Annotated in this window: 201 protein-coding genes, 1 other RNA gene, 5 pseudogenes and 1 CRISPR repeat array (2 of these 208 running past the window's edge); of the genes and pseudogenes, 115 read left to right on the top strand and 92 right to left on the bottom strand. The window is 41.4% G+C overall.

The features are described 5' to 3' along the window. From QLH32_RS06325 to QLH32_RS06305, 5 genes are all read left to right on the top strand, one after another. Nucleotides 1–5976 carry the 3' portion of a tandem-95 repeat protein gene (locus QLH32_RS06325; protein ID WP_283268711.1) on the top strand. It extends 28506 nt beyond the left edge of the window, so 5976 of the gene's 34482 nt are visible here — the last part of the coding sequence; its start codon lies beyond the left edge, outside the window; its stop codon occupies nt 5974–5976. 74 nt (nt 5977–6050) lie between these two features. After that, the gene (locus QLH32_RS06320; RefSeq protein WP_283268710.1) at nt 6051–7154 is read left to right on the top strand and encodes a hypothetical protein; all 1104 of its coding nucleotides are present in this window, start codon (nt 6051–6053) and stop codon (nt 7152–7154) included. A gap of 91 nt (nt 7155–7245) precedes the next feature. After that, nucleotides 7246–8358 carry a hypothetical protein gene (locus QLH32_RS06315; RefSeq protein WP_283268709.1) on the top strand — a complete coding sequence of 371 codons (1113 nt, stop codon included), beginning with the start codon at nt 7246–7248 and terminating at the stop codon, nt 8356–8358. A 186-nt stretch (nt 8359–8544) separates the two neighbouring features. Then, nucleotides 8545–8712, top strand: a complete 168-nt coding sequence (locus QLH32_RS06310; RefSeq protein WP_283268707.1) for a hypothetical protein — start codon at nt 8545–8547, stop codon at nt 8710–8712. 196 nt (nt 8713–8908) lie between these two features. Further along, nucleotides 8909–9406: a hypothetical protein gene (locus QLH32_RS06305; protein ID WP_283268705.1), complete on the top strand. Its 498-nt coding sequence runs from the start codon at nt 8909–8911 to the stop codon at nt 9404–9406. 74 nt (nt 9407–9480) lie between these two features. Here the strand turns inward: QLH32_RS06305 and QLH32_RS06300 are convergent, their stop codons facing one another. From QLH32_RS06300 to QLH32_RS06255, 10 genes are all read right to left on the bottom strand, one after another. After that, nucleotides 9481–10287: an efflux RND transporter periplasmic adaptor subunit gene (locus tag QLH32_RS06300; protein WP_283268703.1), complete on the bottom strand. Its 807-nt coding sequence runs from the start codon at nt 10285–10287 to the stop codon at nt 9481–9483. Beyond that, a complete protein-coding gene (locus tag QLH32_RS06295; RefSeq protein ID WP_283268702.1) occupies nt 10288–12288 on the bottom strand; it encodes a preprotein translocase subunit SecA in 2001 nt (666 codons plus the stop codon). It lies immediately after the preceding gene. Further along, on the bottom strand, nt 12281–14449 hold the full coding sequence (locus QLH32_RS06290) for a site-2 protease family protein (protein WP_283268701.1): 2169 nt from the start codon (nt 14447–14449) through the stop codon (nt 12281–12283). The genes QLH32_RS06295 and QLH32_RS06290 overlap by 8 nt, the downstream gene beginning before the upstream one ends. Before the next feature lie 4 nt (nt 14450–14453). After that, on the bottom strand, nt 14454–16148 hold the full coding sequence (locus QLH32_RS06285; protein WP_283268699.1) for an efflux RND transporter periplasmic adaptor subunit: 1695 nt from the start codon (nt 16146–16148) through the stop codon (nt 14454–14456). Next, nucleotides 16138–17505 (bottom strand): TolC family protein, encoded by a 1368-nt coding sequence (locus QLH32_RS06280; protein WP_283268698.1) that lies wholly within the window; start codon nt 17503–17505, stop codon nt 16138–16140. The genes QLH32_RS06285 and QLH32_RS06280 overlap by 11 nt, the downstream gene beginning before the upstream one ends. A 216-nt stretch (nt 17506–17721) precedes the next feature. Continuing rightward, nucleotides 17722–18594 carry a plasmid partitioning protein RepB C-terminal domain-containing protein gene (locus QLH32_RS06275; protein WP_283268697.1) on the bottom strand — a complete coding sequence of 291 codons (873 nt, stop codon included), beginning with the start codon at nt 18592–18594 and terminating at the stop codon, nt 17722–17724. Next, nucleotides 18581–19489, bottom strand: coding sequence for a ParB/RepB/Spo0J family partition protein (locus QLH32_RS06270; RefSeq protein WP_267981043.1), 909 nt, complete (start codon nt 19487–19489; stop codon nt 18581–18583). Before QLH32_RS06270 ends, QLH32_RS06275 begins: the two co-directional genes overlap by 14 nt. A 2-nt stretch (nt 19490–19491) precedes the next feature. After that, nucleotides 19492–21000, bottom strand: a complete 1509-nt coding sequence (locus tag QLH32_RS06265) for a recombinase family protein (RefSeq protein ID WP_283268696.1) — start codon at nt 20998–21000, stop codon at nt 19492–19494. A gap of 594 nt (nt 21001–21594) precedes the next feature. Beyond that, a complete protein-coding gene (locus QLH32_RS06260) occupies nt 21595–22554 on the bottom strand; it encodes an Abi family protein (RefSeq protein WP_267981041.1) in 960 nt (319 codons plus the stop codon). A gap of 132 nt (nt 22555–22686) precedes the next feature. Beyond that, a complete protein-coding gene (locus QLH32_RS06255; protein WP_283268694.1) occupies nt 22687–23904 on the bottom strand; it encodes a tyrosine-type recombinase/integrase in 1218 nt (405 codons plus the stop codon). Nucleotides 23905–24348: 444 nt separating this feature from the next. Between QLH32_RS06255 and QLH32_RS06250 the strand changes: the two genes are divergently transcribed. Beyond that, nucleotides 24349–25416, top strand: coding sequence for a 4-phosphoerythronate dehydrogenase (locus QLH32_RS06250; protein WP_267981039.1), 1068 nt, complete (start codon nt 24349–24351; stop codon nt 25414–25416). Then, nucleotides 25413–26396, top strand: a complete 984-nt coding sequence (epmA, locus tag QLH32_RS06245; protein ID WP_267981038.1) for an EF-P lysine aminoacylase EpmA — start codon at nt 25413–25415, stop codon at nt 26394–26396. Before QLH32_RS06250 ends, epmA begins: the two co-directional genes overlap by 4 nt. Nucleotides 26397–26417: 21 nt before the next feature. Here the strand turns inward: epmA and QLH32_RS06240 are convergent, their stop codons facing one another. Next, the gene (locus tag QLH32_RS06240) at nt 26418–27548 is read right to left on the bottom strand and encodes a helix-turn-helix transcriptional regulator (protein WP_283268692.1); all 1131 of its coding nucleotides are present in this window, start codon (nt 27546–27548) and stop codon (nt 26418–26420) included. A gap of 166 nt (nt 27549–27714) precedes the next feature. Beyond that, the gene (locus QLH32_RS06235) at nt 27715–28332 is read right to left on the bottom strand and encodes a rhomboid family intramembrane serine protease (protein ID WP_267981036.1); all 618 of its coding nucleotides are present in this window, start codon (nt 28330–28332) and stop codon (nt 27715–27717) included. A gap of 153 nt (nt 28333–28485) precedes the next feature. Here QLH32_RS06235 and nfuA point away from each other — a divergent pair, with 153 nt between their 5' ends. Further along, nucleotides 28486–29124 (top strand): Fe-S biogenesis protein NfuA, encoded by a 639-nt coding sequence (gene nfuA, locus QLH32_RS06230; protein WP_267981035.1) that lies wholly within the window; start codon nt 28486–28488, stop codon nt 29122–29124. Nucleotides 29125–29350: 226 nt separating this feature from the next. Further along, complete coding sequence (locus QLH32_RS06225; protein ID WP_283268689.1) at nt 29351–31381, top strand: ligand-gated channel protein; 2031 nt, start codon at nt 29351–29353, stop codon at nt 31379–31381. A 32-nt stretch (nt 31382–31413) separates the two neighbouring features. On the opposite strand, the gene QLH32_RS06220 is transcribed toward QLH32_RS06225, so the two are convergent. Both QLH32_RS06220 and QLH32_RS06215 read right to left on the bottom strand, forming a co-directional pair. Next, a complete protein-coding gene (locus QLH32_RS06220; protein WP_283268688.1) occupies nt 31414–32424 on the bottom strand; it encodes a hypothetical protein in 1011 nt (336 codons plus the stop codon). 20 nt (nt 32425–32444) lie between these two features. Continuing rightward, nucleotides 32445–33458 (bottom strand): alpha/beta fold hydrolase, encoded by a 1014-nt coding sequence (locus QLH32_RS06215; protein WP_283268687.1) that lies wholly within the window; start codon nt 33456–33458, stop codon nt 32445–32447. A 237-nt stretch (nt 33459–33695) separates the two neighbouring features. Here QLH32_RS06215 and QLH32_RS06210 point away from each other — a divergent pair, with 237 nt between their 5' ends. Next, the gene (locus tag QLH32_RS06210; RefSeq protein WP_283268686.1) at nt 33696–34310 is read left to right on the top strand and encodes a carbonic anhydrase; all 615 of its coding nucleotides are present in this window, start codon (nt 33696–33698) and stop codon (nt 34308–34310) included. Between the two features lie 305 nt (nt 34311–34615). Here the strand turns inward: QLH32_RS06210 and QLH32_RS06205 are convergent, their stop codons facing one another. Continuing rightward, complete coding sequence (locus tag QLH32_RS06205) at nt 34616–35245, bottom strand: arylesterase (protein WP_283268684.1); 630 nt, start codon at nt 35243–35245, stop codon at nt 34616–34618. 36 nt (nt 35246–35281) lie between these two features. Between QLH32_RS06205 and QLH32_RS06200 the strand changes: the two genes are divergently transcribed. Both QLH32_RS06200 and QLH32_RS06195 read left to right on the top strand, forming a co-directional pair. Then, nucleotides 35282–35986 (top strand): ABC transporter ATP-binding protein, encoded by a 705-nt coding sequence (locus QLH32_RS06200; RefSeq protein ID WP_283268683.1) that lies wholly within the window; start codon nt 35282–35284, stop codon nt 35984–35986. Further along, nucleotides 35983–38466 (top strand): ABC transporter permease, encoded by a 2484-nt coding sequence (locus QLH32_RS06195; protein WP_283268682.1) that lies wholly within the window; start codon nt 35983–35985, stop codon nt 38464–38466. Before QLH32_RS06200 ends, QLH32_RS06195 begins: the two co-directional genes overlap by 4 nt. A 39-nt stretch (nt 38467–38505) precedes the next feature. Here the strand turns inward: QLH32_RS06195 and QLH32_RS06190 are convergent, their stop codons facing one another. From QLH32_RS06190 to QLH32_RS06180, 3 genes are all read right to left on the bottom strand, one after another. Next, complete coding sequence (locus tag QLH32_RS06190) at nt 38506–38826, bottom strand: helix-turn-helix domain-containing protein (protein ID WP_004674780.1); 321 nt, start codon at nt 38824–38826, stop codon at nt 38506–38508. Then, nucleotides 38813–39190, bottom strand: a complete 378-nt coding sequence (locus QLH32_RS06185) for a type II toxin-antitoxin system RelE/ParE family toxin (protein ID WP_004681411.1) — start codon at nt 39188–39190, stop codon at nt 38813–38815. The genes QLH32_RS06190 and QLH32_RS06185 overlap by 14 nt, the downstream gene beginning before the upstream one ends. 85 nt (nt 39191–39275) lie before the next feature. Next, entirely contained in the window at nt 39276–40100 is an 825-nt protein-coding gene (locus QLH32_RS06180) for a rhomboid family intramembrane serine protease (RefSeq protein WP_283269297.1), read from the bottom strand. Between the two features lie 124 nt (nt 40101–40224). On the opposite strand from QLH32_RS06180, the gene mtgA reads away from it, so the two are divergent. Both mtgA and ppk1 read left to right on the top strand, forming a co-directional pair. Then, complete coding sequence (gene mtgA, locus QLH32_RS06175) at nt 40225–40899, top strand: monofunctional biosynthetic peptidoglycan transglycosylase (RefSeq protein ID WP_283268680.1); 675 nt, start codon at nt 40225–40227, stop codon at nt 40897–40899. Nucleotides 40900–41023: 124 nt separating this feature from the next. Continuing rightward, nucleotides 41024–43102, top strand: a complete 2079-nt coding sequence (ppk1, locus tag QLH32_RS06170; RefSeq protein ID WP_283268678.1) for a polyphosphate kinase 1 — start codon at nt 41024–41026, stop codon at nt 43100–43102. Between the two features lie 51 nt (nt 43103–43153). Here ppk1 and QLH32_RS06165 read toward each other — a convergent pair whose 3' ends face one another. Beyond that, nucleotides 43154–44899, bottom strand: a complete 1746-nt coding sequence (locus QLH32_RS06165) for a sensor histidine kinase (RefSeq protein ID WP_349307088.1) — start codon at nt 44897–44899, stop codon at nt 43154–43156. 104 nt (nt 44900–45003) lie between these two features. Continuing rightward, on the bottom strand, nt 45004–45723 hold the full coding sequence (locus tag QLH32_RS06160; RefSeq protein ID WP_283268675.1) for a response regulator: 720 nt from the start codon (nt 45721–45723) through the stop codon (nt 45004–45006). A 392-nt stretch (nt 45724–46115) separates the two neighbouring features. Between QLH32_RS06160 and QLH32_RS06155 the strand changes: the two genes are divergently transcribed. From QLH32_RS06155 to QLH32_RS06140, 4 genes are all read left to right on the top strand, one after another. Further along, nucleotides 46116–46514, top strand: a complete 399-nt coding sequence (locus QLH32_RS06155; RefSeq protein WP_279959296.1) for a hypothetical protein — start codon at nt 46116–46118, stop codon at nt 46512–46514. A 168-nt stretch (nt 46515–46682) separates the two neighbouring features. Further along, on the top strand, nt 46683–47552 hold the full coding sequence (locus tag QLH32_RS06150) for an IS982 family transposase (RefSeq protein ID WP_283266581.1): 870 nt from the start codon (nt 46683–46685) through the stop codon (nt 47550–47552). 142 nt (nt 47553–47694) lie between these two features. Beyond that, the gene (locus QLH32_RS06145; protein WP_283268673.1) at nt 47695–48120 is read left to right on the top strand and encodes a hypothetical protein; all 426 of its coding nucleotides are present in this window, start codon (nt 47695–47697) and stop codon (nt 48118–48120) included. 186 nt (nt 48121–48306) lie between these two features. Next, nucleotides 48307–59655, top strand: a complete 11349-nt coding sequence (locus tag QLH32_RS06140; RefSeq protein ID WP_283268672.1) for an ESPR-type extended signal peptide-containing protein — start codon at nt 48307–48309, stop codon at nt 59653–59655. Nucleotides 59656–59715: 60 nt separating this feature from the next. On the opposite strand, the gene QLH32_RS06135 is transcribed toward QLH32_RS06140, so the two are convergent. Both QLH32_RS06135 and QLH32_RS06130 read right to left on the bottom strand, forming a co-directional pair. Further along, nucleotides 59716–60759 carry an NAD(P)H-dependent flavin oxidoreductase gene (locus QLH32_RS06135; RefSeq protein WP_283269295.1) on the bottom strand — a complete coding sequence of 348 codons (1044 nt, stop codon included), beginning with the start codon at nt 60757–60759 and terminating at the stop codon, nt 59716–59718. Between the two features lie 118 nt (nt 60760–60877). Then, on the bottom strand, nt 60878–61579 hold the full coding sequence (locus QLH32_RS06130; protein ID WP_283268671.1) for a VIT1/CCC1 transporter family protein: 702 nt from the start codon (nt 61577–61579) through the stop codon (nt 60878–60880). Between the two features lie 229 nt (nt 61580–61808). On the opposite strand from QLH32_RS06130, the gene QLH32_RS06125 reads away from it, so the two are divergent. Then, complete coding sequence (locus QLH32_RS06125; protein WP_283268670.1) at nt 61809–63023, top strand: tetratricopeptide repeat protein; 1215 nt, start codon at nt 61809–61811, stop codon at nt 63021–63023. A 2-nt stretch (nt 63024–63025) separates the two neighbouring features. Next, nucleotides 63026–64156: a non-hydrolyzing UDP-N-acetylglucosamine 2-epimerase gene (gene wecB, locus QLH32_RS06120; RefSeq protein ID WP_283268669.1), complete on the top strand. Its 1131-nt coding sequence runs from the start codon at nt 63026–63028 to the stop codon at nt 64154–64156. 49 nt (nt 64157–64205) lie between these two features. On the opposite strand, the gene QLH32_RS06115 is transcribed toward wecB, so the two are convergent. The 9 genes from QLH32_RS06115 to QLH32_RS06075 all read right to left on the bottom strand — a co-directional run bounded on the left by QLH32_RS06115 (nt 64206) and on the right by QLH32_RS06075 (nt 74859). Further along, nucleotides 64206–65084 carry an alpha-amylase family protein gene (locus QLH32_RS06115; RefSeq protein ID WP_283268667.1) on the bottom strand — a complete coding sequence of 293 codons (879 nt, stop codon included), beginning with the start codon at nt 65082–65084 and terminating at the stop codon, nt 64206–64208. Then, complete coding sequence (locus tag QLH32_RS06110; protein ID WP_283268666.1) at nt 65062–66909, bottom strand: hypothetical protein; 1848 nt, start codon at nt 66907–66909, stop codon at nt 65062–65064. The genes QLH32_RS06115 and QLH32_RS06110 overlap by 23 nt, the downstream gene beginning before the upstream one ends. After that, nucleotides 66910–68160 carry a glycosyltransferase family 2 protein gene (locus QLH32_RS06105; RefSeq protein WP_267981017.1) on the bottom strand — a complete coding sequence of 417 codons (1251 nt, stop codon included), beginning with the start codon at nt 68158–68160 and terminating at the stop codon, nt 66910–66912. Then, nucleotides 68147–69052 carry a hypothetical protein gene (locus QLH32_RS06100; RefSeq protein WP_283268665.1) on the bottom strand — a complete coding sequence of 302 codons (906 nt, stop codon included), beginning with the start codon at nt 69050–69052 and terminating at the stop codon, nt 68147–68149. Before QLH32_RS06100 ends, QLH32_RS06105 begins: the two co-directional genes overlap by 14 nt. Then, nucleotides 69052–69798 carry a hypothetical protein gene (locus QLH32_RS06095; protein ID WP_283268664.1) on the bottom strand — a complete coding sequence of 249 codons (747 nt, stop codon included), beginning with the start codon at nt 69796–69798 and terminating at the stop codon, nt 69052–69054. The genes QLH32_RS06100 and QLH32_RS06095 overlap by 1 nt, the downstream gene beginning before the upstream one ends. 185 nt (nt 69799–69983) lie before the next feature. Next, on the bottom strand, nt 69984–71426 hold the full coding sequence (locus QLH32_RS06090; protein WP_283268662.1) for a cryptochrome/photolyase family protein: 1443 nt from the start codon (nt 71424–71426) through the stop codon (nt 69984–69986). A gap of 122 nt (nt 71427–71548) precedes the next feature. Continuing rightward, nucleotides 71549–72031 carry an FKBP-type peptidyl-prolyl cis-trans isomerase gene (locus QLH32_RS06085; protein ID WP_267981014.1) on the bottom strand — a complete coding sequence of 161 codons (483 nt, stop codon included), beginning with the start codon at nt 72029–72031 and terminating at the stop codon, nt 71549–71551. A 125-nt stretch (nt 72032–72156) separates the two neighbouring features. Continuing rightward, a complete protein-coding gene (locus QLH32_RS06080) occupies nt 72157–73443 on the bottom strand; it encodes an NAD(P)/FAD-dependent oxidoreductase (protein WP_283268660.1) in 1287 nt (428 codons plus the stop codon). Between the two features lie 93 nt (nt 73444–73536). Then, the gene (locus tag QLH32_RS06075) at nt 73537–74859 is read right to left on the bottom strand and encodes a D-alanyl-D-alanine carboxypeptidase PBP6B (RefSeq protein WP_283268658.1); all 1323 of its coding nucleotides are present in this window, start codon (nt 74857–74859) and stop codon (nt 73537–73539) included. 170 nt (nt 74860–75029) lie between these two features. On the opposite strand from QLH32_RS06075, the gene QLH32_RS06070 reads away from it, so the two are divergent. Both QLH32_RS06070 and QLH32_RS06065 read left to right on the top strand, forming a co-directional pair. Next, a complete protein-coding gene (locus QLH32_RS06070; protein WP_283268657.1) occupies nt 75030–76733 on the top strand; it encodes a M61 family metallopeptidase in 1704 nt (567 codons plus the stop codon). A gap of 502 nt (nt 76734–77235) precedes the next feature. Next, nucleotides 77236–79467: an NADP-dependent isocitrate dehydrogenase gene (locus tag QLH32_RS06065; RefSeq protein WP_283268655.1), complete on the top strand. Its 2232-nt coding sequence runs from the start codon at nt 77236–77238 to the stop codon at nt 79465–79467. A 115-nt stretch (nt 79468–79582) separates the two neighbouring features. On the opposite strand, the gene QLH32_RS06060 is transcribed toward QLH32_RS06065, so the two are convergent. Beyond that, nucleotides 79583–80386 carry an rRNA large subunit pseudouridine synthase E gene (locus QLH32_RS06060; protein ID WP_283268654.1) on the bottom strand — a complete coding sequence of 268 codons (804 nt, stop codon included), beginning with the start codon at nt 80384–80386 and terminating at the stop codon, nt 79583–79585. Nucleotides 80387–80584: 198 nt separating this feature from the next. On the opposite strand from QLH32_RS06060, the gene icd reads away from it, so the two are divergent. The 4 genes from icd (at nt 80585) to QLH32_RS06040 (ending at nt 87068) form a co-directional block, all read left to right on the top strand. After that, a complete protein-coding gene (icd, locus tag QLH32_RS06055) occupies nt 80585–81841 on the top strand; it encodes an NADP-dependent isocitrate dehydrogenase (RefSeq protein WP_279959282.1) in 1257 nt (418 codons plus the stop codon). Between the two features lie 103 nt (nt 81842–81944). Continuing rightward, nucleotides 81945–83164, top strand: a protein-coding gene (locus tag QLH32_RS06050; protein ID WP_283268653.1) for an IS3 family transposase whose coding sequence is annotated in 2 segments (ribosomal slippage) — nt 81945–82290 and nt 82290–83164 — 1221 coding nt in all. Because the reading frame shifts where the segments join, the coding sequence is not laid out codon by codon here. Between the two features lie 172 nt (nt 83165–83336). Next, a complete protein-coding gene (locus QLH32_RS06045) occupies nt 83337–84155 on the top strand; it encodes a PhzF family phenazine biosynthesis protein (protein ID WP_283268652.1) in 819 nt (272 codons plus the stop codon). Between the two features lie 144 nt (nt 84156–84299). Further along, a complete protein-coding gene (locus QLH32_RS06040) occupies nt 84300–87068 on the top strand; it encodes a M16 family metallopeptidase (protein ID WP_283268650.1) in 2769 nt (922 codons plus the stop codon). A 56-nt stretch (nt 87069–87124) separates the two neighbouring features. Here the strand turns inward: QLH32_RS06040 and QLH32_RS06035 are convergent, their stop codons facing one another. Beyond that, nucleotides 87125–87514: a DUF3144 domain-containing protein gene (locus QLH32_RS06035; protein WP_283268648.1), complete on the bottom strand. Its 390-nt coding sequence runs from the start codon at nt 87512–87514 to the stop codon at nt 87125–87127. A gap of 106 nt (nt 87515–87620) precedes the next feature. Between QLH32_RS06035 and QLH32_RS06030 the strand changes: the two genes are divergently transcribed. Then, the gene (locus QLH32_RS06030; RefSeq protein ID WP_283268646.1) at nt 87621–88253 is read left to right on the top strand and encodes a hypothetical protein; all 633 of its coding nucleotides are present in this window, start codon (nt 87621–87623) and stop codon (nt 88251–88253) included. Nucleotides 88254–88548: 295 nt separating this feature from the next. Here QLH32_RS06030 and QLH32_RS06025 read toward each other — a convergent pair whose 3' ends face one another. Then, nucleotides 88549–89997 carry a CYTH and CHAD domain-containing protein gene (locus QLH32_RS06025; RefSeq protein WP_283268645.1) on the bottom strand — a complete coding sequence of 483 codons (1449 nt, stop codon included), beginning with the start codon at nt 89995–89997 and terminating at the stop codon, nt 88549–88551. Nucleotides 89998–90173: 176 nt separating this feature from the next. On the opposite strand from QLH32_RS06025, the gene QLH32_RS06020 reads away from it, so the two are divergent. Together QLH32_RS06020 and cas1f are read left to right on the top strand one after the other, a co-directional pair. After that, nucleotides 90174–90545, top strand: a complete 372-nt coding sequence (locus QLH32_RS06020; RefSeq protein WP_283268644.1) for an Mpo1-like protein — start codon at nt 90174–90176, stop codon at nt 90543–90545. Nucleotides 90546–90654: 109 nt separating this feature from the next. Then, a pseudogene (gene cas1f / locus QLH32_RS06015) lies at nt 90655–90996 on the top strand (type I-F CRISPR-associated endonuclease Cas1f); the annotation flags it as partial. A gap of 254 nt (nt 90997–91250) precedes the next feature. Here the strand turns inward: cas1f and QLH32_RS06010 are convergent. The 3 genes from QLH32_RS06010 to QLH32_RS06000 are packed head-to-tail and all read right to left on the bottom strand — an operon-like array spanning nt 91251 to nt 94722. Continuing rightward, complete coding sequence (locus tag QLH32_RS06010) at nt 91251–92573, bottom strand: hypothetical protein (RefSeq protein ID WP_283268643.1); 1323 nt, start codon at nt 92571–92573, stop codon at nt 91251–91253. A 14-nt stretch (nt 92574–92587) separates the two neighbouring features. Beyond that, entirely contained in the window at nt 92588–93151 is a 564-nt protein-coding gene (locus QLH32_RS06005; protein ID WP_283268642.1) for a gp53-like domain-containing protein, read from the bottom strand. After that, nucleotides 93151–94722 carry a DUF935 domain-containing protein gene (locus QLH32_RS06000; protein WP_283268641.1) on the bottom strand — a complete coding sequence of 524 codons (1572 nt, stop codon included), beginning with the start codon at nt 94720–94722 and terminating at the stop codon, nt 93151–93153. The genes QLH32_RS06005 and QLH32_RS06000 overlap by 1 nt, the downstream gene beginning before the upstream one ends. A 140-nt stretch (nt 94723–94862) precedes the next feature. Here QLH32_RS06000 and QLH32_RS05995 point away from each other — a divergent pair, with 140 nt between their 5' ends. Next, a complete protein-coding gene (locus QLH32_RS05995) occupies nt 94863–95573 on the top strand; it encodes a hypothetical protein (protein ID WP_283268640.1) in 711 nt (236 codons plus the stop codon). A gap of 3 nt (nt 95574–95576) precedes the next feature. On the opposite strand, the gene QLH32_RS05990 is transcribed toward QLH32_RS05995, so the two are convergent. The 3 genes from QLH32_RS05990 to QLH32_RS05980 are packed head-to-tail and all read right to left on the bottom strand — an operon-like array spanning nt 95577 to nt 97266. Further along, nucleotides 95577–95972 carry a hypothetical protein gene (locus tag QLH32_RS05990; protein WP_283268639.1) on the bottom strand — a complete coding sequence of 132 codons (396 nt, stop codon included), beginning with the start codon at nt 95970–95972 and terminating at the stop codon, nt 95577–95579. Further along, nucleotides 95972–96994: a hypothetical protein gene (locus QLH32_RS05985; RefSeq protein ID WP_283268638.1), complete on the bottom strand. Its 1023-nt coding sequence runs from the start codon at nt 96992–96994 to the stop codon at nt 95972–95974. Before QLH32_RS05985 ends, QLH32_RS05990 begins: the two co-directional genes overlap by 1 nt. Further along, entirely contained in the window at nt 96994–97266 is a 273-nt protein-coding gene (locus tag QLH32_RS05980) for a helix-turn-helix domain-containing protein (RefSeq protein ID WP_283268637.1), read from the bottom strand. The genes QLH32_RS05985 and QLH32_RS05980 overlap by 1 nt, the downstream gene beginning before the upstream one ends. A 223-nt stretch (nt 97267–97489) precedes the next feature. Between QLH32_RS05980 and QLH32_RS05975 the strand changes: the two genes are divergently transcribed. The 9 genes from QLH32_RS05975 to rapA all read left to right on the top strand — a co-directional run bounded on the left by QLH32_RS05975 (nt 97490) and on the right by rapA (nt 106722). Then, on the top strand, nt 97490–98140 hold the full coding sequence (locus tag QLH32_RS05975; protein WP_283268636.1) for a hypothetical protein: 651 nt from the start codon (nt 97490–97492) through the stop codon (nt 98138–98140). Nucleotide 98141: 1 nt separating this feature from the next. After that, on the top strand, nt 98142–98339 hold the full coding sequence (locus QLH32_RS05970; protein ID WP_283268635.1) for an ATP-binding protein: 198 nt from the start codon (nt 98142–98144) through the stop codon (nt 98337–98339). A 249-nt stretch (nt 98340–98588) separates the two neighbouring features. Then, nucleotides 98589–99092: direct repeats of the CRISPR family, unit length 24 nt; unit sequence GTTCATGACGGCATACGTCATTTA. Nucleotides 99093–99265: 173 nt separating this feature from the next. Further along, nucleotides 99266–100138 carry a hypothetical protein gene (locus tag QLH32_RS05965; RefSeq protein WP_004681346.1) on the top strand — a complete coding sequence of 291 codons (873 nt, stop codon included), beginning with the start codon at nt 99266–99268 and terminating at the stop codon, nt 100136–100138. 182 nt (nt 100139–100320) lie between these two features. Then, nucleotides 100321–100932, top strand: a complete 612-nt coding sequence (gene thiE / locus QLH32_RS05960) for a thiamine phosphate synthase (RefSeq protein WP_283269294.1) — start codon at nt 100321–100323, stop codon at nt 100930–100932. 83 nt (nt 100933–101015) lie between these two features. Next, nucleotides 101016–102311, top strand: coding sequence for a glutamate-1-semialdehyde 2,1-aminomutase (hemL, locus tag QLH32_RS05955; protein WP_283268634.1), 1296 nt, complete (start codon nt 101016–101018; stop codon nt 102309–102311). A 33-nt stretch (nt 102312–102344) separates the two neighbouring features. Further along, a complete protein-coding gene (locus QLH32_RS05950; protein WP_283268633.1) occupies nt 102345–102647 on the top strand; it encodes a BrnT family toxin in 303 nt (100 codons plus the stop codon). After that, entirely contained in the window at nt 102631–102843 is a 213-nt protein-coding gene (locus QLH32_RS05945; protein WP_283268632.1) for a hypothetical protein, read from the top strand. Before QLH32_RS05950 ends, QLH32_RS05945 begins: the two co-directional genes overlap by 17 nt. 251 nt (nt 102844–103094) lie before the next feature. Then, a complete protein-coding gene (locus QLH32_RS05940) occupies nt 103095–103739 on the top strand; it encodes an RluA family pseudouridine synthase (RefSeq protein ID WP_283268631.1) in 645 nt (214 codons plus the stop codon). Nucleotides 103740–103884: 145 nt separating this feature from the next. Continuing rightward, nucleotides 103885–106722 carry an RNA polymerase-associated protein RapA gene (gene rapA / locus QLH32_RS05935; RefSeq protein ID WP_283268630.1) on the top strand — a complete coding sequence of 946 codons (2838 nt, stop codon included), beginning with the start codon at nt 103885–103887 and terminating at the stop codon, nt 106720–106722. 63 nt (nt 106723–106785) lie between these two features. On the opposite strand, the gene dps is transcribed toward rapA, so the two are convergent. Beyond that, nucleotides 106786–107283 (bottom strand): DNA starvation/stationary phase protection protein Dps, encoded by a 498-nt coding sequence (gene dps / locus QLH32_RS05930; RefSeq protein WP_283268629.1) that lies wholly within the window; start codon nt 107281–107283, stop codon nt 106786–106788. A gap of 219 nt (nt 107284–107502) precedes the next feature. Beyond that, nucleotides 107503–108201 carry an HTH-type transcriptional repressor FabR gene (gene fabR, locus QLH32_RS05925; RefSeq protein WP_004755822.1) on the bottom strand — a complete coding sequence of 233 codons (699 nt, stop codon included), beginning with the start codon at nt 108199–108201 and terminating at the stop codon, nt 107503–107505. 269 nt (nt 108202–108470) lie between these two features. Here fabR and QLH32_RS05920 point away from each other — a divergent pair, with 269 nt between their 5' ends. Beyond that, a complete protein-coding gene (locus QLH32_RS05920; RefSeq protein ID WP_283268628.1) occupies nt 108471–109538 on the top strand; it encodes a ferredoxin reductase in 1068 nt (355 codons plus the stop codon). Nucleotides 109539–109552: 14 nt separating this feature from the next. Beyond that, entirely contained in the window at nt 109553–110647 is a 1095-nt protein-coding gene (locus QLH32_RS05915; RefSeq protein ID WP_283268627.1) for a fatty acid desaturase family protein, read from the top strand. A gap of 54 nt (nt 110648–110701) precedes the next feature. Here the strand turns inward: QLH32_RS05915 and QLH32_RS05910 are convergent, their stop codons facing one another. Then, nucleotides 110702–111169 carry a hotdog fold domain-containing protein gene (locus QLH32_RS05910; RefSeq protein ID WP_279959264.1) on the bottom strand — a complete coding sequence of 156 codons (468 nt, stop codon included), beginning with the start codon at nt 111167–111169 and terminating at the stop codon, nt 110702–110704. A gap of 111 nt (nt 111170–111280) precedes the next feature. Between QLH32_RS05910 and QLH32_RS05905 the strand changes: the two genes are divergently transcribed. Beyond that, complete coding sequence (locus QLH32_RS05905) at nt 111281–111910, top strand: TetR/AcrR family transcriptional regulator (RefSeq protein ID WP_283268625.1); 630 nt, start codon at nt 111281–111283, stop codon at nt 111908–111910. A 44-nt stretch (nt 111911–111954) separates the two neighbouring features. Here the strand turns inward: QLH32_RS05905 and QLH32_RS05900 are convergent, their stop codons facing one another. Beyond that, entirely contained in the window at nt 111955–112656 is a 702-nt protein-coding gene (locus QLH32_RS05900; RefSeq protein WP_283268624.1) for an SIMPL domain-containing protein, read from the bottom strand. A 467-nt stretch (nt 112657–113123) separates the two neighbouring features. Here QLH32_RS05900 and QLH32_RS05895 point away from each other — a divergent pair, with 467 nt between their 5' ends. The 7 genes from QLH32_RS05895 to sohB all read left to right on the top strand — a co-directional run bounded on the left by QLH32_RS05895 (nt 113124) and on the right by sohB (nt 122271). Further along, nucleotides 113124–114494, top strand: coding sequence for a diaminobutyrate--2-oxoglutarate transaminase (locus QLH32_RS05895; RefSeq protein ID WP_267980979.1), 1371 nt, complete (start codon nt 113124–113126; stop codon nt 114492–114494). 3 nt (nt 114495–114497) lie between these two features. Further along, nucleotides 114498–116030: a pyridoxal phosphate-dependent decarboxylase family protein gene (locus QLH32_RS05890; protein ID WP_283268622.1), complete on the top strand. Its 1533-nt coding sequence runs from the start codon at nt 114498–114500 to the stop codon at nt 116028–116030. A gap of 301 nt (nt 116031–116331) precedes the next feature. Next, entirely contained in the window at nt 116332–117363 is a 1032-nt protein-coding gene (locus QLH32_RS05885; protein ID WP_283268620.1) for a substrate-binding domain-containing protein, read from the top strand. A 99-nt stretch (nt 117364–117462) separates the two neighbouring features. Then, complete coding sequence (pstC, locus tag QLH32_RS05880; RefSeq protein ID WP_283268619.1) at nt 117463–118842, top strand: phosphate ABC transporter permease subunit PstC; 1380 nt, start codon at nt 117463–117465, stop codon at nt 118840–118842. Next, entirely contained in the window at nt 118839–120233 is a 1395-nt protein-coding gene (gene pstA, locus QLH32_RS05875) for a phosphate ABC transporter permease PstA (RefSeq protein WP_283268618.1), read from the top strand. The genes pstC and pstA overlap by 4 nt, the downstream gene beginning before the upstream one ends. 14 nt (nt 120234–120247) lie before the next feature. Next, complete coding sequence (pstB, locus tag QLH32_RS05870) at nt 120248–121162, top strand: phosphate ABC transporter ATP-binding protein PstB (protein WP_283268617.1); 915 nt, start codon at nt 120248–120250, stop codon at nt 121160–121162. Between the two features lie 146 nt (nt 121163–121308). Beyond that, on the top strand, nt 121309–122271 hold the full coding sequence (gene sohB / locus QLH32_RS05865) for a protease SohB (RefSeq protein WP_283268615.1): 963 nt from the start codon (nt 121309–121311) through the stop codon (nt 122269–122271). Nucleotides 122272–122303: 32 nt separating this feature from the next. Here sohB and QLH32_RS05860 read toward each other — a convergent pair whose 3' ends face one another. Further along, complete coding sequence (locus QLH32_RS05860) at nt 122304–122939, bottom strand: DUF2238 domain-containing protein (protein WP_283268614.1); 636 nt, start codon at nt 122937–122939, stop codon at nt 122304–122306. Nucleotides 122940–122980: 41 nt separating this feature from the next. Next, nucleotides 122981–123328 carry a hypothetical protein gene (locus QLH32_RS05855; protein WP_283268613.1) on the bottom strand — a complete coding sequence of 116 codons (348 nt, stop codon included), beginning with the start codon at nt 123326–123328 and terminating at the stop codon, nt 122981–122983. 337 nt (nt 123329–123665) lie between these two features. On the opposite strand from QLH32_RS05855, the gene QLH32_RS05850 reads away from it, so the two are divergent. Beyond that, the gene (locus QLH32_RS05850; RefSeq protein ID WP_283268612.1) at nt 123666–124073 is read left to right on the top strand and encodes a hypothetical protein; all 408 of its coding nucleotides are present in this window, start codon (nt 123666–123668) and stop codon (nt 124071–124073) included. Here the strand turns inward: QLH32_RS05850 and rsmD are convergent. Both rsmD and mrdA read right to left on the bottom strand, forming a co-directional pair. Next, nucleotides 124070–124618: a 16S rRNA (guanine(966)-N(2))-methyltransferase RsmD gene (rsmD, locus tag QLH32_RS05845; RefSeq protein WP_283268611.1), complete on the bottom strand. Its 549-nt coding sequence runs from the start codon at nt 124616–124618 to the stop codon at nt 124070–124072. The genes QLH32_RS05850 and rsmD overlap by 4 nt on opposite strands. Continuing rightward, nucleotides 124618–126642, bottom strand: a complete 2025-nt coding sequence (gene mrdA, locus QLH32_RS05840; RefSeq protein WP_283268610.1) for a penicillin-binding protein 2 — start codon at nt 126640–126642, stop codon at nt 124618–124620. Before mrdA ends, rsmD begins: the two co-directional genes overlap by 1 nt. Nucleotides 126643–126871: 229 nt before the next feature. Here mrdA and QLH32_RS05835 point away from each other — a divergent pair, with 229 nt between their 5' ends. The 4 genes from QLH32_RS05835 to QLH32_RS05820 all read left to right on the top strand — a co-directional run bounded on the left by QLH32_RS05835 (nt 126872) and on the right by QLH32_RS05820 (nt 129743). Then, entirely contained in the window at nt 126872–127390 is a 519-nt protein-coding gene (locus QLH32_RS05835) for a hypothetical protein (protein WP_283268609.1), read from the top strand. 60 nt (nt 127391–127450) lie between these two features. Then, entirely contained in the window at nt 127451–128764 is a 1314-nt protein-coding gene (locus QLH32_RS05830) for a DUF445 domain-containing protein (protein ID WP_283268608.1), read from the top strand. 82 nt (nt 128765–128846) lie between these two features. Further along, nucleotides 128847–129500 (top strand): adenylate kinase, encoded by a 654-nt coding sequence (gene adk / locus QLH32_RS05825; protein ID WP_267980963.1) that lies wholly within the window; start codon nt 128847–128849, stop codon nt 129498–129500. 60 nt (nt 129501–129560) lie between these two features. Further along, nucleotides 129561–129743: a hypothetical protein gene (locus QLH32_RS05820; protein WP_004681311.1), complete on the top strand. Its 183-nt coding sequence runs from the start codon at nt 129561–129563 to the stop codon at nt 129741–129743. Here the strand turns inward: QLH32_RS05820 and nth are convergent. Next, nucleotides 129740–130432: an endonuclease III gene (gene nth / locus QLH32_RS05815; protein ID WP_283268606.1), complete on the bottom strand. Its 693-nt coding sequence runs from the start codon at nt 130430–130432 to the stop codon at nt 129740–129742. The genes QLH32_RS05820 and nth overlap by 4 nt on opposite strands. After that, a complete protein-coding gene (locus QLH32_RS05810) occupies nt 130433–131275 on the bottom strand; it encodes an RnfABCDGE type electron transport complex subunit B (RefSeq protein WP_283269291.1) in 843 nt (280 codons plus the stop codon). It lies immediately after the preceding gene. Nucleotides 131276–131612: 337 nt separating this feature from the next. Here QLH32_RS05810 and gdhA point away from each other — a divergent pair, with 337 nt between their 5' ends. Further along, complete coding sequence (gene gdhA, locus QLH32_RS05805; protein WP_432442309.1) at nt 131613–132980, top strand: NADP-specific glutamate dehydrogenase; 1368 nt, start codon at nt 131613–131615, stop codon at nt 132978–132980. A 68-nt stretch (nt 132981–133048) separates the two neighbouring features. After that, nucleotides 133049–134415 (top strand): IS3 family transposase gene (locus tag QLH32_RS05800; RefSeq protein WP_432442302.1). Its coding sequence is split into 2 segments (ribosomal slippage): nt 133049–133502 and nt 133502–134415, totalling 1368 coding nucleotides; the frame shifts between segments, so codons are not numbered across the junction. A 63-nt stretch (nt 134416–134478) separates the two neighbouring features. Here the strand turns inward: QLH32_RS05800 and QLH32_RS05795 are convergent. From QLH32_RS05795 to QLH32_RS05775, 5 genes are all read right to left on the bottom strand, one after another. Continuing rightward, complete coding sequence (locus QLH32_RS05795) at nt 134479–135582, bottom strand: META and DUF4377 domain-containing protein (protein ID WP_283268603.1); 1104 nt, start codon at nt 135580–135582, stop codon at nt 134479–134481. A gap of 170 nt (nt 135583–135752) precedes the next feature. Beyond that, on the bottom strand, nt 135753–136526 hold the full coding sequence (locus QLH32_RS05790) for a DODA-type extradiol aromatic ring-opening family dioxygenase (RefSeq protein WP_279959249.1): 774 nt from the start codon (nt 136524–136526) through the stop codon (nt 135753–135755). 106 nt (nt 136527–136632) lie between these two features. Beyond that, nucleotides 136633–137112 (bottom strand): 23S rRNA (pseudouridine(1915)-N(3))-methyltransferase RlmH, encoded by a 480-nt coding sequence (gene rlmH / locus QLH32_RS05785; RefSeq protein ID WP_283268600.1) that lies wholly within the window; start codon nt 137110–137112, stop codon nt 136633–136635. 317 nt (nt 137113–137429) lie between these two features. Continuing rightward, nucleotides 137430–139859 carry an endopeptidase La gene (gene lon / locus QLH32_RS05780; protein ID WP_283268598.1) on the bottom strand — a complete coding sequence of 810 codons (2430 nt, stop codon included), beginning with the start codon at nt 139857–139859 and terminating at the stop codon, nt 137430–137432. Nucleotides 139860–140004: 145 nt separating this feature from the next. Then, on the bottom strand, nt 140005–140592 hold the full coding sequence (locus QLH32_RS05775; RefSeq protein ID WP_283268596.1) for a 5-formyltetrahydrofolate cyclo-ligase: 588 nt from the start codon (nt 140590–140592) through the stop codon (nt 140005–140007). A 477-nt stretch (nt 140593–141069) separates the two neighbouring features. Between QLH32_RS05775 and QLH32_RS05770 the strand changes: the two genes are divergently transcribed. The 8 genes and pseudogenes from QLH32_RS05770 to QLH32_RS05730 all read left to right on the top strand — a co-directional run bounded on the left by QLH32_RS05770 (nt 141070) and on the right by QLH32_RS05730 (nt 153373). Then, on the top strand, nt 141070–141369 hold the full coding sequence (locus tag QLH32_RS05770) for an ESPR-type extended signal peptide-containing protein (RefSeq protein WP_283268594.1): 300 nt from the start codon (nt 141070–141072) through the stop codon (nt 141367–141369). Nucleotides 141370–141638: 269 nt separating this feature from the next. Next, nucleotides 141639–142013, top strand: a pseudogene (locus QLH32_RS05760) (OmpA family protein); the annotation flags it as partial. Between the two features lie 260 nt (nt 142014–142273). Next, a complete protein-coding gene (locus tag QLH32_RS05755; RefSeq protein ID WP_283268593.1) occupies nt 142274–146044 on the top strand; it encodes a DUF4132 domain-containing protein in 3771 nt (1256 codons plus the stop codon). Between the two features lie 14 nt (nt 146045–146058). Beyond that, nucleotides 146059–147150, top strand: a complete 1092-nt coding sequence (locus tag QLH32_RS05750) for an ATP-binding protein (RefSeq protein WP_283269290.1) — start codon at nt 146059–146061, stop codon at nt 147148–147150. Further along, nucleotides 147147–149642 carry a DUF5682 family protein gene (locus tag QLH32_RS05745; RefSeq protein ID WP_283268592.1) on the top strand — a complete coding sequence of 832 codons (2496 nt, stop codon included), beginning with the start codon at nt 147147–147149 and terminating at the stop codon, nt 149640–149642. The genes QLH32_RS05750 and QLH32_RS05745 overlap by 4 nt, the downstream gene beginning before the upstream one ends. Further along, nucleotides 149642–150778: a VWA domain-containing protein gene (locus QLH32_RS05740; RefSeq protein ID WP_283268591.1), complete on the top strand. Its 1137-nt coding sequence runs from the start codon at nt 149642–149644 to the stop codon at nt 150776–150778. The genes QLH32_RS05745 and QLH32_RS05740 overlap by 1 nt, the downstream gene beginning before the upstream one ends. Continuing rightward, nucleotides 150775–152922 carry an SWIM zinc finger family protein gene (locus QLH32_RS05735; RefSeq protein WP_283268590.1) on the top strand — a complete coding sequence of 716 codons (2148 nt, stop codon included), beginning with the start codon at nt 150775–150777 and terminating at the stop codon, nt 152920–152922. Before QLH32_RS05740 ends, QLH32_RS05735 begins: the two co-directional genes overlap by 4 nt. A 250-nt stretch (nt 152923–153172) precedes the next feature. Next, on the top strand, nt 153173–153373 hold the full coding sequence (locus tag QLH32_RS05730; protein WP_267980952.1) for a hypothetical protein: 201 nt from the start codon (nt 153173–153175) through the stop codon (nt 153371–153373). A gap of 63 nt (nt 153374–153436) precedes the next feature. On the opposite strand, the gene QLH32_RS05725 is transcribed toward QLH32_RS05730, so the two are convergent. After that, nucleotides 153437–153817, bottom strand: a complete 381-nt coding sequence (locus QLH32_RS05725; RefSeq protein ID WP_283268588.1) for a MerR family transcriptional regulator — start codon at nt 153815–153817, stop codon at nt 153437–153439. A gap of 99 nt (nt 153818–153916) precedes the next feature. Here QLH32_RS05725 and QLH32_RS05720 point away from each other — a divergent pair, with 99 nt between their 5' ends. The 3 genes from QLH32_RS05720 (at nt 153917) to QLH32_RS05710 (ending at nt 158869) form a co-directional block, all read left to right on the top strand. After that, nucleotides 153917–156640, top strand: coding sequence for a heavy metal translocating P-type ATPase (locus QLH32_RS05720; protein WP_283268587.1), 2724 nt, complete (start codon nt 153917–153919; stop codon nt 156638–156640). A gap of 155 nt (nt 156641–156795) precedes the next feature. Then, complete coding sequence (locus QLH32_RS05715; RefSeq protein WP_283268585.1) at nt 156796–158034, top strand: putative solute-binding protein; 1239 nt, start codon at nt 156796–156798, stop codon at nt 158032–158034. Nucleotides 158035–158119: 85 nt separating this feature from the next. Further along, nucleotides 158120–158869, top strand: coding sequence for an NAD-dependent epimerase/dehydratase family protein (locus QLH32_RS05710; RefSeq protein WP_283268584.1), 750 nt, complete (start codon nt 158120–158122; stop codon nt 158867–158869). Between the two features lie 304 nt (nt 158870–159173). Here the strand turns inward: QLH32_RS05710 and QLH32_RS05705 are convergent, their stop codons facing one another. From QLH32_RS05705 to QLH32_RS05650, 13 genes and pseudogenes are all read right to left on the bottom strand, one after another. Continuing rightward, nucleotides 159174–159422, bottom strand: a complete 249-nt coding sequence (locus QLH32_RS05705; protein WP_283268583.1) for a helix-turn-helix transcriptional regulator — start codon at nt 159420–159422, stop codon at nt 159174–159176. Continuing rightward, complete coding sequence (locus QLH32_RS05700; protein ID WP_283268582.1) at nt 159423–159770, bottom strand: hypothetical protein; 348 nt, start codon at nt 159768–159770, stop codon at nt 159423–159425. Then, nucleotides 159763–160356 carry a hypothetical protein gene (locus QLH32_RS05695; RefSeq protein WP_283268581.1) on the bottom strand — a complete coding sequence of 198 codons (594 nt, stop codon included), beginning with the start codon at nt 160354–160356 and terminating at the stop codon, nt 159763–159765. Before QLH32_RS05695 ends, QLH32_RS05700 begins: the two co-directional genes overlap by 8 nt. After that, nucleotides 160353–160535: a hypothetical protein gene (locus QLH32_RS05690; RefSeq protein ID WP_283268580.1), complete on the bottom strand. Its 183-nt coding sequence runs from the start codon at nt 160533–160535 to the stop codon at nt 160353–160355. The genes QLH32_RS05695 and QLH32_RS05690 overlap by 4 nt, the downstream gene beginning before the upstream one ends. Next, the gene (locus tag QLH32_RS05685) at nt 160528–161055 is read right to left on the bottom strand and encodes a hypothetical protein (RefSeq protein ID WP_283268579.1); all 528 of its coding nucleotides are present in this window, start codon (nt 161053–161055) and stop codon (nt 160528–160530) included. Before QLH32_RS05685 ends, QLH32_RS05690 begins: the two co-directional genes overlap by 8 nt. Continuing rightward, a complete protein-coding gene (locus tag QLH32_RS05680; protein WP_283268578.1) occupies nt 161048–161284 on the bottom strand; it encodes a helix-turn-helix domain-containing protein in 237 nt (78 codons plus the stop codon). The genes QLH32_RS05685 and QLH32_RS05680 overlap by 8 nt, the downstream gene beginning before the upstream one ends. A 9-nt stretch (nt 161285–161293) precedes the next feature. After that, on the bottom strand, nt 161294–161596 hold the full coding sequence (locus QLH32_RS05675) for a hypothetical protein (RefSeq protein WP_283268577.1): 303 nt from the start codon (nt 161594–161596) through the stop codon (nt 161294–161296). Between the two features lie 47 nt (nt 161597–161643). Further along, complete coding sequence (locus QLH32_RS05670) at nt 161644–163398, bottom strand: recombinase RecT (protein ID WP_283268576.1); 1755 nt, start codon at nt 163396–163398, stop codon at nt 161644–161646. 27 nt (nt 163399–163425) lie between these two features. Beyond that, on the bottom strand, nt 163426–164310 hold the full coding sequence (locus tag QLH32_RS05665) for a PD-(D/E)XK nuclease-like domain-containing protein (protein WP_283268574.1): 885 nt from the start codon (nt 164308–164310) through the stop codon (nt 163426–163428). A 63-nt stretch (nt 164311–164373) separates the two neighbouring features. Then, entirely contained in the window at nt 164374–164985 is a 612-nt protein-coding gene (locus tag QLH32_RS19895; protein ID WP_490046013.1) for a hypothetical protein, read from the bottom strand. A 202-nt stretch (nt 164986–165187) separates the two neighbouring features. After that, a pseudogene (locus tag QLH32_RS19890) lies at nt 165188–165469 on the bottom strand (DUF7666 domain-containing protein); the annotation flags it as partial. Further along, complete coding sequence (locus QLH32_RS05655; RefSeq protein ID WP_283268572.1) at nt 165469–166026, bottom strand: Nmad5 family putative nucleotide modification protein; 558 nt, start codon at nt 166024–166026, stop codon at nt 165469–165471. The pseudogene QLH32_RS19890 and the gene QLH32_RS05655, both read right to left, overlap by 1 nt. A gap of 2 nt (nt 166027–166028) precedes the next feature. Then, complete coding sequence (locus tag QLH32_RS05650; RefSeq protein ID WP_283268571.1) at nt 166029–166229, bottom strand: hypothetical protein; 201 nt, start codon at nt 166227–166229, stop codon at nt 166029–166031. Nucleotides 166230–166418: 189 nt separating this feature from the next. Between QLH32_RS05650 and QLH32_RS05645 the strand changes: the two genes are divergently transcribed. Next, nucleotides 166419–166592 (top strand): hypothetical protein, encoded by a 174-nt coding sequence (locus tag QLH32_RS05645; RefSeq protein ID WP_283268497.1) that lies wholly within the window; start codon nt 166419–166421, stop codon nt 166590–166592. Between the two features lie 110 nt (nt 166593–166702). Here the strand turns inward: QLH32_RS05645 and QLH32_RS05640 are convergent, their stop codons facing one another. Together QLH32_RS05640 and QLH32_RS05635 are read right to left on the bottom strand one after the other, a co-directional pair. Beyond that, on the bottom strand, nt 166703–167209 hold the full coding sequence (locus QLH32_RS05640) for a hypothetical protein (protein WP_283268496.1): 507 nt from the start codon (nt 167207–167209) through the stop codon (nt 166703–166705). A 251-nt stretch (nt 167210–167460) separates the two neighbouring features. Next, entirely contained in the window at nt 167461–167820 is a 360-nt protein-coding gene (locus tag QLH32_RS05635) for a helix-turn-helix domain-containing protein (protein ID WP_283268494.1), read from the bottom strand. Nucleotides 167821–167850: 30 nt separating this feature from the next. Here QLH32_RS05635 and QLH32_RS05630 point away from each other — a divergent pair, with 30 nt between their 5' ends. The 28 genes from QLH32_RS05630 (at nt 167851) to QLH32_RS05495 (ending at nt 192517) form a co-directional block, all read left to right on the top strand. Next, entirely contained in the window at nt 167851–168093 is a 243-nt protein-coding gene (locus QLH32_RS05630; RefSeq protein ID WP_349307083.1) for a Cro/CI family transcriptional regulator, read from the top strand. Between the two features lie 9 nt (nt 168094–168102). Next, nucleotides 168103–168411 carry a hypothetical protein gene (locus tag QLH32_RS05625; protein ID WP_283268493.1) on the top strand — a complete coding sequence of 103 codons (309 nt, stop codon included), beginning with the start codon at nt 168103–168105 and terminating at the stop codon, nt 168409–168411. 15 nt (nt 168412–168426) lie between these two features. Beyond that, entirely contained in the window at nt 168427–168750 is a 324-nt protein-coding gene (locus QLH32_RS05620; RefSeq protein ID WP_283268570.1) for a hypothetical protein, read from the top strand. A gap of 2 nt (nt 168751–168752) precedes the next feature. Continuing rightward, the gene (locus QLH32_RS05615) at nt 168753–169805 is read left to right on the top strand and encodes a hypothetical protein (RefSeq protein WP_283268569.1); all 1053 of its coding nucleotides are present in this window, start codon (nt 168753–168755) and stop codon (nt 169803–169805) included. Next, complete coding sequence (locus QLH32_RS05610) at nt 169802–170311, top strand: RusA family crossover junction endodeoxyribonuclease (protein ID WP_283268567.1); 510 nt, start codon at nt 169802–169804, stop codon at nt 170309–170311. The genes QLH32_RS05615 and QLH32_RS05610 overlap by 4 nt, the downstream gene beginning before the upstream one ends. 6 nt (nt 170312–170317) lie before the next feature. Beyond that, entirely contained in the window at nt 170318–170770 is a 453-nt protein-coding gene (locus QLH32_RS05605; RefSeq protein WP_283268566.1) for a hypothetical protein, read from the top strand. Continuing rightward, a complete protein-coding gene (locus QLH32_RS05600) occupies nt 170767–171021 on the top strand; it encodes a hypothetical protein (protein ID WP_283268565.1) in 255 nt (84 codons plus the stop codon). The genes QLH32_RS05605 and QLH32_RS05600 overlap by 4 nt, the downstream gene beginning before the upstream one ends. 133 nt (nt 171022–171154) lie before the next feature. Then, nucleotides 171155–171529, top strand: a complete 375-nt coding sequence (locus tag QLH32_RS05595; protein WP_283268564.1) for a hypothetical protein — start codon at nt 171155–171157, stop codon at nt 171527–171529. A 1-nt stretch (nt 171530) separates the two neighbouring features. Further along, on the top strand, nt 171531–171707 hold the full coding sequence (locus QLH32_RS05590; protein ID WP_283268481.1) for a hypothetical protein: 177 nt from the start codon (nt 171531–171533) through the stop codon (nt 171705–171707). Then, nucleotides 171707–173341, top strand: coding sequence for a portal protein (locus tag QLH32_RS05585; RefSeq protein ID WP_283268479.1), 1635 nt, complete (start codon nt 171707–171709; stop codon nt 173339–173341). The genes QLH32_RS05590 and QLH32_RS05585 overlap by 1 nt, the downstream gene beginning before the upstream one ends. 44 nt (nt 173342–173385) lie before the next feature. After that, the gene (locus QLH32_RS05580) at nt 173386–173844 is read left to right on the top strand and encodes a Bbp19 family protein (protein WP_283268478.1); all 459 of its coding nucleotides are present in this window, start codon (nt 173386–173388) and stop codon (nt 173842–173844) included. Then, nucleotides 173837–174526, top strand: a complete 690-nt coding sequence (locus tag QLH32_RS05575) for a hypothetical protein (protein WP_283268563.1) — start codon at nt 173837–173839, stop codon at nt 174524–174526. The genes QLH32_RS05580 and QLH32_RS05575 overlap by 8 nt, the downstream gene beginning before the upstream one ends. A 16-nt stretch (nt 174527–174542) precedes the next feature. Next, on the top strand, nt 174543–175448 hold the full coding sequence (locus QLH32_RS05570) for a phage capsid protein (protein WP_283269288.1): 906 nt from the start codon (nt 174543–174545) through the stop codon (nt 175446–175448). Between the two features lie 63 nt (nt 175449–175511). Then, nucleotides 175512–175823, top strand: coding sequence for a Gp49 family protein (locus tag QLH32_RS05565; RefSeq protein ID WP_283268562.1), 312 nt, complete (start codon nt 175512–175514; stop codon nt 175821–175823). A gap of 66 nt (nt 175824–175889) precedes the next feature. Beyond that, nucleotides 175890–176453 carry a phage connector family protein gene (locus QLH32_RS05560; RefSeq protein ID WP_208727965.1) on the top strand — a complete coding sequence of 188 codons (564 nt, stop codon included), beginning with the start codon at nt 175890–175892 and terminating at the stop codon, nt 176451–176453. Continuing rightward, a complete protein-coding gene (locus QLH32_RS05555; RefSeq protein WP_283268560.1) occupies nt 176453–178522 on the top strand; it encodes a phage tail protein in 2070 nt (689 codons plus the stop codon). The genes QLH32_RS05560 and QLH32_RS05555 overlap by 1 nt, the downstream gene beginning before the upstream one ends. Nucleotides 178523–178524: 2 nt before the next feature. Beyond that, a complete protein-coding gene (locus QLH32_RS05550; RefSeq protein ID WP_283268559.1) occupies nt 178525–178974 on the top strand; it encodes a GNAT family N-acetyltransferase in 450 nt (149 codons plus the stop codon). A 3-nt stretch (nt 178975–178977) separates the two neighbouring features. Then, nucleotides 178978–179418, top strand: a complete 441-nt coding sequence (locus QLH32_RS05545; RefSeq protein ID WP_283268557.1) for a hypothetical protein — start codon at nt 178978–178980, stop codon at nt 179416–179418. Beyond that, on the top strand, nt 179418–181481 hold the full coding sequence (locus QLH32_RS05540; protein WP_283268556.1) for a methyl-coenzyme M reductase: 2064 nt from the start codon (nt 179418–179420) through the stop codon (nt 181479–181481). Before QLH32_RS05545 ends, QLH32_RS05540 begins: the two co-directional genes overlap by 1 nt. After that, nucleotides 181481–184354, top strand: coding sequence for a lytic transglycosylase domain-containing protein (locus QLH32_RS05535; protein WP_283268555.1), 2874 nt, complete (start codon nt 181481–181483; stop codon nt 184352–184354). Before QLH32_RS05540 ends, QLH32_RS05535 begins: the two co-directional genes overlap by 1 nt. Nucleotides 184355–184358: 4 nt before the next feature. After that, nucleotides 184359–186884 (top strand): hypothetical protein, encoded by a 2526-nt coding sequence (locus QLH32_RS05530; RefSeq protein WP_283268554.1) that lies wholly within the window; start codon nt 184359–184361, stop codon nt 186882–186884. A gap of 2 nt (nt 186885–186886) precedes the next feature. Next, the gene (locus QLH32_RS05525) at nt 186887–187123 is read left to right on the top strand and encodes a hypothetical protein (RefSeq protein ID WP_283268553.1); all 237 of its coding nucleotides are present in this window, start codon (nt 186887–186889) and stop codon (nt 187121–187123) included. Next, a complete protein-coding gene (locus QLH32_RS05520) occupies nt 187116–187331 on the top strand; it encodes a hypothetical protein (protein WP_283268552.1) in 216 nt (71 codons plus the stop codon). Before QLH32_RS05525 ends, QLH32_RS05520 begins: the two co-directional genes overlap by 8 nt. Before the next feature lie 83 nt (nt 187332–187414). Next, the gene (locus QLH32_RS05515; protein ID WP_004757545.1) at nt 187415–187753 is read left to right on the top strand and encodes a hypothetical protein; all 339 of its coding nucleotides are present in this window, start codon (nt 187415–187417) and stop codon (nt 187751–187753) included. After that, nucleotides 187753–189402 carry a phage terminase large subunit gene (gene terL, locus QLH32_RS05510; RefSeq protein WP_283268550.1) on the top strand — a complete coding sequence of 550 codons (1650 nt, stop codon included), beginning with the start codon at nt 187753–187755 and terminating at the stop codon, nt 189400–189402. The genes QLH32_RS05515 and terL overlap by 1 nt, the downstream gene beginning before the upstream one ends. A gap of 12 nt (nt 189403–189414) precedes the next feature. Beyond that, nucleotides 189415–191577 carry an SGNH/GDSL hydrolase family protein gene (locus tag QLH32_RS05505; protein WP_283268454.1) on the top strand — a complete coding sequence of 721 codons (2163 nt, stop codon included), beginning with the start codon at nt 189415–189417 and terminating at the stop codon, nt 191575–191577. 75 nt (nt 191578–191652) lie between these two features. Beyond that, complete coding sequence (locus QLH32_RS05500) at nt 191653–191940, top strand: phage holin family protein (protein ID WP_283268453.1); 288 nt, start codon at nt 191653–191655, stop codon at nt 191938–191940. After that, a complete protein-coding gene (locus tag QLH32_RS05495) occupies nt 191933–192517 on the top strand; it encodes an N-acetylmuramidase family protein (RefSeq protein WP_283268548.1) in 585 nt (194 codons plus the stop codon). The genes QLH32_RS05500 and QLH32_RS05495 overlap by 8 nt, the downstream gene beginning before the upstream one ends. A 108-nt stretch (nt 192518–192625) precedes the next feature. Here the strand turns inward: QLH32_RS05495 and QLH32_RS05490 are convergent, their stop codons facing one another. From QLH32_RS05490 to QLH32_RS05470, 5 genes are all read right to left on the bottom strand, one after another. Continuing rightward, nucleotides 192626–192850 carry a hypothetical protein gene (locus tag QLH32_RS05490; RefSeq protein ID WP_283268546.1) on the bottom strand — a complete coding sequence of 75 codons (225 nt, stop codon included), beginning with the start codon at nt 192848–192850 and terminating at the stop codon, nt 192626–192628. Then, the gene (locus tag QLH32_RS05485) at nt 192822–194204 is read right to left on the bottom strand and encodes a tyrosine-type recombinase/integrase (protein ID WP_283268544.1); all 1383 of its coding nucleotides are present in this window, start codon (nt 194202–194204) and stop codon (nt 192822–192824) included. The genes QLH32_RS05490 and QLH32_RS05485 overlap by 29 nt, the downstream gene beginning before the upstream one ends. A 148-nt stretch (nt 194205–194352) precedes the next feature. Beyond that, a non-coding RNA gene (gene ssrS, locus QLH32_RS05480) (6S RNA) lies at nt 194353–194534 on the bottom strand. A 113-nt stretch (nt 194535–194647) separates the two neighbouring features. Then, on the bottom strand, nt 194648–194932 hold the full coding sequence (locus tag QLH32_RS05475) for a cell division protein ZapA (RefSeq protein ID WP_267980946.1): 285 nt from the start codon (nt 194930–194932) through the stop codon (nt 194648–194650). A gap of 2 nt (nt 194933–194934) precedes the next feature. Then, nucleotides 194935–195489, bottom strand: coding sequence for a hypothetical protein (locus QLH32_RS05470; protein WP_267980945.1), 555 nt, complete (start codon nt 195487–195489; stop codon nt 194935–194937). 66 nt (nt 195490–195555) lie between these two features. Here QLH32_RS05470 and QLH32_RS05465 point away from each other — a divergent pair, with 66 nt between their 5' ends. The 6 genes from QLH32_RS05465 to QLH32_RS05440 all read left to right on the top strand — a co-directional run bounded on the left by QLH32_RS05465 (nt 195556) and on the right by QLH32_RS05440 (nt 201098). Next, a complete protein-coding gene (locus QLH32_RS05465) occupies nt 195556–196188 on the top strand; it encodes a UPF0149 family protein (RefSeq protein ID WP_283268542.1) in 633 nt (210 codons plus the stop codon). A 69-nt stretch (nt 196189–196257) separates the two neighbouring features. Continuing rightward, on the top strand, nt 196258–197580 hold the full coding sequence (gene pepP, locus QLH32_RS05460) for a Xaa-Pro aminopeptidase (RefSeq protein WP_283268540.1): 1323 nt from the start codon (nt 196258–196260) through the stop codon (nt 197578–197580). 17 nt (nt 197581–197597) lie between these two features. Further along, nucleotides 197598–198107 (top strand): hypothetical protein, encoded by a 510-nt coding sequence (locus QLH32_RS05455; protein WP_283268539.1) that lies wholly within the window; start codon nt 197598–197600, stop codon nt 198105–198107. 128 nt (nt 198108–198235) lie between these two features. Beyond that, a complete protein-coding gene (gene ubiH, locus QLH32_RS05450; RefSeq protein ID WP_283268538.1) occupies nt 198236–199447 on the top strand; it encodes a 2-octaprenyl-6-methoxyphenyl hydroxylase in 1212 nt (403 codons plus the stop codon). Then, nucleotides 199444–200676: an FAD-dependent monooxygenase gene (locus tag QLH32_RS05445; RefSeq protein WP_283268537.1), complete on the top strand. Its 1233-nt coding sequence runs from the start codon at nt 199444–199446 to the stop codon at nt 200674–200676. Before ubiH ends, QLH32_RS05445 begins: the two co-directional genes overlap by 4 nt. A 173-nt stretch (nt 200677–200849) precedes the next feature. Then, nucleotides 200850–201098 carry a hypothetical protein gene (locus tag QLH32_RS05440; RefSeq protein WP_004652618.1) on the top strand — a complete coding sequence of 83 codons (249 nt, stop codon included), beginning with the start codon at nt 200850–200852 and terminating at the stop codon, nt 201096–201098. A 23-nt stretch (nt 201099–201121) separates the two neighbouring features. Here the strand turns inward: QLH32_RS05440 and QLH32_RS05435 are convergent, their stop codons facing one another. After that, entirely contained in the window at nt 201122–201571 is a 450-nt protein-coding gene (locus tag QLH32_RS05435; RefSeq protein WP_283268536.1) for a MerR family transcriptional regulator, read from the bottom strand. A gap of 61 nt (nt 201572–201632) precedes the next feature. Here QLH32_RS05435 and QLH32_RS05430 point away from each other — a divergent pair, with 61 nt between their 5' ends. After that, entirely contained in the window at nt 201633–202274 is a 642-nt protein-coding gene (locus QLH32_RS05430; protein WP_283268535.1) for a cation efflux transmembrane domain-containing protein, read from the top strand. Nucleotides 202275–202363: 89 nt separating this feature from the next. On the opposite strand, the pseudogene QLH32_RS05425 reads toward QLH32_RS05430, so the two are convergent. Together QLH32_RS05425 and rsmI are read right to left on the bottom strand one after the other, a co-directional pair. Beyond that, nucleotides 202364–202675: pseudogene (locus tag QLH32_RS05425) on the bottom strand (hemin receptor); the annotation flags it as partial. 22 nt (nt 202676–202697) lie between these two features. Further along, a complete protein-coding gene (gene rsmI, locus QLH32_RS05420; RefSeq protein WP_279959229.1) occupies nt 202698–203540 on the bottom strand; it encodes a 16S rRNA (cytidine(1402)-2'-O)-methyltransferase in 843 nt (280 codons plus the stop codon). Between the two features lie 16 nt (nt 203541–203556). On the opposite strand from rsmI, the gene QLH32_RS05415 reads away from it, so the two are divergent. The 5 genes from QLH32_RS05415 (at nt 203557) to QLH32_RS05395 (ending at nt 207610) form a co-directional block, all read left to right on the top strand. After that, on the top strand, nt 203557–204483 hold the full coding sequence (locus tag QLH32_RS05415; RefSeq protein WP_283268534.1) for a penicillin-binding protein activator: 927 nt from the start codon (nt 203557–203559) through the stop codon (nt 204481–204483). Then, complete coding sequence (locus tag QLH32_RS05410; RefSeq protein WP_283268533.1) at nt 204480–205412, top strand: IS5 family transposase; 933 nt, start codon at nt 204480–204482, stop codon at nt 205410–205412. The genes QLH32_RS05415 and QLH32_RS05410 overlap by 4 nt, the downstream gene beginning before the upstream one ends. A 140-nt stretch (nt 205413–205552) precedes the next feature. After that, a complete protein-coding gene (locus tag QLH32_RS05405; protein WP_004678091.1) occupies nt 205553–205957 on the top strand; it encodes a YraN family protein in 405 nt (134 codons plus the stop codon). Nucleotides 205958–206044: 87 nt separating this feature from the next. After that, nucleotides 206045–206734, top strand: coding sequence for a BON domain-containing protein (locus QLH32_RS05400; protein ID WP_432442308.1), 690 nt, complete (start codon nt 206045–206047; stop codon nt 206732–206734). A 3-nt stretch (nt 206735–206737) separates the two neighbouring features. Then, entirely contained in the window at nt 206738–207610 is an 873-nt protein-coding gene (locus QLH32_RS05395) for an alpha/beta hydrolase (protein WP_283268532.1), read from the top strand. An 18-nt stretch (nt 207611–207628) separates the two neighbouring features. Here QLH32_RS05395 and nudC read toward each other — a convergent pair whose 3' ends face one another. The 3 genes from nudC to dnaQ form a co-directional block, all read right to left on the bottom strand. Next, the gene (gene nudC / locus QLH32_RS05390; protein ID WP_279959225.1) at nt 207629–208384 is read right to left on the bottom strand and encodes an NAD(+) diphosphatase; all 756 of its coding nucleotides are present in this window, start codon (nt 208382–208384) and stop codon (nt 207629–207631) included. Further along, entirely contained in the window at nt 208384–210030 is a 1647-nt protein-coding gene (locus QLH32_RS05385) for a chemotaxis protein (RefSeq protein ID WP_267980932.1), read from the bottom strand. The genes nudC and QLH32_RS05385 overlap by 1 nt, the downstream gene beginning before the upstream one ends. 128 nt (nt 210031–210158) lie before the next feature. Beyond that, nucleotides 210159–211517, bottom strand: coding sequence for a DNA polymerase III subunit epsilon (dnaQ, locus tag QLH32_RS05380; RefSeq protein ID WP_283268531.1), 1359 nt, complete (start codon nt 211515–211517; stop codon nt 210159–210161). Nucleotides 211518–211837: 320 nt separating this feature from the next. Between dnaQ and QLH32_RS05375 the strand changes: the two genes are divergently transcribed. The 6 genes from QLH32_RS05375 to QLH32_RS05350 all read left to right on the top strand — a co-directional run bounded on the left by QLH32_RS05375 (nt 211838) and on the right by QLH32_RS05350 (nt 221976). Next, a complete protein-coding gene (locus QLH32_RS05375) occupies nt 211838–215107 on the top strand; it encodes a LysM peptidoglycan-binding domain-containing protein (protein WP_283268530.1) in 3270 nt (1089 codons plus the stop codon). A 6-nt stretch (nt 215108–215113) separates the two neighbouring features. Then, nucleotides 215114–216958, top strand: coding sequence for an extracellular solute-binding protein (locus QLH32_RS05370; RefSeq protein WP_283268529.1), 1845 nt, complete (start codon nt 215114–215116; stop codon nt 216956–216958). Between the two features lie 20 nt (nt 216959–216978). Beyond that, nucleotides 216979–218049, top strand: coding sequence for a microcin C ABC transporter permease YejB (yejB, locus tag QLH32_RS05365; protein ID WP_283268528.1), 1071 nt, complete (start codon nt 216979–216981; stop codon nt 218047–218049). After that, complete coding sequence (locus tag QLH32_RS05360; protein ID WP_283268527.1) at nt 218049–219059, top strand: ABC transporter permease; 1011 nt, start codon at nt 218049–218051, stop codon at nt 219057–219059. Before yejB ends, QLH32_RS05360 begins: the two co-directional genes overlap by 1 nt. After that, on the top strand, nt 219037–220617 hold the full coding sequence (locus QLH32_RS05355) for an ABC transporter ATP-binding protein (protein WP_283269287.1): 1581 nt from the start codon (nt 219037–219039) through the stop codon (nt 220615–220617). Before QLH32_RS05360 ends, QLH32_RS05355 begins: the two co-directional genes overlap by 23 nt. A gap of 114 nt (nt 220618–220731) precedes the next feature. Next, nucleotides 220732–221976 (top strand): NADH:flavin oxidoreductase/NADH oxidase family protein, encoded by a 1245-nt coding sequence (locus QLH32_RS05350; RefSeq protein ID WP_283268526.1) that lies wholly within the window; start codon nt 220732–220734, stop codon nt 221974–221976. Nucleotides 221977–221985: 9 nt separating this feature from the next. On the opposite strand, the gene QLH32_RS05345 is transcribed toward QLH32_RS05350, so the two are convergent. The 10 genes from QLH32_RS05345 to QLH32_RS05300 all read right to left on the bottom strand — a co-directional run bounded on the left by QLH32_RS05345 (nt 221986) and on the right by QLH32_RS05300 (nt 230352). Continuing rightward, nucleotides 221986–222666, bottom strand: a complete 681-nt coding sequence (locus tag QLH32_RS05345; RefSeq protein WP_283268525.1) for a glutathione S-transferase — start codon at nt 222664–222666, stop codon at nt 221986–221988. Between the two features lie 240 nt (nt 222667–222906). Continuing rightward, nucleotides 222907–223734, bottom strand: a complete 828-nt coding sequence (locus QLH32_RS05340; RefSeq protein WP_283268524.1) for a tyrosine-type recombinase/integrase — start codon at nt 223732–223734, stop codon at nt 222907–222909. A 499-nt stretch (nt 223735–224233) separates the two neighbouring features. Further along, entirely contained in the window at nt 224234–225685 is a 1452-nt protein-coding gene (locus tag QLH32_RS05335; RefSeq protein ID WP_283268523.1) for a zonular occludens toxin domain-containing protein, read from the bottom strand. A 55-nt stretch (nt 225686–225740) separates the two neighbouring features. After that, nucleotides 225741–226025 carry a DUF2523 family protein gene (locus tag QLH32_RS05330; RefSeq protein ID WP_283268522.1) on the bottom strand — a complete coding sequence of 95 codons (285 nt, stop codon included), beginning with the start codon at nt 226023–226025 and terminating at the stop codon, nt 225741–225743. Beyond that, nucleotides 226025–227479: a virulence factor TspB C-terminal domain-related protein gene (locus tag QLH32_RS05325; protein ID WP_283268521.1), complete on the bottom strand. Its 1455-nt coding sequence runs from the start codon at nt 227477–227479 to the stop codon at nt 226025–226027. Before QLH32_RS05325 ends, QLH32_RS05330 begins: the two co-directional genes overlap by 1 nt. A gap of 75 nt (nt 227480–227554) precedes the next feature. Then, nucleotides 227555–227797, bottom strand: a complete 243-nt coding sequence (locus QLH32_RS05320) for a major capsid protein (protein WP_283268519.1) — start codon at nt 227795–227797, stop codon at nt 227555–227557. 312 nt (nt 227798–228109) lie between these two features. Then, entirely contained in the window at nt 228110–228427 is a 318-nt protein-coding gene (locus QLH32_RS05315; protein ID WP_283268517.1) for a hypothetical protein, read from the bottom strand. Then, on the bottom strand, nt 228417–229916 hold the full coding sequence (locus tag QLH32_RS05310; protein ID WP_283268516.1) for a replication initiation factor domain-containing protein: 1500 nt from the start codon (nt 229914–229916) through the stop codon (nt 228417–228419). The genes QLH32_RS05315 and QLH32_RS05310 overlap by 11 nt, the downstream gene beginning before the upstream one ends. Next, a complete protein-coding gene (locus QLH32_RS05305) occupies nt 229913–230083 on the bottom strand; it encodes a hypothetical protein (RefSeq protein ID WP_283268515.1) in 171 nt (56 codons plus the stop codon). The genes QLH32_RS05310 and QLH32_RS05305 overlap by 4 nt, the downstream gene beginning before the upstream one ends. Further along, nucleotides 230080–230352 (bottom strand): hypothetical protein, encoded by a 273-nt coding sequence (locus QLH32_RS05300; protein WP_283268513.1) that lies wholly within the window; start codon nt 230350–230352, stop codon nt 230080–230082. The genes QLH32_RS05305 and QLH32_RS05300 overlap by 4 nt, the downstream gene beginning before the upstream one ends. A 223-nt stretch (nt 230353–230575) precedes the next feature. Between QLH32_RS05300 and QLH32_RS05295 the strand changes: the two are divergent. Then, nucleotides 230576–230686: pseudogene (locus tag QLH32_RS05295) on the top strand (DUF2726 domain-containing protein) (its annotated part continues 327 nt past the right edge of the window); the annotation flags it as partial.

The following is a 230686-nucleotide window of genomic DNA, read 5'->3' as shown; positions in this document are numbered from 1 at the left end:
TATTATGTTTTAGCAAATGAATATATGACTCGAGCGAAAACCTTGAAAGCAAAATTAACAGATATTAAATTTGATGAGCATGAAGATGCGAAAGTATTAAGCGATCATTTTATTTCGGAATATAATCAGTTGATTTTAGCAGATGATGCCTTTGAAAATGACCGTCTATATGATATTCAGCATAACTCTGATTTAGCTCTTGCTAAACTCATGGGTGATAAACATGAGGAGGATGTTAGGGCTTATTATCAAAATGTTCTCGGTATTTCAGAGGAAAATTATTTTGATCAAGTTGAATATGAACTTTATATAAAGCAGGGTAATCAGTTTGTTGCAAAAAAATATAATTTTAAAGACCCATCAAATAAAGAAGCAAATGCTGTATATACTGCAAAAACAGTAGGTAAATTGGATGGTTTATATTTGAAATATGAAAATGGTAAATATAGTCTGCAAATTATTGAAGCAAAATCTACAGCCTCACAGGTTGATATCAGACAGGTATTGGCTGAACGGAAAGCTGGAGAGGGGTATATCAATAGTGAAGGCCTATATGAACTAGAACAGGATATTTATAAAAAACTAGCTGATAAAGATTTGATTGGTTATACAGCAAACCAGAAATATCTCTATCAGGATATTTTACAGGCAGATCAAGAAATCTATATTAAGATTATTGATGCTGAGTCAAAAAGAGAGTTGAGAAATATACAAGAAGATTGGAATGAGAGGGGTAGAGTCCTTAAATTGTATGAAGAAGATGATCAAGGAAATATTTATCTGGTTATAAATCCAGCTTCTGATTCAACCAGTACCACGAATATTGGGGTAAATCAGAGTTTAGAGTTATTTTTGCGTTACTATAAAATGCCCGATACAAATCCAAAACTTCCACCTGCACAACGTATTGATTTATCTACATTGTATGATGGGTATGTTAAGGTAAGTGGTGATCAATTCAAGAATTATATAGATGGTACAGTAGAACGTAAAAAAGGAAAGAATGATCTGCAAGCCATGCAAGTTGATACATTATCAGCAACTGTACAGCCATCTCAAACACAAGTTGAGGTTGAACAGCTATTTGATGTCGCTAAACAATATTGGGTGGATTTAGGCATAGATGCGAGTTTATTTAATCATGTCAGCCTAAAACTACAAGATATCAATATTGGTGGCACAATTGCCTATGTATTAAATGGTCAGGATATTATTTTATCGCCAAATGCTGCTGGTTTCGGCTGGTTTATAGACCTAACCCCATTTGAACACTCAGAGTTTAATATGAATGCGCCATGGGATTATGGTTTAGCGACTGACGTAGATATTGCTGGTAAAATAGATCTATTAACCGTACTCATCCACGAGCTTGGTCATACGATTGGTTTAAAAGATACCTTTGTTGCACAAGATATGATGGGTGGTTTTATTCAGCAGGGTGTTCGTTTACTCCCAACATTACAGGATTTACAAGGCTGGCACGCTCCCCAAGTCTCTGTACCACAGGAAGAAGCACCTATCCACTATCTCGCTGTGGGTGTACTTATAGTACAACCTGTCAGCGCCCCAGCATGGAAAGCTGAAAATCTTGATATTCAGGATATGTTCCAAAATATCAATGTGGGACTATCTGGTTGGAGAGTATTGGGTGAGATACAACAAAATCAGGATGACATCATTTTAAATGAGATACAGCAGCACCATAGCAGCTTATCCCAAGCCTTTAAACTAGGTTCTCAAGATCGAGTTCTCACCTTTACTGTAAAAGACCAACATTTAACTGACTATAACAATAGTCCAGATGATGCCTTTGAGGTTGCGCTGCTTGATGCAACAACAGGTGAAGCACTATTTAAGGTCAGTGACCTGAGCAATACCGATGCATTGTTTAACCTACAGGCGAATGGTCAAAGCTATTTGGCCCAAGGCATTGAACGAGTCATCAATAGTGATGGTAGCCAAACATTCTTTATCAATCTGGATCAAGCCCTCATTGGTCGGGAAGTCTTACTGTCATTTGATTTGCTTGGTTTTGGTGCAGCAGATAGTTCAGTCACCTTGAGTAATATTCGTTTGATTGCCGAACCTTTAGCAATCAATGATCATTATCAATTTGATGAAGACACCACTGTAACAGGTAATGTTTTAAATAATGACTTACTCATTGGTAAGTCAATTGAAAACGTTGTGCTAGTGACCGCACCACAACATGGCGAGCTGGTGTTACTCGCCAATGGTGAATTTAGCTACGTACCGCATGCCAACTATTTTGGTACAGACCAGTTTAGCTACTACTTTGTCACTGTTGATGGTCAGGAATCCAAGGTTGCGACAGTACAGTTAGAAATTAACCCTGTAAATGATGCCCCTATATTTGGTCAGCAACCAAATTGGGAGATTGTGGCAGGTGAACCATTGGTATTGGACTTCGATGCCTATGTTCAGGATGTTGAAAACAATCCAATTACTGTACAAATCACGCAACAACCACAATATGGCACCATCAGCTATGATGAAAGCACGGGGCAATATATCTACCTTGTGGATAAAGACTTTGTCGGTGATGATACCTTTACAGTTGTTTTAACTGATGGCAAAGATAGTTCACAGCCTTATACCTTTAGTATTCATGTCTTGGCATCAAATACTGCACCTGTATTAAATGCTCAAGATATTATGGCTGATGAAGATCAAAACCTTATCTTTGATCCATTGGCAAGTGCTTATGATGAAGATGGTGATGTGCTAATCACTCACTTTACGACACAACCACAATATGGACACTTGGAGCAGTTGGCAGATGGACGTTACCAATATATTCCAAATGAGAATTACTTTGGTACAGACAGCTTTAGCTACTATGTCACAGATGGAGAATTAAACTCTCAGGTTGTACGTGTATCTATCACCATCAATGCTGTGAATGATGCACCAACTTTGGCGGCACAAGCCATTGTGACGGATGAAGATACAGCGGTAATTATTGATTTACTTGTAACTGCACAAGACATTGACGGTGATGCCTTAACAGCAGTTATTGTGAATGAACCAATGCATGGACAGCTTATACGATTGCTTGACGGACATTATCAATATGTGCCAAATACCAATTATCATGGTACAGACAGTTTTAGCTATTATGTCACTGATAGTGCGTTAAATTCTCAGGTCGTGACTGTTTCTATTAATGTAAATGCTGTAAATGATGCTCCGACTCTGACCGCACAACAGTTTGTGACAGATGAAGATACAACCATAACAATTGATTTATTGGCAACAGCACAAGATATAGATGGGGATGTTTTAACTGCTGTCATTGTGGCTCAACCATTAAATGGTGAGTTGGTTCAACTGGCTGAAGGCCGTTATCAATATGTACCGAATGCAAACTACTTTGGTGCGGACCACTTTAGCTACTATGTAACGGATGGGGAATTAAACTCTCAGACTGTTACGGTATCTATTACGATTCATGCAGTAAATGATGCGCCAGTTGCAACTTCACAAACGGTACAAGGTTTGGAAGATCAGGCACTCACCTTAAAATGGACTGATTTTGCAGTCAGTGATATTGATGGTGATAGCTTGGAAATCGAAATTACAACCTTGCCACAAGCTGGACTATTACAACAGTTTATTCATGATCAATGGGAATTAGTGAGTATTGGCACACGCCTTAATCAAGCTGATTTCAATGCTGCACATGTTCGTTTTGTTCCATTTAGAGATGAATCAAGTGACAGAGCCATTGTAGGGATTGGAAATCAAAAAGCAGTTTATGCTCAAATTGGCTATAAAGCTTTTGATGGGGAATTGTATAGTGAACAAACCTATCTAAACATTGAAATTGAGGCAGTTGCAGATCAACCAATCCTAACAATTGGTTCAAGTACTAATCAGGAAATCCTGTTCCAGACCAGTTGGGAAACCGCACCGAATCCAGATTTAACCTCAACCCTGATTGAACAGAATATGTTTGAGGGCTGGACATTACTCAAAGGCTTAGACTGTAACCTGTTTGGTACAGATGGCTTTGAAATCTGGAGCAATGGCGACCGTATGGATAATGCCTACGGTCAGCTTAAAACAGTTCAGGCCAAAACAGGCAATGGCAATCATTGGTTAGAACTCAATGATGCTGGTCTGTTCCAGGCTCAAACATTAGGCATCTCTCGTAATGTGCAAACTGAATTAGGCCGTAGCTATAAACTCAGTTTTGACTATGCAGGACGATTGGGCTTTAGTGAATGCTTTACCCAGATCGGGATTTATGTCGATGGTAAACGTATTGCAACTTATGCCAACACCAGCCCAAATGATCAGCTCAACTGGCAAAATATTCAGTTTAGTTTCGTAGGCACAGGTAAACTGCAAAATATTCAGATTCGTATTGATGCTCCACTGACTCATTTAAGTGGACGTGGTGCCATGATTGATAACATTGTATTGTCAACCAGTAAGCCACTTAATCGAGGTAAAGAAGACCAGACCATGCCACTGTCCAGTATTGCAGCCCAGTTACAGGATAAGGATGGTTCTGAGCAACTGAAACTTGCAATTGCAGGGTTGCCATTAGGCAGTCAACTCAGTGATGGTACGCACCAGTTTATGGTGACGCAGCAGCAAACCATTGCAGATATCACAACGTGGAACCTGAATACCTTACAGTTCACGCCACCAAAAGACTTTAGTGGAGAACTGAAACTGCAAGTGGTGGCGAGTAGTATTGAACAGTCCAATGCCAGCATTGCGACAGCAATCCATGAATTGACGGTATATATTGAAGCCGTTGCCGATGCACCGAGTCTGGAAACGCAACAATCGCAAAATGCCTTAACCAGCCGTCAAGTGTTCCATACAGAATGGGGTGGTGTTTATAACGCAATCCTTAATAAAAATGCCACAGTGGTATATGGCTGGAGCTTAGATGGTTGGACTGCCCAAAAAGACCAACTGCTAAAACTGGATGGATTTGAAGTCTGGCACGCAGGCGATCAGATCAAGAATACCAATGGTCAAACCATCACCTTACAAAGTTCTAGCGCAAATGCGTGGATACGCCTAAATGATGGTAAAGATACGCTGTATCAACAAACTGCGATAGAGCGTCAGGTGAATACTGTCAGTGGTAACACCTATACACTGAGTTTTGATATGGCAGGTCTATTGGGGCAGGCTGCAAACTTTGGACGTATTGGTGTTTATGTGGATGGGCAACAAATCGCAATATTTGATGCGGTGAGTGGTCAAACAGCATTGAACTGGCAGCAATACCAAATTGCTTTTGATGGCAATGGACGTAATAGAACCATACGTTTACAGATAGAGGGCAACATCAGTGGAAGAAGTGCCTTTATCAGCAACATTCGCTTAGTTGAAACTTATACTTCAACAGCGAATCAAGTCTACGCCATGGTTGGGCAAACCACTTACTTGCCAATTATGGCGGCACATAGTAATGACCAGGATGGCTCGGAGCGTATCAAGCTGGAATTGACAGGCTTTAATCAGGGTACAGTCCTCACGGATGGAACAAACTACGTTACAGTGAGTTCAACCCAACAATGGATAGATATCAGCACATGGGACTGGACAAAGTTACGCTTTGCAAGTAGTCGAAATCAGGATATGACGATACAGGTCAAAGCCACGGCGATTGAACAAAGCAACCAGCATAGTGCAAGCACGATCAAGAATATTGCAATCAAAATGTTAGATGGGCAAGCCTGTGTGAATCCTTGGCGACTGGTGAATGGCTTTGTTTCCACATGGGTGAATCACATTGCATCTATTCCATTGACAGTAAAAGCACAGTGGGCATGCTCAATTCCACTACTTTCAACCCAGTTAGAGTTGAGCATCTTACCAAAAGATGAGGATGATGACCTGATTCTACTCCGTCAGGAAGAACAGTCAGATGCATGGCTTAAAGCTTTGGAGCAAACCGCACAGCAATACTGGAAACAATTGTTTTAATGAATAAGAGTAAGGGGAAATGTTTCCCCCTTACTCTTGGTTTTTAAACCTAATAATCTTAAAAGGAATAGAAAATGTCCTCATCATTTTATGTTTGGGATGCAAAACAGCACCATCCTGATGTTGAAATTAACGATTTGGAACAGGCCGAGTATTATGCAACTCATCCACAGAATATAGGATATAGCGAGAATCTAGAACAATGTTTACGTGCTATTATTAAAATAGTGACTGACCCAGAACTTTCAGAAAACTTTGATCAGGATATTATAGATTTTTTTGATAATGCAGAGGGATATATTGTGCCAACACAAGAGAATGTGTTGGATATAGATCGTTATTTCTTTGAAAAAAGTCAATATTTATATAAAATCGTTGTTGAAGCGATTATGAAATATGATGTAGTAGGCTTTGATGCAGGGGCTTATATTTTTTTCAGTAAAGATAAGATATTTCCGAAACAGACCAGTATTCAACGCTGGCTAGATACAGTTCAACCCATTACCAAAGATCAGTTAAGCCAGTTTAAAGCGTTGCCAGCTAATAAAAATAAATTGGTAGATTTTTCAGATAAGTGGTTGGTACAGCATGAAAATATATTAGGATTCTTCGAAATAGAAAAAAAAAATCAATATAATAATAAGTTTGGTTTTCATAGGGATTTTGATAAAAGTATATATGAAAGAATTCTTATAGTAACTGCATCAAATTTATCTAAATATGAGCTGGGCTTCTCAAAAGTCTCATTGAGTAGTTATATCCAGTATTCCGAGAATAAAGCCTTTTGGATTCGTAGAGAACATTTTATTAAAGGTTTTACTTTACAATATATACCAGAACTGCATGGAGTTGAGGGCAAGCCCTTGGCAATAACACATCCTAAACAGCTTGAAAGTATTTTTAAGCAAATTTATGATTTTTTAATTTATGATGCTGAACAACATAAAGATTTAGAAACTTTAAACCAGTGGCTCAATCATGGTGATGAGAAATATTATATTACAGGTGGATCCGTATTTAATCGATTGGCCTTTGCTAAATACTTAAATGATCCTCTGTATGATGAATTAGTGCAGGAAGCATTACCTTTTATTTTAAAAGATGAATATTATAAGGATATGGCGGTTGAGGGAGTATATGAAGAAGTTGAAAGAAGATATAATGATGTCATATCCTAAATTTAGTTAGTGGATTTTTATAAAAATTAGTTACTTAATAGTTAATTTTTGTATTTTATTAGAATTTTAATAGTTTTAAAAGGAATAGAAAATGTCCTCATTATTTTATATTTGGGATGCAAGGCAGCACCATCCTGATGTTGAAATTAACGATTTGGAACAGGCCGAGTATTATGCAACTCATCCACAGAATAAAGGATACAGCGATAATCTAGAACAATGTTTACGTGCTATTATTAAAATAGTGACTGACCCAGAACTTTCAGAAAACTTTGATCAGGATATTATAGATTTTTTTGATAATGCAGAGGGATATATTGTGCCAACACAAGAGAATGTGTTGGATATAGATCGCTATTTCTTTGAAAAAAGTCAATATTTATATAAAGTTGTTGTTGAAGCGATTATAAAATATGATGTGGTAGGCTTTGATGCAGGGGCTTATATTTTCTTCAGTAAAGATAAAATATTTCCAAAACAGAACAGTATTCAACGCTGGTTAAGTACAGTTCAACCCATTACCAAAGATCAGTTAAGCCAGTTTAAAGTATTACCAGCCAGTCAGGATAAATTGGTTCAGTTCTATCATCAGTGGTTAAAGGAAAATGAAAATATATTGGGTTTTTGGGATAAAGAAAAAAATCAGAATAATCAAGGGTTCGGTTTGTATAGAGATTTTAGTCAAAATATATATGAAAAAATTCTTATAGTAACTGCATCAAATTTATCTAAATATGAACTAGGTTATTCTCATGTTTCTTTAAGCAGTTATATTCAAGTTTCTGAAGATAAGGCTTTTACTATTCTTAGACAACATCCGATTAAAGATTTTACCCTACAATATATACCAGAACTGCATGGGGTTGAGGGTAAACCCTTGGCGATAACACACCCTAAACAGCTTGAAAGTATTTTTAAACAAATTTATGGTTTTTTAATTTATGATGCTGAACAACACAAAGATTTAGAAACATTAAATCAGTGGATTAATCATGGTGATGAAAAAAAATATATAAGAGGTAATGCAGTAGTAAATCGGCTGGCTTTCGCTAAATACTTAAATGATCCTCTATATGATCAACTAATTCAGGAAGCTTTATCTTATGTTGAAAGAGGAGCTAAAGCTCTACCTCATCTTGCTAATTGGACAATAGAGAAATTGTACGAAGAAGTTGAGAAAAGATATAATAGTATTATAGCCTAAAATTATTTGATAGATTTTTATAAAAATGAGTTATTTAATAGCTCATTTTTGTATTTTATTAGGGTTTTAATAGTTTTAAAAGGAATAGAAAATGTCCTCATTATTTTATATCTGGGATACGAGGTAGCACTATCCTGATTTTGTTTAGTCGAAACTTATACCTCAACAGCGAATCAGGTCTACGTCATGGTTGGAAAAACTATCTATCTACTAATTATTGCTGCACATAGCAATGATCAGAATGATGGCTCGGAGTGTATCAAGCTGGAATTGACAGGCTATAGCCGAGCCACAGTATTTACTGATAAAAAACTATATCCTGATTACTTTAATTATTGTAATGGTAATTTATAATTCGATTAGATTAAAATAATCCATAACAGATTTCTTTATATTTAATAGTGCTTTTAGTTTATCTAAATTAATATTTTTAATTATGTTAATATAATTGTTTTACACTTTATTAATATTGGGGATTTTTTTAATAAATATACCAATTTTAATTTTTTTATATATAATAGTCTCTCAAAAACAATCTTAAGTGAAAATCATGACTAAAATATTAAAAAGTCTTATTGTTAGTTCTACTCTCATGTTATGTGGTTATACATCGGCTGCCACATGGCAGGATGTAGGTACTCTTGCAAATGGAAGTTTCCCTAATCCTACATGTGGTAATGTGCGATTAGCTGCACCTACTCCAAATGCTGGAGTATTCAATTATATATATCCTATTAGTAGATATCAAAATCAATTCGATCTTAATCTGGATTTTTCAAACTATACTATAGATAACCTACAGGATTTTTTTATAAATGTACCTAATAATACTTGGAATTCAGTTTATACAAGATATCAGAATGTTAAGCAAAAATATCCAAATCATGTGACAGGTTTTAAGGTGGCTGTATACAAGAATAATAACAATGTATTAGTCACTACATCAATGGCTACCTTAAGTTCAGGAAATGTGGTTGAATTATTAGGAAATCCGATAAATTTTATCAGTTCACATCCTTATATTAAAATTCAACAATTATGTATTTAATATTTTGATATAAATTTTAGCACTTCTTTTTTTTAAATATCTAAGATATTATATAAAAAAGAAGTGCTTTTCTATTATAAATACATCTTACAACGGATTCCACTCGGGAATTTTACACTGCTACTTTTTATAGTTGCACCTGTACTAAAAGTTCCAGAACTGGCATCAATGACTTGATCGACATGATCAAGTTGAATAATGGCTGCAAACTTTTCAAAAGGCGTTTCTGGAACGATCTTTACTTTCTGACCTTTTTTAATTGTATTAAAGTACTTTAAAGGAATAATCGCATTGACTTTAAATTGATCTGTTTGAGCAATTTTTAAAATCGGATTTTTTCCTTCAGTTGGGTTTACCAAACTACCAGCATAAATATACTGTTGTACGACTACACCATTAAATGGGCTATAAATCGTTCTACGGTTTAAATCAGCCTGACTTTGCTTATATTCATACTCAGCTTGCTTAATACTTTCCTGTGCGGTTTGTAGTTCAGATCGGGCCTGTTGTAACTCACTATAGGCATCATCATATGCCTGACGGGATACAAAATTCTCAGCCAGTAACTGTTTCATACGTTGTACCTTGCTTTCTGCATGTTCGATTTTAGAACGTGCGGTATTGGCAGAGCCACGTAACTGGGTGCGATAGTAGGCGGTTTGGCTTGCGGACTTTTCTACACTGGATTCTATTTGTGCCAGCACCTGACCTTTTTTAATCTGACTGCCTGCCTTTACAGGAATACTTTGTAAAATACCTGTAATGGGACTCCGTATTTCCACAATTTGTGCAGGCTGTACCATACAGGCAAAACTCAATGTTTCTGCAAGGGCAGGTGCCGAATAAGTGACGGTAGCGATAAAGAGGAGGGCGTATTTCATTTAATAAATTTTTCCTGCAAAACCAATTTGAGAATTTAATTTTTTATCTTGTTTAAACATGGCGATACGGTTACGGTAAGCTCGTTTCTGACATTTTTTTTGCATGTGCTTGACTGCAAGTGTCAACAGATAATGCCGTAATACAACAATAGGGATGAGATTCAGTACATAAATAAACCACTGAATGTTTTGTTGCATCAGTTGATCTTCACCTGAAACATAGGCAACACAAGAACCTTGGTCACCTTGACGACCAGCTCGGCCATAGAGTTGTCGATCAATTCGCGCTGATTCATGGAACTCAGTCAAAACAACATGCAGTCCGCCTGCCTGTTTGGTTTCTGGACGTAGCTTAATATCTGTGCCACGACCTGCCATATTGGTTGCGACGGTAATTTTTCCACTATGGCCAGCCTCAGCAATAATCGCTGCCTCCTGTGCATCTTGCCGAGCATTTAACACAATATGCTCAATATTCAGTTGGGTCAGGGCTTCTGAAATAGCCTCTGATGCTTCAATGCTACGTGTGCCGACAAGAACTGAACGTTTGGCATTAGCCATTGCTTTGGCATGTTGCGCAATCGCTGTGTATTTTTCATGGTTGCTTTTAAAATAACGGTGTTTAAACTGTCTGCGCTTTGAGGGAATATTGGGGGGAATTTGGCAAACTTTTAAACGATAGATCATCCAGAGTTCCCGTGAAACTTCCAGCCCAGTGCCTGTGAGTCCTGATAAAAGCAGGTATCGTCTAAAAAAACGCTGAAAGGTCATTCGGGCTAAGGTATCTCGTCCTTTAGTCAGTTCAACATTTTCCTTTGCTTCAATCAGTTGATGTAAACCTTGTTCCCATGAGCGGTCAGCCATAATCCGACCTGTAGATTCATCTACAATCTGAATTTTATTGTCCTGAATAATATAATGCTGGTCTTTATGGTAGAGGTGTAGGGCAGTTAGGGCCTGTTTAATCAGCAACATTTTCCATGCATGGTTATACCAGATTGGGCGTACATCTTGAGGTAGGGGGACTTCCTTATCTGTAGGAATACGTTCGATATCAACATGGTGCTCAGCCTCTAGCATGGTAAAATCAACTTCGGGAATCAGTTGCCTTGCCTGTTCAATCGCCCAATGGATGATTGAAGCTTCAATAAGCCCCTCCGCTTCTTGCGAAATCACCATGGGCGTTTGGGCTTCATCAATAAAGACACTATCCGCTTCATCCACAATACAGAAATGTAGAGCGGGAACAATCATTGTATCCTCAGAAACTTGCCCAGTCGCCAACGAACGAAGATTTTCAATTTGTCTAGGCTGTGTTCCTTTGCCAGAAATATGATCCTTTAAATAATCAAAAACAATCTCGTTGGCACTCACATAACAAATCTGTTGATGATAATTTTCTTTTCTTTCAGGAATTTCCATTTCACCATAAATTGCACCACTACTCAGTTGAAAGAACTGGAATAAGGGGCGGAGTTCCTCCTCATCACGTTGGGCTAAATAAGCATTGGTGGTGAGTACATGCACAAAATTACCTGTTGCTGCCATGATCGTGGCTGCCATACCAGCAACCAGCGTTTTACCTTCTCCAGTTGGCATTTCTGCAAGACGGCCTGTCAGTAAAATATAGGTCCCCATAAACTGTACTGGATGCGGATAGATATTAAAGACACGAGAAATTGCCTCACCCACGCAAGCAAATATCAGGGCAATAGATTGGTGATGTGAAGATTCCGTAGACAATAACTGAATCGCATGTTGAAACTTGTGCACGAGTTGGGTCTGGTCAAGTTGCCTTAACTCATCACGATATGGGGCAATCGCTTGTGCAAACTTTTGCACATGTTTTCTGGAAATCTTTTTGGCAGGAATCCAGCCTAAAAGGTTGGCAAAGAAAATTTCAAATTTATGCAATTCCTGATCTTTTTGTTCTATCCGTGCCACATTGGATAAATAGAAAGGGCGCAGTGACATATTCTGGATGGCACGCAGATTAGACATAGAACTGCTCCAAAAATAATTGACGCAATTTTCTGGTCCATTGCCATGCCAGAGGAGAATAGCCCAAGTCATAACGAACATAGGCGACATCACCAAAAACCGAGGAATCCAAAGGTTGGGAGAGTTGAATGTCTAGATCAAAATAATTCTGTAAAGCGGTTGTACCTTCCTGATCATTTGGATCAACCGTAATATTTCCACCTGCCTGGCTCCCCAACGCAGAAGATAATAATTTCTTTTGGGTTTGTGGCGTGCTTCTAATGATTTTGCCTGTATAAATGGTGTCAAAGTGATTTTTAAAACGGATTTCAATTCCTTTTAAGCGAGTATGAATTAAATCATAATCCTGTTGTAAGACTGCGCTACGAACAATTTGAGCAGGTTGGTTAATGACATAACCAATAATATCACCACGTTTATAGTAGCGTTGATTGAGTTCAATCGCATCTTTGGCAAACCATTTTCCAGCAATGGCACTATTGACCTCAAGTTGGTTAATTTTATATTGATATTGCTGGAGTTGTTGTACTGCACCTTGCTTTTGATACTCCAGCTTTTTACGTTCTGATAAATCATCAAGGGAAGCCTGTCTCAGTTTATAATCCAGCTCCTCAACCTGTAGTTTTTGTAATTCATATTTTTCAACAAGGTCAGGGTTGGAAAGTTGAAAGAGTATCTGGTTTTGTTGGATTTGATGGGTCTTAAAATCAATTTTCTGGATATGTCCTGATTCGTTGGCTCGAATAATGGATTCTTCAGGTAACCAAACGATTGCTTGTTGGGTACTGTAAAACGGAAAAGGGACAACAAACAAAATAACAATGATGGTGGCAATGATCCACCATAAACGTCGGATTGCCTGATCACGATATTTTGACAAGGTTGCTCCTTGATAAATGTGTTTAATCCCTTTATAGAGAGGTAAAATAATGGTCATAAATCCAGAAATAATGGCAAGTATCACACCAAAGAAGAAGTATTTTTGAGCGACAAACCAAATTAAGCCCACCATAATCATGATGCGATAGACTGGAGAGATCAGACCATAACTAATAAGCCAAAATCGCTCATTTTCTGCTGCATAAGGAGGGTGTGCTGTTTTTGCACCAAAAATATAACGGTCTGATAAATAAACCCAATATTTTGTTGCCCGACCTGCCAGATTGGGAATTTCGAGTAGGTCAGACAAAATATAATAACCGTCATAACGCATGAGTGGATTACCATTCACCAATACGGTTGAAACAGTTGCGATAAAGATTACATTATAGGCAAAGGCATGGACCAGCCCAGATTCAGTGGATACCCAAAGATAGATGGCAACTGCACCAAGCAATAACTCCGTTAATATTCCAGCAATGGATACTGCGATCCGTTGCCATTTAGAAATAAAATGATAAGAGGAGGTTGCATCAACATAAGGAATTGGAATAAACAGGATAAACATCAGTCCCATTTCCCGAACATTGCCATTCCAGGCTTTGATGGCTAAGCCATGGGCAAATTCGTGGATCAGTTTAACAATGGGATAAGTGAGCCAGAGAATAAAAAGATTACTAGTCGATAGCACTCGATCTGACAGGTTATTGGTTAGACTTTGCCAATGTTCGGCAAGCAGTAATAGTGCTGGACTAACAATGATGATCCAGAATAACAATGCCCAGATACTAAAGATGGCTTGAGCAAGAGATTTGAACCGATCAAAAAATGCATCAGGATAAACCAGAGGAAGCTTTAAACTAATTGGATTTAAGAAAGACTGTTTTAATTTATTAAATTTATGCTTCTTAAAGCGTTTAAACATTTCTTCTGAATCGAAAGATACTTCAGTCTGCAATAAATCGTTGTTATAGAGTTGGGTCAGTAATTGTACCAATTCATTTTGACTAATCGCCCGATATTGTTTATTGAGATTGATATTTTGCTGTTCAATATATTCAGCCGCCTTGTCCCATATTTGCTCAACATTGGACTGACCATCTAATAAGGTAATCACATACCATGTTTCAGGATTCACTCGGACAAAGCGCTGTGACATCGGTTCAAACAGTAAAAACCAAGCCCGACCTCGTAGAGTACGCGGTAAAACTTCTACATTTTGCCGTAATTGTGGTTTTAGATGGCGAACAAGATGCCAGTGCTCCGAAAACAGGCTTTGCATTGTGTTACCAGTTTGACCAGATTTTTAGTTTCATCCAATTGATGAAATCTCTTGACCAACGGAACAGCAGATTGGTTTTACCCACCGTTATTTTCCCAACACCCTGCATTCCAGGCGTGAGGGCTGGAGGTGAATCCAGCCATGCCGCTTCAACTTTGAATCCATTGACATTGTTTTGTACTGAAGCAACAGGCGTAATACGGGTGATACGAATCGGAAAGGTTTGATCAGGTAAACCAGTTAACTTTAAAACCCCATTTTGATCTTTCTGTATAAAATGAATATCTTTATCGGCAACGTGTAAAATCACCTTATAGGCATCTTGTGATGCAATCTGGAATAATTCCTTGCCATCCTCAACAGGTGTTCCAATTTGCTGAATCCAGTCGCCATCAATAATTGTTCCAGTAATTGGGGCAGTGACTGTTGTTTGATTAATTTTTCTTTGTAAGGTCTGAATTTTTGCTTCTTGCTGTTTAATCTGATTGGCTGCCAAACCACTATCCGTTAAGTTCTGTTCAGCCATGGCAACGCGAAACTGATGCTGGGCCTGATCAAGCAAACTATGTTGTTCTGCAATTTGAATTTTTAAATCTGTATCATCAAGTTGAATTAACGGTTGTGATTTTTTGACTTTATCACCTGGGCGAACCAATACTTGCTGTATAAAACCCTGTGTAGGGGCAGAAATAATCCAGCGGGTTTTACCCTCAACATTTAAATTGGCAGTGACGAGTTTATCTACAGGAACTAGGGTAATACACAACAAGAATATAACCAGAAGTCCTGTAATAATCTTCCATGTATAGTGTCCATCTGAACTATATTTTTTGAACAGGTTTTGTCCTGATTTTAAACTATGTTCGATTAGTCCTTGTTCTGACTGATGCCAATGCTTGAGCAGGGGATGGATAAGATCAATATTGCTTTTTAAATATAGACTGAGTGCCGTATGGGAATCGTGTTGTTCAAAATAACGATCTTTAGCCACAACAATGGCTTGAATTTTCCCCTGATTAAACACTGGATAGCCAAACCAATGCTCTTCATGTAACTCATGTTGTAAAAATAGGGTTTGCAATGCAATTTCATTCAACTTTTGCATATCTGCTGCGCCTTTTTCTGTCCATGACAGCTCGGAAGACACAATCCATTGAACTTTTTGCTTATCTTTAATCAGCAAATAATTTAACTGGATATTGGGATAATGTGGAAATTGATTTCGGATATAAGTTGTTGTTTGGTTAATCCATTCCTGAGCAGCGATTCTAAACTGAGTTTGATTAATCACATGAGCAAAAATTTCTAGAAGTTGTTCTGCTTGAAAGGCATGTTGCAGTTTTTGACTTTGCTGTTCATAAAAAAGCCATCCCATGCTGGTTCGTACCAGTTCAAGGGTAATTTCACTGATCGGAGGCGCTATGGATAAACCAATTAATGATGAGGAACTTGAGTTTGTTAATAAATACCCGATTAAATAGCCTTGCTCACTTTTCTGGATAACGACAGGTTTCTCTGTAGATAATTGTGCTTTTATTGAATTCCATAATTCATTTAAATCATTATCTTGAAAAACATGGCTGCCAAGATCGATTAAATTCTCAAAACAAATATCCAAGACATTGACATTTAAACGTTTTAAATTGATGAGCCAGACTTGAATTGCATTTGGAAAATGATGAATATTATTATTTAACATGGTTATAACTTAATTCTTGAGAAGATGTGGTTGCATAAAAAATTCGATCAATATCTATAATTTCTTGCTCAATTAATGTGCCCGTCGTTATTTTTAATTTGATATAGTTTTGCCATGCCTCATACCATGCAGAAAGACGTTCTTGCCTTGCCTCGAAATATTTGGTCTGGGCTTCTAGCACTTCGGCATTGACACGCATTCCAACTTCATAAGCCCTTTTATTCGCCAGCCAAGCTTTTTGAGAAGAGTATTCGGCGTCCTGCATTCCATTTGCTTTTGAGATAGAAGAAAGCGTGCTATAAAAATTATCCAGCATTTGAGCCTTTTGCTTTTGTGTTGTAAGCAAAAGCTCATTCTTATTTTTCTCTAAAGTCGCTTTTTGCTCTTTAATTTTGTAATAGTTTTCAGAGTTATACATTGGAATATTTAACTCAAAACCATATAGATAATCCAGACCATCTTGCTTACTGGTAAATGCAGAATCTTGAGAATCAAAATTACGACTTAATTTTGCAGAAAAATTGAGTACAGGATATTTTTCTGCCTGGGATTGTTTTATTTCGTTTTGGGATACTTTTAAATTCAGTTCCGAAATTCTAATTTGATGGTTTTTCGTCAAGAGTAACTGATTATATAGTGACTGATCTGAATAAGACAGTTGAGGTAACTTCTCTAACGGAATACTATTTTTGGCAAAAGCAAATTCATCTGTACCAATGAGTTCAGCTAAAATACTTTGTTCCTTGCTGATCTCAAAATTGATGCTGTTCTCTTGACTTTGTAGTGTTGAAAACTTGGCTTCAGCTTCTTTTAGATCAGTAATCGAAACCATGCCTTGAGCGAAGTTTGCATTTGCCATTCTCTTCTGTTCTAAAACAAGTACTTTTTGCTGCTGTATAAGTTCAAGTCTGGATTTTAAACTCAGTATCTTAAAGTATTGCTCTACAACATTCTGCAACAGTTCATTATAACTGACCTGAAATTGCTCCAAAGCAATTGCCTCTCCAAGATGGGCTGTTGAAATGGTCTCATCCTGTATTCTGTTGTAGATCGGGACAGAAAACTGTAGAGCATAATTGCGCACACGATAGTCTGTTTCAGGTTGACCAGGACGTTTATTTTGTCCCATTTTCTCTTGGGCTGTGAAATTAATCTTGGCATCCTTACTTGCCAGAGCCTGATTTAATTTTTGTTTGGCAATCTCTTTTTGAGCATCAGCCAAAGGTAAATGAGGGGAGTGAAGTTTTGCCTTATAAAAAAGTGTAAATAAATCATCTGCGATCACTGGTTGTGTAAGCAAAGTTGTTACCACAGCACAGATAATCTTGTGTGTAGAAAGAAAGCGATTGTTATTCATGATGTAATGAATTGTATGTTTTTGTAATTTTTACATAAAAAATAGAAAGTTGGTAGAGGGTGAAAGATAAATAGGAGGGTTTATTGTGTATTACACTACCATTTTACGCCAACCTCAATTTTTTAAGTCATTGAAAAATAAAGGACATAATCGAATTTTTGTTTCGACCAAGAAATTAAATCAAAGCTATGCCCACAAGAATTTATCATTTCTGTTTTATATAATCTCATTAAATTTAAGGAGATATTCATTTTTATGTTTAGCCAACCATTTAACAATTTCTACATTATTAAGTAACTCTTTGATAAATGGTCTTATAATGGTAAGTTTAAAGCTATCTGTTGCAAAGGTATCATACTTATTTTTTTGTTTTACTCGAAGATTTGAAATCTCTCTTTGTAGTTGGGCATTGCTTTCTCTATCAGCGACCATACTTTTCTTTTTTTCTAAAGGGTATATTTGATGTTCTGCACTGCTATCTAAAAGGAAACGAGCATATTTAACAGAAAAGTCTTGTTTAGTTTTCATACCTGTTGCTGCATCAATCTGACGTAACTTTTTCATTTTCCTTAATATCGGAAAAACCCCCATAGATACATGCTGATCGGATAAAATTTTAATGACTTCTTCACAAATCCCGACTAATAAGTTAAATTTTCCTCTTATAGTTTTTTCTGAAATATTAAGTGTTTGTGAAATTATTGATATAGGAACACCAATATTTACAGCATTAATAATCATATTTACACTTTGAATTGATGCAAGTCGATTTACCTTATTATTATAGGTAAAAGTATCATCTTCAGTGCTAATGATACATTTAGCTTGAATTTGCTCACAGGCCTGTAATGCAAGTAACCTTGAATGTCCATCCATTAGTAGGTAACTATCTGGTTTTTGAGGAGAGGGATAAACAATTAAGGGTTCAACTAAACCAATATTTTTTACAGATTGTAAAATTTGATGATACTTTTTGCTTAATTTATACTCTTTTGGAAATTTTTTTAATGGAACGATTCTATCTATATCTATTAAATAAATACTGGGAATAAATGATGCTTTAATCGTTAGTTCTTTATTTGTCTTCATAAGTCAGGCCAAAGTCAATGAGATGCTGTAAGGTTTCAGGAAACTTCTTAATTCCCTGTTGAATTAATAAATCCCGAAATGCAGGAATAGCGATTAGTTTTTTAAAGGCTTCTTGTATAAAAATAATATTGTCCTGCACGAGTTGAGATTTTTTTGATATGAGCTCAAATTCAATCATATCTTCATCGCAGATTTTTTTAAGATCCTCTAAACTTATTTTATTTGGTCTTATAGGGTTACGACCAAAAACATTATTACTAGGTTGGTTCTTGAAACCTCTTTCTCTTTTATCCAAAATATTGCGTATAGTTGAAATTTGACTTCCTTTAATTTCTTTCTTTTCCAAAGCTTCAGTGAGTAAATTTTGAATTTCTACGGTACTACTTCTGGAGATTGAAACAGCAAGATCAATAGGTATTACTCCGCTATCAACCGCAGTCAAAAGACGGCTTTCGTCTCGTTCAAGTAGAGCGAGGACGATATTCACCCAGTTTTCTGTTGTCGCAATACGTTCAGCAATTTGCTTGTTAGAATAACCTCTTTCTTTTAGTGCTTTAATTTCATGTAACTGTTCAATAGATGAGCGATTATGCCTTGCAATATTTTCAACAAGACTCATGACCATACCTTGATCTTCAGAAACCTCTAGGATACAAGCCCAAATATATTCTTGTTTAAGTATTTTAAATGCTTCTATACGCCCTTGACCACAGACTAGATCATATTCAAGGTCATTGGATTGGTCGGTGCGAACTCTAACAGTAATCGGTTTCTTTAATCCAGAATTTTTTATACTTTCAACAATTTCATTATGTTGTTTTCGTCCACGCGCTCTTGGATTTGCAATATTGATTTTGTTAATGGGGATTAATTTTATGTTGCCAATTTCTTGCATAACTAGCTTACCTTAAAAAGGGGAATAAGAGTGGTTGATTTATACAAAAAATCAAGTGAGTCAAATCTATATACATCTAGAGTAAATTGATCGAGTGAGTTAATTTTTAATATGTCATCTTGAATTGCCAGATGAGGAATGATGTAATAGTCTAAAATGTTGAGATTATCAGGTTTCATTCGTACTGCAACTGTAATATCTGGTTTTAGTCCACTGTCAAAACGTAATAACCATTGGTGATTTGATGGAGACTTGGTAATACATCTGGATAAGATAATAGATATATTTAGCCCATTATTAACACAGATCAGACCATTACTTAGTTGTTTTATCTCTGAACCATATTCTTTGAAAACTTTATTTACCTGTTCTAAGATCTGCGGATACATATCTCTTAGGTTTTTGTTTGTTTCAATATATGAATAGTCCCTTTCAGGTTTAAATCCCACCAAGATATAAGCCTTTAATAGTCCACCAAATTTAGCACGATAAATAGATGAGGATGGCATATTCTCTTGTTCATCAATCAACAGACCTGATAATTTACCTTTAGTTTCTAGTAATTTTCTTAATAATTCTATCATCTGTTTTTTTGTGATTTTTTTAGAACGTTTATAAATGATGTCTTGAGTCTGCTCAAATAAATCAAATGGTACAATTGCTGGAAAAGCATGATTTTTACGCACCCATTCCTCTGGAGGGTTAGATACTCGTTTAGCTTTAAGTTTAAAGGATTTACGATTATATACATTATGACCAATATATTTTTCATTGGTTAAGATCTGATGTACGACACCTCTAGTCCAAGGCCTATCCAGATCTGTTTTTATACTTTCTGAATTTAAAATATCTGCAATTTCTCTTTCAGTTTTTCGATCATATACAAACCATTGATAAATTTTATTGACGATATCAACCTCTTCTTGAGGACCTTTTTCTAAAATTACCCGATCGGTTTGTAAACTTTTCCATTGCCCACGTTTTAAGATAAATTTTCTATTGCCTGCACCATCAAAAAGTACTCGACGAAAACCGAAACCAGCAGAACCACCTTGTCTAAATCCTAAAGTGATGAGGTGACATTGTCCACGAAAGACACGTAAGGATAGATTCTTGCTAAAATTAGCTGCGTCATGTAAATCAAATAGTTCCCTTATTTCTGCGGAAAACTCATCAGGATTACTATCATATTTAGCCCCATTTCCTACACAGCAAATGACCCTTACACCATTTTTTTCACATAAATACAGATTGAACCGACTTTCTTTTGTATTTTGTGAACGAGACCATCGGCTCATGTCATAAACTAAAACGATTTCAAAATCGGCTTGATGGTTGATAACGTCTGATAAAAGTTGTTGTATTGCTGGGCGGTTATCAAATTTTAAACCACTTATTCCTATATCTTTATATTCTTTTACAATAATCATATTATGAGCGGCAGCATAGCCTTTAATAAAAGATAATTGATTTTCTATAGAATTTTTTTGATCATCAGTGGACATTCGCATATATGCGGCCACATGAATTTTTTATTATTTTGATTTGATAGAGACATTTTTAGCGATAATCCTATCAAAGAAATAGGGTGATTTTTAAATGTAGAGGGAATATGTTACAAAATAATGTATGTATTATGACAATTATACTTTTTAAAAAATTTTTAACATATCTATCAGATTAAGTCTGAACTAATACAATTTATATAGGAAAAACTGACCCTAGACAGGCTGAGGTACATATTCGTACTCTACAGCTTTTCGAAGATGACGCTATTCATACTGACTTAATCTTTTAAATATTTATAATTATATATACGGAGTCCGTAATATCTCAGTGTAGAGATGCTCTCAGTCATAAAACATTATTCTTTTGCTCACTTCAGGAAATTGTAATGCTTTTATATCGTCAAGATAATTTAATAGATTTTTTAAAGAAAAAGTCTAACGCTGCAATTCTAGATAAGAATCCTTTCTTAGAAATTTTAACTTAAACTGGCTACTGTAATGGTCTAAAAAATCAGATAGTTGGTAAGAGATATTGATCTAAAGTTAGCTTTACTCCATAATAACCCTAATACGCCCAACACCTCTTCATAGTTGTGATCAATTATGTACGTGTTGGCTTTTATTTTTCCAGAGTTGCCAATTTTCCCATCCTGTAATACTGCCAGTATCTCTTATATCTACAACCACATGATTTTTCAGTGGAAAATCTAAATACAATTGCTTAAGTCTTTCACCCCATTGTGAATTTGGACAAATTACATCTAATATTTGTTTGATTAAACATAAATATAAGAAAGGCTTAGCATTATTTAGGGTATAAGTTGAAAGTGTCGTAGGGACATTAGAACGATCTACAATATTGGCATTCCATAAGCGGCTATGATGAGCTGCAATATTACGAAGATGATTAAAGCTTCTTAGCCATTTGGCAAATTCTTTACCATCTGCTGCACCATACTTTTGAGCAATTTGATCTTGGTGGGACTTTTTCATCCCTGCGAAGAGTGTAGACATCATACCAAAATCCCATATTTCAATAGCAACCCAGATAGGGAGTTGCCCACCATATTCTTGAATATAGTGTTGAACAAATGCAGTTTTGCTGTTGCGCCGTATGGTTTCCTGATAACGAATCAACCAACTTTGATAATCTGTCTGTGTCTTATTTCGGTGAATCGTTTTGGAAAAACCACCATGAAAACTGACAGGATTCAGATGTGCTAGGGGATTAAGCTTACCTAAGCAGTAAGCAATATCAACTCTTACTGCCATTTCAATGCGTTCTATCGCATCTAGAATGAGAAGTCGTAGCTTTTTGTCAAAGATATAGAGTTGTACTGCATCTTCGAATTGGCAACCTGCAATAAAAGTATCCAGTTTTTGTTGTGTTACTGCATTGGTTTGGCGGAATGGATACCAATAGCCACTTAGACGGTAGTAGCCTATTCTTTGTAGGTAATTGATTGCTTTAGCTTGGTCGGTGATGATTAAACCACGCTGTTGCAATAGTTGTATTTGATCGGAATAAGACTTCCATGTTTTTACAGGCTTAATCATGTTCCAACTCTAGACCATTCATTGATCATATGCTGAGATGATTTTAAAAGTTGATAATGCACAGTACTTTTCAGAGTATGCTTCATACATTCGAAGAGATCATTATATGAATTTGGTAGATATATAAATCATTCATTCATTACTATTCCAACTATCTACATGATCAGCCCACCATTGCATCATTGCTCTACGGTCATTTAACCATTGAGCATGATTGTATGATGCGCGTGTTTTATTATCAGAAACGTGGGCAAGTTGTATTTCAACCCAATCCTTATTAAAACCATTCTCATTTGCCACAGTGGATGCAGTTGCTCTTAGAGTATGCATCCTGAACTCTAACTTCATATTACTCAGGGCAGTATTCAACGTGGTTTTACCCATCATTTCTCCGTCTTCTCCAGCAAATATATATTCACTGTCAGGATAAAGCGAAAATTGCTCTTTTATGATTTCAATGGCTTGGTCAGACAATGGTACAACATGCATTCTGTTCTTTTTCATATTGCGCTTGCCAGCCAAAATATCAGCCCTCGATACTGCTGGAATCGTCCATGTCTTATCTTCAAAATCAATATATTCCTTTTTGCCTCGACGTATCTCAATGCTTCTAAGCCATGTGTATGTTGCGGCTTTAATAGCATTTCGTGTGCTAACTGAGCCACCGTATGCATTGAGCTTAGGCATAAGTACTTTTTTTTCAGACTCAGTTAGTGGTCTGGCATGGGTTACATCTGGCTGTTTAATGTAACCCCTAAGAACATAAGTAGGATCTATAGAAATACGTTTTGTGATAATTGCATATTCCATAACTTCACCGATGATTTGTCTTACAAAAATTCCTTTAACTTCTCCTGTACCCTTTCCTGATTTTTTGATTCTTGTCATAGTACTATCAAGCACAGTCTTAATATCAATGGAGTCAATCTCGTGGATAGGCTTATTACCAATAAGAGGGTAAACATCTTTCACAAAATAACTGGTGCGGCGCTGTTCCCATTTCTTGGATTGTTGAGCTTTCCGAGAATTCATAAATTCGCTAGCGACTAAACGGAATGTACCATTATTTGCTTTGATTGCTTCAAGGCGTTCATTTTTCTGGTGGCTTATTGGGGCTACTCCTTTGGCGAGTTGCTCTCGATACTCCATTGTTTTTGAGCGAGCGTATGCTAAAGTAATTTCAGGATATTGACCGATTGTTAGCATTTTTGCTTTTGTAAGAAATCGGTAGCGATAACGCCAGAATTTGCCACCAGATGGGCGGACTTCTATACACAGTCCTGAATGATCAGCTATGCGGTATAATTCTTCACGTGGTTTTAATCTTTTGATTTTAAGATCGTTTAGCATAAAGTGTGAGTAACGCTATTATTGAAAGCTCTTACTCACAATCTTACTCACAAAAATTGGTAATTGCATGTATCACGTTGTTATGGAAAGTTAGAATAAAAATATATTTAAATCAAATGGATAGTTGTTAATGTAATTGGTGTTTAGAGAAGGTTAGATTGTTAATTGGCATGATGTAATCTCATCATCGTTTTTATCAAAAAAATCCCTGCGTTTGCAGGGATTTTTTATTATGGCATTATTAGGATTTATCGAAATAAGATAATCATCCAGATGCAGAAAATAATCACCAAAGAAACCAATTGCGTGGCACTCCAGATAAGTCTCATCATCCCATCAAAATTAAGGGTTTCTTGCTATTTTAACTGTAACTTTGAGATTTGATTTGTCAATTTCTCTTGCGCTAAGGATAATAATCACAGGTTAATTTATGGAAAGCACTGCATGAAAATTGTCGCAGATGAAAATTTGGCGTTTACCGATTATTTCTTTGCGGAATTTGCAGAAATACAGCATCAGGCAGGGCGTACACTGACACAGGCAGATGTACAGGATGCCGATGCACTTTTGGTTCGATCCGTGACCAAGGTCAACCATGATTTAATTGATCAAACTCAAATTAAATTTGTGGGCAGTGCCACCATTGGCACAGACCATCTCGATATTCCAGCTTTAGAACAACAGAACATCGCATGGAGCAATGCGGCAGGTTGTAATGCGCAGGCAGTTGCCGAATATGTCATTACCGCCTTACTGCATCTAAATATGGATTTATTGGAAGAAAATAAGGCGTTTACTTTAGCGATTGTTGGCTTGGGTAATGTTGGAAAACGACTGGCAGTGATGGCGCAATTATTGGGCTGGAATGTGATTGGCTATGACCCTTATGTGCAACTCGCTGGCATTGAAAATGTATCCTTTCAGGAGCTGTTAAAACAGGCTGATGCGATCTCGATTCATGTGCCTCTAACCACATCTGGTGATTATCCAACACAGCATTTATTTGATGAAGCTGCATTAGTTGAAATGAAACCGTGCGCTATTTTAATCAATAGCGCACGTGGTCCAGTGATTCAACAATCAGCACTGATGACAGATATTGAAAAGACCAAACGTCAGGTTGTGCTGGATGTTTTTGAGTTTGAACCTGAAATTCCTCAAGAACTTTTAGAAAGATTGGCTTTGGCAACACCGCATATTGCGGGCTATAGTCTGGAGGGTAAGGCCAGAGGCACACAGATGATTTATGAGGCCTTTTGTCATACATTTGGCTATCAACCATCAAAACGGTTTGAGAGTCAGTTACCAACTGTTGAACAGTATTTTGGGCAGCAGAATTTAAAAGCCTCATTAAAACAACATTTGGTTCAGATTTATAATATTGCTGAAGATGATCAGCAGCTTCGTGCCTGTGTTCAGGCAGGGAGAGTAGAGCAGAAAGCTTTTGATTTACTCCGTAAAAATTACCCTTTGCGCCGTGAATGGGCTGCACATGGAGGGCCAAAGGCATGAGTCAGGCTATGAAAACTTATCAACCCAGCTGTTCTATTGAAGCCCTAAAAGCGCGTGCGGAGATGTACCAGAAAATTCGCCAGTTCTTTGCTGAGCGCAATGTGCTGGAAGTGGAAACACCTATTTTATCTCAGGCAGGTGTAACCGATGTTCATTTGGCTTCCGTAAAGGTGCAGCGTCATATACATGGAAAATTAAATATCCAATATTTGCAGACCTCACCAGAATTTCCCATGAAGCGATTGCTGGCCAGTGGCAGTGGGGCGATCTACCAAATCTGTAAAGTTTTCCGTGATGATGAGCATGGACGTAAACACAACAGTGAATTTACCATGCTGGAATGGTATCGACCTGGACTGGATTTAAAGGCGTTGATGTATGAAACCGCAGACCTGCTGGAAACTTGTTTGGCACATCGTTTTGGTGAAATTCGCCCCATGATTCTCAGTTATAAACATGCGTTTCAGGATCGTCTGGATATTAATCCCTTGCAGGCAACACTGAAGCAACTTAAAGATACAGCCCATCGGGTTGGACTTAACCTTGACTTGGGCGATGATCGTTTAGGCTATATGGATCTGTTGTTTTCCCATTTTGTTGAGCCGAGTCTGGGTTTTGATGCCCCCGTTTTCTTGACTGATTTTCCACCAGAAATGGCGTCATTGGCAAAAGTTAAACAGGATGAGGATGGAGAGCAGGTCGCAGCGCGTTTCGAGGTTTATATCGAGGGGCTTGAACTGGCTAATGCCTATGATGAACTTCTGGATACAGAAGTGCTGGCTTCCCGTTTTGAGGCAGATAATAAAGAACGTGCCAAGCAGGGATTACCTGTAATTCCAACAGATCAGCACTTACTGGCAGCCTTGCCGAATATGCCTGAATGTTCAGGGATTGCGCTCGGTATAGACCGTTTATTGATGGTAGCAATGAATCAGGTCAAGATTGATCAGGTCATTGCATTTCCAGCTGAAATTGCTTAATGATTGATGTATCAAATACTTTTATGAAAATTGCATGAGTAACTGAACCAGTTCACCCTGGCGGTGGGTCTTGGTTTTCTTAAAAATGGATTGCAGATGTTTTTTAACTGTATCTGCCTGAATCTCATATGAAAGTGCAATTTCCTTGGTGGTTTTACCCTCCAGTAGCTGTTCGCAAATTTTATGCTCAACAGGGGTAAACATAAAAAGCTGGGTACAGATTTCCTTTTGATATTTTGGTTTGTGTTTGAGGCCTGAAAAAGTTGCCAGTAAAACTGGGCGCAATCCAAAAATCTTATGGGTTTTTTCTGGGCTAAGTAAATCCAGGGTCAGGAATAAATGGTGGTCCAGCATCATGATCTTGGTTCGTTCCGCATAAGCCAGGTCATGACTGTTTTTATAGCTGCGTTCGAGTTCCATTAATTTATGGTTAAACACCATTTGGTTATTTTCAAGGCTGAATGTGAAACGGCGTTGTCTGGTATGAATATGCTGATTATTTACCAGTAAATGTTTAGCCTCTGGATTCATCTCCAGAATATCGCCGTTTAAGTTAATGATTGCAATGGGTTGCTTCATCTTTTGAATCAGCTGTGATCCCAGCAGGGTCATAGTGGAATATTCAAAATGATGGCGATATTGCTGCATCTTTTGCTGCAACAGGGGCAAGATTTCATAAACTGGCTGGAGTTCGGCACAGCCGAGGGGGCCACGACTGAAACTGGTGAGGAATGAGAGAATCACACAGACTTTATGATCATAAATCACCTGAATTGCCGAGCAGAAGCGTAAATCTAAAGGTTGCAGCACCTGCTGGTAGACCTGTGTCTGGGTAATCTCATGCTCCTCAAAATGTTCTGTACAATGCATCCAGCCATTTAATGGCGCTGACAGTAGTTTTCTTAAACGTGGATCATCATCAATTTCCAGACGAATTTGTTTTAGGGCTGCTTGTTCTAATTGGTTGGAATCAAAATTTACGCCGTGATGAATACTAAAGGATAGGGCTTCAACCTCAAGGTCAATCGCCAAAATTTGGGAAGCCTGTACATTAAAATGATGATTCAGTTGTTCTAGAAAAATAATCCAGTCATCGGCACACTGAACCTTGTTTAAGATTCCCATAACAGTGCTCTGCTGGATTAGATTCATTTAAAAAACCCTATTAAAATGAATAAAGTATATTTTCTATATTTTATATGGGTTTTGGCTAAATAAAATCGGGTTCTGAGGGAATTGTGATTTTTTGTGCAATTATCTGACGAAATGAGATGTGATGAATAAAAGCCCCAAATATGGGGCCAGTCCTGAATATTTATTAAAATGGTAATTTGGTGAGCTGGTTGAGAAAATGTGGAATCACTCGTGGTTCCAGCAGAATGGTGACCACTACGCCATAAGCCGCTCCCCAGAGATGGGCACTATGGTTGATATTGCTGTTACCTCGTTTACCAGACCAGATGCTGTAAGCAACATATAAAACTGCAAAGATAATGGCAGGCACGGGAATGAAAAAGACAAAAATCAGGTTCCAGGGCTGAAATAAAATATAGGCAAACAAGACTGCTGAAACCGCGCCAGAAGCTCCTAAACTTGCCCAGTGTACATCATGACGGTGCTTTAGATAGCTGGGTAAGATCGCAATAATCAGTCCACCCAGATAAAACAGTACAAAGCCCATGTCATAAAAGAATTGGCGATAAAAGCTTTCGATAATATTGCCAAAGAAAAACAGCGTGATCATATTAAACAGTAAATGAGCGCCATCGGCATGGATAAAACCATGGGTGATGAAACGGTCATATTGTCCACGCTGCATGGCGGGCGGCCAAAAAATCAGGCGGTTCATGACGGCCTGATTGGAAAATGCCAATAGGGAAATTGCAATGGTAATAATGATGAGTGTCACAGTGTGACTAAAGGGTAGAGGTAACATAAAAATTTTAGATTGATCAGTGTCTAGGCAATAATGCCATTAAAAAGTGAATAAACAATCATCTGGCATATAATTCCTACAAAAATGGTTGATTTTTTTTAAATCCCCTCCATCTTCGGTTAATATAACGACATCAGCTTGAGGATTATTGTTATGTCGACTGAGAACACCAACACTGCTGTCGCAGAAGAAATTCCAAACCTTTTGATTACTCCCTCTGCACAAGAGTATTTAAGTGATTTATTAACAAAGCAAAATACTCCAGGAATTGGCGTTCGAGTTTTTGTAGAACATCCAGGTACACCACGTGCCGAATGTTGTATGGCCTATAGTGCACCTGAAGAAGTGGTGCCAACTGACTATAAGCAGGATTACCCTGACTTTCCAGCTTATATCGATGCGCCATCTATCCCATATTTGCTTGATGCCGTGATTGACTACAACAAAGACCGTTTTGGTGGGCAATTAACTTTCCGTGCGCCTAACTCGAAAGTACCTCGTGTAGGGCCAGATGCATCAATTGAAGAACGGATCACCTATGTGCTGCAATCTGAGATTAATCCTGGATTGGAAGGGCATGGCGGTAACTGTAGCTTGGTTGAAGTACAGAATGATCCTGAACATGGTTTAACCGCTGTGTTGAAATTTGGTGGTGGTTGCCAGGGCTGTTCTGCGATTGATGTAACGTTAAAGCAGGGTGTGGAAACCACCTTGAGACAGCATGTTCCTGAGTTGCAGCGTGTGGTTGACCAAACTGACCATACTCAGGCTGAGGGTGCATATTTTAAGTAATAAAGCTGGAAATATACAGTAGTTTTAAAAAGCCCTATCAAGGGCTTTTTTATTTTTTGATAAAAAATAATCATATTTCTTCTTGTTTCATAACAGGATACAATAAATCAAAAGAGGATTTATAAATAATAATAATTATCATTTTTATTGTGTTTTATTTATTTTTTGTTAGAATTCCCATGAATTTTTAAGAAATTATTAAGATTTATCTGATTCAGGTGTGACTATGTCCAATAAAATATCCCATCAATCATTACTTACCCTCTCAATTCTCAGTGGCATGATGGCGTATGCCCATGCGGCAGAAAGCCAACAAAATAAAGGTGAACTTTCAAATAATCATGCGGCAGTTCAGCTGGAAAAAATTGTGGTTACGGCAAGCGGGTTTGAACAGGATATTAAAAAGGCTGCGGCTTCCATTTCAGTATTGACTCAGGAAGAAATCAATAAAAAGGCCTACCGTGATGTAACGGATGCCTTAAAGGATGTTCCAGGTGTGGTGGTCACAGGTGGTGGCAGTTCAAGCGACATCAGTATCCGTGGAATGGGCAGTGCCTATACCGTGATTATGGTCGATGGCAAAAAAATCAATACACGTTCAGTCCGCCCAAATAGTGACAATTCTGGGATTGAACAGGGCTGGTTGCCAAATATTGGCGCAATCGAGCGTATTGAAGTGATTCGTGGCCCAATGTCAGGCTTGTATGGTTCAGATGCAATGGGTGGGGTGATCAACATCATTACCAAGAAAAAAGGTAATGAATGGCAGGGATCAATCAAGCTGGATACCACATTGCAGGAAGATTCCAGATCAGGAAATATTTATCAATCCAATGCCTATCTTTCAGGTCCCCTGATCGCCAACTTATTGTCATTCAAGGCCAATGGATTATTTTCACAGCGTGAAGAAGATGAAATCTATGGGGGATATAACAAGCAAAAAATTCGTGCAGGTGGGGCGGCATTAAGTTTGATACCAAATGATGATCATACCGTTGAACTGGAATATCAGCGTTCGATCCAGAACCGTGATGCAACTGTGGGGAAAACCATTTCACCTGTGCAAACAGGTCGAAACCCACCCGTCAATTCATTAACAGATTATTACCGTACTGAATACAACCTGACCCATCGTGGGCAGATTGGTGCAGTGGAAACCCATTCCTATATCCAGCGTGAAGAAAATGACAATCCATCACGCAATATGGAAGCGGTCAACACCACATTTAATACATTGAACAAGATTAACCTTAATCAGCACAGCCTGAGTTTTGGTGGCATGTATTTAAAGGAAGAGCTGAACGATAAAGGCAACCAGTTGAGTCTTGGTGGTGCGACACCAATTTCCAGTCTGGATCGTTATAGCTGGGCATTGTTTGCTGAAGATGCATGGAATATTGTCGATGACTTTACCCTGACGAGTTCACTTCGTTTGGACAAGGATGAGAAGTTTGGTGATCACTGGAGTCCGAAAGTCTATGGCGTTTGGGGCTTAAACGATCACTGGGTAATCAAGGGCGGTGTATCGACAGGTTATAAGACACCAGCACTACGTGCAACGGTTGCAGAGTGGGGACAGGCAACAGGTGGTGGTCAGAGCAAGGGCGTGATTGTGGGAAATCCTGAGCTTAAACCTGAAAAAAGCATAAACTATGAAGTATCATTCAACTGGGATAACCTCGATAACCTGAATGCGGGACTGACCCTGTTTAACAGTGAATTTAAGGACAAGATTACTGAAATCAGAACCTGTCAGGGTGCTTCAGGGTCACTGAGTTGTGATTGGTTGGGTGAAAAGTTTGACTTTGTTAGCCTGCGGGAAAATGTGGATAAAGCCAACATGCGGGGTGCGGAGGCAACATTGGGCTGGAAAGTCTTGCCAAATGTGAACCTGAGTGCAAACTATACCTTTACCGATACAGAGCAGAAGAGTGGCGTGAATAAAGGCAAGCCTTTAAATGAAATGCCAAAACATATGTTTAATACTACCGCAGACTGGGAAATCAGTGACCAGTTTTCTAGCTGGGGACGTGTCAACTATCGCAGTAAGACATCGGATTATTTAAGCCGTACCGCGATGGCGAAAGGCAAGCCAGCCTATACCCTGGTTGATGTAGGGTTAAACTATAAGCCTACCCAGAATGTCGCGATTGCCGCAGGCGTTTATAACCTGTTTGATAAAGAGATTGATACAGAAACTTATAGTTATGTTCTGGATGGTCGCCGTTATAACCTTGGGGTGACTTACAGTTTTTAAAGATTAACTTGATATTTGCAAAACAGGGCGCATTATGCGCCTTGTTTTGTCAGAATTTCAGAAACCTGTTCTGAATAATAAAATTTTTCTAAATAGGTGCGGGCACGTTGTCTTAAATAACCTGTTTGAATCACTTGCTGTAACACAGGTGTCAGTAAATCACTCAATTCACTTTCAATCAGGGTTTCATCAATATTCAGATCGCGGAGTAATAAATCAAATGTGCGCTCCTGATTACGCGCATACCATGCATAGACCCCATCATGGACCTGCTGTTTTAAATAATCTGTTTGACGGATATGATCCCAGATTTCATGCCCCATTCCCACAGTTTGGGGTAGGTCTTGTACCTCAACATAGTTGCGTAAGACTGATAAGGGCATGACTTTAATTTTATGCCAAATGTTGGCCTGGAAATGGTACAACTTGTCATCATTAAAGTGCTGGTTTAATACCCGTTCACTCATCTGGCTGATCTTCAATATATTTTTTTGTAGGTAATGACCAATCGTGTCATTCAGGTTGGAATCGGTCACCGTTTCCAAAACTGATTTGCCCATTTTCATAAAATGCCCAACGCCTGGCACACGTTTGGACATCACTGAATTATCTAGATAATCCTGAATGGAGTGTTGAATTAGCTGGGTAATCAGGGCAGAAAAGGCAGGATTATCGACAATGGTTTTAATCAGGCGCTGGCGATGGCCACTTTTACCTGCAACATATTGCGCAATTGAGTCAATGGTTAAAACAGGAATTACATCTTCAATGTTGGTTTGATCATTGCGTGGATGAATCAGGGCAAAGCGGATATGTTCTGCAATTTGTTCAATCAGAAATGAACTTGCAGGTGTACTTAGGATTTGTTTTTCAATCAGTTTAAAGATTTGTTCAAATGACCAGATATGCTGGAGTTGCTGCAAGCGCAACCAATGATAGAACTGTTTAAACTCATGTTGAATGGTTTCGGCCTGTGTAAACTCTTGATCCAGAAAATCAAGTTGTGCGTCAATCAGTTGTTCTATCATTGGATGTTTAGGCATAGGATTTTATAACTTTAAGTTTATGGAGTTGGCGCAGTTACAGGTTTTTGTGACTGAATCTTGCTCAGGAATGGTAAATATTGCTGAACCACCAATTGGTCTGCCTCCAGAATAGGCATATGGCCCACATTATCCAGAATGACAGGTGTCTGGGCATTTTTTAGCAGTGATTTTAACTCAGGTGCAACCTCAACATTGATAATTTTATCCTGCTTGCCCCATAAAATCAGTGTTGGCGCATCAATTGATCTTGCCAGCAACGCAAATGAATCTGGTGTATATAACTTATTGAGCGCAATTAACTGATCCACCATTTTCTGGGTTTGTTCAACCTGACCAATCATCATTTTTTCCTGTGCCTGAGCAATCTCTTTTGGAATAAATGGTGGGGTAAACATGGCCTGTTGCATTAAATAATTAAAATCGCCTTTTTTGCTGACAATCATGTTCTTGATCTGGTTTGGATCTTTTAAATATGGTGTGGTTGCAGCCTTATATACGCCCGCAGCATCAATTAAAAACAGGCTTTTGGTCTCAAATGGATATTGCCCTGCATAGAGCATGGCAATTGAACCACCAAGTGAGTGACCTGCAATATGTGCTGGGCTGGTTAGGTTGGCTGCCTCAACAAAACGGCGTAACTTTTCAGTGACGTTTGGAACGGAATAGTCAAAATCTTTTGGAACCTGTGTTTCACCGCTGGCTGGCAAGTCTGGGATGATCACATGGTAGTTGGCGGTTAAGGCCCGTGCCACACGGTTCCAGTTGTCACGGCTGCCTGCTAGGCCATGAATTAAAATCACGATCGGTTTTCCAGCTTGACCACCCTCACTATATGACCAGGTGATATCACCGACTTTTAAGGTTTTGGTCTGTAAACCTGCCCATGCACGTTCCTGTTGCAGCACATTTTGAAAGCTCATTTCTATTTCGGCTGCCTGTGTTGAGCTGATTGCGATTGTTGCCAAGCTGCATGAAATCAAAGCTGCGGTTAAGGTCTTGCGAAAGGAGATGGAAAAAAGACGGTTCATCATGATTTGTTCTATCCTTGATCTATTTTTAAACCCATTGATTATTGGGGAAGATATTAGGGGAGTCATTTGCATAATCTACAGATGTATGGAAATTCTTGCCAATGAAATCATCCGTTTTTCGCTATTTTCCTGATTAAAAGACAGGCTGGTATTTAGATGGATTCTATTTTTGTCAGTGACTTTCAAACAGGCGCACATTAAACTGTTGGCTCATGTCAATCATAGATGGATGCACGCATGCTCACTGCCAAAGAAGCTCTGGAACGTTTAAAAGTTGGTAATGCTCGTTTTGTGAAAGGTGAGGCAACCTCACAGAATCACCTGTCTCACCAGGAACGTGCTGCATTGGCAGGAAATCAAAACCCATTTGCAATTGTTTTAGGATGTTCAGATTCACGTGTCCCTGCGGAAATGGTGTTTGATCAAGGTCTGGGTGACTTATTTGTGATTCGTGTTGCAGGCAATATCGTTGCGCCATCACAGGTGGGAAGTGTTGAGTTTGCGGCAGAGCGATATGATTGTGCTGTGGTGGTGGTGCTGGGGCATAGCCATTGTGGTGCGATTCAGGCCACCATTGATACCTTGATGCATCCAGAGCAGCCGCCATCGTCTAACCTGATGTCGATTGTAAATCGGGTTCGTCCATCGGTTGAGATTTTGATGCAAACCGAACTCAAAGGTGATTTGAAAAAGCTGTCTGCCCATGCGGTTCGTTCTAATGTGTTTGCATCGGTCAATCAGTTGCGTCATGGTTCTGCTGTGCTAGAACAGTTGATTGAGAAAGGCAAGCTGATTGTGGTGGGAGCAGAATATTCGCTGGAAACAGGTGAAGTGACGTTCTTTGATTTTTGATTTAGCCAGAGTTAATTAAAATTATTTGATTTTTCTGAAAATAATTATCTTGGTGGAGTCGTGCCGAGTTCTCATTCAATTTCAGGATAAGCCTGCGGCTGGCCTTACTTTGGTTTCGCCCAAATGAGAAGCAACGCTTCGCAAGAAAGGCATCTTGCGCAGCTAATGCTACTCATCGCAAAACTCGTTGACTACCAGCAAATAGTTTAATATATCGCAGAAACAATATCTTATTAATGTAGTCCTGTCTCGAACAATTGCGAATGACGTTTCTAAGTATCATATTTTTGTCGAACTCACGTTATTTATAAAGCCTCTTTAATATAAGGATAAGCCAAATTCAGCATGATTGGTTGTGCCTTGGCATTGGGATGGATCTGGTCATTCTGAATCAAAGTCTTGTTGCCTGCTACACCATCCAAAAAGAAAGGTAGTAATTTCACCTTATACTGCTGACTTACAATTTTATAATTATTCTCAAAAGCGTTGCTATACGCAGTTCCATAATTCGGTGGTATTTTCATACCAAATAGTAAAACAGTCGCTTTCTGCTTTTGACTCAGTTGTACCAATTGGGCTAGATTGTTCTGGATCATTTGTGGTGGTTGCCCACGCAAACCATCATTGCCGCCCAGTTCAATTACTACCACTTCGGGCTTATAGGTTTGCAATAATTTAGGCAGTCGCGCCAATGCACCACTGGTGGTTTCGCCACTGACACTTGCATTGACCACCTTATGCTGTTTCGGATACTGTTGGTCTAAACGTTGTTGTAACAGATTTACCCAACCTTGTTTGGGGTCTATGCCATAACCTGCGCTCAGGCTATCACCCAAAATTAAAATGGTCTTGGCTGAAACCAGTGTTGGTATCACACAAAGGGTCATGATTGCAAGTGTTTTAGGGATGGACCAGATCAGTTTAGATTTTTGCATCGCATTTAAAATTTGTCCTAAAGGATACGTGACATCATGCCACAACCAATTATTTCTGCCCGAAAAGTTACACAAAATATTCAGATTCACCAGCAAAGTTTAACCATTTTAAAAGACATTGATTTGGACATTTATCAAGGTGAGCAGATTGCTATTACAGGACGTTCAGGTTCAGGGAAATCGACTTTACTGGGCATTTTGGCAACGCTGGATCGGCCCAGTTCAGGCAAATTGGACGTTTGTGGGCAAGCGGTTCACACGTTAACGGAAGAACAACGTGCGCAAGTACGACTGGAAAATATTGGTTTTGTATTTCAGGCATTTCAACTTTTACCGCAATTGAGTGCGCTGGAAAATGTGATGTTGCCATTACGTCTGCAACCTGATTTTAACTTTAGGCAGGCTGAGCAAAAAGCACTGGCATGGCTGGAACGTGTTGGGCTGGTGCGTCAGGCACAGCAAACCCCAAAAGTTTTGTCAGGCGGTGAGCAGCAACGTGTAGCGATTGCCCGTGCGTTGATTGCCGAACCGAAGATTATTTTTGCCGATGAACCGACAGGTAATCTGGATGGGCAAACTGCCGAGGAAATTGAACAACTGTTATTTGATTTAAATAGAGAATTAGGTACAACTTTGGTGTTGGTCACCCATGACCAAAATCTGGCTGCATTATGTCAACGTCATGTCAAACTTGTTGATGGGCAGATTCAGGAAATCGTCAAGGCTGGGGAGGGAATATGACATCAATTCTCAAGCCCTTATTGCTGCAAAGTTTTCGGACGGGTGGCCTGTATTTACTGATTATTGCCTTGTCTTTGGCGATTAGTGCCACCACCGCACTCAAGTTTAGTAATACCCAAGTCCAGAATGCGGTGGCGTTACAGGCTGCGGAAATGCTGGGTGCTGATCTGGTCATGTCCGATAATGATCCCATTCAAGCCAAATGGTTGCAACAAGCACAAAAGCTAAATTTGCAACAAGCTCCAGTCACGGTATTTGGCTCAATGGCGCATACCCAAGACCAGTTTGTGATGGTGAATGTCAAGGCGGTGGATGAGCATTTTCCATTGCGTGGCAAAATGGACATTCAGCCTAAAGCAAAATCCATTCAACAAGGTCAGGTGTGGCTAAGTCCTCGTGCGATGGATTTATTACATACTCAACTGGGCGGTCAGGTTGCCATTGCTGATGGGCAGTTTATCGTGACAGGTGTGATTGAGCATGACTCTAATCAGGAACTTGGCTTTTCAGGTTTTTCACCAACCGTTATCATTCATCAAGCAGATATTGCAAAGACCAATGCCATTCAGGTGGGTAGCCGTGTTGAATATCGTTTATTAATGGCAGGTCAGCCTGAACAGATCAAAGCCTTTAAAAAAATATTTAAGCAGCAAAAAAATCAGTTACATTCTGAACAGCAGCAAGATCAGCAGTTTGAGAATAATGAACAGACTTCACTCAAGCTTAGGGATGCCAATCAATCCAATACGCGCTTGATGAAACCGATTGAAAATCTGGATACATTTCTGCAACTTGCCAATTTATTAACCATTTTGCTGTGTGGGATTGCCATTGCATTGACCAGCCAGCGTTATGTACAGCAAAATCAGGATCATATTGCCTTGATGCGTTGTCTAGGTGCGAGTAAGCGTCAGATTTTATTTGCCTATATTGCTCTGCTTGGGATTGTCAGTGCTTTATCCATTGTACTTGGTAGCCTGATTGGGATTGGTTTGGGCTACGGTTTATTGCAGTTGATGCTGCAACTGATTCCACAATTGCAACTGAGTTTTGCTGTAACCGATCTCTTGCTGGCTTTGCCTGTGGCGATTTTTACCAGTGTGATGGTGTTAATTGGTTTTATCTTGCCAAGTATTTGGGAGTTACTGAATACGCCACCAATTCGGGTGATCCGTCAACAGGAGCGTTCACGTAAATCCTATTTCGCCATGTTTGCAGTGGGCGTGATGAGTCTGATTATTTTTAGCTTGGTATTGAGCGATAATTTGCAACTCAGCCTATTGGTCTTGGCTGCAATTTTAATCCTTTGTGCCGTGCTTTATGCCGTAATTTGGTTGATGTTAAAAGCCATTAAGCAATTAAAGCATCCAATTTCTGCTTATGTGCGGATTCCGCATCAGACGGCCTTACAGGTCACTGCGCTGGCTTTGGGATTAAGTCTGATTACTGTACTCAGTGTGCTGAGAACGGATCTATTACAGCGCTGGCAACAGCAACTCCCTGAGGGGACGCCCAATCAGTTTGTCTATGGTTTGCCACCTTTTGATATGCCACAGTTGAAGCAGCAACTTGAACAGAATCAATGGCAATCGACACCGCTCTATCCCAATATTCGGGGGCGTTTAATTGCAAAAAATGGGCAGGCCTTTGCGCCTGAGCTGGTCAAGCAAAATAATTCCTTGCGTCGGGAACTGAATCTGACGCAGGCTATAGAATATCCGAAAGATAATGTGATTACCGAGGGTAATCCGAAATTTAGCCAAGTAGGGCAGGTCTCAGTCGAAGCCAAACTGGCAAATGAATTAGGCATTAAAGTTGGTGATCGTCTTGATTTTAGTTTGCCAGAGGGGACATTGCAGGCAACCGTAATTAACCTGCGTTCGGTGGAATGGGAGAGTTTTAGCCCGAACTTTTTCTTTATTTTTTCACCGCAAAGCATGGATGAAAATGCAGGCAGCTATCTGGGCAGTTTTTATGTGCCGCCAGCAGATCAGCCAAAAATGGTGCAAGTGATTCAGCAATTTTCCAATACTGTATTTATTGATGTCGGACGAATTCTGGATGAAGTTAAACGTCTGGTGGATGTACTGGTGCAGATCATTACCGTATTGGCGTTGTTGGTAGGGCTGTCTGGTGTGTTGGTGTTGATTGCCTGCCTAAATGTGCTGATGGATGAACGTCGTAAGGAAGTGGCGTTATTACGCTCTTTTGGCAGTGGTAAAAACAGGCTAAAACAGATGTTAAGCCTAGAAATTGGCTTTATTGGTTTATTGGCAGGATTGGTGGCCTGTTTGTTTGCTGAGGTGATCAGTGCAATTGCCAGTTATAAGATGCAAATGGCGATTCAGTGGCATCCTGCGATCTGGCTGATTTTACCGTTAAGCATGATGCTGATTTGTATGTTGATTGGTCGTTATCGCCTCAGTTATTTATGCGATATTCCACCGTTGCAAAGTTTAAGGGAAATGAATCAGTCTTGATGAAAGAAAGGCTTTAAAATGAGGGATTCCAAGAATCCCTTAATTTGTGATGCTAATAGTAATTGAGTGTCCTGTTTTAGAAACCATTGTGACTAACGCATCTAATGTAAATTTCGATATTTTTGCATTGATTGCATCAGATAAGCGAGGACGACTAACACCTAATATTTCAGCAGCTTCTTCTTGCTTGAAATGATTTTCTTGTACCCAATCAGCAACGACTCTGGTTAAAGCTAATTTTGCATTGGCTAAAGCATCTGCTTCTTTTTTTAAATTTCCAGCATCTTCTAAGCCTAAATCTGCAAAAATATTGTCTGTTGGTTGAGTGATATGACGAATTTGTGTATCAATCTTGCTCATATTGTTCCTCCAATAACGCAATTTCTTTATAACGTGCTTTGATAATCTCAACATCTGGTTTGGCTGTTTGTTGTGTTTTTTTCTGAAAAGAATGGAGTATGTAAATTGCATGTCTGAATTTTGCAACGTATACAACTCGATATGCGCCAGATGAATCTTTATATTTAAGTTCAATGACTCCTGTGCCCCAATTGGGAATAGGTTTCCATTGAGCAGGTTCAGTGCCATGCTGAATTGCGTGAAGTTCAAAACCAAAATGTTTTTTCACGTCGGCTGGAAATTCTTTTAAATCATCTAAAGATGATCCAATCCAGTAAATGGGCTTTTCAGGTTGTGGTTGAGTCATGTATAAAATTTTATACATCTATGGGTAAGTATGCAATAGTTATATCATCATGGAGATGTTGCAGGGGCAGATGGCAACCTGCCATCTATATAAATAATCACAATTAATTCAACTGATTCTGCCTTAAAATCTCATTCCATAATGGATCAAGCTCTGTACTTAATTCAGTGCAATAGCCATAAAAAGCAGCCAGTAATAAAGTACCTACCACTAAGGCAAACATTTGAACCAAAGCGGGTTTCTGTATTTTTTCACCCAAGAACCATATAGCTGCCAGTAAAGCACCCATGATCATGCCGCCAATATGTGCTGCATTATTAATCCCTGCCGCGGTAAAACCAAACACAAGGTTAATTGCCATCACCATCAATAAGGATTTTTTATCCAGCCAAAAACGTTGCTGGGGCAAAGGTGGAAACAGTGAAATAACAGTGAGTGCTGCACCCAGTCCCATCACTGCTCCAGACGCGCCTGCACTGATATGAGGAATGAGGGACGATTGTAGTCCCGCAAGGCGATCAAAATGTTGTAATAATTCATAGCCATCACGAATGCTGAGATAACTGGAAAGCACACTGCCCATCAAACCAGCCAGCACATACATTCCGATATAATACATTCGACCAAACAACTGTTCTGCCACGCTGCCAAAAATGTACAGTGCCCACATATTCAGCATCAGGTGAATCAAACCAAAATGAAAAAACATGCTGGTAAATAAACGTTCAGGCTGCCCAAGAAATGTAAGTGGGGTAAAATCTGCACCCCAGGCAATTGCATCCACAGGCGCTGGGTCGGTAATATTCACCCCTGAAACAATTTGCCAGCCAAATAATCCGACATTGACTGCAATCAGTACCCCAGTAAACCACCATGCCTGTATCTGTAATTTTTGATTATTGATCTGTGGTGGTGTCATTTCAGTCATAGGTTTAAGCAAGTGATTGATGTAAAAATAGCTTAGCATGAAAATGTTCTACAAAATATCAACGATATTTACGCAGTTTGTTGATATTTTGCAGAACAGATGCCCAAAGGAGTGATGCACGTTAATGAAAGCCTTTTTAGTCCGCGCGATCATGGTGATTATTGGTCTGGTGTTGTTAATCCAGCTCTGGATTTTTAGCAGTCTGGTGTGGTGGCGTACCCATCCTGTTGAAACCACCATGTTTATGCGTTGGGATTATCTGACTGACTTTAAGCCAATCAAGCAGCAATGGCGTGATTATGATGATATTAGCGATAATTTTAAGCATGCGATTTTAGCGGCTGAGGATGCCAAGTTTATCCATCATCATGGCTTTGACATTGAGGGTATTCAGGATGCCTTGGAACGAAACAATGAAAAGGGCAAAATTGTAGCGGGTGGCTCCACCATTTCACAGCAACTGTCAAAGAACCTGTTTCTCTACAATAAGCGTTCCTTTATTCGAAAAGGACAGGAAGTTGTGGCGACCTGGATGATGGAGCGGATGTGGTCAAAACGTCGTATTCTTGAAGTGTATATGAACTCAGTGGAGTTCGGCCAGAATATCTATGGGGTTGAGGCGGCAGCACAATTTTATTATGGTAAAAGTTCAAAAAGCCTGACCCGTGAACAGGCTGCTTTTCTCGCGGCTTTATTACCGAATCCAAAATATTATCAGGACCATCGGGATGACCGAAAACTTCAGTACCGTAAAAGAAGTATCCTGAAATATATGAATGCAACACAAATTCCAGAGTAAGCCCATCTCGAAGTGTAATTAAGTGAAAAAAGCCCAATATTTTTGGGCTTTTTTACCAAATTGAAATAATTTTGCAGCATACTTAAACCATGTCTTGATCAATGATAAATCAACAAGGTTTGGTATGAATACGGCAGTGGCTCCAACGACCCCAATAGAATACAGCTATAATGACCGCTATATTAATCGTGAACTTTCGATTCTCGATTTCCATCTGCGCGTTTTGGAACAGGCAGTCGATCCACTTCATCCATTATTGGAGCGGATGAATTTCTTGTTGATTTTTTCCCGTAACCTTGATGAGTTTTTTGAAATTCGTGTTGCAGGAATGATGGAACAATTGACGCTGGGCAATGAAAGCCGTAGTCCAGATGGTTTAACACCGAAACAGGTGCTTGATCAGATTTCTAAAACTGCACATGCTGCCATTGAACGTCAATACCGTATCCTGAATGAACAAATCCTGCCGAAGTTACGTGAGGAAGATATTTGTTTCTTACGCCGTGGTGAATTAACTCCTGCACAGTCGGCATGGATTAAAAAGTATTTTCAGGAACAGGTCGCACCTGTTTTAACACCAATCAGCCTTGATCCTGCACATCCATTCCCACGTTTGGTTAATAAAAGCCTGAACTTTATCGTGACACTAGAGGGTAAGGATGCCTTTGGCCGTCAGATTGACTTGGCGGTTGTGCCTGCACCACGTTCTTTACCGCGTGTGGTGCGTTTACCTGATGAATTGACAGGTGGTAAAGAGCATCATGTGATGTTGTCCGCAATCATCCATGAGCATGTGTCTGACCTGTTCCCTGGCATGACTGCAACGGGATGTTACCAATTCCGCGTCACCCGTAATGCAGACTTGGCATTAAACGAAGATGTCGAAGATCTAGCAAAAGCCTTAAAAGGCGAATTAAGTTCACGCCGTTTTGGTCGTGCGGTACGTCTGGAAGTCACACATAACTGTCCAAAACATATTTATGAATATTTGCTGGATGAGTTCGATCTGAATGAAGAACAACTGTATCGAGTCGATGGCCCTGTTAATCTGGCACGTTTGCTTTCCAATTTTAAACGCCCACACTTGCGTTATGACTCACATACCCCTGTGATTCCAAAAGTATTTAAGAAGACTGAAAGCATTTTCTCTGCAATGCAGAAACAGGATATTTTGCTGCATCATCCGTTTGAATCATTTGCACCTGTGATTCAACTGTTGCGTGAAGCTGCGCGTGATCCACAAGTATTGGCAATTAAACAAACGTTGTACCGTAGTGGGGCGGACTCGGAAATTGTACAGGTTCTGGCCGAAGCAGCTCGTAATGGCAAAGAGGTGACCGCAGTCATTGAGTTGCGTGCCCGTTTTGATGAAGAATCCAATATTGAAGTGGCCAATGTGCTGCAAGAGGCAGGGGCTGTCGTGGTTTACGGCATTGTCGGTTATAAAACCCATGCCAAAATGATTCTGGTGGTGCGCCGTGAAAACAACAAGCTGGTGCGTTATGTACATTTGGGAACAGGGAACTACCATGCCACCAATGCGCGTATTTATACCGATTATGGTTTGATGACCACAGATAAAGACATTTGCGAAGATGTACACCGTATTTTTCAGGAACTCACGGGAATGGGCAAAATGGCGAAGCCTAAAAAGCTTCTCCATGCACCCTTTACCTTGCATGCACAATTGATCAATTATATTGATGAAGAAATTGCCAATGCCAAAGCAGGGAAATCTGCGCAAATTATTGTCAAGGTCAATGCCTTAACCGAAGTTCAACTGATCAATAAACTGTATGAAGCCTCTCAGGCAGGGGTGCAGATTGACCTGATTATTCGCTCAATCTGTTGTCTACGTCCAGGCTTGCCAAATCTGTCTGAAAATATTCGAGTGCGTTCGATTGTTGGTCGTTTCCTTGAACACACTCGTGTTTATTACTTTAGCAATAATGGCAATCCACGTATTTATTGCTCAAGTGCAGACTGGATGGATCGCAACCTGTTTAATCGTGTTGAGGCATGTTTCCCAATTGAAGACCCAGCATCGAAAAAACGTATTTATCAACTTGGTTTACTTAATTATCTCAAGGATAATCAACAGGCATGGTTGTTACAGGGTGATGGTGTGTGGGAACGAGCCAAACCTGCCGCTGGTGAAGAACCCCATAATGCACAGCAGACTTTGCTGGATGCAATTAAATAATGGATAGTGTCGTTCCAGCATACCATTTTGGTGTGCTGGAACATTCTGCAATTAAACAGGCAAGCAGGCCTTTAAACAGGTTCTTCCAGCCTCGGATTGAACCGTAAGATGTCCACCCAGCCGTTCTAGGCGTGTTTGCATACTTCTTAGCCCAACACTCATTCCTGCATTCTTAACCGCTTCTACATCAAAGCCAATACCATTGTCTTCAATGTCCAGTACCAGTTGCCCATTGGAGAAAAACAGGGCGCATTTTACCGATGTTGCCTGACTATGTTTCAGGATATTGGTCAGGGCTTCTTCTGCGACCCGAAGCAATGTTAAACACACCAGTGGAGTTGGCTGTTTTTGCCATGATTCAGGAAAAGACCATTTTGTTGTGACGTCCAGTTCATCAAACAATTGCATAAAACGATGCCTTAAGGGCGCTCCCCATAAAATTGGCGTATCGGGTACTTTGGCACCTGTACTTGAACCACTGTCAATGACCTGCCGCAAGTCATCCCTTAATATTTTGAGCATGGATAAAAACTGTTGATTGCTGAGATTGGCCTGACTTTGATCGACTGTGACCATTGAACGGACGAGGGAACCACCCAAACCGTCATGTAAATCATGGGCAAGTTGTAAACGTTCCTGTAGTTTTGCATTGTCCAGTTCAAGCTGATGTTGGGTATTGAGTGAAATTGCTAATTCATCTCTGGCTTGAATCACACTGTTTTCTAAAGTTTTATTGAATTGCTCAATTCGACGCATATTTTTTGCTAAACGTAATGCCAAAATAATCGCAATTAATAATGTGGTTAAAGGTGCGGTATAAGGCATTAACATGAAACGACCTATCCCTTTTATTAAAAACAACACATCATGAATACTCACGATAATAAAAAAGAGAAATACAAATGCCAGTAAATAAGCTTCCAATAATTTGGAACGATAGGCAATCCATTGATAACTGATAAAATTTATTAATAGAACCAATAGGCCAAGGAAAAAAGTACCCGAGATAAAATTGTATAGCGCGGTATCAGGTAACAGCATTGCCATGCCAATCGCAATGAATAGCATCAACAATAAAATTTTTTCTAAACGTGGAAATTTGCGTTGTGCCAAACGCCATGCGTAAAAACAGGAAAATAGGCTATAAGCAAAAAAGCAGATAATACTGATACGAGCGATTTGTAATGTGGTTAAACCGAAAGGTGCTTCTAGCATAATGGTATTAAACATCACCATGCTCCACATGAGCGTTGCTAAGGTAAACCAGCCAAAAAGTTGGTCTTTACGATGAAAAATCCATACGAGGAAAGCAATCACACCTAAAGTGAGTGAAGTGATTAAATTTAAAAACATCAACACACGTTGCTGATTCCAGTAAGTTTGAAATATCGGTATCATTTGTGTTGCGTTGCCCAGAAATACTTGACCCAAACCTGAATTTTGACTCTTTACACCGACTACACGTACCCAGAGAATATTTTCGCCCTGTTTTAGGCTGGATACGGGCAAATTCCAGTAGCGTGGCATATTCCAGCTACGGGAAAGCGGTTCAACCAAAGACTGATCTTGCCATAATAAGTCATCATTAATAAAAATCTGCCCTGCCATATTGATATAGCTAATCACAATGGTGATTGGGGTTTTTGTTGTGGTTGGACACTGATAATCCCACACGATTTTGTACCATGTACTGCCCGTATAGTAGAACTTACGCTTATCCCATTGATCAGGCAATTTTACATTTTGCCAATCTGTTTCAGGACGTTGAATACCATCTTGCCCAGTGGCTTTTGCCATTTGGATTGACTGAATGTTTGCAGTGCAATTGGTTTGCTCAGATGTAGAATATTTTGCAAAGGCAGTTTGCGCCAGAACAACCAGCCAGCATAAGCATAGGAATTTTATAAAATACCTAATGAACGTGCGGTATTGATGGCTTTTGACCTGCTGCTGACCGAAAGTTTTCGGTAAATATGTTTGATATGACATTCGATGGTATATTTTGATAAATGAAGAAAATCTGCGATTTCTCGGTTGGTCATTCCCTGAGCAACCAGTTGTAGAATTTCAAATTCCCGAGTTGAGAGTAAATTATTTTGTTCTACCGTCGCCACATCTTTTACTTTTTGTTCAAATGGAATTTTTGACAAAATTTGTTGGGCAATAAATGGGTCAATGGGTGCTCCACCACGTAATATACTACGAATTGATAACATGATTTCGAAATCATCCCGTTCTTTTAAAAGATAACCCGTTGCACCCGCCTGTATCGCTTTTAAAATAGTTTCCTGTGTACTCCATGCCGAGATGACCAAAACAGGTGAGACCTCATCGGTCTGTCTTAAGTTTTCTATAAAATCAATACCATTGCCATCGGGTAAACCGAGGTCAACCAATGAAAAGGAAATCGGGTACTGTTTAAGCATATCTATTGCCAGAGATAAGGTCTGGGCAAAAATAAGGGCGTCTTCTGCATAGCCAATTTCTAACAGTATTCTTTTTAAACGCTGTTGCATGATTGCATCGTCTTCCAGAATAAAGACAGGTACAGGCAAGATCAACTCAGTTTGAGATACATGAACCATAATAAGACTTAAAAAGTGATTCCCAGTTTCTAGCATAGGCAGAATACAGGGTTTTGGCTATCACTGTAATTTGGTATTTTGGGTTTTATTTTGACAAAATTTGTCATTTTGAGCGCATTTATTTCCCATAAAATTTTCAGTGATTGCCTATATAATCTTTGTTCAAAATTAATTACCATTTAGTAAAAATACCAGTTTTCAGTGATAGACGAAGTTATTTGGGATTCGTTAAATTATTCTTTCTTTATTGTGTGGTTGGGAAAGATATAAATAATTAAGATTTAAAAGGATTTTATAAAGATGGCTCAATTAAAAAGCTATTTTTAAGGATTACTTAATACTGGGGTAGTAATAAGTAAAGAATGGAAGTTCTATATTATTTCTACAGGATTGCAGATCAATATATTGGCATTTTAGGGGAAAATACAATGTCTGATCAGTTGAGAATCATGGATCGTATCATGGTTTGTTATAAACCTTATTTGGGGCAGCAAAATCGTTGTTCTTTAAATTTTAAAAACTGGAATTTACCTAAGGCAGGTAAATTAAAATTTAAGATTGTTGTACCTGATGGATGTTCGTTGCCACATTTTAACTTAAGGCAGGAAAGAATTGTTGGTTCTGATCAGGTGCTTTATGAAGATCTTTGGGATGGTAAGGAAATTGACCTAAATGATAAAAAAATGAGGCAAGGAAAGCGAAAGGTATATGTTGAAACAGTTAATCCATTTCATAAGATTAGTTATATGATGTTGCAGGAAAAAAATAAACTTAGGGAATTCAGGGAAATCTTACAATATGAAATTATTGTATATATTGAACATTAAGTATTAAATTTAATTAATATAAATAATTTCTATAATTTTAATTTATCTTTTATTGTTTTGACGGGAAATTTTAATATAACCTGAATCACGGATAAGCCATAGACTTGAAAAAGAGAAGGACTAGAGCCATCAGTTAGTTACCACACAAAACTTACGACTCTAGTCCTTATGTTCGATAGTACCCAATTATTCTGTATAATTGATGATTTCTTTCTAAAATTTGAATCAGTTTACTGGAAATTCTTAAAGCAAAATCTTAAATGCCTAAGAATTCGCCCTGCACAGCTCAGTATTTCTGAAATTGTCTTTATTGCAATTTGGTATAAACATTCACATTTCAATAACTTTAAAGCATTCTTTACGGCACTGAGACATAACTATCTTCATTTATTCAAAAGCCTGCCTTGTTACCAACGTATGATTTACCTGATCAATACTCATCAACTGGCTTTACATGCCTTACATTTCGCCCTGATGAAAGATCAGCAAAGTTCTTATTTATGGATCGATTCAACGACATTGGCTGTCTGTAAAAATCAGCGAATAAAAAGACATAAATCGCTAGCAGCAATTGCAACTCGTGGTAAAAGTTCTATGGGTTGGTTCTTTGGTTGTAAGTTGCATGTACTTATGAATCAGTCAGGTGAAATACTCAGCACAGCTTTATCAAATGGGCATACAGCAGATATAAAAATGGTTGAACAGTTAGTCAAAGGAATGACTGCTAAATTGTATGCTGATCGTGGCTATATTAGTCATGAATTAAAGAGTAAATTAAGAGTACAAGATATTGATTTAATTACCTATCACCGAAAGAACATGAAATCTATACAGTTATCAAAAGCAGATGAATACCATCTGAAACAACGCAATAAAATAGAAACTTTATTCAGTTTGCTGAAGGGGGCGTACAATCTAGTGACGACTAGAGCGAGAAGTGTTGCAGGCTATTTAGCTGGTATTTATGCATCTTTATGTGCTTATCAAATATGTCATCAAAACAAGCCGATGATTCGTATTATGGAAATATCGGCTTAAACAAGATTCGGGTTAATATAAAAATTATTTCTTTTTACCAAAATACCAGTTTTCAGTGATAGACAGTTCACTACAGATATATTTTAATCTTTTTCATTTCTTTATAAAACTTTTTCATAAATCTACATATTTGGGGGGATTAATGTCAGGTCAATTTCGGGTGATGGAGCGTATAACTGCTTCTTATATTCCTTATGCGGGAAAAAAGAAGCGTTGTTCTTCTAATTTTAAGTATTGGAATATACCTAAAAATGGAAAATTAAAATTCAAAATTATTTTGCCAGAGGGGTGTCCACCGCTACAGTTTAATTTGGTACGGCAAAAGAGGCTTGGCTTTGATAGAGTCTTTTATGCCAATATTTATGATGGCAAAGAAATTGATTTAATTCAGGAAAAGCTTAAACATGGACGACAAAAAATATATATTGAAACAACGACTGCATTTCCTGACATCATGCACACTGAACCCATGCTACTGATTAGTAGAAATATGCCCGATGTAAATGAACAATTTAGAGGTTTTAAGGAAGTTCCTTATTATGAAGTGATTGTTTATGTTTCAGGGTAAACAGAAATAAATATGGTTTAAAACCTGATTATTATGATATTTACTAATATATTTATAGCATCTACCAAATGCTATTTTTATTTAAAACTCATCTCCACTCGTCAAAATACCAGTTTTCAGTGATATACAACCCCGTATGTAATGTTTTGTAATTGTACCAAATGTTTAAAAATTACAGGTACAGATATGAACCACATCTTTAAGAAAATTTGGAATAAATCTCTGGGGCGTATGGTTGTGGTTTCGGAGAATGCCAAAAGTGCAGGCAAGACTGACAACACCACAGGGACGCAAGTAAATAGCCTAAGCAAAGTTCATCATGATGAACAAGGCAAAAACGAGGTTCTTGTCTTTAAACCATTTGTATTCAAAAGTTTGGTACTCAGCATTGCAACAATTACAGGAAGTCATGTTTGGGCGGGGAATGTTTGTGATGGCAGTTTAAGCAGCACAGCAGAAGGGTCGTCCGCTTTTGCTTGTGGTCGTGATAATATCGCATCGGGTTCGAATAGCAGTGCAGTCGGCTATAAAAATGAAGCATCGGGTTGGGTTAGCAGTGCATTAGGTTCTGACAATAAAGCATCAAATTGGAGGAGCAGTGCAGTTGGTAATGAAAATAAAGCATCGGGTGAGTATAGCAGTGCAGTTGGTAATAAAAATAAAGCATCGGGTACGGATAGTAGTGCAGTTGGTTTTCGCAATACTGCATCGGGTTATGCGAGCAGTGCAGTGGGGGTTAGTAATGCCGCATCGGGTCAATATAGCAGTGCGTTAGGTTCAGCGAGTGGTTCTGCGTACACATTAAGCAAAGATAGTACAGGAAAAATTACAGTCGCTGGTATTGAGGTGGAGACCGATGGCGGTACAACCAATATTAATGACATTACCTCATTTATTGCCAATGGTGAAACGGTCACAGATGCAACAAAAGTGGATGATTTTAAAGCTGCACTATGGAGCGGAGCAAATCTTGCGATAGGCAAGGGTGCTAATGCGGTGGGTTCTAAGAATGCTGCATCGGGTCTTTCTAGCAGTGCAGTCGGCTTTGACAATACCGCATCGAATTGGAATAGCAGTGCAGTCGGTTCTCAAAATACCGCATCGGGTTATAATAGTAGTGCATTTGGTGCGGGCAATACTGCATCGGGTTATTATAGTAGTGCAGTCGGTTTTGACAATATGGCATCGGGCTTAGGCGGCAGTGCATTAGGTAATAGCAATAAAGCATCGGGTCATGCGAGCAGTGCGGTCGGTTATCAAAATACCGCATCGGGTTCTAATAGCAGTGCAGTCGGTTATGAAAACGAAGCATCGGGTTTTACTAGCAGCGTATTTGGTAGTAACAGTAAAGCTACGCATACAGGTGCAACAGCGATTGGTAATAACTCTGAAACTGATCGAGATAAAAGCATTTCAGTGGGTAAAGTAGATGCAGAAAAACAAATTACCCATGTCGCAGCAGGCACACTAGCCACCGATGCGGTCAATAAAGGACAACTGGATGCCGAAGTCACAGCACTCAATAATACCATTGCCACGATTTCAGGAGGAACAGTCGCCACCGACAACTACGCTCGTACTTCAGCCGACATGGCTTTAGGTTCAGCAGCAGGTGCAGCACATAGCAGTACGAACAATGGTACAACCCTGACCAGTGTGGCAGGGATCACCGTAACTTCAACCAGTCTGAATATGGATGATATTGACTCCTTTACAGCCGCCAATGGCGTCACGATAACCAAAGCAGCCGACCCAGACAAAGTTGCGGCGTTTATCAATGCAGCTAAAAAAGGCGGAAATATTGCGATTGGTGATTATAGCAGTGCGGTAGGTACAGGGAACATTGCAGTAGGTCGTACCAGTAATGCCTTTGGTCATAAGAATCAAGCATTGAGTATGGGTAGCAGTGCGATGGGTTCGGAAAATACTGTATCAAGTACAAATGCTTATGGTAATGCGGTGGGTTATAGTAATACTGTATCTAGTAATATGTCTGGTCAAGGAAATAATGCCTTTGGTTCTCATAATAAAAACCAAGGTCAATATTATAATACTGCAATGGGCGTTGGCAATACTGTTCATGGTTGGAGTTGGGGGACAAATGCCATAGGTTATAGTAATACAGTGAGCAGCAATACTGGTTCAGCACTGGGTACGGCAAATACTGTACAAACCCTAGGGTCAAATGCGATAGGGTTGAATAATTTGGTTTCAGGAGGTATTTATAGCAATGCACTTGGAACAGGTAATACTGCTATGGGACAAAAGACCGCAGCAGTAGGTTCAGGATTGGCAAGCTATGGCGGTTTCTATAACCCAGATAAACTTAATTTAACGCCAAGCTATACACCAAGCATGACCACTGTAGGCAGTGTAACAACCTTGGACGGTGTTGTGATTGAAACCACAGCAGCAGATTGGTCAACTTTAAAAGACGATCCATCCTTACTGACCAAAGTGAATGGTCAAGCCGTAACTGCTGCACAGGCGGCTGATATTGTGAAGAGTTTTAATCAGGGCGGAAACCTTGCATTGGCTGACTTCAGTAGCGTGTTTGGGACTAATAGTAAAGCAGTGGCAACAGGAGCAACCGCCATTGGTCTAAATTCAGTGGCTGACCGAGCAGATACTATTTCCGTTGGTAAAGCAGGCGCAGAAAAACAAATTACCAATGTTAAAGCAGGGACAGCCGATACTGATGCAGTCAACCTTAAACAACTCAAAGACAGTAAAACCAAATACTTTGGTGTGAACTCTACCGTAACAGGTGTCGGTTCTAACGAAAATGGTGAGGGGGCGACAGGTGTTGATTCACTCGCCGTTGGAGTGAGAAGTATTGCATCGGGTGAGCGTAGTAGTGCAATCGGTAATGGCAATAGAGCATGGGGTGCTGACAGCAGTGCATTGGGTAATGGGAATACTGCATCAAATAATTATAGCAGCGCAGTCGGTCATAACAATAAAGCATCAGGTACTAATAGCAGTGCGGTTGGTTATAAAAATGAAGCATCGAATTTAAATAGCAGTGCAATCGGTAATAGCAATAAAGCATGGAGTTTGGGTAGCAGTGCATTGGGTAATTATAATACTGCATCGGGTGATTCTAGCAGTGCGATGGGCGTAGGAAATATTGCATCGGGTAGTGCTAGCAATGCAGTCGGTACAGGTACTATCAAGAAGTTTATTGGTACACTTGTAAATGTAAATGGTATAGATGTTGTTTCATCATCTGGTTCTACGAATGATATTAGTCAAATCACTGTGGCAGGTGAAACCTATACATCAGGTCAAGTCTTTGACCAACTTAAACAAAATTTTGCTTTAACGCAGAACGCAGCGAATGGTGATGATAGTAATGCCATTGGTAATTTAAATAACAGTGTAGGCAAGAACTCATCGGCAATCGGTAGCTTTAACCGTACAGATGGCATTGCATCGGCTGCGGTCGGTTTTGGTAACTTGGCACAAGCAGATTTAAGCAGTGTCTTTGGTGTGGGGAGTAAAGCGACAGCCAAAAAAGCCACAGCCATTGGTTATGACTCATTAGCCGATGAAGAAAATACCGTTTCAGTGGGTCGTGTCGGTGAAGAAAAACGTATTACCAATGTCGCCGATGCAACCAAAGCGACCGATGCAGTCAATAAACAACAACTTGATACAGCGATTGCAGGCGTTTCAGGCGGCACAGTCGCCACCGATAACTACGCTCGTGCTTCAACCGACACGGCTTTAGGTTCAGCGAGAAATATATCGCATGCCATAACAACCACATCAGGAAAAATTACTGCAGTGGGTGACATTACAGTGACTACTGACCCAGCGACAGCGGGTACAAGTCTAGATCATATTGACTCATTTACAGCCAATGGTGTCACAATAACCGACCCAGCCAAAGTAGTAGACTTTATTAACGCAGCTAAAAAAGGCGGAAATATAGCCGTTGGATCAAGCAGTAGTGCGATGGGCGTAGCAAATATTGCATCGGGTGCTGGTAGCAGTGCGATGGGTTATAATAATAAAGCATCAGGTCATTATAGCAGTGCAGTCGGTTATAGCAATAAAGCATCGGGTGTGAATAGCAGTGCAGTTGGTCGTAGTAATGAAGCATCGGGTGATTCTAGCAGTGCATTGGGTTTTAATAATACTGCATCGGGTAATGCTAGCAGCGCAGTCGGTTATTTGAATAAAGCATCGGGTGGTTTGAGCAGTGCATTGGGTAATTATAATATTGCATGGGGTCAGTTTAGCAGTGCATTGGGAATGGATAACTATGCCAAAAACGACTCCAGTGTTGCCGTAGGTACACGTAACATAGCTGGCAGACTTCAATCTCTTGATACATCGTCAGGAACACTGACTTCGGTCAATGGCATTGCTGTCACTGCCACAGGTACAACAACAAGTTCTATTACCCATGTGAATGGTAAAGCCGTCACTGTAACAGAACAACAAGCCTTTTTACAACATTTAGGTTGGGGTGGAAACCTTGCTTTAGCGGATGAAAGTAGCGTATTTGGTGTAGGAAGTATTGCTACAGCGAATCGGGCAACAGCTATCGGTTATGACTCTTTAGCCGATGAAGCCAATACAATTTCAGTTGGTCGTGTAGGTGCGGAAAAACGCATTACCAATGTCGCAGATGCCGTGAATGCGAAAGATGCAGCCAATAAAGGTTATGTAGACAACGCATTACTCAACTTTACAGGCAATGCCGATACCGTTTTATACGACACAGGTTCGAACAAGGCGACCTTAACCCTTGCAGGTACAGGCGGTACAAAAATCACCAATCTGCAAGATGCTACTTTAGACGCAAACTCTAAAGATGCGGTGACAGGTAAACAGTTACATGCGACGAATACGGCTTTAACGGATGGTTTAGCATTAAAAGCAGATCAAACTGCATTAACTACAGGCTTATCTAGCACATTGGCAGACGCAAAAACCTATGCAGACACAGGATTGGCATTAAAGGCAGATCAAACTGCATTAACCACAGGTTTGTCTAGCACATTGGCAGATGCAAAAACCTATGCAGACACAGGACTGGCATTAAAGGCAGATCAAACTGCATTAACTACAGGCTTATCTAGCACATTGGCAGATGCAAAAACTTATGCAGATACAGGATTAGCATTAAAGGCAGATCAAACTGCATTAACTACAGGTTTATCTAGCACATTGGCAGATGCAAAAACCTATACCGATCAACAAGCTACAACCTTAGATGGTAAGATTACAACCACTGCCAATACCATTAACACCCGTATTGATGGGGTAGATACGACTGTTGCAGCCATTGATGGACGAGTGACGACCAATAGCAATGCCATTACTGGCCTAGACGGACGAGTAGGCACCGCAGAGGGGGCAATTACCGCCTTAAATAATAATTTAACTGCGACCAATGGTCTGATTGGTAATTTACAAACTGATCTAAATATTGCAAATAGTAATATTAGCGGTTTGGATACACGTATTGGTAATACTGAAACAGGATTGAGCAATGCCAATACTGCAATTACTGGTTTAGATAATCGAATTACTACAAACAGTAATGCCATTAGTTCATTAAATGGACGAGTTGATGCGACTGAAACGGGTTTAACCAACGCCACTAATGCGATTGGCAGCTTAAATAGTCGAGTGACAACAGAAGTTGCAACTTTAGAGGGTAAAATTGGTACAGAGGTTGGTACGCTCAACACACGTATTAATGGCGTAGATACCCGAATTGGTCAAGAAGTTGGAACACTGAATAACCGTATTACAGGTGAAGTAGCAGCCTTAAATACAACTATTTCAAACATTGATACTCGGGTAATGAACAATACCAGTGAGATTGTAGCATTACAAAATAATGCGGTTGTTTATGATACTGCCACTAAAGATAAGGTGACTTTAAAAGGTGTAAATGGCACGAAGCTCACAGGTCTACAAGATGCAACATTAGACGCAAACTCTAAAGATGCAGTGACAGGTAAGCAGTTACATGCGACCAATACCAGTGTCAGCAATTTGGATACACGAGTAACCACCGAAGTTAGTAACCTGAATACTGCATTAACCACAGGTTTGTCCAATACGCTAACCGATGCAAAAACTTACACCGATCAGCAAACTGCATCGACCTTAACCAATGCGAAAGCTTATACTGACCAGACAGCGACGACGACTTTAAGTAGTGCAAAAACTTATACCGACCAAACCGCAACAACGGCTTTAACTTCTGCAAAAACCTATGCAGACCAGCAGGCTGCAACTTTGGATGGAAAAATCACAGCCAACACAACGGCTATTGGACAAAATGCGACAGCGATTAGCACTTTGGATGGACGTGTAACAACTGAGGTTGGCAATTTAAATACGGCAATTACCACGAATGTGAATACGATTAATACCCGTATTGATGGTGTAGATACTACAGTTGCAGCATTGGATACCCGAGTTGGAAATGAGGTTACGACTTTAAATAATCGGATTGGTACAGAAGTTGGAACTTTAAATACACGTATTAATAATGAAGTTAACACGTTAAATACGACTATTTCAGGAATTGATGGACGAGTCACCACCAATACCAATGACATTGCAGCCTTACAAAATGGTTTAGGTGGCATTTCAGCCAATGCAGTTGTGTATGATTCAGCAAACAAAGACACAATTACTTTGGCAGGTGCAAATGGCACGAAGCTCACAGGTCTACAAGATGCAACATTAGACGCAAACTCTAAAGATGCGGTGACGGGTAAGCAGTTACATGCAACCAATACTAATGTCAGCAATTTAGATACACGGGTAACCACCGAAGTGAGTAACCTGAATACTGCATTAACCACAGGTTTGTCCAATACGTTAACAGATGCTAAAGCTTATACCGATCAGGAAACTGCATCGACCTTAACCAGTGCAAAAACCTACACAGACCAAACCGCAAGAACGGCTTTAACCACCGCAAAAGGTTATGCAGATCAGCAGGCTGCAACTTTGGATGGGAAAATCACAACCAATACAACGGCTATTGGACAAAATGCGACAGCGATTGGTACTTTGGATGGACGTGTAACAACTGAGGTTGGTAACTTAAATACGGCAATTACAACTAACGTAAATACGATTAATAACCGTATTGATGGCGTAGATACTACAGTTGCAGGCATTGATGGACGAGTCACCACCAACACCAATGACATTGCACTATTAAAAACCAATACAGGCAATCTTGCAGCAAATGCAGTGATCTATGATTCAGCAAGCAAAGATACGGTTACATTGGCAGGTCAGGGCGGTACAAAACTGACAGGTCTGCAAGATGCAACATTAGACGCAAATTCTAAAGATGCAGTGACAGGTAAACAGTTACATGCAACCAATACTAATGTCAGCAATTTGGATACACGAGTAACCACCGAAGTTAGTAACCTGAATACTGCATTAACCACAGGTTTATCTAGCACACTGGCAGATGCAAAAACTTATACTGATCAGGAAACGGCATCGACTTTAACCAGTGCAAAAACCTACACAGACCAAACCGCAGCAACGGCTTTAACATCTGCAAAAACTTATGCAGACCAACAAGCTGCAACTTTGGATGGAAAAATCACAGCCAACACAACGGCTATTGGACAAAATGCGACAGCGATTGGTACTTTGGATGGACGAGTAACAACCGAAGTAGGTAATTTAAATACGGCAATTACAACTAACGTAAATACGATTAATAATCGTATTGATGGCGTAGATACTCGAATTGGTAATGAAGTAACAGCTTTAGACGGTAAGATTACGACCAATAAAAATACCATTACTGCATTAGATGGACGAGTCACGACCAATACCAACGACATTGCAGCTTTACAAAGTGGTTTAGGTGGTATTTCAGCCAATGCAGTTGTGTATGATTCAGCAAACAAAGACACAATTACTTTGGCAGGTGCAAACGGTACGAAAATTACCAATCTGCAAGATGCTACTTTGGATGCAAGCTCTAAAGATGCAGTGACAGGTAAGCAGTTACATGCGACCAATACCAGTGTCAGCAATTTGGATACACGAGTAACCACCGAAGTTAGTAACCTGAATACTGCATTAACCACAGGTTTGTCCAATACGCTAACCGATGCAAAAACTTACACCGATCAGCAAACTGCATCGACCTTAACCAATGCGAAAGCTTATACTGACCAGACAGCGACGACGACTTTAAGTAGTGCAAAAACTTATACCGACCAAACCGCAACAACGGCTTTAACTTCTGCAAAAACCTATGCAGACCAGCAGGCTGCAACTTTGGATGGAAAAATCACAGCCAACACAACGGCTATTGGACAAAATGCGACAGCGATTAGCACTTTGGATGGACGTGTAACAACTGAGGTTGGCAATTTAAATACGGCAATTACCACGAATGTGAATACGATTAATACCCGTATTGATGGTGTAGATACTACAGTTGCAGCATTGGATACCCGAGTTGGAAATGAGGTTACGACTTTAAATAATCGGATTGGTACAGAAGTTGGAACTTTAAATACACGTATTAATAATGAAGTTAACACGTTAAATACGACTATTTCAGGAATTGATGGACGAGTCACCACCAATACCAATGACATTGCAGCCTTACAAAATGGTTTAGGTGGCATTTCAGCCAATGCAGTTGTGTATGATTCAGCAAACAAAGACACAATTACTTTGGCAGGTGCAAATGGCACGAAGCTCACAGGTCTACAAGATGCAACATTAGACGCAAACTCTAAAGATGCGGTGACGGGTAAGCAGTTACATGCAACCAATACTAATGTCAGCAATTTAGATACACGGGTAACCACCGAAGTGAGTAACCTGAATACTGCATTAACCACAGGTTTGACTAATACGCTAACCGATGCCAAAGCTTATACCGATCAGGAAACTGCATCGTCTTTAACCAGTGCAAAAACCTACACAGACCAAACCGCAGCAACGGCTTTAACCACCGCAAAAGGTTATGCAGATCAGCAGGCTGCAACTCTGGATGGAAAAATCACAGCGAATACAACGGCTATTGGACAAAATGCGACAGCGATTGGTACTTTAGACGGACGAGTGACAACGGAAGTAGGTAATTTAAATACAGCGATTACCAATAGTGCCAATACTATTAATACCCGTATTGATGGTGTGGATACGACAGTTGCAGCATTGGATACTCGAGTTGGAAATGAGGTTACAGCTTTGGATGGCAAAATTACCACCAATAAAAATCGTTTAGATGGTTTAGATACACGTGTTGATGGTGTTGATACTCGAATTGGTAATGAAGTCACAACTTTAAATACTCGTATTAATAATGAAGTTAACACGTTAAATACGACTATTTCAGGAATTGATGGACGAGTCACCACCAATACCAACGACATTGCAGCCTTACAAAATGGTTTAGGTGGTATTTCAGCGAATGCAGTTGTGTATGATTCAGCAAGCAAAGATACGGTTACTTTGGTAGGTACAAATGGCACGAAACTTACAGGTCTACAAGATGCCACTTTAGACGCAAACTCTAAAGATGCGGTGACAGGTAAACAGTTACATGCAACCAATACCAATGTCAGTAATTTGGATACACGAGTAACCACCGAAGTGGGTAACCTAAATACAGCCATTACCAATAGTGTCAACACCATTAATTCACGTATTGATGGTGTGGATACCCGAATTGGTAATGAAGTTACAACTCTCAATACCAAGATTGGTACAGAAGTTGGAACTTTAAATACACGTATTAATAATGAAGTTAACACGTTAAATACGACTATTTCAGGAATTGATGGACGAGTCACCACCAATACAAATGACATTGCAGCCTTACAAAATGGTTTAGGTGGTATTTCAGCCAATGCAGTCATTTATGACAATGCAACAAAAGATACGGTTACATTGGCAGGTACAAATGGCACGAAACTCACTGGTCTGCGAGACGCAACATTAGATGCAAACTCTAAAGATGCGGTGACAGGTAAACAGTTACATGCGACCAATACCAATGTCACAACATTGAATGATCGAGTGACAACGGAAGTTGGTAATTTAAATACAGCAATTACCAATAGTGCCAACACCATTAACACACGTATTGACGGTGTAGATACTCGAATTGGTAATGAAGTGGCTAACTTAAATACACGTGTTGATACGACTAATACTGCGTTGGTTCAGGCATTAGGTGGAGGTGCAGCATGGAACAATGGCGTATTTACAAATCCAGCTTTTAGTATCCAAGGAAAAGCTAAAAATACAGTAAGTGATGCATTTATTGCAGTTGATCAACAATTAGGTGCAATTAAAACCTCTGTATTAGATTTAAAAACACATACAGACCAGCAAGCTGTATCTAATTTGAATGATGCAAAAAATTATGCAGATCAACAAACAACCACTGCATTAAATAATGCAAAAGGTTATACCGATCAGAAAACCACCTCAACCTTAAATGATGCAAAAAGCTATACAGACCAAAAAGCTGCTGATGGTAAAGCCTACACAGATCAGCAAACTGCATTGACTTTAAACAATGCGAAAAATTATGCTGACCAGAAAGCTGCCGATGGCAAAGCCTATACTGATCAACAAACTGCATCTGCACTTAATGATGCAAAAAGCTATGCAGATCAAAAAGCGGCATCTTCTTTAAGTGGTGCAAAAGATTATACCGATCAGCAAACTGCATCGGTACTTTCTACTGCAAATGGTTATACAGATAGCAAAATCGCAGATGTGCAAACTCAACTTACAGCCAGTAACCAGTTTGTTCAGGTGAATGGGGTGACTGATGCCCAAGCGGCTTCAGCAACAGGTGAAAACTCGGTTGCGATTGGAGCAAATACCGTAGTGACAGGTAATCGCTCAACTGCTGTAGGTGTGGGTAATCAGGTTTCAGGTAATGGTTCTGGTGCCTTTGGTGATCCAAACACGGTATCTGGAAACGGTAGTTATGTTGTGGGTAATGACAATAAAGTCACGGGTGATGATACCTTTGTGCTGGGCAATAATGTCGATACTCAAGCCAAAAATGCAGTGGTATTGGGTAATGATTCTGCATCGGACCGTGACAACACGGTATCAGTCGGGGCAAAAGGCAAAGAACGCCAAATCATCCATGTGGCGGATGCCGTTGAAGATACCGATGCAGTCAACTATCAACAGCTAAAAGCAGCAGAAAAATCGACCAATAGTTATACCAATGAGCGTGTAAATGCCTTAAACAGTGCGTTTAATGACTATCGTATGGAAACAGAACAGCGCTTCCAGAAAGTGGATGAACGTTTTAACCGCCAAGGTGCAATGACTGCCGCGATGATGAATATGTCAAGTAGTGCCGCCAGCGTCAAAGGACAAAATCGTGTGGGGGTTGGTGCGGGCTTCCAAGGGCAGGAACAGGCAGTTTCCATTGGTTATCAACGGATCATTAATGATAATACCTCACTCACCATTGGTGGCGCATTTACCAAGGAAGAGAGTTCTGGTGGTGTAGGCGTTGGTTTTGGTTGGTAAAATTTAAAGCATAAAGTGGAAAACCCGTTCAATTGAACGGGTTTTTTTAATTAAAACGTTTTAATTGGTTTTTATTTCCAAAACCAGTTGATTAATCAGGTCGGCTGCTTCCAGTTCCCGAATTTGTCCTACATTCATGCCAGCCCAAAATGCACCATAACTAGGATCATTGTGCTGACTGGCAACACTGATCAATTGTTTGGTTAAGTCATAGGTATATGGATACTCAGGTAATTCTGGACGATTAGGGGCATCAATCTGGGTGTGCCATGTGCCCAGCAGTCCGCGGGCTGGACGACCTGATAAACTGGCGCTGAGCTGGGTAATATTTTGGCTGAATAATGTCTTACGATAAGCTGCGTTGGCATTTGAGCTTCTGCACTGCACAAATGCGGTTCCCAGTTGCGCGGCGGAGGCACCTTGCTTAAACATCAATTTGGCCTGGTCACCATTCATGATTCCACCAGCAGCCACCACTGGACATTTGCAGTGTCTGCTAATCAACTGAACCAAATGACTGGTTCGAATCGCTGCATCAAAGTGCTTGTTAAAAATACCACGGTGTCCACCAGCCTCAATACCCTGTGCAATAATAATGTCGATTCCTGCCACCTCAATCTGTTGTGCCTCAATCAGGTTGGTAGCAGAAACCATGGTGACAATCCCTGCATCTTTGAGTGCCTGAATCTGGTGAGGATGGGGAATACCAAAATGAAAACTCACAGCTTTGGGATTTGTTTCCAGCACCACATTTAAAAAATCATCATTGTCTAAAAAGCTTGGATAAATGCAGTGCAATTCAGTCGGTGGTTCGGCACCAAACTTGGCAAATTGCGGTCGTATATATTCAATCCATTGTTGGGCTTTTTGTTCATCAAGCTGTTCAGGTTGGTGACAAAAGAAATTGACCTGAAAGGGTTTATCCGTAAGTGCCTGTGTTTTTAAAATCTCAGCTTTTGCCGTTTCTGGTGTATTTGCCCCTAGTCCTAAAGAACCAAACGCGCCTTGGTTGGAAACTTCAGCGGCCAGTTCAGGCGTTGATACACCTGCCATAGGTGCAAGAAAAATAGGGTGTTTTATTTCTAGTAATTCTAGGATTGACATCATTATATTCTCACTTTGCTTTTAGTCACCATAACGCAAAAACAAAAACGCTTGCAAATAATAACCAGTATTTAATTATTGAATATACATAATATTTATTCCTGAAAAAATAATGGTTTTAAATGGTTGAGACATTAAATAAAGATCCCACCCAGCTTGAGAAAGCCATGGCTAAAATGCCCCATAACATAATGCGCAAACTGCCTTTTAGCATTGAGGTATGTGCAAAATAGCTGGAAAGTGCGCCTAACAACCCCAGTGAAATAATGCCTGTCACCAAAACGGCATGGGCAATAAAAGTGTCTGGACTGAGCAGGATAGCCAGCATGGGGAGTACAGCACCGCATGAAAAGGAGGCGGCAGAAGAAAGTGCTGCCTGAACAGGATTGGCGGCGGTATTTTCATGGATGCCAATTTCATCTCGGGCATGTGCACCCAGCGCATCATGTTCAGTCAACTGTTTGGCAACTTCATGCGCCAGTTCAGGGTTTAAGCCACGTGAAATATAAATCTGAGTGAGTTCACCAAGTTCCGCATGGGGATTCTTTTCAAGTTCTCTGGCCTCAAAACGCAGGTCTGACTTTTCAATATCCTCCTGCGACTTAACTGAAATATATTCTCCAGCAGCCATTGAGGTTGCCCCAGAGATCAGCCCTGCAATACAGGTAATTAACAAGGTATGTGCACTGGCGCCACTGGCAGCCATGCCCATAATCAAACTGGTCACAGAGATGATGCCATCATTTGCACCAAGCACAGCGGCACGTAACCAGCCTGAACGTTGTATGACATGAGGTTCTGCATGATGGGAAAAAGACATAATTCGGCTCTTATAAAAATAATGAAACAAGTCTCAAGTCCATTATGAAAAATCATTTTTATGAAAATTTTATCAATGATTCATCCACTTAACTTAGCTATAAAATAACTTATTTTAACGATACGATAACGGTGACTTCGTTATAATATGTGAATGGTTTAACACTTTTATTTAGATTAAATCGATTTTTTATAACTCACCCTGTTGCTATTTTTAGTTGAGATATTAGATGAAAAACTTGAAAAAAAAGCGTATTCATCATTCATTCTTGATCTTGGCCCTCGCTTTCTCAGCCCAGCAGGCGATGAGTGCTGAACCTGATTTTGTTAAAGAGGGTGATGCCGCCTATAAACCAGGCAATCCCATTTATGATCGTTGGGATCAGTTCTATAAAATTGAACAGAGCCAGCCAGAAAACGCTGAAAAAATCCTGATTGAACTTGGGCAACTGACTCCACAGGACATAAAGGTCTGGAAAAGCCTGACCTATTTGCAGATTCGTTTGAACAAGCAAAATGAGGCGATTCAGAGCGTCCGCAAGGCTGAACAGCTTGCACCGCAGGACGATCAGCTTAAGCTACAGGAAGCTTATCTACTTAATCAACAAAAAAGAAATCAGGAGGCATTGGAGATTTTCAAAAATCTATCCAGCTCCTCAGATGCGGAAATTGCGGCTAAATCCCAGCAGGCTGTACAAAACCTGAGTGGTGCAGTGGTGAAGCCAATCTTTAAGGATATTTATTTTGCGCCATCCTATGAGTCCCGTTATGACGACTTTATTTTTCCATTAAAAATGCGCTATGGAAGAAATCTGGATAATGGTCGGGCACAGGTTTATGGGTTTTTAAACCTGAACCGTGACACAAAATCAAAGGGTGGGGTACGTCCAGAAATTATTGATGAGAATGCGGTTACGGTGGGTGTGGGAGCCAATTACCAACCTTGGGAAACACTACCCATTCGGGCATATTTGGAAGTTGGTGGGAGCTATGACCTGATTGACCGTAATCGGGATAAATTCCGTGAAAGCGTGGTGGGTGGTCTTGCAGGCTATCAGGAATGGTATGCCAATCCCCCAATGGAGCAGAGTAATGTTTGGAATGATTATTTTACCGACCTGTATGGCAATGTTGCCAGTTATTCCCGTGAAGACTATAACGTGATTGCTGACCTGAGATTGCGTTCAGGCTTTAATGTGTACCGTGGTGAAACAGGTACGGTGCAGGCCTATGGCAAACTGCATGCCTTGGCTGACTCCAAAAATGAAAATTACAACAATTTATTTGAATATGGTGCGGGCATCGCATGGCAACCATTTAACTATGCTCCAGTCAAGTTGCGTGTAGAACGTCTATATGGACACTATTTTAATGGTGGTCTGGATGATGGTAAGGATAGTTATAACAATACGCGTACTGAACTGGTGTTTTATAAGGATTTCTAAGCATGAAAAAACTGATTTCGATTGTGTTTGGTACACGTCCAGAACTGATCAAACTTGCTCCAGTGATTCTATTGGCGCAACAGGATGACCGTTTTAATGTTGAAGTGATTTTTACAGGGCAACACGATGAACTGGTGCGTGACGCAATTGAGTTCTTTAATATCAAAATTGATCAACGTTTAAAAATGATGAATGCTGGACAGAGCCTAAATCAGTTACTCATTCAAGGGTTAGGCCAACTGGAAAATATCTTTACTGATGGTCAGCAGCGTGATGCAATCATCATTCAGGGGGATACCACCACCGTGCTTGCCGCTGGGCTGGTGGCATTCTCCATGAAAATTCCTGTGGCGCATGTCGAGGCGGGTCTGCGTTCTTTTGATCTGGACCACCCATTCCCTGAGGAGGGAAATCGTCAACTGGTTTCCAGAATTACCCGATGGCATTTTGCGCCCACTGCACAATCCAGACAGAACTTGCTGGAGGAACATATCGCTGATGATGCCATTACCGTAACAGGTAATACCGTTGTTGATGCCGTCTATTTAGGGCGGGAACTGATTCAACAGCAAGCGACACAGCACAATTATCTGCAACAGCATGGTTTAGTTTTTCCAGCCAATGCGCGGGTGGTGTTGATTACGGCGCATCGTCGGGAGAATTTTGGCGAGGGTATCCAGAATATCTGTAATGCGGTGGAACATTTGGCGAAAAAATATCCAGATGTTCATTTTGTTTGGCCTGTGCATTTAAATCCAGCAGTGCACGATGTTGTGCATGCTCAATTTGCCGATCACGCTCAGGTGCATCTGGTGAAACCACTTGATTATCCAAGTTTGCTGGCTGTGATTGACCGTGCCGAGTTTATCCTGACAGACTCTGGTGGTTTGCAGGAAGAAAGTCCATCATTCCATAAACCTGTGTTGATCTTACGTGACACCACTGAGCGACCAGAGGTGGTGCAAGTGGGAGCGGGCATTTTGGTGGGCACAGATCAGGCCAAGATTATTGCAGAATCGGAAAAGCTGCTTTCAGATCAGGCTCATTATGCTGCGATGGCAAATGTGGAAAATCCATTTGGTGATGGTCAGGCATCACAACGGATTCTGGATGTGATTGCACAATCCTCATAGGAAAATTAAATATAAGGCCTAGGGGCGAACTGTGTTCGCCTTTATCTATTCAGTGCGGTGAGCCGTAATGCAGGCGATACCACAATGCAACACTATAAACGTTAAAACGGTTCATATAGTGAGGGCCATCAAAAATATAAACTTTTTGGCCCTCATAAGCTTTGAGTTGCTGAATGATTTCCCACGGGTAAGCGGAGCGAAATGTTCCTTTTGAGGTGGGACGAAACGCTTCCAGCACAATAATGATGTGGTCTTTGCCAAATTCCTGCTGGAGTTGATTTAGTATTTTCCGTGCCTGTTGCGGTGAGCGTGTACCCACGCCAACCCCATCCTGAAAAAACACACCTGTATCTTTGGGTAGCCAGCTTTTAAGCCACATATCTATATGTTCAGGAGTTGTCTCTCCACTATAAATACTGATCCACATTGGTTTAGGCAGGCTTTCAATTGTCTGGGCAAGTCGATGTACACCTAACCATGTGGGGTCGGCCTCAACAGGAAAGTAGTAACCTTTTAGGGGAACGGGCTGGGTCTTGCTGATAATCGATTGAGATTCCTTGCCGAGACGTAACACCTCAGCACGGGCTGTTCTTTCATTATATTCACCCGCCAAACCGAGAATAATATGTTGTGCCCATGCGTTTTGACTGAGCTGTTTCAGGTTGATGTTTCTTTTCCATTTGCTAAAACCTGTGTCATGGTCAAACCATGCCTTTGACTGCACCACTGACCATTGCGGGATAAAAGTTGAAACACCCAGCAGGTGCCAATTGCCTGAGGGTGGGGTGCTGGCTAAATCAGGTTGCCAGAAAATACCTTCAATCTGGGGAGGCTGCACTTCTGACTGCATCAGGTGCATGCAACCTCCCAAAAACAACAAGGCTGATAATATTATAAGTGTTGTTCTAATCCGCCTTCTTCTGATCATGAGGTCGTTTGCGCCAGTACCAAAGCAAAATTGCCACAATCATGATAGCAGAGATTATAACGATCAGTATAAAGAAAGAAGATTGCTGTACCAGAGGCGCTTTTTGGTTGCCAATAATAATTTTTTGCAGCGCAAAGATCTGCCCATTTTCCGCCACTAAAATTTTACTGACATTATTCGGAATATTCGGTTGAACCTTATCCCAAAGTCTGGTGAAGTTCTGCGCGCCCTCAACCGAATCGGTAATCACATCGAAACGCTGGTTGTGGACATTGACCAGAAAACCACGTGCAGCCGCAGGTGCATAGATAATGTCGGGATGCATGAGAATCTGTTGACGGTAGATATTCGGATTTACCCGAATATTCAGGACTTCTGGTTTGGAACTGTCAAATTTAACCAGATTCAATGGAACAGGGTCATTGGTCATCAGCATTTTTTTCGCAGCCTGACTGATGGCGATCGCCATTTCCAGACTGCCTGGATTGCCGTCAATTGCAATGGTCGGATGAGTGGCAAAGCTCATGGACAGGGAGGCCACCCCATTCTTGATTTTATGCGGCAGTTTCACCGTCGATTTCTTGGTGTCAATCCATAACGAACCTTTGGCAGTAGGCAAACACTGGGAGTTGACAATCACAGAGTTTTCCAGCTTCATGCTAAAGGTGGTATTGTCAGAAATGGTTTTGGCAAAGTAGTTAAACTGTCGGTTGACTGGGTCTGATTCCAGCTCCGCCGTTTTCAGGCTGCCTGCAAGACCACCATCAATCCAGGTGGTGATATTGGAACCCTCCAGTAAGCCACTTTGAACCCGCAAGGCAATCTGGCCCTGTAAAATATCAGTGGGCTGCCAAACCGCTGGGAAGTTTAGAAACAGGTTCTTGTCCGCCTGATTGAGCCTGAAATCCTCAATACCTAAGTCTGCAAGGGTTTTGATCTGTTTCAGTTTTGCCCAGTTCGGTGCAGCCAGTTTATTAGGAAGAAATGTGGCCGATGTGTCGAGCTGTTTTAGATACTCAGGATTGAGCAGGCCATTAATGGCAGAAGCGAGCTTTTCAGGCTGGTCATATTGAATGCGCAGGGTTGGAATTTCATTTTGTGCGCTGATTTCCACCAAGGTGCCGTTTGGTAGTGGTGTAGCGGAACGGCTGATTTCAATAAAGAAGTTGGCTGCCTGATCCGCAGGCTCACTCTGTTCATACCATCGAATTGGTGTTACAGGTGTCCATGCGTTGATCAAACGACCCAGCATGGTGGCCTCAGCCATATTGGCTGAGTTGAACTTGAGCACACCCACAAAAGGCGTTGGGCGTACAATCTGTGGATTAAATAATGCATCGGGCAGGTCTTTTAACTTATAGACAGGTCGATGGCGTAGATAATCCATTTTTGAATTGGTTAAGTAAGTCACCTGATCAACATCTTCACTACAGAATGTTGTGCGGTCAGCAGCAGGTGAAGTCGGTGGTGAATACTGCTGTAAAATAAAGTCCAGACGGTGAAAGCCACTTTCGCTGGCTGGGATGTTAAAACTTAACTCGCCCGCACCATTCAGGGTGGTGTTATAGATCAGCTTGTCATCATACTTGACCAGCAAGGTGGTGAAGTGCTCAGTTGAGTATTCACTGCTAAAGCGGATGCTTTGCCACTCCGAACCTTTACCGACATAGAAGAAATGGGGCTCTATCGTATATTTATTGGATGTGTTGATGTTGTCAAAGGTCCAGGTGTTCCATGTATCCGCAGAGCTCAACACTGGCAAAGAGAGGGTGGTGCTTGCCAAAAGAATACTGAGGATATGGTGGCGTAAGGTATTTTTCTTCATTTATTTTCTCTCTTTGCTACGTTCGGTTTTGTACCATTGCAGGGAGTTGCCTTGAATCTTATTTTTCAGCATGTCGTACGCCGCTTTAAAAACAATAAACAGGAAGATTTGGGAATAGGTGACATAGGATAAAACCGAGAAGAAATACAACTGGGGTTTGGCCCGTTCCAGTGAAAGCGTGAACCACATTTGCGCCACATATAGGCAGAACGACATTCCCCAAAGTAGGGTAAATGGACCTGCAACGCTAATCCCCGCAATACCTAGCAGACCCAGGGTTAAGGTAATGTGACTCCAGATCAGTGCGGGCACGAACAGGACGTAGCACATAATGTTGTTAAAGATTTCGATGCCAATAGGGAAAGGTTTTCTCAGTGCAATCGGCAGATACTTGCTGGTGACATAGAAATTGCCCTGAGTCCAGCGTGAACGCTGCTTGATAAATACGCTCAATGAGGGAGGGTCCTGCTGCCAGCCCACCGCATAGGGCACCCACTTAATCCGCTTTTGCCCCAGAAAAATCCTGAAGCTCATTTCAGTGTCATCCACCAGAGATTTTTCATCAAAACCGCCCAGTGTTTCCAGCGCATCACGCCAAATGACGTAGTTGGTTCCCATCAGGGTCGAAAGCTCAAAACGTTGCCAGCGGCCGCCCTGGAAAATCCACTGAAAGAAAATAAACTCAATCGCAATAAAGCGGGTCAGGATGCTGTCCCGCCAGTTTCGTGTCCTGACCTTACCATTGACTGCAACCAGTTTTTTATCTGCCAGCAGGGTTTGGGCGAGTAGCCGAACGCAATTGGATTCTGGCGTGCTGTCAGCATCATAGACCACAATCAGTTCACCCTTTGCGTGCGGCAAACCATTGTTTAAAGTCCGTGATTTGCCTTTGCCACCCATACCTTTGGGCACATTGACAATCTTGATGCAGGGATAAATGGCTGCCATGCGTTCAGCAATTTCCAGTGTATTGTCCTTTGAACCATCATTAATCAGCAGCACTTCATAGGCATGTGCAGGATAGTCCTGCTGGGCAATCGCATGTAGGGTGTCTTCAATGACCACGCCCTCGTTATAGGCGGGAATCAGGACACTTAACACAGGCCATTGATCAGGAACAGGCATATTTTCCAGTTCCTTTGCCGCATTTTTTGAGTATTTCCATGCCTGAAAACTAAGCCATGCCCAAAATGCCTGGGGAATCCAGATGCCTAAAAAACCAAATAGGAAAAGAATGTCAATCGCGGGCATTTATTCTTCTCCTACGAATAATGGAAATGATTAAAAGGAAGAGTAAGAACCCACCAAGTAATAATGAAATCCATGAAATGGAACTACCAAAGGTGCTGAGTAAACTTGGATAATGTGCTGAAAAAATATAGTCCAGTGGAATCACCACCGTACTCATGGCAATCAGGAAATAACCAAAGGGATTGGTCTTTACCCGTTCTGGAGTACTTTGATAATCAGTGCCATTTATGCGCCAGGAAATCCCAAGGTGTGGATATTCAATATTGTTTACTGACATATCTGTCGGAGGATTAATGATGACCTGATAGCCTGAGCTTTGTACCGCATCGGTGGTGGCGCTATAAAAATAGTGCTGATGGTGCTGAATGGCGCGGGCGGGAAGATCAAGGTCTCCCTCCTTATCATTCTGGACAATATAACTTCCTGCAGGCTGGGAAATCAGGTTTTCATCCCAGCCTGTCTGGATGATCGCCGCAAGTGGCCTTAACCCCAGGGCGGTGGAGAAAGTGGCTTTTGCGGCAAAATATTTAGAATGTTTCATCTGGTAGATGGCAACTGGAATGGCACCCTCATTGACCGCTTTTTTAATCCTGAAATAGTCCAATACACTGAAATATTCATTGGGGAGAATCACGCCTGGCTTGATGCCCTGATCGATCAGCAACCTGAAGCTTTCGGAGTTTAACTGGTCAGCGGTGAACACAGGCCACCAGGTGGGTGGCTGTGGAAATAACTGGGCAACCGCCTGCGAAGGCTGTATTTGGGTGGAGGCCTCATCATAACTACGTTCAATCTTGCAGTGATAATACTGCTGGTAAAACTGTTGCAGCGTGGTGTCTGGAAAGTTCGATGTTGCGATGAGCATTCCACAAATATTGACAATCACTGACATCAAGTCACCCCCACAGTTGGAGGTAGGGATTCCTTATGGTGTTCAATCTGTAGCTTGAGTACGCTGAGGGCCTGCAATTCCTGTATAAACTGTGGGGGAGACTGATCATCCGTAGGTTTGGCCTCATGAATCACAATACTCCTGATTTCACTCAACTGTTCATTGATAAAGTGGTAAATCACGTTGTTGTGGTCGGTGGAGAGAATGGCCATGATCTGGTTCTGGGTTTCTTTCCAGACATCCTCACCCAGCATCTCACGGATCAGCAGGGCATTGTTGATGTGGGTGGTGTAAACTGTATAGTGGTCTTTATGCGTGAGCTTTAACAGTTTTCTCAGTTCGACCTGAAAATGGTTGAGCGCCGTAAGTGGTAAAATATCATGCTGGTAATTGCGGTCGTAGCTCTGGATTGCCCGATAGGTTCTCAGCGCATTCTGGATATTATGGCGTATCGCACTCAGGAAAATTGGCGCAATTGGAATAACAAACAAAAGTAGCAATTGCCTTTCGATATAGGTTTGATTGGCGAGATCAAACGAGAAATAAACAGCCATACCCACAAACGCGACCAAACCCAGAATAAGTGCCATTCCTATATTCAGAAAAGCACCAGAGATCAGCAAAATCAGTAACAATATCCAGCTTCCACGATAGGTTGCTGGCAACCACTCGTATGCAACAATTCCCATGAATACTTGGGCTAAAATAATCCATAAGACGAGTGCTGGTGCAGGGTTCTTTTGCATGGGGCTTATAATTTTATTAAATCTGTTTTGTGACCAATGTAACATTATTGGATTATGGGTTCGTTAGGTTTTATGTTATTCATTTTTAGAATTTAATTGCATAAACAGTAACATACAGTTTGTTCTGTCTATATTGATATGTTAAGAAATGGAAGGGTTCCATTTCGGCAGTAGCCGTTAAATGATTATAAATATGTCTTAAAGGTCTCAATTGCCCGTGTGCGGCTGGTCTTTAAATCCACAATTGGTACAGGGTAGTCCAGATTCTGAATCCTAGGATTGGCATAAGGTTCATGTATGGTTTTTGCATCCAGATCAGCGAGTTCAGGCACCCATTGACGAATGTAGTCGCCGTTCGGATCAAATTTTAATGATTGGCTGATTGGGTTGAATACCCGAAAATAGGGAACCGCATCAGTGCCTGTCGAGGCACACCATTGCCAGCCACCATTGTTTGCCGCCAAGTCGCCATCAACCAAATGTTGCATAAACCATTGTTCACCTTTACGCCAGTCGATAAGTAGGTTTTTGCTTAAAAACATGGCGCAGATCATCCGCACCCGATTATGCATCCAGCCTGTTGCCAGTAGTTGACGCATGCCCGCATCCACAATTGGAATGCCTGTGTTTCCCTGTTGCCACTGTTCCAGCGCAATTGGGTCATCACGCCACGGGATATTCTGTGTTGAGGATTTAAAGGGAAGATGTTTGGAAACCTGTGGAAAATCAAACAGGATATGCTGATAAAACTCGCGCCATAACAGCTCATCCAGCCACACCTGCTGGCTTTCAGACTGAATGACAAAATCCCCATGTTGTTGCCTAAACAGTGCCTGAATACATTGACGGATGGAAAGAATGCCAATATTCAGGTAGGCTGAAAGTTGACTGGTGCCCACTTGTGCTGGGAAGTCTCGCGCTTGTTTATAGTTACTCAACCTTTTCCCTACAAACTCATCTAATAAATCTAATGCGTATGTCTCTCCAACAGGCCAATGATCAATCATGTTTTGCTCAAGCGTTGAGGTATAGGCTTGTTGTAGAGTGGTCAGGTTGGCTTGGTTAAAAAATGAGAAATCCTCTGCAATCGGTTGCTGAGCGTCAGGCAATGGATAACACTGGGGCAATCCATGTTGTAAACGCTGATAACAGGTTTTCTTGAATGCCCCAAAAACCTGATAAGGCAGGTTGGACTGATTGCGAATGGAACGGATCGGGAATAATGTACGGTCATGAAACAGGAGCAGTTCTTTTTGCTGCTGGTTTAATACTTCCTGTACATCATGGTCACGCTTTAATTCATTTACGCCCAGTTCAATATTGGCATAGACATTGCCGATATTTATGCGCTGGATAAGGTCTGTAAAAAAATTGGCTACATCTTTCCATAGAGGAATATGCTGGATGATTAATGGGATGTTAAGGGTAGTAAGCTGCTGTTTTAATTGTTGTAGCTGACGGAGATAAAACTCGATCTTGATGGAGGCATCGTCATGTTGTTGCCATTGTTCAGGTGACAGAATCACTAGTGCAATACACTGACCAGCCTGCGTTGCATGCCAAAGTGCAGCATGATCATGGGTTCTAAGGTCCTGACGAAACCAGATTAGTTGATAGGCATGGGACATAGACAGAATATCAAGAGAAGAGAATCCCATTGAAGTTAAGCGATTTTTCTATTTTATAAAAGTATCAGGCAATAAAAAAGCAAAGCCGAAGCTTTGCCTTAATCAATTCATTTAAAAATGAATTAGTGGTGGTGACCACCTGCACCGTGAACGTGGCCATGATCAAGCTCTTCTTGAGATGCATCACGAATTTCAATGATTTCAACTTCAAAAGTCAGGTCTTGACCAGCAAGTGGGAAGTTTGCGTCAACGATCACGTTGTCGCCTTCAATGGCCTTAACAGTTACGATTTGAACGCCATCATCAGTTTGTGCCTGAAACTGCATACCAGGCTGGATGTTATCCACGCCCTGGAACATTTGTGCTGGAACTTCTTGAACTAAGTCTGGATTGTATTCACCATAACCTTCAGCAGCTGGAACATTTACAGTAAATTTTTCACCTACTGTTTTACCTGTAAGTGCATTTTCTAAACCAGGAATGATGTTGCCCGCACCGTGCAAATATGCAAGTGGTTCACCTTGAGATTGATCAAGTGTTTCACCCTCAGCGTTTGTTAAAGTGTAGTGGAATGAAACCACGTGGTTATTTGCAATAGCAGTCATGTTTTGAATCCATGTCATCAATAGTTTTAACTGTATATCATAAAGTGAAAAATAGCTTTTGTTGACTATTTTCCACTTTTTGAAACGATTTAGTTATAAATGGGAGTGAAATTTTAAATTTCAACTCAATAAAGCTTAATTTTTGGACGTACACGGCGGGTCAGGAAATCTTTCACGGTCAACGCCCCAGCCTGGGTGTAGCCATGAATATTGGCCTGATGCAGTCGGTATAGTGATACATACATGGTTTTTGCAATAAATCCCTGTACGCTGACATCACCAAGCAATTCTCCCACCGCCTGATTACGGCTCAATGAAACCAGTGATCCCTTGTCGTTAAAGGTGAACATGGGTTGTGGTGAGCCAGATAAACGGGCCGCCATCGCATCCACCAGAAAAGTTGCTTGCTGGCTGGCAACCTGTGCGCGTGGGCCAAGTGGTGGCTGACGGCCATCCAGTTGGCAGTTGGCACAGTCACCAAAGGCAAACACGTTTGGATCAGAATAGGTTTGCAGTGTTGCATACACCATTAGACGGTTGATCTTGTCACGTTTAAAATCGGTTAATGCTTCCAGAACTTTCGGTGCTTTTACACCTGCCGCCCATACGGTGATATCGGAATGTAATACATCACCATTGCTAAAGTAGACATTGGATTTATCCACCTTTTGCACTTTATGCTCGGTCAGAATCTCGATGCCCATTTTCCTGAGTTGCTTGGCACTATGCGCTGCGGTTTTTTCATTCAGTGCAGGCAGGATGCGGTCAGATGCTTCAATCAGGGTGATTTTGACCTGCTTTGGATCAATTTTCTTTAGGCCATAACGGTAGAAGTTTTTGGTGGTTTCGATCAGTTCCGCCGCCAGTTCCACACCTGTGGCACCCGCACCCACAATACCGATGTTCAGCGCACGCTCAGCCGAATGGTTTTGCGCTTCAATATAAAGATGGAACAAGTCCTGCTGGAAAATATCCGCTTGCTGACGACTATCAAGGAAGTGACAATATTCACGTACCCCCTCGGTGCCAAAATCGTTGGAGACAGAACCTACCGCAATCACCAGAGTATCGTAACCCAGCTTTTGGATCAGTGGGGTGTGTTCTTTGGAAAGCTGGGGAGGGGAAAGGGTAATCTGCTTTTGATCTTTGTTGACATCCAGCAGGGTGCCTAGTACAAATTCAAAATGGTGCTTTTCCGCATGGGCAAAGTAATTGGTTTGTTCTTCGTGGGGATTGAGAGAGCCAGCAGCAATTTCGTGGAGCAGGGGCTTCCAGATGTGGGTCAGATTTTGGTCAACCAGTGTGATTCTGGCTTTCTTTTTCCTGCCAAAACGTTCACCCAGTTGTGTCGCAAGTTCCAAACCACCTGCGCCACCACCCACGATTACGATATGATGTAAGGTTTTGCTCATGATGAGCCTCATTATTTTTGTGAAAGGATGACTGGATTATGCCATCCTTGCATACAAGGCTGTATGGTAAATCTTGAGCAAAATAGTCTGTTTTTAACCTTGATTTAGTGGGTAGAGTTTGGCAGTCTTGGAAGAATCCTGTGTTGAAAATAACGAAAACAGGTTTGCAAACCAGATCATGACTTTCTGAAAAATACTTGCTTCCTCAATCTGCACATCATTTTCAATCTGTAAACTACGGATCAACTGGTTATTTTGGTAGATCGACACGGTTGCCAGATTCATGACCTGGGTTAAAGGTGCAGTCAAATGCTGTTCATTCAACTCAATGTTGATATGGGTATTGGTGGTTTGCAGTGGTTCAACTGTGCTGACCTGCTGGTTTGCATCAACTAGATGGATGCGCTGGGTCAGCACATCATAACTATTGAGGTCAATTGGCGTTGCCTGATCATATAGTGAGGTGGTGACAATGGTTGGGTGCTGGGTTTCGACCTTAAACATTTTTAGGGTCGATTTAATCACAGGCAGTTCAGCAATCAGTCTTTGCTTTGGAATCACTTCCTCATCACGGGTATAGGTGTAAGCCAGGTCCATTAATTTATGTGCAACTTCGGCACGTTTCACCGCACTGGGTGTACCTAACACAACCACGATCAAACGACGTTTATCAACGTGTGGATTAAAGGTTGGACGTTCCGCAGTCAAGGCCAGATTATAGCCAGCAGCCTTGGTATAACCTGTTTTTAAACCGTCCGCCGTAGGGTCAAGCTTTAATGCAAAATTGGTGGCATGGTGAAAACGCTGGTTATAGCTAAAGCTTGGCATTTTTGAATAATGTAGGTATTCAGGTGTTTGCTTGACGATGGCCTTTGCCAGCAAGCCTAGATCTGCCGCCGTTGAATAATGGTCAGTCATGGTGATACCAGCAGGATTGCTGAAATGGGTATCTTTCATTCCCAAGGCCTGTGCTTCCCGATTCATGCGGGCAACAAACTCAGGCACACTGCCTGAAATCTTTTCGGCAAGGGTGACAGCGGCATCGTTGGCAGACATGACGATTAAGCCAGCAAGTAACTGATCAACCGAAATCTGCTCACCCTCTTTCAGATACATTTGCGATTCATCCCACATCACGGTACTGACCACAGGTGTAGCCGTTAGCACCTCTTCCTTACGCAATTTTCCAGCTTCAATTTCCTTGAGGGTAATGTAGGCCACCATCATTTTAGTCAATGAGGCTGGGGCACGTTGTACGTGGCTATTATGTTCAGCAATGACCTGGCCTGACTGGGCATCCATAATTGACCATGCCTGCGCTTCCACCGATTCAGGTGCGATATTCAGTAAATTGGCATGTGCGAGATGGGTACAGATGAAGCTAAACAACGTAAACAGGGAGAGGATAAATTTCACGTAAACACCTTGTGCTGCCGATCCAGTGGCATGGAATGCGAAAAAAGCATGCTATGACTTTTTTGTTGAAGAATCTAGCAACTTTTGCAGACAATTAAGACATCTACGCATGACTTTGTAAAAAAATGCTAAGCTGTGTGAAGTGAGTCTTATTTTTACGATCTAAAGCTATGTTGCACTATCAAATTGAGTTCGACGATTATCGCCAACACCTTATTCATGTGACCCTGCGTTTCCTTGCCAATCCCAATCAGGAGCTATGGTTGCCGACCTGGATTCCAGGTAGCTACCTGATCCGTGAGTTCTCAAAACATATTGAATCGGTTCAGGCTTCTGATGAAGCAGGGCGTTTACTCAGCATTAAAAAAACCGAGAAAAACCGCTGGCGTTTGTTCAATAACGACCATGAATTGATTACGGTTGAGTATGATGTCTATGCCTATGATTTATCGGTGCGTGGGGCGTATGTTGATCAAACCCGTTTGTATGTCAATCCTGCCTGTGTCTGTTTAGGTCTGCAAGATCAGGAACAGTCACCTTGTGAGGTTGAAATTTTCCTGCCTGATGAACTCAGGCATTTCCAGATTGCCACGGGACTGCCAAGTAAAAGTCTGGTCAAGGGACGCTTCACCTTAAAAGCAAATAATTATGACCAACTGATTGACAGTCCATTTGAGCTGGCTGAACAAAGCCGTTTTAGCTTTGAAGCCAATGGCATTCCGCATGAGTTTGTGATTTCAGGCAAGCACAATACCAATTTGGATCGTTTACAGGCAGATATTGAGAAGATTTGTCAGGCTGAAATTAATCTGTTCGGTTCAGCACCATTTCAAAACTATACCTTTATGACCATGGCAACGGGCAATAGTTATGGTGGTCTGGAACATTGCAATAGTACCAGCCTGATCACCCCACGTGATGACTTGCCGAAAGAGCATGAAACACAGGAACCTTCCAAAGACTATCAACGTTTTCTGGGCTTATGTAGCCATGAATATTTCCATTCATGGCTGGTGAAATTTATACGTCCTGAAAATTTTGCCCATTATGATTTGCACAAAGAGGGCTACACCAGCTTACTCTGGATATTTGAAGGTTTTACTTCTTATTATGATGACCTGATTTTGCTGCGTAGTGGGGTGATTTCGCAGAAATCCTATCTGGATTTATTAAAGGCACAGATTGACCGCTATTTACAGAATCCAGGACGTCTGCTCCAGTCTGTTTCAGAGTCCAGTTTTGATGCATGGATCAAGTTCTATCGTCAGGATGAAAACTCAAACAATGCAGGCACCAGTTACTACAACAAAGGCAGTCTGGTGGCGCTTTGTCTGGACTTGGGGCTGCGTTTGCGTGGTTCAAACCTTGATGCCTTGATGCGTCGTTTATATGAAAATGCCCAAAAAGGGATTCAGGTCAATGAACTTAGCATTTTTGAGTTGTGTCATGAACTGACAGGGGATAACTGGGTTGAGCAAATCAATCATTTGGTCAATACCACAGCTGAGTTGCCGCTGGATCAGCTTTTGCCTGAGTTTGGTTTAAGTTATGGCCTTAAAAATGACAAGGCGCTGCCATTTGGTTTAAAAATCGTGGATAAGGCTGAGGGTGTGATGATTCAGCAAGTTCGCCGTGACAGTGCTGCTGCAAAAGCTGGACTGTCTGCCAATGATGTGATCCTTGCGATTGATGGTATTAAAGCATCAGAAAAGCTTCTGGCGAAATATGCAAAACAGCAGGGAACGTTTACGGTTTATGCTTTCCGCCGTGATGAGTTGTTGCGGTTTGAAATTTCGGGTGGAGAAAACGCACTAACCACCATTGAGTTGAAAATTGAAGATCAGAATAAACTTGATCGTTGGTTGAAAGTTTAATTCCCATAAAAAAGGCACTGTGAATCAGTGCCTTTTTGTTTCCATGTAGAATGAATATCTGTAGCACCATAGAAATGGTCTGAATACAGGTGTGCTGTTCACCTTGCAAGGTGGCGTATTGCTAAAGTTGAGGGTTTGGCATTTAGATTGATTTTACCATGACCAAAGTCATATGTTGTTCATTAAACTTTGTTAGTGTCGTACTCATACTAAGGCACTATGTTCATTTGTTTGCGAAATGGTAAATTTAAAGCTCTTATTTAAGCTGAAACGGTTTTGTGTTTGAAAAGCCAAAACTTCATGTGAGGTGGCTAAACATGGCTGCAACTTTTATAGAGTTTTGTAGTATTTTTTTTCGAAATGTCGTTATCACTCGATATTGCGTTGACTGAGATGCGATGAGGGCCGATACTCTCAGGGTTTTATTTAAGCACATCGGTTCTCAAAGACTGGGCCAAAAGCTCGGTTCTTCACAACTAACATTTAACACAAGGGGCTATATATGGCTGGTGGAAAGTCAAAAATCATTTACACACTGACTGATGAGGCGCCGCTACTGGCGACCTACTCTCTACTGCCGATCATTGAGACCTTTACCAAGCCAGCTGGCATTGAGATCGTTAAAAGTGACATCTCTGTAGCCGCGCGCGTGCTCGCAGAATTTTCGGACTACCTAAGCGACGAGCAGAAAGTGACCAATAACCTTGCGGAGCTTGGACGTCTCACGCAGGATCCAGATACGAACATCATCAAACTTCCAAATATCAGTGCTTCGGTTGCCCAGTTGGTGGCATGCATCAAGGAACTTCAGTCAAAAGGCTATGCGATTCCTGATTATCCAGAGAATCCAGTGACTGAGGAAGAAAAGGCAATTAAAGACCGCTATGGTAAATGTCTCGGTTCAGCAGTCAACCCAGTGTTGCGTGAAGGGAACTCTGACCGTCGTGCGCCTGCTGCGGTAAAGAACTATGCCAGAAAGCACCCGCATTCAATGAGTGAATGGAAACAGTGGTCACAAACCCACGTTTCACACATGGAAGAAGGTGACTTCTATCATGGTGAAAAGTCGATGACACTGGACCATGCACGTAATGTGAAAATGGAATTGATCACCAAAACGGGTGAAACCATTGTCCTCAAGCCAAAAGTGGCGTTGCAGGATGGTGAAATCATCGACTCAATGTTCATGAGCAAAAAAGCGCTGTGTGAATTCTATGAGAAGCAACTGGTAGACTGCCGTGAAGCGGGCATCCTGTTCTCACTGCATGTAAAAGCGACCATGATGAAAGTGTCACATCCAATCGTGTTTGGTCACTGTGTCAAGATCTACTATAAAGATGCATTTGAAAAACATGGCAAGTTATTTGACGAGTTGGGTATTAACGTCAATAACGGTATGGCAGGCCTTTATGAAAAGATCGCGACCTTGCCAACCTCGCTGCGTGAAGAAATCATTGAGGATTTACATGCATGTCAGGAACATCGTCCGCGCTTGGCAATGGTTGACTCTGCCAAAGGGATTGATAATTTCCACTCTCCAAATGACGTGATTGTCGATGCATCCATGCCTGCCATGATCCGCGGTGGTGGTAAAATGTGGGGTGCTGATGGCAAGCCTTATGATTGTAAAGCGGTGATGCCAGAATCAACTTTCGCACGTATCTATCAGGAAATGATTAATTTCTGTAAGTGGAATGGCAACTTTGACCCGAAAACTATGGGTACTGTGCCAAATGTGGGATTGATGGCACAAAAGGCGGAAGAATACGGTTCACACGACAAGACTTTCGAGATTCCAGAAGCGGGCATTGCCAACATCACTGACCTTGATACAGGTGAAGTGTTAATGACCCAGAATGTTGAGCAGGGTGATATCTGGCGTATGTGTCAGGTGAAAGATGCGCCGATTCGTGACTGGGTAAAACTTGCGGTGACGCGTGCACGTAACTCTGGCATGCCAGCGATTTTCTGGCTTGACCCATACCGTCCGCACGAAAATGAACTGATCAAGAAAGTTGAAAAATACTTGAAAGAGCATGATACCGATGGTCTGGATATCCAGATTATGTCTCAGGTGCGTGCAATGCGTTATACGCTTGAGCGTGTGGCGCGTGGTTTAGACACGATTTCCGTGACGGGTAACATCCTGCGTGACTACCTGACTGACCTGTTCCCAATTATGGAACTGGGTACTTCTGCGAAGATGTTGTCTATCGTTCCGTTAATGGCTGGCGGCGGTATGTACGAGACAGGTGCGGGTGGTTCAGCACCAAAACACGTTCAGCAGTTGGTGGAAGAGAACCATTTGCGCTGGGATTCATTGGGTGAGTTCCTTGCGCTGGCTGTTTCTCTGGAAGAGCTTGGAATTAAAGAAGATAATGCGCGTGCAAAATTGCTTGCCAAGACTTTAGATCAGGCAACAGGCAAGTTACTGGATAACGACAAGTCTCCATCACGTCGTACAGGTGAGCTGGACAACCGTGGTAGCCATTTCTATTTGGCGCTGTACTGGGCTGAGGCGCTTGCTGCACAGGATGAAGATGCTGAGTTAAAGGCACAGTTCACACCACTTGCGAAAGCACTGGCTGAGAATGAACAGAAGATTGTGACTGAATTCTCTCAAGTACAGGGCAAAGCGGCTGACATTGGTGGCTACTATGCTGCTGATCCAGCAAAAGTGAATGCGGTGATGCGTCCAAGTGAAACATTCAATGCAGCGCTTGCAACTGTTTAAAAATCTAAAATACTTAGCTTGAGTTGGTATTAATAAAAAGCTAGTGCCTTGGTACTAGCTTTTTTTATGGGGCTTTGAAGTGGGTTTTAATGACTAACCTAAGAAATATTAAATCTTAACGGCCATTACGATTACGGCCACGAGGCGCTTTGGTATTTGGACGTGTTGTACCATTGGTCTTACGACGTGGTTTTTCACTCTCATCCATTTGCCAGATGCGTTTAGTCCCTGACTTTTTCTTGTCACCATCCTTTTTATCACCCTCTTTCTTTTTATGCTGCATTGGCTTGCCGCCAGTACCACCTGGTTTTTTTACATAGGAACGAGAACGGTAAGGCTTATCTTCAGGCAGGTCTTTAAAATCTGGATAAAGCAGCGGTTCAATATCTGTTTGTTCACCTGGTTGCAAACCCAGACGTACTAAATCAATGGCACCAATCTTGGTACGAATCAGACGCAAAGTTGGAAAGCCAACCGCCGCTGTCATACGGCGTACCTGACGGTTACGCCCTTCACAAATCTGCAATTCAATCCAGCTGGTCGGAATATTGGCACGGTAGCGTACAGGTGGATCACGATCCCATAACCATTCTGGTTGATCCACCTTAATCGCCTTGGCAGGCAGGGTCATGCCATCTGCCAGTTCCACACCTTTACGCAGCTGTTCAAGCGCTTCCTCAGTGACATCACCATCCACCTGAGCCAAATAAGTCTTGTATTTCTTGTTCACTGGATTGGTGATGTACTGGTTTAACCCGCCATGATCTGTCAGGAACATGAGTCCTTCAGAATCAAGGTCAAGGCGACCTGCAAGACGCAAATCAGGATCGTGGATAAAATGGGAAAGCGTGAGATGGGCTTCATCCTCACGGAACTGTGACAGCACGTCAAAAGGTTTGTTAAATACGACAATTTTCATATAAAAATACTACTTTAAGAGTATGGGGTATTTGGTAAATGTATGCTTTTATTTTATTGAGAAATGTTATTATTTCTCATATAAATCTAAAAAGATACAAGATTGAATTACACTGAATCAGGAAGTAAAAAAATCAAAGTATGCCATAAAAAACAAGGTATACATTAATCGCCAGCTACATGAGGGAGAACCTGTACAATGGGTTATCAGAAGATCGTGGTTCCTGCAGATGGTGACAAAATCACAGTTAATGCAGACCTGTCACTGAATGTTCCAAATCATCCTATCATTCCTTTCATTGAAGGTGATGGTATTGGTGTGGATATTACACCAGCAATGAAAGCAGTTGTAGATGCTGCTGTTCAAAAAGCTTACGGTGGCAAACGTTCGATCGAATGGATGGAAGTTTATTGCGGCGAAAAAGCCGACAGAATTTATGGCACTTATATGCCAGAAGAAACTTTTGAAGCTTTGCGTGAGTTTATTGTTTCAATTAAAGGTCCCTTAACCACACCAGTTGGTGGTGGTATCCGTTCCCTGAATGTCGCGCTGCGTCAGGAATTGGACCTATATGTATGTGTGCGTCCAGTGCGCTGGTTTGAGGGTGTGCCATCACCCGTGCAACATCCTGAGTTGACGGATATGGTGATTTTCCGTGAGAACTCGGAAGACATCTATGCTGGGATTGAGTGGAAAGCCGATTCTCCAGAAGCAAAGAAAGTCATTAAGTTCCTGAAAGAAGAAATGGGTGTTACCAAAATCCGTTTCCCTGAGGGCTGTGGCATCGGGATCAAGCCTGTATCCAAAGAAGGTACCCAGCGTTTGGTACGGAAAGCCATTCAATTCGCGATTGATAATGACAAACCCTCTGTGACACTGGTTCATAAAGGCAACATCATGAAATATACCGAAGGGGCGTTTAAGGAGTGGGGTTATGAGCTTGCAGTGGAGCGTTTTGGTGGTCAGCTAATTGATGGTGGGCCGTGGGTAAAAATCAAGAATCCGAAAACGGGTAAGGACATTGTGATCAAGGATGTGATTGCCGATGCATTTCTGCAACAAATCCTGATGCGTCCAGCAGACTACTCTGTCATTGCCACCTTGAACCTCAATGGTGACTATATTTCCGATGCACTTGCGGCAGAGGTTGGTGGTATTGGGATTGCGCCAGGTGCAAACATTGGTGGGGCAATTGCGGTGTATGAAGCCACTCATGGTACAGCACCGAAATATGCAGGTCAGGATAAGGTCAACCCAGGTTCAATCATCCTTTCTGCTGAAATGATGCTGCGTGACATGGGCTGGACAGAGGCCGCTGACCTGATCATCAAGGGCGTGTCAGGGGCGATTGAAGCGAAAACTGTCACCTATGACTTTGAGCGTTTAATGCCAGGTGCGACCTTGTTGCGCTGCTCTGAATTTGGTCAGGCAATCATTGAGCATATGGGCGAATAAGTTTCTATTTGTCCTACAAGAGTGGTTTCGACCACTCTTTTTTATTTATGTGTCTCGTCCTAATTAAGGTTGACACTATCCATCCCTAAAATTGGAGAGTGTTATGGTTACAGTAGTTAGAAGAACACAACGAGATTATAGTCTCGCTTTTAAATTATCAGTTGTTGACCAAGTCGAAAAAGGTGAAATGACCTATAGGCAGGCACAGGATAAATATGGCATACAGGGCTGTTCAACAGTATTAGTTTGGCTTCGCAAGCATGGTAACCTAGACTGGAGTCAGGGAACACCCTCTTTTCACCCAGGTAAAACCCCCATGCCCAATACACCTCTTACACCAGAACAAAGAATTAAGGAACTTGAACAACAACTTGCCGACACTCAACAAAAAGCTGAATTCTTTGAAGCCGTTGTAGATGTACTCAAAAGAGATTATGGAGTCAGCATTGTAAAAAAGCCACGAGGCAAGTCATCAGGGAAAAGCGGGAAACGGGGATAAGCATTATGCAATGCTGCCGTTATCTTGGAATGACTCGTCAAGCCTATTACAAGCAGTGCAGGCAGGAATCTCTACGCTTTGAACAGGATCATGCTATCCTGAAACAGGTACAGGCACAACGCATGTTCCATCCACGCATTGGCACAAGAAAGCTTCACTATTTATTAAATCAAACAGGATCAACACCTATAGGTCGGGACTATTTATTTGATTTACTTAGATTCAGTCACTTATTGATTAGACCAAAGCGAGCTTACCACAAGACAACGAATAGCCATCACCGTTTTCATTGTCACCCGAACCGCCTGAAAACTGGAGCTGATCAGGTGATAGTGACTCAGCCAGAACAACTATGGGTTGCTGACATTACTTATTTGCCAGTTAAGATGGGTGAGGCTTATATCAGCCTTGTAACAGATACATGGTCAAGAAAGATTGTGGGTTACCATGTTCATGGAGATCTTAAAACGGATTCAGTGATTCGAGCCTATAAACAGGCATTGAAGCAACGTAAGTCAAAGAGCGATGTATTGACACATCATTCAGACAGGGGAATTCAATACTGTGCTGAAAAATATCAAAGGATACACAAACAAAATGATGTGCAATGTTCCATGACAGATGGGTATGACTGTTACCAGAATGCAATGGCAGAGCGGATAAATGGGATATTGAAAAATGAATATTTACTGCAAAAACCAGCGAATCTTGAAGAAGCCCGCCGAATGGTTGCCGAGTCAATAGGGATTTATAATACAAGGAGGCCCCATCTTGCATTAAACTATAAAACGCCCAATGAGGTTCATCAGGCATTTTATAATTGAAATAAGTGTCAACCTATTTCAGGACGGGACAATGCTTTTATCAAACCATTGAGCTTTCAGTTTTTGTTAAATGTTCAGAGCTGGTTGTGTATCGTAAATTTAAAAAAATCTGTATCTATCATTTATAGACCATGTGTTCAAAATAAATTAAAAATCTTGAGAGTGCTGTGCAATGAAAATGTATCAGGTGGATGCGTTTACCAAACAACTATTTAAGGGCAATCCTGCGGCGGTGATTGTTACCGAGCAATGGCTGGATGACATCCTGATGCAGAATATTGCATTGGAAAATAATCTATCCGAGACTGCATTTGTCAAAAAAGTGGATAAGACTAATTATGAAATCCGCTGGTTTACCCCAACGGCTGAGGTTGATTTTTGTGGTCATGCTACCTTGGCCAGTGCTTTTGTCTTGTTTAAGGATTTTACTGCTGAGCAAACCATTCAGTTTCATGTGCGTAAGCTGGGAATGTTTGTGGTTAGTCAGGAAGATGATGGCAAAATTAAAATGAATTTTCCAATTCGTAAGGCTGAACTGGTATCAGATTATCCACAGGAACTTCGTGAGGGTCTGAGCAAACCGTTTAAGGCCGTCTATCTCAATGCCCAGGCCTATATTGTTGAGTATGAGTCGGTACAGGATGTATTGGATGAGCAGCCAGATTTTGAGAAATTAAAACAGTTAGGCAGATTACGTGCCGCCATTACCGCATCTCAACCTGATGTTGCCATAACTGCCAGAGGTGAGGGAAAGTTTGACTGTGTTTCGCGTTATTTTGCCCCAGCAGTTGGTATTGCCGAAGACCCTGTAACGGGTTCAATCCATACCGCAATTGCACCGCTTTGGGCGGAAAAACTGGATAAAAAACGGCTGATAGCTTATCAGGCCTCCACTCGATGTGGGATTCTGGAATGTGTCATTGAGTCGGAACAGCGTATTGAAATCTCAGGCTATGCGAAACTATACATGCAGGCTGAACTGATGATCTGATTTGTAACTAAATCTCTATAAAAACAAAGAAAAAAGCTGTTTAAATCAGCAGCTTTTTTCAAAACATCACTATTAAAAATGCGAATCGTTCTCTACTATAGCTTATTGTTTTTATTTAAATCACCCAAAATACTTGGATAATCTATGTTAATGCGGTTTAAGCAGCTTACCCTTTCTCTTTGTTTAATCGGGTTAAGTGCAACTTCCTGGTCTCAGACAGTACTGGTCAAAACTGAAAAAAATATTGAAGAATATAAATTAGATAATGGTTTCAGAGTTATTCTTGCACCAAATGATAAAGAAAATAAGGTTTACGTCAACACAATCTACCTGACAGGTTCGCTGAATGATCCAAAAGGCAAGGGTGGTCTGGCTCATTTACTGGAACATCTGGCTTTCAAAGGCACACAAAATGTCAAGGGTGAGGAGTTTCAGCGCCGTTTAGACCAATATACCCTGATGACCAATGCCAGTACCGATTATTACTCTACCAAGTATCTGAATATTGTCCGTCCAGAAAAAACTGCCTTAAATGAAATCCTGTACCTCGAATCTGAGCGTATGGACAAGCTGGTATTGCAGGAAAAATTTGTACCGTCTGAAATCGAGATTGTGAAACGTGAACGCGAAATCCGTATGGATCAGCCTTTTGCAGTTTTAATGGATCAGATGTTTAAAGCGGCATACGGTAATCAATACTTGGGGCGTTTGCCGATTGGAGATTTGCCAGAATTAAAATCCATTAACATGAACGAACTCAACCAGTTCTATAAAACATGGTATGCACCAAATAATGCCATCATGGTTATTTCAGGTAAATTTGATAAAACTGAGGTGCTGAATAAAATTGATCAATATTTTAGCCCTATTCCAGCACGGGTTGTGCCTGCCCCTGTAAAAGTTCCTGTACTGGATTCCAGTAAGATTGAGCAGCGTCAGTTTACTGTGCAAAAGGGCAGTGACCTAGCCAAGTTCCATGTCTATATGAATGGGCAGAATGCACAGCTACAGTCTGCATTATCAATGGCACCTGCACTCTATACCATGCAGCCGAGCGGTACTCTGTATAAGAGCATGGTGGAAACAGGTATTAGCACCGCTGTGCAATCCACAACATGGCTGGATCAGGATTTTAATCTGGTGTTTATGGGGGCGATTTATGCGCCGAATCATGATGCCAAAAAAGTCGATGAGGCCTTAACGAAAGGTGTGGAAAATAGCCAGCCATTTACCGATGCAGAGTTGCAGCGGGTCAAGAACATGACCCAGAATGCCGCTGATACCATTGCCAAGGATGCGACAGCTTTAGGTTCACGCCTGAGTGATTATGCTGTGGCTTCACATGGACAGTGGGATCAGTATTTTAAAGATTTACAGGCCATTCAGGACTTAAAGTTGAATGATGCCAACCAGATCTTGAAGCAGTTTTTAGTTTCATCACACCGTATTTCTGGAGACATCTTGCCAACACCTGAAGACCAGAAAAAGGCAATGACTCAAAATACTCAGGAAAAACCTAAAACGCTGGACCAGAGTGCTGAGAAAGCTGAGCCATTGAAAGATGCCAGCGTTTATAAGCAGGAAGTCACCCAGTTTGTCACTCAATCTGCCCAGCAGTTGCAAAAGAATGAGCAAAAGATTCAACGTGGTGAATTTAAAAACGGTATTCGCTATGCCTTATTCCCAACACCAACACGCGATGACAAAACCTATGCCACCATCAGTCTGGACTTTGGCGATGAAAAAACCTTATTTGGCAAGGGTGTCACTTTAGATCTGACCAGCTACCTGATGTTGCGTGGTTCAGAAAAGCATAGCTTGCAGGAAATTACCGATAGAGCAATTGCTGCAAGTGGTGGAGCTTCTGTCACGTCAAATGGTAATGGTTTGACCATTAACATCAATGCCAAAAAAGACCAGTTTGAAGATTTCCTCAACTTTATTATTGAGGTGGTTAAGCAACCTAAATTTGCCCAGTCTGAATTTGATCTGGCGAAAAACCAAAGCTTGTCGGTACTGGATCGCCCGTATACCGAGCCTGCCACTGTTGCATCCATGACCTTGGCAAGATTGCTGGAAACCTACCAGCCTGGTGATATGCGTTATCACTTTGAGCCTGATCTGGTCAAGAAACAGTTAAATGATGCGACTCAAGCGCAAATTAGACAATTTTATAACCAGTTCTTCGTGACCAACCATGCCCAAATTGCGGTAACAGGGGATTTTGATCCGAAAAAAATGCAGCAAACGCTACAAAAAGCGTTTGGTTCGTGGAAAACCAGACAGCCTTATCAAAAGATCACTTCACCTTATGTCGCTTTTAAAGCGCAGAAAGTACATGCCCTGTCAGAACAGCGTGAGTTCGGAAGTTACCAAAGCGTTCTTACCATGCCTGTTGGTGCTTACCATCCAGATGCACCAGCATTGATTATTCTCAGTCATATTATGGGGAACTCGCAGCTTTCCTCGCGTTTGGCACAGGAGTTACGTGAAAAGAATGCGCTGGTCTATGGTTTTGGCAGTAATCTGGACTTGGATTCAGATACAGAAAGTGGCTCAATCAGTATTACAGCAAACTATACCGCTGGACGTTCTGATCAGGTATCCCAATCTGTGCATAAGGTTTTGACAGACTTGTTGAATAAAGGTGTGACTGAACAGGAACTGGAAGCAGCCAAAGCCGATATTATGAAAAAACGTGTCACTTCCTTGGAAGATGAGCGCAAGATTCATGGCATGTTAACGGGACAGTTGGAACGCAATAAAACCCTGCTGGATCGTGAAAAGCGTGATCAGGAGATTGCCAAACTCAGTAAGGCTGATGTGGATGCCGTGATTAAGAAATATATCAAGCTGGATCAGTTTGTTGAGGTGATGGCTGATCAGTATGGTCAGGCTCAAGCCACGAAATAAATGATCAAAATAATAAAGCCACCAAATCGGTGGCTTTATTATTTACAGAATGACTATCAATGATCGTGATCATGTTTATGTGCATGAAAATCTTCATTTTTACGAAAACGTAGATAATTCTCAAACTGTTCACAATATTCGTCAAAGTTGTCTTCAAGCATCATCTGGAACTGTTGCAGTAAATAAGACATCACTTGTTCTTTGGCATCACGCATTTCATTGCCATCTTTAAAATTGTTAGCTGCCACCCATGTGTTAAAACGTGCCGTACCAAATAACATGGCTGCACTGACTTGCCCTCGTAACTCGGCTGGATCAGTTTTTTGTCCTTTTGGCGGGCGGCAAAATTCATTGGCCTGTTTGATAAATTCATCAGCACGCTCAAAAAATACCGCATTTAAAGCTTCTTCTTCCGTCACATCGGTAGCGTTAATTTTTTGAGACATGATCATTTCCAGCGACAAATTAAGACACACTATTATAGACAAAGCCTTGCTGAAACTAAACCTTTGGCTTAATCTAAAATAGCCTAAGCAAGTTAGAATAACCAAAATGTCAGATGCAATTGCGATCCAGAGCTTAAAAACAGATATTGCCTTACTGCGTCAACACATCCATCCACCACAAAATTTACAGCATGTGGAGGGTTTGCCGATTTATTATGGCCTGAAACATGAAGTGGATGAATACTATCGACAGTGGCAACCCCTGATAGAAAGGGCACAACAGCTTTGTCAGCCTTTTATGGAAGATGAGGTAGTGGATGCCATTCATTTACCCAGTCATTTAAATTTGCCATTATTTTTCTTTCATGTTGATCGTATCCGCATCAATAAAACCCGCGCTAAAGAATCTAAAACCTTTCGGGGGGTAGCCGCACTGGTTGAAAAATGTGGACAGTTTGATACCGACCAGATTTTTGCCATGCAGGAATGGCTGGAAAGTGATGATACTGCGGCTTTGGTGGCACATCGAGAATTTATTGATTTACGGACCTATGTGTTTCAGCATGGGCAGAGTGAATATACTCGAACACGATTTTATATGAATGGCATGATTTTAAGTGTTGAGCCAGATTTTCAATTGGTGGATGCACGGGATAAACCTCGTAAACAGCGTAATGATAGTTATAGTGATCCGATTGCAGATAATGGTGTTTGGAAAATTTTTGGGAAATATCGGTAAATATTACTAAACTTTATATCTGAGTTCGATAAGAAATATGATCTGCTCATTAATAAATGAAATTGTATTTTCGTTCAGGTTGGCACTACCGCAAAAATTATGAGGAATCAAATGCTTCTTGTATAGGTAATGCCTTACTTTTGACTGGGCAAAAGTAACAAAACCCTTTTGTTGAGCTGATGGCACATCCTTGATACCACAGCTCAACGGCGGCATCCATGCCGCCTAACACGATAGTAAATGTTGGCTATAAATTAAAATATGGTAGGATGTTTTTCAAATATAAGAGAAACATTTACCCCCAAAAAATATCTTTATGAGAAAGCACCTGTAGCTTTTTATTTGCTTTTTTGGCCACATGAGGCTGCTGTGCTTTGACCCAACCTAATGCAAACAAAAATTGAGCTTGTTCCGAAACTTGTTGCTGGAAAATCTGCTCAGCCACGAACAGGTCATTATAAAAACCTAAATATTCCTGAATCGGTTGCAACTTATCCAGAAACTGCTGCACCTGCTTTTCAGGATAAAGCCCAGCAGTAAAGTCAATGCAGTAACGCAGTTGCTTAACTCGCTTACGGGTACGATGTTGCTGTTCTATGGAAAGTTCAGGGAATTGGGCGGCATCTTTTAAAATCTTGTGATAGAGCTTGCTTAAGCTTTTAGCGACCTGTTTGGACAATTTGGTCTTTGCTTCATTTTCACTGTAAATAAAGCTAAGGAGAGATAAAAATAATTGTGTGGTTTGAGTATTGCTTAAACGTGTGGCAATTTCAGGATCGCTACTGGAGCTTAATGCAAAATCAAAATCACAGACTTCCTTGATCAATGGAATGACGGAATCCTGAATGGCATCATGATCACGTGATTGACCCAATGCCCTAAAAATATCAGCTAACTCACTTTCCCAAGCAGGATTGATATGTTGTGACCAATTGGAAAAATGTTTTAATGCTGAACGTAAACGACGCAAACCCACCCGTGCCTGATGAATATGATCTGCCTCAGCCACGCCACCAGCAATGGCAGCCGCATTGGGTAGAATATGGTTTAAGCCATTTTCAATCACCAATTTCAGTGCCTGTTCAGCCGATAGATTCGGATCTAATTTAAGTGATTTTGCTTTGGTGGCAGGAGAGGATTTTTTCTCCATAGCCAATAAATTGCCACGTTCTGCCTTACTACGCACATCCAGCCATAATTGATATTTTCCTACCCATGTTTGAGCAAATTCAATTAAATCCTGAGCTGAACCCTGTTTAAGTTCAAACTCAACTTCACAGATTTTCGCCTGATCTTTGCCTGTAAGAATTTCACCATCATCCAGACACACTTCAATCTGTGAATGGTTAAACTCAAATACGTGATAAGTACGCTGCACATCGGTCTGGAATTGTAATTGTAAATTAGCAGGTGCATCACCCAGAATGTCTTGCAACACACTCTGAACAGTCTGGTTATGCTGATAAAGCGACAAATCCAGTTCAGGTTCCTTTTCACATTTGCCTAAGACGATGTCTTCTTCAATCCGTTGTAAATGATTTTTACTGGCTGCCTTGAAAGTTTGTACCCAGCCATCTCCCTCCTGACGCAAGCGTATTGCAACATGGTTTTTTGCAAGTAGACGTTCAGGCGTATCGTAATATTTTGCCTGTAAATGAATTTTTTGCGCCTTAAGCTTATTTAATGTTTGTAAGGCACTTTTTTTCTTGGATTCAGGAAGTTGAAATTTAAGCTCGATTTCCATGACTTGATGGCTCCTGACCATTTCAAATAATAAATTGAAATGAGTATAGCCTGTTGATCCTGAAAATGATCGTTAAAGTTTTTTTAAGTGGGGAAACGTGGGTGAACAATGGCTTTATTTTAGCTAAGAAATGCAGTAACGTGTGATGAATCTTGCACGATTAGGACGATCATCAAATGAATGCACCAGCAAATATCACTCAGCCAGTGGAATTCGTATTACCCATTAAAAACTATAATGAATTTTATCGCTTTTATTTAACTGAACACCGCAATATCAATAGCCGTCGTTTACATGCAGTTGGTAGCTCTCTAGGTATTTATTTCTGGAGTAAAGCCATTCGCCAACGTAAGGCAAAATACTTGGCTTATGGTTTGGTGTCTGGTTATGCCTGTGCGTGGGTGGGGCACTTCTTTCATGAACATAATAAGCCAGCCAGTTTTAAACAACCATTTTACAGCTTTATCTCTGACTGGAGAATGTTGTCTGATATCGTACGTGGTCGCTTGAGTTTAATTGACCGTAAATTTGATAAAATTGAGTCTTAATCTTAAAAATAGTTATTAAAACGACATCAGGTGTCGCCTAGCTGCTTCGGCAGCTTTTTTATTACGAACTGTTCAAGTAGTATAAGAAAAAACAAGAGAAATCAAAAGAATGGAACAACTTAACCCCTCTGACTTAAAAGCAATTCTTCATTCTAAACGGGCCAATCTGTACTACCTTGAACATTGCCGAGTTATGCAAAAAGATGGGCGAGTGCTATATCTCACCGAAGCCAAAAATGAAAATCAATACTGGAATATCCCGATTGCCAATACCACCGTGATTTTATTGGGTACAGGCACATCTATTACCCAAGCGGCAATGCGCATGCTGTGTAGTGCAGGCGTATTGGTTGGTTTTTGTGGCGGTGGCGGAACGCCTTTATTTTCAGGCAGTGAAGTGGAATGGCTGACCCCACAAAGTGAATACCGCCCAACGGAGTACATGCAAGGCTGTTCATGGCGACATACGCCATTTAGAAATATGATGTAGTAAATGAAATTACAAGAATTAAGTTCATGGTGTAAGTTTTCGCGCAATTTTGCACTAATTTATTTTTAATTTTGCACCATAAATTTATATTTTAATTCGCACTAACACTATGATTTTATTGCGTTAGAATTTTGAATATACATAAAATTGTGATATAATAAGCGTACCCATATTCTTTTAAAGGCTAGATTTCTCTAGCCTTAATCATATTCAAATTACTGTTTGTGAAGAATCAAACCAGTATGTTGATTATAGAACCGAACAAAGTCACCAGTACGCAAAACTTTATTGAATAATTCACCATCTGTTATTAAATGATAATAAACGCCATCCTGAACATCAGGCGGCAAATGATATTCAATATACTCATAAGCCTTGCCTAGATCGAAAGTAAATTCACTCAACCCAAGCTGGGCATAGTCTATATTTTGAAAGTACGGTTTAATTTCACCTGTATGCTGGTAAGTGCCTAGCAAGACATTCTTATTGTAGACTTCCAGCTTATTGCCATCTGCAAGCCTAAAAGTGAATTTCTCTGACATTTGTGCATTTTCAATAACTTTTGAAAATATAGGAGTACCAGTAAAGCTTGGGCTGATTGAAATCGCAGGCTGTCCATACATATACATGAGTGCGACATAAAATTCTGCGGAATTGCTATTAGATACATCTTCAAGCGTAAGTACGCCTGTTGGTTCCTCAATTAGATTTGCAAAAAGTAATGTAGGCTTGGTTTCATCAATCGTAAATGACATTTCTCCCTTAGCTGCTTTGAAGTAGCAAGAAAGATGACTTTCCAATTTTACGTTCTGACTGCTAACTGATCCAATCCGAATAAACTGATCAGCAGACATTTCAGATTCTGCATTTTGTACTTTTTGAATTTTTAACTTAACAGAAGCTGGATCATCACCAATTGCCCAAGCATTATGATAATTTTCACGAACACTATCATTAATCTTCAAAAATTGAATACTGTTGTTTTTAATACGAATATGTAAAGAAGTAATAGGCATTGAATCATAGTACAGTTCATATGTCTGCCCACCAATGCCTACTTCATATTGAAGTATGCAGTTGCCTCCCGTTTCAAAATATCTGAATGTATACCGTACCAGATCGCCAGAATCTATAAATGAAAACTCAGATAAATACTGATCACCGAAAGTAATCAGATAGTCCTGTTCTGTCAGTGCATCTATTGTGCCTGTACAGTATTCCATCGGGTTTTGTGTAGCATCGGGGAAGAACGTAGCATCATCACCCAATAACATGCGCTCAGTATCATTTAAAACATACTGCTCATACTCAAAAACAATCGGTGGTGGTTCAATTGACTTGACGATACCAATGCTATTTGTACCATCTATGTACTGGTCAACATCAGGCGTTAATTGCATTAAAGATGGAATTTTGTCTGCATAGGCTTCTAGGTCTAAATCTTCTACTCTAAAATCAGAACCACCGCCACCAGTGCCCAAAGCATTTAATTTACTGACGACTTGACCTGTGGCAAAGTCACGTTGAGAGAAAGTCATATTAATATCCTTTTTTAATGTCCAATTGCAAACCAATCAAAACTTAATGTCCCCACCGATGTGTGCATCTGGAAACCAGTTGCATCAGATGAGTCATACCCGTGTGTTGAACTTCCTTGATTGTCAGTAATCTGAAGATTCAAAAGTTGAGTTGGAAATGGAATCGGGAATGTCACATCCAAACCATTTGATCCTTCCGCCTTTCCCCATTGCAAAATAAAACCATTTGGCAGTTGCGTATAGCCATTGATAGAATAGGAATATGCGCCATTAAAAAATGATTCGCCAACGGTCAAAGTTCCTGTAATCGCTCCACCAGATTTATCTAATTTTTGAGTAGCTAGTGCAGCCGCTTCATTTAGCCCTTTCTTTTGGGCATCAACCAAAGATTGTTTAATATCACCCAACAAGTCGATCCGCGCTAGATTGGCAACTGTAAAGGCTTGGTTATGGGCCGCGTCTCGAATGTCATACCAGTTCTTTGTTGGGACAAGCTGCTTATCTTCCAGATAACGAATCGCTACTTCAGGCGGCTGACCAAAGAAGCCGTGTAGGGTTTTTGAGTCAGGCGCTGGCATTAACGCAACTCCGACTGAGCCGAAATTGCGCCCCAAGCTTCAGCGGCAAACAGCAAACTAGCAAGCATGTCCTGCATCTGGTCTGCTGACTTGTCTGGACTGATATTTGCAATAATGCCCAGCGCATCATCAATCGTGGTTGCTGCTTCCAACTGCTTCAGTACAAACTGAATCATGGCCTGCGCCTGGGCATTGAGCTGGCCCGCGTCTAGCTGGCGTATTGCTTCATCCAGTGCAACCTGATCCTGAAATAGTTCTGTTTGAAGTTGCTGTGACAATGCCGCAAGCCTAAAGCCAGTGAACCGTTGATTATTGGCTGCAATGCTCTGTTGGGTTGTACGCGCTAAAACTGCGGTGTTTTTGTCAGGTATTGGAATACCTAATTTTTCCTGCGCCCAAGCAACGGGAATCTGTAAACCCACATCAACCAGAGGGGGCAAAGATTTACTGAAAGTCGCAATGTCTTCAATGTCATTGGTATCAAACTTAAATTTTGGATAACGGTCTTTCGTGATGTGTGGACGGTTCAGGCGCATTAAATAATCAATTAACGAATCATTGAATGAACGTGCCAATTGCTTTGCATCTGATTTCGTTATTGTTTTAAAACCATGCTCATGGGTTTTAGACTGCGCATGGGTACTTGTCTTGCCATCTGCCTGGCTTAATAACGTGCCGCCCACGATAATCTTGGATTCGGTTTGGTCACAGTATTTAATAAAGCCCATGTGGTTGTCAGTATCACCGCTGGCCGCGTTCTGAAAATCAATTTTCATACCTTGCGGGATGATGCCGCCTGCATCACGGCCAATACTTAAAACGGCTTTTAACAACGTCCATTTTTCTTCTTTGGTTGCTCCTGCTGGATAAGAACCCACACGGATCGGCAGCCCGTAAACCTCTAAAAATTGCAGAATGTCCTTTACGCCATAATTTTTAAATAAGTATGGGTAGCATAAAACACGGTGTAAACCCGACCTTGAAATATAACCAGACTTGGCTTTATGAAAATGGTTCAGCCAGCCATAATCCCAGAACTCAGCACCGTCAACGCTATTATCATTCCAGCGCAATTCACCAGGTTGATTTAAAGGTGTTTTAAATTCCCGCGCTAAACGGTGTTCAAACGATGCAGGCAGTATTAAGTTACCGACCCGTTGCCACTCGATTGTCTGACAACTGTACCCGTGACCAATTGCATCCAGGGCATCAAAGATAACCGTCTCTAAATCTTCGATGTCATCAATCCATTCCTGTACTTCAGCAGCAAGCTTTTTTTCTTCTGTCGATGCGTTCTTTGGTGGAATGACTGACCACTCAAGGCACTTAACGGCTTGTTTACGTTTATCCAGTTCACTATAGAGATGACCGTCCCGTTCTTCCATGTCTGCACCAAGATCAGCCTGTGCAGTCAGGTCGCCAGATTCTGCGGCAATTAAAAGCTGCGCCAAACGTTTGGGCGTTAAACCAAGCGCGGGGTGTTCCTGTTGGTTGATCCAGCCAATGTCTGCGGTCTGGGGGGCATCCAGCGCAGCCCGATTGTCCTTGCCTTTTTTGTCTTTCTTAGCCATAAAAAATGCCAATATCAGTATTGGCATTATTTTTGAGGGTTGTGATTTTATTGTTTAGATGGAACGACTTCCTATCATTTAAATCAGATTTTTTATTTTTGTCGCAATATAATGCTCCCTTTTTAAGGGGGTAATAGATTATGGAATTTTATAATGTATTTCTTTTTAGTACTGAAAAGCATTGTAATGTTTTGAGTTGGCTTTGTTTTTTTGATCCGTATTTAAAATATGTTCCTCTTTTAACTTTATCACTTGGAAGCATAGCGTTTTATTTAGCAGTAAAGACGTACTGGCGAAAAAAGTCTGTAAGTGTTAGAGCTTACTTTACAATCAAAGAAGATGGTACACAAACACATAAGGCTTCCATAGATACTTACACAATTGAAAATGACAAAGATAAATCTATAGTCATTTTTTCAGTCCATTTAAAACTAGGATTTGATACTTATCTCTTATTAGAAGACTTTCAAAAGAGTGATGGGGCACAATTAATTCTTAAAGCTTATGAGGCACATCATAAAAAAATAAATCCAGTCTACTGGTATATGCTTGGTGAACAAAAAGTAAGCTTAGCAAGAATTTTAAACGATCCTAATGTTAAAAAAGAAATTGTTTTGTCTACTTCTCATGGTAAGCATATCGCAAAAACAAATATAAAGAAGTGGTCACCACCACTCAAAAATGCCACTTACAATTACATTACAACCAAAGAGTTTAAAGGGTTACAAGGTTTGGCAGCTCAAACAAATGAGCCTTATCTTGTATTAAGTGGTAAGGAGGTTTCAAAGTATCGAATTATTTTTTACTGGCGCTGGTTACGAAAGGGGATTAAATTATTTCCTCAAAAATAATTATTAGTGAAATGCGTTAGATTGTTCCAGCAATCTAACGTCACCCCGTTTATAAAATTCTGTTTCTTTGCTGAGCAATACTTCATTCCACTGGGCCGCCATTGCATCGGCAATACCTGGATAAGTTTCACTGCGTACTGCCCAGCGATCCTCTGACGGTGGCAGATTGTTTTGTCCACTGTCGGTTTGATTGGCCCAACGCATGGCCCACTTTCCATCACTAAAAACCACTCTAGGGTAAACAGGTTTTGTTGGTTCAAGTGGGGGCAATCCCTCAAGCCACAAACAGGTGGCTTTGCTGGCATCGTCACCAAACCAGTTTGGCTGAATGATCTGGTCAGGTGGCCTGATGAGCTTGCTTAAACATCCGACAGGGTTAGCTGATACTGCAAATATCACTAAATACCGTTAGAAACAGCACTCATCCGAATCGCATCTAACACCGTCCAGCTACTTTCGGACAATGAAATCGACCAACCCACCATTTTCCGTGTTGCCACATCAATGATTGCGGTAATTTCAGGCTTGAACGGCCTGCCGTGCATTGGGTGGGCGACTTCCGCATCAAAACAGTGACCGTCGGCTGTGTAGACATCGGCTGGCAACAGGACTGAACTATCACGACGAATAAACGCTTTGATATTTTTCAGCTCACGTGGCCCCATACGACCTTTTTCACGTTCAACCGCACCAAGCTTCTTGATGAAATTCCACGCCTGTGTATAGCTTGGCTGCTTACCGCTGTAATAATTTGGCAATAGCTCAAGACAGGCTGCCAACGTTGGCTTTTGTGGTTTTGCCCAGAGTTGAAGTAAAGCTTCAGCCCAAGCAGGAATATCCTTTTTGGCACGCTCTTTAGGTGCAAGCACGCTGATAACATTCATGTTCTTTTGCTCTGCAACCTCGGTTGTACTCACCCAGTCAAACACGGTGCGACGACTGACCATTCGTTCTTCACCAGACTTGGCATTGGCTTTCAAAACAGCTTGTTGCAGTTCTGGTGGCAGGCTACGGCTGGTCGCATCAGCAATAAATTGCTCAATGGCGCGTGTGATCCGCACACCCTGAATCACTTGCTGCTGCAAAAAACGCACGATAAACAGGCGGTTTTCTGCTATCTCACGCTGCCAGTGGGTTAATTGGTTCGCTGGTTGAGTTACATCAGTCTCAGGTTTGACTGTTACAACATCGGTATTCTCATTAGTATTCAAATTTAAATGATTTTGAATACTAACTGCCAAGTCGAAAGGGATAAGGTACTTTTTAGTCGTACCATTACGGCCAATTGACTTTTCTTCCCGAAATTGCCATTGTTCTTTCTTTGCCCGATATTCAAGACCTTGCCGATTGTTCGGATATTTAGGGTTTTGAATAATTGATTGCAATTCAACTAATTCCTGAATACTATAAAATTGGTTCATCAACGAGCTTCCATACGCTTGATTACTCGTGGATAGATGCGCTTGCCGTCCTTAGTCCAACGCTCAGGAAAAAGCACATACACTGGTTGATCTAAAAAGCCAGCAATAATCAACTCCGCACTTTTACAGGGTTTATCCAAAGCAGTGCGTAAAGTGGTTTCTGACATGGCATGATCACGAGCTAGAGCAGCTAATGTTTTACCTTTGCGGTAGATAGCAGCCTTAATTGCATATCTATCCCAATGTTCTTGTGGGTTTTGCATACTTCCCATACTGAACTTCCTGCCTTTTAGGCATTTTTTTAACCCGTTAGAATCGTTATTTAACGAATCTAACAACATATTAATATGCAAAAGTATTCAATTCAATAGTTTTGCATATTAAAAAGTATTCAAAATGATTGTTATTTTACAATTTATTGATTATTAACAACTTATTTTGTATGCAAAAGTATTAAATTTTTTGCATACAGTTTTTGCATTTAGGATGAGTGATATGCAAAAAACTAAAGACCAGAAAGCTGCTGAATTTTGGGAACGTATGGATTTCTTGATAGGGGACGAACGTCCATATTCCTGGGCTGAAAGTAAGGGGATTAAGAAGTCTGCATTTCAGTCAGCTAGAAACAGACAAAGCAAACCTTTAGCAAAGACTGTTGAATTATGGGCACAACAGATAGGTTGCTCGTATGAATGGCTAGACAAAGGAATAGGAGAGCCATTTAAGGATGTTGTTCCTGTGGCACAGCAACAGGATAAAGAGACGCAAACAGAGTCAGGTATTGTTGAAGAAGAGGGCCTGCGAATAACAACATCAATAGATAGAGATAAGCTACAGCAAGCATTTGAGACCACAGCCCAGGCATTGAAAGATCGTCATAAAATTATGAGACCAAAGCCTATGGCTGAATTTATTGTCATGCTTTATGAGGCTTTGATTGATAAAGAGACGCAACCTTTTGATTCACATCTATTAAATGCCGCAATTTATTTAGTGGAAAATGAACTGGAAATTCAACGTCGCACCATGTCGCCTGAGAAAAAAACACTATTGATTATAGCTATTTACACACTGTATAGTGATGATGCTTCTAATATGGAAGCAATACAACTTTCCGTTAAAAGTCTAGTAAGGAGTGCTGCTTAATATGCCCGATACCAATATCGTTAATTTCTTCAATAAAAATATAGAGGAACATAACCAACAACGTACATCTTTAAAAGTTGAACTACATGGGTGTAAAATAGAACTGGACGTTTATGGCAATGACTATAAAGGTGTCCAAGACGTTCTTGAAAAATGCTTAAAAACTGCTTCATTAACATTTAACTCAAGTGCAAAATAAAATCCAAAAAAATCGGCTTCACTCGAAATAACCCAAATTCAGTGCAAAAAAAAGGGCAAAGCCTTGATCCAGCTTTGCCCACTTCAAAAAATCCTCAAACCTTTACGCTATAATGCTTTCATCCCAGCCCATCCCACTTGTTCCCATCTCATCCCGCCAGACTTCTAGTGCAAAACAAGACAGTAACTCACACATGGCGACATACGCCATTTAGAAATTGTCTATAGCTGTGGTGATCTTCAAGCCCTCGTTCATGGCGACATACGTCATTTAGAAACAATTGGCAGAACGTTTAGCAAAATGGCTGGAGTTCATGACGGCATACGTCATTTAGAAGACAAAGAATGTGGGTATTAATTTTTATCACATGTTCATGACAGCATACGTCATTTAGAAGCCTGCATCTTTGGGTACAGAAGCCATTAAATTGTTCATGACGGCATACGTCATTTAGAAGAAAAGTATTCGGCCCAGTTGACATTGTAACTTGTTCATGACGGCATACGTCATTTAGAAAGTTCGGATTCTTGGCAAGGTTCTGTAAGTGACGTTCATGACGGCATACGTCATTTAGAAAGAATAAATCAGGCTGTATCTTCTTTTCTAATTGTTCATGACGGCATACGTCATTTAGAAAATGTCTCCATAAAGTTGATGCGCCAGCCAATGGTTCATGACGGCATACGTCATTTAGAAAAGGAAATGACCCTTTTGCCGCAGCGGGAGGTAGTTCATGACGGCATACGTCATTTAATAATTGGGTTTGAATTATTGCCAAAATCAAATTAGGTTAAGGATATCCATCTAGGATAATCCATAATTTTATCTAAATATTAAAAAAAGATCCTGTCTACTCCTCATTTGAGGAATAGACACAACAGTGCTTTTCTCTAACACTAATCATATTGTGAAGTGAGGAGAATATCATGAAATATAAAATGGCAGCTGCTGCGGTCTTGGGTACTTTATTATTGGGAGGTTGTGGTGGTTCAGATGATGTGATTGATAATATAAAGCAAGAAATTGATGATAAAAATAAACCAACTGAAACAACTACCGCCAATTGGGGCCTTGAAAAGACGGTCAATACAATTACACACTCTGCTTTAAGTACCTTTGTTAATTTTGGTTTTGTTGATGCATTGGTCTATGGTGCTGATGAGGCTGTAGAGGGTACGCCTTGTTCTCAAGGAAACTATGTAAAAACAAGTGATAAAATTACCTTTAATAATTGTAGGGGGTTATTTGATGATGATACTGCGGTTTCAGGTGTCATTAACCTTTCAACAAATCAATACCAATATGTAGACTTTAAAATCAGTTATGATGATGGAGAAAGCAGTTTAGTAAATGGTGCACTTAAAGTAACCAGCACGGCAAATGATACAAGCGGTACCATTGAAACCAACAACTTGAAAGTGGTTTCAACAGAAATTGACGATAATAAAAAATCAAGGACAGTGGAATATAATCTCAGCGCATTTAAAACCAGCTTCCAGGAGGAAGGAAGCAATGGGGCATATTCTTTAAGTTCTGAGGGTATATTTAAGGTTAAAGGCAGTGAGATTGGAGATTATTCAGCTAAATTCAATACCATCAATCCTTTTAGATATAAATCTAACGATGAAGACTCAGATGCCTACGATGGTCAGTTGAAAGTGGTTGATACAACCAATGACAAAAACTATTCAATCTTAATCGCAAATAATGATGCCAAAACTTTGATGTATCAAGCATCTAGTGATGGAAAACAAGTGATTAACAAGACCATTACTTGGGATGAAGTTTACGATTATTAATTTTATTTATCCCGTAATCTCATTATATAGTCATAACACTTTTAGCCGCATCTCCAGTGCGGCTTTTTTATAAATACTGGAATTTATAAGATTGGTATTCATAATAAAGGTAAATATGTAGGGATGGCCGATGATATTTTCATGATCTATACTTGTTCGATAAAACTGATGAGTCTTTTCTTATGCACGGTCTCTACCTGATTACCAATGATGATCCAATCCAATTATTACTAGAAAAACTACAGCTTGCATTGGCAACAGGACATATTGTCATTTTGCAGTATCGTCGTAAAAAAATCGCAAAAGCCGATCAGCCGCTTGAAGTGGAGCAGATTAAGATCCTGTGTGAAAAATATCAGGTTCCATTTGTGATTAATGATGATTTATCGCTGGCAGAACAATTTGGTCTAGGTGTTCATCTTGGACAATCAGATGGTGAAATCACCGATGCAATTCAACGTCTGCCTCAAGGTGTGATTATTGGCCGTACCTGCCTCAACTCATTGGAACTGGCTGAAAAAGCGATTGCCGAGGGTGCGAGCTATGTTGCTTTTGGAGCTATATATGTAACCTCAACCAAGCCAGAAGCGGGGAATGTTGGGATTGAAGTTATTCAACAGGCAAGACAAAAATTTGATGTACCGATTTGTGCCATTGGTGGCCTGACCGTTGAGAATTCCCAGATGGTGATTGATGCTGGGGCAAGCCTTTGTGCGGTGATTAGTGATATATTAGGACGGACAACAGCTGAAATTCCTGTCCGTGTAAATGCATGGGCAAAATTATTTGCATAATTTCTTTTATTCGTTTTACGGGAGCTGAGATGGTCTTCAGAACTTCATCGTTCCCCATGTTTTCGATTTAGGTTGAGCATTTTATGAGTTTATCTCCAAAGCAAGAACAGCTATTTAAACAGGCAAATAAACATATTCCAGGTGGGGTCAATTCACCTGTACGTGCATTTAACGGTGTTGGCGGTACGCCCGTCTTTATTGAAAAGGCGAAAGGTGCATACCTGTGGGATGTCGATGGCAAGCGTTATGTAGACTATGTCGGTTCATGGGGGCCGATGATTTTGGGTCATGCCCATCCTGATATTATCCAGGCGGTACAAACTGCGGCTGAGGATGGCTTAAGCTTTGGTGCACCAACGGTACATGAGACCACTTTGGCAGACATCATTTGCGAGATTATGCCAGCGATTGAATTAGTGCGTATGACCAGTTCAGGAACTGAAGCGACCATGACTGCGATTCGTCTGGCGCGTGGTTATACAGGTCGTGACAAGATTGTAAAATTTGAAGGTTGCTATCATGGCCATTCAGATTCGTTATTGGTCAAGGCAGGTTCAGGCTTATTGACCTTGGGCGAGGGTGAGCCGACTTCCAAAGGCGTGCCTGCCGATTTTGCCAAGCATACCTTAACGCTGCCGTATAACAATATTGAAGCTTTGAAAGAATGTTTTGCCAAGTTTGGTCATGAGATTGCTGGGGTAATTATTGAACCAGTAGCAGGCAACATGAATCTGGTCACACCAATTGACGGCTTTTTACAGGCCATTCGTGATGTCTGTGATGAATACAAATCCGTATTTATTATTGATGAAGTCATGACAGGTTTCCGTGTTGCTCTAGGTGGGGCACACACCCTGTATAATGTGAAGCCTGATCTGGTGACACTCGGTAAGATTATTGGTGCGGGTCTGCCTGTGGGCGCATTTGGTGGTAAACGCGAAATCATGGAGTGTATCGCACCTTTGGGTGGCGTCTATCAAGCGGGCACATTGTCAGGTAATCCATTGGCAATGCGTGCGGGGATTGCCATGTTCAAGCATTTACGTGAGCCAAACTTCTATACAGGACTGGCTGCACAGTTAGAAAAATTGCTTGCAGGATTACAGACTGCGGCAGATGAGGCAGGCATCCCATTCAAAACCCAGCAGGTGGGTGGTATGTTCGGCCTTTATTTTACTGATCAAGATGATATTACCAGTTTTGACTCCATGTTGGCCTGTGATGTTGAAGCATTTAAAAAATTCTTCCACGGTATGTTAAAGCGTGGTGTGTACCTTGCACCATCAGCTTTTGAGGCAGGTTTTATTTCTTCTGTCCATTCGGATCAGGATATTGCTGATACCATTCAGGCAGCGAAAGAAACGTTTGCAGAGCTGTAAGTGGTAAGCTAGAAAATACATCAAGGAGCTGTCATGCCAATCATTGAATTTAGAGGGTTGATTTTTGAGTGGCATGACACAAAATTTGAACTGGACTATAATAAAAGAGAGATTACACTTGAAGAAGCTGCGAGTGTATTTTTTGATGATTACATGATCACAAACGAAGATGTAGATGATTATGGTGAACAACGTTTTATCACTGTTGGAATGAGTAATAAATTTAGGATTTTGACGATTGTTTGGGTACAACGTGATGATGCTGCGAGAATTATTACCGCTTTTAAATCGTCACTTCATCAAAAGAGGAGTTACAACGATGCAAAAAGATATTGAATACTATAAAAATTTTAAAGTTACTAAAGAAAAAAGTGTTGAGCCTGCTTTTATTAAAAAGTTACGTGAACAAAAGCAGCAGGTTGCTTATAGTTCATTTGATATGGATGTTCTGACTTGGTTAAATGAACAAGATAAGGATACAAAAAAGCATCTCAATGAGGTTATACGCCATTTTATGGCAATAAAGGCTTAACTTTGCTTTAGCCATTATTTATTCTTGATTGTAAAGTGGTCAATATTTGTTTTTATTGATTATTTTTTTAGTGAAATGTGTTTGGATTATTTAGTGTCAATAATCTAAAGACATAATAAGTAGTAAATTGAAAATCATGTTAATGCGATAATGATAAAAAAATAAGCAATTTAGGTAAAATGTGATTGTAATTTTCTGGTAAGCTTTTTATGATTGCCCGCTTGTTTTCATCCAGTCGTTGGAAGGCTACCTTGAGTGATTTTCTAAGTGAACATTTGATTCATCGTGATGAAGATTTTATGGTCATCCATAAACCTGCAGGGTTGCTGACGGTGCCAGGGAAAACACCTGATTTACAAGATTGCTTGATCAATCGTTTATTAAAACTAGAACCAAAGACTTTACTCATTCATCGTTTAGACCGTGATACTTCGGGCATACTGGTATTTGGCCTTTCCAAATTTGGACAAAGCGCCATTTCCCGTCAATTTCAGGATCGTCAAACCGCAAAAATCTATCAGGCATTGGTTGCGGGCCATTTAGAGGGACAGGGCACAGTGGATATCCCTGTAATCTATGATCCAAGCCGCCCACCATTGCATATTGTGGATAAGTCCCATCACAAACCAGCATTAACAGAATGGCAGGCCATTGAACATTTCGACATTCAGGGACAAATGGTAACGCGGGTTAAACTCATCCCGATTACAGGGCGTTCCCATCAGCTTCGTGTGCATATGCAATATTTAGGTCATCCAATTCTTGGTGACACCTTATATGCCACGCCAGAACAGCAACAGCTTTATGACCGTTTGTGTTTACATGCAACGCAGTTAAGCTTTACTCACCCTAAGACAGGTGCACAGCTCAGTTTTGACTGTCCTGTACCGTTTTAGTTGCTAAAACTTTTTAAGAAATCATGATGTGATGCACGCTATTTGATGGCGCTTTGTGTCAAAATACATGGTTGAAAACTACATAAAATACCTTAAACCCTATCAGGGCTACGGAATACAATATGTAGGCTAACTTGAGATAAAGGTGGAAAAATTGCAGCAGTTTGCTATTGGTCAACGTTGGTTATCAGATACAGAAACAGAACTCGGTTTAGGCGTTCTTATTGATGTAGATGAACGTTCTATCAGCATTTTATTCCCCAAAAGTGATGAAACGCGTGTCTATGCACGCAACAATGCGCCTTTATCCCGTATCATCTTCAATGTGAATGATGAAGTTCAGGATCAGGAAGGCATCAAGTGGATTGTTGAATCCATCGAAGACCGTCATGGCGTGCTCCGTTACGATGTGGTTCGCACTTTGACAAATGGCGAACAGGAACGCAAGGCACTGAATGAAACCCGTATTGGTGCGCAAATCCAGCTATCAAAACCTTTAGAGCGCCTGTTGGCCAGTCAGGTTGATTATAAGGAATGGTATGACCTGCGTATTGAGGCCATGTTGTTGCAGGCTCAAATGCACACCAGCCCATTACGTGGTTTGCTCGGCGCACGTGTTGGCCTGATTCCACACCAACTTTATATCGCACATGAGGTGGGCAAGCGCTTTGCACCCCGTGTTCTTCTTGCGGATGAGGTTGGGCTTGGTAAAACCATTGAAGCGGGCCTGATTATCCACCAGCAACTAAAAACAGGACGTTCGGAACGTATCCTGATTTTGGTACCTGATTCATTGCAGTATCAATGGATGATTGAAATGCGTCGCCGTTTCAATCTGCAATTCTCCCTGTTTGACCTAACTCGTACCGCTTCGATTAAAGAGCATGATCCTGACTTGAATCCATTCCTGACTGAGCAATGCATTATTGCCAGTGTCGATTTGATGATTGACCATGAAGACCTGCGTGAACAGGCTTTGGAAGCAGGTTTTGACTTGCTAGTGGTTGATGAAGCCCATCATTTGATGTGGAGTGAGGAAGAGGGCGGCAATGACCGTTATGATCTGGTTGAAGAACTGGCAGAACAAACGGCGGGTGTGTTGCTCCTGACTGCAACCCCTGAACAGTTGGGTGTGGAAAGCCATTTTGCCCGTTTACGCCTGCTTGATCCGCAACGTTTTAGCAGCCTTGATCGTTTCCTTGATGAGGAAGAGCAATATCAACGAACAGCAAAAGTGGCTGAAGTGTTGATGTCTGATGAGGCACTGACTGAAGAGCATTTAGCTGCACTTGAGGGCTTATTGGGTCATCGGATTGATGATCAGCCTGAACAGCGGATGCGTGCCATTCATGAATTGTTGGATCGTCATGGTACAGGTCGTATCCTGTTCCGTAACACCCGTGAGGCGATTCAGGGCTTCCCTGGCCGTGATTGCCAGCCAGCACCACTACCAGCCCCAGAAGACTGGTCATTTGATGGCAAAATGCGTGAGCAGATGTGGCCAGAAGAGGGGCAGCTTGATGGCGCATGGATGGAAAATGATCCACGTGTGCCTTGGTTGATGGAAGTGCTGCGTAAAGAATTAAAACACAAAAAAGTGTTGTTGATCGCGCGTAGTGGGCCTGTGGTGGAGGCATTGGAAAATGTTCTACGGTTACATGCGGGCATTCGTACTGCGATGTTCCATGAGGGCATGAGCCTGCTTGAACGTGATCAGGCGGCGGCATATTTTGCTGAGGACAGCTATGGTGCGCAGATTCTTCTGTGTTCTGAAATTGGTTCAGAGGGGCGTAATTTCCAGTTTGCTAGTGACCTGATATTGTTTGACCTGCCTGCAAATCCTGATGTGCTGGAACAACGTATTGGCCGTCTGGACCGTATTGGTCAGGAAAACCGTATCCAGATTCATGTGCCATATTTGATCGGTACAGCGCAGGAGCGTATGTTCCGCTGGTATAACGAGGCACTGAATATTTTCAGTAATATTTCTCCAACAGCACAAACGCTGCAAGAGAACTTTATTGTTAAACTGAAAGACTGTCTATTGGCAGATCAAGGGCAAACCTTTGAAGACTTGCTTGAAGAAGTCAATGTACAGCGTCAGGCTCTGGAAGCTGAACTACACGCAGGTCGTGACCGTTTGCTTGAGTACAATTCTTGTCGTCCAGTTGTGGCGCAGGGCATTGTGCAGGCGCTTGAGGATTATGATGACAACACCACTTTACCAATGTTCGTAAAGCGTTTTATGTCATCAACCAATATTGACTTTGATGAGCAAAGCAATGGTACGGTCATCATCAAGCCAACCGACCAGATGCAGGTGCAGGGTTTAACTCTGGACGAAGAGGGCATGACTGCAACGTTCTATCGTGATCAGGCACAAATCCGTGAAGATGCACAATATCTGACACTGGAGCATCCATTTATTGAAAGTGTCATGGAAATGATCCGTACACAGTCATTTGGCAGTACCAATGTGGCTTTGCTGAAATCGAATGCATTAAAGCAAGGTTCGGTGTTACTGGAAGTGTGGTTTAAGGTTGATGTGGTTGCGCCGAAGGCATTGAACTTGCCATCAAGCCTGCCAAAACAGTTGATTCGTGTGTTGCTGAGTGAAAATGGTCAGGATTTGTCTGCCAAGATTGATCCAAGCATTTTACGTCCATATTTGCATCATCTGGATGGTAATAGCTGTCGCCAAGTGGTGAAAGCCCGTCGTGATGTGATTGAAACCCGCTATGCGCAAGCTTTGGAGATTGCCAAAACCTCATTGCCTGAATTAATTGAGCAAGCGAAAGGACATTATGGTCACAAGTGGCAATATGAAATTGACCGTTTAACTTATCTCAAGCAATTTAATCCAAGCATCCGTCAGGATGAAATTGAGCGTTTACAGAAATTCCAACAGGAAGGCTTGGGTTTACTGGATAGTCTTTCTGTTACCCCAGAAGCGATTCAGGTGTTGGTGGTGGTCAAACCTTAAATCATCACCATGCAATAAAAAACGAGGATCATTTGACCCTCGTTTTTTATTGCTGAACAGAAATTACTTTTGTTCAATATTGGCTTCAAGGAACCATAAATATTGATCCAGATCTTCCAAGGCAGCATGGATAATATCTTCAGAAATTGGGTCCTGAATCTCATCAATCGTGTCACGTAAATGATTTGCCACCACGCCATAACGATCGGCAAGTTCTTTCAAATGATCCTGTACCGCATGAATTTCCACAGGATACGGTTTTAAATGTGATGTTTGCGATACCGTTTGGGTCGTTCCCAGTGCCGTACCGCCAATTTGTACAGCACGTTCAGCCACATTGTCCAGATGGGTGATCAATGAGGTGCGGAACATATCCAGCATTTCATGTACGGCAATAAAGTTGCTACCGCGCATATTCCAGTGCGCCTGCTTGGTGAGCAATGATAAATCAATAAGATTTGCAAGTATTTGATTTAATATTTTGACCGTTGCTTCTTTGATGGAATCATCTAAATTATTACGTGTATAAACTTTTAAAGCTTTCGCTGCTGAAGAATTCATAGTTACCTCATTCAATTTTAATAAGAATGAAAATGGATCAAAACCATTTATTTCGATAAATATTTTACGCCGCTAAATACGCCTGAATGTTTCGATTTTGGCTGCTTTTGTATCAGTTTGAATACTGTGCTGAATATAAAGAGGGGAATATGGGAAGAAATGTAAGTGGGTTGATTGGGTGTGGTACAAGTAAGGGCTGCACCACACGGAAACATAAAACTAGAGCGGTTCTTCTGTTAAGTGACGGGCACCTGTCAAGATCATACGGATCATGAGCATGGTTTGTTCTGCGACTTCAATCCGTTGTTCAGCAGACAGGTCAATCACTTTCGCACCCATGTTAAACACCAGTTGGGTGATGGCCTTGGCGGCAATATCCGCATGTGGCATGTGACTGTTATTGTTGATCTGTTCCAGGCGAATCAGGTCTTCGTGCAACTCTTGCTGGAAGAAGGAAAGCTGGCGGTCTACCGCCTCTTTATAGGAAGTTGAACCTGTATAGCTTTCACGTAACAACAAGCCCAAATAACCTTCATCTGCATCCAGAAGTTGAATAAAAACTTCGACTGAACTGCGGATAATACTATGTTGCAATACTGCCTGTAGGCGTGCTTCACGAATGATTTTACGCAGTACCAAGCCTGCCCGATCAATCAGGGCGATTGCGAGTTCATCAATGTCCCTAAAATGACGATAAAAACTATTGGGTGCAATGCCTGCCTCACGCGCGATTTCCCTTAAACTCAGGGAAGAGATGCTCTTTTGTGGGCCAATCAGGTTCAGGGTGGCTTGAAATAACTCTTCTTTGGTAATGGTGGCTTTTCGGCCAACCGAACGTACAGGAGATTTTATGGGAATAAGATCCTGTTCATCTGTTGCGGGTTTGGGACTGGGTGGTAAAACAGAAGAATGAACCATCATTTTCAAAACATAAATAAGCTGCTTGGGATTATAACGATTGTCGATGGGCTTGTGAAATGTAAATCAATCGGGGTTGCTTTCCACTGTGGGAAACAGGGAAAGCCCCATGTCCGCAAGACACTGACCTTGACTGCACGCCTTTCCTCTTATGGTAAACATTTTGTAAAAAATCCTGTTTACAATTCTTTTTGAATAAATATACAAGTGTATATACAAATAAATATACATATGTATAATAATTAAGAAAACAACTAGAGTAACTGCGCATGCAAGCAATCGAAAAGAGGGCTTCCCTGTTTAACTCAATGGCTCAAAGTGTCATGAACAGCCATGATGCCAATTTTTGGTTACAGAAAATCAACCCTTTATGGTCAATTAATCAGCCTCTTGCCAAAGTCGTAAAAAAACAAATTGTGGCAAAAGATATGGTGAGCCTTATTTTGCAATGTAACCGCCATGTGCAACGTGGTGTTGCAGGCCAGCATCATCCTGTGACGGTGGAAATTGCAGGTCGTCATTATGAAAGAACCTATAGCCTGATGCAGGTCGATGCAGACCATCTCTGCCTAACGGTGAAAAAAGTTGATCAAGGTCTGGTCAGTTCTTGGTTGGTTGATCAAAGTCAAACAGGTGATATTCTGCGTTTGGGACAGCCTTATGGTGAAATGCAGCAGCAGGTTCAAACACCAAAGCTATTGTTACTTGCAGCAGGTAGTGGCATTACGCCAATGCTGAGCTTGATTGAGGCTTTCTGTCAGTCCAGACAGCTTAAAGCCATATCTGTGCAATTGATGTACTGGGTGAGAACGCATGAAGATGTGGCTTATGCTGAGTACCTAAAAGAAGTCGCTGAAAACTTTTCGAATTTCACTTATCAGATTTTTTATACGCAGGAACAGGATCAACGCTTAAACCAGCCTCACGTTGATCAACTTAAATCTTTAAATGAAACCACAGTTTATGCCTGCGGCCCATCAGGTTTTGCAGCAACTGCGGAAACATTGTTTAAGCATGCCGCCTCAATCCAGACCGAGGCCTTTAGCCTAAGCCAGTTTGATATAGATTCAACTGATACGGGTTTTATCAATGTCACATTGACACAATCCAACAAGACCATTGCCATTCCAAAAGGTCAGTCGATTCTAAGCAGTCTGGAACATCAGGGGATCAAGCCGAAGCATGGTTGCCGTATGGGAATCTGTAATAAATGTGCCTGTAGCAAAGCACAAGGTTCGACCAAAAATCTATTGAATGGTTCAGCAAACCATGAGCCAAGCCAGTTACTCAAGATTTGCGTAAATTCAGCTCAATCTGATCTTGTGATTGATCTATAAGCGAGAATGACAATATGAATATGCCTGTAAAATATCAATTTTTTCAAAATCCTAAAAATCGTAATTTAACTGAAGCCGAACTGGCTGCTTTTGCCAGGGAACTGGATCAAATCAAGCAGGAGGTGCTGGACGATTTGGGCGAAAAAGATGCCAAATACATTCGCCGTGTTTATTCGTCAATCCGCTATAGTAGCTTTCTAGGTCGTGCCTTACTGTTTGCTGGATGGTTTCCGCCTGCATGGCTATTGGGAACAGGATTATTAGGCTTTGCCAAAATCATGGAAAATATGGAATTGGGCCATAATGTCATGCATGGGCAGTATGACTGGATGAATGACCCTAAATTTAACGGTCAAACCTATGAGTGGGATACGGTTGGCACATCGGATAACTGGCGACAAACCCATAACTATAAGCACCATACCTATACCAATGTTAAAGGCATGGATGATGATGTTGGTTATGGCGTATTTCGCCTGTTTCCTGAACAACGCTGGACCAGGTTTTCGGTCATACAACCGCTATACATTTTGCCATTTAGCCTATTGTTTCAATGGGGGGTCGCCATCCAGAATCTGGAGCTGGGCAAGGTGGTGTATAAGCGTAAAACGATGGCAGAGTTTAAGCAGGAGTGGAATCCTGTACAGAAGAAAATCGCCAAGCAACTGTTTAAGGATTATGTATTTTTCCCATTGATTGCAGGGCCATCAGCCATTCCTGTGTTTACAGGAAATCTTGTTGCCAATGGCATCCGTAATATCTGGACATTCAGCATTATTTTCTGTGGTCACTTTACCAAAGATGCAGAAGTATTCCCTAAAACAGTGCTGCAAGATGAAAGTCGTGGGCATTGGTACATGCGCCAGATTCGTGGTTCATCCAATTTAACGGGGTCCGAGGCATTCCATATTCTGACAGGGCATCTCAGCCATCAGATTGAGCATCATTTGTTCCCAGATATTCCTGCACGCCGTTATCGCCAAATTGCACCGAAAGTACAGGCCGTGTGTGAAAAGTATGGTCTAAACTACAATAATGCGAGTTTTGTAAAACAGTTTGGTGAAGTGGTCGGACGTATTTTTAAATATGCGCTGCCTTTTAAAAAGTAAGCTTTAAAGTAAGATAAAAGCCCTGAATAGATTGGATTCAGGGCTTTTTTATTTTTACTTCTTCTTTTTCGAAATCCACATGGTGATGGTTGCACGGAAAACTTTATCATTGTGCTGATCTAATATATCGACATTAACCAGATACTCGCCTGCCTTTTCCCAATCATAATGACTGTCCACTGGTGTGGCGATTGCGACCAGATCAGTTTCCGCTTTCTTTAAATATTCAACAGTCATGCCTTTGGGAATCCAGCGATGGCTAGAGGGAACCGTGACTTCAGTCATGGTGCCGCCTGCCAGTTCAGCCATATTGCACATCGCAATCGCATGAACCGTACCAATATGATTCAGTACAGCACGTTTTTTCCTGATTGAGATTTTACAGGAATTGGGTTTTAGCTCCTCAAATAAGGGCGAAATGCTGCCGAAATAAGGGGCTTTTAGGCACAGCATACGTGTGAATGTCCATTTGCCAGCAGGTAAGGCAGAGACTTTATTCCATAACTCTAAAGTTGAAGCCATTTTAAGATTTCCATTAACAGAATTAAATTCTTTTACAGAATATAATTCTGTTTGCAGGTTGTGGTCAAGTCATACACAATAGTTCCGACCATTGATAAATCTGATTGAACTATGCAGGCAGCTCAGCAATTATTGGAACGTTTATACCCACAACGTAGATCATTACTAAAACGACAGATCTTATTGGATGCATTGTCCTGCTTTCTGGAATATGGTCTGGAGACAACCAGCATTGAAATGATTCGGGAAAAATCGGGGAGTAGCGTGGGGGCGATTTACCATCATTTTAACAATAAGGATGGAATCATTGCTGCGCTGGTTTTTGCCGCGCTGGATGATCAGGCACAATTACGGGAGCAGTATTTACAGGAGACACAATCTTTACAAGAGTTTTTGTATGCCTTGATCTATGCTTATGCCGATTGGGTGTCTGAGCAGCCAAAGTTTGCCCAGTTCCTGGTGCTCGCCCATTTTAGTGTGATGCAGGGTGAGTACCGACAGACATTGAATGAAAAGAATAAAGCAAGAAATCAAAAAATAGTCAGCCATATTTCAAGCTATGCCGATGCCGCCTTATTAAAATCAGTTCCAGCAGAACTCATGATGTCACTGGTGATTGGGGCAACTGAAAGTTATTGTCGGGCCTGGTTATCTGGCAAAGTGGACACCACACCTAAAGTCTATCGGGATATGCTGGCAAAAGCAGCCTGGGATTCCTTGCAGAATTTAGGTGTAAATTGATACAGAAAAAGGCATATTGCATGCCTTTTCCTGATTCTGGATATTTATTTAAACTGAATCGATCCATTGGCGCTAACCGTGATTTTTGATTCACCCGCCGCCATGTCCTGCGCAGCTGCAGCTTCCGCCATTGCAAATTTTGCCATGCCACCACGCATCATCGGTTGTGGGAAGTAGTTGCTGGTATTCAGGTTTAAACTGACCAGATTATATTGGGTTTTATTCCATGCCTGCGTAATTGCTTGTGCACGTTGCTGGAAGTTTTTAGAGGCCTCAATCATTAACTCATTTTCAACTTTCTTACGCTGTTCATCTGACACGGTGAAATTGATGGATTGGGTCTGGAAGCTTTGCTGCAACTCGCTAATCAACTGGCTTGCCGCTTTAAAGTCCTTACTTTCAAGCTGAATTTCAGCACGGGCACGCCATTCCTTTAACTTGCTACTGTCATTGTCATAAACAGGGTAGGTACTTTGCGCACCTGTTTCGACTTTAACTTGTGAATATTTACGCGAAATCGCCTGTGCCTGATTCATCAGTTGATTAATCTGGTTGGAAAGCTCAGCGGGCTGCTTATGGCTTTTCTCAATATAGAGAACTGCACGCATTTCATCATTGGCCACCTGACGTGACGCATCGGCCTGAATATTGACAATATTGTAGTTCAGGTTCTCGGTGTCATGGGCAAAAAGGGAGGGGCTAAGGGCCGCGCCGACCATCATGGTAACAAGTGCTAAAGTACGCATAAAATTTTCCTGAAAATGAGGATTAAAAAATTATTTTTCACAGCTTTGATCTTAAAAAGAAGTGATGGGAAACTTCTGCATATTTTGTGGTGTCTTTGTAATGGATTAAGGAGGTTTTGCAACAGAAAAATAAACCAAAAAATGATTAAAAATAGTGGATTAGGTAAAAGTGTTTGACCATTTATCTAAAATACAAACTGCAAATAAAAAAAGCATACTTTCTTTCACTTGTCACATAGTATGATGATAATTCATCATAGTTATTGGAAAGAAGTATTTTTTCAATAAGATTAGATGAATGTCGGGCATAAAAAGTGTTTATTTTCTTTGAAAATTAGGTATCATCTCGCACCTAGTTGAAAGATATAAAACATTGTGTCTGCACTAGATTCTAAAAAGCACCGAGTCAAACGACCGCAAGTCACCAGACTTATTTCTTTTACCCATATCAGAGATGGTAATTCGATATGAGCGTTACTTCCGTAAACCCTGCCGCTGATGCAACCAACGAATATTATTTGACTCGCCAAAGTCAGATGGAATCGAATGTTCGTAGTTATCCACGTAAATTACCGTTAGCGATAGCGAAAGCACAAGGCTGCTGGGTTACTGATGTTGAAGGTACACAGTACCTCGATTGTTTAGCTGGGGCAGGGACATTGGCTTTAGGTCATAATCATCCTGCGGTGATTCAAAGTATTCAGGACACATTGGCAAGTGGTTTGCCATTGCATACTTTAGACTTAACGACTCCTTTAAAAGATGCGTTTACTGAGGCGCTTTTGGCTTATTTGCCAGGCGGTAAAGAAGAATATTGCCTACAGTTCTGTGGTCCATCTGGTGCAGATGCAACTGAGGCAGCCATCAAACTGGCAAAAACCTATACAGGTCGTAGCTCAGTGATCAGTTTCTCTGGTGGTTACCATGGGATGACACATGGTTCACTGGCAATGACAGGTAACCTGTCTGCGAAGAATGCGGTAAATGGCTTAATGCCAGGCGTACAGTTTATGCCATATCCGCATGAATACCGTTGTCCACTGGGTCTGGGTGGTGAGGCAGGTGTAGATGCCTTAACCTACTTCTTCGAAAACTTTATCGAAGATGTTGAAAGTGGTGTGACCAAACCAGCTGCTGTTATTCTTGAAGCGATTCAGGGTGAAGGTGGTGTGGTGACTGCACCAGTAAAATGGTTGCAAAAAATCCGTGAAGTGACTGAAAAGCACAACATCGTTTTAATTCTGGACGAAGTCCAGGCTGGTTTTGCACGTTCAGGTAAAATGTTTGCCTTTGAACATGCTGGAATCGAGCCAGATGTTGTGGTGATGTCTAAAGCGGTGGGTGGTGGTTTACCACTTGCTGTATTGGGTATTAAGCGTAAGTTCGATGCCTGGCAACCAGCAGGTCACACGGGTACGTTCCGTGGTAACCAGTTGGCAATGGGTACTGGTTTGGTGGTGTTAAAAACCATTACTGAACAGAATCTTGCTCAAAATGCGCAACAGCGTGGTGATTTCCTACAGGCTGAGTTCAAGAAACTGGCACAGGAATTCCCATGTATCGGCAATGTGCGTGGTCGTGGCCTGATGATCGGTGTTGAGATCGTTGATGAACGCAAACCAGCAGACCATATGGGTTCTCTGCCAGCGGATGCGCAATTGGCAGCTGCGATTCAAACGGCTTGTTTCAACAACAAGTTACTGCTTGAGAAAGGTGGTCGTAACGGTACGGTGATCCGTTTACTTTGCCCATTGATCATCAATCAGGATGAATGTGTTGAAGTTATTGCACGCTTCAAGAAAGCGGTTGCTGAAGCATTGAAAGCGGTACGAGGCTAATTCATGGTTGATTTTGCAGAACATCGTAAAGCGTTACTCTGCAATGATGCACAATCCATTGCTGACTATCAGGCAGCAATGGGCGAAGCGGTTAAGGCCGTTTCAGCATGGTTGCAAAATGACAAAATGTACACAGGTGGAAGCATTAAGGACTTGCGTGCCGCAATTTCCTTTCATCCATCAAAAGAAGGTTTGGGTGTACAGCAATCATTACAACGTATGGTTGAGCTTTTTCTCAATAAAAGCCTGAAAGTACATCATCCACACTCACTTGCACATTTGCATTGCCCAACCATGGTGATGAGCCAAATTGCGGAAGTGTTAATCAATGCAACGAACCAATCTATGGATTCATGGGATCAAAGCCCAGCGGGTTCATTGATGGAAGTTCAGCTTATTGATTGGCTACGCCAAAAAGTGGGCTATGGCGCAGGTCAAGCAGGTGTATTCACTTCAGGTGGAACACAATCAAACCTGATGGGTGTGTTACTGGCGCGTGACTGGTGCATCTCGAAAAACTGGCAAGACGAAAACGGCAAGCCGTGGTCGGTTCAGCGTGATGGGATCCCAGCGGAAGCAATGAAAAACGTCAAAGTCATCTGTTCTGAAAATGCACATTTCTCTGTGCAAAAGAACATGGCAATGATGGGGATGGGTTTCCAGTCTGTTGTCACTGTTCCTGTGAATGAAAATGCACAGATGGATGTGGATGCGCTAGAAAAAACTATGGCGCATCTTCAGGCTGAAGGCAAAATCGTAGCATGTGTGGTAGCGACAGCAGGTACAACCGATGCGGGTGCGATTGATCCGCTCAAGAAAATCCGTGAAATTACCACCAAGTATGGTTCATGGATGCATATTGATGCGGCTTGGGGTGGTGCACTGATTCTTTCCAATGACCATCGTGCAATGTTAGATGGTATTGAATTATCAGATTCCATTACGCTTGACTTCCATAAGCATTATTTCCAAAGCATTAGCTGTGGCGCTTTCCTGTTGAAAGACGAAGCCAACTATCGCTTTATGCATTATGAAGCAGAGTACTTAAACTCTGCCTATGATGAAGAACATGGTGTACCTAACCTTGTGTCTAAGTCATTACAAACGACCCGTCGTTTTGATGCATTGAAATTATGGATGACGGTTGAGGCATTGGGCGAAGAGCTTTATGGTTCAATGATTGATCATGGTGTGAAATTAACACGTGAAGTTGCTGACTATATCAAGGCAACTGATGGTCTTGAGTTATTGGTTGAGCCACAATTTGCTTCTGTATTGTTCCGTGTGGTGCCAGAAAGTTATCCTGCTGAATTTATCGATAGCTTGAACCAAAACGTGGCAGATGAATTGTTTGCGCGTGGTGAAGCGAATATTGGTGTAACCAAAGTGGGTAATGTTCAATCATTGAAGATGACCACTTTAAGCCCAGTTGCAACGCTTGAAAACGTTCAAAACTTGCTTGCACTTGTGTTGGCAGAGGCTGATCGTATTAAGGATTCGATTGCAGATGGTACCTATACACCGCCGATTGATTAATCCTCTTTATGTATGAAGAAAAGATCGCTTAGGCGGTCTTTTTTTATATTCGATCTGTAATGGGTTGTTTTTAATCGTTTTGATATAAATCATTAGACACAAGGTGATTATAAAATTGTAGGTGATGGATTAAAAAATAGTCAATAAAACTCTTGTCTGGCTTACAATCATTAACATCATAAAAGCGTCATAAAGTTGTCACCTAATTGTCATATTATCTGCTCAAAATGCAATTAACCAAAGTACAACACTTCAAGTAACAAGCGTTGTAAATTAAATTGCATAAATGAGAGAACACATAATGCGCTTAAATCCACGTCATATCGCAATTGCATTCGCTATATCTGGGGCAACTGTAGCAACGGCTGCAAATGCAGCTCGTGACACCATCCAGATTGCTGGTTCATCAACTGTATTGCCGTTTGCAAGTATTGTTGCTGAAGAGTTTGGTAATACTTTCCCACAATTCAAGGCACCTGTTGTCGGTTCAGGCGGTACAGGCGGTGGCTTGAAACAATTCTGTCAAGGTGTGGGTGACAACACCATCGACATCGCCAATGCTTCACGTAAAATCAAGGATACTGAACTTGATGCGTGTAAAAAAGCTGGTGTAAATCAGGTGCAGGAAATCAAGGTTGGTTATGACGGGATTGTTTTCGCGTCAAACGTAAAAAAAGCGGCGTATAAATTAAAACCTGTGCACGTGTTTACTGCACTTGCGGCACAACTTCCATCAAATGGTAAATTGGTTCCAAACCCATACACAACATGGAACCAGATTGACCCATCATTACCGAATGAGGCAATCACTTTGGTGATTCCTGCATCTAACCATGGTACACGTGAAGTGTTCCAGGAAAAAATGATTGATGCAGGTTGTGAATCATTTGATTACTTCAAGAACCTTGATAAAGACGAACAGAAGAAAGCATGTTCAAGCTTCCGTAAAGATGGAAAAGTCATTGAAGTGGCAGGTGATTATACTGAAACATTGGCTCGCTTGAAAACCTCGCCAAATGCGGTTGGCGTGTTTGGTCTGGGCTTCTATGACTCAAACCGTGACAAGTTGCGTGTAGCGACTGTAAATGGTGTAACGCCATCAGAAAAAACCGTGCTGGACGGTAGCTACCTTGTTTCTCGTCCATTGTTCTTCTACGTGAAAGGCGAACACTTAAAATCAATCAAAGGTTTAGCTCAGTATCCAGAGTTTTTCCTTAACAAGAAAATTTCTGGTAAAGGTTCTAAACTGGAAAAAGCTGGCCTGATTCCTTTAAGCGACAAAGAGCGTGCGAAAATTCTGGCTGATTTTAAAGCTGGCAAATCAGTAAAATAATATTGTGAAAAGGGAGGCTGGTGAAACTTGTGATCATCAGCCTTTTTATCTAGCTAGGTTTTTTCAAATCATGAAAATTGAGAAAACAGTGGAGATTACATGAATCTGCTACTTATCGGTGTGTTATTGGCCCTTGTGGCAATCGCATATCAAATTGGGCTGAGCAAAAGCCGTAATCTGGCAGGTAAGGGAAGTAACTCGGCAACACTCCATTCTCGTCCAGTGTATTATGGGGCGTTGGTGGCTTTGTGGTGTGGTGTTCCTGCTTTTTTAATTTTGATCATTTGGAACTTGGTTGAGCCAAGTGTGCTACAGCATATTATCTTTAATAATATTCCAGCCTCTGCCAGTGCAACGATGGATGCGGCAGGGCGTGATGTGTTGATTGACCGTGTGCAGGCAATTGCATCGGGTTTTGGGGTAACCGATCAACCAGCAGCTTATGAAGTTGCAGCAGCACAACAGCTTTCAAAATTCCAGACCATTGGTTCCTTTGCAAAACTGGCGGTTGTGATCAGCGCGGCTTTGGCAGGTCTGGTATGGGCAAAACGTCATGTGACCCAGCAATACCGTGCCCGTAATACCGTTGAGAAAGCAATTAATGTTGGCTTGATCCTGTGTTCAGGTGTCGCGATTCTGACCACAATTGGTATTGTGCTCTCGATGCTGAAAGAAGCTTTGCACTTTTTCCATTTTGTGAGTCCAGTGGATTTCTTTTTCGGAACAGAGTGGAACCCTGGTTTTAGTACCACAGGAAATGCAGAGGGAAGCTACGGCATTTTACCGTTGCTTTGGGGCACTTTAATGGTGAGTGGTATTGCATTGCTGGTTGCTGTACCGATTGGTTTGCTGATAGCAATTTATCTGGCTGAATATGCATCACAACGCCTACGTTCCTGGGCCAAGCCAACCATTGAAGTATTGGCGGGTATTCCAACCATTGTTTATGGTGTATTTGCCTTGATGATCATTGGACCATTTTTCAAGATGGTCGGTGAGAGTGTGGGGATTGATATCAATGCGACCAGTGCCTTAACGGCAGGTTTTGTGATGGGAATCATGATCATCCCATTCGTTTCATCACTTTCAGATGACATCATTACCCAGGTTCCGCGTGCCTTGCGTGATGGTTCTTTGGGGTTGGGCGCAACCAAGTCGGAAACCATCCGTCAGGTGGTACTGCCAGCCGCATTGCCAGGGATTACAGGTGCTTTCCTGCTTGCGGTGTCCCGTGCGGTGGGTGAAACCATGATTGTGGTGCTGGCCGCAGGGAACAGTCCATTGCTGCATGCCAATCCATTTGAAGCCGTTTCAACCGTTACTGTGACCATTGTGAAACAGTTAACCAGTGATACTGATTTTGCCAGTCCACAGGCATTGGTGGCATTTGCCCTTGGTTTAACCTTGTTTGTGATCACTTTGGGTTTAAACATTATTGCACTGTACATCGTGCGCAAATATCGTGAGCAATACGAATGAGTTCATCAAATACATCTCCTCTGGATCAGAACGTATTTGATCCACAAGTGGCTGCTGAACAACGTGAACAGCGCAAAAGAAAAATCCAAAGTTCTTTGGCAAAGCGTCATCGTAAAGAGAAAGCGTTCCGTTTTGCTGGCTTCTCGGCAGTGGTGATTGGCCTTGCATTTGTTGCCTTGCTGTTTGGTAGTATTCTGGCAAAAGGTCTGCCATCTTTCTGGCAAAGCAGCATGACTGTTCCAGTTTATTTTGACCCAGCCATTATTAATGTTGGTGCAAAACCAAAGCAGACGGCAGGTGAAACCCCCGCGCACTTTGAAGAGCGTATGGTGGCCTGGCAAACTGAAATGGGTATGGTGGACTGGGATGCCTTGATCGTGAATGGCATCGTGTCCAAAGATAAATCGCTTGAAGATCAGCGTGATTATTTAAATGGTTTGTACACCAGTTCTGAGGCCTATCGTTTACGTGACATGGTGTTGGCAAATCCAGCCCTGATTGGAAGTAAGCAGGAGATTAAGTTCCTGGCCGATGCCAATGTGGATGTCTGGCTGGCTGGAAATATTGATCGTAACTTGCCTGATGACCAGCAACAGCTTGATCCAGAAGTGCGCCAGCTTGCAGATAAGTTAAAGGCAGAGGGGATTATTGCCAATACGTTCAATACCAATCTGTTCTTTAGCCCAGATTCACGCAGTTCACCTGCGACCAGTGGTTTGGCTGGGGCATTCATGGGTTCATTGTTCATGATGCTGATAGTCATCATCATCTCGATTCCAATTGGGGTGGCGAGTGCAATCTATCTTGAAGAGTTCGCGCCAAAGAACATGATGACCGACATCATTGAAGTGAACATCAACAACCTGGCAGCAGTTCCATCGATTGTGTTTGGTCTGCTGGGTGCGGCAATCTTTATTGGCTGGATGCAGTTGCCTTTATCTGCACCGTTGGTGGGTGGTTTGGTACTGAGTCTTATGACCTTGCCTACCGTGATTATTACCACGCGCGCCTCATTAAAAGCGGTGCCACCATCGATTCGTCAGGCCGCTCTGGGTCTGGGCGCATCAAAAGTTCAAACCGTTTTTCATCATGTATTGCCACTTGCATTGCCAGGGATTATGACTGGCGCAATCATTGGGATTGCACATGCGTTGGGCGAAACAGCACCATTATTGTTGATTGGTATGAGTGCTTTTGTTGCCAGCGTTCCGACCACACCATTGGATCAGGCAACCGCATTGCCAGTACAGGTGTATTTATGGCAGGGTAATGAGTTGCGCAACTTCTTTGAAGGGCGTACCGCAGCAGCGATTATTGTGTTGCTTGCCCTCATGATTGGTTTAAACAGCCTTGCAATCTGGCTCCGTAAGAAATTTGAAGTGCGTTGGTAATTGAGGAGAGTACAATGAATACGATTGATATTATGAACGCCGTAGAAAAGGATAAATCAGTGAATCCACAACAAACAGAATTTACGTCATCTGAAGCGCAAGTTCAGCAATCAAGTACTGCATTTGTCTCTCAGTTTGAAACGGCTTCTTCAGGTAAAAAGCCAAAAAACAGTGAAGTGAAAATCAGTACCAAGGATGTTCATGTTTATTATGGTGAAACTGAAGCGATCAAAGGCATTGACCTGGATATTTACCAAAATGAAGTGATTGCGTTTATTGGTCCATCGGGTTGTGGTAAATCAACATTCCTGCGTACCTTAAACCGTATGAACGACACCATTGATAGCTGTCGTGTGACAGGTAAGGTGACACTGGATAATCAGGACATCTATGATCCTAACCTTGACGTGGTATTGCTGCGTGCACAAGTAGGGATGGTGTTCCAGAAGCCAAACCCATTTCCAAAATCAATTTTTGACAATGTTGCCTATGGCCCGAAATTGCATGGCTTGGCACGTGACAAATATGATCTGGAAGAAATTGTTGAAAACAGTCTGCGTAAAGCAGGTCTGTGGGATGAGGTGAAAGACCGATTAAGCCAGCCAGGAACAGGTTTGTCTGGCGGCCAGCAACAGCGTTTATGTATTGCGCGTACCATTGCGGTCAGCCCAGAAGTGATCCTGATGGATGAACCTTGTTCAGCATTGGACCCGATTGCGACGGCGAAGATTGAAGAACTGATTTCTGAACTGTCTGAGCAATATACCATTGCAATCGTGACCCACTCAATGCAACAGGCGGCGCGTGTGTCTGACCGTACCGCATACTTCCATTTGGGTGACCTGATTGAAGTCAACTCGACTGAAAAAGTGTTTACCCAGCCTGATCATCAATTGACAGAAGCTTATATTACAGGCCGTTTTGGTTGATTCTATACTGCATATATCAAAGGGCCTACGGGCTCTTTTTTTATGATACAGATGAAAATGAATCTATTTTGCAAAAACGCTATTGAATTTTTATTGAACAGACCACATCTTAGAGGCATAAAGACGAACTCAAGAGCACTTACTTTATGTTATTCCATTTACCTAAATTTCCTGCTGAAATTCGTATTAGCCATTTAAATGCGCGTGTGAATGAACAAAGAAAAAAAATTGCGCAAACAACAGCATCCCGTTTGGAATTATTACAACTGGTTCAGCAGCTTGCCAAAGAAGCCAAGATTCGTAAGAAAAATGACCAGAAAATCTTTGTTTTAGACTTTAAGGGTGATATTCAGGCCTCTGCGGTCGATACCCTGCGTGAAGAGATTACCCTGATTCTGGCAACCGCCAAAGCTGGACATGACCGTGTGATTGTGCGTCTGGAAAGTCCAGGTGGAATGGTGCATGGCTATGGTTTGGCTGCGGCTCAATTGGTTCGTTTACGTGATGCGGGTTTTCATGTGACGATTTGTGTTGATAAGGTTGCTGCCAGTGGCGGTTACATGATGGCATGTATTGCCAATGAAATTGTTTCAGCACCGTTTGCCGTGGTGGGTTCAATTGGCGTGGTTGCACAGGTACCGAACTTTAACCGTTTATTGAAACAGCATAATGTGGACTTTGAACTGTACACCGCTGGTCAATATAAACGCACCGTAACCATGTTTGGTGAAAATACTGCTGAGGGTAAGGCCAAGTTTGAAGAGGAATTGCAGCAGACACACGTGCTGTTTAAGCACTTTATTGAAAAATACCGCCCACAACTCAACGTTGAAAAGGTTGCAACAGGTGAGCACTGGTATGGTGAAGATGCACGTGAATTAAATCTGGTGGATAAATTACAGACCTCGGATGAATATTTACTGAGTCTTTTGTCACAACATGATGTCTATGTGATCAATACCCGCAAACGCCCTACATTTGGTGAAAAACTGGGTTTGCAGGCGGCACAAATGGCTGAGACCCTGATTCCAACGGTGATGGGTAAAATCGCTGATGGCCTCGCCAAGGCAAACAGTACGTTGGTTCAGATGCGTGACCCTAAGTTTTAATCAATTTGTCCTGATCAAAGAAAAGCACCTGTTTAAGGTGCTTTTCTTTTGTTTCCACTTAAATAGATCAGCCCTGTAATGATGGCCCCAATAGTTGCCAGCAACATATCCTTATGTGCATCCCACATATCTCCCTGCTGTCCATTATAGTTTTCCGCATCTTCAGGCGATAAACCAATGGATAGTCCCCATTCGAGCAACTCATAAACCATACTGGAAGCCATCACAAACTGGATCACCAGCAGGAATAATGTCAGTGGTTTTGCTGTGGGAAACCAGACCTGAAAACAACGGAGAAAAAATGGGTAAAGCAATAATCCATAAGCAAAATGCACCAGTCGATCATACATGTTGCGAGACCAGCCCATAACTTGATTCAGGTCAAAATGAAACAGGGACTTTAACCAGTCATTGTAGGGTACATAGGAATAGAGATAATGGGCCGCAACAATATGGATGAATAGAAAAAGCAGATATAAACAAAAACTGGAAAAACAGATGCCTATTTTTTTCATGCTGATGATCAGCACAACCAGCATAAACACGGTGCCCACCTGATGCAGTAAATAAGACTCAAACTCAAGTGGCTGGATGCTGGCAATTCCTACGGCAAGGGCGATGATCCCAAGCGCAATATAATGTTTTAAGCCAAGTTGTTTTTCAATCATGCTGCATCCGAGAAGAAAAAATCATCAGGCAGGGTGATTTATCATTGTTCAGTTGAATCTGGTATTAAAGGTGATGCTGCAACACCGCCAAGCGCCTGACAAGCCTGAAGATAGAGCTGGTACTTTTGTTGTACAACTTCATCGAGTGGAATGTCAAACAGATCCTCACCATTTTTATACTGTTCAATATAGGTGCTGGCTTTGTCCTTGTTTGCGGCAAGTGTCTGTTGATAAAAATTGGTAATGGAAGAAGTCGCAAGCTGACTGGTCTCCACGTTGTTACACTGGAAACGCTGCAAAATTTTTTCAGCACGTTTAACTTCACTTGATTGTCCAAATACACATCCTGTTAATTGGGCAATCACAATCAGCACGAATAAGATCTTCATGATATTTAGAATAAAAATTTTTAAAGATTGTTATTGTATATAGAATTTATTCTGGAAATAAATTAATTATGTCTAACATAAGCAATTAAATTACTTCAATAGTGTGGCATAAAATCCAGTTTTGAGATGAAACGCATATTTTTGTCTATATATTTGATTTTAATCATGTAATATAATTGAGAAAACAAAAATGAAAAATTTATATAACAATCAGTTTGAGGAGCAGAATGTGAAGATACGCAGGGCGGAAAAAACGGATGTGAATGAGTGTGTTCCATTTGCTTAAACTTTCTGGAACAGGTTATGCTCATTTTTCATCGAATTAATTCAACATGCTATGTGTAGTCAATCAGCACTTTTATCCTGTTTTATCTTATGTTTCTCCTGTATCTGCCATGCAGGAGACTATAATTTTTTTACAGCGGTCAATGATGATACTGAAGAAATGTTTGACTCAGCCTATCCACAGCAAGAGAAAACAGATTATTCAATTCTGCATAACCTGTTTTTTCAGGGTGAGCGCTGGCGTGTTTATAACTATACCGCCTATCAAACCAACCAGTTTAACCATAAGATGCTGACAGGCGACACCAGTAACTTATCTCTGGATGATTTTTCAGTTTCATTGGGATATGGCATCATTTATCAACTCAATCCAACCAACCGAATTGGCTATGAGTACTTGTCCAGCTTTCCATTTGATCGGGGGCAGTTGGTTCGCTTTTTCTGGTTGCGAATATTTTAGGCCATCTTTTGATATAAACCTGCACGTACCATACCTGCCTTGGTTTCCTTGATTTTTTGCCAACTGGCTGGAAGTTTTAGCTGTGACAGGTCACGGTCTGCCTCAACATAAATATAGGCGTTCGGTCTAATCAATGGTTCAGCCAACTGGGCAAGCTCTTGCCATAAATCAAGGCTATAGGGTGGATCAAGAAACACTACATCAAAGCCACTGTGTAATTTCACTAATGCCTGCTGCGCGGTTGAGATCATCAACTGGCAATTTTCTGCTTTCAATAACTGGATATTATCCTTTAAGAAACGTGCCTGGGTTGGGTTGGGTTCAATCATGACCACTTTTGCAGCGCCGCGCGAGAGTGCCTCAAAACCGAGGGCACCCGAACCACTGCATAGGTCCAGCACCTGTGCATTCTGAATATCCCACATCAGCCAGTTGAACAAGGTCTCACGGACACGGTCAGGTGTTGGCCTTAAACCCTCAATACTGGCAAAGGGCAGGGAACGTCGTTTCCATTCACCCCCAATAATGCGTAATTGGTTCTTCATTATTCAGTGATTCCATCGGCTGGCTGCGGTGGCGGTGTAACGGCTGGGGCAGGTGTCACCGTAGGTGGTATTGGCAGTGAGGTTTGCGCCGTTGTCGGTGCAGTGGTATTGCCGCTTGGCAATTCGCCTGGCTTGATGCCTGCGGTCATTAACCCCCCACTCACCTGATGGTTTGCAGGGCGCAGCGGATTCTTGTTGCGTGTCACCAGCCAGTAATCGAAAACTGGGCGCGCCAGTTGCGCTGCGGAACCACCATGCTTACCATTTTCCCATACCACGGCAATCGCAATCTCAGGGTTATCCGCTGGTGCAAAGCCGACAAATAGACCGTGGTCCCACTGTCTTGAGGACAAGGCCGCTTCATTGTAGCGTTTGCCCTGTGCAATACTCTTGACTTGGGCTGTACCTGTTTTTCCAGCAATTGAATATTGTAGGCCACCTTTAATGCCTCGACCTGTTCCTGTTTGGATGACGTCAATCATGGCTGCGTGCATATTTAGCCAGTCCTGTTCCGTACCATTAAATTGGATTTTGCCATCAGGGGCATTGTGCACCGTGAATTTTTTTGCACCCTTATTGTCCCGTAACACGTGGGGAGTCACATGCGATCCCTTGTTGGCGGTAATGGCAACTGCCATAGCCAGTTGTAATGGTGTTGCGGTAAATGCACCCTGACCAATACTGACCGAAATGGTTTCACCTTTTAGCCACTTGGATTTGCGGGTACGCATTTTCCATTCAGGGCTTGGATATAAGCCGCTGCTTTCACTTGGCAGGTCAACACCTGTCTTTTCCCCGAAACCAAACTGGCGCATCCAGTCATTCATTTTCTCAATGCCCATGCGGTAGGACAGGATATAGAAATAGGTGTCACAGGAGACCACTTCGGCCTTATGCAGGTTGACCGCACCATGTCCCGTTTTCTTATGGTCACGGAAGCGGTGGCTGTCACCAGGTAAGTTGAAATAGCCTGGGTCGGAAATAGCCGTTCCCCAGTCAACTAGACCATAATGAATCCCACCCAGCCCAAACATTGGTTTAATGGTTGAACCAGGAGGATAGGCACCCTGAACCGCACGGTTATAAAGTGGCTGGTCTAAATTATCGCGTAAACCACTATAGTCTTTCGAACTAATGCCCGTTACGAATAAATTGGGATTGAAGCTGGGACTGGAAACCAGTGCCAGAATTTCACCCGTACGTGGGTCCATGGCCACAATTGCCCCACGGCGATCAGCCAACTGTTGTGCCGCGACCATCTGGAGGCCATAGTCAATCGACAAATACAGGTCATTGCCACGAATCGGTGCCTGTCGTCCCAGATTACGCAGGATATTGCCATGCGCATCGGCCTCTACCGATTCATAGCCTGGAGTGCCATGCAATAATTCTTCGTAGCTTTTCTCCACCCCGATTTTACCAATCAGGTTGGTGCCTGCGTATAAATCCTTGTCAATGGATTTCAGTTCTTTATCATTAATACGGCCCACATAACCCAGCACATGCGCGAAAAGCTCCCCATGTGGATAATAGCGGGTCATTTGCGTTTCAATCTTTACCCCAGGAAAGGCGTATTTCACTTCACTGAATTTTGCAATATCCGCTTCATTCAGGTTTAGCTTGATGGCAATCCGCTCAGTTTTCCGTGCCGTTTTCACCCGACTCTTAAAGCGTTCCACATCTTCTTCCGTCAGGCCCAGTACAGGAATCAGGCGGTTGATTGTGTCATCTATATCACTGACATCTGCACGGCTGAGCGTGGCGGTAAACACGGGATAGTTGTCGGCCAAAAGTACGCCATTGCGGTCATAAATATAACCACGGGCAGGGGCCAGTGGTTGCAGGCGGATTCGGTTCTTGTCGGAGGCGGTGGTGAAGTCGTCATAGTGCACAATCTGCAAATAGGCATAGCGGCAGATCAGGATGAGCAGACAGGTCACGACAATAAAGATTGCAAAAAAGATTCGACCCTTGTAAATGCGCTTTTCTTGTTGCATGTTTTTTAAAGGAAAGTGCTGTTTCATACGGTGTCGACTTAATTACAAAATAAAAGAATGGAGCGGTTGGCTATTTTAACGTAAGTTGAATGATCATACTGTAGAATTTTCAGTACTTCATGCAAATGCGGTGCGACAGTTTTTGACTTTGCAGACATTAAAATTGTATGGTCTTGTATATTAGAAGCAAAATAATTCTGTTAAAGTCACAAACTGTTTGAAATAGGACACACTCTTAGGGAAAGTGGAGAAAATAATGAAAAGAATTTACCTTTTGCTGGCGGTTTTAACATCTACTGGTTTGGTTCACGCTGAGGAAAATCCATTTAAGCCTGAACCTAAACTAAAGGATGCAAAAGTTTCAACCTGGAATATCGGGGCTGGTGTAACCAAAAAATTATTACACGCCAACCTTGAATGGGTAAATCCATATGGGATTGCCTATGCGAAAGCGGGTGCGTTTTTAAACGATGACAATGAGGCGGGCGGCCAGGTTGGCTTCCGTTATCCATATTACCTGACAGGCACAGATAAAAACGGATATTACGTTGGGCTGTATGCAGGTCATCTGGACAGCAAGAATTATGGTGGAAAAGTAAAGGCGAATTTGGGTGTGGGGGCTGATATGGCCTTTGTGTGGTTGAATAATGAACGGATTAGCACATTCAGTGTTGGTGCGGGCGTACGTGAACCATTGGAGGGGGCAGATGGGAAGACTGTTAAAAAAGCAGAACCTGTGCTTCAGTTTTCATACACCTTAAGTTTTGGTTTGTAGGAGAGGGCAGGCGTTCATCTTTTATAAGCCATAATGTATCAATAACTTTGAGAGTCATGCATGTTTGATTACGTCAATGAATTGTGGCAGATTTTCTTAAATCGACCTGACCATCTGGCAGTCCTAAGTATCATTCCAGTGACTGCCTTTGTAACATGGGCACACGTGTGGATGGCTTTGAAAATGGTGTTTTACCCAATTAATTTCTGGGGATTCCATTTAGGACCATTACCTGTAGGTTGGCAAGGGATTGTGCCTCGTAAAGCAGGACGTATTTCAGGCATCATTACTGACAATACCCTATCAAAATTAGGTTCATTGCGAGAGTTTCTGGAAGCAATGGACCCTGAGGACATGGCAAACATCATTGGTGAGCAGGTTGGTTTTGAACTTGAACACCTGATTGATGAGGTCATGATTGACCGTAATGCGGTGTTGTGGGAAAACCTGCCTTATTCAATCAAGCGCCGTATTTATGCACAGGCGCATAAACAGTTACCCAATACATTAAGGGAACTGGTGACTGAGCTGACCATGAATGTTGAGTCACTGGTTGACATGCGTGAAATGGTGGTGAGCCAGATGGAGGGTGACCGCCGTTTGATGGTGCGGATGTTCCTGAAAGTGGGGCAAAAGGAAATCAACTTTATTTGGCATATCAGTGCGCTGATTGGAATGTTCTTTGGTGTGTTCCAGATGATTGTCTGGTTTGTGGTGCCTTGGCACTGGACTGTTCCGTTCTGGGCTGCCATCTGGGGCTTCCTGACCAACTGGATTGCGATCTGGATGGTGTTCAACCCAATCGAACCCCATTATATCCGCTATCCACAGATTTTCCGTTTAACCAAAGACCGTAAGTTCCCGTGGATTGTGCCTGTGTTGAAGATTGGCACCTATAATGTTCAGGGTGCGTTCATGAAGCGTCAGGAAGAGGTTTCTGATGTGTTTGCCAGTGTGGTGACCGAGGACCTGATTACCCTAAAATCCATCATGACTGAAATGATGTATGGCAGTAAAAAGGACAAGACCCGCCGTATTGTCAAGCGCCATATCAATGAAATTATGGAAACGCCACTGGTGCGTACATCATTGCAGCTTTCACTTGGCCCTAGGGAATATGCTAGACTCAAGACCGACTTGATTGATCGCTCAATTGAAATTACCATGGGACCTGTATGTGACCCAGCCTTGAATGCCAGCCGCGCACAAAAAATCTTTCAAATGTTTAGGGACCGTATCCGTGAACTAACGCCGAAAGAATTCCAGAATTTATTGCGTCCTGCGTTTCAGGAAGATGAGTGGATCTTGATTGTACTGGGTGGTGTAACTGGTTTCTTTGCTGGTTTAATTCACTTATTTGTTGCTTTCTTATAATTAATTTGATGTTGGTTGGGCAATAAGGCTGTATGATATTGCTCAATTTAAGATTTATTGTTTTTAAATGAGGATGTTCTTTATGCGCATTATTTTACTCGGACCACCTGGGGCAGGCAAAGGTACTCAAGCTCAGTTGATCTGTAAGCGCTACAATGTCCCACAAATTTCAACCGGTGATATGCTCCGCGCTGCAATTCGTGAAGGTACTGAACTAGGCTTAAAGGCGAAAAGCGTCATGGAGTCAGGTGGTTTGGTTTCAGACGAATTGATTATTGGTTTGGTCAAGGAGCGTATTGCCCAGCCTGACTGTGAAAATGGTTGTATTTTTGACGGTTTCCCACGCACAATTCCACAGGCTGAGGCTCTGGAAACTGCGGGTATCAGCATTGACCATGTGATCGAAATTGATGTGCCTGACGAAGAAATCGTTCAGCGTCTTTCCGGTCGTCGTCAGCACCCAGCGTCTGGTCGTGTTTACCACCTGGTTTACAATCCGCCAAAAGTGGAAGGTAAGGATGACGAAACAGGTGAGGAACTTGTACAGCGTCCAGATGATCAGGAAGAGACCATTCGTAAGCGTCTTGCGTCTTACCATAGCGAAACTGAGCAACTGGTTGGTTTCTATCAGGGGCGTGCCGCTTCTGGTGAGAATGCACCGACTTATGATAAGTTGAATGGTCTGCGTGCCATCGACGATGTACAAAAAGACCTGTTTGCGATCCTGGATAAATAACCTGAATTGCGAATGATGAAAGGGCTCTGAATAGGGCTCTTTTTATTTGGGAGAAAGCTTGTGCTAAAAGTGGTTCTTATTTTGGTTGTGATCTTAAGTTTGGCTTTACTCTTGTTTCTGGCGTACCAGAGCCAAAAAATGCTGCGCCATGTGCAAAAACAGCAGGCACTGGAAAATCGGCAGAATGGAAAATCGCGTCAGCTACATCCAAAATTGCGGCAGGATAAAAAACCTCAGGATTAACTGAGGTCTTTTGTTGCAATGGCAATGGTCTTGCTTGCACCAAACTCAAAGCGGTCAGGCCAGTTACAGACATCTGCAACCACACATTCAAAACATTTCGGCTTACGGGCGATACAGCAATAACGGCCATGCAGGATGAGCCAGTGATGGGCATCCAGAATGAATTCTTTCGGGATCACCTTAACCAGACGATGCTCAACCTCTAACACATTCTTTCCAACGGCTAAACCTGTACGATTTCCCACTCGAAAAATATGGGTGTCCACCGCCATAGTCGGCTGTCCAAATGCGGTATTCAGCACCACATTTGCTGTTTTGCGACCCACACCTGGCAGCGCTTCAAGCTGTTGACGTGTTTCAGGTACTTGTCCCTGATATTGATCAACCAAAATCTGGCAGGTTTTAATCACATTTTCAGCCTTGGCATTATAGAGTCCAATGGTCTTGATATATGCTTTTAGCCCGTCAACACCAAGATCAAGGATGGCCTGAGCTGTATTTGCCACAGGATAAAGCTTGTCGGTTGCCTTGTTGACGCTGACATCGGTTGCCTGTGCCGAAAGCATGACCGCAATCAGCAGCTCAAATGGCGATGAATAGTTCAGTTCTGTACGGGGATCGGGCCGTTGCTCACGCAAGCGTTCAAAGAAAACCTGAATTTGCTTTTTGGTCATATTTTTAACGGGCATCTAGACTTCCTGCAATTCATTTAAACGTTGTTGTAAGTCAAGCAGTTGTGCCTGTTTTTGCTCATCTGCACGTACACTCAACTGTTTCTCCAGCTTCTTGATCTGGGTGCGGATTTTAGCGAGTTCAATCGTGGTTTTTGCATCAAGTGGCACACTTTCTTTCGGCTTGTCTGTCAGTGTAATCACAGGCACATTATTGAGTGTTTGGGAGAACTGGGCAAACAGTTCGGTATCAATTTCAGCGCGTACAATCGGCCCTTTACGGTTCAGGCGGCGCTTTTCTTCACGCTGGATATGGGCATAGTAACGGTGCCTTAATTCATCCTGTTCCTTTAAGCGTTGTTCTTGGTCTGGCAATGGCTTGACGTCGGCCACCAGGTCAATGCAATCGACTGGACAAGGTGGGATGCATAGTTCACAGCCCGTACATAAATCGGCCAGAACCGTGTGCATGAGTTTACCACTTCCGATGATGGCATCCACAGGACAGGCGCTGATACATTTGGTACAGCCGATACATTCATCTTCACGGATCACCGCTTTCATTTGCTGTGGGCGACCATCTGCCTGTATTTCCCAGACACTTGGTTCGGCAGTCAATTGTGGGCGCTCTAACAGTGCAGCAAGCGCATCCGCAACAGGCTGTCCACCAGGAACGCATTTATTCGCATCCTCACCCTCGGCAATGGATCGTGCGTAAGGTAAACATCCATCACGATGCCCGCATAAACCACACTGTGTCTGTGGTAAAAGCTGGTCTATCTGGACAATGAGGGAATGTTGTGGTGACAGGGACATAACAACAGGGAAGCAAAAACGGGAATGAACAGTATAACAAAAAATGGCAGATATTGGCGGCAGTCGATGCTAAACGGAAGTTGGATTAAGTTGTTGGGTGTTGATAAGAAATGGTGCGTATACTGCACTTAAATTAGGCAATATTAAATAGATTCATATTTTTACTATTTTGTTTAATTAATTGAAATTATTTAATATATTAAATTATGCACTAAAATGATACATGGTATTTTTTTGGGGAATATTCGTTATTTTTATAGATTAAATATTTGATTTGTAATTGTTTAAAATAATATGATTGAAAAAAATATTGTGAATTAAAAAAAATAAGTATTAAATAGGTGCGTTAAACTATTTTGGTGCATTTTTTGCACTTTTATGAATCATTCGACTTGAGGGTCAAACATTGAAATACAGTAGCCTAAGCGACTTCCTGGATTATGTTAAAGCTCGTGATCCACATCAACCAGAGTTTTTACAAGCTGTGGAAGAGGTAATGATGAGTTTATGGCCTTTCATTGAGAAGAATCCTAAATATGCCCAGTATGGTCTATTGGAGCGTCTGGTTGAACCTGAGCGAGTGATTCAGTTCCGTGTTTCATGGATGGATGATCAGGGCGAAACCCATGTGAACCGCGCGTTTCGTGTGCAATACAACTCGGCAATTGGCCCATTTAAAGGGGGGATGCGTTTTCACCCTTCAGTGAACCTGTCTATCTTGAAATTTCTGGGATTTGAGCAAACCTTTAAAAATGCATTGACCACACTGCCAATGGGTGGAGGCAAGGGTGGTTCTGACTTTGACCCTAAGGGCAAGTCGGATGCCGAGATTATGCGTTTCTGTCAGGCACTGATGCTTGAGCTGTACCGTCATTTAGGATCGAACACGGACATTCCAGCAGGTGATATTGGGGTGGGTGGTCGTGAAGTTGGTTATATGACGGGCATGATGAAAAAACTAAGCAATGACACCTCATGTGTATTTACTGGTAAGGGTATTTCATTTGGTGGTTCATTGGCACGTCCAGAAGCAACGGGTTACGGTACGGTTTACTTTGCCGAAGAAATGCTGAAAACACGGGGTGACAGTTTTGCGGGTAAAACCGTTTCCATTTCTGGTTCAGGCAATGTGGCGCAATACGCAGCAGAAAAGGCCATGTTCCTGGGTGCAAAAGTGGTGACCCTGTCTGATTCAAATGGTACGGTCTATTTGAAAAATGGTTTTAGCAAGGCACTTCTGGATGAAGTGATGGAACTGAAAAACGTAAAGCGTGGCCGTATTTCAGAGTTTGCCTCTAAACATGGTCTTGAATATTTTGAGGGCAAAACGCCTTGGCATATCCCTGCGGACATCGCCTTGCCATGTGCGACACAAAATGAGCTGAATGGTGAAGATGCTGAAATTCTTTTGGCTAACGGGGTCATCTGTGTGGCTGAAGGCGCGAATATGCCATCGACACTGGATGCGGTAGAGAAGTTTGTTGAGGCAAAAATCCTCTATGCACCAGGTAAAGCCTCTAACGCGGGTGGTGTGGCAACATCGGGTCTAGAAATGTCGCAGAACGCCAATCGTTTGGGTTGGTCGTTTGAGGAAGTGGATGAGCGCCTGCATGCGATCATGAAAGAAATCCATCGCAACTGTGTGAAATATGGTACGCAGGAAGATGGAAGCATCAATTATGTGGATGGTGCCAACATTGCTGGATTTGTAAAAGTGGCTGACGCAATTCTAGGTCAGGGCATTTATTAAAAATCCCTCTTTATGAACTGCACCCCGAAAGTTGGACACTCTTAGTCTAATTTGAAGGGTGCTTTTTAATGGCTAAATACAACAAAGCATTAAAACTGAAAGTTGTTCAACATTACTTATCAGGTTATGGTTATCCAACAACCTCTAAGTTTTTTAATATTGACCAAAGTCTCGTTCGCCAATGGGTAGCTCAATATAATAAAAACGGTGAAGCAGCTTTTTCTGAAAAACAAAGACATCGGGTACTTTCTCTTGAAATTAAACTGGCAGTGATAGAGTCGGTTCAAACAGATGGTTTATCCGCTCGGGAAGCAATGATTAAATTCGACCTTAAAAGCCCCTCACAGATATTTAATTGGTTGCGCCAATATCGAGAGCAAGGTATAGATGGCTTAAAACCGAAGCCTAAAGGGCGAACCAAACTTATGCCTAAACCGATCAAACTCTCTAAGGCAGACCAAGATAAAACCCAAAAAGAGTTACTCGAAGAATTAGCATATTTACGTGCAGAGAATGCCTTTTTAAAAAAGCTGAAAGCCTTAAGGCTGGAACAGGAAGCAAAAGAAGCTGCCGAACAGCAGCGCTTGCAGGACTTATATCAGGATTAAGGCAAACCTATCCATTAAAGCATTTATTACATGCAGCCAAGATGCCACGCAGTACTTACTATTACCATGTGCAAATATATAAACATGAAGATCAAGATTATGATTTGAAAAAGAAAATCAGGGTAATCTATCATCAGCATAAAGGAAGATATGGTTATCGTAGGATTACCCTTGCCTTGAGGAATTTAGGTTTGGTGATCAATCATAAGTGTGTTCAACGATTGATGCAGTCTATGCAACTTAAATCACGTATCAGAGCCACGAAATATCGCTCTTACAAAGGACAAGTGGGCAAGATTGCAGACAATGTATTACAACGTCAATTTAAGGCAGAACAGCCCAACCAGAAATGGGTAACTGATGTGACTGAGTTCAATGTTCGAGGTGAGAAGCTTTATCTATCACCAGTCATGGATTTATTTAATGGCGAAATCATAGCTTTCCATATTCAACGCAGACCAGTATTTGGATTGGTGAAAGATATGCTCAAGAAGGCTATAGATAAACTAAAACCTGATGACAAACCGATGATCCATTCAGATCAGGGATGGCAAAACCAAATGCATTATTATCAAGAACAATTGAAACAGAATGGCTTAACACAAAGTATGTCACGTAAAGGAAATTGTTTAGACAATGCCTCTATGGAAAGCTTCTTTGGAATACTGAAATCAGAGTGTTTTTATGGAGAAGAATTTAAATCCATTGATGAACTGGAACAAGTCGTGAAAAAATACATCCACTATTACAACCATGATCGAATCAAGGTGAAACTAAAAGGACTGAGTCCTGTACAGTACAGAAATCAGTCCTTAAAAACCACTTAATCAAACTGTCCAACTTATTGGGGTCAGATCAAAAGCATCGGATTTTTTATTTATGGTATGGATTTATGGTTTTTTCACTAGCTCTTGCTCAACCACCATATCCAATACATCTGCCTGACTGGACTGGTCCGCGGCTGGGTTTTTAATTTCAAAACGCTTCACACGTACAATAACACGCTGCTCTGGGTTGTGTTTAAAGCCCTCGATTTGACCATAGTACAATGACCAGTCTTTGTCCGCGTAGGTTTTGATGCCCTTGTCATCATATTTAATTTCACGAACCTGCATGCAGGTCATTGGCGCGACACCAACACAAGACTTGGTTTCAGGTGAAATTTCCAGAAAAACCGTTTTACCCTCAGACTGGTATTTCGCTTCAGGTGTCATTGTGCCAATGAACGTGTATTTCTGGCCTTTGGTGTCGCTAATGACTAGACTTGGTTGGTCAGGATTGCTGGTATTTACATTAAACGAGATTTCACGCTTTTGCAGAAGATCTGCGGCAAATTGTTCCTGCTTCATCAATGCAGGTTCGCATGCCATTTGAGTAGAAAACATATCACCTGTAATGATTAGATCATTTTCAACTTTCCATGTGGTCCCTTGATGGTTACAGCCTGAATCTACAGATAAGCGGTCTTTGCTAAAGCTAAGAACGATCGGTTTTTTGGTGTCAGCAGGCTGATATGACCATGTATAGTTGGTTAATATGTTGCGATCAGTCATTTTGCTTCCCGTGAAGATATGCTTTTGACCTTTGCTATCCGTGACCGTCAGGATGGCTTGCCCATTGACTGTACTGATTTCAAAGGGAATACGCTTTTCACTGAAAATATCAGAAGATAAATGTTCCTGCTGCATCAGGTCATCAGCACATGCCATCATGGTGGACACCAGTGGAGAGGTCACAATGCTGTTACCCTCAACTTTCCAGGTACCGCCTTGACCATTACAGCCAGTTAAAATTGTCAGTTGTTGATTGTCATTGAAAGTTAAAACCAATGGTTTTGAAGCCTTGGATGCTTGATAAGTCCAGTTATATTCTGTGAGGTTTTTTACGGCTGTTGTATTCATTTGTGTAATTACGCTGTCAGTTACATTTTGTACTGATTGGCAGGCCATTAGGGAAAGTGGAAGTAAGGCAAGAACTAAATATTTGATTTTCATGTTCAAAACGACAGTAAATAAATAACAGTCTTAAGCTTAAAGTATTCTTAAAAAAAGAGCATGTAGTACGTTTAGGTATTCAGTTTGCTAAATGTATTTATTTGTAATATTCCAGCAATTATGGCCTTATGGGCAGGACGATGATGATCGTCCTTTTTATGATATAAAGTTTAATCAAACCGATAAATATCCATGCCCAATGAACCCATTGAAAAGCTGCTGTGCACAATATTAAAACGATGGCCTGTTCCCATAGCAAAAAATAGTGGGGCAAAATGTTCAAGTGTGGGATGGTTGCGCTGGACATAGGGTAATGATGGCCAATCCAGCACCGCATCATAGTTCTGGTGTGTCAATTTGCTCACCACTGCATTCCTGAATGTACTGGCCCAGGTCGGCACGTCTGTAGGGTTGTGCCATGACAGCTCAGCCAGGTTGTGGGTGATACTGCCTGAACCAATCAACAGGATTTGCTGATCGCGTAATGGTGCAAGCGTTTGCCCGATTTTATAAATTTCATCCGCATTCATGTGAATAGGCAGGGAAATTTCAACCACAGGAATATCTGCATCTGGATACATATGTAACAACGGCATCCATACGCCGTGATCGCGTGGACGGGTGCTGTTTGCGTGGGCCGCAATATCTGCCTCTGCAAATAAACTCAGTATCTCCTCGGCCAGCTTTGGTGCGCCTGCCGCAGGGTAATGAATCTGATACAGTTCGGGTGGGAAGCCACGAAAGTCGTGCCAGGTTTGTGGTCGAGTGGAGGTGCTGACTTCCAGCGCCTGACTTTCCCAATGCGCTGACATCACCACAATGGCCTTGGGCTTTGGCAGATTGGTGCTTAGGCGGTATAGGGCAGGACCAACCTGCTCAGGATCAAGTGCGAGCATTGGCGAACCATGAGAGATAAATAACCCTGGTAAAGTTTGCAAGTTCATAACAGCGCACCTGATTGGAGAGACCTGATTATCGTGACAAATTCTTTAAAGGAATGACACTACCTAAACTTCAACATATTGTTCTAAAATCAGAACAAGTATAGCGCTATGCCCGATGATAAGGATGGTTGTGGTTAATGCTCATCGCACGATACAGTTGTTCAATAAGCAAAATACGCACCATAGGGTGGGGCATGGTGAGCTTGGACAATGACCAGTGCCAGGCCGCAGCCTTGCGTACCGCTTCGGAATGGCCATCTGGGCCACCAATGGCAAGTGCGATGTCGTTGCCCTCTAGCATCCATTGCTTCATGGTATCTGCCAGCTTTTCAGTGCTGAGTTCACGCCCGCCTACTTCTAAAGCGATCAATGTCTCATTTGGCCTGAGGGCATTCAAAATACTCTCACCCTCAATTTGACAGTATTTTAGGATATCTGCCTCAGAGTCATTTTTCCCACGTTTCGCCATAGGCAGCTCAATCACCTGAGTCTGTACAAAGGGCTGGATGCGTTTGAAGTAATCTTCAAATCCAGTAAGTACCCAGGCAGGCATTTTTTGACCAATGGTGAGAATACGAATTTTCATAGGATTGTTTAAATCGATACATTCAGCACATTATAAATGCTGCTGAAAATTATAGGGTGGTGTAAACGGTTTATCTTGTTATAAAAGATACAAAATAGCGGATTATTCTCTCCATAAAAAACGCAGCTCAACATGCGTATGAGCTGCGATCAAAGAGCCATCTGTCTGGAGTTCAGATGGCACTAAAATGAGTTCATGAGTCAAGTTTGGCCTTTGTTTTATCGACTCCATTTCATTATGCAATATACTGGTTGTTTTTCAACCAAAATATGTAACAAAAAAAGAGAGCCGAAGCTCTCTTTAATTTTTTTTAAGGATTAGTGACGTGCAGCCTTTGCTTCTTCCACTGGTTTTACAATCGGTGTTTTTGGCAAAGGTTTTGGTGTATCCGTCAAAGCTAAAGGTAGGATTTCATCAATGCTTTTCACAGCCTTGATTTCCAAGCCTTCCTTAACATTGTCTGGAATCTCAGCCAAGTCACGGACATTATCCTGTGGAATGAAGACCAGCTTGATTCCACCACGGTGTGCCGCAAGAAGTTTTTCTTTCAAGCCACCAATACGCATCGCACGACCACCAAGACTTGTTTCACCTGTCATGGCAATGTCTGGACGAATCGGAATACCTGTAAATGCCGATACAAGGGCAGTGGTCAGTGCCAAACCAGCCGATGGGCCATCTTTTGGTGTTGCACCTTCAGGTAAGTGAACGTGGACATCAGTTTCATCGAAACGAGATGATTCAATTCCCAGTTCATCCGCACGTGTACGAACAACAGTCATTGCTGCGGTAATCGATTCTTTCATTACATCACCGAGTGAACCTGTGGTAATGAATTTACCTTTACCTTTTACGGCTGCAACTTCAATAGTCAGTAACTCACCACCCACTGAAGTCCAAGCCAGGCCATTAACACGACCGACTTGTGCTTCATCTTCAGCAACACCAAAGTCAAACTTGTGTGGACCCAGATATTCTGGAAGATTTGCAGAAGTCACATCAACCTGTAGGTTCTTGGACTTCTTGCTCACCGCTTCTTTCACAACTTTACGTGCAATTTTAGACACTTCACGCTCTAGGCTACGGACACCTGCTTCACGGGTGTAACGTTGCACGATGTCACGGATCGCTTCTTCATGAACAGTCAGTTCTTTAGCACGTAGGCCATTGTTCTTGATTGCTTTCGGAACAAGGTAACGTTCAGCAATGTTCACTTTCTCATCTTCGGTATAACCAGGAAGACGAATCACTTCCATACGGTCCAGCAAGGCCTCAGGAATATTCATGCTGTTGGCTGTACAGATGAACATCACTTCCGAAAGGTCTAGGTCAAGATCAAGGTAATGATCGTTGAACTTACTGTTCTGTGATGGATCGAGTACTTCAAGCAATGCTGAAGCAGGATCGCCACGGTAGTCCTGTGCCATCTTGTCAATTTCGTCGAGTAAGAACAATGGGTTCTTCACGCCGACTTTGGTCAATGACTGCACAATTTTACCTGGCATCGCACCGATATAGGTACGACGGTGACCACGAATTTCAGCTTCGTCACGTACGCCACCGAGGGCCATACGAACAAACTCACGACCTGTTGCCTTTGCAACCGATTCACCAAGAGAGGTTTTACCCACACCTGGAGGACCAACTAAACAAAGGATTGGACCTTTGAGTTTTTTCACACGCGACTGAACTGCAAGATATTCAACAATACGATCTTTAACATCATCTAAGCCATAATGATCGGTATCAAGGATTTCCTGTGCTTTAGCCAGGTTAATGCTGACCTTGCTGGCCTTATTCCAAGGCGTATCTAAAATCACTTCCAGATAGTTACGAACAACGGCTGCTTCACTGGATGCAGGTTGCATTGCCTTGAGTTTACGGAACTCAGCTTCAGCTTTTTTGCGTACGTGCTCAGGCAAATCTGCTTCAGCAAGACGTTTCTCGATTTCCGCAACATCATCTTCAGCACCGCCATTCATGTCGGAAAGCTCACGTTGAATAACTTTCATTTTTTCATTTAGAAAGTATTCACGCTGGTTCTTTTCCATTTGACGTTTAACGCTGTCATGTAGGGTTTGTTCAATTTGCTGTTCAGCAGACTGATTCATCAAGTAGCTCATCAGTTCCTGCAAATGCGCTTCAAACTCGTCGTGTTCTAAAAACTTTTGTTTCACTTCAATGTTTAAAGGCACACGGGTCGCAACGAAGAACATCAGTTGTAACAGGTCTTCGATTTTATTTGCCGCTGCAACCAGTTCACGCGCATTACGCAGTTTCGCTTCCGCATATTGTGCGAATAGGGTACGCAATTCATTTAAGCGGGTTTCCTGGGCTTCATGATCCAAAGGAACAGTAATCGGGCTTAAATGATGTTTAGCTGTTAAGTACTCTTCTCCATCGATAATGCGTTCCAGTTTCGAACGATGCAGGCCTTCGATCAGTACCTTAATGCAGTTTTCATCATTCTCATGATTGACGACCTGTACGATTTTAGCCACGGTTCCATATTGATAGAGGTTATCGTGATCAATTTCTTCTGTAAGCGAATCTTTTTGCGCAACTACAAATACTAAATTGTCACCGTTACGAGCCACATCCACTGCATTGATCGATTTTTCACGACCCACGAATAGCGCGATCTGCATGTGCGGATACACCACAACATCACGTAGCGCTAATAGTGGTAATACACTTGGAACCTGTGGCTCTAAGCTTGTTTCATTATTTAAAATATATTCAGACATGGGCACTCCTAATGAGTGACAACGGTGTTGCCATGTTTTTTATAGTGAAGTGCATTTTTAAAATTACAAGGGTTTTTAGTTAGAAAATATAAAAAAAAGACTAAATTGGTTGGGATTTGGGCAAAAGCATATATAGATGATGCATTTAACGTTTGAAGTAATATTTCTGTGTTGGTGTAAATAGGGCATCCAAAGGTTGATCCCATTTTTGCCTGAATAAAGGTTCATTTATATATTGAAAAGAATGGGCGAGTCCCAGCCGAAAAGGGCGATGTGGGGCAGTTGCCAAAGTACGGTCATAAAATCCACCTCCCATGCCGATTCTTGTTCCAAGCTGGTCACAGGCCAATAAAGGCATAATCAGTAAATCCAGGGTGGAAACATGCTGCCCACGCGTTGCCATTGGTTCTTTCATACCGAGAGGATGGTGTGAAAAACGTTTATTTAAATATTGATTGGAGCTGATTTTTACCCACACCAGGTTTTGGTTCATATTACAGATCATGGGTAGATAGACCTGCTTGTTTTTTTGAAAACAGAACTGGATGATTTTTCGGGTATGTACTTCACCAAAGGCATGTAAATACATGCCAACTTTTTGGGCTGACTTGAACTGTGGCGAATATCTGAGTCGATTTAAAACCTGTTGTTCAGCTTGTTTATGCTCTATAGGAGAAACTAGTCTTCTTCTTAGGCGAAGCTGTTTTCTCAATGGATTTAAAGGCTGGTTCATAACATTTAAAAATGATTTTCTTTTGAAGAATAATACTCGATTTTCTGGGAAAGTTCCTGAATATACTCATGGTGTAATGGCCAGATTTGTTGTTGGAATTAAACTTTTATTTTTCCATTTGGTTCTATTTTTCGTCTTATTTCTATATTTAAAAAATTTTGTTTAATGTCTTTTTTCAGCATAAAAAACGATAAAAGACTAGAGTTATTATTCTATTTTTCACTTTATTTATGAAATAAAAACAAAAGATAACAAAAGAAAATAAACGAATATTATTTGATTTAATTCAAACAATTAATTTACTTGTTTTTTGTAAAAATGAGAATTGTATCTCATTTTTGAGTGTGGGGTTTTGCTCGGTTATTTACCAATTTTCATTATTTAACTAGCATGCGCACAATTTTTAGCGGCACAACTAAAAATGCTTCACTGCATTTTTAGACCATCAATAACTGTAGTAATAATCCGAGAATTTTTATGAACAAAGTGTATAAAGTGGTTTGGAATGCATCAATTGGAACATGGGTCGCAACATCTGAAATTGCAAAAAGTAAAACCAAAACCAAGTCAAAAATTTTTAGTTTATCTACTGCTGTTCTAGTTGGGATGATTAGTTTTTCTTCCACGGCATTTGCGAGCTATGAACAAAATGGCGGCTCAACCAGCATTGACTGTTCAACAGAGCGTGATGGCGGTGTAAATAATCCTGGCGGTACACGTAAATCTTCCAACAGCATCGCATTAGGGACAAATGCTTGTGCGCCTAAACTGAGTTAAATAACACGATCAATAACACCAAGACCGAGTTGGAAAACAAGGGCTTGAACTTTGCTGGTAATGCAGGTGCAGATGTTCATCGTAACTTGGGTGACAAATTAAACATCGTCGGTGGAGCTGATGCTGCAACATCAGAAGACAAAACCAGCGGTGAAAACGTTATCACACGTACCACAGAAGATGGTATCAAGATTGAACTGTTGAAAGATGCGAAGTTCGACAGCATTACCACTGGTGATACTGTAGTAAACAACAAGGGCTTACCCGCCAATACAAACTTGAATAGTATTAATTCGGGTAGTGTATTCTTCGCCTTTGATCAGTCAAATGCAAATGCCATTGAGCAAGGTCGGGTTTCAGTTGTGTCAATTGCACAGCGCATTAAACAAAGTAATTCAACAGGTCCAATTGTGGTTGCTGGATTTACTGATCCATTGGGTAAATTTGCCTATAACCATCAATTATCAGCACAACGTGCCAATACAGTTGCAAAATTATTGGTCAGTGAGGGAGTGGATGCTAACCGTATTCAGATTCAAGCCAATAGTCAAACTGATTTATATCAGCAATGTGCAGGTAATAAAGTGAATAGTCAGCTTGTGGGTTGTTTGGCACCAAATAGACGTGTCAATGTGAGTTGGTAATCCATCTTAAATAAAAATGGCTACTTTAAGGTAGCCATTTTTTATGTGAAGTATAATGAGAAGTACGACAAAAAATGTCGCACTCTGTTTTATCTTGGGCTGTATTTGTTTCCTCTCTCCTTATAATAAAAACATCAAAAATATATTCAGTGGGTTGTTATGTATTGTTGTAGAATTTGGGCATTAAAAGAAATCTAAAATTGATTTTTAAATGAAATCAAGAATTAAGTAAATAATTGGGGAAAATAAGAGGCTATTTCATGTTTGAAAGTATTAAGAATAAAGTGAATCAGTTGATCAATCCGCAAGGGCAGAATACGCTGGAGTCAGAAACCCTAGCTTTGCTCAGCACAATTGTTGAACCTTTGGCAGAGGTGGATGCAACATTGCCCAACCAGGTTTTAAACTATGTTGTAAATGGACAAAATCCTGAGGTTTTACTGACCTTACAACAACAAGCGACAGATAAAGCCTGTGCATTGTTGGGTAGTCCTGGCACTTATGGCTGGTTTTGGCCCTCTTCAGAATTGACCAAAGCTCAGGAGAAATTATGCAAAGCCTCCCAAAATGCACGTTATAAGCTGTATATCAATATTTTTTCAAAACTCAGCAGCGAACAGATTATCCGTTATGGCAAATTCTTGGAAGCAGCCACCCAACAACGAAATTACTCACAGCTCTCTAAACAAACGCCTGTGTGGTTTAGCTATGTTTTAGTCGATGGTTTATTAAGTAGTTTTAATCATCAAAGTTTTGATGATCGCCAGAAAAAATCACATCGTGATCTTTGGACACTAGCAGTATTAAAACAACTTTATTTATCTGAGCCTGAAAATAACAGTGAAAGTTTTATTGCAACCTTATTTGAGCGTGATGGCGTCAATAATTATTACCATGATCAACTCAGCGTTTTATTTAAACTTTCGGATAGTGTTGCGTTTTTCACCGAACATGCCCAACAGGTTCGGGAGATTTTACCGAAGCTATCTGCCGCAGCGCAGGGAATTTTTTTAGAATTTATTGCTCAGCATCCAGAACTGCTACAACAACAAACTGAGCTGATAATTATGCTTGCGCTCAGTTCCAGTAAAACTGTTCGTGAACAGGCAACGGTATTATTGTCACAGCTCAACCAAACTGAAAGTCAGCAATACTTGCAACATTTCTTGTTGAATGGTGAGAGCAAGCAGCGCAGTTTTGCGGCAGATTTACTGGCGCGTCTGGGTGAGCAAAACCGAGACATTTTGCAACAAGCCGCAGACAGTGAAAAATTAAAATCGGTGCAAGTGTTGATTATTGCTGCTTTACAACGTCTTGAAAGCTTGCAGCAGGTGGTTGAGGTTGATTACACCTTACCTGAAATTAAAGCCATCGAAACGCAGGAGATTCCAGAAAGTTTTATCCCAATCATTGTGGAAAATTATCAAGCATTACTGGAAAAAGCCAGACAGCGTGCTGAGCAGGAAATAGAAGATAATAAAACGGCCTCTTATAAAAGCACTTGGGCACAAAGTAATTACAAAGATCTGCAAAAACTCAAAATAGAGCAGATTAGCCAGCAGTTGTTTTCCACAATTAATGGTCAGAAAAGAACGCAGATACATGGTCATCACTATAACATCATGACCCACCAGAATAAGCTGCAAAACTTGCCTGAATATGGCTTGGAACATGCGCTACGTTTAAGTTATCACGGACGTAACTGGATTAACTGGAATGATTTATTCAATAGTTTGCTGAAACCACATCATTACGAAAATCTTGAGTTGCGTCAGCTTGAACAGTTGATGAAACAGGTGGGTTTTGAAAAGCCTGCGCGAATGATCGCTGAGAGTTATTTAGAAAACTATTACTATGAAACCTTGAGTAGTTATATTGCAGATGATGACAAGGTTGTTCCATTTTTTATGGAGCATATTGATCTGATTGCTGAAGCGTTGGGTTTATTACCTGATAAAAGTGAATCACGTTATCGTAGTTTTGAACCTTTACATGCAATTGGTGTATTGCAACGTTTCCCACAATTACCAAAACAGTTTATTCCTCGTTTACTTGAGTTTGCTCTGGGGGATGGTAAACGTCTGCGCTTTGATGCTCAGGAAGTTTTGAGAAAATTACCTGATATCCATTTACGTGCGATTGAAGCGCTGGAAAATGGTAAACAGGAAATTCGTATTACCGCGATTGAATGGTTGGCACGTTTACAACATCAGGCTGCGATTCCTGCCCTATATGAATTACTTAAGAAAGAGAAAAAAGAAGTTGTTATTGCAGCAATTTTGACTGCTTTGGAGCAATTAGGAGAGGATATCAGTGCTTATCTTTCACCTAAAAGCTTGCTCAAAGATGCTGAAAAGGGCTTAAAAGGTAAAATTGCCAGTAGCTTTATCTGGTTTGATTTACAGCATTTACCCCAAGCGCAATGGCAGGATGGCAGCCAAGTTGATCCTAAAATTATTCAGTGGTGGGTGATTTTAGCGGATAAATTAAAAGATCCGATTCCAAATGCCTTGTTGCAGCGTTATATGGGGTTGCTTAATGAAAAGAGTCAGCAAACACTTTCGCTACATTTACTACAAAGCTTCATCTACCAAGATACACGTAATCCAACTTTAGAAGAGGCGATGGAGGTTGCAACTAAAGAAGCACCGAGTCGGTTGGCATCCTATCAGGACTCATTTAAGCGTTGGGGACAAAAGTATCCTGAATATTATGGACGTTATGAGCACATCACGCTGGAAGAAGTGGTTGAGGAAATTAAACGTGAACGTCTAGCGATCTATCTAGGCTCTGCAATAAAAAGCAAAGGTATGTTGGCACTCACCTTTAAAACACAGGGTAGTGTTGCGGTGAAATTGTTGCAGGATTATATGAAGCAACACTATCAGCGTCGTGCGCAAATTGAAGCAATGTTAAGTAGTTTTTCAGTCAGTGATGATCCACTCATGATTCAATTGCTGCTCAGCCTCTCACGTCGTTACCGTACTGCATCGGTTCAGAATCTGGCAAAACAATTGGTTGAGCAAATTGCTGAGCGTAATCAATGGAGCAGTGATGAGTTGGCAGATCGTACCATTCCAACCGCGGGCTTGGATGATGCAGGTGTACTGACTCTGGAATATGGCTCACGGGTTCTGACAGCTTATGTGGATGATAAAGACAAATTTGTACTGAAAAATGAAGATGACAAGATCATCAAAAGTCTGCCTGCTGCACGACAAGGTGATGATGAGGGCTTAATTAAAGAAGCGAAATCATTATTTAGCAGCAGTAAGAAAGAATTTAAGCAGGTCATTGATTTACAGACACAACGTTTATACGAAGCGATGTGTAGTGAACGTGTCTGGAGCAGTACAGACTGGCAGGAATACCTGTTTGCACATCCGATTATGAAGCGTTTAATTCAACGTTTGGTTTGGTTGGAAATTTCTATTGATGGTGAGGTTTTACAAAGCTTCCGCCCAAGTGATGATGGCAGTTTGTTAAATCTGGAAGATGATGAAATTGAATTGTCGGCAGATAGCCAGATCAAAATTGCGCATGTGGTTCTGATCAGTGCTGAAGATGCTGAGGCATGGCAAGCGCATTTTAAAGACTATAAAGTGAAGTTTCTGTTTGAACAAATGACACACCAGCTTCCAGTTTTTGAAGCACAGGCTGAGATGATTGAAGATCGTAAAGGCTGGTTGACCGATACTTTCACCTTACGTGGTGTGATCACCAAGTTGGGTTATCAACGTGCCTCGATTGAAGATGGCGGTTCCTTTGATAGTTACTTTAAGCCCTTTAGCCAGATTGGTTTATCTGCTGTGATTCGTTTTAGTGGTAGTTATGTACCAGAAGAAAATCTTGCAGCGGTCTTGTATGACCTGAGTTTTGAGAAAAAAAATGTGCGCTCTTGGCGTGACAGTGGGATGAATCTGGCAGATGTTCCGCCTGTGCTGTTGGCTGAGACCTATGCAGATTATTTAAAAGTTGCTGAGGCATGTTCTGGTTTTGATCCTGAATGGCAGAAGAAAACACCTTGGTAGAAAATGGTAAAGATATGAATCAACAAGACATTATTAAACTCAGTGCTGAACAACGCTTTGCAGAAGAATTGGCCGTATTAACTGAATATGACCATGCACCCAAACCACAAGGTTGGTTACGTTCACCACGTGCAGTGCGTCAATTCATTTTAGGTGATGAAAAACTTGCCATCAGCCGTAAATTTTATGGAGATGATGCCTTGGTAGATCGAGCCATTGTCACTTTATTGGGAAAACAAGGTTTGATGTTGGTGGGCGAGCCTGGTACAGCAAAATCCATGCTTTCTGAGTTGTTGGCAGCTGCGATTAGTGGCGATTCAGGACTGACCATTCAAGGGACTGCGGGAACAACCGAAGACCATTTAAAATACTCCTGGAATTATGCCTTATTACTTGCAGAGGGTCCAAATGAAAAATCTTTGGTGCCGTCTCCTGTGTATCAAGCGATGCAACAGGGCAAGATTATTCGTTTTGAGGAAATTACCCGTTGTCCACCTGAAATTCAGGATGTGCTGGTTTCACTGATGTCTGAAAAGACCATGATGATTCCTGAGTTGGGTGAGCAAGGTCGTGTTTATGCCAAAGCAGGATTTAATATTATTGCCACTGCCAACTTAAGGGATCGGGGTGTGCATGAGATGTCCTCGGCATTGAAACGTCGTTTTAATTTTGAAACCGTTCGCCCGATTGCTGACCCTGTGTTTGAGCGTGAATTAGTATTGACTCAGTTAAAACGTGAGTTAGGCGATTTATCTGATCAGATTCAAATGTCTGAATCTGTGGTCGATCTACTGGTTACAGTTTTTCAAGAGTTACGTCAAGGCACAACCAAAGATGGTACGTCTATCAAAACCCCTGATGCAGTGATGTCAACAGCGGAGGCGGTGAATATTGCCTATGCAGCGGCTTTGGAGGGCTATTATCTAGGTAATCAATCCTTGAGTGGGGCAGCGATTGCGCGGCAGTTGATTGGCGTGGTGCTCAAGGATAATGTGGATGATGCCAAGCGTATGCGTTTTTATATGGATAATGTGGCACGTGAACGGGCGAAACAGGATGCAACTTGGAAAGCCTTTTTTGATGCTGGGAAGACTTTCTGGCAATGACGATACCTCAACGCTTACGACAAGCCTTAGAATGGCAAAAGGCTTTGGCTGAAAAGGGTATTCATTTTTTACCGATTCGCCATCATAGTCCAGCCTGTGCATACGCTACGTTACAGGCATTACAGCAGTTGCAAGCTACGCATGTGCTGATTGAAGCACCGCGTTCATTTAACCGTTTAATTGCAGATTTACAACATCCAGACAGTCAGCCGCCCTTGGCCGTATTGTGTCAAACCGAGATCATTGAACGGAATGTTGATGCTGTAAATGAGGAAACCATTGAGCAGAAACAAAGTCGTACGGCCTACTATCCATTTTGTGATTATTCACCTGAATGGGTCGCGTTACGTTATGCGCCAGAAATCAATGCCAAGGTTGAGTTTATTGATTTGGCATGGAGCAGTCAGGTTGAGCATGAATTACAGGCTTTTGCTGAACAAACATGGCAAAGCCGTAGCCTACAACAAGAGCGCTATTTAGCGCATAGTCAGTATTTACAAGCTTTAGCACACAAGTTGCATTGCCGTAACCATGATGAACTTTGGGATCATCTGTTTGAGTTAAAGCCCAAACAGGAAATGAACGACTGGCAAAACTTTTTCCATGAAGTTTTGGTCTGGTGTGCCATGTCTCGTCTGGACTATGAAGACAGTGTGTTGGAAGCTGATGCCTCGCTGATTCGTGAACAATGTATGTTGCAGAGCATTTTAGAGTGCTATGAGAATAATAAGGGCACAATCTGCATTATTACAGGGGGCTTCCATACCTTGGCGTTAATTGAGGAGTTGGCAGCACAAATTCTCACAACAAAACCAAAGAAAATCAAAAAAATAAAGTCAGCTGATCAGGATGATCAAGCTTGGCTGATTCGTTATAGTTTTGATCGTCTTGATGCCTTAAATGGTTATGCTTCAGGTATGCCATCACCCGCTTTTTATCAGCGTTGTTGGCAGCAAATGATGGATGATTCTGCAAATGAAGTTGAACAACGGCAAACCTTAACCGTTGAGTTACTTTCTGGTTTTTCTAGGCAATTGCGTGAACAACAGATTTTAGACAGTAGTTTTATTACCGTTAAAAATGCCACTGAACAGGCGATTAGGTTAGCCAGTTTAAGAGAGCATCACTTAATTAGCCGTTTTGACTTGATTGATGCTTGCCAAAGTAGTTTTGTCAAAGGCAGTTTAGATGAGGGGCAGCAAGCATTCCAGCATTTACTGCACCAGATTTTAAGTGGGGCTCGTTTAGGGCAGGTGGTTCAATCTACTCAAACGCCGCCACTCTTGGCACAAGTCTATGAGTTGGCCAAAATCCATCGTTTCAAGCTGGATGAAACCATCAGCAAACGCGCGAAACTGGATGTATTCCGTAATCAGAAACATCGTTTGCGCAGTCGTTTTCTGCATTTACTGGATTTTTTACAAGTGGGGTTTGCCAAATCCGTGAGTGGTCCAGATTTCTTGGGAGGTGGGCGTTTACATTTGCTCTTTGAAGAATGGGACTATGCATGGACACCACATGTTGAAGCTCGATTGATTGAGTTGTCAGAATTAGGAAGTGATCTCAATACCATTGCAATATATAAGTTACTGCAACTCAAAGAGACTTTTGCTCAGTCTGGACAAGGGCGATCTTCACATCTTGCAGTACAGCTTTTAATCCGTGCGGCATTGATGGGATTACATAAACAAATTTCAATTCTTTTTGCGGAAGTTCAACAGTATTTACCCAATGATCCTGATTTGGACTCGGTCATTCAATGTGGGCAAAAATTATTAAACTTATGGACAGGTAAGGATTTTCTGGCTTTCCAACAGCAGCCTGAACTAAAAGCGTTGTTGCAACAGGTGATTCCAAGCGCATTGTTCTTGCTTTCACAATTGGCAACGCCGCCCGCAGATCAACAGCAGCAGATTCTCAATCAAGTGTTGCAGTTACGCAATTTGTCTAAACAGATTCAGCGCGTGGTTGGTGGTGAGGCTGATTTGTTGGCGCAGTTCTATCAAACCCTGGCGCGTTTACATACCGATTGGCAAAAGCTAGATGTGTTGGCTGGTGCAGTGGATGCATTACGTTTTATTGATGGTGATTTAAGCGAGCAAAACCTACAACAATCTATTCAGCAACATTTTGGCATCGGTGCAAGCCCTGAACATGCAGTGGCATATCTGTCTGGCATGATGCAAAGTGCCCCTGAATTATTATTGCGTTATCCTGCTATGGCGAAATTACTGAATCAGCTTTTGTTGCAGTGGGATGAAGCTGCTTTTGTCGCTATTTTGCCTGATCTACGCCAAGCATTTACCCATTTTAAACCAAAGGAAACCGCAGCTTTTGCGGAACAAATTGCACAGTTGAATGATGTTTCAAGTCTGGATATTTCTCAATATATCAGTGAGGTATCACAGGCTGAAATGTTACAAGGTGTGCAGTTAAATCAACAGCTACAGCAGTTTTTAGTTGAGCAAAATTTACAGGGTTGGTTAGCGTGATGGATGATTCAAATTCTAAAGACCTTGCAGCCCGTTGGCGTTTAATTTTAGGTCGCTATAGTGATCGGGCATTGAATCAGGTGCAACTTGATGCAGAACAACTCCGTTTGGAACGCACCCTCGATTATTTATACAACCGAGAGTATGAACAGCGTGGGCATGTTGCTGGAGAATCACGTCATGGTTCACTTGATGATTCACAACTCACTGCAATTAACTGGCTCAATCAGGCACGCAAACTATTTCCACAAAGTACCTTTGAGCGTGTACAAACCCAAGCGGTTGAACGGTATCAGTTAGATGCCTTACTCAAAGATCCGCAAAGTTTAAAAAGTCTGGAACCCACACCTCAGTTGGCAAAGGCCTTGTTAACCATGCGTGGCCGAATGAATGCTCAAACCCGTGAGGCTGTTCGAGAGATCATTAAAACAGTAGTTGAGCAGATTGTTGCACGCTTAAAACCGAATTTTATCAATGCGATCCATGGTCGGCGTAACCGCTTTCGTCGTTCATTGATTGCCAATAGTCAGAATTTTGACTGGCGGCGTACCATTCGGGAAAATCTAAAACATTATAACCATGATCTAAATAAACTGATTATTCAACAGCCATTCTTCAATGCACGGGTACAGCGTCATTTACCCTGGACGGTGGTGTTGTGTGTCGATCAGAGTGGTTCGATGATGAACTCGGTGATGTATAGTGCGATTTGTGCCAGTATTTTGGCGAGTTTACCTGCTGTTAAAGTGCATCTAGTGTTGTTTGACACCAATATCGTGGACTTGTCGCATATGGCACATGACCCTGTTGAGGTACTTTTGACCGTACAATTAGGTGGTGGCACAGACATCGCCAAAGCAGTGAATTATTGTGAGCGTTTTGTGACTCAACCCAATCGAACCATTTTTACCTTGATTAGTGATTTTGAAGAGGGTGGTTCAGTTGTTCATTTGCTGAATGCGATCAGTCGATTGCAAAGTCAGCAAGTGAAATTACTGGGCTTGGCTGCTTTGGATGAACAGGCCAATCCAGTGTATGACATTCAGATGGCACAAAAACTCAATGAACGAGGCATGTCTGTGGCAGCTTTAACACCTGAACATTTTGCGGAATGGATGGCAGAGGTAATGCAATGAGCTGGCAACAACAATATTTAGCTTATGACCAAGAAAGCCTTGCAACCTATGCCAATGCGGGCTTGGTACGCCGTGCCTTAAAAGATATTGAAGCGGAAAAGGTCACTTTACAGGCTAAGCAAGCCGAACAGATCACCATTGAGAGTGATGGTCAACAAGTCTATTTGTCGGCTACAGGTTTAGTCAACGCATCTTGTACTTGCCCTGCAACAGGTGCATGTAAGCATATCGTTGCCGCAGTGCTGTATTTACAACAACATCTACGAAATCCAGTTCAGGGCAATACTGAAAACCAGATCCAAGATACACCTGAATTGGTTGAGAATTCAATTGTTCCATCTAATGAAAAGCTTCAAGAAATTCAGACTCAACCCAATCTAATTGAAGAGATTCTGGCATTCGATTTAAGTCAACTTGCCAAGAAAATAGGCAAAGCCCAAACCCAAAAAGCGATTAAATTGGCTCGTCTTTGGCAGCAAGAACAGCAAACGGAATTGTTGGAAGAGGGCTACCGCTTAAAAATTCGGATCAAGAGTTTGGCTGAGGACATCATCTATGTCGCGGGAGCTGGTTTTGCAGGTATGTTGTCCAATCTGGAAAAAGATCAACCTGCCTACTATCTGGCTGCCTTAAGTGAAGTACAGCGTTTGCAAGGAAAATTGTGGGCTGAACTGGAACTGAGTGAAGCAGAGAACCCTGCGATTTTAAGTGAGAGTGAACGCCAGTTTATTGTTGAATTAAAAGATGATTTAGCGCAATTGCTTGAATTTGGTCTATCCCATGTCAATGAGATGACTGCACGTCAACTGCATTTACTCAATATGTCAGCCCGTAGTGAATCATTGCCACGTCTAGCTGCAATGCTAAGACAACTCAGCGGGCAGGTGGGCCGATTGTTAAATCGTGATGAGCACAGTTCAGAACATGATACGCTACTGTATTTGGCACAGATGAGTGCTTATCTCTATCGGTTGGAACATGCACAAGGTGAGCAGCTTCTTCATTTAAGAGGGAAGCTTCGCCAGCAGTATCAATCCGATGACGAGCAAACTGAGTTGGAGCTTTTGCCTTTAGGCGCGCGTTGGTGGCGGACGCTTGGAGGAGCACGCGGGATAAGCCTGTATTTCTCAGAATTGGAAAATCCTAAAACTTTTGAAGTCACTTTGGCACGTGCTGAAAATAATGACCCAAACTTTACCCGTCATAATGCATGGTCACAGCAGAGTATCTGGATGCTGACAGCCCAACAACTGATGCAGAAAAAAGTATGTTTGCAGCAACCTCGGTTTAGTGAAGATGGACGTTTATCTGCATCAGGAACAAGTCGTGCCTTGCCTTTAAATAGCCTAAGTAAGCTTGAAGACTTTAGTTTCTACCAAAAGATTGGGTTCAATGATTGGCGGACATTACAGCAGCATTGGCAGCAACAGTTACAAACTATAGACGGAATTGATCAAATCGTACTGCTCAATATCTCTGCTTATGACATTCCTCAAGTAGATGAAATTGAACAATGCTTGTGGTGGACGGTTTATGACCAAAACCGATCAACATTGCATTTGCGTTTGGACTGGAAAATACAAGACTTAGAGAAAATTCGTCAGCTTGAACGCTTATGTACCCAAATGCTACAGGTCCACTCTATTTTTGCGTACTGCCAAATTAAAGGGCATCAACTGCTTCTATCCCCCATGAGTTTGTTGATCACTCAAAATGGCAAGACTCGACTGTTTAACCTTGATTTTGACCAACTGGCTGAACCAAAAAGGACTTTAAAAGAGAGTATCGTTGGACGTATTGAGCAACTGTTGGCAAAGAAAAAACAGCATCAAGCTAAACTTGTTTCAACTCAAATCAGCTTGAGCCAGAAAGTGTGTGAACCGATTTTGGAGGTATTGCTCAGTCTCAGTTGTTCAGGGCGTATGTTGCTGAGTACATCACAGATTGAGATGCTACAGCAGCAACGACAGTTGGTGCAGGATGCGGGAATGAATCTTTTAGTCAAGCAAATCAGCTTAATTTTAGATACTTCTCAACTAAATTCAGCGCTGCTTTTACGTTTGGTCTATGTGTGTGACTTGGTTTTAAGAATGCAGGTTTTTTTGCCAATACAATTAAATATTGATAATAAAGCATTAATTTGAACTGCCTTTTTTTGCACAAAATGACATTTTTTGTCAAATGTCCGACAAAAAACATTTACTTGCTTAAAAAATAGGCTAAAATGCCCAGCGTGAAATAGCATCATAAGATGTCAGTTTCATGTATTTATATAATTAAAATGAGTGTTTTGAAGTGCGAATAGTTCTTATAAATAGACGATTCGAGAGGATATAAAATTATCGACTTTATAAAAATACTCAGAATTTGCTAAACAATTGTAGAGGGAAAACGATGTTGGAATCTAAAAATCTAATTGTGCTTGATCAAATGCTTGTCCTAACCAAAGAGGGCAAAAATGACTTGGTCTATGAAAATGATACCCTACTTAAGGTAAAAATGATTTCGAATCAACATATCGTAGTAGAGGATGATCAACAGACCAGTTTCCTGCTCAAACAGCGGGATGAAAATGTAGTTTGGTCATTTGTATAAATAACAAAATCGCAGGCACCTGAATATAATCATCAGGTGCTTGTCATATAAAATAAGTTCAATTTATTGTTTAAGTTCCATTAAAATCGGGCAGCAATCATTTTCTGTGGTTTTACATTCATCTAGCCAGCTTGAAAGCCTTTGTTTTAGTCCCTGCAATTCTTGTATCCGCTCATCTATCTTGCTTAAGCGTTGTTCAATCACATACCTTACCTGAATACGGTCTTCCAGATTTAAGGTCAGTAATTCCTTAATTTCATTCAGTTGTAGGCCAGCATCTTTGGCTTTCTGGATAAAGCTTAAGGTTTCGATATCTTGCTGATGATAGTAACGATAGCTGTGTGTGCTCTCAGGTACACGCATTAAGCCAATACGCTGATAATAACGAATGGTTTCGACGTTGATGTTGCAGGACTTTGCCAGTTTACCAATGGTCAGGTTCATGTGTCTGTTCCTTAAAAGTAGCCTGAAAAAATACTTGACTCTGTACCTGGGTACAGACTTTATCCTATAACCATCAAAAAATAAAAGATAGGTGTAGTGATGACTCAGCAACAAGCTTCATCATGCTGTTCAGGTCAGAAAACAGCAATTGTTTATGAATATACTGATCCTGTATGTGGAATGCAGGTGGCTGAAACGTCGAAGCATTATTTTGATTATCAGGATATTCGTTATTTATTTTGTTCAGCGGGCTGTCAGCAAAAGTTTAGTACGCAGCCTGAAAATTATCTAAGCCTCAAAAAAGAGCAGCAGGCAGCTTCATCATGTTGTTCCAAGGAAAAGCCAGTCAAGCAAACGTCGTGTTGTGGTGGAACTGAATTGGAACAGAAAGATGAGCCTGTCGAAAACTTATCCTGTTGTGCACCAAAACTGACTGAGCAAAAAAGTAATTCATGTTGCGGTGCTAAACCAGAAATATCACCTGTTAAAGAAGAGGTAAAAAATTCCTCATGCTGTGGTGGAGGGCAGCATCAACACCAGCATGAAGCAGATAATCTTCAAACCGAGATTGACCCTGTGTGTGGGATGTCAGTTAAAACTACAACTGATTTAAAAACAGACTATCAAGGGAAAACCTATTATTTCTGTAATCCATCCTGTCTGGATAAATTTAAACATGACCCTGAATTTTATTTAACTCCCGCTGATCAGCGTCCAGTTCCCGAGGGAGCAATGGATATGGATTATACCTGTCCGATGGACCCTGAGATTGTACAAAAAGGCCCAGGCACTTGCCCAATCTGCGGCATGGCACTTGAACCGATGCAACCCACTTTGGATGAGGGACCAAACCCTGAACTGGTGGATTTTAGCAAGCGTTTCTGGACAACCTTGCCACTTAGTTTATTGGTGATGATTCTGGCAATGGGTTCGCATATCCATGCCTTTATCTCACCACATATCCAGCCCTGGATTGAACTGGTGTTAAGCCTGCCTGTGGTGCTATGGGCGGGTTATCCAATTCTACAACGTTGTTTGGTGTCCTATAAAACAGGCCATCTGAATATGTGGAGTCTAATCGGGGTTGGGGTGCTTGCCGCATTTATTTATAGTGTGATTGCAACCATTTTCCCGTCACTGATTCCTGTTGAAGCCAAAACAGGGCATGGCGTGGCAGTGTATTTTGAAGCAGCCTGTATGATTGTTTCGCTGAGTTTGTTGGGACAGATTCTGGAACTGAAAGCACGTTCACAAACTGCCAATTCCCTAAAAGCCTTGTTACGTTTACAGCCAAGCAAGGCTAAACTGGTTCAACATGATCAGGTGGTGGATGTCGATATTGCCATGGTCAAACAAGGTGATATTTTACAAATTTCATCGGGTGAGCAAATTCCACTCGATGGCGTGGTGGTGGACGGAAAAACCTATGTTGATGAATCCATGATGACGGGTGAGCCAGTTCCTGTGAAAAAGGAAAAGGATGACCGAGTGATTGGTGGAACCATTAATCAACAAGGTTCTATCCGTATCCAGACCACTGCGGTGGGGACCAATACCACATTGGCAAAAATGATTCAGACGGTTGCCGATGCACAGCGTTCCAAAGCACCATTACAACGGATTGCCGATGTGGTGGCGAAATATTTCGTGATTGCGGTACTCAGTATCAGTGTTCTGACTTTTATTGCATGGATGGTTTTCGGTCAGGCACAGTTTGATCTGGCGTTGATGTGTGCGGTTGCGGTGCTGATTATTGCCTGTCCATGTGCTTTGGGTTTGGCAACACCAATGTCGGTGATGGCAACTACAGGCCGTGCAGCACAGAAAGGTGTGTTGTTTAAAGATGCCGAAGCGATTGAAGCATTCAGTAAGGTTAATACCCTGATTATTGATAAGACGGGAACACTGACTGAGGGCAAGCCAAGCCTGAAAGAAATTCAGCCACTCTCTCAAACCTTTACCCAGACGCAAATTGAGTTGTGGATTGCCTCCATTGAGCAGTATTCGACTCATCCTATTGCACAGACCCTGACCAAGTTGGTGGATGCAAGCCAGTTATTGAATGTTACTGATTTTGAAGATGTCACAGGCTTTGGGGTGAAAGGCAATATTGAGGGCAAGACCTTGTATATTGGCAGCCAGAAACTGATTGAACAGTTGGGCCTAATATTAGGTGATGCCTTAAGTAAGCAGCTTGATCAAAAACGTTCACAAGGTGATGTCATTAGCTTCCTGATGTCAGAGCAAGAGGTGATTGCCTATGTTTCGATACATGATGCAATTAAGGACAATGCCAAAGCCGTGATTGACCAACTACATGCTGATGGAATTGATGTGATCATGGCAACAGGTGACCATGAAAAAAATGCGCAGATGGTGGCACAAGCATTAGGCATTAAAAAGGTCTATGGCAAACTTGATCCAAAACAAAAGCTTGAGATTGTGAAACAGGCACAGGCCCAGGGCAGGATTGTGGCAATGGCGGGTGATGGTATTAATGATGCGCCTGCACTGGCACAGGCCAATGTCGGCATTGCCATGGGTACAGGTACGGATATTGCCAAGCAAACGGCGCAAGTGACTTTGGTTAAAGGTGATATTCAGGGCATTGCCCAAGCTGTTCATATGGCCAAACTGGGCGTGAAGAATATGAAGCAGAACCTTGCTTTCTCCTTTGTCTATAATGGCTTGGGTGTACCTGTCGCAGCAGGATTATTCTACCCACTGACGGGGTTGTTACTCACGCCAATGTTTGCAGCCGTGGCGATGTCACTCAGCTCATTGTCTGTGGTGGTCAATGCGCTACGATTAAATAAATCTTAGTCAATTCCCTTAAATAAAACCCTATTCTCATCAGTTGAGAATAGGGTTTTATTTTGACTCAACTGACATCATCCAAATAAATCCAGTCAATTCTATTTTTATGCTTTAACCGTAACTTGAATAAAACTATTGGGAAATAGCTAAGGATGGAATGCATGCAAAACAATAAATTCACCAAGTTTATGAAATCATTTCTCATCTCAACTGTGATGGTATCTTCACCATTGTTGATGAATAGCAGCCATGCTGCCCCTGAGGGAAAGCTGGATTTAACGCTATCAGCGCACTCACAAAATAAAATCAAGCAACTGTTAAATGATCCAAAAACATGGCAACAGATTCCACAACAGGTCACCTTATGTGTATTTTCGCCCAATGGTGAGCATAGTGAAGCTTTTGAACAGGCTACCAGCTATATTACTGAAATTCCGAGAATGGTCCGAGTCGCTAAGCAGTTTGGCGTAAATATGAATGTGACTCGACCATCGCATTTGCAGTTTAAGCTGGATTTTGATTATCCAAAACTTAAAAAGTCAGCTTCAACTTTAGTGAATTTAAAAGTTTATACCAATGAGGCGGTACTCACCGAAGATTTCCGTAGCAAACGCTGTGATGGAGCAGGAATCAGTAATTTACGCGCCAAACAGTTCAACAAGTTTGTTGGCAGTATCGATGCAATTGGGGCACTACAAACCTATAAGCAGCTCAGTGCCGTGATTCAGGTTTTAGCCAACCCCAAATTTGATGAAAAAATGATAAACAAGGATTATGAAGTGGTGGGTATTGTTCCACTTGGTGCGGCCTATATCATGGTAACTGATCGTAATATCAATACCTTGGCTAAGGCGGCGGGCAAGAAAGTTGCCGTTTTCCAATTCGATGAAACACAAAAGAAACTGGTACAAAATGTCGGGGCGCAGCCTGTATCTGTGGATTTAATCAGTGTGGGTGGGAAATTTAATAATAAAGAAGTGGATATTATGGCAGGGCCAGCCATTTTGTTTGAACCGCTTGAACTCAAGAAAGGCATGACCGATAAATCAGGCAAGGTGGTCGGTGGAATTATCAAGTTCCCTGTGATTCAGGTGACAGGCACGCTCATTATGCAGCGTAACAAGTTTCCAGCAGGCATGGGCAGTATTGCACGGGAAATTATCTCTAAACAGCTCACGCCAGCGTTTCAATTTGTCGATAAGATCGAAGCGGACATTCCTAATCAATATTGGCTAAGCCTGAATGAGAGTGACAAGCCTGGCTATGTCAGATTGATGCGTGAAGCACGTATTCAAATGACCAAAGAGGGTTTTTACGACAAGGATATGATGAAGTTGCTGAAGCAGGTACGTTGCTCACAAGAGCCAAGCAATTATGAATGTGCAACAAGTGATGAATAATAGATAATCTGGATTAGAAACATCAGCGATAGAATAATAGTTTTAATACGGACTTAATCTATCGCTTTTTTATGTGGATATGATGATGAAAAAACCGACTCAGCCATTCGATAAACAGCCGATTATTTTTATTGCTGGAGCTACAGGTGCCATAGGTTATAAACTTTGCCTAATCCTGAAACAAAAGGGTTATGTTGTTTATGGTATGACCCGTTCAATTGAGAAAGCACAATTTCTGGAGGCTATCGGGGTTATACCCGTAATTGCTGATATTTTTAATGATCAGCAGATTAAGGAAATTATAGAAAAAATTGCTCCAGATGTGGTGATCCATCAACTGACTGACCTACCTTATGGCCTGAATCCCGCTTTAATGGAACAGGCAAGATTGAATAATGCAAGGATTCGTAAACTCGGTACACGTCATCTGCTTCAAGCATTAAGTAAACTTCGATGCCGATTTATCGCACAAAGTATCGCATTTGCCTATGTTCCCGATCAGCCATTTTATGATGAAAGTTCGGCGCTTGACTTGAATTCCAGCCATCCTCTACTAAAGTTAAATGCAGAGGGTATTTATGCATTGGAACAACAGGTCATGCAAAGCGATGTGGATGCCGTCATTTTGAGATATGGAAAACTTTATGGAAATGCGACAGGTTGTTTGGCCGCTGAATCGTGTAGGATTCATGTGGATGCGGCTGCCTATGCTGCATATCTGGCGATTGAGAATGGGCAAGGGATTTATCAAGTTGTTGAAGATGACTTAATTTATCGAAATATAAAAGCTAAACAGGAACTGGGTTTTAATCCAGACTATCGGTTTAAATTATAATTTTATTTAAAAATAAAATGCTCCAGAGGTGCCGCTGCATGGTCGTTACCCTGAACCCGATGAGTTCTCGGGAAGATATGCTTTTATAGCAATACGAAACGATATTAAAGCATATTTAAGCGCATGAAAATGTAATTTAAGTTTTTGTATTTTAATGAAAATACCTGAAATAATATTAAAGAATATTCAGCGATACGATAATATACTTTATTTGCCTACTATCTGCCTATTTCTCTAAATTTGCCTATTTTTATCTGCTTTTAGCCTATTGTTTGCCTACTATTTTTTTCAATAAAAATGGCGGTTAAACCGCCATTTGAGATGTAGATTGTATGCGCTGCCTTTCAATATAAGCCAGCACATCAGCTTTTTTATAAATGATTTTTCTGTAGTGCAATTTTGAAAATGGAATGCCGCCACCCTCACAACGCTTTTTTTGCAACCAGGAAAGGGAGACACCAAGTATTGCCGCGATGGATTCTGGTGAAAATGAAGCATCATCATTGGCAGTGTTGAATCTTTCGATTTCAACTTGTACATCTTCACTGTTCATTTATGATTCCTCCGCATCCGCTTTTGCTTCTTTTCGATCTAATCGTTCAATTTCTGCGATTAATAAAGCAGCAGCTCGAACCAAGTCTTTACGTGGACTTTTAGGCTTCCAAAAATCTAAATCCCACGGCCAAAGATCAGGTGCTTCTTCTGATTGATAAACATCAGGACCAAAACTCGAATTATGAACCCATCCGCGTCTAACAACATTATCGGCATAACATACAGATGCTCTAAGAAGCTCATTTGCTTTATATTCATCATCATGTTCATTTGAATAATGTTCTTTATTTATTTGGCGCTCACGCTCAGCAAGAACATCATTTATAGCTTTAGATAATTTACTCATTTCCGCCCCTTGCTGCTTCTAGCAGTGCATTCAAAATCTTTTCACCATCAAGACGAAAAACATCTGCTGTTATGCCACTTGCTTCGACTTGTTGTTCCACTTCCTGCTCAATCGCGTAAACACATTTTTCATTTAATTTAATTAGAACAAAGTCTTTCAATTCATCGTCATGTTTAAAAGTTGCGAACTCTATTAAATTGTCTAAGAAGTTAGATAAATCCAAATGAGTTCCCGATTGTTTAAATCTTTCAACTTCATTTTTTATATGTTCAACCTTTGCACGTTGCTTGTACGCTCGGTCAGTCCAATCAATACAAGCATTAGAAAAATGCTCTTTATCGCTGTTCAGCTCAGCATATTCAGACTTTGGCACCACCACGCACCCATCGAGTTTTGCTTCTGCACGTAGGGCAGAGGCTTGCCATATTTTCCAGCCGTAGTTCAACTGTGTAGCACATTCTCTAGAACTGTCATCGAATAATGAAAGTGCCACATATTTACAGTCTTGGAATTTTGCCCCACGTAGCAATCTAATATTTTCAGGAATTGCCTCAAAAGCCTCGCGTTCTTTTTGAATATCAATCATTTTCCACCCCTTGCTGCTTCTACTGTATTTACTTCTTCAAGCTGATAATAAGCTGTACATTCACAACGTGGGCAAACAAGATCTTTTGCAAAGCTCCACTGCCTAGATTGTTTTTCCAAGCGCTCACTTTCTAAATGTTTATTTCTGCATCTACAGCACTTAACCAGATAATCACTCATGATGATTCTCCTTTGCTGCTTCAAAAACTTGCTCATTCTCTAAAATTATTGCCTCACACTCGCCTCTAGTTCCTACAAAAAAACGTGATCTAGACCTATCGATTGGGTTGCCATAATCCGCAGCCCAAGTACCATAAAGTTTCTCTGTTTTAATATTGGCTTGAATATGTTTGTTTATCTCCATGATATCGCCAAGATCAATACAATCACCCAAATTATCAAGATTATCGAGAGAATTGCAGAAATTCTCAGGTTCATTTGAGTCTTGCCAAAAGCAAGAAATTTGATCTTTCGGCACCACAACGCACCCATTTAACTTCTCATACTCAAGTTTTGCCCGTCTAAGCCAGGCCAACCATTGTTGATTCATCTGTGATATGGTTACAACTTCATGATCAAGCGGATTTTTCTTGCTCAAGACAAAGCATTCATTTTCTACATCAAAAGTAAACTTAATAGCACTTGGGTAATACTTATAAATACCCAGAAATACTGATTTTTCTTTTTCAATATCAATCATGGCTTTGCTCCAGAGTTTTACATTTCGCCAACTGTCTTGCCCTTTGCCCCAACTTCGATCTACTCATTCCGATTAATTCAGCCGCCGCCCGTTGATTACCTTTTGTTTTAATCAAGGCCTTTTCAATCAACACATTTTCAAGATGCTGAACTAGACTTTTAGTGACATTCACACCGCTAGATATAGCTTTATCAATGTCAGATTCACGTAATACGATGCTATTATTCATATCAGCACCTTAAATATTTATAAATAAAACAGGCTGACAACCAGTATCTTTAATGGCCGCATCTTTATAATGTTGGTAATAACTACTTATGTAGTCCTCACCAGTATCGTCATTAATAAAATCACGAATTTTATGAACATCCTCAGATGATAGGTCATACACAAAAAGATCATTTAAAAACTGTTCTTTAGATGTTTCTGTTTCACCATAATTTTCAATGTAATATTGATAAACATCTTCTTTTGTTTTTGCTGCATATATGGCTTCATCACAGTTTTCAATTAGTTGATAGCCATTTATTTGAAAATCCATAGCACTCTCCTACAACCCCACCCACCGCATGAGTGGGGGTATATAAATTAACCCTGTAACTCTGCATAGCGGCGGTCATAGGCATTATTGATTTGTGTGATCTCGTCATCTGGTAAGCTATTTACTGCTGGATCACTCATAATTTCGTTCAAACGATCAATGCTTGCGGCTTGGTCAATACTTTGAAGATAGGAGCCAACCAGACTTAATTCATCTTCAAAAATATCTTGCTGTGACAGCACTTCTTTACGATGAGCATATGCCATTAATACGGCTTGGTAATGTTCTTGTGTGAGCTTTGATTCGTTACCTTTAATAGTTCTTGCCACTTCCGCCTCAAGCGATACCACATCTTTGGCATTAGCAATCATTAGCTCAAGACCAGCTTTAACAGAATTACTTTTTATTGGATCAGGTTCTACAACTGTAGCCTTAGGTTCTTCTTTTGCTGGCGGTGGAGTAAACTTTTGCTTCAACTGAGTATATGTATCTTTCAAATAGGATAGATGTGTACCAGTCAAACCATCATTTTTTAAGAACTCATCATGGATTTTATTCAAATCATCCTGTGATGTAGCTGCATTCATGCGAAGTAAGTATTCTCTACGGATTGAAAGTGATGTGGCTTTTTCGGCATTCTTTGACTGGATTTTTTGAGTATCGTTAGCTTGCCGTTGCTCAAGCTGTTGCAAGTCATCTTCTGTAACTTCTGCATCAACAACTTCACCTAACCCATCATTAATGAGAACAGGTTCAGGCTTTTTTGCTGTGGATACCTCCGCAATGGGTTGGAACTTCTGGCCTTGAGCTTTGATCAGAGTCATTAATTGTTTGCGCTCTTCTTTATCCGCATGATCCATTGCTTGCTCTTCCATAACATCAAGATGAGCAGGGGATTTTGCTGACAAAATACCACGTTTAATCTGAGTAAATGTTGGTGCGTAATCCTCAACAACTTCATTTTGCATTACTTTTTGCTGTGAAACTTGGCTCTCATCCTCATAATTCTGGTGATTTGACACCTCATTTTGTGTTGAAGTTTGGACATTTTGATCCTGTTCTTGATATTGATTGGTATCAACGGTCACGAAATCGCCATCAATTGTTACACCCTTACCAGACTCTTGAGCATTAGAAACATCCATTGCATTTGATAATTCAATAGATTGAGGCATGTACTTTAATACTTGCAATAAAGCTACTTTACGAGCATATGCTTCAAAATGTTTATGTGAGTAATGATTTGGCTGTAAAGGCTTAACAACTGTTTTTTTGAAGTGTTCACGTACTTTACGCACAGGCCACACTTCAATAATAGGCATTTCTGAATCTTTAACACGACCAATTGCATAAACGTGTGTCAGTTTATCGACATCAAATTCGCCACAAGGTTTGTGACGGCAATATGGGGAGTCGCCAAGCATATAATCAAATTCATCACCCTCGTAAACCGCACCAGTCCAAACAGATGAACGGCCACCACGTTGTGCTAAATCAACAAGACCTTTCCAGCCTGGAATAAAAGTACATTTATCTTTGTAAGGCACTAAGTAACCCTGACCATTTACACCAGGTTCCAGACCAAGCTGTGAAGCAATGATAATGCTTGAAAAGATAGAGTTTGACGTACATTGCTGCAATGCAGGATTTTGACTAAATGCAGTCAAAGATAGGCGAATCATTCGATCCACAGTTAAATGCTTAGGTAGAGCAGCTTCAAGTTGTGACTTATACTTCAACATATAAGTTTGAAATGCTTTAGCAGGGCTTTGAGCAGGTACATTTTGTGTTTGAGTATTCATTGTAAATTCCTAAGTTTGAATAAAAAATTAATTAAAATCGTTTTCTAAAGCTTGTTTTGTCATGTACGATGGCAAGAATAAATCTTCCATTTCGAGTGAATAACCATCCCATTCATTGATGAGAAGTGACTCGGCAAGCAATTCTTTAGCTTTGTTGTAGCGTGTGTCGCCAACGCTTAAAAATAGGTGGGATGCTTTATACTGTTTGACGTTGAAAGGAATAGAACTTTCCGCAACCAGTAAAATAAAGTCAGGTTTTTGCTCAGTTTGGTAATACTGCTGAAAACCCTCACGATACATAGATGCAGAAAGGTCATAACCAAAGTCAGAGCATTTTTTAGAGAAAGCGTGGGCACGTGCATCAGTCGTGGTTTTTAAATCCAAAATTAAGCCGTTTGGAAATGTCTTGCATGGTGCAATGTGCCAGTCAGGACGAATACGCAACGGTAAATCGAATACTGGATCGGTAAAGAATATGCTTGCCTCAGCCATGCCATAATTATTCTGCATATCAGCATAGGAGCTCAGTTTTTGCAGATTGATTACTATGCGCTTTGCGGCTTCAACCTGTTCAGCATCAACCAAGATTTTTCCTTGATTAGCTTGCTCCCAAGCCAAGGCTTCTTCTTTCCCAGCCTTTGTGCGACGCTCAAATTTTGGTGCAACAACAAATTCATTTTCAAACTGTTCAGGTTCTAAAAACAATGTGTGAGCTAATGTGCCAAAATTCATAGCCGCTTTGGTTTCTCGTTCAACTTCTTTTAAAATATTGTTGGAATAGAAATGGGCAGCACTACGCAACAAGTCCTTTAATTGGCTTGAGCTGTACTCTGGGCGAGCGTGATATTCATCATTGCTCATGCCCTGAATAAGCTGATCAGAAGATTGTAGAAGTTGAGGTATGGTATTCATATTAATCACCATCAACTTCTACAAATTTATGATTTTCATCTAATTTATATGCTGTATTGGCTTTTAGGCCATCCTCACCAATATAACCAATAACAGTGCGATAACGCTCAGCATTTCGATCCCAGTACCGAATGCGGATTTCACCTGATTCGCCAGCCGTTGCCGTGCCATAATCAGCAGCCGTTGCCGTGCCACCATTACCAGCCGTTGCCGTGCCATAATCAGCAGCCGTTGCCGTGCCCTTATAACCAGCCGTTGCCGTGCCACCATTACCAGCCGTTGCCGTGCCATAATCAGCAGCCGTTGCCGTGCCCTTATAACCAGCCGTTGCCGTGCCATAATCAGCAGCCGTTGCCGTGCCATAATCAGCAGCCGTTGCCGTGCCCTTATAACCAGCCGTTGCCGTGCCCTTATAACCAGCCGTTGCCGTGCCCTTATAACCAGCCGTTGCCGTGCCCTTATAACCAGCCGTTGCCGTGCCATAATCAGCAGCCGTTGCCGTGCCATAATCAGCAGCCGTTGCCGTGCCATAATCAGCAGCCGTTGCCGTGCCCTTATAACCAGCCGTTGCCGTGCCCTTATAACCAGCCGTTGCCGTGCCCTTATAACCAGCCGTTGCCGTGCCCTTATAACCAGCCGTTGCCGTGCCCTTATAACCAGCCGTTGCCGTGCCATAATCAGCAGCCGTTGCCGTGCCATAATCAGCAGCCGTTGCCGTGCCACCATTACCAGCCGTTGCCGTGCCTAATCCGCCAACAATAACAGCTTCGCTGTCACCAACAGTTATAGACGCACCAATCACCGCAACATTTTTGCAGCGTGGTTCATTCGCAATGAGATAGTCAGTGGCAGTTTTTTTATCGCCTACAAATACTGTTTTAGCTGAGGGAAATTTGCATTTATCGCCAAGCATCACAATACTTTTAAGATCAACTTCAAGTACCATCCATTTGCTATCTTCAGCAAGATAGTCTGAGCAATTATGATCGCCAGCACCAAACAACCAGCCATGCAGGCCATTACCACAATTGGTATTTTTAACCCAATCTTCAGCTACAGTTGTTCCGCCAACATCTGCCCACTGGAAGCCGTCACGGCTAGTAAGGTCTGAGCGGCATGTTCTTAAAACAAGTGCTGTATTTTTCTTAGACTTAGCCATTACACAGACTCCACAGGTAGGCCCAAAGCGGCATTTAATTTATTGACTTGGATAGCAGGCAGGATCGCGATTGTTGGCTTTTCCTCAAATTTCTCTAAAAGAGATTTAGACTCAGGCCATACTTCCCATAATTTTTTGAATGTGTGGACGCTTTCCAGCAAGGCTGTAATTTCTTTAGACATAGAGTCTTTTTGCTTATCAAGATCATCACAAGCGTCAACCGTTTTGAGGTAATCAAGCGCAACCTGTTCATCACCAGCGAAAAGTTTTGCTCTATCACCATGTCTATCTGAATGACGAGCACCAACAAGGCGAGATTCAGAAAAATAAACAGTGTGCTGTCTACCACCAATAGCTATATAGATATATCTGGATTTTGGTAAAAATCCTTTTGGCAGGCTTTCCATAGCAATTAACGAAGTTGCATAAACATCCTGATAGACTTTTTCACCAGCAACAATTTTTGCCTGTGATGCGGCTTTTTCTTTTGCATCAAAAGCGTGAGAAATGATGGTGTTCAGCATTGCTTCACGCAAAGTTTTAGTTAAACGACTCATGATCAGTTACCCCAAAATAAACCGTGAATAAAGAAAGTGAATAGATACCAAAGCACTAGACCCGTACCTAGGAACAAGGTGAGCTTGAATGTATCGACCAGATTAGCCCACAGGTGTTCCCAGAACGGGATTTGCATGTCCTTGGCTTTGGGTTCAGTGCAGCAGGGGCGAGTCGTTTGACTCTGGATGGTTCTTTGTTTCATAATTTGATTGCTCCTCGTTGGGGGTAAAGCACATCGGGGGTAAGAGGTCGGTGTGCTTTTTTATTGGTAACGAGGTAAAGATAACTAAAGTTATTATTATGGTCAATAACTTTAGTTAGTTTTATTTGAATATTTATGCTTTAATAACAAAAGAAGCCCTCATAGTGAGGGCTGTATGGAGTTATTAAGATGAAAGGTGTTCGTACGCTTTGGCGGCAGATATTGATTTTTAAGATGTTAAAGGTGAATCTGCTTTTGGGAAAAAAATCAGTCGATGAGCTTATTGCAGATGCAAAAAAAATAGAATCTTTTGTTTTCCAAAAAAATATACATGAAATTAGTTCGGAGGCTTCAAATGATTAAGTCACCAAAATCAATCGTGATCAATCCACCAAGAAAGGGGGTTTATGTTGATGTGAAAACTGAACATGATACTTTTCTAGTCGATATTGGGAATCAATATCTAGAGTTTTCTAGGATAGTCCAAGATACGTTCCAATTAGTACAATCGCATTCGGTAGATTATCTAAGCCCTCATCCAGTAGTTTCATGGTCAGGTGTTTTATGGACTCGGCAGGCAGCTCTCGAATGCCATCAATCATTGACTGCTTATGTTCAGGGGTTGCCTCCGCTTGATTGATTCTGCGTTCTAAAATAGTTCTTAATGTGTCAGCTTCAAACTTAATGGTAACAACGCCAAGAATTGCAGAAAGCCCACCATCATCAGCCAAAAAATCCATCCCTTTTTGACTGATTGTTGGTAGGTGAATAATCAAATTAAATCCAGTACCGTTGTAATTACTTAGTGTTAAACTTTTCTTTTCCACCAGTTCATGCTGCATTAAATAATATAAATTTCTTAATGCAGCCTCATAATTTTCTGATCCCTCTGGAAAATCATTGTAAAAATCCCAATGGTAGGGATATTTTGCAGCCATATATTCAAGTAGTTTTAGTTGTAAACTTCTATCAAGAGACATAACACACCATAAAAATAGATTTCATAATGCAAAGCCTATCCATTTTAAAAGCCAATATATCGGCCATATTTCTGCCAAGAAAAAATTGACAGGAATAAGTATTATCCAATTCCACCAATTGTAATTTGTATTAAAAAACAATAAGTATATAAGCGTTGGGATGCTACCCAACTGCCATAACCAGAAGAATAATTTACCTTTATCCATTATTTCCTCTATTAATCAATTAGACTTTAGGCAAAATTTTAAAATTAGCCCGTTTTTTGTGCCGTGATTTCACTACTTGGGAGTGGTTTCCAGCTATTTACAATTCCATCAATCAGCCCAATTCTTTCATCAGTAAGTTCCCCTTGCTTTGAAAGTAACTGTAATTTTTGTATAAGTTGATCAAGCTTATTTCCTTTCTGCTCAGTCGTTCCATACAAAATATAATCAATAGTCGTATCTAGTTTGACTGCCAATGCAACAAGGCTTTCATGTTTTGGAACATTCTCATCTTTTTCCCACTTTAAGACAGTAACACCGCTAACACCAAGAAACTCACCAAGAACTTTCTGTGAGAGCTTCTTTTGCGTTCTTAATGTATGAATGCGAGAACCTATAGTTTCCATAAAACAATATACCTAGGCAATAGATAACTTATGTTAGCTATTGACACGCTAACTTTAAGTAATAGAATAATGATAACTAAAGTTATCGAATTTGATTTTATGAAAAAGTCTGAAGCATTGAATTTGCTGCAATGCACAATTCCAGAATTAGCCAAAATTTTAAACATTTCAACAGAGGCCATTTACAAGTGGGGTGATAAGCCCATTCCGATTGCTCGCGAGTACCAGATTAAAGACATAGCGGCTGGAAGAAAGCCATTGGCTAAGTCTTGAGGTGTCTCTATGTCTGAAAAATTAATAGAGAGCATCACCCATAAATGCACTGATATTGAAAAGCGGAAGCTGGAAGCAATAGCAAAGTCACGTAATTTAAGTCTGTCTGAATTGATACGTTCAATCTGCATGAGAGAAATCCAAGATGTGGAGGAGTTTTTACATTCTCTCCAAACCGCATTTGCTCTTACCACAGATACAGCAGATACGTTTGAGCTGTCACCCCAGCCAATTATTGACATCACCCCAAAACGAATAGGCACAAAAAAAGCCCAACTGTGCGACCAGTTGAGCCTTATTGCCATACCAATAAATTGATATGAGGTAGTTCAGATGACCAGCTTATCACAGAACAACCAGCAAAACCAAGACCCTTTAAAAAAATTGAATTGGATACAACAGCATCATGCCGACGCCTTGGCAATTTTGGACTGGATGTTCCAGCGCAACAAAAACAACCTGATCAAACGTGGATACCGCCCTGATAACGCCGCCGTAAACCGTAAGGAGTGGCGTGAGTGTATGGAGTGGCGTGAGTGTATGGAGTGGAGATTCCGTTGTGATTGGAGAATTTCGCAAGAAATAGAGCATAGCTTGGCACAGACGGGCTTGCTTTTCTTTTTTGGCGGTTATGTAAAACGCATTGAGGATAAGTAGCTATGAATACTGCACCAGTGATTCAGTTTCCTAAGCCTCAGCAAGAGCAACAAGAGGCTAGTAGGGGCATGTATAGCGATAGATTTAAAAAAGGCTATGTGATGTCGAGCCGATTGTACAGGGAGGAAGTTTACCCTTTCCTTTCTGACGCTGCTCGGAATGTTTATGCCGAATTAGAGAACCGCATCAACGGACACAATAAAGAGTCTGATTTTGTCAGCTATTCTCAATTGCAGGGTGGTGAGTTAGAGGGGGCACGTCAACTGGGGCGTAAAACTGTTTCAGCAGGGGTAAAGGAACTTATAGATTTTGGCGTTATTTCAGTCATGGAATCAGGAAAACAGGGGGTAAAAAAGTATCGTTTAAATGAAATTTCTCTAATAGATCGGTTCACTAAGGGAACTAGTTCACTTACGACACCAGTTCACCTACAACACCAAGATCGGTTCACTAAGGGAACTAAAACTGGTTCACCTAGTGAACTCACAATAGATAATAAGAATTCTTTAGAAAATAAAAAAAAGAAATTGCCTGTGGATAACTTGGATTTTGAGATGTTTGACAGCTCAGTCGAATATCATCAGGACGACAAGGAAATTTACACACTTCGGGAACTGGCAAACCAGTACACGGTTAAATCCGATTTCACGGCCCAAGCACGAAAACAAAATTCACAGCTCACCGATGAATTTATTTTGGCTGAGTTGAAAAATTTTGTTCAGTGGTCCACAACACGGGAAAAAACCACAGCGCAAGGCTGGATGAATTACTGGATTTATCGAATCCAAAAATTATCTACCTCAAAACCAAAAACTACGGCCAAGGCAAAAACATCACCTGGAACAAAAAATCTTACTGACCCTCAAATCAATATGTTCAGCAGAAAACTTTGTGCTTTGCCTGATTTTGCTTGTACCTATGCCAACTCTGGTGAATCACAGAAAAGTTTTGAATCCCGTATCGCTGTAAAACTTCGTGATCCTGAAAACCTAAAGCACTGGGCATCCTATCTCCGTGACGTTGGATTTATTGGCAATGTGGAGGGTAAGGCATGAGATGGAGTGAAGATCAGCTACAAGCACACCTAAAAGCGCACAGAAACAGGGCTAATTTGAGCAAGGAGCGATTAAAAACTGAAAATGATGCAAAGGTACAGCAAGCAAAAAATAATTGTTTAGAGCGCAAATTGGAGCGAAATGAAGCTACTAAGGAAAATTTTATTTTAAGTTGTGAAGTCGCAACATACCCGCCGTCTGTAAATCATTATTGGGTTAAGTCAGGCAAGAGGTTTGTTTTAAGCGATAAAGCAAAAGCTTTTCATATGATTATCAAAGCATTAATACCTCCACTACAAACAGAAGCACGTTTAAAACTCGAAGTCACATTTCATTTTCCCAATTACCAGACACGGGACATTGATAACTACCTGAAAGCAACAATCGACAGCCTCGTTAAATGTGGCCTATGCATTGACGATGAGCAGTTTGACGAACTGATAGTAAAACGTGGTGAGGTCGTTAAAGGCGGTTTAATAAAATTAAAAGTAATGGAATTGGAGTGAATATCAATGAAAGTACACCCAAGTGGTTTTGACTTATTTCGTGACGGTGGGAAAGCCAGTGGGGGGGATTTGTATTATTTCTCAAACGATCCTCGTGCGCGCGCGCGTTTTGTTTCAGCACGTCAGCAGGCGAAAAAATTTATTGTCAAACGGCGTGGATATAAACCACCTGATTTCGTACGCATGATTTTAGATTTAAGGAATCTAGGCTGGTCACATGAAAAGATTTCCTATGTGTTGGGATGCTCTGCCAATGCTGTCTCATCCTGGGCTGTAGGTTCACGTCCATTTTACGATCATGGGGATGCATTTATTCAGCTTTGGCAGGAAATGACTTGGATTGAACGTTACCCGCGTGAGGGAGAGTTTTTAACATACAAATACGATATTGGTCAGCTTGATTTATTGGATCAGCTGGACGGCGTGATTGAGCAATTAGACAGTGAGATAGGTAAATGAGTTTAATCCATTATTTTGCAGAACAAGGTGATATTAATTCTATATTGCATGAGATTAATATCACTTGGATATTTAGCGGTATGTCTGTTGCTGAATCAGATAGTATTTTTTTAAATAATACTCTTAAGTATTTTACAGATAATAAAATAAATAATGATGCACTTTCTAAAATAGTAATACTCTTACAGTCTTACCTTTATAATCATAAGATGAGGGATTTTTATTTAAAAAGGAAGTTGAAATGGAATTAATGAGACTAAGCTGTGAACCAATTATTATCAGCAAAGAGCAGTTTTCTATTATTAAAGACATAGTTTAAACACCCAACAAACCGCTACCGCCCATAACGAACACTAGCCCTATCCGTAACGATAGGGCTTTTTTATGGCACGAGCAACCAAGGTGCCAGGCGAGCAAACACCGCCTGAGACTGAAACCACAGAACAAAATACCAATACTGATAAAGGTGCAGGGCAGACAGTCCAAGCGCAGCAAGATCAGCCATCCGACACCACTACAGCCAATCCTGAACAGCCACCAAGTGAATTAGATGCAGGCCAGCTTGGTGAGACAGGCGAACAAACACCGCCTGACTGGGCCATCAAGCTATTGGCAGGGCAGGCACGTATTGAGGCTAAATTGCGCTCTATGTCGTTGCCGCAGGCCCAAGCTACACAACACGGTACTCCACCAATTCAGCAACCAAAACAGTCAGCCCAAGTTTTAACAGCTCAAGGCTGGGGTTCTAAGGAGTCCTGATATGTGTGGTTCTCCTAAAATTGTGCGTCAAGACCCCGAAGCAGATGCCAAGGCAGCAGCAGAAAAGGCAACGATGGAAGCCAACATGAAAAAGGCTAACCGCCGTACAGCGAACAGCTCAAGCGTGTTAAGCGGTGCTTTTGATGCCAATACCAAAACAAAATTGGGTGGTGGATAATGTCTAATTTCGCACAGCAACTTTGTACGCGACTTGATCAATTAAAGTCTGCTCGTGCGAACTATGAAGCGCACTGGTCAGAATGTTACAAGTACGGTGCGCCTGAGCGTCAGCAATGCTTTTCTTCTACAGTTGAGAATAGCAAGACGCAACAGCAGCAACGTGCTGATCTATACGATTCTACAGCCGCAGATTCGGTTCAAGTCCTTGTTTCAATGATTATGAACGGCGTAACGCCAAGCAATGCGATTTGGTTTAAAGCTCAGCCTGATGGTATAGACGACTTGGCTGTACTGACTGAGGGTGAGCGCTGGCTTGAAGATGTCTGTCAATTTATGTGGCGCAATATTCACGCTGCAAATTTTGACAGTGAAAGCTTTGAGACCATAACTGATGTTGCGGTTGCAGGCTGGGGCGTTCTCTACACTGACATTGACCGCGAAGCCAACGGCGGTTATGTGTTTGAGTCGTGGTCAACGGGTAGTTGTTATATAGGCTCAACCCGTGCGGACGGCATTATTGACACAATTTACCGTGAACATGAGATGACGGCCGAAACCATGATCAATACCTATGGTGAGGATAATTGTCATTTTACCGTTGTCCAGACTGCCAAACGTTCACCAGATACCAAGTACAAGCTTTTACACGTCATACAGCCAAGAAAGTCAAAGGGTGCAGGGCAGATCAATAAAGATATGCCTTTTGCTTCATATCACATTGATCTGAGCAATAAGCACATGATGAAAGAATCTGGCTATCACGAGTTCCCATGCGCTGTGCCACGTTTACGCCGTTTACCCAACTCAGTTTATGGCAATGGTCAGATGACTTTAGCCTTGGCTGATGCCAAGACGGTCAATGAATTGATGAAACTTACTATTAATTCGGCAGAAATGCAGATAGCTGGCATGTGGATTGCGGAAGATGATGGGACCTTAAATCCTCATACTGTTCGTATTGGTCCACGTAAGGTGATTGTAGCCAATAGTGTTGATTCTATGAAGCGGCTTGACGATGGGACAAATTTCCAGATAGCGGATTATCTCATTACCAATTTACAAGGCGGTATCCGTAAAAAGCTTATGGCTGACCAGTTGCCGCCAATTGGTACACAGCAGATGACAGCTACAGAGATCCATACCCGTGTCGAGCTGATCCGCCAGATGTTGGGTCCAATGTACGGGCGTTTGCAGTCTGAGTACCTGAAATCAATTTTAGACCGTTGTTTCGGGCTTGCCTTGCGTTCTGGTGTGCTTGGTCAGCCACCCCAAGAGCTTTGGGGGCGTAACCTGTCATTCAAATTTGTATCCCCTTTGGCGCGTAGTCAGCGTATGGAAGAAGTCATGGCGACTGAGCAATACGTGGCTAGTTTGGGGCAGATGTCAGCAGTAGACCAAACCATTTTAGACAATGTGGATTTTGATGCTGTGGCGGTATTAATCGGCAATGGCCGTGGCGTTCCTCAAACAATCATGCGAACGGCGGATGAAGTGCAGGAATTGCGTCAAGCACGGCAGAAAGCTATGCAGGAACAGCAACAGCAACAGGCACAGCAAGCCATGCTGGATAAGGCTGGGGATGTGATTGCCAAGGGTGCGGAACATCAACTTACCAGTGAGGTAATGCAGTGATTTATTTTGTTGGGCTTATCGCTATTGTCGTGGCTTTTATGTGGATGCGCTCAATTCAAGAAGTGAAGAAATTGAGCAAAGATGCCGATTATTGGCGCAATCAATGGCTAGAAACTATTGATGAACTAAGTATTTCTCGTAGTGAGCGATTTGAAGAATGGGAGCGTGCAAACATTGCTGAGGAACAAATTATTGTTTTAAAGCAAGAGCAGGCCGATCTTAAAGCCGCACAGAAACCAGAAGAACCAGAAGAACAAGGAAATTTTGTTAAGCGGCATCGTGTCACCAGAGCAACAGCAGAGACATACCGCAATGTTTTTGATCTTGATGTCAATGGCATACGGATTTTAGAGCATCTCACACAGACATTCTGCCGTGATGCTTTCACTGATTCAGAGCGTGAAACCTGTCACCGACTGGGGCAGCAAAGCGTGATCAATTTTATCGTCAATAACATCAATCGGGCAAACGACCCAAACTATAAGGAGTCTGTAAATGACTGATCAACAACAGCAACAAACACAAGAGCAGAACCAAGAATCCAATCAGAACCAAAATAGTATGCTTGGTGGTGGCCATGAGGGTGAGATTCAGGACGGTGGCGAACAAGGTAATCAGGGACAGGGCAATAACTCAGATACTCCTAAAGTTCCTGAATCGGCAGATGGGTACGAAGTCAATATTGATGGTTTTGATTTCAATGAGTTTAAAGGCATTGAGGAAAATAAGGCGTTTTTGGATGAAGCGCATAAGGCAGGGCTGAGTAATGAGCAGCTTGGTTTTGTTTTAGGTAAATACAACGAGATCATTCCACAGCTCATGGAAGCCAATGCCCATCTGGATAATGAGTCATGTATCCAGACCATGACAGAGGCATGGGGCAATGATACTCAGGCTAATTTCGGTTTTGCCAAGGCAGCAGCAGACAATGCGATTGCAAATGGCATTTTAACGGCGGAAGAAGTGAATAGCCCTCAGTTCGGCAATAACCCACTTGTCCTAAAAATGGCTGCATATTTTGGTCAGCAGCTTGGCGAAGATACGCCGCCTAAAAATACCCAACAAAGCGGTAGCGTAGATATTCAATCATTGATGTCATCAGAAGCCTATTTGAACGATAAGCATCCAGACCACACCCGTGTCTCTGCCCAAGTTCAAGGCTGGTATCAAAAGCAATATAAATAAGGGGTAGAAGATGCCTATTGTAAATGAAAATAAAATCACGGCGGCGTTTGTTATTCAATATGCTGATACATACGAAATTGCAGCAATGCAAAATGTATCACGATTGCTTAAAACCGCCGTATATCGTGGAAAAATTGAGGGTGAGTCATTCACTATCAATGACATGGGACAGGTGGAAATGCAGGCATCAGGCACACGCTTTGGTGATACCACTTGGACGATTCCTGATGCTGGTGTGCGTACAGCATTGATGACGGATTTTGATTTATTTATCCCGATTGAAAGTCGAGATTTGCCAAAGCTAAAGGCCAATCCAACAGACAAGTACATGAAAAATCTGATCAATGCCCGTAACCGTAAAATTGATGACATTATCTATCAAGCACTAATCGGCGGTATAACTCGTGTCACGGTGAATGATGCAGGTGCCAAGTCAACTTCTACTGTTAATTTGCCAGCAGGTCAGGTCATTCTTTCCAGCTTTGGTTCTGGTTCATTAAAAGCAAAAATTCTTAAAGCTAAATCATTGTTCCGTGACAATGAGTGTGATGAGCATAATGGCGAAGAGCTGAATGTTGTCTACAACGGCCGCATGATGGAAATCCTGTTATCAGAAACTGTTTTCATGAGTGCTGACTATATGGCTGTCAAGATGCTTCAAGAGGGTGATGTTTCTGGTAAATGGTTAGGCGTAAACTGGATTCCATACAACAAACTTAATAATGGTGCTGGTGGTGCAACAGAACGCCGTAGCTGTATGTACACAAGCACAGCAGTACATTTCGGTGATGCCGATATTACTGGTTTTGATATTTCCAAGCGTCCAGACAAGAAGAACATTTCACAGGTTGGCGGTGTGACTTCAATGGCGGCAGGCCGTGCAAGCGAACAGAAAGTAGTTGCATTTGATTTTGAAATCTAAACCACATAACCCACTGTTTTAGGACGGTGGGTTTTTTATTAAATTAATTTTGAGGAAATTGTGATGACTAAAGCAGTAACTGAACAAGAATTGGCAGAAAAAGCAGTCGCACCGCGTGTAACAAAAGCCGATATTGAGGCATTAATGCAGCGTGTGACATATACCATTGAGCAGCAACCAGGTGGAACCACCTCAACATTTGTGCATGCTTTTCTCGATGGTAAGTTTTTCTTGGCGACAGGCTTTAGCGCATGTGTTAATGCCGAAAACTTTAATGTTGATATTGGTGAGCGTTTAGCCCGCAGTAATGCGGAAAAACATGCCGAAAATAAATTATGGGAGCTTGAGGGCTACCGTTTATATTCTGCAAGCTAACTTAATACCCAGCAAACCGCACCTAAAACCCATTCACTATGAATAAAAGTGAGTGGGTTTTTTATTATGACTACAACAAACGTCAGTATCTGCAATGAAGCACTGAGCATGATCGGTGCTAAATCGATTATTTCATTCGATGAAAGCACGGAAAATGCACGGCGTTGTGCATCCATTTATGACAGTACACGTAAGGCTTTATTGCGGATGCACCCGTGGAGCTTTGCAAAGAAGCGTGTCCAGCTTGCACCAATTTCCACACACCCATCTTTTGGTTATGCCCATGCATTTCCATTACCCAATGATTTTATGCGTGTCTATGACGCTGGCGAAATCAATTATGAGATTGAGGGGCGGCATATTTTGGCAGATACAAGCCTGATCAACCTTGTTTATGTCTATGACAACGACAATGAGCAGACATGGGATTCATTATTTACCGAGTGTATGGCCCTTTATCTGGTGCGTAAGTTGGCAAAGCCCATTACAGGCAGTCAGGCTGAGGCTGATAGCGCATGGGCACAACTCCAAGGCATGTTAAAGCAGGCAAGGGCAATCAATGGACAGGAACGCCCAGCACAGGAATTTGCAGCTAATTATGAATCAACCTTGCTTGGAGTGCGTTACTAATGAAACAGTACATTATGAAAAATAACTTTAGTGCTGGGGAGCTTGCACCAACGTTATATACACGCACGGACATTCAGCAGTATGCAAATGGGGCTAAAACCTTACGCAATGTCATTCCCTTGGTTGAGGGTGGGGTAAGAAAAAGACCAGGAACATTTCATATGGGAATAGTTCCTAATGCTGTGCGCCTGATCCCATTTGTTGTTAGTTCTGATCAGTCGTACATGCTGGTTTTTAGACCATTGGCTATTGATATATACAACCCAAGAACAAAGACATTCGTGGCCAATGTCGTTACACCCTATACCCCAGAGCAGATACCAGATATTCAGTTCGTGCAATATCGTTATGAGATGTTCTTTACCCATAAAGATGTGCCAGTGCAGCGTTTTCGTTCTTCAATGGACTTCACTGCATGGGAGTTTAACCAGTTTGTCTATACCCATGCACCTACTGACTCAGAAAACGCACGTTCTCCATTTAGAAAGGGAAAACCATCTGGAAAAGATGTAGGTGCTTTTATCTCATTTACCCTTGATATTCTAAATACGTGGCTAAATACAACGGCGTATATTGTTGGGGATGTGATTCAGTATTCAGGAAAAATCTATCAGGCAACCAAGGATGGAACAGGGCAGCAGCCAGATATTTCGCCCTCATACTGGGTGGAGGTGACAGCCGCAGCAGGGGGATTTGTTGCCGATGATATAGGTAAATATATTAGTGTGAATGGTGGAATCATCAAGATCACTGAGTTTGTTAATACCAATCAGGTCAATGGTGAAATCATTGTAAAGCTTGATTCAGATGTACAGGCCATTGAACGCTCTTGGTCAATCTTGTCACCCGTTTTTAATGCCACTGACGGTTATCCACGTTGCTGTACCTATTTTAAGCAACGCCTTGTCTTGGCCAATACCAAGAAAGCGCCAAACAAGATATGGTTTAGCGCCGTTGGTGGGAATGGTAACTTCCTTGAAACTACGGAGGATGGGGATGCTTTCAGTATTGTATCTGCATCAGGCCTTGCCAACAGTATTTTATTCTTGGAAGCCCAGCGCGGTGTAGTCTGCCTTACTTCTGGCGGTGAATATATGGTCGATTCGGATGGCGTACTGACCCCAACAACCGTAAATATCAATGAGCATACCGCTTACGGTGCATATCCTGTAACAAGGCCTTGTCGTGTGGGGAATGAGCTTTTATTTATTCAGCGTGGTGGTGAGCGTTTACGGGCCTTGTCGTATCGTTATGAAGTGGATGGACTGGTATCACCAGAGATCAGCGCATTATCATCCCATATCGGCGAGACACACGGCGGAATCAGTGAAATCTGCTATCAGCAAGAGCCTGAAAGCCTTGTATGGTGTGTATTGGGTGATGGAAAAGTAGCATCCATCACATTCAACCGTGATCAGGAGGTCCTTGCATGGGCACAGCATGACTTTGGCGGATCGGTTAAAAGTATTTGCTCTGTTCCAACTGCATTGGGTTCTGATCTGTGTTTTATGCTGGTTTATAGAACGGGCGTACCGTGTTTGGAACAATTGTCTTTTGATGCCCTTTTGGATTCGCAGAGAGAAAAGACATTGACTACAGATTCAATTAATAAAACAGAAATTGGGTATGTTGGTAATCTTAGTGTTTATCAGGTCAGTGGTGAATCTATTTACTCTGTAAATTTTACCGAGACTTTGACCGAATTACAGTTGCCAGGCATGACAGGCCAAACCGTTAAATATGGCCGTCTATTTAGTTGTGTTGCTGAACTATTCCCACCCGAGTTAAGCCAAGCGCCGTTATCTTCTATGCTGTTTAAGGCAAAGATTGACCGCATGGCGTTTTTCTTTAACAAGACTTTAGCGCCTGTGGTCAATGGTGAATTAATCGAACTGTTTACATTTGACCAAAACCCATTTGATGCACAAAAACCGATGACAGGCTATCACATGATTGAGGGTGGCTACTGGGAAGATTTACACAATACACCTATCCGCATTTCACACAACAAACCGCTACCGTTTCACTTGCAAGCTATCACCATGCAAATGTCAATTAATGAGAAATAGACATGAGAATACGTGAAGCTTCATATCAGGACATACCCATTTTAATAAAGATGGGTGCGTCCTTTATCAATGAGTCACCAACATTTAAACAGCGTGGATTTAACCCAGATAAGGCGGCACAGCATTTTAAATGGTTGCTGGATGGTAACGGCGTTATTTTTATTGCTGTGCAAGATGGTCAGATTGTAGGTGGTTTTGCTGGTGGCATTACTACAGATTGGCAGTCTGATCATAAGCTTGCCTTTGATTATGTCATGTATGTCATGCCTAAACATCGTGAGGATGGGGTGGCAAGGGAATTGGTTAAAACCTTTATTTTATGGGCTAAAGAAATGGGTGCGGACCGTATCAATTGCGGCACGGCAACAATGGTCAATACCAAACAGTGTGTAGCACTGTATGAATCGCTTGGTTTTACTCCCGTTGGCCTGTTCTTGGAAATGGAGCTATAAGTCATGGCAGCATTACCAGCGATAGCGGCCGTTGCTAGTGTTGCCAGCACTGCAATATCTGCTTATTCAATGTATCAAAACAATAAAACTCAAGGTGAACAGGCGGAAGCCGATGCGGATGCAGCACGTTCGCAGGGTCGCCTAGAAGCTGAACGTATCCGCAGCCAGAAAGAAAAGACTCAATCCGCAGCCCGTGCGGCATTAGCCCAAAATGGCTTGGATGTAGGAGAGGGTACAGCCGTCACAATCAATGACAGAATTGAGCGTGATGCCGAATATGATGCTGCAATGTCTGAAATTGCTGGATTTAATGCATCTCAACGATTGCAGGCAGAGGCAAGTGTACACCGTAAAAACGCCAATACAGCAGCCATTACAGGTGCTTTAGATACCATGTCTAAGGTGGGTGATGGCTATGTAAAATATAAGAATGGGTGGAAATAATGGCTAAAATTCCAATGGGTAATTTTGGTAACGCTATGCCACAGGTTCAGCGTATTCAGATGCCACAAGATCAAAGCGGCCAGATGATTGCAAATACTTTGCAGAACGTTGGGCAAGTTGTAGCTCAAGCCGATCAGCAGCAGCGTGAACGTGAAGCTCAAAACAAACAACTGGAAAATTATAACAATCAACTTGCTGAAAAAGAGGGGCAACTTAAAGTTGATGATTTCCTGTCATCCAAGTTTAGCGAACAGGTGACACTGTTACGCAATGATGTTGCCAATGGCGTAAAAACCTCACAACAGGCAAGTGACGAATTAAAAATATGGTCGGATGACCAATACAAGGAATTATCATCCAGCCTACCAATGCATGCACAGCAGCAGTATAAGGCGCAAATTGATAGCTCAGTAGGTCGTCAGGGGGCTGGTTTTTTACCTTTGCAGTTAAAAGCCAATGAGCAAAGAGAATTGAATATTGTAGACCGTGCATTTAGTGAGGCGACACGCCGACCAACCAATGAACGAGAACCTTATTTTCTTTCCTATCTAAAAACTGCAAATATTCCAGTGGCAGAAAAAGAAGCTCTATTATTAAAGCTTAGAGTTGAGTCCAATAAAATTGATGTCGATGGTCGTATTTTATCGGCCGTAGATTCATCTAATATTGACGAGCTTAGAACATTATCCACCGAATTAGGCAAGGGTGCATATAAGGATTTAAACGGCGGTCAGGTTCAGGATTATCAGGCATCTATTGCCAGTAAAATTCATACTATCCAGTCAAGACAACAGGTTGAGGAAAATAAACGAATAAGTGAATCTAATAAAGTCTTTAATGAGTTTAGGGATGCGGTATTAACTGGGCGTAATTTAGATTCAGCCTATATTGATAATGTTAGAAAGGCGGTAGTAGGCACACCAAGCCAAGCAGATTTTGATTTTTATTTAGCCCATTCTAATAATTTTCAAAAGTTTTCAAAGTTAGGTACAAGCGAACAGCTTAAATTAATCAACCAGACAAAAGCCAATATGAAAAACTCATCCTCAGCCGATCCTGTGCGTGAGGAAAAAGTCTTAAATGTCTATCAGTCTACTTACAATGAAAAATTAAAAACAGCAAAAGAAAACCCTAATCAATTACTGGCTGAAAATGGGATTCAAGTACCTGAATTAAATCCAGCGGAGTTAAAAATAAATCCTCAAGGTTTTATTAAGAACTTGGTTCAGGTGGGTGGCTATCAGTTGGCATTAAAGGCTTCTGATGGCAACGTGGCAATAAAACCATTTTCGGATGATGTGTTGCCACAAGTTAAAGATACCGTTGATAAATTACCTATAGACCAGAAATTAAATTTCATTGGTAATTTAATTGGTCAAACCAAAGATATTAATGGTGGTAATGAGATATGGAAAGCGGCATTAAAACAAGTGGGTGGTGATGATCCGAGTTATGCTGCGGCTGGTTTGGCACGTTTCCATAATTATCGTTCCACTGAGGGGAGAGACCTTGCTACTTCAATTATTTCAGGAGCGCAATTGCTTAAAAATGAGCAGTTCGCCATGCCAAAGGAAAAGGATTTAAGAGCGAAGTTTAATGCTTATATTGGTCAAACCATTACAGGTGAATCGGCTAATAAAGCTTATGAGGTATTTAAGGCAGTTTATGCAGACACTATGGTTGCTCGCCACCAGATTCATGTTAATGCTGATGAGAGTCCAAAAGATGATATTACAAAAACCGCACTTGGTATGGTGACAGGTGGAGTATATGAACAGGCTGGAACTTCCCTTAATTATATGGGTGGAAAGACAACCTCATGGAAAGTAACCAAGCCATACGGTATGACCGATGCGGTTTTTGCTGGGAAGCTGGATAAGGGTTATAAGGATTTATCTAAACAAACAGGTAGAACAGTCGCTGACCTTAAAACTTTATTTTTAAAACAGGGTGAAACGCGTAGTAATGGTCTTGTTGAATATCGGTTGCTTAATACTCAGGGTAAACCTTTAGTTGTTAATGGTACTCCCTGGCTAATTCTTGTTGACGGAGTAACTAAATAATGTCTTGGTTTGATGAGATTGCTGATGATGATCAGCTTGCGGTTGAGAAACTACGGGAAAAGCGTTTTACAGGTAAACCATCAGAAAAAAAAGAGGTTGGATTATTTGATGGTGCGCTAGATTCTCCCATTCGTGGTGCTGGTGTTGGTTTTATTAAAGTTGCAGATACTTTAGCCAAGCCACTTGATGTTATCGGTGATGCAGCCAGTTATGGTATTGACTATGTTCAATCAGGTGGTGATATTCCATCATTCAGCCAATATCGGGAAAAAGCGGTTCAGGCGCGTGATAATCTGGTCTTTGGTACTATTGAGGCATTGGAAGATAAAGAGAATACGGGTTTAGTTGGCAATATTGGCGTTTCTTTAGGAGACTATGGATTCCGTGGTGTGGTTGGTGGCATGACTGGTGGCGTTGCTGGTGCTGCAACTCTAACAGGTGCGACAACTGGGCATTACCAATACAATGATTTACGCCGTAAAGGCGTTGATAGTTATACCGCTTTACAGGTTGCTGGTGTGAATACCGTGGGTGATGCCATAGCAACCTATTTACCGATGTCTTACGGTTATAAAGGTACAAGTGGAATCATTAAGGATGGTCTGTTATCTATAGGTGGGGCAACAGGCCTGTCTACGGGTATGCAGTTTACCAGTGGTGAGGTGCTAAAGGATGCTGGATACAATAAGGAAGCAAAACAGTTTGAAGTGACAGGACAATCCTTTTCTACAGATTTGCTTTTAAATACAGCATTGTTTGGGATTACCAGAGGGCATGCAGTTTATCAGGAAAAAAAGCCAACTCTTGCCAAAGCAATTCAGGCTGAATTAGACCGTATAGCTGGCACCCATGACAATGTTCTTCAAGATGTTGTTGATGGTGCTTTAATCCGAAATAATTTTGAGTTTGAAAATACTCTAGCGCCAGTACATACCATTGACCCGATTCAGGAAAACAATCATTTAATCAACCTGAACCAAGCGACCGATCAAATCCTTACAGGCCATCCTGTGAGCGTCAGCCAACCTGTTAGCGGTGAAAAAAAGCGAAAGACTTTAGATATTGAATCATCAGCTTTGCCAGCTAATGCCAAAACGATTGCACGCAAGGCACAACAGGACGGTATAGACCCAAGTGTAGCATTAACCATTTCCCATATTGAAACGGGTGGACAGTTTAGCTCCACCGCAAAAAACCCTGATTCTTCAGCACATGGTTTATTCCAGGTAATAGACAAAACTTGGAAAAACTTGGGTGGTAAAGACAGGGCCAATATTGATGAACAGATTAGAATTGGTTTAAAGCATATCAAGCAAGCCAACAGTTATATTGAACAAAATTTAGGTCGTGCGCCTATGGCCCATGAACAATATCTAGGGCATTTACTTGGGCCATCTGGTGCGGTTCATGTGCTAAAGGCTGATCCGAATGCCAAGCTCATTGATATTGTGCGTCAATATGACAAAAAGCATGCTGATTCTATTGTCAATAACAATGGTATGAAAGGCTTGACTGTAGAGCAGGCGGTTGATAAATGGCGTAAAAAATGGAATACGCTGAGTAATCGCTATGGCGGTGACAATATCACCACTGCTTATGATGCAAATGGCTCAAGCTACGATTTTGCTTATGAAGTGAAGTCACTGGATGATCTTATCGTATCGAATGATCAACTATATGGCGTAAACCCCAACTACCCAGCAGAACTACAGCCTAGAGACCGTACTAGAGAGTCATCACGGCAACAGATTGAACGTATTGCAAATGAGCTTAATCCTGAACGTTTAGGCGAAAATCCAATGATTTCTCAGGGTGCGCCAATTATGGCACTGGATAATGTCATTGAATCAGGTAATGGCCGTACCTTGGCGATTGGCAAAGCATATGCCGATGGTAAAGCGGATGCCTACCGTCAGTTTGTAAGTGATTTTGCATCGGATCGAGGGTGGGATATTTCGGGTATTAACAACCCTGTTTTAGTCCGTACCCGATTAAGTGACGTTGACCGTGTAGAGTTTGCAAAGCTTGCCAATGAAAGCGATGTGGCACAATTCAGCGCTTCCGAACGTGCAAAAAGTGATGTTGACCGCTTGCCAGATGCATCACTGTTAAAGCTAAATTCTGATGGAAATATCAACCTCGATGGGAGTATGGACTATGTTCGTGCTTTCATGGATCAGGTTCCACAGGCTGAACGTGGACCCATGCAGACAGCAGATGGACGATTGACCCAAGAGGGTAAGCGCCGTATTGAGACTGCATTAACTAATCAGGCCTATGGTGATTCTAACCTTGTGGCCAGACTGTCCGAGAACATGGATGATAATAGCCGAACGGTTTTAAATGCCTTGCTCCGTTCTGCACCACAATTGGCGCAATTGGCTGATCTGGTCAAACAGGGTGGACGGCATAGTAATACCATTGCACAGGATTTAGCGCAGGCCGCGCAAAAACTCAGTGATCTTAAAGCCAATGGTTTAAAAGTGAATGACTATTTAAACCAAGGTCAGTTAATAGATGATGGTTTATCACCTGGAGCAAAAGATTTTTTAAAAGTCTTTGATGAGAATAGCCGTAGCTCCAAAGCGATTAATGGCTATATCAAGTCAAAGATTGATGAAGTGGATGCAATGGGCGACCCAAGACAAGGTAGCCTGTTTGGTGATTCACCAGATGATGTTGCTTTTATGAATATCTTAAATGAAAACCCTGATTTACCTGTAGGCATTGCCCGTGAAAATCCAGATGGTACGGTTGAGTATGTCAGCCTAAAAGAAATGGTTGATTCGCTTGAAGATAGTTCAAAACAAGCCGAGTTAGACAATGTTGCAACACAGACCGCTATTAGTTGCGCCTTACAGTTTGGAGAATAATTAAATGAAACAGCAATGTATTCAGGCCGTAGCGCAGGCATTGGGCAAAAAGACATTAAACCAGCAAGAAGTACAAAAAATTGAGCAACGTGTCAACGATGCCATGAAAAGCCGTGCAAGACAGGATATTCAGAAATGGCGTAATTTAAGTGATGCAGAGAAATTAAAAGAAGCTGCTGAACAAGTTGCAATAGATATTCAGTCGGAAGTGTTACGTAAAAAGAAAACACTAGTTGATGATGTATTAAAGCAAAATAGGAATATTGCATTACAGGATCATGCCACTCTACTTTCTAGTGATGTTGTGGACCGCATGGTGGCAGCTCATGGTGATATGTCTGGTATTCAATCCATTGACAGCAAGGCAAGGGCCATAGCTTCTATTTATCGTGGTGAACTGACAGATTTTTACACCAATATTAATGGTGGCTTAGGTGTGTTTGTTGATGAAAAGATTGTAAAAGCGATTGTTCAGGAACGTTTCGGAAAGGATTCAGGCAATCCATTAGCTAAAAAGATTTCTGAAAAGATGGGCGAAGTCTTTGAAAACATGCGTGATCGGTTTAATCGCAATGGGGGAGATATTGGGTTGCTTGATAATTGGGGAATTATGCAGACCCACAGCGCCCAAAAAATGGCTTTGGCTGGCAAGGAACAATGGGTAAATGATGCCACCAATAATATTGACCGTAACCAGTACGTCAATGAAGATGGTAGCCTCTATAGTGATTCCCAGATTAAAGAATTGCTGGATTATGCCTTTGATAGCATTGTTACCGATGGGGCAAGCAATATAAAAATCGGTAAGGCAAATTATCAAGGCTCATCCAAAGTTACCAATAAGCATAGCGAAAGCCGTATTCTGCATTTTAAGGATGCGGATGCTTGGATGGATTATCAAAGCAAATATGGTGGTATGCAGTTTGTGGATTTGGTGGAGGCACATATTGCATCCATGTCTAAAGATATAGCCTTAGTGGAAACTTTAGGCAGTAACCCTAAAATGGCCATGAAGATTTTACAGGATGCAGCCAAAGCAAAAGATACGGCTAGGGGTGTTGATGTAGAAACTATTGGAAAGATTCAAAAACGTACTGATACCATGTTTCAGGAGTTTACAGGCGGAAATACTCCAGCATCACAGGTATTGGCCAATGCTGGTTTAGCTTATCGCTCTATGAACGTTGCATCCATGCTGGGTGGTACAACATTATCCTCCGTTACAGATCAGGCCATGATTGCTAAAACCGCATCGGTACATGGTATTTCATACTGGAAAACGTTCGGTGAGCTGATCACACAGTTAAACCCAGCAAATAAAGATGACCGTGAGCTTGCCCGTAGTCTTGGTTTGGCCACTGAGGAAATGCTAGGTACTATTAACCGTTGGGCAGATGATGGCCTGACTTCTGTGCATGGTAAGGCTGAGAAAATAGCCAAAATATCCAATGGTGTTGCTGCTCAAGTTATGCGTGTTTCTGGCCTTAATGCTTTAACTGCCGCATCAAAAACAGCATTTTCAAAAATGATAATGGCTAAATATGGCGAAATGACCCGTAATAAAGCATGGAAAGATTTAAGTGCTACAGACAAGGAGCTTTTAGAAAAAACAGGTATCAATGAACGTGCCTGGCAAGTGATGCAATTGGCTGATCCAGTGATAGACCGCAAGGGTAATAAACTGATGTCAGCACGTTCTATTTTTGAGATACCAGACAATAAACTAAAACATTTGGGTGATCCTAAGAAAATCCGTGAAGAAGTTGCCACTCAATTTCAGACCCATTTACTGGATGAGCAGGGCATGGCCGTTGTGGAAGCTGGATTACGTGAGCGTACATGGATGACAGGGGGATTAAGAAAAGGGACAGGGATGGGGGAAATACTACGTTCCCTTTTGCAGTTTAAGTCATTTCCAGCAGCCTTTTTAATGCGTCATGGTAGCCGAGCTTACGCACAAAATGGAGTAAAGGGCAAAGCTGCTTATGGCATGTCACTATTTTTTATGACAACAATTTTAGGGGCTTTAGTTGTTCAGCTTAAAGAATTGGCTAATGGTAATGATCCGCAAACCATGTGGGATAGTGATGATCCAACGAAAACTGCTAAATTCTTTGGTCGTTCAGTAGTACAAGGTGGTGGCTTATCTGTACTTGGTGATATTGTAGCGGCTGGTACTGATCCTAGTGGTCGTGGTATTACTGATTTTATTGCTGGACCGTTGGGTAGTGATGCCAAAGCCGTAGCTGGTATTACGGTTGGTAATGCCATGCAATGGTATGAGGGTAAAGATACCAATGCGGCAAATGAAGCCTTTAAACTGGCAAAAAGTAAAATCCCAGCGCAAAACCTTTGGTACACCAAAGCCGCCGTAAACCGTTTATTTTTTGATGAGATTCAGGATAGTATAGCACCTGATTACCGCCAAAGACTTTTACAGAAAGCGGAACGTGAGCAGGGGCGCACACGGTGGTGGGGTGATGATATGGGCGATATTCAAGCGCCTGATTTTAGTGGGGTGGTGCAATAAAATTGAGAGATAAGATTAAAAAGGTATTCGAAAAGATATTTGAGTTATGGCTTTATTCTATTATAGGTATGCCTATATTAGCTTTGATTTATTTGAGTGGTGATCCTGAAAATCTTTTTATTAAATTTTTAGGGTATTACATGATTGGAAATTTTATATTTTCCATTGTATTTTTGGTTATTAATTGGGTATATGATCAGTTCAAAAAAGCAAATCGGCAAGGAAATATAAATGAATGAAATTAAACGAGAAGATATGCCATTGAGCGTAGGATTTATAGTTAAAATGAATCATAAAAAACAACCATGTACATTTAAATACAGTGTTGTTTCCGATGGTAATATTGTTGGATTTACCAATTCACCATACCTTTTTCAAGATGCTGATATTTTTGGCATTAGAAATGTGGACTGGGTTCAGCCAATTGCTAGTCCATCTCGCCATTAGCATGAGTATTTGTTGTAAATAATACCCAACTAACCGATCCACCAACCCTCGTATATATACCTAAATATACGAGGGTTTTTTATATGTCTACTGAAAAGAAAAAAGTCGGTCACTTAAAGCCTGAGACCAAAGAGAAACTGGAACTGTCTTTGGAAATGGCTGCATCCAGTTCTATTGATTTAATCACTGAAGCTTATGGCCAAGATATTTTCGACAAGCAAGGTCGTGGTGATCTAGTTTGGCTGTACAAGGGCGCAAAAGAAGCCTTAACGTGCATGGAGAAAATCAAGCGTATTCTCAATGATGATGAGCTGTCCGTGGGTGATCCTAACGAGCGCAAGATCACGCCAGAGATGCAGGCAGCAGCATTATTAGAATCAGTTGCCAAGAAGCTTGAGGAGCGCAAACAGCGTCCAAGCTGATGATTAAAGTTGGCTTTGCAGCGTTCTACCTAGTTTATGCCGAAACGCTTAACTGGGTCGTTCCCGATTTCCATTTAGATGTCTGTGATTTTCTGGAAGATTATGGTGCGCTTGGCTTATTGATGATGCCGCGTGGCCACGGTAAATCTACAATCTTAGACATCTATAACGCATGGAAATTATTCTGCAATTCTGACCATCTTATCCTACATCAAGGTGCAACCGATCCTGATGCCTACAAAGTCAGCCGTGGTACCGAGCAAGTCCTAGAGCGTCATCCGCTTTGTCAGCTATTCAATATTAAAAAAGAACGTGGTGAGACTCAAAAGTGGTGGGTGACAGGTTCTACAGACGTGCGTCACGGTTCTATACATGCCCGTGGCATTTTATCCAACGTCACAGGCGCACGCGCCAATGAAATCCAGAATGACGATGTAGAAGTACCAAGCAATATTGGCACACCAGAGGCACGGGAAAAACTCCGCTACCGCCTTTCTGAGCAGACACACATTCTTATTCCAGGTGGACAAAAACTATTTGTCGGCACACCACACACCCATGATTCCCTTTATACCCATGTAAAAAAACTAGGGGCAAAATGTATGATTCTCAAGATGTTTGAGCATGAGGCACGTTTTGAGAATTGCTCAACGGCCATTGTGGGTTTTGAACCTAAAAATATATTTAGTGGCATTGGCATTACAGCCAAGTTTTTATTACTGGGTGCGGATTACCAATACATTAAAAAGGGTAATGCCTACCACATTATATTCACCAAAGAACATTACCTCATTGATGTTTATAGTGATGCGCTTTGGGCTGAAAGATTCACACCCGAAGAAATGGAAAAGCGCCGTAAAGAGTGCCGTACGCTGAATGAATGGGATTCACAGTATCAGCTACACGCCAAGCCTGTCGGAAACGTCCGTTTAGACCCTGACAAAATGATTGCCTACGATGTTGAACCAGTGCTACGCCGTGCCAATGGCCGCTACATCATGATGCTGGGTGAACGTCAAATAGTGGGGATGACATGCCGATCAGACCCAAGTTCAGGCAAAACCAAGTCAGATACATCAGCCGTTGAGCTGGTACTCCATGATGATATTGGTAATAAATATTGGCATCGTTCTATTGAATTGCTTGGCGCAGTCGTTGAGACAGATGACGATGGAAATATTAATGGTGGCCAAGTTTGGCAGCTATGCGACCTTATCGAAGAATTTCATGTCCCACGAGTCACGATTGAGACCAACGGCATTGGGAATTTCTTTCCAGCATCCCTTAAAGGGGCATTGAAGAAACGCAAAATTCGTTGTGGGGTATCCGAAATACATTCATCACAGGCCAAGAATAAGCGCATTTTAGAGGGCCTAGAGGGACCATTAGTGTCAGGCATGCTGTGGGTGCATGTATCTGTAGTTGATACCCATGAGGGTGAAAACACATCCAAGCAATACAAGCAAATGCGGATGTTCAATCCAGCCGTGACAGAGCAAGAGGATGACCACCTGGACGCTTTATCTGGCGCTGTCACAGATCAGCCTGAACGGGTCGGGAAAATACACAACAAAGAGGGGTACAAAGAAAGCCCTAATTGGAGAACCAACGGTGGCGTACATGAAGCCACTTTAGATTTTGACAATTAATGGGTGGACAACATGGCTGTACCTGAACAGATTCCATATAAAGAGTATGTAGCCAATGGAACTACTACGGTATTTCCATTGGAATTTTATTGCGAGAAACAAGAGTTTCTTATTGTGACTGTTAATGGTATTGAGCCTGAAAATGGGCAATGGTCATTAACTGATAATGCTGTGATATTTTTAACTGCACCCATAAATCAAGCAAAAGTCATTATCAAACGTGACACACCTCTTGAGCGTAATACGGACTACCAGACATACAATAATTCATTTCGCCCTGAACCTGTAAATTATGATTTTGATCAGATTTGGAGAAAGCTTCAAGAATTGGGTGTTGCAGATTGGTTATTGAATTTAAAGCTTGATAAGGAAATTGCAGACCGTATTGCGGCCGATTTAATTTTACGCAATGATCTTGATGCGGAAGTATTGGCACGTATTGCGGCTGACACCAACTTACAAAATAAGTTGAACACAGAGATTCAGGCGCGTATTGATGGTGATAAGTCAACTCTATCAAGTGCAAATACCTATACACGCAATTACTTTGCTGACATCTTAAATTCAATTATTTCGAATGGTAGCGGAGCATCTGTTGACTCTGCTGTAATGACATGGTCTGGTCGCATCCAGCGCGAAAAAAACAAGGATGTTGTTTCATCGTTTGATAACCTATTGATTGATCATACAGCAGGTGTTGATAGCACGGCTGCAATCAACAATTTAATAAACAATAATAATAATGTGCAGTTGATGGATGGTACTGTGCAGATTTCAGAGATTATTGACTTAAAAGGTCATGATAATTTCGTCAAAACCCAAGCAAAAGGGGCTTTAACTCCAAATTATTTAGCGCATGAGCAAATATTAAAAGGCACTTTGAGGCAAGAGACATGGATATTGTACGATGCAAAGTCATTCTGGCGCGTTGGTCCAACAGTGGCTGTTTGGGGGGACTCAAACACAGCTTTTTGTGATGCATCTGCAAACCGTGTTACAGCGCTCGGCGAGGGTTCATATCCAGCTACACTTGAGATGCTGCTAAAAGACTATGTGTATTATGCTGAGGGTCGAGTACGTGGCGATGGTAGTCCAGGTCAAACAGCCGAATATGGATGGCAAAACATAGAATCAATGCTTACAAGTTTTTCGCCCCAGATATGTATTATCGCTTGGGGAACAAATGATATTAGCAAGAACTTTACTCGTGAGCAGTATATTGATTATATGCGAAAACATATTGTTAGATTGCAAACTGCGGGCGTGATGACGATTGTATTGAGTATTCCGTACCGTGGCGGAAACGCTGAATATTTAGAAAAAACAAAAGCATGGAACACGTCACTGAAACGTTTGTGTGATGAATACGACGTTCGCTTCGTGAACATCTACAACGTGTTTGCGAACTTGCCCGCAACATATTTTTGGGAAGATAATGTGCATTATCAGTGGCGTGCAACACGCATGATTGCTGAGCGTGTGCGTGATGTGATTATTGCAGACTACGGATTGCCTGCCACAAAATTCAACAAGTCACTCATCCCTCAAAATATCCTCAATTTAAATGAAGTGACTGGGCTGACCTCTACCAAGGCAAAAGCCTTGTCAATTGTTGATACAGCAAACCAATACATTAAGCAATGGTATCCAAAAGCGATAAAAATTCCTGCAAATACCGAGATTAGCTTTACCTATAGCGGGCCCTTTCTTGCATTGTTTGACCGCCCAGCGAGTGGATTCAGCTTTTACGTGAATGATGCACCCACAACAGCATTGTCGCGCGGAAATACAATCTATTTTGCATCAATAGCCCAGCGTTTGGATGGATCATCAGGAATATTCAGATTGCGTTCTGATGCGGATATGTATCTGCTAGCAACATATTCTGCGGATCGTATGGGGCGGTATGTGTACACCCCAGCAGAAATAAATAACGCCCTGTGTGTTTGTGGGCTAATTACAGTGAGCAGTGGTACAACAACGATTCAGTCTATTGTTACTCAGCGTTCAGATTCTGAAGTGATTCCGTTCGGTGTTAATCCCGTTTTAAATATTCAAAACATCGGAACATTTGCAGAACGTAGTGCGTTGACTGGGATGCCTGTAGGTTTCGTATTTTTACAGGGCAATACTTTCTATCGCTACAACGGCACATCTTGGATAGCAATAGCATAATACCCAACAAACCATGATCAACCCTGACCTTTAATTAGAGTCAGGGTTTTTTTATTACCAAGATTAGGGGCATTTATGGATGTATTGAAATGGATTCAAGAGCTTTTTCAAACTTTTGGAACTGCATTAACTTCATTTTTTATGGGGTTCATCATGGCTTATTTTCGTACTAAGAAAAAATTAGGTAAGGCTGATTTTGCAGAATCAATCATGTGCGGCCTATTTTCTGTTGGTGTCTGGTCTGTGCTTGAGTGGCTCGGTATCCCTCAGATTGTTTCAGTTGGCGCGGCATCGGCAATTGGTTACATGGGTACTCATTTCGTGAGCAACTTAATTGAAAAAAAGGTGAATCGAAGTGAGTAAGAAATTAACAGATCAGCAGATTATAGAGCAAGCTAAAAAGCTTGGTGTTGAAGTAGCGGCATTGAAAGCAGTTATTCAAGTTGAATGTAAAGGTTCAGGATTCAATAATGATGGTACACCAGTCATTCTTTTTGAGCGTCATGTCATGCGTCAGCGTTTAATCGTCAATGGTAAAAGAAGTATTGCTGAAACAATGGAAATCAAGCGACCAGATTTATGTAGTAAAACACGGGGAGGATATGGCCTATATTCACAGCAACATAAAAAATTAGATGATGCTGCAAAGTTTGACCGAACGTCAGCTTTAGAAGCCTGTAGCTGGGGTATTGGCCAGGTCATGGGCTATCACTGGTATAGCTTAGGATATGACTCTATTCAGCAATTTATTAATGCTATGTACAATAATGAGGCATCCCAGCTAGATGCTATGTGTCGTTATATCAAGCATAACAATCTAATAAATGCACTGAAAAACAAGGACTGGAAAGGTTTTGCGCTGGGCTACAATGGCAAAGACTACAAAAAAAACAATTACGATGTGAAGCTTGGGAATGCTTATAAGAAGTTTTCAACATGATTTAAAAAAACGCCCAATTTCATCACTGAGATTAAGCGTTTTTCTTTTATTTGAATATTTTTGTCAAAATATGAATAAATTTTTGCGTATCATGTATAAAAATCATATTTATTCAATCGCAACAGTAAAATCTTTAAGTTTTCTACTGTTTAATATTAAATATCTATTAGCATCAGCTTTATTTGAGAATTGCATAGCACCATCTTTTTTCTCAGAAAAGATATATTGCGGACTAAATAATCCACTTATAGCTGAAGAATCTTCATATTGTTCAAACAAAGTAGTCTGAACATGCAGATATAAGTTATCTTTTTTGAGATAGTAAAGTTTCATAAATATCACCATTTTTGATAATAGTATCGTTGTGCTCCATCCAAGTTTTCTGAATATTCCGTATTGATGATTTTCGTTCAAAGTAAATTCTATTTTTTATCAAAGCTTTTGAAATGTCAGACAGCACAACACTTTCAATCATGTTCATAGCTTTACGAAGATCATCAAAAGTTACCTGGACATATCCATCAGTTATATCATTCTCGTCATCATCAGTAGTGTGATTGATGAGTTTTTTGATTGTATAACTACCAATTGCTAGACTGTTTGCAATTGTTCCAAAAGTTCTTCGCAAGTCGTGAAATGTAAATTGGATGCCAGTTATTTCAGTTATTGCATAACGAGTTTCGCGCTTATCAACGATATGTGAATCAATCGTATCCCCAGCGAAAACATATTTATTCTTACCAGCAAGTTTTTTCCGCTCTACCAAAATATACCAAAGCATGTCACCCATCGGCAGAAGAAGATCTTCATGGTTTTTGGGATCCTGAATTTTTATAGTTCCATACTTTAAGTCAACATTTGACCATTCAAGCGACTCACCTTCTTCTCTGCGAAGCCCTGTTAAAATTAATAGGAATAGGTAATCTTGATTTGTATATGCACGATGATTTGCATTTTGATTGCCAGCCCACCAAGTCGTACACACGGCAAATGACCAGTCATGGATTTGGTCGGCCCGAATATAACCTTTTCGGCGTTTTATCTTGTTCCATTTCTTCTCTTTGTAAATAACTCCTACAGGACTTTTTTCTGTGATAATTTTCTCATCATTATCGTTATACAGAATTGAAGCATTGAAATTATAAACAGCTGATAAAAATTTCATTGCAAGGTTGGCCTGCGCTAAGCTTCGCACAGATAAATCCATGTGTTTGTTTAAAGTCATTTTCTGAGAAATATCAGTAATCTTAATATCTTTCCAGTCTTTAAAATAATCATTTGCGCATCGATCATAAGCATCTATTGTATTAGCACTTAGCTTTTTTTTACTTTTATAGATTTCATAAGCTTTTTCTAGTGTTGGGATCAAATCATTAGCTTCTTTTTCAGATTTAAAATCTGATTTTAATTGTCTTTTCTGAGCAACTGGATCAATGCCTTGATGCATCATTAATAATATTTTTTTAGCTTCTGTACGTGCTTGCTCAAGAGTATACACACCATGTTTGCCGATCGACTTCCGTTTATTACGTCCATCTGGCATTCTCGTTTCAACAAAATAGGTTTTCGACTTTGTTGCAATTAAACCAAAGCCGATCGTTACTGAATCGCGATAAAATTTGCTTCCAGATTCTTCAAGCGGGATGCTGTCGATAAATGTTTTTGTAAGTTTATATCTTTGGTTCATCTTGATTCAAAAAGTACGAAACGATATACGGCAATATAGCACAATATTTTTAAAGCCTACTATAAGCCTATTTTTGATTGATTTGTTTAAAAATAACAGGTTTTGAAAATGATTTAATTATTGTAAGTTATTGTTTTTATATTAAATAAAATGCTCCAGAGGTGCCGCTGCATGGTCGTTACCCTGAACCCGATGAGTTCAAGGTGGAGGTGACGTATACTTAATGGGTTTCCTACTCGAGGCAGGCATACACTCAAAATACACAGAACACATCCATAAATTTAAGTATCGGCAGGGGACTAGACGTACTGGCGAACACCCTAGAGACAGTTTTAGTATAACTGATCTTTACACGATGACAATCCTTGCAGATCAATTATCTGTAAAGATACTTACCAATTGATGGGGCTTTGTGCAAATAATCTTAACATTTAGATATTTTTCTACACAGTCTGTTCCACATCTTCCAAAATGGTCTGGAGTAGATGTTCACAATGTGCATATTCCTGCAAAGACTTATTCAGGCTAAACACTTCCTGAGCCATTTGCAGTGCAACCATAATCACAAGTTTGTTATGTTCAACACGTGGGGCATTACGGCGCATATCATGAAATTTCTGGTTCAGTAATTCAGCAGCACGTTCCAGTTCCTCACGCTTTTCTTCAGTCGTGTTCAGCCGAAACGTCTGTTCAATTAGGCGAAGTTCGACAACAATCGGTTCACTCATGATCAGGTCTCCTCTTGTGTTTCAGCATTTGGGTGGGCAAGTTGCTGAATCTCTTGTGCATGTTGATCCTGGGCTGTACCAAGAACGGCTAGGCGCTGGATAATCGCCTCAACTTTAGACTTTGCCAACTCATTCTTCTGCAACAAACGATCACGGTCCTGCTGCAAGTCCTGAATTTCCTGTTGGCTATGACGTTGCTGTGCCTGTAGCTTTTCCTTGGTGACACGTAGATCATTACGTTCCGCCAAAATTTCCTGAAAGCGATTTTTAAGATCAGTGGTACTTTTCTCTAAACGCCCGTAGCGTTCAGCCAAAGTTGTTGCATCAGTATTCAGTTGTTTAAATTGATCTTGTAACTGAGTCAGTTGTTCAGTTAAGTTATCAACTTCTTCCTGCTTTTGCGTGATAATGCTATTTTTCTGCACAACTTGTGCATGATGATCAGTTTCAGCGAGTTGTTTGGCTTCAGTGAGCGATACATTTTCTCGCTCTAAATGATGTAAGCGTGTTTTTAAAACACCAATATGCGCTTGTAGACGCTGTAATTGTTCTAACATAACGAAGGTCGCACAGAGTTGCAATCAAAGGTAATATATACAGCAGTATAGAGATTGGATAAACGAATGCAAGACGATATTTCAGGTTGGACGGAATGGAATACCCATTTTGATGGGATTGAGGAAATTTCAAGCCCAAGTGAGTTACATGGTTTACTCACAGGTATAGTTTGTGTGACACAGGCGCCGACCTCCGATGAATGGTCACAAATATTAAACACCCTGAATGTGCCTGCTTTACAGCCAGAGGCGCTGGAAAGCCTGACAGATGAAGCGGAAGATGTTTCCCATGCTTTATCGGATGACGAACTCGATTATCTACCATTATTGCCAGACGACACTCATTTGCTTGCAGACCGTGTTCAGGCATTGGCGGATTGGTGTGCTGGTGTGGTTCTTGGTTTTGGTCTGGCTTCTGGTCATATTCGTGCAGAAGAACAAGAGCTGATTGAACATTTACAAGATGTTGCAGCTGTTGAGTTTGAAGATTCAGACAATGATGAAGAGGGTGAGGAAAGCTATCAGGAACTGTATGAGTTTATACGCCTGATTCCTGTGAGTCTGTCGATTGGCCGTAAAAAGATTGCTGTAGCCGAAAGCTCATTACTACAAAACTTCCATGCAAAAAGTAAAAATCAGGGTGATATTGGCGATGCACAAAATGTCGTTGAAATGTTTACCCCACATCGTCCGAGTTAACTCGGGCGGTGCCTTAAGCTCTTATAAATAAAGATACTTACAATCATTCATTTTCATCAGAAGGACAATATGAAATTAAGTCAAGCCGATTTTAAACAACGCCGTGATCTTCTTGCTCAACACATAGGCAGCAATAGCATTGCCATTATTGCAACGCGAGCAGAAATGTATCGTAACCGCGATGCGGATTATAAATATCGTGCAGACAGTAGTTTTTATTATCTGACTGGGTTTGCAGAACCAGAAGCCGTTGCTGTGATCGAAACCTTTGCAGAGGGCGAGGAATATAGCTATAGCTTATTCTGTCGTGAACGTAATCGCGAGATGGAAATCTGGAATGGTTATCGTGCGGGTATGGATGGTGCGATTGAAATTTATGATGCAGATGAGGCTTATGCAATTGATTTGTTGGATGAAGAAATCATCGACAAGCTTTTAAATAAACATCGTCTTTATTATCGTATTGGGCAGAATGCTGAATTTGATGCGCGTGTAAGCCAGTGGATTCAAAAAGCGGATGCACAACAACGTCGTGGTGGCGCTGCACCCGCAGAAGTGGTTCAATTGGATCGTATTGTTGATGAGATGCGTTTAAAAAAATCGGCGCAAGAAATTGAGCTGATGCAGATTGCTTCCAATATCAGTGCTGAAGCCCATACTCGTGCCATGCAAAGCGTGAAACCCAATATGATGGAATACGCGCTTGAAGCGGAACTGAATTATATCTTTGGTAAAAATGGCTGTGTGCCATCGTATAACAGTATTGTTGGTGGTGGTGAAAATGCCTGTATTCTTCATTATGTTGAAAATAACAAGCCGCTAAAAGATGGTGATTTAGTCCTGATTGATGCGGCGTGTGAATATGAGTTCTATGCATCGGATATCACCCGAACTTTCCCCGTCAATGGTAAATTTAGTCCTGAACAAAAAGTATTATATAACGTGGTTCTTGAAGCTCAACTTGCTGCAATTGATGCGACTCGTATCGGCAATCACTATAAATATCCACATGAAGTAGCAGTAAAGATTTTAACCCAAGGACTGGTTGATCTTGGCTTACTTAGCGGTAATGTGGATGAATTAGTTGAAAGCGAAGCATTCCGTCAATTCTTTATGCATGGTACAGGGCATTGGCTCGGTATGGATGTACATGATGTCGGTGCATACAAGACAGGTGAAGACTGGCGTGCTTATGAAGCAGGTATGGTGGTCACGGTTGAGCCTGGTTTATATGTCGCACCTGATGATGAAACCGTCGATGCAAAATGGCGTGGTATCGGTATTCGTATCGAGGATGATATTGTCGTGACTGAAAGTGGTCCATTGGTTTTAACCAAAAATGTGGTGAAAACGGTTGAGGAGATCGAAGCATTAATGGCTCAAGCAGAATAAAAAATCAAAAGGCTTAAATGGATTTAAGCCTTTTGAAATATAAAGAGAATAATAAAATGAGTGAGTATGCGCCACAATATACGTTTAAAGAGCGAGTAAAAATAATTGCGTTACATAGCTTATGGGTTTTACCTATTCTATTTTTATTTATTTCAATCCTATATTGGATTGAATCTATCATTTTTTGGGCGGCATGTTTTCCATTTGGATATGAAATTTTATTTTATGGTGTAATGGTTGTTTTTCCTTTAATTGCATCTACTGTTCTTCTTTTTATTTGGTGGAGAGACTGTTTCCCTGTTTTTTTATTTAAACAGTATCCTGCTCCTCATAAAAAAACGATACGAAAAATTAAATATTATTATGGGAAATGGGCTGTTTTTATGGCAGTAATGAGGTTTATACATGCATCTTTCTTATTGTTGCCTGCAATTTTTGGAATTTGGTATTTAGATATTATGTTTAATTTACCAGATTCAGAAAACTGGATGAAGATGAGTAAGGCGGTTTGTTCTGTTTCATCATAGACTATTGTATAAGGGGACTATGGAAATTATTAATAAAATACACAGCGCAAACAAAGCCTACACTCCATTTTTGCTTGTGCTTAGAGTAAGATAGTTGAAATGACGAAAAAGTGATAAGGAATAACGATATGCAGCAACAAGTCATCATTGTCGGTGGAGGTATGGTTGGACTCAGCCTTGCTTTAATGTTGGCAAAATCTAATATCGCAGTAAAGCTATTAGAAGCTGTGAAATATCCAAATTACGATGATGAAAATGTGGCCCCTTATCATTCCAGCTTTGATGCGCGTAACACCGCATTGTCACGTCGTAGCGTACAGATTTACCAAAAATTAGGTTTGTGGGAAGCCTTACAGCAACATGCCACGCCAATTCTGCAAGTGCATATTACCGAGCAGGGTAGCTTTGGTAAGGCTCGTTTGGTGGCAGAACAAGAAAAAGTAGAAAGCTTTGGGCAGGTGATTGAAAATGCTTGGCTCGGTCGTGTATTGCTGACTCAGGTTCGCCAGCAGCCTCTGATTGAATTGATTGATGGTGTGCAAGTGACTTCATTGACTCAAGATGCAGATCAGGTACACATCGAAGCCATGCGTAATGGCGAATATATCCATTCATTAAAGTCCAAGTTGGTGATTGCGGCTGATGGTCGGGATTCATTCTGCCGCCAAGCGATTGGCGTGGGTGTAGATGAGCATGATTATGACCAAGTCGCGATTGTGACCACTGTACAGACTTCTAAGCCGCACCAGCAGGTTGGCTTTGAACGTTTTAGTGCGTTGGGACCATTGGCACTTCTACCTTTACCAGGCGAATACCGCCGTTCAGTGGTGTGGCCTGTGAAAAAAGGTACTGAAGCAGAATGGTTAGGTGAAGAAAATGATCAACATTTCCTTGATGCTCTACAGGAAACCTATGGGGATCGAGCAGGGAAATTTGAAAAAACAGGCAAACGTTTTAGCTATCCATTGTCGCAAGTGTTAGCAGATAAGCAGGCGGTTGGACGTGTGGTGTTGATGGGGAATGCAGCACATACCATTCACCCAGTGGCAGGGCAAGGTTTTAACCTGTGCTTGCGTGATGCAGATGTGCTGGTTCGGTTCCTGATGGAGCAACTGGCGAAGTCAGATGATATTGGCGCACCTGAAAATTTATTGGCCTATGAACAATCTCGTTTAAAGGATCAGCAACGTGTAATCAAGTTCTGTGATTCGGTGGTGCGTGGTTTTAGCAATCAAAATCCAATTCTCAAATTATTACGCAATACGGGGCTGATTGCATTTGATGTAATTCCAGGCGTTAAGCCTTTGGTTGCTAATTATGCGATGGGACTAAAAGCATGAGTGAAATGTTAGATGTTGTCATCGTTGGTGGTGGTTTGGTTGGTGGTTTAACCGCATTACTATTGGCACAAGGCGGTGTCCAAGCCACAGTACTCGATGCCGCACCTGTACTTGATCAAGACAAAACTTTGGCTGTGATGAATCCTCGTGTATTGGCACTCAGTCAGGCGACGATTCACTTACTCAAAACAGTCAATGTTTGGAATGATTTAGCACGTCAAATGCCTTATTCAGGCATGCAGGTCTGGAATAAAAATGGCTATGGTGAAATTAATTTTGGACATAGCTCTGAACAGCAACCTCAATCAGATCAGGCTTTAGGTTCAATGGTTGAGCCGAGTGTCTTGAATGTTGCGATTCAACAAAAAATGCTGCAACAACTCAAAGACTATCGAACTCAAGTCAAAGTCATTCGGATTGAACAGATTCCACAAGGCTGGTCAATTCAATTGGCAGATGGTACAACACTAAAAACCAAGTTGCTGATTGGTGCAGATGGTGCGAATTCTTTCGTACGTGAGCAGGCGTATATCGATCTAGATGTTCTGGATTATAAGCAAGCGGCGATCAGCTGTGCGATTAAAACCACACGCCCGAATCAATATGTGGCACGACAGATTTTCCTACCAACGGGTCCACTGGCTTATTTGCCGATGGCGAGTCTTGATCCACAAGAGAATGGCTATTGGCAGTCGATTGTCTGGACTTTACCAGATGATTATACCGATGAATATTCAGCACTCAGCGACCAAGCGTTTATGCAACTATTGACGCAAGAAAGTCTACATATGTTGGGTGAAGTGGTTGAGGTGCGTTCTAGAGCACAATTCCCATTAAAAGCACGTGCCGCTCAGCGTTATATTAAATCGGGTCTGGCATTGATTGGTGATGCCGCACACGTGATTCATCCTTTGGCTGGACAGGGGGTGAATATTGGCTGTTTAGATGCTGCTGTATTGTGTGATGTATTACTACACGATTTAAAACGTGGTGTGTGGGCCAACGAACAAACTTTATTGCGTTATGAACACCAACGTAAGGGGCAAAATGATGCCATGATGCATAGCATGTCTGCGATTGGATGGATTGAAAGTTCAGAATTATTTCCTTTTGTTTGGGCAAGAAATTTTGGTCTGAAACAGGTTGAACAGTTCGATTGGTTTAAAGATCGTTTTATGCAACAAGCCAATGGATTAGGTGCGTTGAAACACACACAATATGCGTGTTAAAAAATAGTAGATATTTTTTAAACAATCATTTATAAATCAGAGTGAATTTGGTCATAAAAAGTACGTTTCAACAAATATTGTACTTTGCTAAATGTGAAGAGCTTGCTAAATTCCACCTAGTTCTGATGGCCAAATAGCGATGATGAGAGTTGAGTCATTGTGGGGAGATGAAGATGACGGAAATGAATGATTACGACGAAAACACAGAAGATGCTGCTGTAGACGACGAAGAGGCGAAAGCGGCAGAAAGTGGTGCAGAGAGTGAAGAATCGAGCGCCAATGACGCTGATCTAGCCGAAGCTGAAACTTTAACCGTGACTGCGAAGCAGAAACAACGCCAAGCTTTAGAAGATGAAGTTGCCGCGTTTCTTGCTCGTGGTGGGCGTATTACTGAAGTTCCGCCAGGTGAGCATCAAGATTAAGTCAGTTATGACATAGAAAAGCATCACGACTGTGGTGCTTTTTTGTGCTGATGCGACTCATGGCTACATTCAAGTGGCTGGTGTAACTCTTTTAGAATGCCACATTGTTCAATGGTTCGATGCTGAGAGCATTGCTGCTTTAGATGGCTTAGATCTTGTTTGAGATGTTCCAGATTTTTAATCTTCTGAGAAACCTCGGCGAGATATTGATCAATCAGATGATCGACTTCCATGCAGGTTTGATTCGGATTGGTTGATAAATCCTTGAGCTTTTGAATATCTTGTATGGTGATGCCCAGTTCTCGGCAGTGCTTTAAAAATAACAATTCTGAAAGCATTTGTTCCGAATAATGACGGTAATTTCCCGCCGTTCGTTGGGCTTTGTCCAGCAACCCAATTTTTTCGTAATATCGAATTGTATTCACAGATACACCTGACTTTTTTGCTAATTGTCCAATACTAAAACTGATCATGCTTGACTCTGGAGTTACTCTAGGGTTTTAAATCACTATAAAAGATTAAGTGAGAAAAGTCATGGCAGGATGTGGATGCAACACAATGTGTTCGCCAACACAAAAAATTAGTCCAAAGTTTAGAAAGGCTTTATGGATTGCGCTGGTTTTAAATGCATTGATGTTCTTTGTGGAAATTATCGGGGGATCACATGCACGTTCTGTGTCGCTCTGGGCGGATGCCTTGGACTTTGCAGGTGATGCTGCTAACTATGCCATCTCCTTAGCAGTGCTCTCCATGACGCTATATTGGCGAGCAACCGCAGCTTTACTGAAAGGGATGACCATGGCTGCGTTTGGGATTTTCGTCATTGTTAAAGTGATTTGGACATGGTGGCTTGGAATAACGCCTGAACCAATGTTGATGGGGGCAATTGGTGTACTTGCGCTTGCGGTTAATGTGGTTGTGGCATTGATGCTATACGCATTTCGTGATGGCGATGCTAATATGCGTTCTGTGTGGCTTTGTAGCCGCAATGATGCTATCGCCAATATCGCCGTAATTATTGCTGCTGTCGGTGTGTTTGGAACAGGTAGTATGTTCCCTGATCTATTTGTGGCCTTTATTATTGCGTATTTAGGTGTTTCTTCTGGTTTAAGTGTGATTAAGCAGGCGAAAGCAGAGCGTAAGCAGGACCGTCATAGTCTAGGAATAAAAGTCTGATTTTAAAAGGGTAGTTTTTAGGGCTATTTTTTTCTGAGGATATGTTGGATATAGTACTCAATATCTTCCTCTCGATAGCCCAGCAATTATCCAATTCTTCGCTCAAGCTCTGGTACAAGCCCAGCTTTTGGTTGATTGAGGGATTGTTCAATGACAGCCATTAATTCATCCACTTGTTCTATTGTAACATTTTTATAAATAAGAACATTTTCTATCTGTATATTGGGGATACGAGTTGTGGTCATCTTAATTCTGGATTTTAAAATGCCAGATTCAAGATAAGGCAAAAACTCATCAGGAATACCCTCATAAAAAAAGGCAATTGGTTTTTCACCAGAAAGCAGCAATTCAAGTTCTCTGCCTTCATGGGGACCTAACATGGGTAATGAGTCTATAGTCATTTCCTACGTATCTTTTTAAGTATTATTTATTATCTTGAGTCAATTCCAAAGCGCGTTGATAAGCCACTTTCTTTTTAATACCTGTTAAATCAGCAGCCAATTGTGATGCCGCTTTTACCGATAAATCCTGTAATAAGCGTTTTAACAACTCATCCAGTTTATCCTGCTCCATATCTTTTTCCGCAGATGCTCCACCAACCACAACCACAATTTCACCTTTTTCCTGGTTGTGATCATTTTCAATAAATGTGACCAATTCTTTTAAGGTCATTTTTTTGATGGTCTCAAAAGTCTTGGTAATTTCACGGGCAAAACCGACAGGACGGTCTTCCCCAAATACCTCAGCCATATTTTTTACACTGTCTAAAATACGATGCGGTGCTTCATAGAAAATCAGGGTTTGAGTTTCATCTTTTAATTTTTCAAGCTGGCTAATCCGTTGCGATGCTTTGGATGGTAGAAAGCCCTCAAAGCTAAAACGGTCACTTGGCAAGCCAACCGCACTTAATGCCGCAATTGCAGCACAGGCACCAGGTACAGGAATCACACGAATGCCATGTTCCTGAGCTGCACGAACCAGTTTAAAACCTGGATCACTAATCAGGGGCGTGCCAGCATCACTAATTAAGGCAACATTTTCACCATTTAGCATTTTTTGGAGAAGTTGATCAATTTTGTTACTTTCGTTGTGATCATGACACGCTGTTAGCGGAGTTGAGATATTATAGTGCTTGAATAATTGAGCAGATTGACGAGTGTCTTCTGCTGCAACCACCGATACAGACTTTAAAATATCAATTGCACGAAAGGTCATGTCATCCAAGTGCCCAATCGGGGTTGCTACAACAAATAATTGAGCACTCATAAAAGGTAACTTCCTCATGTCTTACAAAAAATATTGGCTGCTACTGTGTTTGGCAGCATGTATGAGTCCAGCCTATGCGGACGTACTGGTGATTTTACCTGAATCTGGCACGATGGCGCGAGCAGGCCAGAGCATCAAACGTGGTTTCCTGAGTGCTTATACAGCATCTGGCAGTAAAGAAAAAATTATTTTTGTAGATTCCGCAAAAAATAGCATCGACTCAATTTTTAAGAAAAAAGTCACCAATAAGACCAGACTGATTGTTGGGCCATTGGCAAGACCTGAAATTGAAAACGTTATACAGCTTAGTCCCAAAATTCCCGTACTGGCCCTCAATGATGTCAACACACAGGCAGCCAACGTCTGGCAATATAGTCTGGCCAAGCAGGATGATGCGGTTGCCCTCAACCAACTACTGAAAAAAGATGGGGTGAAAAAACTATTTGTTTTACGCCAGACAGGCACTGAGTCAGCCACTGAGCTTTTTTTAGTGGCATTGGTGGCTGAGTTTGGTTCAGATATTGAAATGGTTAATCAGTTACCGAAAAAACTCTCCAGAAAAGAGGGCGTGTTGCTATTGGGTGACCATCAATGGATGGAGCAACTGGGATCATTACCTGAGAAAAATATTTATGCGACACCCCTGAGTATTGAGCAGGGACAACCTATACCTATAGGACTGAGTTTCTGTGATGTCCCCGCATTATATAATGGCCAATGGGCAGACTTGATTGAAGCCTACAAGGAACAGCCTGAAAATATGGCATTTCAACGTTTGCTTGCTTTTGGGGGGGATGCATGGAGCATGAGCCAACAGTTCCTGGAGCAAACTGGACAGGTACAGTTCTCTTTTGTTGGGCGAACGGGTGCAATTGAGCTAAAAGAGGCTTTGTTGCACAAACCTAGCATCAAAAGCTTATTCAGCAATATAATTTCAAAATGAATAAGCCTGCCTCTAAAATCTACCGTACAACCAATTGGTCATCCTATAACCGAGCCTTAATTAACCGAGGTAATATTTCCATTTGGTTTGATCCAAAGACTCAGTGGTATGCACAATCACAAGGCAAGCAAGGTCGAAATCAAACCTACTCTGATACAGCGATTCAATGCTGCTTAATGATCAAATCGCTATTCCGACTCTCTTTACGCATGGTCACAGGTTTTGTTCAAAGCTTGATTAAACTCTCTGGATTAGATTGGACAGCTCCGGATTATTCCACCCTTTGTCGTAGACAAAAGCATATTGATATTGCGATTAGCTATCAAAAAAGTAGTAATGGGCTACATCTACTCGTAGATTCTACTGGCTTGAAGTTTATTGGTGAAGGTGAATGGAAATGCAAGAAACATGGGGCTGAATATCGTCGCCAATGGCGTAAGCTTCACATTGCTATAGATGCTAAAACCCTGCAAATACGTGCAGTACAACTCACCACAAATAATGTCAGTGATTCTCAAGTACTCGAAGATTTACTTGCTAAAATTCCCTTGGATGAACCAATTGATTCTGTTTATACAGATGGTGCTTATGACACCAAGCACTGCCGACAAGTCATTTTAGATCGAGATGCACATGCGATCATTCCACCTAGAAAGAATGCAAAGCCTTGGAAGGATCAGCAAGCGAGGTCTATAGAGCGGAACAAATTATTAAAGACAGTCAAACGGCTAGGCAGATCGCTTTGGAAAAAGTGGTCTGGTTATCACCGTCGAAGTTTGGTTGAAACCAAGATGCATTGCATCAAATTATTAGGCGATAAATTAACAGCGCGGAGTTTTCCAAGTCAGGTGAATGAGATCCATGCACGCATGGCAGTCTTGAATAAATTCACAGAATTAGGTCGCCCTCATACCCAAGTTGTCTCTTAAATTTGAGTAGCTTAAGGGAACTCAGCCTTTCAAACCTTTATGCAACAAAGCCGCTAAAAGACCATAAAATCTCCAGGCAGCCCTATTGTTATAGGCAGCAAAAAAATAGCATTGAAATTTTGAAATAAGATATGGGCACAATGGAGCAGCAGAAACATCTTTTGGGACAGTGGGCAGAACAAACGGCATTGCTATTTTTACAGTCCCAGCAGTATCAATATGTCAATAAAAACTACCATTCACGTTTTGGAGAAATTGACCTGATTGTCAAACGCGACAATGAGCTGGTTTTTGTGGAGGTGAAAGCCCGTTCCGCAGGCAGTTATGCAGAGGCCTGTGAAGTGATTTCATATTCGCAGCAACGCAAGATTATCAAGACGGCCCAGTTCTTTTTACAAAGATATCCCAATTATTACAATTTTGACTGTCGTTTTGATGTGATCTGTTTTGATTTTCCACAGAAACTTGCAAAAACAGTACAACCAGATTTTTCAAAATTGCAGTATGATCAGCAATGGATTAAACATGCGTTTACTTTGGATTGAGATACGGTTGAGTCATTTCAAGACAAGTGCAGTAGATTGAACAAGTTAGTGGATAGGGAGTCTTGCCAAGTGTTGAAACGTTTAACGATGACGTTGGTTTGCGTTGCAAGTTTATCGGGATGTGCGAGTTTTATTTCTGGTGGAACAGGATCGGCGCCTGTTGGTACAAGCAGTGGTGAACGTAGTCTAGGGCAGGTTTTTATTGATTCTTCAATCAAGCGTACTGCAAATATCAACCTATACAAACTAGACCATCGCTTTAAGCAGTCACGCATCAATATTGAAAGTTTCCACAGTAATGTTTTGTTGACTGGCCAGGTTCCTGATCCTTACTTAAAACAGTTGGCGGAAGATAACCTGCGCGCCATGAGCGATGTTAAGGCGGTTCACAACTACATCACTGTAGGCGATAAAGTAAGCTATAGCACCATCATGCAGGATGCCACGGTAACGGCGAACACCCGTGGTCTACTGATGAAAGCACCTGTGGTTTCTGACAGTAAGGTACTGGTGCATACTGAAAATGGTGTGCTGTATGTGATGGGGCGCCTTAATACCGCTGAAGTGAAAGATTTGGATGATGTCTTACAAAAAGTGGGCAATGTGAGTAAAATTGTCACGCTGATTGACAACATTGATCAATCTTCAGGGACGATGAACTCATCTGCTGCCACGCCAATGGTCGGTGCAGCGACAACACAGCCTTTAGTTGAAACACCAGTTGCAATTGATCCTGATCAAGATGAACCCGTGACGACGACACCAACCGCACCTTAATTTATGAAGCAACTTATTCAGCAAGTACAAGAAAACGTGATACGGGCGAAAAACTTATATCAGGAATTTCGCCTGTATGATTTTGCCAGCTATTCAATCAATTATTTGACGCCAAAGGACACTTTTGAAAAAGAAGAGCATTTGGCCTACGGTTTAAAAGCAAGACAGCGTCTAGATTTATATCGCAGTAAAAATGCCAAAAAGCAAAGGCCATTGATTGTCTTTGTACATGGTGGTTCATGGCAGCATGGCAATAAACGTGATTATTTGTTTATTGGTGAGACATTCGCACGTGAGGGCTATGATGTTGCGGTGATTAACTATCATCTTGCGCCTGAACATATCTTTCCAGCCTTTATTGATGACCTTGCGCAGGCCATTCATTATTTGTCCCAAAATCAAAACAAGCTGAATATCTCAACTGACAACATGATTCTGATGGGACATTCGGCAGGGGCTTTTAACGTGATGTCGGTTGTCTATTCAGCCCAGTCACAAAACTTCAAATATAAAGACCAGATCAAGGCGATTGTGGGTCTGGCTGGACCTTACCATTTTGACTATGTGGGTGATCCTTTATCCGAACATGCCTTTGACCAGAAGATTTCCTATCAGCAGGTGATGCCTTATTACTTTATTGAACCGAATCGAATCAAGCATTATTTGCTGGTGGCGGAACAGGATCAGTTGGTGGAAAGAAAAAATACACTTGATCTGGATATTGCCTTGAGACAAAAGGGCAACCACAGCCATATCGCCGTGATTCCAAAGACAGGTCATATTACCATTGTGGCAACACTTGCCAGTCTGATGAGTCATTATTTCAAGACTAAGCGTACCATTCTGCATTTTCTCGAAGAAGCTTTAGAACCCTAAAGACTAAAAAAGCATCTTTTAGGATGCTTTTTTACTTTCTATGACCTGCATGATCATACTGTGGGCAATACTGCCCTTAAATGGAATTTCAGGCAGTTGGTCAAACTTAAAGAATTGTGCGTCACTAATTTCTTCAAGCTGGAGCTGAATGTCACCTGAATCATATTCTGCATGAAAGGCAATCATCAGGTTGCTTGGAAATGGCCACGGCTGACTTGACATATAGCGGATATTTTTAAGCTTGACACCGACTTCCTCAAACGCTTCCCGTTGCACCGCCTCCTCCAGTGTTTCACCAACCTCAACAAATCCTGCAATCAATCCATACATATTGCCATAATGCTTATGCGCTGATTTTGCCAGCAATACTTCATCATTGCCTTTGGTGATAATGGTAATGACACAGGGCTGCACACGTGGGTATTGATGATAGCCACAGGCAGGGCAAACCATAGCATATTCTTTGGGATGGATTTCCGTGGCATGTCCACAGTGGCTACAGAATTTATGGTTACGCCGCCACTCAAGCAGTTGCACCGCACGGCTGGCCTGTAGAAATTCTGTTGTGGACCATAACTGGATCAGTTCCCGAATGGGAATCAGTTGATAGCCATCGGGAACGGATTCATGTTCAAGCAGATCACGTGCAATGACATGATCATTGTGATGGATGGGGAGGTCACTTGCTAACTTTTCAACCTTTGGCAGTTGCAGGTTTTCATCAACTAACAGTTTCTGGTGCTGAAAAATATAAGCAAGTGAGAGCTGAGTCATTATGCGGCGATGCTTTGTAATTGCTGACTGCTTGATAATGCCACATCAAACATGGATTGCAATACGGGTTGTTTATTCTTAAGGTTATCCACCAGTAAATCCAGACCTGCAACCACATTTAAAATGCAGTTCACCTGCTCTGCGTCCAAAGCCAGATTCTGGTTTAAGCGATTCTGGGCAAAGTTCGCCGCAGTCAACAATGCTGTCTGTTGAGCAGAACTGCCAAGGAACAGGGCAGCACCTGATAACTCCTTAAGATACTCTGGCAATGCCTCCAGGCTATGTGCGGCTGGATCCTGAACATACAGGCTTAGGGTTTGGGTCAGTGTCTCAATCAGTGTTTTTGTCTCAGTCAACAACGCCTTATGTGCTTCATCTAAACGGTCTAGTGAGATATGCATGTTGTTGACACGCAACTGCAAACGGCTGGAGGTGTAGTTACGTTCCAAAATGCCGATTGAGTTCATCGACGCTAAAATACTGTTCATCAACTGCTGTACTGAAGCCACATCCGTTAGTGTATTGGATTGACTGAGTTTTTCAGCCTGCTGGATCAGCTCTTTTGCCGCCTCATTCAGGTTAAGCACCTTGAACACATTCGCAAGCTGGTTCAGCTTCAGTTGTAGCTCCTGAGTTTTCTCAGTTGACATATTTTGATGATTGTATTCAATTTCATTACGAATCTGTGCCATTTCATTGGTCATCAACTGGCTGATGGTATGAATGGTTTCATAGTCAGGGCCATACAAATGACGGCTGAGCACCTGCAACTGGGTATCGCTTAATAACTCATCGCCAATGTTGAGCTGTTCACGGATATGCTGGGAAACATCATCTTCCTGACTAATGCAGATGCTTAGAATATCTGCAAGATCGCTCAGGTTGCTTTGGTAGGCAGACTGCTGTGCCAGGAATTTACCAATATTGGTTTCAACCTGAATCAGGGTGCGTAAACGCGCTTCGGTGATCAGCAGTTCTTCAATATGGCTTAAACCAACATTGACCAGTTGCCAGTATTGCTGACTTGGAAGATTTGAAGCCATGCCCGCAAGGTAGACACCAACAAGTTTGATGCCCTGTAAGTCCAGTGGCGTTTCCGCCTGTTTGATCAGTTTGTTCAGGCATAGCTTGTAAAGCTGGTGAATATATTGGGATTGTTCCAGACTTGGCGCCTGTGGCAGATTAAAGTTTGGTGTGATGCAGTCCAGCAAAGGCTGAATGGTCTGGCCTTCTTTGGTGATTGGTTTGCCCAGCGCTTTTTCCAAACGGTTCAGGGTATCAAGCAGGAACTGGGGTACCTTGACTTCACGCAGGCAGATAAACTCAATATAGCGCTTCAGCATGGTGGTGCCTTCACTGAGGGCAACCACATCACTGGTCTTGATTTGCTGCGGTTGAGCCATGATCTTGCGCATCAACTCAGCTGAATACTGGGTGATCTGTGACAAATGCGGCATATCAATCAGGGCAAGCACCTGTGTGCATTGCTCAAACTGATTGAGTGCGTCATCAATACCAAAAGGTAAGGCTTGTTCTTCAGCAAGCGTATTAACTGCTGTCTCCACCAATTTAATCGAATTGTCGATTTCATTTTTTATTATTAGTAATGCCGTTGGGTCGAAATGAATCGAGGTTTGGTAAGACATATGACCTACACCTTTCCTGAGTTGTTATATCCATGAACCTCCCGCAACAGGAGGTTTAAATCTTCTATAGGCTAATATAGCGTAACTTTGAAAGCTTGAAATACAAAAAATAACATTGATCAGCAAATTTATTTTGCAAAAAAGCAAGGCTTTCCATGTTTCTGTTCAAATTGTTTGACCCATGTCTCATGTTGGGCCAATTCATCACCTGATGCATAAATGACAGGAAGCTCAATCTGGACACGTTGACGGGTGGTTTTATTTTGACTTTGTTCCGTTTGTGACAGGGCATCCATATCAAAGGAAACCTGTCCACCCGTCATGGCAAGGTAGACATCGGCCAGAATCTCGGCATCCAGTAACGCACCGTGAAAAGTACGGTCCCGCGCAGGAATTTCGTAACGCCTCACCAAGGCATCCAAAGAATTCTTTTGGCCAGGATGCTTATTTTTTGCCAGTGCCAATGTGTCGGTCACTTCACACACGTCGGAAAGTAAGGGCAGGCCAACACGCTTGAACTCCATGTCGAGGAAGTTCATATCGAACGTTGCATTGTGTGCAATGATCTCGGCACCTTTTAAGTAGGCAAATAGCGTATCGGCAATTTCTGCATATTTGGGCTTGTCTTGTAGAAAATCGTCGGTGATGCCGTGGATGGCCTCTGAGTCACCGACAGGTTTTTCAGGATTGATATAAATATGAATCGAGCTGCCCGTCAGTTTGCGGTTGATCATTTCAATCGCGCCCACCTCAATAATGCGGTCGCCATCCTGATAATAAAAACCTGTGGTTTCGGTATCCAGAATCAGCTGGCGCGGACCCTGAAGACTTAACTTGGCTTCAGTCACAACAATCTGTGGATGTAGGCTGCCTGTTGGTGTTACTGAGGAGTCGGGCAATATCTCTGTTTCAGCCATGTTGTCCTGAACATTTATTTCTATTTCAAGTTCTTCCACGGTTTCATCCTGATCCGCCATCATATCCAAACCAAAAGGGTCATCCAGAAGCCAGTCTGGTTCAGGCTTTTTTGTATCAGCGTTAGCCTGTGTTGTGGATTTTAGTTGCTTGGCAGTCTGTTCCGCACCCAGATTGGCCAGTTGATCCGCCATCTCATTGCCAGCATGACCTGCATGACCCTTGATCCAGTTCCACTCAATCTCACGGTTGACACAGGTTGCATCAAGTTTTTGCCAGAGGTCTGGATTTTTGACATCTTTCCAGTTCTTCTTTTTCCAGCTATGAATCCATTCAGTGATGCCTTGCTTGACATAATTGGAGTCTGTCCAGATGATCAGGCGTGCATCAGTCGGGCAAAAGGCAATTCCCTCAATGGCAGCAGTCAGTTCCATGCGGTTGTTGGTTGTTTCTGGTTCGCCACCACACAGCTTGTGTTCACCCTGTTCAGTAATGATGTATGCACCCCAGCCGCCTAAGCCTGGGTTACCCTTGCATGCGCCATCAACATAGAGCGTGATTGTTTGTGACATATCTGAACCTAAATCATAAATCGAATAAAAAGTTTCCAGCATTTGCATCTAAAATGGATTAGATCAATATTCTGCTGTGAGCTTGAGAAATTGGAACAACACGATGGTTTTGCCCGTATGGATGGAGAATTTTAGCATTTCCATCCTATTTCTTGTATTGTAAGGTGAAATTCTTGCCCTGAACGTTACAAAATACATATTTTTTAATTTCTTGTAACATTTCCATGCAAATCACGCTAAATTATTGCCTTGTCTAAGCGACATGCTTTACTACAATGGCTAACTGAAAAAGAACTAGCGTGAGTTGACTGGAAGTTTTTATGTATAAATCGAGCACATTGGTGTGGCAAACATCTGCAACATCATTATTCAAAATCACTGTACTCACTTCCGCTCTAGCCGCGTTGGGAATTACCGCAGGTTGTTCATCCACCCCTCAGACAAGCAAGGTTTCATCTTCAAAACAAGTGGGTTCAGGCTTTTTGGATGCAAGTAGTCTGGATTCCCTAGAAGACCTGCTTTCCGCAACCGATATGCGTGCGGTGGAGGGCGACCGTCTTTTGGTTTTGAAACACGGTGATGTCTGGAAACGGATGACTGTGGGCTTCAAGATGGACCTGAATCACTGGGACTCGCGTATCGAGGCGCAGCGTAGCTGGTTTATTTCCCGTCAACCTTATCTGGACCGTTTAAGTGCGCGTGCCAGCCGTTATTTATACCACACTGTAAAAGAGGCTGAACGCCGTGGTATGCCGACTGAATTGGCACTTTTACCCGTGATTGAAAGCTCTTATGATCCCGCGGCAACCAGTAGTGCGGCAGCAGCGGGTTTATGGCAATTTATTCCAAGTACGGGGCGTATCTACGGTTTGCAGCAAACCAGTTTATATGATGGCCGCCGTGATGTGGTCGAGTCCACGCGTGCCGCTTATGAGTTTTTAGGCAGCTTATATAATCAATTTGGTTCATGGGAACTGGCACTGGCTGCCTATAACGCAGGGCCAGGACGTATCCAGCAGGCCATTAACCGTAATAAGGCGGCAGGCTTGCCGACCGACTACTGGTCCTTGAAATTGCCACAGGAAACCATGAACTATGTTCCCCGTTTTCTGGCAGTTGCACAAATTATTAAAAACCCTAGCGCTTATGGTGTGGCATTGCCTCCAATTGCCAACCGACCTCACTTTCGTGAAGTTGCTTTATCTGCACCGCTTGAGTTAAACCAGATTGCCTCGATCACGGGATTAAGCCGTGCTGAACTGTATACATTGAACCCAGCCTACCGTGGTGAGATGGTTGACCCGATGAGTCCAATGCGCATCTTGATTCCTGCGGATTTAAGTCCATCAATTGATGCAAAATTACGTTCTGGCAAGGCAGGTTCTGGTGGATTCTGGGCAAGTAGTGCGCCGCCACCTGTAATGAACCCATTGACCAGCTCAACCACAGTACGTACAACCACCTCAACTACAAGTAATGTGGGGCAAATTGTTAAGCCATCCACTACACCACCGCCACCATTAACCACGAAGACCAATACTGTACCCGTTACCACAACAACAAAAACGCCGACCAGAATTACCACTCCTGTAGGTTCAAACGCTTTGGCTTCTTTTGCTGCTGCTGCGGATGTACCAAGCGCACCACGTATTCCTGTGGCGATTACACCAGCACCAAATGTTAAGCCTGTCAGAATTGAACCACCAATTTCAATGCAGGAGCGCGAGCAGATTGTTGCTGCTGTAAAGCAGGAGGGTGAGAAGAAGACGATAACACAAGTTCTGGAACCGCAGGCAACACAGGCTGAAAAAGATCAGGTGGTTGCTGAAATTAAGGCCATTGCCCCACAGGGAACAGAAATTGTTGATCCATTTGATGGCAAGATTAAGCTGACCGCCATTCAGACCAGCCAATCGGTTGCCGATCAGAAAGGTCAGGAAGTCAGCAAGGGCTTTGCTTATCCAAAAACCTTGGCTGAAAGCCCAGAAATTGCCAATAGTGATGATGCCAGACGCAATCAGGGCAAGCCCTACATCAAGACCGATACCGATGTTGTTGTGGTCGCGCCAAAAGGCAAACGCAGTACCTATACCGTTCAGCCTGGCGATACGCTGGCCTCAATTGCCCAAAAGAATGGGGTGAACTGGCGTGACATTGCCAAATGGAACCAGATTGATCCAACAGGGACACTGTTTGTCGGGGCAAGCCTGTATCTCTATGATGCAAAACCACAAGCTGACACCTCCAAGGCAATGGAAAGCAAGCCAGAAAGTTATGTGGTGCAGTCAGGGGATAGCCTGACCAATTTGGCGGCGCGTTTTGATCTAAGCCTCAAACAATTGGCTGACTATAATAATCTCTCTGTAACGGACGGCTTGTTTGTAGGGCAAAAACTCACATTGGTTGAGCCTAAAACCAATACGCGTAACCCTCAACAAACAGTACGTGTGCCAGAGACAAAGACATCCACAGCTCAAAAAGTGGCGACCAAGTCCTATACGGTGAAACGTGGTGAATATCTCAAACTGATTGCGGACCGTTATGCCTTGTCGAATCAGGAACTGGCTGATTTAACGCTAGGACTGACATCGGGTAGCAGCTTGTTGGTGGGGCAAAAAATTAATGTGCCCCTGCATGAGGTGTCACAAACTGAGGAGGCTGTCGAGCCTAAAAATGCGGTTAAGTATGAAAATGTAACCGCATCAACCAGCTACAAGACAGAGAACTACACGGTTCAACGTGGTGATACCTTATCCAGTATTGCATCAAAATCAAAAATCACCCTGAATGAGTTGGCTGAGTTAAATAAGCTGAAATCCAATAGTGGGGTTCGTTTAGGGCAGACCATCAAGATTCCAGCAGGTTCAACCATTCCTGAACAATATGTGGTTCAGTCGGGCGACAGTTTGATAGCCATTGCGAATAAATATAATTTGCAATTGAGTGAGCTTGCTGAGTTAAATGATTTGGAGCGTACATCTGGCGTAATGATAGGACAGCGTTTAAAACTGACAGGTGATGTGCCGACTAAAGCCAATAGTAGTAACATCAAAGCAAAAGAGGACACTGTACCAGATATTTACACAGTGAAGTCTGGAGATACCTTAAGTGGTATCGCAAACCGCTATGCTTTACAGCTTGAAGATGTTGCTGCCTTAAACAACTTGTCTCGTGACAGTAACGTTCGTATTGGACAAAAACTGAAACTGACAGGTGATTTACCGAAAACTGAATCTGCCAAAGCGGATAACAGTAAAAATAGTGCCAACACCAAGGCAGTATCAAGCAAGAACACCGAAAAATATACAGTGAAAGCAGGTGAGTCACTGAACAGCATTGCCAGCCGTTTGGGCATGTCTGGGCGTGAACTGGCAGAGTTGAATGACTTGAAAGCCAATACTAGCCTGCAACGTGGTCAGAATATATCCATTCCAAAGACGGTGACAGAGTACAAGGTAAAACGTGGTGATACCTTAATTGGCTTGGCGAGTAAGTATGGCATGGAAATTAATGCACTGGCTGAGATGAATGACCTAACCCCGAAAACTCAACTGCGTATTGGTGATGTGATTAAAGTCCCGAACCTGTAATTACGCATGATTGCATTGCTTGTTACCAAGAGGCTTAGTCTATTGTATGGACTAAGCTTTTTTGTTCAGCTTTCATTTGCGGCAGTCCAAACCACACCTTATTTGGCTATGCATGTGACTCCAAAGTATGCAAATTTAAATGTCATGCCTTATGCCAATCCAAATGCACAGAAAGGTGGAGTGCTTAGCCAGTCCAGTCTGGGAACGTTTGACAATTTAAATAGTATGAATGGTAAGGGTAGTGCCACCGAGGGCGTAAATTATCTGTTTGATACCTTGATGGATCGATCTTTGGATGAGCCACGGGTGATGTATCCTTTATTGGCCGAAAAAGTCAGTTATGATCCTGATGATATAAGATTTATAATTTTCCATTTAAATCCTAAAGCCCGTTTTAATAATGGTCAGCCTGTCACCGCAGATGATGTCAAATTTACTTTTGATACCTACCAGACCAAAGCAAATCTGGGTTTTCAAATGTATTTGTCCGATTTGGCAAAAACAGAAGTCATTTCCAGGTATCAGGTTAAATTTATTTTTAAATCCAGGAATAATGTGGAAATGCCGCTGATTGTGGCAAGCCTACCGATCTATTCTAAACAGGACTGGAGCAATAAGGATTTTACCCGTATTACTTTGCAGCCGATTGTAGGGTCTGGACCTTATATGCTGGAGCGTATTGATGCAGGGCGGAGTATAACCTATAAACGCAGTCCGAATTATTGGGCTAAAGACTTGCCTGTCAATAAAGGGCGTTATAATTTTGATCTGCTGAAATATGTCTATTACCGTAATTTAGAGGTCAGTTTTGAGGGTTTTAAATCCCGACAATTTTATTTATACGAAGAAAAAAATATCCGTAACTGGATGACCGCTTACAATTTTCCAGCGATGCAATCGGGCTGGATCAAAAAGTATAAAGCTCGTTTAGGTACACCATTGGATATTCAAAGTCTGGTATTTAATATTCGCCGTTCACCGCTCAATGATATTCATCTGCGCAAAGCTTTAACTTATGCCTATGATTTTGAGTGGCAAAATAAAGCATTATTTTTTAATCAAAATCGAAGATTACAAAGCTATTTTGATAATACCGATTTGGCTGCAACAGGTAAGCCAAGTGCAGCAGAATTAAACATTATTCAGCCTTTTTTGAAACAGCTTGATCCTGCGATGCAACAAGGAGTTTTGGTCGATTGGCGTTATCCCGTATCAGATGGCAGTGGTTTTAACCGTCAGAATTTACTCATCGCTCAAAAAATCCTAAAAGATGCGGGCTATGTGATTCGTAATGGCAAGTTATATGATCGGCAGGGCAAACTGATTCAAATTGAACTGTTAATGCAGCAGGAAAATCCACAACGTGAGTTGATGCCATTTGTACGTAATTTGAATCGTTTAGGGATTCAGGTTAATCTGCGACAAGTCGATGTTCCACAATATATGGAACGGATTCGCCATCAGGATTTCGATATGATGGTGATGAAAATGCCACAAACGCTGACTCCAGGGAAAGAGCAGGCACAGTTTTGGAGCAGTGCTGCCGCAGATGAGTCGAATAACTATAATTATTCAGGGATTAAAAATCCTGCAATTGATCAAATGATTGACAAGATTGTGGCTGCCAAACGCCGTGATGAAGTGGTGCGCTATACCCATGTGCTGGACCGTTTATTACGGGCAGGCTATTATCAAATCCTGACTTATGGCAAGCCTGAACGCTGGTTTGCCTATTGGGATATCTATCAGCAGCCTACGATCAAACCAAAACTTTCAGTGGGTTGGGAATATTGGTGGGTGGATGCAGATAAAGCCAGCAAACTAAATCAATCGTTCCAAAAACACCAATGAAAATAATCAAGGATATTTAAATGTCGCACTATATTCTGAAAAGAATGTTATTGATGATTCCGACATTATTTTTCATTGTGTTGATTAACTTTATTATTGTCCAAATTGCGCCAGGTGGGCCTGTCGAACAGGCCATTCAACAGATACAAAATGCACAGGGTTTAGGTACAGGAACAAGCACTTCATCTAGCCTAAGCAACTTGGCGCAATATCAGGGTGCGCGTGGTCTTAGTCCTGAAATGATTGATAAAATTAAAGCACAATATGGCTTTGACCGTCCTGCCTATGAACGCTTCTGGCTCATGATCAAGGGCTATTTAACATTCGATTTTGGTACAAGTTTTTTTAAGGATAAACCTGTTACACAATTGCTTTATGAAAAACTGCCTGTCACTTTATCGTTAGGGTTGTGGAGCACTTTCCTGATTTACCTGATTGCCATTCCACTTGGCATCAAGAAAGCAAAAAAGAATGGTTTGCTGTTTGATCAATCAACTTCGCTGTTATTGGCTGTGAGCTATGCCATTCCCTCCTTTGTATTTGCCATTGTGTTGATTGTATTTCTTGGAGGTGGTAGTTATTTGCAATGGTTTCCATTACAGGGTTTGGTTTCAGAAAATTTTGCCCAACTTGGTCTATTAGAAAAAGTTAAAGATTATCTCTGGCATATGTGTCTGCCGATTCTCAGTATGGTGTTAGGCAGTTTTGCAGCCTTGACCTATCTGACTAAATATTCATTTGTGGAAGAATTGCAAAAACCTTATGTGCTGACGGCACGATCCAAAGGATTGAGTGATCATCAGGTGCTCTATGGGCATGTCTTTCGTAATGCTATTTTGATTGTGGTTGCCGCCTTACCTGAAGCATTGGTCGGGATTTTCTTTGTCGGTAATTTATTTATCGAGATTATTTTTAATCTTGATGGAATCGGATTGTTGGGTTTTGAGGCGATTACCCAGCGTGATTATCCCGTGATTTTCGGCACATTATTTTTATTTACCTTGTTTGGCATGATCCTGCGTTTAATTGGCGATTTGCTTTATCAAGTGATTGATCCCCGTATTGATTTTGAAGCAAGAGGTGGCAAATAATGTCGCCTTTAATGCAGCAGCGTTTCCATCGTTTTCGACAGAATAAATTGGGTTTTCGCTGCTTAATCGTATTTCTGATTATTTTTATCCTGTCTTTATGTGCGGAATTTATTGCCAATGATCGTCCTTTATTGGTGCGTTATCAGCAGACCTTTTATTTTCCAATTTTAAAAGATTATCCAGAAACGACTTTCGGTGGGCAATTTGAAACGGCAACCGATTATCAAGACCCAGCAGTCAAACAGTTGATTCAGCAACAAGGCTGGATGATTTCTCCGCCTGTGGCATTTTCTTATCAATCACCCAATTTATCTCTTGCGGTGCCTGTACCCTCAAAACCAAGCGTACAAAACTGGCTCGGAACTGATGATCAGGGGCGAGATGTATTTGCCCGAATCTTGTATGGGTTGCGGATTTCCTTATTGTTTGGATTGGCTTTAACCTTATGTTCAGCAGTCATCGGCATTATGGTTGGGGCAGTACAAGGTTATTATGGCGGCTGGATTGATCTGATTGGACAACGTATTTTGGAAGTGTGGGGCGGTTTGCCCATGCTGTTTATCGTGATGATTCTGGTGAGTATGTTTAGCCCTAGCGTGTATTGGCTGTTCTTGATTATGCTGTTGTTTGGCTGGACCGAACTAGTTGGATTGGTACGGGCTGAATTTTTACGCGCCCGAAATTTTGATTATGTTAGAGCTGCACGAGCGTTGGGTGTCAGTGATGTTCAAATTATCTTTAAGCATATTTTACCCAATGCCATGAGTTCCAGTCTGTCACAAATTCCTTTTATGTTGACGGCTAATATTATTGCCTTAACTGCACTAGATTTCTTGGGTTATGGTCTGCCGCCTGATGCTGCATCTTTAGGTGAACTGTTATTACAAGGTAAAAATAATCTGGATGCGCCGTGGTTGGTTTTATCAGGTTTCTTTACTTTAGCGATTGTATTGTCTTCGCTGATTTATATTGGGGAGGCGGCACGTGATGCATTTGACCCAAGACGTTAAGCCGTTGTTAAAAGTGCAGCAGCTTTGCATTGCCAATGAAACAGGGCAGACCTTGCTGGATGATTTAAATTTTGAGTTATATCCAGCTCAGACTTTGGCAATAGTTGGTGAAAGTGGTTCGGGTAAATCCATCAGTGCTTTGGCATTATTGGGTTTATTGCCTGAAACATTGAGCGTGGATGGCAAAGTTGAATTAGAAAATAATGATTTGTTAAAACTCAGTCAGCGACAATTACAACAGCTTCGTGGTAAACGAATCGCCATGATTTTTCAGGAACCCATGACTGCGCTCAATCCATTGCACAAGGTGGAAAAGATCGTTGGCGAAAGTTTAGTGTTGCAAGGTCTGTCCGAAGCACAAGCTCAGCAAAAAGTGATCAATTTACTACATGATGTGGGCATTGAGGATGCTCAGCAGATGCTAAAATGCTACCCACATCAGCTTTCAGGTGGGCAACGGCAGCGTGTCATGATTGCAATGGCACTGGCTTTAGAACCAGAGATTTTAATTGCCGATGAACCAACGACAGCTTTAGATGTGATGTTGCAGGCACAGATTTTAGCTTTGCTTAAAAAGCTGCAACAGCAACGTAAAATGGCGATGATTTTGATTAGCCATGACCTCAATCTGGTTAAACGTTATGCTGATCATGTGCTGGTGTTGAATCAAGGCAAAGTTGAACAGCAAGGTACAATTTCTGAAATTTTTGACCAGCCAAAAACTGAATATACAGAAAATCTATTGAACCATAATTTTGGGCAAGCTTTGGTATTGGAACCAGCAGAAACCTTATTAAGGCTTGAAAATGTCACTGTTAAATATCCAATTAAACACGGCTTATTCAACCATGTTAAACATTATAAAGTGGCAGCAGAAGCGATTGATTTGAGTTTAATGCAGGGTGAGGCTTTAGGCATTGTGGGGGAAAGTGGTTCAGGCAAGTCATCTATAGCTTTAGCAATTGCACGTCTGATCGCCAGTGATGGAGAAATTGTTTTTCAGGGCAAAGATTTAAACCAATTGAATCAAAAACAACTTAGACCTTTACGAAGTGATTTTCAGATCGTATTTCAAGACCCTTTGAGCAGCTTAAATCCACGCATGACAGTTGAGCAAATCATTGGAGAGGGCTTAAAGCTTAGATCAATTTCCAAAGCACAGATCACAACTAAAATTGAAGAGGTACTCAGTAAAGTTGAATTATCAATAGACGCTAAGCATCAATATCCACATCAACTGTCTGGTGGGCAACGGCAAAGAGTCGCATTGGCAAGAGCTTTGGTGTTGCAGCCCAAACTCATTATATTGGATGAACCTACCTCTGCACTGGATCGCAGTACACAGCGTGCCATGATTCAATTGTTACGCCGATTACAGCAGCAAGACCAGATCAGTTACATCTTTATCAGTCATGACTTACAAGTCATTCAAGCACTTTGCCAAAAAGTAATGGTGATGCATCAGGCCAAAGTCCTTGAGTATCAACAAACCACGCAATTATTTGCCCAGCCTCAAACTGAATATACACGACAGTTGATCGCAGCCAGCCAGTACTGAGCATCTTGTAATTAAGCTGACATATGATATTGTCAATTTATCGGAAGAACCCTTGACACCCACAATAATCAGATTAAATTAGAGTAAATACTCTAATTGTAGCAGAGGATGACCATGAGTCAGATTGCAGACAGTATCCAGATTCGTAACACCACATTTAAAAACCGCATTATCAAAGGTGCCATGAGTGAAGCACTTGCCAATCATGATGGGCAACCGAATGATTTGCATATCGGCTTATATGAGGCTTGGGCAAAAGGTGGTTTAGGTTGTGCCATTACAGGCAATGTCATGGTCAACATCGCAGCCAAGAATGAGCCAGGTGTGGTTGCAGTGGAAACTGAACGTGATCTGGCGAAATTACAACAGTGGGCGGCAGTGGGTAAAAAATATGGAATGGTACAATTGATTCAATTGTCACATCCAGGTCGTCAATGTCCAAAAGGTTTGAATAAGGAAACTGTTGCACCTTCGGCTGTGCCATTTAGCCCAATGCTGGCCACCATGTTTGGCACACCGCGTGAACTAAAACATGAAGAAATCTTGGATATTATCCAGCGTTTTGCCACAGCAGCAGCGATTTGTGAAAAAGCAGGTTTTGAGGGCGTGCAATTACATGGGGCACATGGTTATTTGATCAGTCAATTTTTATCGCCACTGACCAATAAACGTACTGATCAGTGGGGCGGTTCAATCGAAAATCGCAGCCGTTTCTTGCTGGAAATTTATAAGGCGGTACGTGCTGCTACTTCTGAGAACTTTATTATTTCAGTCAAACTCAACTCTGCTGATTTCCAGCGTGGAGGAATTACTGAAGAAGATGTCATCACCGTATTCAAGGCAATTGATACTGCGGGTATTGATATTATTGAAATCTCAGGCGGAACCTACGAAGCCCCTGCAATGGCAGGTGCAAAAGCTGAATCACGTAAAGCCAGCACCATTGCCCGTGAAGCGTATTTCCTTGAGTTTGCTGAAAAGATTCGCCAGCATGTATCTTGTAAGTTGATGGTGACAGGGGGCTTCCGTACCGTTGCAGGCATGAATGCTGCACTTGAAAGTGGTGCATGTGACTTTATCGGTATTGCCCGTCCATTGGCAGTTGAGACTGATTTAACAGATCGCTTAATTGCAGGCAATGATGTGCGTTATGCCGTAAACCAGATTAAAACAGGTATTCCAATGGTCGATAAAATGGCTATTATGGAAATTATCTGGTACGCAGCGCAGTTTAAAGCAATTGGTCAGGGTAAAAAACCGAATCCGAAATTATCGCCTTTAATCGTGTTCCTGAATTATGCCAAAGGCAATATTAAGGCAGTGATCAAAGGACAGGTGAATTCACGTAAATCAGCATAAGCTGATTTACTACGCTGTTGTCCAATAAGTCTGGAAAGTAGAAGCAGACCATTGTCCTTTAATGAGAGCAGTTTTAAAGGCGGGTCTGTTTTCTATTTGCTCAAGGTAACGTTGTATATGCTCAAATTGCTTTAGATTTTGAGAGCCAGCCAATAACGGAAACCACATTAATATATCGACAAGCGTTAATTGATCTCCAGTAAACCAGATATGATCTTTTAAATGCTCATCAACCATGCACATTTGTCGCTGTAATGAAGCGTTTAAATAGCCTTGATCAAAGCCATATTTTAAAAATTTAGAAATGAAACGAACAGGAAAAGGAGTCCTTTGCACAATCTGTTTAAAGATTTGCTTGAGCAACAGATCGGGTATTAAAGTTGCTTCACAGTAATTTTTCCAATAATAAAAATGTTGTAATTGTTGTCCGCTTAATTCTGACTGCCCCAATTTAGGATTGAAATATGATAAATATTCAATAATTGCAGCTGTTTCTGCTAGAACGTAACTTTGTCCTTGATCTATGATTTCAATCGCAGGAAATTTTGATAAGGGATGTGGTGAGTTTTTATTTTGATCAGTATCGCAATGCTGATTGATTATTAATTCATAAGCAAGATTCAGTTCTTCCAAAAACCAGATGATACGTTGTGAGCGTGAATTTTCCAAATGAAATAAACGTATCTGCATATCTTGTTTAACTAATAAGTTTTAGTATTCACATTATAAGATGAGGATAGAAAATAAGCTAAGAATAACAATGAGTTCTTTTTTAAATTTTAAAGTAAATGATGAAAAATAAAAAAGCCACTGTCTCATTGATGCAGTGGCTTTTTAATATTTGGCGTCCCTACGGGGATTCGAACCCCGGTTACCGCCGTGAAAGGGCGACGTTCCACTGGCGGTTTTTTAAGCATGTTTTTTGTAAAGTTATGTTAACGTCGGTAGATATTTTAAGACGTGATGTAAATTTTCAGGGGCTAAATGTGAGTATCTTTGTGTTATTCGGATATCTGAATGTCCCAACAAGGTTGAGACATGGTAAAGCGGTACACCTTGCTTTACCAAGAAACTAGCAAATGTATGTCTTAAGTCATGAATCCTAACAGCACCCAATTCCGTTCTTTTTACCGCAATTTCAAATCCCCGTCTAAAGCTCTTAATGTGTGAATCAGTTGACCTGTTATAAAACACATAATGCTTATGTTTCTTCAACCTATAAAAAGCTGCAATCGAAACCGTATTAAGTGGCTTATATACTGTCTTCTTATTTTTGCTAAGTGAATTGCGCACGATAAAATATCTGTCATGCAGAAAGACGTTGTTCCATGTCAACGTTGTCAACTCAGAAGCCCGACAGCCTGTATTGAGGGCAAGCACGACAAAATCATGTAATAACTGATTGTTATGCTTAAGGGTGGCTTGTAACAGATCGTGGCACTCAACAGCAGTTAAGTATCTCGGGATGAAGTCATCTTCAAACAACCTGAACCTATTAAAGACGTTCTTGAAATTCGCTGTCTGGTTATATTTCAGATAGTAGTTAAATGCCGACTTAATGACATTCAATTCTCGATTAATCGTACTGTTTTTCACACCCGAAAGTTGTCTATAGGTGCAATAGTCTGTCAGGACATCTATCGTTATTTCATCATATTGATAAAACCATTCGATATATTTTATTTTATCTTCATAGCTATGTTTTGATTGAAATAAACCGTTTTTAGAATAGAAGTCTAATATTTCTTTTACATTCATTTTTTACCCCATAGTAAAAAGTCGCTTCGCTCGGTTAATCTCTCATAGAACAAATGGGAGTAGGTAATCAGGGAGGGGATGTGTCTGGATACTTCGATTCGTGGGCAAGACTGCCCACTCTAGCCCCGCAGACGCGGGGTGACATGCAAGAAGATCGGGACGTGAATCTTTGCATAGCGATAAAAGCCCTTTGTTAGGGCTTTTATATTGCTCTTCGAGCAATAAACCGAGAAGTTAAAACTTTGGAAAAAATATTTTGAATTCAACATAAACAATCATTAAAAAAGCAAAGACTATAAATAACGCCAGATAAATAAAACGCATGTCTACCCCGTTAAAAACAAACATTCAAAAAGCAATCGTGAGTAGTATACGTGAGATATGTAAAAACCAAAGACAAATGAAGAAAGCGCTACCAAGACAAATACATAGCTAGAAAGATAGATTTTCTTTACTTGAGAATGATGTAACTTATATTGAAATACATGAGCATCGTGATTCATATCAAGCCCTCCATTTTTGCCTGCTCTATCTTAGCCATCTGCTCAGTATCTTGTTGATTATTGTACGGATAATCGACTTGATTATTGACTTGAACATTATTCATTCCCTGTGGAGTTGGTTGATACATCGGATTGAACGGGCGGTCCCCATTCATGTACTTTTGACAATCAGATTGTGGAACGTTTAGACGTGTACCTTGTTGTGTGTATGCATAGTATTTGCCATCCCATTTCACACACCCAACAAATTGAGGTGTACTCGTTACTTGGTACTGAAACTGATCATACGGCACGTTATATGGATCATTCGGATCATATTTAATTGTGTATGCCTGACCAGCATTTTTTTGCTGATCAAGTTGATTGAACCATTGCACGCATTCAGGCTTTTCTACATTAATCGCCTTGCGACATTCATTATTTAATTGATCAGGCTGAATCATTGCAGTCTGATTTTTTTTATCTGCCTGATTATTTTGTGCAGTTTGTTCAGCTTTGGGATTAATAAATTTTTGTGTTTTATCACTGGTAATCATTTTAAATATAATAAAACATAATATTAATGAAGCACCGCCAATATAATATGCTTTTTTAGGAACTTTGAATTTTACTGTATGTGTCGTTGCAGATTTATAATAACTAAATAAATCCTTTGGATATTTGAACAAAAATTCATTTTCAGCAACATCTTTAGAAGATTGTGATTGTGGCTGTTTACGACAACTTCTCCAGTAGTAAACGCTTGCTAATTTTGCACCGTAAGGACGATGCAAATGATAGTGTTCACCCACAAGGTCAAGTACGAAAGCATTTAGAAAGCGAGGGGATTGCGTAATAAACCATATGTCATGCCCAGTATGGCGATGCACTTGTAGTTTTTGAACAATCTCATCCTTGTTTGCTGACGTACCCGATCTGAAACGCTCATGCTGCTGTGCTTCATCATAATAAACAATAGAACCGTCAGGCGTTTTTCGCCAGTCTTCTGGTGTCTTTAAAACGTTATCAACTTTTAAGCCATTTATATCGCTATACTGTTGACGAACATCGAGTATGTATTCAAGCTTTAAATCAAGCTGATCATTTATATATTTGATTAGCTCGTTATATATAACTGAGTCATAAAAATATGTCTCATATCTATTGTTTAAGCTTAATCCAGAGAATGACTGAAATTCATCAAATAGATGAGATATTGTTATTTTCTCATTATCTGAATGTTTTAATACATTTCTAATGTCTTCATATATTTTCTGATCACCATCAAATACAGATGATTGTATTAAAATCTCCTTATCACAATTTATTTCTATAATTGATAAATTGCGCTCAAATATCTTTGGATTGAGCTTTAGATGCTTTTCATTTTGCTGTTCACGCTCAATAATTTTTGAAACAGCAAACAGTGTTTTTCCAGAGCCTGGCGTACCAGTAGTTAAAATAATCATAAATCAACTCCAACCGCCTGAGCCGTTATGTCCGTTCTGGGGAACGGCAAACGGCTCAGGCGGTTATTTTTCTTAGACCTATTTTGCTTGCTTCAATAAATGCACGTGCCATCAATGCACCAATCAAAATTGATATAGCGACATCCGCACCCGAAAGACCTAAAAACATAATTGCTGATGAGCCAGCAAAGCTCATTCCTGATAGTGCTTTGTTGATATATGTATCAATTAAAGTTTGAATCATCTGACTTGAAAGCAAGGCCAAACCAGCACCGATTAAAATTCGCTTTAATGCACTACCGAGCAAGAGACCTAACAACCACCACAGTACTTTCAACATTATTCAGAACTCCCACGACTCAAGCCCATCAAAATGTAAGCTCCAATTAGATAAGCAATTGCAATAACGAAAGGGCGAATCATTGACATAAATTGACAAAGAGGCTGATATGAAAATCCTAGATTTTGGGATTGCCCCATAAAGTTGACTGTAAATTGTTCATCAGCAGGGCAGCCATTCACAAACTGGATTCTTTGACTTTCATTAAGTGGAATTTGTTCCTGATCTACAGAGACATTGCCATCTTCATTAGATGGATTATTAGGATCAGATGGATCACTTGTATTTGACTGATCTTTATACCAATCAATAAATTCTAAAATCTTGTCAAAGAAATCTTTATTCTGATCTAAATCTTTTTCTTGATTGCCAACCACGTTAGATGCAGCCTTATCCATGACTGCATAGAATTCTTGATCTTGTTGCATTTTCTGAGCAGCAAGATCAATGTCGTTAGTGATCTGATCGTTCATGAGCTGCTGATGTTCTATGTTTGCAACTTTCCAGTCTATGTACCACTCACAGACAATGTTCGCCCAGTCGCAGAAAACAGGCAGTTCAGGAAACTGGTCGGTTGGTTCAGTTGAACTGTCATAATTTCTTAAAAACTCACGAACATCTTCATAGAACTGGAGATTGTTAATGTTCGCGTTTTCGATTCTATCGTTTGTTAAATCTATCTTTTCTTTTATGTCATCCAGATTCTCTTTTGAATCCAAGCCTATTCTCTTTAATTCCTCTCGATCTAAATTGGCTTTTTCTTCATTTGCTGCATAGTCATTTGACCATTGCTGCCATTCTTCATGCCATTGACACATAATTGAAGCCCATTCACAAAATGGAGGCCATTCAGAATCAGGATCATCGGGCTGATCAGGTGGTGGAGTTATACAACGGCCATTAACTTTAGTTTGACCAGCAGGACATTTATCATCATCCGCAGCAGCACATATTCCATTTTTATCAAGCATCTGACCGATAGGACATTGTTTCTGTTTACATTGTCCATTTACAAGAACTTGACCTACAGGACATTTCTTTGGTTGACATTTACCATTAATTTTTTCATAACCAGCAGGGCATTTATCATTACAGTTCGGATCATATGCAGAGTTTGGACTCTTAAAAATCTGAAAATTTTGACGACCGTAAGCAGGAGGCTGCTCAAGAACACAATAAGAATAGCTATCAGAAACATTAGTACCGTGATAAATCCAGTCAGTAGAAGCAATTTGGCGACATAGAGCTTCAGGATCATCGTTAGTAAAATTACCGAAAGTCCATTTATATTGAGGTGGACAAGAATCAGGTTCTTCCCAGCTTCCAGATGCACCACCGCCACCAAATTGTCCACCGCCACCAGTATAAGCAAATGATAAAGATGAAAAGCAAAGCAGTATCAAGACCGCAGCATAATTAATAAAGCGAGTACAAATATTATTACGATTAGCCATGACATTACTTTTCCCCATGTTTAAATTTAAAAAGGACGCTTTTTAAACGTCCTTTTGTGAACGCTATTAACCGAATTACATCGCTCGACGAATAAGCTTCCAGCCTTTGATACCAACCAAAATCAGCAAAATTGCAGCACCAATAGCAGCAATTGGAGCAGCTAGTCCTGAAATCTCAGAAACGATTGGAGCCGTATCAATTTCAGCACGTGCAGCACTTGCCAGAACCATTACACCCACACCAGTGGCAACAGGTAAGAAACGACTGGTTTTGGTTTTTTGAGTGTTTTCCATCACTTCAACGTTTTTTAGATTCATGAGAATCTCCTTATTTAAGTAATGACCCAATTTTTTTAACGCCCCATGCAGCAATAAGCACAAGTGCTATAGCGACACAGAGTTGCCCCGCTTGAGTCGAAGTTATATCGGGCAATCCCAAAAAGCCTACCTGTACCCATTCGAGACATTGATTGTTCTGATCGATTGCAGCACATTGGTAAGCCATGTTTATTCCTTAACCATTGCAACGTGGCAAATGGATTTTTAAAAACTGGTAATGAAAATACGATCCACATTTAGGACATTCGGCTTGGTTATCACCGTTCATAAATACGTATTTCATAAAATAGCCTAAGCAGTTTTCGGAGCCATAGAAGACGTTGAAGCCGACTTTTGTGGAACAAGGTCAAGAAGCACCAGAGCAGATGTTTTGCCGTTCGATACTTGTTCCATAACCACGTCAGCTATAAGAGGAAATTCACAATCCTTGATTTTCTGAAAATTGGCAGACGTGCCCCACTTGATTGATTCGCCAACTTCACCAACGAAGTTATCGCCCTCTTGAAGATCGGCTTTATAGAAAACCTGTGTTGAATCATATGGACGGCCCTGAAATTCACCTTTTGATGACTTAGCCCCAAGTACAACCATCGTTGATTTAAATTGCATGGATAAACTCCTGATATGCTGAATAGTTGAGTAGTGGCACACCCTCAAACAAAGGCGTGTCAGTAATCGTTTTGTTTTTGATTGGTTCACCGATTCGCAAAGCTTGCATAACGGCAACATGAGAAAAATTAAGACGTTTTGGTACAACGTCCTTGTCTGAAGAGATCAGATTTAATAAATCTGCATCGTTGATAAATTTGCGGAATTGACGAATATATTTCCCAAATTGATGCTTGAGAATCTCTAAAGCCTTGTCCACATTAATATTGGCTTGCTTCTCAATGAGTTCGCATTTTTCAGGTGCAACGAAGTCATTAAGCTGATTCGCAAGAATCTCAAGAGCAGGGTATGCACCCTTAAAATACGTACAGGGGGAAAGTAGGATATCCAACGGCAAGTAACGGTCCACCGACTTCAACTCGAGTTCAGCCCGTGTCCACAGGCTTAAGGAATCACCTTCCTTTTTACCCCGTTCATAAAAACGGAGAAATTTAGAGCTTGAACGGTTGCCAATTGTCATGGTACGGCCCTTGCCGTTAATTCGCTTCCAGTCACCTAAGCAGTTAATTTCCGAATTACGACCACCGCACCAAAACAGGTTTTGGGTATCCCATTCATAGGCTTGATCCACAGAAACCCATTCGCTTTCAAAGTCATCAAAGGCAATGTCTACACGGTTTAATTTTGGGGATTTCGCCTGTAATTTTAAGAACTTATAAAGTTGTTCATTCCAACCCTTGCGAGCAAGGGCACAGCCTGTACCGTTAATCTGAACAGTAATCCGCTTATTATTATGACCGTATAAAATCAGACCTAAATTGTCCTGTAAATCATAGCCATACTTGTTGAAATGCATTCCTTTTTCACGTTTACGGGCAATGCCGAAACCGAATATTTCAAAGAGTAATTGATCAAGCCATGTTTCAATCGCGTCACCAACAGACGCTTCAACCTGCTCAGGTTGCAGACCAACATATTTATCGCCAAAGGTACTTTGACAAAAGCTAAATGTGACCCAGTCAAGACCACAAATCGAATTGTCCACTGGGACAGCACGGAGGACGGGCACAACGCCCTGCGGAGTGGAAATTAATTTGTAGTTATCCAAGTTTCTTGGAAAAGCATAAGATTCGGACGATGGAATGCTAAAGTCTTGAGAATAGCTACTATCCGCTACCCCTATATTATAAAAAGGGGTGCTATCCTGCGTGTTTTGCGCATGTTTGGCGATTTTTTGTACAAATATTTCCTGAATAGATGTTTCAGCAGCTTTAGGTCGTTTTTCTGGTTTTGAGTCAAAAGCAGCAAGCTTGTTTTTAACAATGCCATCGAGCAGGTTTTTAAGTGTTTGACCGTCAGCAAGTGAAATATCACCAAATGCAGAATGAGCATGAATATCATCAAAAATAGATTTTTGACGATCAAAGATTTCAACCAAGGAAAGGGCAGAGTTATCCAACTCTAATATTTGAGCCATCAAAGCATTCATTGAACTTCCCCATCTTTTTCTAATTCAGCAATTACAAGTAGTAATTTTTTTTCAATCATCCGAATCGTAGAACGATCGATAAATTCAGAACCCTCAAGAGTTAAATATCTCAAATCTAAATTAATGATTTCATGAAGTTGTTTTGATAACTCAAGAGACGATTTCATTGATCATCTCCAAATGCCTCAATCAATTCAGAATTTGATTGCTTGTAGAGACATGCATAGGCATCAATTTTGGTTGCATCGTATGACCAATCCTGTGCAACAGCAGCAAGATGGAACAGACATTTTTCGGCAGAAATGGCAGGGGTGAGGGCTTCAAGACATGGCTGGGCATGGTCAGAAACGATTTTAGCCACCTGATCAAAAGCAGCTTGTATGAAATCTGATCTTGTTTTAAATGTAAGCTCTTGATTCATTTTTGCTTCATTCATGACTTAGCCCTCATGTGCAAATCATCTAAATGAAAGTAATAAGCAGCGACATGCGAACAATGTAAATTGCAAAGCGCTTGACCTTTTGATCTATAAAAATTAATTAGGCCTAGACGAAACAGCCGATCTGAAATAGGAAAGTGTTCAGTCATGACTTAGCCCCTTGTTTACATTTCTATAAAAACTTCCCTTACAATGTGTCTTTTGATATGGGGAGGTTTTGATGACTTGGATAATTGTTTTAATCGTTATATTCGCAATTGTTGGCATGGTTTTAGGCGGTGCAAACAAAGGCAAAAAAGGAGGGAAGCGCAACCCAATCAAGGGTAAACGC

The organism is Acinetobacter corruptisaponis, from assembly GCF_030053775.1.
Classification (GTDB): domain Bacteria; phylum Pseudomonadota; class Gammaproteobacteria; order Pseudomonadales; family Moraxellaceae; genus Acinetobacter; species Acinetobacter corruptisaponis.
This window is presented reverse-complemented; position numbering and strand designations above follow the sequence as displayed.

What these genes read in the sequence shown, in the direction of transcription:
- QLH32_RS05585 (WP_283268479.1), top strand. Translation starts at nt 171,707, where the DNA reads ATGTCTAATTTCGCACAGCAACTTTGTACGCGACTTGATCAATTAAAG.
- QLH32_RS05975 (WP_283268636.1), top strand. Translation starts at nt 97,490, where the DNA reads ATGCAAAAAACTAAAGACCAGAAAGCTGCTGAATTTTGGGAACGTATG.
- QLH32_RS06025 (WP_283268645.1), bottom strand. Translation starts at nt 89,997, where the DNA reads ATGGAAATCGAGCTTAAATTTCAACTTCCTGAATCCAAGAAAAAAAGT.
- QLH32_RS06185 (WP_004681411.1), bottom strand. Translation starts at nt 39,190, where the DNA reads ATGTATAAAATTTTATACATGACTCAACCACAACCTGAAAAGCCCATT.
- QLH32_RS05720 (WP_283268587.1), top strand. Translation starts at nt 153,917, where the DNA reads ATGACTCAGCAACAAGCTTCATCATGCTGTTCAGGTCAGAAAACAGCA.
- QLH32_RS05645 (WP_283268497.1), top strand. Translation starts at nt 166,419, where the DNA reads ATGAAAGGTGTTCGTACGCTTTGGCGGCAGATATTGATTTTTAAGATG.
- QLH32_RS05715 (WP_283268585.1), top strand. Translation starts at nt 156,796, where the DNA reads ATGCAAAACAATAAATTCACCAAGTTTATGAAATCATTTCTCATCTCA.
- QLH32_RS05515 (WP_004757545.1), top strand. Translation starts at nt 187,415, where the DNA reads ATGTCTACTGAAAAGAAAAAAGTCGGTCACTTAAAGCCTGAGACCAAA.
- QLH32_RS06165 (WP_349307088.1), bottom strand. Translation starts at nt 44,899, where the DNA reads ATGGCAAAAGCCACTGGGCAAGATGGTATTCAACGTCCTGAAACAGAT.
- QLH32_RS06300 (WP_283268703.1), bottom strand. Translation starts at nt 10,287, where the DNA reads ATGAAATACGCCCTCCTCTTTATCGCTACCGTCACTTATTCGGCACCT.
- QLH32_RS05505 (WP_283268454.1), top strand. Translation starts at nt 189,415, where the DNA reads ATGGCTGTACCTGAACAGATTCCATATAAAGAGTATGTAGCCAATGGA.
- QLH32_RS06225 (WP_283268689.1), top strand. Translation starts at nt 29,351, where the DNA reads ATGTCCAATAAAATATCCCATCAATCATTACTTACCCTCTCAATTCTC.
- QLH32_RS06005 (WP_283268642.1), bottom strand. Translation starts at nt 93,151, where the DNA reads ATGCCAGCGCCTGACTCAAAAACCCTACACGGCTTCTTTGGTCAGCCG.
- QLH32_RS05885 (WP_283268620.1), top strand. Translation starts at nt 116,332, where the DNA reads ATGCGCTTAAATCCACGTCATATCGCAATTGCATTCGCTATATCTGGG.
- QLH32_RS05415 (WP_283268534.1), top strand. Translation starts at nt 203,557, where the DNA reads ATGTCTTACAAAAAATATTGGCTGCTACTGTGTTTGGCAGCATGTATG.
- QLH32_RS06010 (WP_283268643.1), bottom strand. Translation starts at nt 92,573, where the DNA reads ATGACTTTCTCTCAACGTGACTTTGCCACAGGTCAAGTCGTCAGTAAA.
- QLH32_RS06035 (WP_283268648.1), bottom strand. Translation starts at nt 87,514, where the DNA reads ATGTCTCAAAAAATTAACGCTACCGATGTGACGGAAGAAGAAGCTTTA.
- QLH32_RS06080 (WP_283268660.1), bottom strand. Translation starts at nt 73,443, where the DNA reads ATGAGCAAAACCTTACATCATATCGTAATCGTGGGTGGTGGCGCAGGT.
- QLH32_RS05555 (WP_283268560.1), top strand. Translation starts at nt 176,453, where the DNA reads ATGAAACAGTACATTATGAAAAATAACTTTAGTGCTGGGGAGCTTGCA.
- QLH32_RS05770 (WP_283268594.1), top strand. Translation starts at nt 141,070, where the DNA reads ATGAACAAAGTGTATAAAGTGGTTTGGAATGCATCAATTGGAACATGG.
- QLH32_RS05950 (WP_283268633.1), top strand. Translation starts at nt 102,345, where the DNA reads ATGCCAATCATTGAATTTAGAGGGTTGATTTTTGAGTGGCATGACACA.
- QLH32_RS05675 (WP_283268577.1), bottom strand. Translation starts at nt 161,596, where the DNA reads ATGGATTTTCAAATAAATGGCTATCAACTAATTGAAAACTGTGATGAA.
- QLH32_RS06285 (WP_283268699.1), bottom strand. Translation starts at nt 16,148, where the DNA reads ATGTTAAATAATAATATTCATCATTTTCCAAATGCAATTCAAGTCTGG.
- QLH32_RS05750 (WP_283269290.1), top strand. Translation starts at nt 146,059, where the DNA reads ATGAATCAACAAGACATTATTAAACTCAGTGCTGAACAACGCTTTGCA.
- QLH32_RS05665 (WP_283268574.1), bottom strand. Translation starts at nt 164,310, where the DNA reads ATGAATACCATACCTCAACTTCTACAATCTTCTGATCAGCTTATTCAG.
- QLH32_RS05740 (WP_283268591.1), top strand. Translation starts at nt 149,642, where the DNA reads ATGGATGATTCAAATTCTAAAGACCTTGCAGCCCGTTGGCGTTTAATT.
- QLH32_RS05590 (WP_283268481.1), top strand. Translation starts at nt 171,531, where the DNA reads ATGTGTGGTTCTCCTAAAATTGTGCGTCAAGACCCCGAAGCAGATGCC.
- QLH32_RS05695 (WP_283268581.1), bottom strand. Translation starts at nt 160,356, where the DNA reads ATGATTGATATTCAAAAAGAACGCGAGGCTTTTGAGGCAATTCCTGAA.
- QLH32_RS05605 (WP_283268566.1), top strand. Translation starts at nt 170,318, where the DNA reads ATGAAAGTACACCCAAGTGGTTTTGACTTATTTCGTGACGGTGGGAAA.
- QLH32_RS06240 (WP_283268692.1), bottom strand. Translation starts at nt 27,548, where the DNA reads ATGAATCTAATCCAGCAGAGCACTGTTATGGGAATCTTAAACAAGGTT.
- QLH32_RS05985 (WP_283268638.1), bottom strand. Translation starts at nt 96,994, where the DNA reads ATGAACCAATTTTATAGTATTCAGGAATTAGTTGAATTGCAATCAATT.
- QLH32_RS06125 (WP_283268670.1), top strand. Translation starts at nt 61,809, where the DNA reads ATGAAAAACTTGAAAAAAAAGCGTATTCATCATTCATTCTTGATCTTG.
- dps (WP_283268629.1), bottom strand. Translation starts at nt 107,283, where the DNA reads ATGAATTCTTCAGCAGCGAAAGCTTTAAAAGTTTATACACGTAATAAT.
- QLH32_RS06265 (WP_283268696.1), bottom strand. Translation starts at nt 21,000, where the DNA reads ATGCGAATGTCCACTGATGATCAAAAAAATTCTATAGAAAATCAATTA.
- QLH32_RS05830 (WP_283268608.1), top strand. Translation starts at nt 127,451, where the DNA reads ATGTTTGATTACGTCAATGAATTGTGGCAGATTTTCTTAAATCGACCT.
- QLH32_RS05685 (WP_283268579.1), bottom strand. Translation starts at nt 161,055, where the DNA reads ATGATTGATATTGAAAAAGAAAAATCAGTATTTCTGGGTATTTATAAG.
- QLH32_RS05560 (WP_208727965.1), top strand. Translation starts at nt 175,890, where the DNA reads ATGACTACAACAAACGTCAGTATCTGCAATGAAGCACTGAGCATGATC.
- QLH32_RS05630 (WP_349307083.1), top strand. Translation starts at nt 167,851, where the DNA reads ATGTTAGCTATTGACACGCTAACTTTAAGTAATAGAATAATGATAACT.
- QLH32_RS05530 (WP_283268554.1), top strand. Translation starts at nt 184,359, where the DNA reads ATGAAACAGCAATGTATTCAGGCCGTAGCGCAGGCATTGGGCAAAAAG.
- QLH32_RS05465 (WP_283268542.1), top strand. Translation starts at nt 195,556, where the DNA reads ATGCAAGACGATATTTCAGGTTGGACGGAATGGAATACCCATTTTGAT.
- QLH32_RS05550 (WP_283268559.1), top strand. Translation starts at nt 178,525, where the DNA reads ATGAGAATACGTGAAGCTTCATATCAGGACATACCCATTTTAATAAAG.
- QLH32_RS05795 (WP_283268603.1), bottom strand. Translation starts at nt 135,582, where the DNA reads ATGAAAATCAAATATTTAGTTCTTGCCTTACTTCCACTTTCCCTAATG.
- QLH32_RS06205 (WP_283268684.1), bottom strand. Translation starts at nt 35,245, where the DNA reads ATGCAAAAATCTAAACTGATCTGGTCCATCCCTAAAACACTTGCAATC.
- QLH32_RS05300 (WP_283268513.1), bottom strand. Translation starts at nt 230,352, where the DNA reads ATGAATGAAGCAAAAATGAATCAAGAGCTTACATTTAAAACAAGATCA.
- pstB (WP_283268617.1), top strand. Translation starts at nt 120,248, where the DNA reads ATGAATACGATTGATATTATGAACGCCGTAGAAAAGGATAAATCAGTG.
- QLH32_RS05430 (WP_283268535.1), top strand. Translation starts at nt 201,633, where the DNA reads ATGGCAGGATGTGGATGCAACACAATGTGTTCGCCAACACAAAAAATT.
- QLH32_RS06295 (WP_283268702.1), bottom strand. Translation starts at nt 12,288, where the DNA reads ATGTCTAATCTGCGTGCCATCCAGAATATGTCACTGCGCCCTTTCTAT.
- QLH32_RS06275 (WP_283268697.1), bottom strand. Translation starts at nt 18,594, where the DNA reads ATGAAGACAAATAAAGAACTAACGATTAAAGCATCATTTATTCCCAGT.
- QLH32_RS05455 (WP_283268539.1), top strand. Translation starts at nt 197,598, where the DNA reads ATGGATTTAAGCCTTTTGAAATATAAAGAGAATAATAAAATGAGTGAG.
- QLH32_RS05565 (WP_283268562.1), top strand. Translation starts at nt 175,512, where the DNA reads ATGACTAAAGCAGTAACTGAACAAGAATTGGCAGAAAAAGCAGTCGCA.
- QLH32_RS06200 (WP_283268683.1), top strand. Translation starts at nt 35,282, where the DNA reads ATGCCACAACCAATTATTTCTGCCCGAAAAGTTACACAAAATATTCAG.
- QLH32_RS05405 (WP_004678091.1), top strand. Translation starts at nt 205,553, where the DNA reads ATGGAGCAGCAGAAACATCTTTTGGGACAGTGGGCAGAACAAACGGCA.
- QLH32_RS05755 (WP_283268593.1), top strand. Translation starts at nt 142,274, where the DNA reads ATGTTTGAAAGTATTAAGAATAAAGTGAATCAGTTGATCAATCCGCAA.
- QLH32_RS05980 (WP_283268637.1), bottom strand. Translation starts at nt 97,266, where the DNA reads ATGGGAAGTATGCAAAACCCACAAGAACATTGGGATAGATATGCAATT.
- QLH32_RS05995 (WP_283268640.1), top strand. Translation starts at nt 94,863, where the DNA reads ATGGAATTTTATAATGTATTTCTTTTTAGTACTGAAAAGCATTGTAAT.
- QLH32_RS06150 (WP_283266581.1), top strand. Translation starts at nt 46,683, where the DNA reads ATGTTCGATAGTACCCAATTATTCTGTATAATTGATGATTTCTTTCTA.
- QLH32_RS06155 (WP_279959296.1), top strand. Translation starts at nt 46,116, where the DNA reads ATGTCTGATCAGTTGAGAATCATGGATCGTATCATGGTTTGTTATAAA.
- QLH32_RS05345 (WP_283268525.1), bottom strand. Translation starts at nt 222,666, where the DNA reads ATGCAGATACGTTTATTTCATTTGGAAAATTCACGCTCACAACGTATC.
- thiE (WP_283269294.1), top strand. Translation starts at nt 100,321, where the DNA reads ATGCACGGTCTCTACCTGATTACCAATGATGATCCAATCCAATTATTA.
- QLH32_RS05625 (WP_283268493.1), top strand. Translation starts at nt 168,103, where the DNA reads ATGTCTGAAAAATTAATAGAGAGCATCACCCATAAATGCACTGATATT.
- QLH32_RS06280 (WP_283268698.1), bottom strand. Translation starts at nt 17,505, where the DNA reads ATGAATAACAATCGCTTTCTTTCTACACACAAGATTATCTGTGCTGTG.
- QLH32_RS05900 (WP_283268624.1), bottom strand. Translation starts at nt 112,656, where the DNA reads ATGCGTACTTTAGCACTTGTTACCATGATGGTCGGCGCGGCCCTTAGC.
- lon (WP_283268598.1), bottom strand. Translation starts at nt 139,859, where the DNA reads ATGTCTGAATATATTTTAAATAATGAAACAAGCTTAGAGCCACAGGTT.
- QLH32_RS05340 (WP_283268524.1), bottom strand. Translation starts at nt 223,734, where the DNA reads ATGAATGTAAAAGAAATATTAGACTTCTATTCTAAAAACGGTTTATTT.
- QLH32_RS06250 (WP_267981039.1), top strand. Translation starts at nt 24,349, where the DNA reads ATGAAAATTGTCGCAGATGAAAATTTGGCGTTTACCGATTATTTCTTT.
- QLH32_RS05860 (WP_283268614.1), bottom strand. Translation starts at nt 122,939, where the DNA reads ATGATTGAAAAACAACTTGGCTTAAAACATTATATTGCGCTTGGGATC.
- QLH32_RS05470 (WP_267980945.1), bottom strand. Translation starts at nt 195,489, where the DNA reads ATGTTAGAACAATTACAGCGTCTACAAGCGCATATTGGTGTTTTAAAA.
- QLH32_RS05520 (WP_283268552.1), top strand. Translation starts at nt 187,116, where the DNA reads ATGAATGAAATTAAACGAGAAGATATGCCATTGAGCGTAGGATTTATA.
- QLH32_RS06070 (WP_283268657.1), top strand. Translation starts at nt 75,030, where the DNA reads ATGTTGCACTATCAAATTGAGTTCGACGATTATCGCCAACACCTTATT.
- QLH32_RS06210 (WP_283268686.1), top strand. Translation starts at nt 33,696, where the DNA reads ATGCTCACTGCCAAAGAAGCTCTGGAACGTTTAAAAGTTGGTAATGCT.
- QLH32_RS05915 (WP_283268627.1), top strand. Translation starts at nt 109,553, where the DNA reads ATGAATATGCCTGTAAAATATCAATTTTTTCAAAATCCTAAAAATCGT.
- QLH32_RS05435 (WP_283268536.1), bottom strand. Translation starts at nt 201,571, where the DNA reads ATGATCAGTTTTAGTATTGGACAATTAGCAAAAAAGTCAGGTGTATCT.
- QLH32_RS06000 (WP_283268641.1), bottom strand. Translation starts at nt 94,722, where the DNA reads ATGGCTAAGAAAGACAAAAAAGGCAAGGACAATCGGGCTGCGCTGGAT.
- QLH32_RS06030 (WP_283268646.1), top strand. Translation starts at nt 87,621, where the DNA reads ATGTCAGATGCAATTGCGATCCAGAGCTTAAAAACAGATATTGCCTTA.
- QLH32_RS05375 (WP_283268530.1), top strand. Translation starts at nt 211,838, where the DNA reads ATGTATAAATCGAGCACATTGGTGTGGCAAACATCTGCAACATCATTA.
- QLH32_RS05610 (WP_283268567.1), top strand. Translation starts at nt 169,802, where the DNA reads ATGAGATGGAGTGAAGATCAGCTACAAGCACACCTAAAAGCGCACAGA.
- QLH32_RS05370 (WP_283268529.1), top strand. Translation starts at nt 215,114, where the DNA reads ATGATTGCATTGCTTGTTACCAAGAGGCTTAGTCTATTGTATGGACTA.
- QLH32_RS05330 (WP_283268522.1), bottom strand. Translation starts at nt 226,025, where the DNA reads ATGTTGAAAGTACTGTGGTGGTTGTTAGGTCTCTTGCTCGGTAGTGCA.
- QLH32_RS05440 (WP_004652618.1), top strand. Translation starts at nt 200,850, where the DNA reads ATGACGGAAATGAATGATTACGACGAAAACACAGAAGATGCTGCTGTA.
- QLH32_RS05745 (WP_283268592.1), top strand. Translation starts at nt 147,147, where the DNA reads ATGACGATACCTCAACGCTTACGACAAGCCTTAGAATGGCAAAAGGCT.
- QLH32_RS06135 (WP_283269295.1), bottom strand. Translation starts at nt 60,759, where the DNA reads ATGTCAATCCTAGAATTACTAGAAATAAAACACCCTATTTTTCTTGCA.
- yejB (WP_283268528.1), top strand. Translation starts at nt 216,979, where the DNA reads ATGTCGCACTATATTCTGAAAAGAATGTTATTGATGATTCCGACATTA.
- fabR (WP_004755822.1), bottom strand. Translation starts at nt 108,201, where the DNA reads ATGGTTCATTCTTCTGTTTTACCACCCAGTCCCAAACCCGCAACAGAT.
- QLH32_RS05775 (WP_283268596.1), bottom strand. Translation starts at nt 140,592, where the DNA reads ATGAACCAGCCTTTAAATCCATTGAGAAAACAGCTTCGCCTAAGAAGA.
- icd (WP_279959282.1), top strand. Translation starts at nt 80,585, where the DNA reads ATGGGTTATCAGAAGATCGTGGTTCCTGCAGATGGTGACAAAATCACA.
- QLH32_RS05655 (WP_283268572.1), bottom strand. Translation starts at nt 166,026, where the DNA reads ATGAGTCGTTTAACTAAAACTTTGCGTGAAGCAATGCTGAACACCATC.
- QLH32_RS05350 (WP_283268526.1), top strand. Translation starts at nt 220,732, where the DNA reads ATGAGTCAGATTGCAGACAGTATCCAGATTCGTAACACCACATTTAAA.
- QLH32_RS19895 (WP_490046013.1), bottom strand. Translation starts at nt 164,985, where the DNA reads ATGGCACGGCAACGGCTGGTTATAAGGGCACGGCAACGGCTGGTTATA.
- QLH32_RS05580 (WP_283268478.1), top strand. Translation starts at nt 173,386, where the DNA reads ATGCGCTCAATTCAAGAAGTGAAGAAATTGAGCAAAGATGCCGATTAT.
- QLH32_RS06110 (WP_283268666.1), bottom strand. Translation starts at nt 66,909, where the DNA reads ATGAAGAAAAATACCTTACGCCACCATATCCTCAGTATTCTTTTGGCA.
- QLH32_RS05620 (WP_283268570.1), top strand. Translation starts at nt 168,427, where the DNA reads ATGACCAGCTTATCACAGAACAACCAGCAAAACCAAGACCCTTTAAAA.
- QLH32_RS05945 (WP_283268632.1), top strand. Translation starts at nt 102,631, where the DNA reads ATGCAAAAAGATATTGAATACTATAAAAATTTTAAAGTTACTAAAGAA.
- QLH32_RS05305 (WP_283268515.1), bottom strand. Translation starts at nt 230,083, where the DNA reads ATGAAATCGTCTCTTGAGTTATCAAAACAACTTCATGAAATCATTAAT.
- rsmI (WP_279959229.1), bottom strand. Translation starts at nt 203,540, where the DNA reads ATGAGTGCTCAATTATTTGTTGTAGCAACCCCGATTGGGCACTTGGAT.
- QLH32_RS06090 (WP_283268662.1), bottom strand. Translation starts at nt 71,426, where the DNA reads ATGTCCCATGCCTATCAACTAATCTGGTTTCGTCAGGACCTTAGAACC.
- adk (WP_267980963.1), top strand. Translation starts at nt 128,847, where the DNA reads ATGCGCATTATTTTACTCGGACCACCTGGGGCAGGCAAAGGTACTCAA.
- QLH32_RS05485 (WP_283268544.1), bottom strand. Translation starts at nt 194,204, where the DNA reads ATGAACCAAAGATATAAACTTACAAAAACATTTATCGACAGCATCCCG.
- sohB (WP_283268615.1), top strand. Translation starts at nt 121,309, where the DNA reads ATGTTATTCCATTTACCTAAATTTCCTGCTGAAATTCGTATTAGCCAT.
- QLH32_RS06255 (WP_283268694.1), bottom strand. Translation starts at nt 23,904, where the DNA reads ATGCTAAACGATCTTAAAATCAAAAGATTAAAACCACGTGAAGAATTA.
- QLH32_RS06065 (WP_283268655.1), top strand. Translation starts at nt 77,236, where the DNA reads ATGGCTGGTGGAAAGTCAAAAATCATTTACACACTGACTGATGAGGCG.
- QLH32_RS05710 (WP_283268584.1), top strand. Translation starts at nt 158,120, where the DNA reads ATGAAAAAACCGACTCAGCCATTCGATAAACAGCCGATTATTTTTATT.
- QLH32_RS05545 (WP_283268557.1), top strand. Translation starts at nt 178,978, where the DNA reads ATGGCAGCATTACCAGCGATAGCGGCCGTTGCTAGTGTTGCCAGCACT.
- QLH32_RS05635 (WP_283268494.1), bottom strand. Translation starts at nt 167,820, where the DNA reads ATGGAAACTATAGGTTCTCGCATTCATACATTAAGAACGCAAAAGAAG.
- rlmH (WP_283268600.1), bottom strand. Translation starts at nt 137,112, where the DNA reads ATGAAAATTCGTATTCTCACCATTGGTCAAAAAATGCCTGCCTGGGTA.
- QLH32_RS05540 (WP_283268556.1), top strand. Translation starts at nt 179,418, where the DNA reads ATGGCTAAAATTCCAATGGGTAATTTTGGTAACGCTATGCCACAGGTT.
- hemL (WP_283268634.1), top strand. Translation starts at nt 101,016, where the DNA reads ATGAGTTTATCTCCAAAGCAAGAACAGCTATTTAAACAGGCAAATAAA.
- QLH32_RS05965 (WP_004681346.1), top strand. Translation starts at nt 99,266, where the DNA reads ATGAAATATAAAATGGCAGCTGCTGCGGTCTTGGGTACTTTATTATTG.
- nfuA (WP_267981035.1), top strand. Translation starts at nt 28,486, where the DNA reads ATGTCGACTGAGAACACCAACACTGCTGTCGCAGAAGAAATTCCAAAC.
- QLH32_RS05475 (WP_267980946.1), bottom strand. Translation starts at nt 194,932, where the DNA reads ATGAGTGAACCGATTGTTGTCGAACTTCGCCTAATTGAACAGACGTTT.
- QLH32_RS05325 (WP_283268521.1), bottom strand. Translation starts at nt 227,479, where the DNA reads ATGGCTAATCGTAATAATATTTGTACTCGCTTTATTAATTATGCTGCG.
- QLH32_RS06235 (WP_267981036.1), bottom strand. Translation starts at nt 28,332, where the DNA reads ATGTTACCTCTACCCTTTAGTCACACTGTGACACTCATCATTATTACC.
- QLH32_RS06100 (WP_283268665.1), bottom strand. Translation starts at nt 69,052, where the DNA reads ATGTCAGTGATTGTCAATATTTGTGGAATGCTCATCGCAACATCGAAC.
- QLH32_RS06040 (WP_283268650.1), top strand. Translation starts at nt 84,300, where the DNA reads ATGTTAATGCGGTTTAAGCAGCTTACCCTTTCTCTTTGTTTAATCGGG.
- QLH32_RS05895 (WP_267980979.1), top strand. Translation starts at nt 113,124, where the DNA reads ATGAGCGTTACTTCCGTAAACCCTGCCGCTGATGCAACCAACGAATAT.
- QLH32_RS05575 (WP_283268563.1), top strand. Translation starts at nt 173,837, where the DNA reads ATGACTGATCAACAACAGCAACAAACACAAGAGCAGAACCAAGAATCC.
- QLH32_RS06140 (WP_283268672.1), top strand. Translation starts at nt 48,307, where the DNA reads ATGAACCACATCTTTAAGAAAATTTGGAATAAATCTCTGGGGCGTATG.
- QLH32_RS05600 (WP_283268565.1), top strand. Translation starts at nt 170,767, where the DNA reads ATGAGTTTAATCCATTATTTTGCAGAACAAGGTGATATTAATTCTATA.
- QLH32_RS05735 (WP_283268590.1), top strand. Translation starts at nt 150,775, where the DNA reads ATGAGCTGGCAACAACAATATTTAGCTTATGACCAAGAAAGCCTTGCA.
- QLH32_RS05445 (WP_283268537.1), top strand. Translation starts at nt 199,444, where the DNA reads ATGAGTGAAATGTTAGATGTTGTCATCGTTGGTGGTGGTTTGGTTGGT.
- QLH32_RS06045 (WP_283268652.1), top strand. Translation starts at nt 83,337, where the DNA reads ATGAAAATGTATCAGGTGGATGCGTTTACCAAACAACTATTTAAGGGC.
- pstC (WP_283268619.1), top strand. Translation starts at nt 117,463, where the DNA reads ATGAATCTGCTACTTATCGGTGTGTTATTGGCCCTTGTGGCAATCGCA.
- QLH32_RS05360 (WP_283268527.1), top strand. Translation starts at nt 218,049, where the DNA reads ATGTCGCCTTTAATGCAGCAGCGTTTCCATCGTTTTCGACAGAATAAA.
- QLH32_RS06130 (WP_283268671.1), bottom strand. Translation starts at nt 61,579, where the DNA reads ATGTCTTTTTCCCATCATGCAGAACCTCATGTCATACAACGTTCAGGC.
- QLH32_RS05905 (WP_283268625.1), top strand. Translation starts at nt 111,281, where the DNA reads ATGCAGGCAGCTCAGCAATTATTGGAACGTTTATACCCACAACGTAGA.
- QLH32_RS05680 (WP_283268578.1), bottom strand. Translation starts at nt 161,284, where the DNA reads ATGAATAATAGCATCGTATTACGTGAATCTGACATTGATAAAGCTATA.
- QLH32_RS05705 (WP_283268583.1), bottom strand. Translation starts at nt 159,422, where the DNA reads ATGAACAGTGAAGATGTACAAGTTGAAATCGAAAGATTCAACACTGCC.
- QLH32_RS06290 (WP_283268701.1), bottom strand. Translation starts at nt 14,449, where the DNA reads ATGCAAAGCCTGTTTTCGGAGCACTGGCATCTTGTTCGCCATCTAAAA.
- QLH32_RS06095 (WP_283268664.1), bottom strand. Translation starts at nt 69,798, where the DNA reads ATGCAAAAGAACCCTGCACCAGCACTCGTCTTATGGATTATTTTAGCC.
- QLH32_RS06260 (WP_267981041.1), bottom strand. Translation starts at nt 22,554, where the DNA reads ATGATTAAGCCTGTAAAAACATGGAAGTCTTATTCCGATCAAATACAA.
- QLH32_RS06145 (WP_283268673.1), top strand. Translation starts at nt 47,695, where the DNA reads ATGTCAGGTCAATTTCGGGTGATGGAGCGTATAACTGCTTCTTATATT.
- QLH32_RS05355 (WP_283269287.1), top strand. Translation starts at nt 219,037, where the DNA reads ATGCATTTGACCCAAGACGTTAAGCCGTTGTTAAAAGTGCAGCAGCTT.
- QLH32_RS05690 (WP_283268580.1), bottom strand. Translation starts at nt 160,535, where the DNA reads ATGAGTGATTATCTGGTTAAGTGCTGTAGATGCAGAAATAAACATTTA.
- nth (WP_283268606.1), bottom strand. Translation starts at nt 130,432, where the DNA reads ATGCCCGTTAAAAATATGACCAAAAAGCAAATTCAGGTTTTCTTTGAA.
- QLH32_RS05310 (WP_283268516.1), bottom strand. Translation starts at nt 229,916, where the DNA reads ATGAATGCTTTGATGGCTCAAATATTAGAGTTGGATAACTCTGCCCTT.
- QLH32_RS05385 (WP_267980932.1), bottom strand. Translation starts at nt 210,030, where the DNA reads ATGTCTTACCAAACCTCGATTCATTTCGACCCAACGGCATTACTAATA.
- mrdA (WP_283268610.1), bottom strand. Translation starts at nt 126,642, where the DNA reads ATGAAACAGCACTTTCCTTTAAAAAACATGCAACAAGAAAAGCGCATT.
- QLH32_RS06315 (WP_283268709.1), top strand. Translation starts at nt 7,246, where the DNA reads ATGTCCTCATTATTTTATATTTGGGATGCAAGGCAGCACCATCCTGAT.
- QLH32_RS06160 (WP_283268675.1), bottom strand. Translation starts at nt 45,723, where the DNA reads ATGCTAGAAACTGGGAATCACTTTTTAAGTCTTATTATGGTTCATGTA.
- QLH32_RS05725 (WP_283268588.1), bottom strand. Translation starts at nt 153,817, where the DNA reads ATGAACCTGACCATTGGTAAACTGGCAAAGTCCTGCAACATCAACGTC.
- wecB (WP_283268669.1), top strand. Translation starts at nt 63,026, where the DNA reads ATGAAAAAACTGATTTCGATTGTGTTTGGTACACGTCCAGAACTGATC.
- QLH32_RS06020 (WP_283268644.1), top strand. Translation starts at nt 90,174, where the DNA reads ATGAATGCACCAGCAAATATCACTCAGCCAGTGGAATTCGTATTACCC.
- ubiH (WP_283268538.1), top strand. Translation starts at nt 198,236, where the DNA reads ATGCAGCAACAAGTCATCATTGTCGGTGGAGGTATGGTTGGACTCAGC.
- QLH32_RS05855 (WP_283268613.1), bottom strand. Translation starts at nt 123,328, where the DNA reads ATGAAGATCTTATTCGTGCTGATTGTGATTGCCCAATTAACAGGATGT.
- QLH32_RS05730 (WP_267980952.1), top strand. Translation starts at nt 153,173, where the DNA reads ATGTTGGAATCTAAAAATCTAATTGTGCTTGATCAAATGCTTGTCCTA.
- QLH32_RS06060 (WP_283268654.1), bottom strand. Translation starts at nt 80,386, where the DNA reads ATGAAAATTGTCGTATTTAACAAACCTTTTGACGTGCTGTCACAGTTC.
- QLH32_RS05410 (WP_283268533.1), top strand. Translation starts at nt 204,480, where the DNA reads ATGAATAAGCCTGCCTCTAAAATCTACCGTACAACCAATTGGTCATCC.
- QLH32_RS05615 (WP_283268569.1), top strand. Translation starts at nt 168,753, where the DNA reads ATGAATACTGCACCAGTGATTCAGTTTCCTAAGCCTCAGCAAGAGCAA.
- QLH32_RS06190 (WP_004674780.1), bottom strand. Translation starts at nt 38,826, where the DNA reads ATGAGCAAGATTGATACACAAATTCGTCATATCACTCAACCAACAGAC.
- ppk1 (WP_283268678.1), top strand. Translation starts at nt 41,024, where the DNA reads ATGAATACGGCAGTGGCTCCAACGACCCCAATAGAATACAGCTATAAT.
- QLH32_RS06215 (WP_283268687.1), bottom strand. Translation starts at nt 33,458, where the DNA reads ATGATGAACCGTCTTTTTTCCATCTCCTTTCGCAAGACCTTAACCGCA.
- QLH32_RS06270 (WP_267981043.1), bottom strand. Translation starts at nt 19,489, where the DNA reads ATGCAAGAAATTGGCAACATAAAATTAATCCCCATTAACAAAATCAAT.
- QLH32_RS05700 (WP_283268582.1), bottom strand. Translation starts at nt 159,770, where the DNA reads ATGAGTAAATTATCTAAAGCTATAAATGATGTTCTTGCTGAGCGTGAG.
- nudC (WP_279959225.1), bottom strand. Translation starts at nt 208,384, where the DNA reads ATGACTCAGCTCTCACTTGCTTATATTTTTCAGCACCAGAAACTGTTA.
- QLH32_RS05890 (WP_283268622.1), top strand. Translation starts at nt 114,498, where the DNA reads ATGGTTGATTTTGCAGAACATCGTAAAGCGTTACTCTGCAATGATGCA.
- terL (WP_283268550.1), top strand. Translation starts at nt 187,753, where the DNA reads ATGATTAAAGTTGGCTTTGCAGCGTTCTACCTAGTTTATGCCGAAACG.
- QLH32_RS05400 (WP_432442308.1), top strand. Translation starts at nt 206,045, where the DNA reads ATGACGTTGGTTTGCGTTGCAAGTTTATCGGGATGTGCGAGTTTTATT.
- QLH32_RS06320 (WP_283268710.1), top strand. Translation starts at nt 6,051, where the DNA reads ATGTCCTCATCATTTTATGTTTGGGATGCAAAACAGCACCATCCTGAT.
- QLH32_RS05670 (WP_283268576.1), bottom strand. Translation starts at nt 163,398, where the DNA reads ATGAATACTCAAACACAAAATGTACCTGCTCAAAGCCCTGCTAAAGCA.
- QLH32_RS05910 (WP_279959264.1), bottom strand. Translation starts at nt 111,169, where the DNA reads ATGGCTTCAACTTTAGAGTTATGGAATAAAGTCTCTGCCTTACCTGCT.
- QLH32_RS05970 (WP_283268635.1), top strand. Translation starts at nt 98,142, where the DNA reads ATGCCCGATACCAATATCGTTAATTTCTTCAATAAAAATATAGAGGAA.
- QLH32_RS05315 (WP_283268517.1), bottom strand. Translation starts at nt 228,427, where the DNA reads ATGCAATTTAAATCAACGATGGTTGTACTTGGGGCTAAGTCATCAAAA.
- QLH32_RS06105 (WP_267981017.1), bottom strand. Translation starts at nt 68,160, where the DNA reads ATGCCCGCGATTGACATTCTTTTCCTATTTGGTTTTTTAGGCATCTGG.
- QLH32_RS05835 (WP_283268609.1), top strand. Translation starts at nt 126,872, where the DNA reads ATGAAAAGAATTTACCTTTTGCTGGCGGTTTTAACATCTACTGGTTTG.
- QLH32_RS05335 (WP_283268523.1), bottom strand. Translation starts at nt 225,685, where the DNA reads ATGATTATTTTAACTACTGGTACGCCAGGCTCTGGAAAAACACTGTTT.
- QLH32_RS06195 (WP_283268682.1), top strand. Translation starts at nt 35,983, where the DNA reads ATGACATCAATTCTCAAGCCCTTATTGCTGCAAAGTTTTCGGACGGGT.
- mtgA (WP_283268680.1), top strand. Translation starts at nt 40,225, where the DNA reads ATGAAAGCCTTTTTAGTCCGCGCGATCATGGTGATTATTGGTCTGGTG.
- QLH32_RS05320 (WP_283268519.1), bottom strand. Translation starts at nt 227,797, where the DNA reads ATGAATCTAAAAAACGTTGAAGTGATGGAAAACACTCAAAAAACCAAA.
- QLH32_RS05850 (WP_283268612.1), top strand. Translation starts at nt 123,666, where the DNA reads ATGTGTAGTCAATCAGCACTTTTATCCTGTTTTATCTTATGTTTCTCC.
- rsmD (WP_283268611.1), bottom strand. Translation starts at nt 124,618, where the DNA reads ATGAAGAACCAATTACGCATTATTGGGGGTGAATGGAAACGACGTTCC.
- QLH32_RS06115 (WP_283268667.1), bottom strand. Translation starts at nt 65,084, where the DNA reads ATGATCAGAAGAAGGCGGATTAGAACAACACTTATAATATTATCAGCC.
- epmA (WP_267981038.1), top strand. Translation starts at nt 25,413, where the DNA reads ATGAGTCAGGCTATGAAAACTTATCAACCCAGCTGTTCTATTGAAGCC.
- QLH32_RS05500 (WP_283268453.1), top strand. Translation starts at nt 191,653, where the DNA reads ATGGATGTATTGAAATGGATTCAAGAGCTTTTTCAAACTTTTGGAACT.
- QLH32_RS05920 (WP_283268628.1), top strand. Translation starts at nt 108,471, where the DNA reads ATGCAAGCAATCGAAAAGAGGGCTTCCCTGTTTAACTCAATGGCTCAA.
- QLH32_RS05650 (WP_283268571.1), bottom strand. Translation starts at nt 166,229, where the DNA reads ATGAAACAAAGAACCATCCAGAGTCAAACGACTCGCCCCTGCTGCACT.
- pepP (WP_283268540.1), top strand. Translation starts at nt 196,258, where the DNA reads ATGAAATTAAGTCAAGCCGATTTTAAACAACGCCGTGATCTTCTTGCT.
- QLH32_RS05790 (WP_279959249.1), bottom strand. Translation starts at nt 136,526, where the DNA reads ATGAACTTGCAAACTTTACCAGGGTTATTTATCTCTCATGGTTCGCCA.
- QLH32_RS05535 (WP_283268555.1), top strand. Translation starts at nt 181,481, where the DNA reads ATGTCTTGGTTTGATGAGATTGCTGATGATGATCAGCTTGCGGTTGAG.
- QLH32_RS05595 (WP_283268564.1), top strand. Translation starts at nt 171,155, where the DNA reads ATGGCACGAGCAACCAAGGTGCCAGGCGAGCAAACACCGCCTGAGACT.
- pstA (WP_283268618.1), top strand. Translation starts at nt 118,839, where the DNA reads ATGAGTTCATCAAATACATCTCCTCTGGATCAGAACGTATTTGATCCA.
- QLH32_RS05490 (WP_283268546.1), bottom strand. Translation starts at nt 192,850, where the DNA reads ATGAAACTTTACTATCTCAAAAAAGATAACTTATATCTGCATGTTCAG.
- dnaQ (WP_283268531.1), bottom strand. Translation starts at nt 211,517, where the DNA reads ATGTCACAAACAATCACGCTCTATGTTGATGGCGCATGCAAGGGTAAC.
- QLH32_RS06305 (WP_283268705.1), top strand. Translation starts at nt 8,909, where the DNA reads ATGACTAAAATATTAAAAAGTCTTATTGTTAGTTCTACTCTCATGTTA.
- QLH32_RS06180 (WP_283269297.1), bottom strand. Translation starts at nt 40,100, where the DNA reads ATGACTGAAATGACACCACCACAGATCAATAATCAAAAATTACAGATA.
- QLH32_RS06220 (WP_283268688.1), bottom strand. Translation starts at nt 32,424, where the DNA reads ATGCCTAAACATCCAATGATAGAACAACTGATTGACGCACAACTTGAT.
- QLH32_RS06085 (WP_267981014.1), bottom strand. Translation starts at nt 72,031, where the DNA reads ATGACTGCTATTGCAAATAACCACGTGGTTTCATTCCACTACACTTTA.
- QLH32_RS06310 (WP_283268707.1), top strand. Translation starts at nt 8,545, where the DNA reads ATGGTTGGAAAAACTATCTATCTACTAATTATTGCTGCACATAGCAAT.
- QLH32_RS05395 (WP_283268532.1), top strand. Translation starts at nt 206,738, where the DNA reads ATGAAGCAACTTATTCAGCAAGTACAAGAAAACGTGATACGGGCGAAA.
- QLH32_RS05640 (WP_283268496.1), bottom strand. Translation starts at nt 167,209, where the DNA reads ATGTCTCTTGATAGAAGTTTACAACTAAAACTACTTGAATATATGGCT.